The sequence below is a fragment of the Streptomyces sp. Sge12 genome (assembly GCF_002080455.1).
Lineage (GTDB): Bacteria > Actinomycetota > Actinomycetes > Streptomycetales > Streptomycetaceae > Streptomyces.
In genome coordinates this window covers 3,027,963-3,252,128 of the sequence record NZ_CP020555.1, presented here as the reverse complement: position 1 = coordinate 3,252,128, position 224,166 = coordinate 3,027,963, and the positions used below count along the sequence as shown (strand labels likewise).

General features: G+C 71.9%; 211 protein-coding genes and 4 pseudogenes (2 of these 215 running past the window's edge). 121 read left to right on the top strand and 94 right to left on the bottom strand.

What is annotated here, in order from left to right:
• A protein-coding gene (locus B6R96_RS14170; RefSeq protein WP_081522630.1) for a polysialyltransferase family glycosyltransferase crosses the window boundary here: on the bottom strand, positions 1–675 show its beginning. Its footprint begins 696 nt before the window's first position; only the first 675 of its 1,371 coding nucleotides appear in the window; it begins with the start codon at positions 673–675; its stop codon lies beyond the left edge, outside the window.
• Positions 675–1,655 (bottom strand): glycosyltransferase family 2 protein, encoded by a 981-nt coding sequence (locus B6R96_RS14165; protein WP_081522629.1) that lies wholly within the window; start codon positions 1,653–1,655, stop codon positions 675–677. Before B6R96_RS14165 ends, B6R96_RS14170 begins: the two co-directional genes overlap by 1 nt.
• Before the next feature lie 176 nt (positions 1,656–1,831).
• Between B6R96_RS14165 and B6R96_RS14160 the strand changes: the two genes are divergently transcribed.
• The 12 genes and pseudogenes from B6R96_RS14160 to B6R96_RS14110 all read left to right on the top strand — a co-directional run bounded on the left by B6R96_RS14160 (position 1,832) and on the right by B6R96_RS14110 (position 15,508).
• The gene (locus B6R96_RS14160) at positions 1,832–3,157 is read left to right on the top strand and encodes a DUF6716 putative glycosyltransferase (protein ID WP_081522628.1); all 1,326 of its coding nucleotides are present in this window, start codon (positions 1,832–1,834) and stop codon (positions 3,155–3,157) included.
• A pseudogene (locus B6R96_RS38110) lies at positions 3,154–3,519 on the top strand (acylneuraminate cytidylyltransferase family protein); the annotation flags it as partial. The gene B6R96_RS14160 and the pseudogene B6R96_RS38110, both read left to right, overlap by 4 nt.
• Before the next feature lie 429 nt (positions 3,520–3,948).
• The gene (locus B6R96_RS38105; RefSeq protein ID WP_237291660.1) at positions 3,949–4,857 is read left to right on the top strand and encodes an N-acetylneuraminate synthase family protein; all 909 of its coding nucleotides are present in this window, start codon (positions 3,949–3,951) and stop codon (positions 4,855–4,857) included.
• Between the two features lie 44 nt (positions 4,858–4,901).
• Complete coding sequence (locus tag B6R96_RS14150; protein ID WP_081522626.1) at positions 4,902–6,092, top strand: hypothetical protein; 1,191 nt, start codon at positions 4,902–4,904, stop codon at positions 6,090–6,092.
• 137 nt (positions 6,093–6,229) lie between these two features.
• A complete protein-coding gene (locus B6R96_RS14145; RefSeq protein WP_030387557.1) occupies positions 6,230–7,474 on the top strand; it encodes an amidohydrolase in 1,245 nt (414 codons plus the stop codon).
• Positions 7,475–7,725: 251 nt separating this feature from the next.
• A complete protein-coding gene (locus tag B6R96_RS14140; protein WP_030387558.1) occupies positions 7,726–8,784 on the top strand; it encodes a BMP family lipoprotein in 1,059 nt (352 codons plus the stop codon).
• A 209-nt stretch (positions 8,785–8,993) separates the two neighbouring features.
• Positions 8,994–10,673: an ABC transporter ATP-binding protein gene (locus B6R96_RS14135; protein WP_079405897.1), complete on the top strand. Its 1,680-nt coding sequence runs from the start codon at positions 8,994–8,996 to the stop codon at positions 10,671–10,673.
• Positions 10,670–11,785: an ABC transporter permease gene (locus tag B6R96_RS14130; protein ID WP_030387560.1), complete on the top strand. Its 1,116-nt coding sequence runs from the start codon at positions 10,670–10,672 to the stop codon at positions 11,783–11,785. The genes B6R96_RS14135 and B6R96_RS14130 overlap by 4 nt, the downstream gene beginning before the upstream one ends.
• On the top strand, positions 11,782–13,044 hold the full coding sequence (locus B6R96_RS14125) for an ABC transporter permease (RefSeq protein ID WP_081522625.1): 1,263 nt from the start codon (positions 11,782–11,784) through the stop codon (positions 13,042–13,044). Before B6R96_RS14130 ends, B6R96_RS14125 begins: the two co-directional genes overlap by 4 nt.
• Positions 13,041–13,439 carry a cytidine deaminase gene (locus B6R96_RS14120; protein WP_030387562.1) on the top strand — a complete coding sequence of 133 codons (399 nt, stop codon included), beginning with the start codon at positions 13,041–13,043 and terminating at the stop codon, positions 13,437–13,439. Before B6R96_RS14125 ends, B6R96_RS14120 begins: the two co-directional genes overlap by 4 nt.
• Before the next feature lie 104 nt (positions 13,440–13,543).
• A complete protein-coding gene (locus B6R96_RS14115; RefSeq protein ID WP_030387563.1) occupies positions 13,544–14,821 on the top strand; it encodes a thymidine phosphorylase in 1,278 nt (425 codons plus the stop codon).
• 96 nt (positions 14,822–14,917) lie between these two features.
• A complete protein-coding gene (locus B6R96_RS14110) occupies positions 14,918–15,508 on the top strand; it encodes a Uma2 family endonuclease (RefSeq protein ID WP_081522624.1) in 591 nt (196 codons plus the stop codon).
• 6 nt (positions 15,509–15,514) lie between these two features.
• Here B6R96_RS14110 and B6R96_RS14105 read toward each other — a convergent pair whose 3' ends face one another.
• Positions 15,515–16,129, bottom strand: a complete 615-nt coding sequence (locus B6R96_RS14105; RefSeq protein ID WP_053172940.1) for a hypothetical protein — start codon at positions 16,127–16,129, stop codon at positions 15,515–15,517.
• A gap of 56 nt (positions 16,130–16,185) precedes the next feature.
• Here B6R96_RS14105 and B6R96_RS14100 point away from each other — a divergent pair, with 56 nt between their 5' ends.
• Entirely contained in the window at positions 16,186–16,521 is a 336-nt protein-coding gene (locus B6R96_RS14100) for an STAS domain-containing protein (RefSeq protein WP_234438000.1), read from the top strand.
• On the opposite strand, the gene B6R96_RS14095 is transcribed toward B6R96_RS14100, so the two are convergent.
• Positions 16,417–17,418 (bottom strand): sigma-70 family RNA polymerase sigma factor, encoded by a 1,002-nt coding sequence (locus B6R96_RS14095; RefSeq protein ID WP_081522623.1) that lies wholly within the window; start codon positions 17,416–17,418, stop codon positions 16,417–16,419. The genes B6R96_RS14100 and B6R96_RS14095 overlap by 105 nt on opposite strands.
• Before the next feature lie 207 nt (positions 17,419–17,625).
• Here B6R96_RS14095 and B6R96_RS14090 point away from each other — a divergent pair, with 207 nt between their 5' ends.
• The gene (locus B6R96_RS14090; protein ID WP_107475513.1) at positions 17,626–18,993 is read left to right on the top strand and encodes an MFS transporter; all 1,368 of its coding nucleotides are present in this window, start codon (positions 17,626–17,628) and stop codon (positions 18,991–18,993) included.
• Here the strand turns inward: B6R96_RS14090 and B6R96_RS14085 are convergent.
• Positions 18,990–19,688, bottom strand: a complete 699-nt coding sequence (locus B6R96_RS14085; protein ID WP_081522622.1) for a L,D-transpeptidase family protein — start codon at positions 19,686–19,688, stop codon at positions 18,990–18,992. The two genes, B6R96_RS14090 and B6R96_RS14085, sit on opposite strands and share 4 nt — an antisense overlap.
• 90 nt (positions 19,689–19,778) lie before the next feature.
• Positions 19,779–21,062, bottom strand: coding sequence for an MFS transporter (locus B6R96_RS14080; RefSeq protein WP_030387569.1), 1,284 nt, complete (start codon positions 21,060–21,062; stop codon positions 19,779–19,781).
• 62 nt (positions 21,063–21,124) lie between these two features.
• Between B6R96_RS14080 and B6R96_RS14075 the strand changes: the two genes are divergently transcribed.
• Positions 21,125–22,102: a LysR family transcriptional regulator gene (locus tag B6R96_RS14075; protein WP_030387570.1), complete on the top strand. Its 978-nt coding sequence runs from the start codon at positions 21,125–21,127 to the stop codon at positions 22,100–22,102.
• A gap of 37 nt (positions 22,103–22,139) precedes the next feature.
• Here B6R96_RS14075 and B6R96_RS14070 read toward each other — a convergent pair whose 3' ends face one another.
• The 4 genes from B6R96_RS14070 to B6R96_RS14055 all read right to left on the bottom strand — a co-directional run bounded on the left by B6R96_RS14070 (position 22,140) and on the right by B6R96_RS14055 (position 26,718).
• Positions 22,140–23,819 (bottom strand): BCCT family transporter, encoded by a 1,680-nt coding sequence (locus tag B6R96_RS14070; protein ID WP_443069891.1) that lies wholly within the window; start codon positions 23,817–23,819, stop codon positions 22,140–22,142.
• Positions 23,820–24,138: 319 nt separating this feature from the next.
• Positions 24,139–25,131 carry a helix-turn-helix transcriptional regulator gene (locus tag B6R96_RS14065; protein ID WP_237291420.1) on the bottom strand — a complete coding sequence of 331 codons (993 nt, stop codon included), beginning with the start codon at positions 25,129–25,131 and terminating at the stop codon, positions 24,139–24,141.
• A gap of 409 nt (positions 25,132–25,540) precedes the next feature.
• The gene (locus B6R96_RS14060; protein ID WP_081522621.1) at positions 25,541–25,912 is read right to left on the bottom strand and encodes a cupin domain-containing protein; all 372 of its coding nucleotides are present in this window, start codon (positions 25,910–25,912) and stop codon (positions 25,541–25,543) included.
• Positions 25,913–25,983: 71 nt separating this feature from the next.
• The gene (locus B6R96_RS14055; RefSeq protein WP_078972382.1) at positions 25,984–26,718 is read right to left on the bottom strand and encodes an alpha/beta hydrolase; all 735 of its coding nucleotides are present in this window, start codon (positions 26,716–26,718) and stop codon (positions 25,984–25,986) included.
• A 113-nt stretch (positions 26,719–26,831) separates the two neighbouring features.
• On the opposite strand from B6R96_RS14055, the gene B6R96_RS14050 reads away from it, so the two are divergent.
• The 3 genes from B6R96_RS14050 (at position 26,832) to B6R96_RS14040 (ending at position 29,278) form a co-directional block, all read left to right on the top strand.
• Positions 26,832–27,980 carry an adenosine deaminase gene (locus tag B6R96_RS14050; protein ID WP_030387575.1) on the top strand — a complete coding sequence of 383 codons (1,149 nt, stop codon included), beginning with the start codon at positions 26,832–26,834 and terminating at the stop codon, positions 27,978–27,980.
• A 139-nt stretch (positions 27,981–28,119) separates the two neighbouring features.
• Positions 28,120–28,377 carry a hypothetical protein gene (locus B6R96_RS14045; protein WP_030387576.1) on the top strand — a complete coding sequence of 86 codons (258 nt, stop codon included), beginning with the start codon at positions 28,120–28,122 and terminating at the stop codon, positions 28,375–28,377.
• A gap of 118 nt (positions 28,378–28,495) precedes the next feature.
• Positions 28,496–29,278, top strand: a complete 783-nt coding sequence (locus tag B6R96_RS14040) for a hypothetical protein (RefSeq protein WP_053705151.1) — start codon at positions 28,496–28,498, stop codon at positions 29,276–29,278.
• Positions 29,279–29,362: 84 nt separating this feature from the next.
• Here B6R96_RS14040 and B6R96_RS14035 read toward each other — a convergent pair whose 3' ends face one another.
• From B6R96_RS14035 to B6R96_RS14015, 5 genes are all read right to left on the bottom strand, one after another.
• On the bottom strand, positions 29,363–29,563 hold the full coding sequence (locus tag B6R96_RS14035) for a PspC domain-containing protein (RefSeq protein WP_030387578.1): 201 nt from the start codon (positions 29,561–29,563) through the stop codon (positions 29,363–29,365).
• Positions 29,564–29,601: 38 nt separating this feature from the next.
• Entirely contained in the window at positions 29,602–30,180 is a 579-nt protein-coding gene (locus tag B6R96_RS14030; RefSeq protein ID WP_081522620.1) for a VanZ family protein, read from the bottom strand.
• A 97-nt stretch (positions 30,181–30,277) separates the two neighbouring features.
• Positions 30,278–30,925 (bottom strand): PH domain-containing protein, encoded by a 648-nt coding sequence (locus B6R96_RS14025; protein WP_081522619.1) that lies wholly within the window; start codon positions 30,923–30,925, stop codon positions 30,278–30,280.
• 25 nt (positions 30,926–30,950) lie between these two features.
• Entirely contained in the window at positions 30,951–31,568 is a 618-nt protein-coding gene (locus tag B6R96_RS14020; protein WP_081522618.1) for a class F sortase, read from the bottom strand.
• Positions 31,569–31,654: 86 nt separating this feature from the next.
• A complete protein-coding gene (locus B6R96_RS14015; protein ID WP_081522617.1) occupies positions 31,655–32,641 on the bottom strand; it encodes a hypothetical protein in 987 nt (328 codons plus the stop codon).
• A 243-nt stretch (positions 32,642–32,884) separates the two neighbouring features.
• On the opposite strand from B6R96_RS14015, the gene deoC reads away from it, so the two are divergent.
• The 3 genes from deoC to B6R96_RS14000 are packed head-to-tail and all read left to right on the top strand — an operon-like array spanning position 32,885 to position 36,215.
• Entirely contained in the window at positions 32,885–33,847 is a 963-nt protein-coding gene (gene deoC, locus B6R96_RS14010) for a deoxyribose-phosphate aldolase (protein WP_053172918.1), read from the top strand.
• A gap of 5 nt (positions 33,848–33,852) precedes the next feature.
• Positions 33,853–35,310: an aldehyde dehydrogenase family protein gene (locus B6R96_RS14005; RefSeq protein WP_030387584.1), complete on the top strand. Its 1,458-nt coding sequence runs from the start codon at positions 33,853–33,855 to the stop codon at positions 35,308–35,310.
• Positions 35,310–36,215 carry an aldehyde dehydrogenase family protein gene (locus B6R96_RS14000; protein WP_030387585.1) on the top strand — a complete coding sequence of 302 codons (906 nt, stop codon included), beginning with the start codon at positions 35,310–35,312 and terminating at the stop codon, positions 36,213–36,215. Before B6R96_RS14005 ends, B6R96_RS14000 begins: the two co-directional genes overlap by 1 nt.
• 95 nt (positions 36,216–36,310) lie before the next feature.
• Here the strand turns inward: B6R96_RS14000 and B6R96_RS13995 are convergent, their stop codons facing one another.
• Complete coding sequence (locus tag B6R96_RS13995) at positions 36,311–36,661, bottom strand: hypothetical protein (RefSeq protein WP_030387586.1); 351 nt, start codon at positions 36,659–36,661, stop codon at positions 36,311–36,313.
• Positions 36,662–36,712: 51 nt separating this feature from the next.
• Between B6R96_RS13995 and B6R96_RS13990 the strand changes: the two genes are divergently transcribed.
• Positions 36,713–37,414 (top strand): uridine kinase family protein, encoded by a 702-nt coding sequence (locus B6R96_RS13990; RefSeq protein ID WP_078626444.1) that lies wholly within the window; start codon positions 36,713–36,715, stop codon positions 37,412–37,414.
• A gap of 13 nt (positions 37,415–37,427) precedes the next feature.
• On the opposite strand, the gene B6R96_RS13985 is transcribed toward B6R96_RS13990, so the two are convergent.
• Positions 37,428–38,387, bottom strand: a complete 960-nt coding sequence (locus B6R96_RS13985; protein ID WP_203351627.1) for a hypothetical protein — start codon at positions 38,385–38,387, stop codon at positions 37,428–37,430.
• Between the two features lie 262 nt (positions 38,388–38,649).
• Here B6R96_RS13985 and B6R96_RS13980 point away from each other — a divergent pair, with 262 nt between their 5' ends.
• The 4 genes from B6R96_RS13980 to B6R96_RS13965 are packed head-to-tail and all read left to right on the top strand — an operon-like array spanning position 38,650 to position 44,017.
• Positions 38,650–40,911, top strand: a complete 2,262-nt coding sequence (locus B6R96_RS13980; protein WP_081522616.1) for a HAMP domain-containing protein — start codon at positions 38,650–38,652, stop codon at positions 40,909–40,911.
• A 6-nt stretch (positions 40,912–40,917) separates the two neighbouring features.
• Entirely contained in the window at positions 40,918–42,426 is a 1,509-nt protein-coding gene (gene pgsB / locus B6R96_RS13975; RefSeq protein ID WP_081522615.1) for a poly-gamma-glutamate synthase PgsB, read from the top strand.
• Positions 42,423–42,905, top strand: coding sequence for a poly-gamma-glutamate biosynthesis protein PgsC/CapC (locus tag B6R96_RS13970; RefSeq protein WP_030009641.1), 483 nt, complete (start codon positions 42,423–42,425; stop codon positions 42,903–42,905). Before pgsB ends, B6R96_RS13970 begins: the two co-directional genes overlap by 4 nt.
• Before the next feature lie 41 nt (positions 42,906–42,946).
• Positions 42,947–44,017: a C40 family peptidase gene (locus B6R96_RS13965; protein ID WP_081522614.1), complete on the top strand. Its 1,071-nt coding sequence runs from the start codon at positions 42,947–42,949 to the stop codon at positions 44,015–44,017.
• 155 nt (positions 44,018–44,172) lie between these two features.
• On the opposite strand, the gene B6R96_RS13960 is transcribed toward B6R96_RS13965, so the two are convergent.
• A complete protein-coding gene (locus tag B6R96_RS13960) occupies positions 44,173–44,871 on the bottom strand; it encodes a SigE family RNA polymerase sigma factor (RefSeq protein WP_053705143.1) in 699 nt (232 codons plus the stop codon).
• A gap of 188 nt (positions 44,872–45,059) precedes the next feature.
• On the opposite strand from B6R96_RS13960, the gene afsQ1 reads away from it, so the two are divergent.
• Genes afsQ1 through B6R96_RS13945 form a run of 3 tightly spaced genes read left to right on the top strand, consistent with a single transcriptional unit; the run spans position 45,060 to position 47,849 of the window.
• The gene (afsQ1, locus tag B6R96_RS13955) at positions 45,060–45,737 is read left to right on the top strand and encodes a two-component system response regulator AfsQ1 (RefSeq protein ID WP_063754818.1); all 678 of its coding nucleotides are present in this window, start codon (positions 45,060–45,062) and stop codon (positions 45,735–45,737) included.
• A gap of 53 nt (positions 45,738–45,790) precedes the next feature.
• Positions 45,791–47,221 carry a sensor histidine kinase gene (locus tag B6R96_RS13950; RefSeq protein WP_234431831.1) on the top strand — a complete coding sequence of 477 codons (1,431 nt, stop codon included), beginning with the start codon at positions 45,791–45,793 and terminating at the stop codon, positions 47,219–47,221.
• Entirely contained in the window at positions 47,214–47,849 is a 636-nt protein-coding gene (locus B6R96_RS13945; RefSeq protein ID WP_030387595.1) for a hypothetical protein, read from the top strand. Before B6R96_RS13950 ends, B6R96_RS13945 begins: the two co-directional genes overlap by 8 nt.
• A gap of 140 nt (positions 47,850–47,989) precedes the next feature.
• On the opposite strand, the gene B6R96_RS13940 is transcribed toward B6R96_RS13945, so the two are convergent.
• The 3 genes from B6R96_RS13940 to B6R96_RS13930 all read right to left on the bottom strand — a co-directional run bounded on the left by B6R96_RS13940 (position 47,990) and on the right by B6R96_RS13930 (position 51,097).
• On the bottom strand, positions 47,990–49,651 hold the full coding sequence (locus tag B6R96_RS13940; protein ID WP_081522613.1) for a phospho-sugar mutase: 1,662 nt from the start codon (positions 49,649–49,651) through the stop codon (positions 47,990–47,992).
• A 28-nt stretch (positions 49,652–49,679) separates the two neighbouring features.
• Positions 49,680–50,486, bottom strand: a complete 807-nt coding sequence (locus tag B6R96_RS13935) for a purine-nucleoside phosphorylase (RefSeq protein ID WP_030387597.1) — start codon at positions 50,484–50,486, stop codon at positions 49,680–49,682.
• 173 nt (positions 50,487–50,659) lie between these two features.
• Entirely contained in the window at positions 50,660–51,097 is a 438-nt protein-coding gene (locus tag B6R96_RS13930) for a gamma-glutamylcyclotransferase (protein WP_030387598.1), read from the bottom strand.
• Between the two features lie 173 nt (positions 51,098–51,270).
• Between B6R96_RS13930 and B6R96_RS13925 the strand changes: the two genes are divergently transcribed.
• The gene (locus B6R96_RS13925; RefSeq protein WP_030387599.1) at positions 51,271–52,710 is read left to right on the top strand and encodes an NAD(P)H-quinone dehydrogenase; all 1,440 of its coding nucleotides are present in this window, start codon (positions 51,271–51,273) and stop codon (positions 52,708–52,710) included.
• A 175-nt stretch (positions 52,711–52,885) separates the two neighbouring features.
• Positions 52,886–53,833: a DeoR/GlpR family DNA-binding transcription regulator gene (locus B6R96_RS13920; RefSeq protein ID WP_078626446.1), complete on the top strand. Its 948-nt coding sequence runs from the start codon at positions 52,886–52,888 to the stop codon at positions 53,831–53,833.
• Between the two features lie 305 nt (positions 53,834–54,138).
• Here B6R96_RS13920 and B6R96_RS13915 read toward each other — a convergent pair whose 3' ends face one another.
• On the bottom strand, positions 54,139–55,902 hold the full coding sequence (locus tag B6R96_RS13915) for an acetyl/propionyl/methylcrotonyl-CoA carboxylase subunit alpha (RefSeq protein WP_053705141.1): 1,764 nt from the start codon (positions 55,900–55,902) through the stop codon (positions 54,139–54,141).
• Positions 55,903–57,031: 1,129 nt separating this feature from the next.
• Here B6R96_RS13915 and B6R96_RS13910 point away from each other — a divergent pair.
• Positions 57,032–57,649 (top strand): hypothetical protein, encoded by a 618-nt coding sequence (locus B6R96_RS13910; protein ID WP_081522612.1) that lies wholly within the window; start codon positions 57,032–57,034, stop codon positions 57,647–57,649.
• Here the strand turns inward: B6R96_RS13910 and B6R96_RS13905 are convergent.
• Positions 57,639–58,916, bottom strand: a complete 1,278-nt coding sequence (locus tag B6R96_RS13905; protein WP_078626447.1) for a helix-turn-helix domain-containing protein — start codon at positions 58,914–58,916, stop codon at positions 57,639–57,641. The two genes, B6R96_RS13910 and B6R96_RS13905, sit on opposite strands and share 11 nt — an antisense overlap.
• A gap of 171 nt (positions 58,917–59,087) precedes the next feature.
• Between B6R96_RS13905 and B6R96_RS13900 the strand changes: the two genes are divergently transcribed.
• The 5 genes from B6R96_RS13900 (at position 59,088) to B6R96_RS13880 (ending at position 65,890) form a co-directional block, all read left to right on the top strand.
• Entirely contained in the window at positions 59,088–60,326 is a 1,239-nt protein-coding gene (locus B6R96_RS13900) for an MFS transporter (protein WP_159396325.1), read from the top strand.
• Positions 60,327–60,404: 78 nt separating this feature from the next.
• Positions 60,405–61,646 carry an aldehyde dehydrogenase family protein gene (locus tag B6R96_RS13895; protein WP_051779405.1) on the top strand — a complete coding sequence of 414 codons (1,242 nt, stop codon included), beginning with the start codon at positions 60,405–60,407 and terminating at the stop codon, positions 61,644–61,646.
• Positions 61,643–63,370, top strand: a complete 1,728-nt coding sequence (locus B6R96_RS13890; RefSeq protein WP_081522610.1) for a thiamine pyrophosphate-binding protein — start codon at positions 61,643–61,645, stop codon at positions 63,368–63,370. Before B6R96_RS13895 ends, B6R96_RS13890 begins: the two co-directional genes overlap by 4 nt.
• Before the next feature lie 25 nt (positions 63,371–63,395).
• Positions 63,396–64,298, top strand: coding sequence for an ACP S-malonyltransferase (locus B6R96_RS13885; protein WP_081522609.1), 903 nt, complete (start codon positions 63,396–63,398; stop codon positions 64,296–64,298).
• Positions 64,295–65,890 carry an MFS transporter gene (locus tag B6R96_RS13880; RefSeq protein ID WP_203351626.1) on the top strand — a complete coding sequence of 532 codons (1,596 nt, stop codon included), beginning with the start codon at positions 64,295–64,297 and terminating at the stop codon, positions 65,888–65,890. Before B6R96_RS13885 ends, B6R96_RS13880 begins: the two co-directional genes overlap by 4 nt.
• Before the next feature lie 66 nt (positions 65,891–65,956).
• Here B6R96_RS13880 and B6R96_RS13875 read toward each other — a convergent pair whose 3' ends face one another.
• From B6R96_RS13875 to B6R96_RS13865, 3 genes are all read right to left on the bottom strand, one after another.
• Positions 65,957–67,183 (bottom strand): cytochrome P450, encoded by a 1,227-nt coding sequence (locus B6R96_RS13875; RefSeq protein ID WP_030387609.1) that lies wholly within the window; start codon positions 67,181–67,183, stop codon positions 65,957–65,959.
• A gap of 115 nt (positions 67,184–67,298) precedes the next feature.
• Entirely contained in the window at positions 67,299–67,544 is a 246-nt protein-coding gene (locus B6R96_RS13870; RefSeq protein ID WP_081522608.1) for an acyl carrier protein, read from the bottom strand.
• A 77-nt stretch (positions 67,545–67,621) separates the two neighbouring features.
• Positions 67,622–68,572 carry a ribonucleotide-diphosphate reductase subunit beta gene (locus B6R96_RS13865; RefSeq protein WP_081522607.1) on the bottom strand — a complete coding sequence of 317 codons (951 nt, stop codon included), beginning with the start codon at positions 68,570–68,572 and terminating at the stop codon, positions 67,622–67,624.
• 246 nt (positions 68,573–68,818) lie between these two features.
• Between B6R96_RS13865 and fabF the strand changes: the two genes are divergently transcribed.
• From fabF to B6R96_RS13840, 5 genes are all read left to right on the top strand, one after another.
• Positions 68,819–70,108, top strand: coding sequence for a beta-ketoacyl-ACP synthase II (fabF, locus tag B6R96_RS13860; RefSeq protein ID WP_081522606.1), 1,290 nt, complete (start codon positions 68,819–68,821; stop codon positions 70,106–70,108).
• On the top strand, positions 70,105–72,729 hold the full coding sequence (gene lanKC / locus B6R96_RS13855; protein ID WP_081522605.1) for a class III lanthionine synthetase LanKC: 2,625 nt from the start codon (positions 70,105–70,107) through the stop codon (positions 72,727–72,729). Before fabF ends, lanKC begins: the two co-directional genes overlap by 4 nt.
• Before the next feature lie 282 nt (positions 72,730–73,011).
• A complete protein-coding gene (gene fabI / locus B6R96_RS13850) occupies positions 73,012–73,782 on the top strand; it encodes an enoyl-ACP reductase FabI (protein ID WP_081522604.1) in 771 nt (256 codons plus the stop codon).
• Position 73,783: 1 nt separating this feature from the next.
• Positions 73,784–74,815 carry an agmatinase gene (speB, locus tag B6R96_RS13845; protein WP_081522603.1) on the top strand — a complete coding sequence of 344 codons (1,032 nt, stop codon included), beginning with the start codon at positions 73,784–73,786 and terminating at the stop codon, positions 74,813–74,815.
• Positions 74,812–76,290 carry a class I adenylate-forming enzyme family protein gene (locus B6R96_RS13840; RefSeq protein WP_237291419.1) on the top strand — a complete coding sequence of 493 codons (1,479 nt, stop codon included), beginning with the start codon at positions 74,812–74,814 and terminating at the stop codon, positions 76,288–76,290. Before speB ends, B6R96_RS13840 begins: the two co-directional genes overlap by 4 nt.
• Positions 76,291–76,360: 70 nt before the next feature.
• Here the strand turns inward: B6R96_RS13840 and B6R96_RS13835 are convergent, their stop codons facing one another.
• Together B6R96_RS13835 and B6R96_RS36795 are read right to left on the bottom strand one after the other, a co-directional pair.
• Positions 76,361–77,530: a beta-ketoacyl synthase N-terminal-like domain-containing protein gene (locus B6R96_RS13835; RefSeq protein WP_081525096.1), complete on the bottom strand. Its 1,170-nt coding sequence runs from the start codon at positions 77,528–77,530 to the stop codon at positions 76,361–76,363.
• A complete protein-coding gene (locus B6R96_RS36795; RefSeq protein ID WP_159396324.1) occupies positions 77,527–78,063 on the bottom strand; it encodes a hypothetical protein in 537 nt (178 codons plus the stop codon). The genes B6R96_RS13835 and B6R96_RS36795 overlap by 4 nt, the downstream gene beginning before the upstream one ends.
• 83 nt (positions 78,064–78,146) lie before the next feature.
• Between B6R96_RS36795 and B6R96_RS13830 the strand changes: the two genes are divergently transcribed.
• From B6R96_RS13830 to B6R96_RS13810, 5 genes are all read left to right on the top strand, one after another.
• The gene (locus B6R96_RS13830) at positions 78,147–79,334 is read left to right on the top strand and encodes a macrolide family glycosyltransferase (RefSeq protein ID WP_081522601.1); all 1,188 of its coding nucleotides are present in this window, start codon (positions 78,147–78,149) and stop codon (positions 79,332–79,334) included.
• Between the two features lie 58 nt (positions 79,335–79,392).
• Positions 79,393–80,067, top strand: a complete 675-nt coding sequence (locus B6R96_RS13825; RefSeq protein WP_053172880.1) for a GNAT family N-acetyltransferase — start codon at positions 79,393–79,395, stop codon at positions 80,065–80,067.
• Positions 80,064–80,879, top strand: a complete 816-nt coding sequence (locus B6R96_RS13820; RefSeq protein WP_053705129.1) for a PIG-L family deacetylase — start codon at positions 80,064–80,066, stop codon at positions 80,877–80,879. Before B6R96_RS13825 ends, B6R96_RS13820 begins: the two co-directional genes overlap by 4 nt.
• Positions 80,879–81,490, top strand: a complete 612-nt coding sequence (locus B6R96_RS13815; protein WP_081522600.1) for a class I SAM-dependent DNA methyltransferase — start codon at positions 80,879–80,881, stop codon at positions 81,488–81,490. Before B6R96_RS13820 ends, B6R96_RS13815 begins: the two co-directional genes overlap by 1 nt.
• 119 nt (positions 81,491–81,609) lie before the next feature.
• Positions 81,610–82,089 carry a hypothetical protein gene (locus B6R96_RS13810; protein WP_081522599.1) on the top strand — a complete coding sequence of 160 codons (480 nt, stop codon included), beginning with the start codon at positions 81,610–81,612 and terminating at the stop codon, positions 82,087–82,089.
• On the opposite strand, the gene B6R96_RS13805 is transcribed toward B6R96_RS13810, so the two are convergent.
• From B6R96_RS13805 to B6R96_RS13795, 4 genes are all read right to left on the bottom strand, one after another.
• Positions 82,070–82,699, bottom strand: coding sequence for a nucleoside triphosphate pyrophosphatase (locus B6R96_RS13805; protein ID WP_184791634.1), 630 nt, complete (start codon positions 82,697–82,699; stop codon positions 82,070–82,072). The two genes, B6R96_RS13810 and B6R96_RS13805, sit on opposite strands and share 20 nt — an antisense overlap.
• 69 nt (positions 82,700–82,768) lie before the next feature.
• Positions 82,769–82,903: a morphogenic membrane protein MmpB gene (gene mmpB / locus B6R96_RS38530; protein WP_257789492.1), complete on the bottom strand. Its 135-nt coding sequence runs from the start codon at positions 82,901–82,903 to the stop codon at positions 82,769–82,771.
• An 80-nt stretch (positions 82,904–82,983) separates the two neighbouring features.
• Entirely contained in the window at positions 82,984–83,190 is a 207-nt protein-coding gene (locus tag B6R96_RS13800) for an acyl-CoA carboxylase epsilon subunit (RefSeq protein WP_184791824.1), read from the bottom strand.
• Between the two features lie 21 nt (positions 83,191–83,211).
• Positions 83,212–84,804 carry an acyl-CoA carboxylase subunit beta gene (locus tag B6R96_RS13795; protein ID WP_081522598.1) on the bottom strand — a complete coding sequence of 531 codons (1,593 nt, stop codon included), beginning with the start codon at positions 84,802–84,804 and terminating at the stop codon, positions 83,212–83,214.
• Between the two features lie 131 nt (positions 84,805–84,935).
• Here B6R96_RS13795 and B6R96_RS13790 point away from each other — a divergent pair, with 131 nt between their 5' ends.
• The 5 genes from B6R96_RS13790 (at position 84,936) to hutH (ending at position 91,087) form a co-directional block, all read left to right on the top strand.
• Complete coding sequence (locus B6R96_RS13790; RefSeq protein ID WP_053172876.1) at positions 84,936–85,802, top strand: biotin--[acetyl-CoA-carboxylase] ligase; 867 nt, start codon at positions 84,936–84,938, stop codon at positions 85,800–85,802.
• Between the two features lie 230 nt (positions 85,803–86,032).
• Positions 86,033–87,202, top strand: coding sequence for an adenylate/guanylate cyclase domain-containing protein (locus tag B6R96_RS13785; RefSeq protein ID WP_081522597.1), 1,170 nt, complete (start codon positions 86,033–86,035; stop codon positions 87,200–87,202).
• A 156-nt stretch (positions 87,203–87,358) separates the two neighbouring features.
• A complete protein-coding gene (locus B6R96_RS13780) occupies positions 87,359–88,180 on the top strand; it encodes an enoyl-CoA hydratase/isomerase family protein (RefSeq protein WP_051779410.1) in 822 nt (273 codons plus the stop codon).
• A gap of 142 nt (positions 88,181–88,322) precedes the next feature.
• Positions 88,323–89,438 carry a GGDEF domain-containing protein gene (locus B6R96_RS13775; RefSeq protein ID WP_030387630.1) on the top strand — a complete coding sequence of 372 codons (1,116 nt, stop codon included), beginning with the start codon at positions 88,323–88,325 and terminating at the stop codon, positions 89,436–89,438.
• A gap of 107 nt (positions 89,439–89,545) precedes the next feature.
• On the top strand, positions 89,546–91,087 hold the full coding sequence (hutH, locus tag B6R96_RS13770; RefSeq protein WP_030387631.1) for a histidine ammonia-lyase: 1,542 nt from the start codon (positions 89,546–89,548) through the stop codon (positions 91,085–91,087).
• A gap of 104 nt (positions 91,088–91,191) precedes the next feature.
• Here hutH and B6R96_RS13765 read toward each other — a convergent pair whose 3' ends face one another.
• A complete protein-coding gene (locus B6R96_RS13765) occupies positions 91,192–91,536 on the bottom strand; it encodes a hypothetical protein (RefSeq protein ID WP_053705127.1) in 345 nt (114 codons plus the stop codon).
• Between the two features lie 147 nt (positions 91,537–91,683).
• On the opposite strand from B6R96_RS13765, the gene B6R96_RS13760 reads away from it, so the two are divergent.
• The 3 genes from B6R96_RS13760 to B6R96_RS13750 all read left to right on the top strand — a co-directional run bounded on the left by B6R96_RS13760 (position 91,684) and on the right by B6R96_RS13750 (position 94,479).
• The gene (locus tag B6R96_RS13760; protein WP_335755532.1) at positions 91,684–91,986 is read left to right on the top strand and encodes a hypothetical protein; all 303 of its coding nucleotides are present in this window, start codon (positions 91,684–91,686) and stop codon (positions 91,984–91,986) included.
• A 134-nt stretch (positions 91,987–92,120) separates the two neighbouring features.
• Positions 92,121–93,392, top strand: a complete 1,272-nt coding sequence (locus B6R96_RS13755; protein WP_053705126.1) for a L,D-transpeptidase — start codon at positions 92,121–92,123, stop codon at positions 93,390–93,392.
• A 115-nt stretch (positions 93,393–93,507) separates the two neighbouring features.
• On the top strand, positions 93,508–94,479 hold the full coding sequence (locus B6R96_RS13750) for a GNAT family N-acetyltransferase (RefSeq protein WP_081522596.1): 972 nt from the start codon (positions 93,508–93,510) through the stop codon (positions 94,477–94,479).
• Here the strand turns inward: B6R96_RS13750 and B6R96_RS13745 are convergent.
• Entirely contained in the window at positions 94,469–95,362 is an 894-nt protein-coding gene (locus B6R96_RS13745; protein WP_081522595.1) for a helix-turn-helix transcriptional regulator, read from the bottom strand. The genes B6R96_RS13750 and B6R96_RS13745 overlap by 11 nt on opposite strands.
• Positions 95,363–95,529: 167 nt before the next feature.
• On the opposite strand from B6R96_RS13745, the gene B6R96_RS13740 reads away from it, so the two are divergent.
• Positions 95,530–96,585, top strand: coding sequence for an NAD(P)-dependent alcohol dehydrogenase (locus tag B6R96_RS13740; RefSeq protein ID WP_081522594.1), 1,056 nt, complete (start codon positions 95,530–95,532; stop codon positions 96,583–96,585).
• Between the two features lie 134 nt (positions 96,586–96,719).
• On the top strand, positions 96,720–98,894 hold the full coding sequence (locus tag B6R96_RS13735; protein ID WP_081522593.1) for a sulfatase-like hydrolase/transferase: 2,175 nt from the start codon (positions 96,720–96,722) through the stop codon (positions 98,892–98,894).
• A gap of 30 nt (positions 98,895–98,924) precedes the next feature.
• Here the strand turns inward: B6R96_RS13735 and msrA are convergent, their stop codons facing one another.
• The 4 genes from msrA to B6R96_RS13715 all read right to left on the bottom strand — a co-directional run bounded on the left by msrA (position 98,925) and on the right by B6R96_RS13715 (position 103,773).
• The gene (gene msrA, locus B6R96_RS13730; RefSeq protein ID WP_030387639.1) at positions 98,925–99,587 is read right to left on the bottom strand and encodes a peptide-methionine (S)-S-oxide reductase MsrA; all 663 of its coding nucleotides are present in this window, start codon (positions 99,585–99,587) and stop codon (positions 98,925–98,927) included.
• A 79-nt stretch (positions 99,588–99,666) separates the two neighbouring features.
• Entirely contained in the window at positions 99,667–100,806 is a 1,140-nt protein-coding gene (locus B6R96_RS13725) for a hypothetical protein (RefSeq protein WP_081522592.1), read from the bottom strand.
• A complete protein-coding gene (locus B6R96_RS13720) occupies positions 100,803–102,401 on the bottom strand; it encodes a M48 family metallopeptidase (RefSeq protein WP_053705120.1) in 1,599 nt (532 codons plus the stop codon). Before B6R96_RS13720 ends, B6R96_RS13725 begins: the two co-directional genes overlap by 4 nt.
• Before the next feature lie 265 nt (positions 102,402–102,666).
• Entirely contained in the window at positions 102,667–103,773 is a 1,107-nt protein-coding gene (locus tag B6R96_RS13715; protein WP_053177404.1) for a hypothetical protein, read from the bottom strand.
• A gap of 74 nt (positions 103,774–103,847) precedes the next feature.
• Here B6R96_RS13715 and B6R96_RS13710 point away from each other — a divergent pair, with 74 nt between their 5' ends.
• Positions 103,848–105,005: a cystathionine gamma-synthase gene (locus B6R96_RS13710; protein WP_030390250.1), complete on the top strand. Its 1,158-nt coding sequence runs from the start codon at positions 103,848–103,850 to the stop codon at positions 105,003–105,005.
• A 227-nt stretch (positions 105,006–105,232) separates the two neighbouring features.
• Here the strand turns inward: B6R96_RS13710 and B6R96_RS13705 are convergent, their stop codons facing one another.
• The 3 genes from B6R96_RS13705 to B6R96_RS13695 are packed head-to-tail and all read right to left on the bottom strand — an operon-like array spanning position 105,233 to position 106,485.
• The gene (locus B6R96_RS13705; protein ID WP_030390249.1) at positions 105,233–105,487 is read right to left on the bottom strand and encodes a hypothetical protein; all 255 of its coding nucleotides are present in this window, start codon (positions 105,485–105,487) and stop codon (positions 105,233–105,235) included.
• A complete protein-coding gene (locus B6R96_RS13700) occupies positions 105,484–105,906 on the bottom strand; it encodes a sigma factor-like helix-turn-helix DNA-binding protein (RefSeq protein WP_053705119.1) in 423 nt (140 codons plus the stop codon). The genes B6R96_RS13705 and B6R96_RS13700 overlap by 4 nt, the downstream gene beginning before the upstream one ends.
• 57 nt (positions 105,907–105,963) lie before the next feature.
• Positions 105,964–106,485, bottom strand: a complete 522-nt coding sequence (locus B6R96_RS13695; RefSeq protein ID WP_030390247.1) for a MarR family winged helix-turn-helix transcriptional regulator — start codon at positions 106,483–106,485, stop codon at positions 105,964–105,966.
• Positions 106,486–106,766: 281 nt separating this feature from the next.
• Here B6R96_RS13695 and ilvA point away from each other — a divergent pair, with 281 nt between their 5' ends.
• The 3 genes from ilvA to B6R96_RS13680 all read left to right on the top strand — a co-directional run bounded on the left by ilvA (position 106,767) and on the right by B6R96_RS13680 (position 109,962).
• Positions 106,767–108,017: a threonine ammonia-lyase gene (gene ilvA / locus B6R96_RS13690; RefSeq protein ID WP_030390246.1), complete on the top strand. Its 1,251-nt coding sequence runs from the start codon at positions 106,767–106,769 to the stop codon at positions 108,015–108,017.
• Between the two features lie 128 nt (positions 108,018–108,145).
• Positions 108,146–109,171 carry an ATP-binding cassette domain-containing protein gene (locus tag B6R96_RS13685; RefSeq protein WP_081522591.1) on the top strand — a complete coding sequence of 342 codons (1,026 nt, stop codon included), beginning with the start codon at positions 108,146–108,148 and terminating at the stop codon, positions 109,169–109,171.
• Positions 109,168–109,962, top strand: coding sequence for an ABC transporter permease (locus tag B6R96_RS13680; RefSeq protein ID WP_261341244.1), 795 nt, complete (start codon positions 109,168–109,170; stop codon positions 109,960–109,962). The genes B6R96_RS13685 and B6R96_RS13680 overlap by 4 nt, the downstream gene beginning before the upstream one ends.
• A gap of 112 nt (positions 109,963–110,074) precedes the next feature.
• Here the strand turns inward: B6R96_RS13680 and greA are convergent, their stop codons facing one another.
• Positions 110,075–110,572: a transcription elongation factor GreA gene (greA, locus tag B6R96_RS13675; RefSeq protein ID WP_030009952.1), complete on the bottom strand. Its 498-nt coding sequence runs from the start codon at positions 110,570–110,572 to the stop codon at positions 110,075–110,077.
• Between the two features lie 138 nt (positions 110,573–110,710).
• Entirely contained in the window at positions 110,711–111,124 is a 414-nt protein-coding gene (locus B6R96_RS13670) for a DUF4307 domain-containing protein (RefSeq protein WP_030390242.1), read from the bottom strand.
• Between the two features lie 107 nt (positions 111,125–111,231).
• Between B6R96_RS13670 and mca the strand changes: the two genes are divergently transcribed.
• Positions 111,232–112,113 (top strand): mycothiol conjugate amidase Mca, encoded by an 882-nt coding sequence (gene mca, locus B6R96_RS13665; protein ID WP_037861740.1) that lies wholly within the window; start codon positions 111,232–111,234, stop codon positions 112,111–112,113.
• Positions 112,114–112,115: 2 nt separating this feature from the next.
• Positions 112,116–112,349: a hypothetical protein gene (locus tag B6R96_RS13660; protein ID WP_030390240.1), complete on the top strand. Its 234-nt coding sequence runs from the start codon at positions 112,116–112,118 to the stop codon at positions 112,347–112,349.
• A 380-nt stretch (positions 112,350–112,729) separates the two neighbouring features.
• On the opposite strand, the pseudogene B6R96_RS13655 reads toward B6R96_RS13660, so the two are convergent.
• Positions 112,730–114,322 (bottom strand): annotated as a pseudogene (locus tag B6R96_RS13655) (tetratricopeptide repeat protein); the annotation flags it as partial.
• 639 nt (positions 114,323–114,961) lie between these two features.
• Here B6R96_RS13655 and B6R96_RS13650 point away from each other — a divergent pair.
• The 6 genes and pseudogenes from B6R96_RS13650 to B6R96_RS13625 all read left to right on the top strand — a co-directional run bounded on the left by B6R96_RS13650 (position 114,962) and on the right by B6R96_RS13625 (position 123,844).
• Positions 114,962–115,207, top strand: a complete 246-nt coding sequence (locus tag B6R96_RS13650; protein WP_081522590.1) for a hypothetical protein — start codon at positions 114,962–114,964, stop codon at positions 115,205–115,207.
• A 27-nt stretch (positions 115,208–115,234) separates the two neighbouring features.
• Positions 115,235–117,262: pseudogene (locus B6R96_RS13645) on the top strand (thioredoxin domain-containing protein); the annotation flags it as partial.
• A 253-nt stretch (positions 117,263–117,515) separates the two neighbouring features.
• Positions 117,516–118,160 (top strand): annotated as a pseudogene (locus tag B6R96_RS38095) (glycosyltransferase); the annotation flags it as partial.
• 363 nt (positions 118,161–118,523) lie between these two features.
• On the top strand, positions 118,524–120,230 hold the full coding sequence (locus tag B6R96_RS13635) for a phospholipid carrier-dependent glycosyltransferase (protein WP_081522589.1): 1,707 nt from the start codon (positions 118,524–118,526) through the stop codon (positions 120,228–120,230).
• 18 nt (positions 120,231–120,248) lie between these two features.
• Positions 120,249–121,406, top strand: coding sequence for a glycosyltransferase (locus tag B6R96_RS13630; RefSeq protein WP_203351728.1), 1,158 nt, complete (start codon positions 120,249–120,251; stop codon positions 121,404–121,406).
• A gap of 23 nt (positions 121,407–121,429) precedes the next feature.
• The gene (locus tag B6R96_RS13625; protein WP_203351624.1) at positions 121,430–123,844 is read left to right on the top strand and encodes a galactose oxidase-like domain-containing protein; all 2,415 of its coding nucleotides are present in this window, start codon (positions 121,430–121,432) and stop codon (positions 123,842–123,844) included.
• A 54-nt stretch (positions 123,845–123,898) separates the two neighbouring features.
• On the opposite strand, the gene trhA is transcribed toward B6R96_RS13625, so the two are convergent.
• Positions 123,899–124,612: a PAQR family membrane homeostasis protein TrhA gene (gene trhA / locus B6R96_RS13620; protein WP_081522587.1), complete on the bottom strand. Its 714-nt coding sequence runs from the start codon at positions 124,610–124,612 to the stop codon at positions 123,899–123,901.
• A 220-nt stretch (positions 124,613–124,832) separates the two neighbouring features.
• Between trhA and B6R96_RS13615 the strand changes: the two genes are divergently transcribed.
• Positions 124,833–126,662 carry a phosphoenolpyruvate carboxykinase (GTP) gene (locus tag B6R96_RS13615; protein ID WP_081522586.1) on the top strand — a complete coding sequence of 610 codons (1,830 nt, stop codon included), beginning with the start codon at positions 124,833–124,835 and terminating at the stop codon, positions 126,660–126,662.
• A 113-nt stretch (positions 126,663–126,775) separates the two neighbouring features.
• On the opposite strand, the gene B6R96_RS13610 is transcribed toward B6R96_RS13615, so the two are convergent.
• From B6R96_RS13610 to B6R96_RS13595, 4 genes are read right to left on the bottom strand one after another with little or no spacing between them, the layout of a single operon-like run.
• Positions 126,776–127,387 carry a hypothetical protein gene (locus B6R96_RS13610; protein WP_081522585.1) on the bottom strand — a complete coding sequence of 204 codons (612 nt, stop codon included), beginning with the start codon at positions 127,385–127,387 and terminating at the stop codon, positions 126,776–126,778.
• Positions 127,374–128,933, bottom strand: a complete 1,560-nt coding sequence (locus tag B6R96_RS13605) for a substrate-binding and vWA domain-containing protein (RefSeq protein WP_107475698.1) — start codon at positions 128,931–128,933, stop codon at positions 127,374–127,376. Before B6R96_RS13605 ends, B6R96_RS13610 begins: the two co-directional genes overlap by 14 nt.
• A 50-nt stretch (positions 128,934–128,983) precedes the next feature.
• Positions 128,984–130,168 (bottom strand): toxic anion resistance protein, encoded by a 1,185-nt coding sequence (locus tag B6R96_RS13600; RefSeq protein WP_081522584.1) that lies wholly within the window; start codon positions 130,166–130,168, stop codon positions 128,984–128,986.
• A complete protein-coding gene (locus tag B6R96_RS13595; RefSeq protein ID WP_237291418.1) occupies positions 130,165–131,259 on the bottom strand; it encodes a substrate-binding domain-containing protein in 1,095 nt (364 codons plus the stop codon). Before B6R96_RS13595 ends, B6R96_RS13600 begins: the two co-directional genes overlap by 4 nt.
• 143 nt (positions 131,260–131,402) lie before the next feature.
• Between B6R96_RS13595 and B6R96_RS13590 the strand changes: the two genes are divergently transcribed.
• Complete coding sequence (locus B6R96_RS13590; protein ID WP_159062094.1) at positions 131,403–131,825, top strand: hypothetical protein; 423 nt, start codon at positions 131,403–131,405, stop codon at positions 131,823–131,825.
• Positions 131,826–131,883: 58 nt separating this feature from the next.
• Here the strand turns inward: B6R96_RS13590 and B6R96_RS13585 are convergent, their stop codons facing one another.
• From B6R96_RS13585 to B6R96_RS13575, 3 genes are all read right to left on the bottom strand, one after another.
• Positions 131,884–132,537: an RDD family protein gene (locus B6R96_RS13585; protein ID WP_081522582.1), complete on the bottom strand. Its 654-nt coding sequence runs from the start codon at positions 132,535–132,537 to the stop codon at positions 131,884–131,886.
• Positions 132,538–132,747: 210 nt separating this feature from the next.
• The gene (locus B6R96_RS13580) at positions 132,748–133,140 is read right to left on the bottom strand and encodes an SCO4983 family protein (protein WP_030390224.1); all 393 of its coding nucleotides are present in this window, start codon (positions 133,138–133,140) and stop codon (positions 132,748–132,750) included.
• A gap of 125 nt (positions 133,141–133,265) precedes the next feature.
• Positions 133,266–134,477, bottom strand: a complete 1,212-nt coding sequence (locus B6R96_RS13575; protein WP_030390223.1) for a pyridoxal phosphate-dependent aminotransferase — start codon at positions 134,475–134,477, stop codon at positions 133,266–133,268.
• Positions 134,478–135,007: 530 nt separating this feature from the next.
• Here B6R96_RS13575 and B6R96_RS13570 point away from each other — a divergent pair.
• A complete protein-coding gene (locus B6R96_RS13570; RefSeq protein WP_030390222.1) occupies positions 135,008–135,241 on the top strand; it encodes a hypothetical protein in 234 nt (77 codons plus the stop codon).
• Positions 135,242–136,965: 1,724 nt separating this feature from the next.
• On the opposite strand, the gene B6R96_RS13560 is transcribed toward B6R96_RS13570, so the two are convergent.
• Entirely contained in the window at positions 136,966–137,289 is a 324-nt protein-coding gene (locus B6R96_RS13560) for a hypothetical protein (RefSeq protein ID WP_081522581.1), read from the bottom strand.
• A gap of 206 nt (positions 137,290–137,495) precedes the next feature.
• On the opposite strand from B6R96_RS13560, the gene B6R96_RS13555 reads away from it, so the two are divergent.
• Positions 137,496–138,047, top strand: coding sequence for a GNAT family N-acetyltransferase (locus B6R96_RS13555; RefSeq protein ID WP_081522580.1), 552 nt, complete (start codon positions 137,496–137,498; stop codon positions 138,045–138,047).
• Positions 138,048–138,053: 6 nt separating this feature from the next.
• On the opposite strand, the gene B6R96_RS13550 is transcribed toward B6R96_RS13555, so the two are convergent.
• On the bottom strand, positions 138,054–138,506 hold the full coding sequence (locus B6R96_RS13550) for a nitroreductase/quinone reductase family protein (protein ID WP_051779167.1): 453 nt from the start codon (positions 138,504–138,506) through the stop codon (positions 138,054–138,056).
• Between the two features lie 107 nt (positions 138,507–138,613).
• On the opposite strand from B6R96_RS13550, the gene B6R96_RS13545 reads away from it, so the two are divergent.
• Positions 138,614–139,696, top strand: coding sequence for a LysR family transcriptional regulator (locus B6R96_RS13545; RefSeq protein WP_081522579.1), 1,083 nt, complete (start codon positions 138,614–138,616; stop codon positions 139,694–139,696).
• Here B6R96_RS13545 and B6R96_RS13540 read toward each other — a convergent pair.
• The gene (locus B6R96_RS13540; RefSeq protein WP_030385746.1) at positions 139,684–139,869 is read right to left on the bottom strand and encodes a hypothetical protein; all 186 of its coding nucleotides are present in this window, start codon (positions 139,867–139,869) and stop codon (positions 139,684–139,686) included. The genes B6R96_RS13545 and B6R96_RS13540 overlap by 13 nt on opposite strands.
• 191 nt (positions 139,870–140,060) lie before the next feature.
• Between B6R96_RS13540 and B6R96_RS13535 the strand changes: the two genes are divergently transcribed.
• Positions 140,061–141,410 (top strand): carbohydrate-binding protein, encoded by a 1,350-nt coding sequence (locus B6R96_RS13535; protein ID WP_081522578.1) that lies wholly within the window; start codon positions 140,061–140,063, stop codon positions 141,408–141,410.
• A gap of 75 nt (positions 141,411–141,485) precedes the next feature.
• Here B6R96_RS13535 and B6R96_RS13530 read toward each other — a convergent pair whose 3' ends face one another.
• The 3 genes from B6R96_RS13530 to B6R96_RS13520 are packed head-to-tail and all read right to left on the bottom strand — an operon-like array spanning position 141,486 to position 145,412.
• The gene (locus B6R96_RS13530) at positions 141,486–142,502 is read right to left on the bottom strand and encodes a YdcF family protein (protein ID WP_081525092.1); all 1,017 of its coding nucleotides are present in this window, start codon (positions 142,500–142,502) and stop codon (positions 141,486–141,488) included.
• 23 nt (positions 142,503–142,525) lie between these two features.
• Positions 142,526–144,109 (bottom strand): N-acyl-D-amino-acid deacylase family protein, encoded by a 1,584-nt coding sequence (locus tag B6R96_RS13525; RefSeq protein WP_081522577.1) that lies wholly within the window; start codon positions 144,107–144,109, stop codon positions 142,526–142,528.
• A 10-nt stretch (positions 144,110–144,119) separates the two neighbouring features.
• On the bottom strand, positions 144,120–145,412 hold the full coding sequence (locus B6R96_RS13520; protein ID WP_081522576.1) for an amino acid deaminase: 1,293 nt from the start codon (positions 145,410–145,412) through the stop codon (positions 144,120–144,122).
• A gap of 166 nt (positions 145,413–145,578) precedes the next feature.
• On the opposite strand from B6R96_RS13520, the gene B6R96_RS13515 reads away from it, so the two are divergent.
• A complete protein-coding gene (locus B6R96_RS13515) occupies positions 145,579–146,331 on the top strand; it encodes an IclR family transcriptional regulator (protein ID WP_081522575.1) in 753 nt (250 codons plus the stop codon).
• Positions 146,328–146,741: a RidA family protein gene (locus B6R96_RS13510; RefSeq protein ID WP_081522574.1), complete on the top strand. Its 414-nt coding sequence runs from the start codon at positions 146,328–146,330 to the stop codon at positions 146,739–146,741. Before B6R96_RS13515 ends, B6R96_RS13510 begins: the two co-directional genes overlap by 4 nt.
• Before the next feature lie 61 nt (positions 146,742–146,802).
• Here B6R96_RS13510 and B6R96_RS13505 read toward each other — a convergent pair whose 3' ends face one another.
• Positions 146,803–148,140 carry a M14 family metallopeptidase gene (locus tag B6R96_RS13505; RefSeq protein WP_081522573.1) on the bottom strand — a complete coding sequence of 446 codons (1,338 nt, stop codon included), beginning with the start codon at positions 148,138–148,140 and terminating at the stop codon, positions 146,803–146,805.
• Positions 148,141–148,265: 125 nt separating this feature from the next.
• The gene (locus B6R96_RS13500) at positions 148,266–149,969 is read right to left on the bottom strand and encodes a chitinase (protein ID WP_081522572.1); all 1,704 of its coding nucleotides are present in this window, start codon (positions 149,967–149,969) and stop codon (positions 148,266–148,268) included.
• A gap of 493 nt (positions 149,970–150,462) precedes the next feature.
• Here B6R96_RS13500 and B6R96_RS13495 point away from each other — a divergent pair, with 493 nt between their 5' ends.
• The 13 genes from B6R96_RS13495 (at position 150,463) to B6R96_RS13435 (ending at position 160,224) form a co-directional block, all read left to right on the top strand.
• A complete protein-coding gene (locus B6R96_RS13495) occupies positions 150,463–151,359 on the top strand; it encodes a hypothetical protein (RefSeq protein ID WP_053171339.1) in 897 nt (298 codons plus the stop codon).
• 48 nt (positions 151,360–151,407) lie between these two features.
• Complete coding sequence (gene cpaB / locus B6R96_RS13490; RefSeq protein WP_030385756.1) at positions 151,408–152,109, top strand: Flp pilus assembly protein CpaB; 702 nt, start codon at positions 151,408–151,410, stop codon at positions 152,107–152,109.
• Positions 152,110–152,116: 7 nt separating this feature from the next.
• A complete protein-coding gene (locus tag B6R96_RS13485) occupies positions 152,117–153,397 on the top strand; it encodes an AAA family ATPase (RefSeq protein ID WP_081522571.1) in 1,281 nt (426 codons plus the stop codon).
• Between the two features lie 3 nt (positions 153,398–153,400).
• Positions 153,401–153,769, top strand: a complete 369-nt coding sequence (locus B6R96_RS13480) for a TadE/TadG family type IV pilus assembly protein (RefSeq protein WP_081522570.1) — start codon at positions 153,401–153,403, stop codon at positions 153,767–153,769.
• Positions 153,770–153,782: 13 nt separating this feature from the next.
• Positions 153,783–154,139, top strand: a complete 357-nt coding sequence (locus B6R96_RS13475; protein ID WP_081525091.1) for a TadE/TadG family type IV pilus assembly protein — start codon at positions 153,783–153,785, stop codon at positions 154,137–154,139.
• Positions 154,136–155,479, top strand: coding sequence for a CpaF family protein (locus tag B6R96_RS13470; protein ID WP_081522569.1), 1,344 nt, complete (start codon positions 154,136–154,138; stop codon positions 155,477–155,479). Before B6R96_RS13475 ends, B6R96_RS13470 begins: the two co-directional genes overlap by 4 nt.
• Positions 155,476–156,414, top strand: a complete 939-nt coding sequence (locus tag B6R96_RS13465) for a type II secretion system F family protein (protein WP_081522568.1) — start codon at positions 155,476–155,478, stop codon at positions 156,412–156,414. The genes B6R96_RS13470 and B6R96_RS13465 overlap by 4 nt, the downstream gene beginning before the upstream one ends.
• A 19-nt stretch (positions 156,415–156,433) precedes the next feature.
• Entirely contained in the window at positions 156,434–157,324 is an 891-nt protein-coding gene (locus B6R96_RS13460; protein WP_081525090.1) for a DUF5936 domain-containing protein, read from the top strand.
• A 3-nt stretch (positions 157,325–157,327) separates the two neighbouring features.
• Positions 157,328–158,014, top strand: coding sequence for a response regulator (locus tag B6R96_RS13455; RefSeq protein WP_081522567.1), 687 nt, complete (start codon positions 157,328–157,330; stop codon positions 158,012–158,014).
• Between the two features lie 110 nt (positions 158,015–158,124).
• The gene (locus B6R96_RS13450) at positions 158,125–158,325 is read left to right on the top strand and encodes a hypothetical protein (RefSeq protein ID WP_081522566.1); all 201 of its coding nucleotides are present in this window, start codon (positions 158,125–158,127) and stop codon (positions 158,323–158,325) included.
• Positions 158,322–158,972, top strand: a complete 651-nt coding sequence (locus B6R96_RS13445; protein WP_081522565.1) for a pilus assembly protein TadG-related protein — start codon at positions 158,322–158,324, stop codon at positions 158,970–158,972. The genes B6R96_RS13450 and B6R96_RS13445 overlap by 4 nt, the downstream gene beginning before the upstream one ends.
• A 72-nt stretch (positions 158,973–159,044) precedes the next feature.
• Complete coding sequence (locus B6R96_RS13440; protein WP_237291416.1) at positions 159,045–159,584, top strand: hypothetical protein; 540 nt, start codon at positions 159,045–159,047, stop codon at positions 159,582–159,584.
• A 4-nt stretch (positions 159,585–159,588) separates the two neighbouring features.
• Positions 159,589–160,224, top strand: a complete 636-nt coding sequence (locus B6R96_RS13435) for an OmpA family protein (protein ID WP_081522563.1) — start codon at positions 159,589–159,591, stop codon at positions 160,222–160,224.
• Here the strand turns inward: B6R96_RS13435 and B6R96_RS13430 are convergent, their stop codons facing one another.
• Both B6R96_RS13430 and B6R96_RS13425 read right to left on the bottom strand, forming a co-directional pair.
• Positions 160,225–160,554: an SCO4225 family membrane protein gene (locus B6R96_RS13430; protein WP_053705088.1), complete on the bottom strand. Its 330-nt coding sequence runs from the start codon at positions 160,552–160,554 to the stop codon at positions 160,225–160,227. It lies immediately after the preceding gene.
• A gap of 108 nt (positions 160,555–160,662) precedes the next feature.
• Positions 160,663–161,202 (bottom strand): TetR/AcrR family transcriptional regulator, encoded by a 540-nt coding sequence (locus B6R96_RS13425; RefSeq protein ID WP_081522562.1) that lies wholly within the window; start codon positions 161,200–161,202, stop codon positions 160,663–160,665.
• A 109-nt stretch (positions 161,203–161,311) separates the two neighbouring features.
• Here B6R96_RS13425 and B6R96_RS13420 point away from each other — a divergent pair, with 109 nt between their 5' ends.
• Positions 161,312–161,737 (top strand): nuclear transport factor 2 family protein, encoded by a 426-nt coding sequence (locus B6R96_RS13420; RefSeq protein WP_053705086.1) that lies wholly within the window; start codon positions 161,312–161,314, stop codon positions 161,735–161,737.
• A gap of 64 nt (positions 161,738–161,801) precedes the next feature.
• On the opposite strand, the gene B6R96_RS13415 is transcribed toward B6R96_RS13420, so the two are convergent.
• From B6R96_RS13415 to B6R96_RS13405, 4 genes are all read right to left on the bottom strand, one after another.
• Entirely contained in the window at positions 161,802–162,653 is an 852-nt protein-coding gene (locus B6R96_RS13415) for a hypothetical protein (protein WP_081522561.1), read from the bottom strand.
• Positions 162,650–163,195: an alpha/beta hydrolase gene (locus B6R96_RS38090; protein WP_237291415.1), complete on the bottom strand. Its 546-nt coding sequence runs from the start codon at positions 163,193–163,195 to the stop codon at positions 162,650–162,652. Before B6R96_RS38090 ends, B6R96_RS13415 begins: the two co-directional genes overlap by 4 nt.
• Entirely contained in the window at positions 163,144–164,547 is a 1,404-nt protein-coding gene (locus tag B6R96_RS13410; protein ID WP_237291414.1) for a hypothetical protein, read from the bottom strand. The genes B6R96_RS38090 and B6R96_RS13410 overlap by 52 nt, the downstream gene beginning before the upstream one ends.
• 324 nt (positions 164,548–164,871) lie before the next feature.
• Complete coding sequence (locus B6R96_RS13405; protein ID WP_030385774.1) at positions 164,872–165,450, bottom strand: TetR/AcrR family transcriptional regulator; 579 nt, start codon at positions 165,448–165,450, stop codon at positions 164,872–164,874.
• 132 nt (positions 165,451–165,582) lie between these two features.
• On the opposite strand from B6R96_RS13405, the gene B6R96_RS13400 reads away from it, so the two are divergent.
• The 4 genes from B6R96_RS13400 to B6R96_RS13385 all read left to right on the top strand — a co-directional run bounded on the left by B6R96_RS13400 (position 165,583) and on the right by B6R96_RS13385 (position 169,736).
• Positions 165,583–167,169, top strand: a complete 1,587-nt coding sequence (locus B6R96_RS13400) for an MDR family MFS transporter (protein ID WP_053705084.1) — start codon at positions 165,583–165,585, stop codon at positions 167,167–167,169.
• Between the two features lie 478 nt (positions 167,170–167,647).
• Complete coding sequence (locus tag B6R96_RS13395; protein WP_081522560.1) at positions 167,648–168,511, top strand: polysaccharide deacetylase family protein; 864 nt, start codon at positions 167,648–167,650, stop codon at positions 168,509–168,511.
• 140 nt (positions 168,512–168,651) lie between these two features.
• On the top strand, positions 168,652–168,981 hold the full coding sequence (locus B6R96_RS13390) for a hypothetical protein (protein ID WP_030385777.1): 330 nt from the start codon (positions 168,652–168,654) through the stop codon (positions 168,979–168,981).
• 131 nt (positions 168,982–169,112) lie between these two features.
• On the top strand, positions 169,113–169,736 hold the full coding sequence (locus tag B6R96_RS13385) for a hypothetical protein (RefSeq protein ID WP_081522559.1): 624 nt from the start codon (positions 169,113–169,115) through the stop codon (positions 169,734–169,736).
• 148 nt (positions 169,737–169,884) lie between these two features.
• Here B6R96_RS13385 and B6R96_RS13380 read toward each other — a convergent pair whose 3' ends face one another.
• From B6R96_RS13380 to B6R96_RS13370, 3 genes are all read right to left on the bottom strand, one after another.
• Positions 169,885–171,171 carry an extracellular solute-binding protein gene (locus B6R96_RS13380; protein ID WP_081522558.1) on the bottom strand — a complete coding sequence of 429 codons (1,287 nt, stop codon included), beginning with the start codon at positions 171,169–171,171 and terminating at the stop codon, positions 169,885–169,887.
• A gap of 271 nt (positions 171,172–171,442) precedes the next feature.
• A complete protein-coding gene (locus tag B6R96_RS13375) occupies positions 171,443–172,060 on the bottom strand; it encodes an SMI1/KNR4 family protein (RefSeq protein ID WP_030011871.1) in 618 nt (205 codons plus the stop codon).
• Between the two features lie 59 nt (positions 172,061–172,119).
• Complete coding sequence (locus B6R96_RS13370; protein ID WP_081522557.1) at positions 172,120–172,494, bottom strand: DUF192 domain-containing protein; 375 nt, start codon at positions 172,492–172,494, stop codon at positions 172,120–172,122.
• Positions 172,495–172,583: 89 nt separating this feature from the next.
• Between B6R96_RS13370 and B6R96_RS13365 the strand changes: the two genes are divergently transcribed.
• Positions 172,584–173,357: a prepilin peptidase gene (locus B6R96_RS13365; RefSeq protein ID WP_081522556.1), complete on the top strand. Its 774-nt coding sequence runs from the start codon at positions 172,584–172,586 to the stop codon at positions 173,355–173,357.
• A 142-nt stretch (positions 173,358–173,499) separates the two neighbouring features.
• Here the strand turns inward: B6R96_RS13365 and mgrA are convergent, their stop codons facing one another.
• Positions 173,500–174,537 carry an L-glyceraldehyde 3-phosphate reductase gene (mgrA, locus tag B6R96_RS13360; protein ID WP_030385782.1) on the bottom strand — a complete coding sequence of 346 codons (1,038 nt, stop codon included), beginning with the start codon at positions 174,535–174,537 and terminating at the stop codon, positions 173,500–173,502.
• 126 nt (positions 174,538–174,663) lie between these two features.
• Here mgrA and B6R96_RS13355 point away from each other — a divergent pair, with 126 nt between their 5' ends.
• From B6R96_RS13355 to B6R96_RS13330, 6 genes are all read left to right on the top strand, one after another.
• A complete protein-coding gene (locus B6R96_RS13355) occupies positions 174,664–175,425 on the top strand; it encodes an isoprenyl transferase (RefSeq protein WP_030385783.1) in 762 nt (253 codons plus the stop codon).
• Positions 175,426–175,728: 303 nt separating this feature from the next.
• Entirely contained in the window at positions 175,729–177,045 is a 1,317-nt protein-coding gene (locus B6R96_RS13350; protein WP_030385784.1) for a PhoH family protein, read from the top strand.
• 435 nt (positions 177,046–177,480) lie between these two features.
• Complete coding sequence (locus B6R96_RS13345) at positions 177,481–178,182, top strand: transglycosylase SLT domain-containing protein (protein ID WP_030385785.1); 702 nt, start codon at positions 177,481–177,483, stop codon at positions 178,180–178,182.
• Positions 178,183–178,317: 135 nt separating this feature from the next.
• Positions 178,318–179,751: an AI-2E family transporter gene (locus B6R96_RS13340; RefSeq protein WP_081522555.1), complete on the top strand. Its 1,434-nt coding sequence runs from the start codon at positions 178,318–178,320 to the stop codon at positions 179,749–179,751.
• 125 nt (positions 179,752–179,876) lie between these two features.
• The gene (locus tag B6R96_RS13335; protein WP_081522554.1) at positions 179,877–180,557 is read left to right on the top strand and encodes a hypothetical protein; all 681 of its coding nucleotides are present in this window, start codon (positions 179,877–179,879) and stop codon (positions 180,555–180,557) included.
• A gap of 9 nt (positions 180,558–180,566) precedes the next feature.
• On the top strand, positions 180,567–181,289 hold the full coding sequence (locus tag B6R96_RS13330) for a hypothetical protein (protein WP_081522553.1): 723 nt from the start codon (positions 180,567–180,569) through the stop codon (positions 181,287–181,289).
• A gap of 61 nt (positions 181,290–181,350) precedes the next feature.
• Here B6R96_RS13330 and B6R96_RS13325 read toward each other — a convergent pair whose 3' ends face one another.
• Together B6R96_RS13325 and B6R96_RS13320 are read right to left on the bottom strand one after the other, a co-directional pair.
• Positions 181,351–181,887: an alkyl hydroperoxide reductase gene (locus tag B6R96_RS13325; protein ID WP_030385789.1), complete on the bottom strand. Its 537-nt coding sequence runs from the start codon at positions 181,885–181,887 to the stop codon at positions 181,351–181,353.
• Positions 181,888–181,890: 3 nt separating this feature from the next.
• The gene (locus B6R96_RS13320) at positions 181,891–182,445 is read right to left on the bottom strand and encodes a peroxiredoxin (RefSeq protein WP_030385790.1); all 555 of its coding nucleotides are present in this window, start codon (positions 182,443–182,445) and stop codon (positions 181,891–181,893) included.
• Between the two features lie 135 nt (positions 182,446–182,580).
• Between B6R96_RS13320 and B6R96_RS13315 the strand changes: the two genes are divergently transcribed.
• Entirely contained in the window at positions 182,581–183,528 is a 948-nt protein-coding gene (locus tag B6R96_RS13315; protein WP_079405984.1) for a hydrogen peroxide-inducible genes activator, read from the top strand.
• Between the two features lie 117 nt (positions 183,529–183,645).
• On the opposite strand, the gene B6R96_RS13310 is transcribed toward B6R96_RS13315, so the two are convergent.
• From B6R96_RS13310 to B6R96_RS13290, 5 genes are all read right to left on the bottom strand, one after another.
• Positions 183,646–185,994, bottom strand: a complete 2,349-nt coding sequence (locus B6R96_RS13310) for an FtsX-like permease family protein (RefSeq protein ID WP_081522552.1) — start codon at positions 185,992–185,994, stop codon at positions 183,646–183,648.
• The gene (locus B6R96_RS13305) at positions 185,991–186,680 is read right to left on the bottom strand and encodes an ABC transporter ATP-binding protein (RefSeq protein WP_030385793.1); all 690 of its coding nucleotides are present in this window, start codon (positions 186,678–186,680) and stop codon (positions 185,991–185,993) included. The genes B6R96_RS13310 and B6R96_RS13305 overlap by 4 nt, the downstream gene beginning before the upstream one ends.
• Complete coding sequence (locus B6R96_RS13300; RefSeq protein ID WP_030385794.1) at positions 186,677–187,201, bottom strand: PadR family transcriptional regulator; 525 nt, start codon at positions 187,199–187,201, stop codon at positions 186,677–186,679. The genes B6R96_RS13305 and B6R96_RS13300 overlap by 4 nt, the downstream gene beginning before the upstream one ends.
• Before the next feature lie 146 nt (positions 187,202–187,347).
• Positions 187,348–187,581: a hypothetical protein gene (locus tag B6R96_RS13295; protein ID WP_030010967.1), complete on the bottom strand. Its 234-nt coding sequence runs from the start codon at positions 187,579–187,581 to the stop codon at positions 187,348–187,350.
• Positions 187,578–188,486, bottom strand: coding sequence for an SPFH domain-containing protein (locus tag B6R96_RS13290; protein WP_030385795.1), 909 nt, complete (start codon positions 188,484–188,486; stop codon positions 187,578–187,580). Before B6R96_RS13290 ends, B6R96_RS13295 begins: the two co-directional genes overlap by 4 nt.
• Before the next feature lie 232 nt (positions 188,487–188,718).
• On the opposite strand from B6R96_RS13290, the gene B6R96_RS13285 reads away from it, so the two are divergent.
• Positions 188,719–190,986, top strand: coding sequence for a transglycosylase domain-containing protein (locus B6R96_RS13285; RefSeq protein WP_081522550.1), 2,268 nt, complete (start codon positions 188,719–188,721; stop codon positions 190,984–190,986).
• 75 nt (positions 190,987–191,061) lie between these two features.
• Here B6R96_RS13285 and B6R96_RS13280 read toward each other — a convergent pair whose 3' ends face one another.
• The 3 genes from B6R96_RS13280 to B6R96_RS13270 form a co-directional block, all read right to left on the bottom strand.
• The gene (locus B6R96_RS13280; protein ID WP_107475509.1) at positions 191,062–193,362 is read right to left on the bottom strand and encodes a SpoIIE family protein phosphatase; all 2,301 of its coding nucleotides are present in this window, start codon (positions 193,360–193,362) and stop codon (positions 191,062–191,064) included.
• A 308-nt stretch (positions 193,363–193,670) separates the two neighbouring features.
• The gene (gene fomD / locus B6R96_RS13275; protein ID WP_079405989.1) at positions 193,671–194,390 is read right to left on the bottom strand and encodes a cytidylyl-2-hydroxypropylphosphonate hydrolase; all 720 of its coding nucleotides are present in this window, start codon (positions 194,388–194,390) and stop codon (positions 193,671–193,673) included.
• A gap of 113 nt (positions 194,391–194,503) precedes the next feature.
• Positions 194,504–195,907, bottom strand: a complete 1,404-nt coding sequence (locus B6R96_RS13270; RefSeq protein WP_030385799.1) for a class II fumarate hydratase — start codon at positions 195,905–195,907, stop codon at positions 194,504–194,506.
• 133 nt (positions 195,908–196,040) lie between these two features.
• Between B6R96_RS13270 and B6R96_RS13265 the strand changes: the two genes are divergently transcribed.
• From B6R96_RS13265 to B6R96_RS13255, 3 genes are all read left to right on the top strand, one after another.
• The gene (locus tag B6R96_RS13265; RefSeq protein ID WP_237291413.1) at positions 196,041–197,543 is read left to right on the top strand and encodes a ricin-type beta-trefoil lectin domain protein; all 1,503 of its coding nucleotides are present in this window, start codon (positions 196,041–196,043) and stop codon (positions 197,541–197,543) included.
• 265 nt (positions 197,544–197,808) lie between these two features.
• Positions 197,809–198,228, top strand: coding sequence for a hypothetical protein (locus B6R96_RS13260; RefSeq protein WP_159396323.1), 420 nt, complete (start codon positions 197,809–197,811; stop codon positions 198,226–198,228).
• 25 nt (positions 198,229–198,253) lie between these two features.
• The gene (locus tag B6R96_RS13255; RefSeq protein WP_159396322.1) at positions 198,254–199,222 is read left to right on the top strand and encodes a hypothetical protein; all 969 of its coding nucleotides are present in this window, start codon (positions 198,254–198,256) and stop codon (positions 199,220–199,222) included.
• A gap of 75 nt (positions 199,223–199,297) precedes the next feature.
• On the opposite strand, the gene B6R96_RS13250 is transcribed toward B6R96_RS13255, so the two are convergent.
• A complete protein-coding gene (locus B6R96_RS13250; RefSeq protein WP_081522546.1) occupies positions 199,298–200,065 on the bottom strand; it encodes a glycerophosphodiester phosphodiesterase in 768 nt (255 codons plus the stop codon).
• A 53-nt stretch (positions 200,066–200,118) separates the two neighbouring features.
• Between B6R96_RS13250 and B6R96_RS13245 the strand changes: the two genes are divergently transcribed.
• Positions 200,119–200,517, top strand: a complete 399-nt coding sequence (locus B6R96_RS13245; RefSeq protein ID WP_081522545.1) for a hypothetical protein — start codon at positions 200,119–200,121, stop codon at positions 200,515–200,517.
• Here B6R96_RS13245 and B6R96_RS13240 read toward each other — a convergent pair.
• Complete coding sequence (locus B6R96_RS13240) at positions 200,480–201,094, bottom strand: hypothetical protein (protein WP_081522544.1); 615 nt, start codon at positions 201,092–201,094, stop codon at positions 200,480–200,482. The genes B6R96_RS13245 and B6R96_RS13240 overlap by 38 nt on opposite strands.
• A 196-nt stretch (positions 201,095–201,290) precedes the next feature.
• On the bottom strand, positions 201,291–202,958 hold the full coding sequence (locus B6R96_RS13235; RefSeq protein WP_030385811.1) for a fumarate hydratase: 1,668 nt from the start codon (positions 202,956–202,958) through the stop codon (positions 201,291–201,293).
• Positions 202,959–203,108: 150 nt separating this feature from the next.
• Here B6R96_RS13235 and B6R96_RS13230 point away from each other — a divergent pair, with 150 nt between their 5' ends.
• The 3 genes from B6R96_RS13230 to B6R96_RS13220 all read left to right on the top strand — a co-directional run bounded on the left by B6R96_RS13230 (position 203,109) and on the right by B6R96_RS13220 (position 205,056).
• Positions 203,109–203,783 (top strand): DUF1707 SHOCT-like domain-containing protein, encoded by a 675-nt coding sequence (locus B6R96_RS13230; RefSeq protein ID WP_237291412.1) that lies wholly within the window; start codon positions 203,109–203,111, stop codon positions 203,781–203,783.
• 142 nt (positions 203,784–203,925) lie between these two features.
• The gene (locus tag B6R96_RS13225) at positions 203,926–204,525 is read left to right on the top strand and encodes a TIGR03086 family metal-binding protein (RefSeq protein ID WP_053705066.1); all 600 of its coding nucleotides are present in this window, start codon (positions 203,926–203,928) and stop codon (positions 204,523–204,525) included.
• A gap of 132 nt (positions 204,526–204,657) precedes the next feature.
• Positions 204,658–205,056: a WhiB family transcriptional regulator gene (locus tag B6R96_RS13220; RefSeq protein WP_373297353.1), complete on the top strand. Its 399-nt coding sequence runs from the start codon at positions 204,658–204,660 to the stop codon at positions 205,054–205,056.
• A 95-nt stretch (positions 205,057–205,151) separates the two neighbouring features.
• On the opposite strand, the gene glpX is transcribed toward B6R96_RS13220, so the two are convergent.
• Complete coding sequence (gene glpX / locus B6R96_RS13215) at positions 205,152–206,183, bottom strand: class II fructose-bisphosphatase (RefSeq protein ID WP_030385815.1); 1,032 nt, start codon at positions 206,181–206,183, stop codon at positions 205,152–205,154.
• A 257-nt stretch (positions 206,184–206,440) separates the two neighbouring features.
• Here glpX and B6R96_RS13210 point away from each other — a divergent pair, with 257 nt between their 5' ends.
• Positions 206,441–206,959, top strand: coding sequence for a DUF4245 domain-containing protein (locus B6R96_RS13210; protein WP_203351726.1), 519 nt, complete (start codon positions 206,441–206,443; stop codon positions 206,957–206,959).
• A 53-nt stretch (positions 206,960–207,012) separates the two neighbouring features.
• On the opposite strand, the gene B6R96_RS13205 is transcribed toward B6R96_RS13210, so the two are convergent.
• The 5 genes from B6R96_RS13205 to B6R96_RS13185 all read right to left on the bottom strand — a co-directional run bounded on the left by B6R96_RS13205 (position 207,013) and on the right by B6R96_RS13185 (position 211,080).
• Complete coding sequence (locus B6R96_RS13205; protein ID WP_237291411.1) at positions 207,013–207,309, bottom strand: hypothetical protein; 297 nt, start codon at positions 207,307–207,309, stop codon at positions 207,013–207,015.
• 88 nt (positions 207,310–207,397) lie between these two features.
• Positions 207,398–207,991 carry a malonic semialdehyde reductase gene (locus B6R96_RS13200; protein ID WP_030385818.1) on the bottom strand — a complete coding sequence of 198 codons (594 nt, stop codon included), beginning with the start codon at positions 207,989–207,991 and terminating at the stop codon, positions 207,398–207,400.
• 143 nt (positions 207,992–208,134) lie between these two features.
• A complete protein-coding gene (locus B6R96_RS13195; protein ID WP_030385819.1) occupies positions 208,135–208,353 on the bottom strand; it encodes an exodeoxyribonuclease VII small subunit in 219 nt (72 codons plus the stop codon).
• Positions 208,354–208,407: 54 nt separating this feature from the next.
• Positions 208,408–209,667 carry an exodeoxyribonuclease VII large subunit gene (xseA, locus tag B6R96_RS13190; RefSeq protein WP_081522543.1) on the bottom strand — a complete coding sequence of 420 codons (1,260 nt, stop codon included), beginning with the start codon at positions 209,665–209,667 and terminating at the stop codon, positions 208,408–208,410.
• A 33-nt stretch (positions 209,668–209,700) separates the two neighbouring features.
• On the bottom strand, positions 209,701–211,080 hold the full coding sequence (locus B6R96_RS13185; protein WP_081522542.1) for an APC family permease: 1,380 nt from the start codon (positions 211,078–211,080) through the stop codon (positions 209,701–209,703).
• 96 nt (positions 211,081–211,176) lie between these two features.
• Between B6R96_RS13185 and B6R96_RS13180 the strand changes: the two genes are divergently transcribed.
• Together B6R96_RS13180 and ppgK are read left to right on the top strand one after the other, a co-directional pair.
• Positions 211,177–212,181 carry a 4-hydroxy-3-methylbut-2-enyl diphosphate reductase gene (locus B6R96_RS13180; protein ID WP_030385822.1) on the top strand — a complete coding sequence of 335 codons (1,005 nt, stop codon included), beginning with the start codon at positions 211,177–211,179 and terminating at the stop codon, positions 212,179–212,181.
• 21 nt (positions 212,182–212,202) lie between these two features.
• Positions 212,203–212,958, top strand: a complete 756-nt coding sequence (gene ppgK / locus B6R96_RS13175; protein ID WP_081522541.1) for a polyphosphate--glucose phosphotransferase — start codon at positions 212,203–212,205, stop codon at positions 212,956–212,958.
• Between the two features lie 21 nt (positions 212,959–212,979).
• Here ppgK and B6R96_RS13170 read toward each other — a convergent pair whose 3' ends face one another.
• Positions 212,980–213,504 carry a DUF6542 domain-containing protein gene (locus tag B6R96_RS13170; RefSeq protein WP_401334404.1) on the bottom strand — a complete coding sequence of 175 codons (525 nt, stop codon included), beginning with the start codon at positions 213,502–213,504 and terminating at the stop codon, positions 212,980–212,982.
• 134 nt (positions 213,505–213,638) lie between these two features.
• Here B6R96_RS13170 and ychF point away from each other — a divergent pair, with 134 nt between their 5' ends.
• Positions 213,639–214,727: a redox-regulated ATPase YchF gene (ychF, locus tag B6R96_RS13165; RefSeq protein ID WP_030385825.1), complete on the top strand. Its 1,089-nt coding sequence runs from the start codon at positions 213,639–213,641 to the stop codon at positions 214,725–214,727.
• Between the two features lie 81 nt (positions 214,728–214,808).
• On the opposite strand, the gene B6R96_RS13160 is transcribed toward ychF, so the two are convergent.
• Positions 214,809–215,390 (bottom strand): Uma2 family endonuclease, encoded by a 582-nt coding sequence (locus B6R96_RS13160; RefSeq protein WP_081522540.1) that lies wholly within the window; start codon positions 215,388–215,390, stop codon positions 214,809–214,811.
• 141 nt (positions 215,391–215,531) lie between these two features.
• Positions 215,532–217,625 carry a type I restriction-modification system subunit M/S gene (locus tag B6R96_RS13155; protein ID WP_081522539.1) on the bottom strand — a complete coding sequence of 698 codons (2,094 nt, stop codon included), beginning with the start codon at positions 217,623–217,625 and terminating at the stop codon, positions 215,532–215,534.
• A gap of 363 nt (positions 217,626–217,988) precedes the next feature.
• Here B6R96_RS13155 and B6R96_RS13150 point away from each other — a divergent pair, with 363 nt between their 5' ends.
• On the top strand, positions 217,989–218,369 hold the full coding sequence (locus B6R96_RS13150; protein ID WP_051779178.1) for a PadR family transcriptional regulator: 381 nt from the start codon (positions 217,989–217,991) through the stop codon (positions 218,367–218,369).
• Positions 218,366–218,923, top strand: coding sequence for a hypothetical protein (locus B6R96_RS13145; RefSeq protein ID WP_081522538.1), 558 nt, complete (start codon positions 218,366–218,368; stop codon positions 218,921–218,923). Before B6R96_RS13150 ends, B6R96_RS13145 begins: the two co-directional genes overlap by 4 nt.
• On the opposite strand, the gene B6R96_RS13140 is transcribed toward B6R96_RS13145, so the two are convergent.
• Positions 218,910–219,923: an SMP-30/gluconolactonase/LRE family protein gene (locus B6R96_RS13140; RefSeq protein WP_081522537.1), complete on the bottom strand. Its 1,014-nt coding sequence runs from the start codon at positions 219,921–219,923 to the stop codon at positions 218,910–218,912. The two genes, B6R96_RS13145 and B6R96_RS13140, sit on opposite strands and share 14 nt — an antisense overlap.
• 79 nt (positions 219,924–220,002) lie before the next feature.
• Between B6R96_RS13140 and B6R96_RS13135 the strand changes: the two genes are divergently transcribed.
• From B6R96_RS13135 to B6R96_RS13120, 4 genes are all read left to right on the top strand, one after another.
• Positions 220,003–220,440 carry a MarR family winged helix-turn-helix transcriptional regulator gene (locus B6R96_RS13135; protein WP_030385831.1) on the top strand — a complete coding sequence of 146 codons (438 nt, stop codon included), beginning with the start codon at positions 220,003–220,005 and terminating at the stop codon, positions 220,438–220,440.
• Positions 220,441–220,583: 143 nt separating this feature from the next.
• Complete coding sequence (locus tag B6R96_RS13130) at positions 220,584–221,870, top strand: alpha/beta hydrolase (RefSeq protein WP_443069890.1); 1,287 nt, start codon at positions 220,584–220,586, stop codon at positions 221,868–221,870.
• Positions 221,871–222,102: 232 nt separating this feature from the next.
• The gene (locus B6R96_RS13125; protein WP_237291410.1) at positions 222,103–223,116 is read left to right on the top strand and encodes an alpha/beta hydrolase; all 1,014 of its coding nucleotides are present in this window, start codon (positions 222,103–222,105) and stop codon (positions 223,114–223,116) included.
• A gap of 8 nt (positions 223,117–223,124) precedes the next feature.
• On the top strand, positions 223,125–223,904 hold the full coding sequence (locus tag B6R96_RS13120) for a trypsin-like serine peptidase (protein WP_237291409.1): 780 nt from the start codon (positions 223,125–223,127) through the stop codon (positions 223,902–223,904).
• Between the two features lie 7 nt (positions 223,905–223,911).
• Here B6R96_RS13120 and B6R96_RS13115 read toward each other — a convergent pair whose 3' ends face one another.
• Positions 223,912–224,166, bottom strand: partial view of an EamA family transporter gene (locus B6R96_RS13115; RefSeq protein WP_081522534.1) — the end only. The gene runs 693 nt beyond the window's last position; 255 of the gene's 948 nt are visible here — the last part of the coding sequence; the start codon falls outside the window, past its right edge; it ends in the stop codon at positions 223,912–223,914.

The following is a 224,166-nucleotide window of genomic DNA, read 5'->3' as shown; positions in this document are numbered from 1 at the left end:
CGAGAGGTACTGGCCCAGGAGGAGGGCCGGGGGCTCGGTGGGCCCGCCCGCCCCTCCCGCGGTGGCCGCCGCCCCCTCGGCGGCTTCGGTGGCTTCGGCGAGCTCGGCGAGGACCTTGAGGAACGGCTCCGTCGGCACCAGTTCGACCCGCACCCCGAACTCGGTCAGCAGCAGGGGCTCCAGTCCGGGCACCAGGTCCAGGTGGAGCACCCGCCGCACCCGCATCCCCAGCTGCGGGTCGAGGCGGAAGCGGGTGGGCCCGTAGCTCATGAGGCCGTCGGCGTAGACGTCGACGGCCGCTCCCGGGAAGAGCCGGCACAGGGTCTGGGCGGGTGGGACCTGGAGGGACTCCACGATCAGCTCGACCCGGTCCTCGCCGAGGTTCCACAGGGCGCGCAGCTGCCGTTCCCAGATCGGGACGTCCTCCGCGCGGGGGGCCCAGGTGCTCGGGTGCTGCGGCTCGATGACGCGGTTCCAGTCGAGGACCTCGTCGAAGCGGGAGCGCAGGGCGCCGAAGCCCGGCATGTCCGCGATTCCCGGGGTGACCTCGGCGGTGACGGCGTGGTTGCTGGTCAGCAGGATGCGCCGGCCGGGCGGGAAGCGGCCCGCGTCGATACCCGCCGCGAGGGTGGCCGCACCGTAGAGGGTGGAGGCCAGGAAGATCTGGGTGGGCATCAGGCGTTCGCTCCCGACGGGGCACGGCGGCCGCCGCGCAGCCGGCGCAGCACGGTGGAGCGTTCGACGTCCATCGAGTCCAGGACGTGTTCCAGTACGTCCTGCGGCATGCGGCCGAGTGCGGCCGTACTCATGATGCGGAGTTTCTTGGCCACGTCCGGCTCGAACCTTTCGATGGATCCGAAATGATGGGCGATAATTGCACAATAGGTCCGGACGGCTTTCGGAAGCAGTCGGCCCGATTCCCGGTCCTCGTGCACGTCCGCGAGTACTTGATCGAATGCGCGAATGAAATCGAGCTGCCGTTCGTCGCCCACCTGCGTCAATGAGGTGGAAACCCCGCGCCGGTAGAAGACACCGGGCAGTCCCACCGCGGCGAAGGATGCCGCCTCCCGGTGCAGCCGCCAGATCCACGGCCGGTCCTCCGCGGTCCGCAGCCCGTCGGTGAAGTGCAGCAGCCCGCGGTCCAGCAGCCGCCGGTGGTACATGCCGGCCCACGCGTACGGATAGTCCACCGAGGTGGCCCGGTCGGCGGGCAGGATCGCGGTGCGGGGATCGGCGACCACCGACTCCGGGCCGTAGGGGACGCGCTGCACGCTCCGCGACCGGCCCGTGCAGCGGACATGGTCGGTACGGACGAAATCGCAGTTCAGCGCCTCTATGGCGGCCAGGGTTCGGGCCAGGTGGCCGGGCGCCAGCCAGTCGTCCCCGTCCAGGAAGGCCAGGTACTCGCCGCGGGCCGCGTCCAGACCGGTGTTCCGGGCGGTTGCCAGGCCGCCGTTGCGCCCGTGTCTGAGGTGCACCGCCCTCGGCAGCTCGCGCGCCGCCCGTTCCAGCAGGTCGGGCGTCCCGTCCGTCGAGCAGTCGTCGACGAGCAGGAACTCGAAATCGTCCCGGGCGTTGAGTTCGAGACTCTTCAGGGCATCCGGTGCATATGTCTGCACGTTGTAGAACGGCACGACAACAGAGAGCTTGGGCACCTGCGAGACATTAGGGCGCCGCCCGCCATTCACTGTGGCCCGGATGCGGATTCCATGTGAACGGCGCGGGGCGGGCGAGTTAACCCGTGCGCTTTCGCATTTCGTCGACGCGTTGTTAACCCGCTGTTGTGCGCTCGTTGGGCCGATCACCGAAATTGCGGAATAGCTTCTGCCGCGTGCCAGAACGCAAACGCGTCGCCGTACTCGCCGATTCCGATACGCGATGGAAATGGGGCGCACTCACCGCCCGCCGTCTCGTGCCCGACCACCAGCTCACCGGATTCCTGCTGCGCGGCCGTGCCACACCCACCGCGCGCCAGCTCGGTGAGGTGGGGGTGCGGGCCGACCGGCTGTCCGAGGTGACCTGTGCCGAGTTCCTCGCCGAGATCGAACGCGAGCGCTACGACGTGGTCGTCCTCGCGCTCGTCGGCGGGGCCGTCCAGGCCGTCCTGCACGGGGCGCGCGCCCTGTGGCCCGCCCCGGCCGGTCGCCCCGTACTCGTCACCGGCTACGTGGGCGTCGTGTACGAGAAGCTCGCCGACGGGCTGCTGCTGCGGCACGGCGCCGACCTCGTCCTCGCCAACTCCCGCCACGACGCCGAACGCTTCCGCGCCGTGTACGAGGGCGTCGGCGCGGACGCCGCCGCCGTCACCGAGACCGCGCTGCCGTTCCTGGGCGGGGCGCCGTACGAGCCGGCCGGGAGCCGGGCCCACACGGTGGTCTTCGCCGTCCAGCCCTCCGTGCCCGACAGCCGCGCCGACCGCGCCTACCTGCTGGAACGGGCCGCCGGACACGCCCGGCTGCACCCCGACCGGGAGGTGCTGATCAAGCTGCGCAGCAAGCCGGGGGAGCACACCACGCACCTGGAGGAGCAGCCGTACCAGCGGCTCGCCGAGAAGATCCCGGGCGGACTGCCCGCCAACTGCCGCCTCGTGTACGGAAACATGGGCGAGGTCCTGGACGGCACCGACCTGCTGGTCACCGTCTCCTCCACGGCCGCCCTGGAATCCCTGCACCGCTCCATCCCGACGGCGATCCTCACCGACCTCGGCATCCGCGAGGCCCTCGGCAACCACCACTTCCTGGGCTCCGGCTGCATGGCCTCCTGGGACCAGATCGACTCGGGGCTCCTCCCGGAGGGGGACCCGGTCTGGCTGGCCGCCCAGGGCGTCCTGCCCGCGCAGGGCGCCGACCCGGAGAAGGGCGCGGACGCCTACGCCGTGGCCCGGGCCAAGGTGGCCGCCCTGATGGCCGCGACCCGGCTGCCCGCGCCCGCCCCGTACTACACGCGCACCACCGCCCCCGGATACCTCCCCGGCATCCTCGCCCGGCACCACCTCGCACCCGACGGCACCCCGCTGCCCGGCGCGGTGCGCCCGCAGGCGGGGGAGTCCCGGCTGCGCCGCAGACTCCGCGCCCACCTGCGCGAGGCCGCCCGCGGGGCCTACCGGCACGGGGTCCAGCGCGTGGCCCCGGTGATCCGCAGACTGGGGGAGCTGTGAGGGTCCTCGCCGTCGTCCCGGCCCGCGGCGGCTCCAAGGGGGTCCCGGGCAAGAACCTCGCCGAGGTCGCCGGCCTCCCGCTCGTCGCCCGCGCCGTCCTGGCCTGCCGCAGCGCGCCGACCGTCACCGACGTGGTCGTCTCCACCGACTCCGAGGCGATCGCCGCCGCGGCCCGCGCCGCCGGAGCCGACGTGATCGCCCGCCCCACCGCGATCTCCGGGGACACCGCGAGCAGCGAGGCCGCCGTACTGCACGCGCTCGCCGCCTTCGAGGAGCTGCACTCCCTCACCGTGGACGTGGTCCTCCTCGTCCAGTGCACCAGCCCCTTCCTCGCCACCTCCGACGTCGAGTCGGTCGCCGTGGCCGTCGCCTCCGGCGCGGCCGACTCGGCCCTGACCGTGGCCCCCTTCCACGGGTTCCTGTGGCGGGACGCGGCCGACGGCTCCGGGACCGGGGTCAACCACGACGCGGCGTACCGCCCCCGGCGCCAGGACCGGCCGCAGGACCTGCTGGAGACGGGCGCCGCCTACGCCATGGACGCCGCGGGCTTCCGCACCGCCCGGCACCGGTTCTTCGGCCGCACCCTGCCCGTCGCCACCGACCCCGCGCGGGTCCTGGAGATCGACGACCCGCACGACCTCGCCCGCGCCCGCCTGCTCGCACCCCTGCTCGACCCGCGTCCCGGGGCACACCCCGCACAGCCCGCCCCGGAACCCGACGCGCCCTCCTCCTCGCACCCCGATCCGCAGCCCGTACCCCGCACATCCCCGCACCGAAGGACGCCCCCTGCCATGACCTCCACGCCCGACGCCCGCCTGCGCACCTTCGGCTCCCGCACCGCGGGCCCCGGCCGCCCCGTCTACGTCGTCGGCGAGATCGGCATCAACCACAACGGCGACCTCGGCAACGCCTTCGCCCTCATCGACGCCGCCGCCGAAGCGGGCTGCGACGCCGTCAAGTTCCAAAAGCGCACCCCGGAGATCTGCACCCCGCGCGACCAGTGGGACATCGAGCGCGACACCCCCTGGGGCCGGATGACCTACATCGACTACCGCCACAAGGTCGAGTTCGGCGAGGACGAGTACCGCGCCATCGACGACCACTGCGCCAAGCGCGGCATCGACTGGTTCGCCTCCCCGTGGGACACCGAGGCCGTCGCCTTCCTGGAGAAGTTCGACGTCCCCGCCCACAAGGTGGCCTCCGCCTCCCTCACCGACGACGAGCTGCTGCGCGCCCTGCGCGCCACCGGCCGCACCGTGGTGCTGTCCACCGGCATGTCCACCCCGCAGCAGATCCGCCACGCGGTGGAGGTGCTCGGCAGCGCCAACATCCTGCTCTGCCACGCCACTTCGACGTACCCGGCCAAGGCCGAGGAGCTCAACCTGCGGGTGATCAACACCCTCCGCGAGGAGTACCCGAACGTCCCGATCGGCTACTCCGGCCACGAGACGGGCCTGCAGACCACCCTCGCCGCCGTCGCCCTCGGCGCCGCCTTCGTCGAGCGCCACATCACCCTCGACCGCGCGATGTGGGGCTCCGACCAGGCCGCCTCCGTCGAGCCCGGCGGCCTCACCCGTCTCGTGCGCGACATCCGCACCATCGAGACCGCCCTCGGCGACGGGATCAAGCGGGTCTACGAGTCCGAGCTCGGCCCCATGAAGAAGCTCCGCCGCGTACAGGGCCGGCTGGCAGCCGTCTGACCCCCCGGCGCGTACGCGTTCCGTCCCCCGACAAGGAGCACGTGGTGACCCCCTCCGCCCCCTCCGCCTCCACCCTGGCGTTCGTCGAGAGTCCGGTCCAGCTCCTGAACGTGCTGGAGTGGGCGTACGCGCGCGCCGCAGAGCAGCCGCAGCTGGACGGCGTCCCGCGTCAGCGGGGGCGCCGCCCCGACGCCGGGACCGGCCCCGGTTCCGGTTCCGGTTCCAGCGTCGCCGCCCGCCCGGCGGCCGGGGCGTCCCGGCTGCGGATCGTCGTCCTGCCGCCCACCGACCCGATGTCCCGCGGCCAGCTGCGCCGGGTGGCCGCACTGGCCCGGGACGAGGGGCACGAGGTCCAGTGGCAGGAGGCCCGCGGCAGCCGGTTCGCCCCGCTGAAGGCGCTGGCCGCGCTGGCGCGCGACGTACGCGCCGCGCGCACGGTCGTGGTCGGAGACCCCTTCTCGCGGTACGTGCAGCTGCTGCTCACCCTCGTGCGCGCCGAGGAACTGGTGGTGGTCGACGACGGCACCGCCACCATGGAGTTCATGTCCCAGACCGCCCGCGGCGAACGCCTCGTACGGTGGCACCGGGTCGGCGGCGGCGGACTGCCCGGCCGGATCCGCGAGCTGGCCTACGCACCCGTCTCGGTGACCGCGCGCCGCCGCTTCACCCCGGCCGGCCGCCCCGGCCACCGCGTCGAGGTGTTCAGCTCGATGCCCGTCACCGCGCACAGCGGGATGACCCTGCGGATCAACGACTTCGCGTGGACCCGGGCCCGCTTCGGCCCGCCCCGCCTGACCAAGGGCACCGACCTGGTCGGCACCTCGCTGGTGGAGACCGGTGTGGTGGACCCGGACCGCTATCTGGACGCGGTGCGGGCCCTGACCCTGGAGCACGGTGCCACCCGCTACTTCGCGCACCGCCGGGAGTCGCCGGAGAAGCTGCGCGCGCTGAGCCGGGCGACCGGGCTGGAGATCGTGCGTCCGGACCTGCCGCTGGAGCTGATCGCCCGGCGCGGTCCCGTCGGCCGGACGATCGTCAGCTTTCCGTCCACCGTCGTCCACACGCTGCCGTACGCCCTGACCGGTACGGGTGTCACCGTGGCCGTATGCGATGTGGACCCCGCCTGGCTCACCGGGTCCGCCTCCCCGCGCGCCCGCAGCTTCCTCGCCGGGGTCACGGACACCGCCCGCGATGTGCGCAGACTGCCTGCCCAGGCGGCTCCCACGGCCGGATGAGCGCGCGAGTTTACCCCCGGGCGCATCCGGTCATGCGTCCAGAGGCCGGGTTTCTTTCCCCTAACGGCATGAACTTTTTGTGATCCCCGGCCAGTTGACCCGTCCGTGGGCCTACCCTTCAACGGGTGAACCAGTTGATGTCCCGCGAGTCCCAGACCGCCCAGCCCGCCGCGTCCGACCGGCCCGAGCTGCCCGGCAAGCTTCCGGACCACCTGCGTACCGAACTGATTGCTTTCCGCCGGGACTTGCACATGCACCCGGAGCTCGGACACCAGGAATTCCGTACCACCGCGGCGATCAAGGCCCGGTTGGAGAAAGCCGGCCTGCGACCACGGGTGCTGAAGTCCGGCACGGGCCTGATCTGTGACGTCGGCACCTGGGACGGGGGCCGGCCGATGCTGGCCCTGCGCGCGGACATCGACGCCCTGCCCATCCCGGACGCGAAGACGCACGTCCCGTACCGCTCGACCTTCCCGGACCGCGCCCACGCCTGCGGGCACGACGTGCACACCGCGGTGGTCCTCGGCGCCGGCCTGGTCCTCGCCGAGCTGGACCGGCAGGGGCTGCTGCCCCGCCCCGTACGGCTGCTCTTCCAGCCCGCCGAGGAAGTGCTCCCGGGCGGGGCCACCGATGCCATCGAGTCCGGGGTCCTGGACGGCGTGGGCCGGATCGTCGCCGTGCACTGCGACCCCCGGGTCGACGCGGGGCGCATCGGGCTGCGGCCCGGCCCCATCACCTCCGCCTGCGACCGGCTGGAGGTCAGCCTCTCCGGCTCCGGCGGGCACACCGCCCGCCCGCACCTGACCACCGACCTGGTGACGGCCGCCGCCCGGGTGGCCGTCGACACCCCGGCGCTGCTGGCCCGCCGGATGGACGCCCGCTCGGGCATGTCCGTCACCTGGGGCCGGATCGAGGCCGGGCACGCCTGCAACGTCATCCCGATGCACGCCGAGCTGTCCGGAACGGTGCGCTGCCTGGACCTGAACGCCTGGCACGAGGCACCGGACATGATCCACGCCGCGATCGACGAGATCGCGACCATGCACGGGGCCAAGTTCGAGATCAACCACGTGCGCGGGGTGCCCCCGGTGGTCAACGACCCGGTGATCACCGAACTGCTGCGCGAGGCGATGGGGGTCCGCCTGGGCGCGGAGTCGGTCGAGGACACCGAGCAGAGCCTGGGCGGGGAGGACTTCTCCTGGTACCTGGAGCACGTGCCGGGCGCGATGGCCCGCCTGGGGGTCCGTACGCCCGGCGACACCGCCAAGCGCGATCTGCACCGGGGCGACTTCGACGTGGACGAGTCCGCGATCGGCGTCGGCGTGGAGTTCTTCACGGCCGCGGCACTGATCGACGGGCGCCGTGCGGCTGCCGGCCGTTAGCCTCCGGGAGGCCGTCTGTCGATAGCAGGCCGGACTTCCTTACAACATCCGCCGATCTCGCGGCGGGCGTGTCCAGCCCTTGGTACGCAAGGGCTGGACCCGTAAGGAGTTACCAATCGGTCACTGTCCGGTTCACGACGATCCGATAACGACTCATGAACGGGCCTTTAACTGACATCTACGCGCGTTACGATCGCCGCGAAACCAGCGCCGGTCGTGGCGCTTCGGTCAGGTTTTGAAGGAGCCTCCCCTTGCGCCGGATCACCAGGATCGCCACCGTGGGCATCGCGTCCGCGGCGCTGGCCCTCTCGGCCACCGCCTGTGGCGGAAAGAAGTCGTCGGACGCCTCGGCCTCCCCCTCGGAGTCGGGTCAGAAGTCCGCAGCCATCGCGTACGACATCGGTGGCCGCGGCGACCAGTCGTTCAACGACGCCGCCTACGCCGGTCTGAAGAAGGCCGAAACCGATCTGAAGATCAAGGGCGCCGAGGCGGAGCCCACCGACGGTGAGGGCGAGGCCGACAAGGTCCAGCGTCTCACCGAGCTTGCCCGCAAGGGCAACAACCCGGTCATCGGTGTCGGCTTCGCCTACGCCCCGGCCATCAAGAAGGTCGCGCCGAAGTTCCCGAACACCACGTTCGGCATCATCGACGACACCTCCGTCACCGGTGACAACATCGCCAACCTGGTCTTCAACGAGGAGCAGGGCTCCTACCTGGCCGGCGTCGCCGCCGCCAAGGCGTCGAAGACCGGCACGGTCGGCTTCATCGGCGGTGTCGAGGTTCCGCTGATCAAGAAGTTCGAGGCGGGCTTCACCCAGGGCGTCAAGGACACCAACCCGAACGCCAAGGTGCTCTCCCAGTACCTGACCCAGCCGCCGAACTTCGACGGTTTCGCCAAGCCCGACCTCGGCAAGGCCGCCGCGCAGGGCCAGCTCGACGCGGGCGCCGACGTGGTCTACGCCGCCGCCGGTCTCGCCGGTTCCGGTGCCATCGAGGCCGCTTCGGCCAAGGGCAAGTGGGCCATCGGCGTCGACTCCGACCAGTACAACCAGGCGGGTCTGGCGAAGTACAAGGACTCCATCCTGACCTCGGTCACCAAGGACGTCTCGGACTCCGTCTTCAACCTGATCAAGTCGGTCGAGGACGGCAAGCCCACCACCGGTGAGATCCGCTACGGCCTGGACAAGGACGGCGTCGGCCTGGCCGACTCCAACCCGAAGTACAAGGAGATGGCTGACGTCATCGCCGCGGTGGAGAAGGCCAAGGCCGACATCATCGCCAAGAAGATCACCGTCAAGACCGCGCCGTAAGGCCGTTCCTGACATGTAGTCCTGGTCTCCGGGGTCCGGGAAGCGGTCACGATCGCCTCCCGGGCCCCGAGCCACGTTCTGTGATCACTAGTCTGTGACCAAGTGGCCTTCTGGCCGCGAGTTTTCACTTCCGACAGTGCTACGCGCGTAGAAGCATCGTGGACGCGATACTTTCTCTCCCCGCCCTGTCCTCCCTGCCTCCGCTCCTTTTGCGCCAAGGAGAGTGCGTCATCAACGCGTCCAGCCCGCCCCCCGCCGTAGAACTGCACGGCATCACCAAGCGCTTCCCCGGCGTCGTCGCCAACAAGGACATTGCGATCACCGTCCGCAAGGGCACGGTCCATGCCCTGATCGGTGAGAACGGCGCCGGCAAGTCGACTCTGATGAAGATCCTCTACGGCATGCAGAAGCCGGACGAGGGCACCATCGCCATCGACGGGGAGCAGGTCTCCTTCAGCACCCCCGGCGACGCCATCGCCCGCGGCATCGGCATGGTGCACCAGCACTTCATGCTCGCCGACAACCTCACCGTCCTGGAGAACGTGGTTCTCGGCGGCGAGAAGTTGTACGGCATCGGCGCCAAGGCCCGTAAGAAGATCAAGGAGATCTCGGACGCGTACGGCCTCGGCGTGCGCCCCGACGCCCTGGTCGAGGACCTCGGTGTCGCCGACCGCCAGCGCGTGGAGATCCTCAAGGTCCTCTACCGCGGCGCGAAGATCCTCATCCTCGACGAGCCGACCGCCGTGCTCGTGCCGCAGGAGGTGGACGCGCTCTTCGACAACCTGCGCGAGCTCAAGGCCGAGGGCCTGACCGTCATCTTCATCTCGCACAAGCTGGGCGAGGTGCTGAAGGTCGCCGACGACATCACGGTCATCCGCCGCGGCACCACGGTCGGCACCGCCGACCCGAAGACCGCCACCCCCAAGCAGCTCGCCGAGCTGATGGTCGGTGCGGAGCTGCCCTCGCCGGAGACCCGCGAGTCCACCGTGACCACCACGCCGATGCTCAAGGTCACGGGCCTGACCGTCGCCGCGGCCGAGGCCGTCGTCGCCGAGCCGGAGGTCATGGTCCCTGCGGGCGCCCCGGACTCGTCCACCGTGGAGAAGGCCGAGGCCGGCCGGCTGCTGCTGGACGACATCAGCCTGACCATCCACAAGGGCGAGATCCTCGGCATTGCCGGTGTCGAGGGCAACGGCCAGACGGAGCTGATCGAGGCGCTGATGGGCATGATGGCCCCCGACGCGGGCGTCATCACCCTGGACGGCGCGGACATCACCCGGATGTCGGTGCGCAAGCGCCGCGAGGGCGGCATCGGCTACATCCCCGAGGACCGCCACCGCCACGGCCTGCTGCTGGAGTCCCCGCTCTGGGAGAACCGCATCCTCGGCCACGTCACCGAGGCGCCCAACTCCAAGAAGGGCATCCTCGACCTGAAGGCGGCCCGCAAGGACACCGAGCGGATCGTGCGCGAGTACGACGTCCGCACGCCCGGCATCGAGGTCACCGCGGCCTCGCTCTCCGGCGGCAACCAGCAGAAGCTGATCGTCGGCCGCGAGATGAGCCACAACCCGAAGTTCCTGATCGCCGCCCACCCCACCCGCGGTGTGGACGTCGGCGCGCAGGCACAGATCTGGGACGCGATCCGCGAGGCCCGCCGCGACGGCCTGGCCGTCCTGCTCATCTCCGCGGACCTGGACGAGCTCATCGGCCTGTCCGACACCCTGCGGGTGATCTACCGCGGCCGCCTGGTCGCGGACGCCGACCCGGCGACCGTCACTCCCGAGGAGCTCGGCACCGCCATGACGGGCGCCGCCTCCGGGCACCTGGAATCAACCGACAACCACTCCGCCGCTGCCGACGGTGACACGACGGAGGACGAGGCCCGATGAAGAAATTCGACAAGGACCGGCTGATCCTCGGCTTCGCCGGGCCCGTCCTCGCGCTGGTCAGCGCCTTCCTGCTGACCATGATCGTGCTGGCCGCGACGGGCATCGACCCGATCGAGCCGCTGCGCCTGATGGTGGAGAACGCCGGCTACGAGGACGTCCAGATCCTCATCGTGAACCAGGCCGGTACGTACTACCTGGCGGCCCTGGCCGTGGCCATCGGCTTCCGGATGAACCTCTTCAACATCGGCGTCGACGGCCAGTACCGCCTCGCGGCGATGCTCTCCGCCGTGGTCGGTGCGGCGGTGACCCTGCCGGGTCCGCTGCACCTGCTGCTGATCGTCCTCGTGGCGATGCTCGTCGGTGCCTTCTGGTCCGGTATCGCCGGTGTCCTCAAGGCCAAGCGCGGGGTGAGCGAGGTCGTCTCCACGATCATGCTCAACGCCATCGCGACCAGCCTCATCGCCTGGCTGATGCTGACGAAGAACCTCGGCGTCCAGATCGAGGGCTCCAACGACCTGACCACCGGCGACATCGCCGAGTCGGGCTGGTTCCCGGCCGTGTCCCTCGGCGACGGGCTGGAGCTCTACGGCTTCACCTTCGTGGCCTTCGCGCTCGGCATCGTCTACTGGTTCACGCTCAACCGGACCCGCTTCGGCTTCGACCTGCGCGCCACCGGTGCCAGCGAGTCCGCCGCGCAGGCCTCCGGCGTCGACGCCAAGAAGATGATCATCACCTCGATGCTCATCTCCGGTGCGGTCGCCGGCCTCGCCGGTATGCCGCAGCTGCTGGGCGAGACGCACACCTACAACCTGGCCTTCCCGGTCGGTGTCGGCTTCACCGGCATCACCATCGCGCTGCTCGGCCGCAACAGCCCGGTCGGCATGCTCTTCGCCGCGTTCCTGATGGCGTTCATCGACAAGGCCTCGGCCTCGCTCGACCAGAACGGGTACGCGAAGGAGATCGGCACGATCATGAAGGGCCTGATCGTGATCGCAGTCGTCGTCTCGTACGAGCTCGTCCGCCGCTACGGCATCCGCCGGCAGCAGCAGAAGGTCGGCGAGGAGCTGGCCGCGGGCCACGCCATGAAGACCGAGAAGGAGGTCGCGGCGTGAGCGCCAGCACCGTTTCCACGAAGAAAGCGGCACCCGCGACGCGTGGCCGCAAGAAGCTGACCCTGCCCTGGATCATGCTGATCATCGCGGCCGGCCTCGCGCTGGTCTCGCTGGTCCGCCTGATCAGCGGCGCCAACGACCTGACCTCCGTCGGCCAGGTCTCCGGCGCCCTCTCGCTCGCCGTGCCGATCGGCCTGGCCGGTCTCGGCGGCCTGTGGGCCGAGCGCGCGGGCGTCGTCAACATCGGCCTCGAGGGCATGATGATCCTCGGCACCTGGTTCGGTGCCTGGGCCGGTTACCAGTGGGGTCCGTGGACCGGCGTCATGGCCGGCATCATCGGCGGCGCCATCGGCGGCCTGCTGCACGCGATCATCACGATCACCTTCAACGTCAACCACATCGTTTCCGGTGTGGCGGTCAACATCCTGGCCCTGGGCTTCACCCAGTACCTGTCGAACTTCACCTTCGCGGACGCGCCGGGCGGCTCCTCCAAGCAGTCGCCGCAGGTCGAACCGATCTACAAGATCACGATCCCGGGGCTGTCCGACTGGATGGCCGAGCTCCAGGCCAAGCACTGGTTCTTCGTCTCCGACCTCGCCGGCGTCATCGGCGGCCTGGTCACCGAGCTGTCGCTGCTGACCGTCGTCGCCCTGCTGCTTATCCCGGCCACCTGGTGGGTGCTGTGGCGGACCACCTTCGGTCTGCGGCTGCGCTCCTGCGGTGAGAACCCGATCGCCGCGGAGTCGCTCGGCGTCAACGTCTACAAGTACAAGTACATCGCCGTGATCGTCTCGGGCGGCCTCGCCGGCCTCGGCGGCGCGTTCCTGTCGATCGTCGCCAGCCCGATCTACCAGGAGGGCCAGACCGGCGGCCGCGGTTACATCGGTCTCGCCGCGATGATCTTCGGTAACTGGATGCCGGGCGGCATGGCACTGGGTGCGGGCCTCTTCGGCTTCATCGACAGCCTCAAGCTGCGCGGTGGCGCCACCAACGTCCACGCGCTGCTGCTGCTGATCGCCATCGTGCTGGTGCTCGTCTGCGTCTGGCAGCTCTACAGGAAGAAGTACCTCCAGGCCGGCATCTCGGCGGTCTTCGCCGCGCTGCTGTTCGTCTGGTACGCGACGACCGACTCGGTGCCCAGCCAGTTCGTGGACGCCGCTCCGTACGTCACCACCCTGCTCGTGCTCGCCCTGTCGGCGCAGCGCCTGCGGATGCCCAAGGCGGACGGCATGCCGTACCGCAAGGGCCAGGGCAAGTGACCTCCGGCCAGGCGGTGGACTGGGAAGCCCTGCGGACGGCCGCCCGGGACGCGATGACCCGGGCGTACGCCCCGTACTCGGGCTTCCCGGTCGGGGTCGCCGCCCTGGTGGACGACGGCCGCGTCGTGACCGGCTGCAACGTCGAGAACGCCAGCTACGGGCTGGGCCTGTGCGCCGAGTGCGGGCTGGTCTCCTCCCTCCAGGCCACCGGCGGTGGCCGCCTCACGCACTTCACGTGCGTGGACGGCAAGGGCGAGATCCTCGTCCCGTGCGGCCGCTGTCGCCAGCTGCTGTACGAATTCGGCGGCGACGAGCTGCTGGTGGAGACCCCCGACGGGATCCTCCCGCTGGCGGCGATGCTGCCGCAGGCCTTCGGGCCCGACCACCTGAGATAGCCGTGCCGACGGCCCTTCGCCCCTGCCGGGGCGGAGGGCCGTCGTACTTCCGTTCCCTGATCCCCTCTCCTCCCTCTCTCTATGCGCGTAGAAGGAAGCACCTCATGGACGTCATCTCCGTCATCCGGACCAAGCGGGACCGCGGTGAGCTGAGCCCCGAGCAGATCGACTGGGTCATCGACGCGTACACCCGCGGTGTCGTGGCCGACGAGCAGATGTCGGCGCTGGCGATGGCCATCCTGCTCAACGGCATGAACCGGACCGAGATCGCCCGCTGGACCGCGGCGATGATCGCCTCCGGCGAGCGCATGAACTTCGACTCCCTCTCCCGCCCGACCTCGGACAAGCACTCCACGGGCGGCGTCGGCGACAAGATCACCCTCCCGCTCGCCCCGCTCGTCGCCGCGTGCGGCGCGGCCGTCCCGCAGCTCTCGGGCCGCGGCCTCGGCCACACCGGTGGCACCCTCGACAAGCTGGAGTCCATCCCCGGCTGGCGCGCGCTGCTCTCCAACGAGGAGATGATGCACGTCCTGGACACCACCGGCGCGGTCATCTGCGCGGCGGGCGACGGTCTGGCCCCCGCGGACAAGAAGCTCTACGCGCTGCGCGACGTCACCGGCACGGTCGAGGCCATCCCGCTGATCGCCTCCTCGATCATGTCCAAGAAGATCGCCGAGGGTACGGGCTCGCTCGTCCTGGACGTCAAGGTCGGCAGCGGCGCCTTCATGAAGAACCTCGCGGACGCGCAGGAGCTGGCCCACACGATGGTCAGCCTCGGCACGGACAGCGGGGTGAAGACGGTCGCGCTGATCACCGACATGTCCACCCCGCTCGGCCTGACCGCCGGCAACGCCCTCGAGGTCCGCGAGTCGGTCGAGGTCCTGGCCGGCGGCGGCCCCTCGGACGTCGTGGAGCTGACCATCGCGCTGGCCAAGGAGATGCTGGACGCCGCGGGCATCAAGGACGCCGACCCGGCGAAGGCGCTGGCCGACGGCTCCGCGATGGACCACTGGCGCCGGATGATCGCGGCCCAGGGCGGCGACCCGGACGCGACCCTCCCGGTGGCCCGCGAGCAGCACGTGGTCACGGCCCCCGCGTCGGGCGTCCTGACCCGCCTGGACGCGTACGGGGTCGGCGTCGCCGCCTGGCGCCTGGGCGCCGGCCGCGCGCGCAAGGAGGACCCGGTGCAGGCGGGCGCGGGCGTCGAGCTGCACGCGAAGCCGGGCGACACGGTCACGGCGGGCCAGCCGCTGATGACCCTGCACACGGACACCCCGGAGAAGTTCGACTACGCCCTCGCCTCCCTGGCGGGCACGTACGACATCGCCCCGGCGGGCACGGCCTTCTCCGCCACGCCGATCGTCCTGGACCGCATCGCCTGACCTGCGGCTTCCCTTTCGGGCGAACGGGATCGGTGGACCCCCGCCGGTCCCGTTCGGCATGCTGGGATCGGTGACGAACCGATTGAGGAGCACACCATGAGCGCACTCACCGTCCAGCAGGAGCCGCGGGGCGGCGACAGCTGGGAGGGCCTAGTCCGTCTCTGGGAGGAGACGGACTGGCCCGAGGGCTGCAAGGTGGAGATCATCGAGGGGATCGTCACCGTGGCACCACCGCCCGTCAACCACCACAACTACATCGCCCACCAGGTGCATCGGGCCCTGTTGGCCGTCGTCCCGGACGACAGCGGGATCTACCAGACGCTGAACGTCGCCGTCCCCTCCCGTAGTGGGTTGTTCATCCCGGACCTGGTCGTGGTCCACGATCAGGTAGTCCTGGAGGACGCCAACTACATTCCTGCAGCCGCCGCCGAACTCGTTGTCGAGATCACCTCGAAGTCGAACGCGGTCAACGACCGCGTCGCCAAGCTTCACGGATACGCCACCGCCGGTATCCCGCTGTATCTGCTCATCGACCCGCACTCGTCCGGTGAGCCCGCGATCCATTTGTACGGCGAGCCCGGAAACGGAACGTACCGACTGCTGTGGTCGGGCAAGTTCGGCGAGGCCGTCAAACTTCCCGAGCCCTTCAACCTTGCGATCGACACCTCCACCTTCCCCCGCCCCTGATCCGGATCAGAGCCGCGGCAGGGCCTCGCCCGGTCTCGGCTCCCGGCGCTGTTCCAGCCAGAACAGGTAGCCGCGCAGGTAGGACTCCAGGCCGTCGTCGATGTGGGCGATGAAGTCCCGGTGGCCCTGCGCGGCGTCGTGGTAGTGGCCCAGGAACCGGGGGTCGTTGTTGCTGCCCCAGTGGGGGTGGGTGTCGGCGCCCCAGTCGGCGGCGATGTCGACGGCCCATGCGCGCACCCGGCCCCGGTCCGCCCACCAGGCGCGGACGGCCTCCACGGTCCAGTGGTCGTCGCCGTCCCAGTTGTAGCCCTCGTACAGGTCCAGCGAGGCCCCGCACAGCACGTCGAAGACCTGACCCTCGTCGGTCGGCTGGCGGTAGACGAACACCGTGCCGAAGCCGCCGCCGTGATCGTCGTCGTAACAGATGTGGTGGGGGGCGTCCAAGCGACCGAGTGCCATCTCGTCGGTTGCACCGGCGTAGAACGGGCCGGGCACGTTGCGCCAGTTCCGGTCCTCCCAGCGGCCCCTGAGTATCCGGGGCTCGAAGTGGGCGGTGCTCTCCATCAGCCGCCGTGCGGTGGGCATCGGGTCCCAGTAGGCAGGCCGGTTCGCGTGCGTCATCGCGCCATTGTGCGGGGCCTGCGATGACTTCCGGCGGCCGGGGCAGTCACCCTCTCGTGGAGATCCAAAGACTCGTGCTGCCCGGACCCGCACCGACCGCCCACGACGCGGCGGGGCTGTGCGAGCGCCTGGCCCGGCTCTACGAGGACGGGGCGCGCGCGGTGGAGTGCGATGCGCGGGCCGTCACCGCGCCGGGGCTGGGCGCCGTCGAGGTGCTGGCCCGGCTCCGGCTGGCCGCCCGGGGGCGGCCGCTGCGGGTGACCGGGGCCGCGCCCGGCCTACGGGCCCTACTGGACCTCGTAGGCCTCGTCGAGCTGCTCGGGGAGGCCGAACAGCGGGAACCACCGTGCGGTGTCCAGGAAGGCGTTGAGCCCGACGATCTTGCCGTCTGAGATCTCCAGCACCTGGAGCGCCCACGGGGTGTGGCCCGGCCGCCCGTCCTCGCGCGGACGGTACTGGCCGAAGGCCGGCATGCCGTTCGCCGTCGTCGGGACGAGACGGGAACCCTTGCAGCCGATGCCCTGGTTCAGGTGCCAGGCCGCGATGTCCTCGTGGCCCTGGAGCCACAGGTCGAACGGCGGCATCGACAGCACGGCGTCCTCGTGCAGCAGCGCGGTGAGCCGCGAGATGTCGTAGGCCTCGAAGGCGGAGAGGTACCGGGCCAGCAGCTGCGCCTGGTCCGCGTCCAGCGGGTCCGCCGGCTCGCTGTCGCGCAGCGCCTGTCCGGCCAGGGTGGCCCGTGCCCGCTGGAGGGCGCTGTTCACCGAGGCCGTGGTGGTCTCCAGGAGCCGGGCCACCTCGTCGGCCTTCCAGGCCAGCACCTCGCGCAGGATCAGCACGGCACGCTGCTTGGCGGGCAGGTGCTGGAGCGCCGCGACGAAGGCCAGGCGGACGGACTCCTTCGCCAGCGCCATCTCCGCCGGGTCGGCGGTCTGCGGCAGCACCCTGCCGTCCGGGACCGGCTCCAGCCAGGTCACCTCGGGGCGCTCGTTGAGCACGGCGGAGGCCTGGTGCTGGGGGGCGGTGAGGTCCATCGGGCGGGCCCGCTTCTTCCCCGCGTTCAGCAGGTCCAGGCAGACGTTGGTGGCGATCCGGTAGAGCCACGACCGCAGCGAGGACCGGCCCTCGAACTTGTCGTAGCTGCGCCAGGCGCGGATGTAGGTGTCCTGCACCGCGTCCTCGGCGTCGAAGGACGAGCCGAGCATCCGGTAGCAGTAGCCGGTGAGCTCGACCCGGTACCGGTCCATGGCCGTGTCGAGGTCCATATCGGTGGTGGCGAGATCGCTCATGTCCGTCTGTCCCCCAGGTAGTTCCGCTCCTTCGGAACCTACCCGAGGGGTCTGACAACGGCAGCCGGAAGCGCCGGGCGCGCGTCCGGCGAACCATATATGTCGTCGTCAAGTTTCTTGACGTCAAGATTAATCTGCGGCAGGCTCCCCATGTATCTCGACATCGAGATACATGGACGGGTGGACGCGGTCGATACGGGGACTGGGATGCGGCGCGGTGGGGAGATCCGCAAGCCACGACGGGGGGAGCCCGGGCTGCTGGCGCAACTGCGCCGGCCGCCGGGCGGCCGTGACGCGCGGATCATGCTGCTCACCCAGGCGCTGGACCGCGCGGGCACCGGCGTGTGGGCCGCGTCCTCCGTCCTCTACTTCACCTTCGTCGTCGGACTCGACGCCGGACAGCTGGGCCTGCTGCTCGGCGCGGCCGGGGTGGCGGGCATCGCCGGATCGCCGCTGGCGGGCCACCTCGCCGACCGCTTCCAGGTCCGCACCCTGCTGATCGGCTGCCACCTGATCCGCCTGGGCGCCCTGTGCGCCCTGCTGGCGGTCACCGACTTCCGCGTGCTGCTGCTCCTGTTCGCCGTCACCCACCTGGGAGACCGGGGCGCCAAGACGCTGGAGATGCTCTTCGCCACCCGGGTCGCGGGCGAGCGCCGCGCCACCTACCAGGCGCTGTCGCGCAGCTCGGCGAACGCCGGCTACGCCCTCGGTGCGGGACTCGCCGCCATCGGACTCGCCGTCGGCACCCGGGGCGCCTACCACGTGCTGATCCTGGCCGACGCGCTGTCGTTCCTGGTGGCCGCCGCCCTGGTGTGGCGCACCCGGGAGCCGGCCGGCCACGGGTCGGTGACCGCCGCACGGCCCGAGGACGCGGACCCGGACCCGGCGGCCGCGGAGACCGGACCGGGCGGTGCGGGCGGTCCGGGCGGCCCGGGCCCCTGGCGGGACCGCGGCTACCTGCGGTTCGTCCTGCTGGACATCCCGATGCACCTGGACGACTCGATCCTCGGCGTCGGCCTGCCGCTGTGGCTGGTCGCCCACACCGCCGCCCCGCACGCGCTGATCCCGGCCTTCCTGGTCATCAACACCGTGCTCGTCGTCGTCCTGCAGCTACGGGTCTCGGCGCGGGTCCAGGGCCCCCGCGGTGCGGCGGACGCGGTCGCCCTGTACGGCCTGATGACCCTCGCCTGCTGCGTCTTCCTCGCCGCCGCACCCGGCGGCGGGGTCCTGGCCGCCTCGGCCGCCCTGCTCGCCGCGGCGGTACTGGCCACCGCGGCGGAACTGATGCGCTCGGTGAGCTCCTGGGAACTGGCCGTCTCCCTCGCGCCGCGGCGGGCGCGCGCCTCCTACCTCGGGGTGGCCGGCATGGCCCAGTCCGTCCAGAAGTCCGCGGGCCCGCTGCTGCTCACCGGCGCGGTGATGGTGGCCGGCCCGGCAGGCTGGCTGGCCCTCGGGGCGGGGGTGGCGGGACTGTCCCTCGTCCAACGCCGGGCCAGCCTGCGGCGGCTGGAGCGGCTCGGCACCCCGCCCCCGCCCGCCGCCGCGGCCGCCGCGCGCCGGCAGGACACCGCCTAGGTGCCGGGCTTGCGGCCGTACACGTAGACGTCCTCGCCATTCCCCAGCAGGGTCCAGTACGCCTTGGCGTCGGCGGGCCGCATGTTCACGCAGCCGCCCGAACCGGGCGGGTTCCACATGCTCTTGGTCGTCGAGTGGAAGGCGATGCCCCCGTCGAAGAACTGCGCGTACGGCATCGAGACGTTGTAGAGCGTCGACCAGTGGTCGATGCTGCGGTAGTAGATCTTCTTCAGGCCGGTCCGGGTCTCCGTGCCGTCCTTGCCGGTGCGGACCGGAACGGGCCCGTACTTCAGGGTGGCGCCGTCCTGGACCCAGCTCAGCTGCCGCGTCAGGTCCACGCAGGCGATCCGCCCCCGGTTCACCGGGCAGTCGCCCGCCCTGTTCGGGGTGCTGCCGGCCGCCCGCTGGGCCAGCATCGTGCTCATCGTCTGCCAGGTCAGCGGTCCGGCATAGCCCTGGGTCGGGGTGATCCCGTGGCTCGCCTGGAAGGACCGGATCGCCGTGCAGTCGGCCGCCGACTGCTTCCCGTCCACCGGCCGCCCGAGGAACTGCTCGACCTGCCGCTGGTACGGCCCCGTCGTGAGGGTGCAGGAGGCGGCGGCCTGCGCCGGCCCGCCGCCCGCCACCACCCACGGCAGTGCCAGCGCGGCCGCCCCGCCCAGCACCGCCGCCCGTGTCCCGATCCGCGTACCCATCCGGTCCTCCCCTGCTCGCACAGCGTCGTTCTCCGTGTTGAATGCCCGGAAAACCAGCAGGGGTTGCTCATGCGAAGAGCGTAGATTTCCTCAGCGCGCGCCCACGGCCGAGGCCGGCACACGGCGCTGCGCGCGCGCCGCGTGCGACCCGTACAGGGTGATCGACACGACGCCGAGCACCGCCAGCAGCGCGATGCCGACCGTGGCCGCCCAGCCCGCCGAGTGGTAGGCGAGGGCGCCCAGGGTGCCGCCCGCGCTGGAGCCGAGGTAGTACGCCGACTGGTAGAGCGCGGAGGCCTGCGCCCGGCCCGTCTTCGCCGTCCGGCTCACCGCGGCGGACGCCACCGCGTGCCCCGCGAAGAAGCCCGCGGTGATCAGCACCAGCCCGAGCACGATCACCGGGAGCGACTCGGACAGCGACGCCAGCAGTCCCAGCGCCGTGGTGGTCACGGCCAGGTACAGCGCGCCGCGCCGCCCCGCGCGGGCCACCAGCTTGCCGGCGGCGGCGGAGGAGACCGTACCGACCAGGTAGATCAGGAAGATCGACCCGATCACGCCCTGGCCGAGCGAGAACGGCTCGTCCACCAGCCGGTAGCCGATCACGGTGTAGACCGCGCCGAAGACCGTCATGAACAGTGCGCCGATCCCGTACAGCCGCAGCAGCAGCGGATCGCGCAGGTGGCCGGCGACGGTACGGCCCACCGCGCGCGGGTTCAGCGACGCGGGCCGGAAGAACCGCGCCCGGGGCAGCAGCACCAGGAAGGCCACCGCGCACGCCAGCGCCATCAGGGCGACGGCCAGCAGGCCCGCCCGCCAGCCCCACAGCTGCGCGGCCCAGCCGGTGACCAGGCGGCCGCTCATGCCGCCGATGGAATTGCCCGCCACGAACAGGCCGATCGCGGCGACCAGGGCCTTCGGCTTGACCTCCTCCGCCAGGTACGCCATCGCGGAGGCCGGAACCCCGGCGATCGCTGCGCCCTGGACGGCGCGCAGCGCCACCAGCCACTCCACGTTCGGCGCGAACGGCACCAGCAGGCCCACCCCGACGGCGATCACCATCGAGCAGGTCATCATCCGGGTGCGGCCGAACCGCTCGGACAGCGCGCTCAGCGGCAGGACGAACAGGGCGAGCGCGCCGGTGGCCGCGGACACCGTCCAGCTGGCCTGCCCCGCGGTCACCCCGAGGCCGGCGGAGATCGCGGGCAACAGCGCCTGGGTGGAGTAGAGGAGGGCGAAGGTCGCGAGTCCGGCGGCGAAGAGCGCGAGGCTCATCCGGCGGTAGCCGGGGCGGCCGGGGGAGAGGGGCTGCGGTGCGGGGGACGACGGGGTGGAGGCACCCGGGATGACGGGTGCCCCGGTATGAACGGGAGGCATGCTTCGACGGTAGGCCCGTCTTTTTCATGCGTCCAATGCACAGAATCGCGATAATCGATCCACTGATGCATCAACCCAGCTCAGAAGCGTGGATGTCGATGAACCGTTACGTAGAAGACATGGCCGTGACAACTTTGCTGGCCCCGCGGCTGGCCTACTTCGTCGCGGTCGCCCGCCACGAGCACGTCACCCGCGCCGCCCACGAGCTGGGCGTCCCGCAGTCGACCCTGTCCCGCGCCATGGTCCGGCTCGAACAGGACCTCGGCGTCACGCTGTTCGCCCGCAAGGGCCGTACGGTCGCCCTCACCACGGCCGGCCGCACCTTCCTGGCCTCGGCCGAGCAGGCCCTGACGGAGATCGGCCGCGCCGCCGAATCCGTACAGCAGGACGCCGATCCGGCGGCCGGCAAGGTGGCCTTCGGCTTCCTGCACACCCTGGGCTCGGAGACCGTGCCCGGCCTCATCCGCGCCTTCCGCGCCGACCACCCGCGGATCCGGTTCTCCCTCGTCCAGAACTACGGCGAGGCCATGCTGGAGAAGCTCCGGGCCGGCGAACTCGACCTGTGCCTGACCTCCCCGCTGCCGGACGCCCCCGACCTGGTCGCCCGGCGCCTGGACGAACAGCGGCTGCGGCTGGTGGTCCCGGACGACCACCGCCTCGCGACCCGCAAGCGCATCCGCCTCGCCGAGGCCGCCGAGGAAACCTTCGTCACCCTGGAGCCCGGCTACGGGATGCGCCGCATCACCGACGACCTGTGCGCGGAGGCCGGGTTCACCCCGAAGATCGCCTTCGAGGGGGAGGAGGCCGAGACCCTGCGCGGCCTGGTCGCCGCCGGCCTCGGCGTGGCCCTCCTGCCACCCCCGGCCGTGGCCCGCCCCGGCGTGGTCGAACTGACGGTCACCGCCCCGCGCGCCGTCCGCGAGATCGGCCTCGCCTGGCTCGACGGCCACCCCGACACCCCGCCGGTGGCGGAGTTCAAGCGCTTCCTCCTCTCCCGCCGCGGCCGCCTGATCCCCGAACTGGACCCGTCCGTCGGCTGATCGGACGGCCGATCGGGCGGCGGAGCGGAAGACGGCGTTACTTCGGGCCGCCCGGGGGCGGGGAGGCGGAGGGGAGTTGTGCGTCGTCCGGTTGGGGTTCGCCGGAGGGGCCGATGCGGAGTTCGAAGTTGCCGCCGTACTCCTCGTGGCCCGCGGCCACCGCCACGGCCACGGCCTCCTCGCCCTGTTCGCCCTGGATGATGAGCGGGTCCCGGCGCAGGTCGCGCATGAGGGCCACGCACATACCGATCATGACCACGGTGAACGGCGCCGCCACGAGGATCGTCAGGTTCTGCAGTCCGGCGAGCGCATCGCCCTCGCCGTTGCCGATCAGCAGCATGATCGCCGCGACGGCGCCGGTCACCACGCCCCAGAAGACGACCACCGGCCGGGACGGTTCGAGGACGCCCTTCTGCGAGAGCGTGCCCATCACGATGGAGGCGGCGTCGGCGCCGGAGACGAAGAAGATGCCGACGAGGACCATGACCAGCAGGCTCATCACGGTGGCGAGGGGGAACTGCTGGAGCAGCCCGAAGAGCTGGCCCTCGGGGGTGCTCTCCCGGGCGAGTTCGCCGCTCTCCCGCAGCTTCATGGCCGTGCCGCCGAAGACGGAGAACCACAGCAGGCTGACCGTGCTCGGTACGAGGATGACGCCGCCGATGAACTGCCGGATGGTGCGGCCGCGGCTGATCCGGGCGATGAACATGCCGACGAAGGGGGTCCAGGAGATCCACCACGCCCAGTAGAAGACCGTCCAGCTGCCCAGCCACTCGGCGACCTCGCCGGCGCCGGTGGCCTCGGTACGGCCGATGAGCTGGGGGAGGTCGCCGAGGTAGGCGCCCAGGGACGTGGGCAGGAGGTCGAGCACGATGATGGTCGGCCCGGCGATGAACACGAACACGACGAGCACGAGCGCGAGCACCATGTTGATGTTCGACAGCCATTGGATGCCCCGCTCCACGCCGGAGACCGCCGAGGCGACGAAGGCGACGGTCAGGACGGCGATGATGCCCACGAGGAGCGCCGTGCTGACGGTGTCCATCCACCCCAGCTCACGGAACCCGCTGCCGATCTGGAGGGCCCCGAGTCCGAGCGACGCCGCGGACCCGAAGAGGGTGGCGAAGATCGCCACGATGTCGATGACCCGCCCGGCCCCACCGTGCGCGTGCCGGGCGCCGATCAGCGGCTCGAACACGGCGCTGATCGTCTGGCGGCGGTTGCGGCGGAAGGTGCTGTAGGCGATGGCGAGCCCGACCACCGCGTAGATCGCCCACGGATGAAGCGTCCAGTGGAACAGCGTGGTGGCCATCGCCGTCTGCATCCGCTCGGCGGAGTCGACGGGGTGTGTGCCGGGCGGGGGCGTGCCGTAGTGGGCCAGGGGTTCGCTCACGCCGTAGAACATGAGCCCGATGCCCATGCCGGCACTGAACATCATGGCGACCCAGGAGACGGTGCGGAACTCCGGGACCTCGTCCTCGCGGCCGAGGCGGATCCGGCCGTAGCGGCTGATCGCCAGCCAGAGGGCGAAGACGACGAAGCCGGTGGCGGCGAGCATGAAGGCCCAGCCGCCGTTGTGGATGAGCCCTTCGAGCAGGCCGCTCGACACGCTCTCCAGCGAGTCCGTTGCCACGGCGCCCCACAGGACGAACGCGAGGGTCAGGCCCGCGGTGACCCCGAAGACCACCTTGTCCGTGCGGGAACGTTGGTAGGCCGGCACGAAGCCCCCTTTCGCCCGAGGGCTGGAACGGCAAATCATGACAGATCGTCATGTACTGGCGATTTAACCCCACCCCGCCCCACGAAGGCCGCAAGCCGCCCCTTCCAGCCTCGCCGGCCCAGTCCAGCCCCTCCGGCCCGCCTTTCAGCCCCTCCGGCGTTTGAGGAGCGGGGTCTGGGGCGGAGCCCCAGGGAACCCGGCTCCGCCGGGCACCGGGCTCTGCCCGGACCCGCGCCTCAAACGCCGGCGAGGCTGGAAGTGGGCCGGCGAGGCTGGAAGTGGGCCGGCGAGGCTGGAGGTGGCCTGGAAGGGACCGCCGTTACGGCGGCGGCGGGGGCGGGGTGACCGAGAGCAAGTAGCCCGCCTGGAAGCGGGACTTGGCACCCACCGCGCGCATGATTTCGGCGATGTGCCGCTGGCAGGTCCGTTCCGACATGCCCAGACGGCGCGCGATCACCTTGTCCTCCAGGCCCTCCGACAGAAGCCGCACGATCGTCTGCCGCAGCTCGTCCGAGATGGACCGGGCCGCCTCGGGGCCCACCGACGTGGGGAAGGGATCCGCGCCCAGCCAGGAGCGCTCGAAGGTCGCCGTCATGAAGTGCACGACGCTCGGCTCCCGCACCACCAGCGCCGCCCCGCTGCGGTCCGGTACCGCCATCAGCCCCGTGTGGTCGTCGAAGATCAGCATGCGCATCAGCCCGTCGCCCAGCGTCCGTACCTGCGCCCCCAGTGCCGTCACCCGCTCGACGTAGGCCGCCGTGGGCCGTGAGTAGCGGGCCGTGTGCTGGTAGATCGTCCGCATCGAGACCCCGCGCGTCAGCAGCGACTCGTCCCGCCCGATCGACTCCTCCAGCGTCTCCAGCGGGCGGCCCCCGCCGGGCTGCGAGGTCAGCAGCTCCCGCTCGCACGCGGCGACCAGCTCCGCGATCAGTGCGCGCACCGCGCCGAGGTCCGTGACCAGCTCCAGGCGGCCCGACTCGCTCAGGTCCCGGTGCGCGGTCCCCGCCTCGTACGCGGGTACCAGCGCCTCCAGCCGGCCGCGCAGCCGGTCCATCTCGTCGTGGGTCTCCCGTACGAGCAGGGCCAGCGGGGCCAGGGCCCGGGCCGCCGCGGCCCGGGGGGCCACCGCGCTCCAGCGGTCCGGGTCGTCGCCCGGGGCCCGCTGGAGCAGGTGCGCGGCGGCCAGCTCGGTGATGGCGGCGGCAGCACGCACGCCCAGGGCGCCGGTGGCCTCGCACGCGTCGAAGGCGTGCCGCTCCACGGCGTACGCGTACAGGCGCCGGGCGGCGGGGCTCAGCTCCTCGGCAGGCATATGCGTATGCGTCCCGAGTTAGGTGGATTTATAAACCCCTCGTATTCCCGCAAGGCGGCAAGACGACGCCTGGAATGTCGCCGTCTGCATATTCCGAAGAGGCACAGTGGTTGCGCGGCGCGAGGGGGAGCGCGGTGCGCGCGGCGGACACCCAGGCGAGGACGGGGGCCCGTGTCCTGCTGTGCCCGCGCCGGCCGTGGTGGTCGCGCCGGGTCCATTCGGTGCCATCCGACCGTGAGGGGGCGGAGCGGCGGGTACGGGTGGACCGGCGCGGCCCCGAACGACGGGAGGGCCGGAGCGGCCCCGACGGCTGCGACCGGCCGTGGGGGACCGCCCGCCCGTCAGCCGTCAGCCGTCAGCCGTCAGCCGTCAGCCGTCAGCCGTCAGTCGTCGTCCGCCGCCGCAGCCGTCAGCTGTCGGCCGGCTTCGCGTAGTCGCTGTAGCCGGTCCAGTCCAGTACGACGCACGGCTCGTCACCCAGCACCCAGGCGTCGTGCCCGGGCGCGATCTTGATGAACTCGCCCGGGCCGAGGTCGGCGCTCTCCCCGTCGTCCATGACCAGCTTCATCCGGCCGCTCACGACGTACCCGGTGTGCGCGGACTCGCAGCTGTCCGTGCCCGCCAGCGGCTTGACGTGCAGCGACCAGCGCCAGCCCGGCTCGAAGACGGCGCGCCCCACCGCCCCGCCCTCGGTGTTGAACAGGTCCAGCCTGCCCGTCCCGGCCTCGAAGGGCCGCGTCTCGTCCGGCTGGTCGAAGTTCTTGTGGACCAATCCACCCATGGCCGGTCGCCTCCGGTAGCGGAACGGTTCCCCGAGTCCACTTCCCACGGTACGCGCACGCAGGGCGCGGTTCACTTTCTCAGCGATCTCCCGAAGCCCGAGGCCAGCGGCATCCGCAGGCCCAGCGGCGGCGGCGCGGCGAGCGCGTCCGTCACGGGCCGCGAGTACCGCCCCGAGAACATCGCGCCCAGCACGAAGTCCACGGCCAGTGCCACGACTTCGGGCTGGTGCTCGCGCAACCCGTGTCCGTCCGAGTGCACCTCGAAGCGGCACGTCGCCCGGTTCGCCTTCTTCGCGCGCGCCGCCAGCCGGAAGGAGCTCTCCGGGTCGCTGCGCGCGTCGTCGGTGCCGTGCACGATCAGCACCTGCCGCCCCGACAGCTGTTTCACCGGTTCAGGGGAGTCCGCCCGGGTCCCGGGGGTTAAGCAAGGGGCCATCGCCACGACCGAGTTGACGGCCCCGTGGCCCGCCGCCCGCAGCGCGGCCAGGCCGCCCGCGTCATAGCCGGCCAGGCAGACCGGTACGTCCCCGTAGCGCCGCACCACCTCGTCCGCCGCCCACCGCGCCTGCTCCTCCCGGGCGGAGTCCCCGCCGTGGATGACCGTGTGCGTGACCAGCCCCTCCGCCCCGCCCGCCCGGGCCAGCGCCCGCGCGAGCGGGCGCATGGGACCGGGGGAGAATCTGGACGCCCCGGGAAGCAGGAGCACCACCCCGTTGACCGCACTTTCCGTCGAACCCGAGCCGGTTCTCGCGCCGGCCGCCCGCCCCAGACGGGCCCCGCGCGCCGGCGGCGCATGCAATGCCATGGCGGAACAGTCTCAGACCTTCGGGTGTACGCCATCCGTCCGCACGGTCTCTGTTACATATCGACGCCTGCCGTCGGGGCCCCGCTCTACGCGCGTAGGAGTAGAGTGCGCAGATGACGAGCGAGACCCCCAACCTGCCGACCGCGGATCAGATCCGCCGTTCCCCGAAGGTGCTGCTGCACGATCACCTCGACGGTGGACTGCGCCCCGGGACCATCATCGAGCTGGCCCGCGAGGTCGGCTACGAGAACCTCCCCGAGACCGACGCCGACAAGCTCGGCATCTGGTTCCGTGAAGCCGCCGACTCGGGCTCCCTCCCGCGCTACCTGGAGACCTTCGCGCACACCTGCGCGGTCATGCAGACGAAGGCCGCCCTCTTCCGGGTCGCCGCGGAGTGCGCCGAGGACCTGGCCGAGGACGGCGTCGTGTACGCCGAGATCCGCTACGCGCCCGAGCAGCACCTGGAAGCCGGCCTGACCCTCGAAGAGGTCGTCGAGGCCGTGAACGACGGCTTCCGCGAGGGCGAGCGCCGCGCGAAGGCGGCCGGCCACCGCATCCGCGTCGGTGCCCTGCTGACCGCGATGCGCCACGCCGCGCGTGCGCTGGAGATCGCCGAGCTGGCGAACCGCTACCGGGACAACGGTGTGGTCGGCTTCGACATCGCCGGTGCCGAGGCCGGGTTCCCTCCCACCCGCCACCTCGACGCCTTCGAGTACCTCAAGCGCGAGAACAACCACTTCACCATCCACGCGGGCGAGGCCTTCGGCCTGCCGTCGATCTGGCAGGCCCTGCAGTGGTGCGGCGCCGACCGTCTCGGTCACGGTGTGAAGATCATCGATGACATCGAGGTCGCCGAGGACGGTTCCGTGACCCTGGGCCGCCTGGCCTCGTACGTCCGGGACAAGCGCATCCCCCTGGAGATGTGCCCGACCTCGAACCTGCAGACCGCCGCGGCCGCCTCGTACGCCGAGCACCCGATCGGCCTGCTGCGCAAGCTGCACTTCCGCCTGACGGTCAACACGGACAACCGTCTGATGAGCGGCACCAGCATGAGCCGCGAGTTCGAGCACCTGGTCGACACCTTCGGTTACACGCTCGACGACATGCAGTGGTTCACCGTCAATGCGATGAAGTCCGCGTTCATTCCTTTCGATGAACGACTGGCCATGATCAATGAAGTGATCAAGCCCGGCTATGCGGAGCTGAAGTCGGAGTGGCTGTTCAAGCAGACCGCTTCCACCAGCGGTTCTCTCTCGGCCTAGGCCATGGCATGACGTAACGGAAGCGCCCGGGAAGCGGAATTCCCGGGCGCTTTCTCGTATTTAAGGATGTTTGCGGGCGAGGGTTTGAAGTGACTAGTTTGCGGAGCCGCTCAATTCCCCGTCGCAAGGACAACTTTTCATGAAGAAGTCAGCTGCCAAGACCCTCGGTACCGCCGCTCTCGGTGTCGCCTTCGCCGCGGTTGCCGCCGGTACCGCCTCCGCCGCCGTCCCCGCGGTCGGCCTCACCGACGCGCTGGGCACCGCCACCGGCGCGCTCCAGGGCGTCACCAGCCAGCAGCACGTGAGCCCGGAAGGCCAGCAGTCGAGCGACCCCACCTCTCAGGTCACCGGTGTGCTGACCCCGCTCACCAACGGTCTGAACGGCCTCGGCGGCTGAGACCGGCCCCGCCGCGACGCGTACACGTGTGCGGTGGGTGGATGCCCATTCGATCGGGTATGTGTCCCGCCGCACCGTGTGCCACGATCGCCACCAACTGCCCGCCGACGCTTTGGGTATGAGGTTCTCGGTCATGCGCATGAAGGCACGAGCGACGATGGTCGCGCTGGTCCCCGCCCTGCTCCTCGCCGCCGTGGGGTGCAGCAGCACCAACACCCCCGCGACGGGCAAGGCCCCCGATCCGAAGGGCTCCGCCGGCAGCACCTCCGGTACGTCCGGAGCCCCGGCGCCGTCCACCGCGGCGAGCGGATCGGGCGCGCCGAAGACCGGTGGCAGCGCCCTTGAGCGGTCCGCGCTGGCACAGGGCGACCTGCCCGGCTACCAGGTCTCCGCCCAGGGCAAGAACCCCAACGCCCCGGACGGCCAGCCGCAGGCCGACAAGAAGGCCTGCCAGCCGCTGGCCGACATCATGGGCGACAAGCCGGACCCGTCCGCGCGCGAGACCGTCAGCCGCGGCATCGGCTCCCAGAAGCAGATCGGGCTCGCCGTGTCCGCCTCGGTCAGCTCCTACTCCGAGAGCGACGCCAAGGCGCTGATCTCCCGGCTCAAGGCGGCCGTCGCCGCCTGCGGGTCGGGCTTCTCCGCCAAGGTCGAGAAGCAGAGCGGCAGTTACCGCGACGTGAAGGCCGCCGACTACCGCACGGGCGGCGACGAGAGCGTCAGCTGGACCATGACCGCGGCCGCCGAGGGCGTCTCGGCGCAGGTCCACCTGGTGGTGGTGCGCGAGGGCGACACCGTCGTGCGGCTGATGGCCCTCAATGTGGCCGCTGCCCAGCAGAAGGCCCAGGTGCCGCAGGAAGTGGCCGACAAGCAGCTGGAGAAGGTGCAGAAGGCCGGCTGACGACCGGCCCGCCGCGTGGGCGCGGGCGGCCGGCCCGTCGAGCGGCCGGCCGGTGCAGCGGCGGCCGGACCGGCCGCCGCCCGCCTACCAGGCGGCGGAAGTGGACTTCTCGTTCGGCAGCAGCACCCACAGTGCGATGTAGACCAGGAACTGCGGGCCGGGCAGCAGGCACGAGACCACGAATATGGCGCGCATCGCGTTCGCGGAAATTCCGAAACGCCGCGCCAGTCCGGCGCACACTCCGCCGATCCAGCGGCCGTCACGGGGGCGGACCAGGGCGCTCATGAGGTTCTCCTTCGTCGGGATCGCTTTCTTGCGATGCCTCAATACTCCCGCTGGACCGCCGACAGAACGTCGGTCCAGGGACCGAGCCCGACCCTGGAAATCTTCGGGGTATCCCCCTGATAAACGGTGTGTGAGCGCCTCATCCGGGCCCGCAGCGCCGGTACGACGGCCACGTGCGCGAGCACCACGCCCAGGGTGTTCAGCAGCACCGAGTCCACGTCGACGACCTGGCCCGGGACCGCGGTCTGGAGCATCTCGATGCACACCGAGGCCAGCGCGCCCGCGGCGGCCGTCCGGGCCAGCGAGGACCACGCGGACAGGGCCGACGGCGCGAGCCGGCCGCTGATCAGCGGCAGCAGCACCCCGAGCGGGGCCAGCAGCGCGAGTCCCTCACCGATCCGCCGGGCGGCCTCCAGGGGCCCGAGGGCCAGATCGGCCGAGATCCCCTCCAGCGGGCTCAGATTGGCCGCCGCGGCCCAGGGCACGTCCAGCGGCCGCAGGGTCAGCCAGCCGACGACCACGAAATGGGCGGCGAGCAGGGCCCCGGCCAGCAGGCGGAGACGGAGGTTGATCGCGGTGGCGGTGGCGGCGCTTTCGCTGCCCTCATGACGCTGCACACCTGCGAGGACGCACCACCCGGTAGCACCGGTTCCGGCCAGGAGGGGGGTGTGGCGGGGAGCACGCGAAACGGGGCGCAACCGGCACCCCGGCCGGTCAGCGGGTGGCGACGAGGACGATCAGGAGCAGCGCGCCGGCGAGGGCGGGCGCGATGATCTCGTACGACCAGTGCACCTGGACACTGCCCTGGGCGCCGGGCCGCGCGGCGTTGTTCTCGGCCAAGCCCTGGAGCTCGTCGACGATCTTGTCGGCGCTGGCCCGCATCGGTTCGGACGGGGCGGTACGGGCCCGCGCGCCCGGATCGGCAGAGGCGCCCGGGTCGCGGCGGTCCAGGGCGCTGTGGCGCAGCTGCTGCCGGTTGGCCTTCTTCCGCTCCCGCAGCGAGACCGGCACCGACCAGAGCTGGTACTTCGACCCCTCGGCCAGCACCTCGGCCGAGTACCCGGCACGCACCGCGTCCACGGCCGCCCAGGGCAGCTCGATGATCCGGAACGGGTTGCGGACGCGCAGCCGGTCGGCATTGGCGAAGACGGCCGGGCGGATCGTGAAGGCGACGATCAGCGGTACGACGCACAGCGCCACCGCCAGCGCGATCCACGGGGTGTTGCCCGAGCCCCGCACCACGGCGTCGCCGCAGAGCCATGCGGTCAGCGCGAGCAGCAGTACCCCCGAGACGACGCCCATGGAGGATCGGTAGACCCGGTCTGCGTACACCGGCTCGTCGGTCGGCTGCTGGCTGCTCATGGGGTCGATTCTGCCCCACGGCATCTCAGCCCACGAGATCGGCGTACAGGATGATGTTGTCGGGCCGGTGGCCGTCGGTCAGCTCGCCGCCGCAGGTGATGACGCGCAGCTCCGGGCGGGCGGTGTTCCCGTACACCTTGGCGGTCGGGAACTGCTTCTTGCCGACCTGCTCCAGCTCCCGGACGCGGAAGACGGCGGTGGTGCCGTCGGCCCGGGAGACGGTGATCTCCTCGCCGGTGCGCACGCGCGAGACGTCCGCCAGCACCGCCGGGCCGCGTGCGGTGTCGAAGTGGCCGATGAGCACGGCGGGCCCGGTCTCGCCCGGGGTGACGCCCTTGGTGTACCAGCCGATCTTGTCGCCGTCGGCCACGGAGGGCACTTCGACGGTGCCGTCCGCGGCGAGGCCCAGCTCCAGCACGGGCGAGGTGTCCACCCCGGCCGCGGGGATCCGTACGCGGACGGGTGCGGAGGCGGGCAATGGTGAGGCCGTCGCGGACGGCGCCGGATCGGCGGCGGGTGCGACGGACGGCGCGCCCGCGGTGGCCGCGGGTGCGCGGTGGGGAGCACCGGTGGACGCGCCGCAGCCGGTGAGGGCGAGGCAGAGCAGGACGGCGGCGAGCGGGAGGCGTACGCGGTGGGGCATGAGGGCGGTGCTCCGGGGACGCGTGCGGCGGGCCACCGGGGTGGGTGGCCCGCCGCACGGAGGGACGAGGAGGTGGGGCGGGTCCGTCAGCGCTGGGTGCGGGCGCGGCGGCGGGCCAGGAAGGTGACGCCGAGGCCCGCGACGACGGCGGCGAGGCCCGCGCCGGCGTAGGCAGTCGTGGAGTCGTCCGTGTCCTGCGCGGTGCGCTCGGCGCCCGCGGCCACGCCGCCCTCGGGGACGACGGTGGTCTGGCCGGCGGTCTGCGGCATGGCGGCGGCAGGGGCGGTGGCGGACGGCTTCGTGGACGGCTCGGCCGACGGCTCGGGCTTCGGCTTCGGGGCGGGGTCCGGCTGCGGCTTCTCGGTCGGCGCCCGGAAGGTGTAGTCGAAGGTGCAGCCCTCGGGCAGCTTCGGGAAGGTCGCGTGGCCGTACCAGTCGTTGCCGCCCTGGGTCTTCCACTCGAAGACCGGCTCGGCGGAGCTCGCGTTCAGGATGCGGGCGACGATCCCGGCGCCCGCCGGCAGCGAGGGGGTCTCGCGGTCCAGGATCTTGATGTTCTCCGGGGTCGAGGGGATCGACTCCAGCTGGGCGGTCGGGCCGTTCGGGGACGTCTTCAGCCGGGCCAACATGCCCGCCCCCATGTCGTGCGACACGGGCTCGCTCGTGCACTGGGGTCCCTGGCCCTTCGGCAGCGGCCAGGACGTGGTCGTGCCGTCCTTGGTCCCGGTGAGGACGTAGGCGTTGCCGCTCTTGACCAGCTTCAGCTCCAGCCCGTTGGCCCAAATGGAGGAGCTGCCCGGGGTCAGCACCCCCAGGGAGCGGGTCGGGAAGGTGTCCGGCTCGCCCTTGCCGAGGGCCAGGATCTCCACCTCCGGGCCGTCGGCGGTGTGGCGCACCATCGCGGCGAACCCGGGAGCGATGTCGATGCGCGTGCCCCCGTGGCCGCTGTCCGAGACGGACGCGGCCGGACCGGTCTGCGGGGCGGTGGCGGCGTACGCCGTGCCCGCGACCGGCGCGAGGAGGGCACCGGCGAGGACCGCGGTGGCGAGGGAAGTACGGAGGGCGGTACGCATAACGACTCCTTGGAGCGTGGTCCCGGAAAATGGAGGAGAGTCGCATGCCGCGGTTTTCTCTGGCCGTGAGAGCCGGGTGAGTGTCTGGCGGGCTGCTGAGAACAGAGTTGCGGATCCAGTGCGAGCGGACGATCCGGCTCCTGTCATGAGCCCGTAACGGAGAGTGGAGGTGTCGATTCCATAGCGGATTCGGGGGCGGGGGTGACAGGTCGCTACGCGCGTAGATATGCTCATCTGGTGACCATGCCCACCACCCTCACCGCATTCGCTGACGTGACGACGTCCGACAGTGCGCTGCGCCGCTTCCTGCACGGGCTGCCCGGCGTCGACGCTGTCGGCCTGGAGGCCCGCGCGGCCTCCCTCGGCACCCGTTCGATCAAGACGACGGCCAAGGCGTACGCCATCGACCTGGCCATCTCGATGATCGACCTGACGACGCTGGAAGGCGCGGACACCCCGGGCAAGGTCCGGGCGCTCTCCGCCAAGGCCGTCAATCCCGATCCGACCGACCGCACGACCCCGATGACGGCCGCCGTCTGTGTCTATCCCGACATGGTGGCCACCGCGAAGGCCGCGCTGAACGGGGCCGATGTCAAGATCGCCTCCGTCGCCACCGCCTTCCCGGCCGGTCGTGCCGCCCTGCCCGTGAAGCTCGCGGACACCCGTGACGCCGTTGCCGCCGGCGCCGACGAGATCGACATGGTCATCGACCGTGGCGCCTTCCTCGCCGGCCGCTACCTGGAGACGTACGAGCTGATCAGGGCCATCAAGGAGGCCTGCGTCCGCGAGGACGGCAGCGCCGCGCGCCTGAAGGTCATCTTCGAGACCGGTGAGCTGTCGACCTACGACAACATCCGCCGCGCCTCCTGGATCGGCATGCTGGCGGGCGCCGACTTCATCAAGACGTCGACCGGCAAGGTCGGGGTCAACGCCACTCCGGCGAACACCCTGCTCATGCTCGAGGCCGTCCGCGACTTCCGCGCGCAGACTGGAATCCAGATCGGCGTGAAGCCGGCCGGCGGCATCCGCACCACCAAGGACGCGATCAAGTTCCTGGTCCTGGTCAACGAGACCGTGGGCGAGGACTGGCTGAGCAACCACTGGTTCCGCTTCGGCGCCTCCAGCCTGCTCAACGACCTGTTGATGCAGCGCCAGAAGCTGAGCACCGGCCGTTACTCCGGTCCCGACTACGTGACGGTGGACTGATCACCATGGCATCTGCATTCGAGTACGCACCGGCTCCCGAGTCCCGCTCGGTCGTCGACATCGCCCCCTCCTACGGGCTCTTCATCGACGGTGAGTTCACCGACGCCGCCGACGGCAAGGTCTTCAAGACCGTCTCGCCGAGCAGCGAGGAAGTCCTCGCCGAGGTCGCCCAGGCGGGTACCGCCGACGTGGACCGCGCCGTGAAGGCCGCGCGCAGGGCGTTCGAGAAGTGGTCCGCGCTGCCCGGCTCCGAGCGCGCCAAGTACCTCTTCCGCATCGCCCGGATCATCCAGGAGCGCAGCCGCGAGCTCGCCGTCCTGGAGACCCTGGACAACGGCAAGCCGATCAGGGAGACCCGCGACGCGGACCTCCCGCTGGTCGCCGCGCACTTCTTCTACTACGCGGGCTGGGCCGACAAGCTCGACCACGCGGGCTACGGCGCGAACCCGCGCCCGCTCGGCGTGGCCGGCCAGGTCATCCCGTGGAACTTCCCGCTGCTGATGCTCGCGTGGAAGATCGCCCCGGCCCTCGCGGCCGGCAACACGGTCGTCCTGAAGCCCGCCGAGACCACCCCGCTCTCCGCGCTGTTCTTCGCGGACATCTGCCGCCAGGCCGGTCTGCCCAAGGGCGTCGTCAACATCATCCCCGGGTACGGGGACGCGGGCGCCGAGCTGGTCGCGCACCCGGACGTCGACAAGGTCGCCTTCACCGGCTCGACCGCGGTCGGCAAGGCCATCGCCCGTCAGATCGCCGGTACGGACAAGAAGGTCACCCTGGAGCTGGGCGGCAAGGGCGCCAACATCGTCTTCGACGACGCCCCCATCGACCAGGCCGTCGAGGGCATCGTCAACGGCATCTTCTTCAACCAGGGCCAGGTCTGCTGCGCGGGCTCCCGCCTGCTGGTCCAGGAGTCGATCCACGACGAGCTGCTGGACTCCCTCAAGCGCCGCCTCTCCACGCTGCGCCTGGGCGACCCGCTCGACAAGAACACCGACATCGGCGCGATCAACTCCGCCGAGCAGCTCGCCCGGATCACCGCGCTCGCGGAGACCGGCGAGGCCGAGGGCGCCGAGCGCTGGTCCCCGGCGTGCGAGCTGCCGTCCTCCGGCTACTGGTTCGCCCCGACGCTCTTCACGAACGTCACCCAGGCGCACACCGTCGCCCGCGACGAGATCTTCGGCCCGGTGCTGTCCGTGCTGACCTTCCGTACGCCCGACGAGGCCGTCGCCAAGGCCAACAACAGCCAGTACGGCCTCTCCGCCGGCATCTGGACGGAGAAGGGCTCGCGCATCCTCGCGGTCGCCGGCCAGCTCCGCGCCGGGGTCGTCTGGGCCAACACGTTCAACAAGTTCGACCCGACGTCGCCCTTCGGCGGCTACAAGGAGTCGGGCTTCGGCCGCGAGGGCGGCCGCCACGGCCTGGAGGGCTACCTCGCCCCGTCGAACCCGAAGGGTGAGCGCTAATGGGAACCGCTGAGTCTTCTGTGACCCGTTTGAACGTCTTCAAGACCTACAAGCTGTACGTCGGGGGCAAGTTCCCCCGCTCCGAGAGCGGCCGGGTGTACGAAGTGACGGACTCGAAGGGCAAGTGGCTGGCCAACGCCCCGCTGTCCTCCCGCAAGGACGCGCGTGACGCCGTCGTCGCCGCCCGCAAGGCCTTCGGCGGCTGGTCGGGCGCGACCGCGTACAACCGCGGGCAGATCCTCTACCGCATCGCCGAGATGCTGGAGGGCCGCCGCGAGCAGTTCGTCCGCGAGGTCGGCGAGGCCGAGGGCCTGTCCAAGTCGAAGGCGGCCGCGGTCGTCGACGCGGCCATCGACCGCTGGGTCTGGTACGCGGGCTGGACCGACAAGATCGGCCAGATCGTGGGCGGGGCCAACCCGGTCGCGGGCCCGTTCTTCAACCTCTCCACCCCGGAGCCGACCGGTGTGGTCACGGTCCTCGCCCCGCAGGACTCGTCCTTCCTGGGCCTGGTCTCGGTGATCGCCCCGGTGATCGCGACGGGCAACACGGTCGTCGTCATCGCCAGCGAGAGCTCCCCGCTGCCGGCCCTCTCCCTGGGCGAGGTGCTCGCCACCTCCGACCTGCCCGGCGGCGTGGTCAACATCCTGTCCGGCAAGGCCGGCGAGATGGGCCCGCACCTGGCGTCCCACCAGGACGTCAACGCGATCGACCTGGCGGGCGCCGACGCGGCGCTGGCCAAGGAGCTGGAGATCGCGGCGGCCGACAACCTCAAGCGCGTCCTGCGTCCACAGCCTGTGGACGACTGGAGCGCCGACCCGGGCACGTCGCGCATGACGGCGTTCCTGGAGACCAAGACCGTCTGGCACCCGACCGGGTCGCTGGGCGCGGGCGGCTCGTCCTACTAGTCCTCCTGGGACAGGCCCCCGCACGAGACCGGCCCCGGCAGCGTCCCCCGCGCTGCCGGGGCCTTCTCGTACCTTCCTGGGCCCGCTGTCCGCGCCTACGCCTTCGGGAGCACCGGCCCGAGCAGCGAGGAGGCGGCGGCGGTGGGCAGTTCACCGACCGAGGGCCCCTGGGTCAGGATCCCGGTGACCATGCCGGTCCCGACGGACGGGAAGTCGGCGACCTTCGTGGCGACGCCGTTGTCCAGCGGGTCCACACCGGTGTGCGCGAGCGGGTTCACCTTGAGGTTCGCGATCGGGTCGGTGACCCCGGCCAGGGCCGCCGGGACGTCGAGTTCGCCGGCCTGGGCGCCGCCCGCGGCCATCGCCAGGGCCGCACCGGCCATCGAGACGGTCAGTCCGGCGCTGCGGAGCCGGTGGGGTAGGGAAGGGGCTGCGTGACGTGCCATGGAGATCCCGCCTGAGGTCGTAGTCGCGTGCGCACGCAGCGTAGTTGAGGTGTGTTCCTGGACACCAACCGGCCACCGGGAGGATCCCCTACCCGGGGGAATGGTTCAGACTGGTGTCCCGTGAGCTCCTCCTCTCCTTCGCCGACCCGAGTCGTCCTGCTGACCGGTCCGTCGGGCTCCGGAAAATCCTCGCTGGCCGCCCGATCGGGTCTGCCCGTGCTGCGCCTCGACGACTTCTACAAGGAGGGTGACGACCCCTCCCTCCCGCTCGTCGACGGCAGTTCCGACATCGACTGGGACTCCCCGCTGTCCTGGGACGCGGACGCGGCGGTCGCCGCGATCGCCGAACTGTGCGCGGCGGGGCGGACCGACGTCCCGGTGTACGACATCGCGACGAGCTCCCGCACGGGTGCCGAGAGCCTCGACATAGCCCGTACCCCGCTGTTCATCGCGGAGGGCATCTTCGCCGCGGACGTGGCCGCCCGCTGCCAGGAGCTCGGCCTCCTCGCGGACGCCATCTGCCTGCGGGGGCGCCCCTCCACGACCTTCCGCCGCCGGCTGGCCCGCGACCTGCGGGAGGGCCGCAAGTCCGTGCCGTTCCTGCTGCGCAGGGGCCTGCGGCTGATGCGTGCCGAGCGGGGCATCGTGGCCCGGCACGTCGCCCTGGGAGCACACGCCTGCGCCGGCGACGAGGCCCTCGGCCGGCTGGCCGCGGCCGCGGCCGGCCGCCACCGCACGGCGACCCCGGCGTAGCAGCCGGGGATCCTCAGCGGCGGGACCAGCGCTCCGTCAAGGTGGTGATCGCGGCCGCGGCCCGGTCGAGGCCGCGGTCGTCGCCGCGGAGCGTCTTGTTCAGCTCGACGTGGAGGAAGCGGGACTGACGGTCGGCGGCGGTCCGGCCCTGTTCGTTCTCCCGGCCGGCGAGCTTGCAGCGGGCGGAGTACGCCGTGCAGACCTCCAGGCCGTCGCGCCGCAGCGCGGCGGTCAGCTGCTCCGCGTCCGCCACGGCGCTGTCGCCGGCCCCCGTGGAGACCACCGCGTCGCGCCCGCGGAACGACTCGTCGGCGAACCCGTGCAGCTGGACCCCCGGCAGGTTGCGCCGGGCCAGCTCCTCCACCACGCCGTGGAAGACCGAGTCGTCGCGGTGGGCCACGTCCGCCGCCCCGCCCTCGCCCGCGTCGCGGTGGGCGCCCGCGAGCACCAGTACTCCGCCGGGTGCGCCGCGCAGCACCCGCGCCCCCAGCAGTTCGGTGCGGGCGTCGGCGACGGGGTGGGGGACCTGGACCGACCAGCGTGCGGGCCGGTCCAGGTCCACGTAGACCCGGCCCCAGCCGCGGCCGGTGTGGCCCGATTCACTCACCTCGTCCGCCACCTCGGCGTACCGGCGCCCGTCGGCGCCGTCCGTGACGGTGCGCAGGGTGAAGTCGATCTCGGAGAAGCCGGTCCGCGCCGCTTCCGTGTCGCCGTCGAGCAGGTGGGCGAACGCCCTGGTGAACGCCTGCCGTTCCTGGTCCGTGGGGGTGCGGTAGCCCCCGCGTTCGCTGAAGCCGGCGGTGAGGCGGGCGATCCGCTGCTCCAGGCCGATGTCGGCGGAGCGCCGGGGCGCGGGGCCGGCCGGCGGCGTGCTGTCCGGGCCCGTCGTCCGAAGTGCGAAAACGGCACAAAGGGCGATGAAAGCGCCGCACAGAACCGCAATCGTTATTCGCCTGGTCAGTGGAGCGCTCATAGTCATACGAAAATAACGGAGTGATGCACTCCGGTCCTCGTCCCTCCGCCCTTCGTCCCGGCCCGTCCGCCACCGGCTCCCGCCGGCCCACCGGCCCGCGCTGACCGAACGCCCCCGGGCCTCGCGGCACGCTCCGCACACCCCCTACGACCAGATCATCACACTTTCCCAGGCCGCACCGGCTCCAGGACAGAACGAAGAGGAGCCCGCGTTGGCCGCGTCGCGATCGAGGCGGCGGCACCGGAGCCGCCGTCGGGCCGACATGTCGCTGCTGGGCGGTATCCGCCCGCCCATCGCGGCCCTGTCCGCCCTGCTGCTGGCCCTCGCCGCCCTCACCGCGTTCCAACTCGGCCACGTGGGCAGGGAGACCGTACCGCCGGCCGTTCTCACCTCCCAGCAGTACTTCGCGGAGGACGGCGCCATCGCCCTGCGCGCCTCCCTGGACGAGAGCATCACGGACATCGGCCGGACCGCCTCCCTGTTCAGCTCCGGCGAACCGGTCTCGCCCGACTCCGTGCTCGACAAGCTCGGCAGCGTCTACCAGAAGTGGCGCGGCACGGCCGTGATCGAGATCAAGTCGGGCCGTCTCGAGGCGCAGCGCGGCGAGAACCTCCCGCTGACCGCCCTCGACCTGACCGCGCTCGACGAGGAGGACGGCCTCGCCCCCCGCATGGTCCGGCTGGAGAACGGCGAGACCCGCCTGCTCACCCTCGCCCTGCTGTCCTGGCCCGACCGCCCCCAGCAGCTCCTGGTCGCCTCCAGCAGCCTGAAGGTCCCGGGCATCAGCCTGGGCCGGTCCCGCGCCATCGCCGTCCTCGACTCCTCCGGCCAGATCCTCGGCAGCGACGGCGTCGGCAGTTCCGGACCGGAGCAGCGGCAGCTCGGGAAGTTCGCGAAGACCGTCGCCCAGAAGGCCGCCCGGCACCCCCTCCAGGCCAAGGAGCCCGGCTCCGGCGGCTTCGCGGGCGTCAGCGGCAGCCTGCTCGGGGACTCCAGGAACGGACACCGATCCGTGGCCGGCTACGCGAAGCTCACCGGTTCGCAGCCCGGTGTGGGCACCGACGCGACCGCCCTCGGCCTCACCGTCGTCTCCTTCGTCGGCGTCGCCGAGGAACGCTCCGCCGCCGTCGACTCCTTCTTCTGGATCGCCGCGTCCGCCGCCCTGCTGGTGCTCGGAGCACTGGCCGTTACCCTGCTCGTGACCACCGTCCAGCGCCCGCTGCTCCGGCTGTTCCTGGAGAGCCGACGGATCGGCCGAGGCGACCTGAACCGGCCGGTCACCGTGCCGAAGTACGGCGAGGCCGCCCGCATCGGCGCCGCCCTGGACCGGCTGCGCCGCCAACTGCTCGGCGAGCCCGGAGCGGAAGCCGCCGGCCCCCGCGGCGGCCGCCGCTCCCGGATCGGCACCCGCGCCCTCCTCGCGGTGAGCGGGATCCTGCTCCTGGTGTGGTCGGCGCCGCTGCTGCTGACGCTCAACCGCGCCGGGGCCTCCGTCGACGTACCCAGGACCATCGTCGACGACCAGCGCGAACGCACCGACACCCTGGCCGACCGGGTGCGCCGGGCCCTCAACGAAGGACACGCCGACCTCACCTCCGTCGCCTCCGCCATCAGCGACCGCACCACCCCCGCCGAGCTCACCAAGCTGCTCGAGCGCACCCGGAACCAGCACGGACGCTACGAGTCCCTCTACGTCCTGAGCGCCGACGGCACCGTCATGGCCCGCACCGGCGCCAAGCCCCACCACCCCGCCGGCACGGCCCCCTCGAAGCAGCCCGTGACCCTGGTCGACAGCGGCAACCGGCCGGTCATCACCGAGTACGCCGAGGCACCCGGCCTGCCCGGCGCCTCCGTGGTCGGCGAGCTGCGCATCGACTTCCTCAACGCCCTGCTCAAGCGACCCGGCCTGGGCGAGGTCCACGTCGTCGACGCCGGGCACCGGGTGATCGGCGGCAACAACGGCTACCTGGCCTTCGCGCCGCTCTCGGACCCCGGGCTGGACGCCCTGGTGAACGCCGCCAACGAGAAGGCCGGCGCCGCCGGGAAGAGCGGCACGGACGAGAAGGCGGAGAAGGGCCCGCGCGCCAGGAGCACCCTGCTCCGCGACGGCGGCGTCTTCGTCGCCGCCGCGGCGCCGATGACCGGCGGGGGCGTGGCCCAGCCCCTGGAGTGGACCGTCGTCACCCGGCAGCCGGCCAAGGGCCTGGAGATCCCCGCGTACACCGCGCAGAACCGCACCGTCCTGGCCGGACTGCTCGGCCTCACGGGCGCCGTGGCCTGCCTCGGCTGGATCCACATCATCATCGTGCGGCCGCTGCGCGACCTCGCCGGGCGTGCGGAGGACCTCGCCGACGGCGACCGCCGCACCGTCGTCTACCCGACCCACCACGACGAGGTCGGCGCCGTCACCCGCAGCCTCGAAGTCATCCGCCTGCAGCTGCTGGAGCAGCGCAAACGGGACGCCGCCGGCGTCGGTACCGGCGGCCGGACGCCCGGCCGTGCCACCCCGGCCGGAAGGAACTGATCCACCGTGCTCTTCCTCTACTGCGTGCTGCTCTTCTGCTGCCTGGTCATGCTCGTCGCGGGCGTCGTCGAGCAGCGCCGGCACTACGCCAACCTCGCGCAGATACCGAACCGGGTGCTGGTCAACGGCATCCGCGGCAAGAGCTCCATCACCCGGCTGTGCGCGGGAGCCCTGCGCGGCGGCGGGCTGCTGACCGTCGCCAAGACCACCGGCACCGCGGCCCGCTTCATCCACCCGGACGCCACCGAGGAGCCCGTCTACCGGAAGTTCGGCATCGCCAACGTCGTCGAACAGATCGGCATCGTCCGGCGCGCCGCCGCCTACCGGCCGCACGCACTGGTCATGGAGTGCATGGCGGTCATGCCGGCACTCCAGGAGATCAACCAGTCGAAGCTGATCCAGTCGACCATCGGCGTGCTGTGCAACGTCCGCGAGGACCACGTCGCCGAGATGGGACCCACCCTCGACGACATCGCGCGATCCCTGTCGCGCTCGATGCCGCACGGCGGAATCTGCGTCACCGCCGAGAAGGAGCGCTTCCACGTGCTCCAGGAGGAGGCCGACGCGAGGAACTGCACGCTCCTCTACGCCGACCCCGACACGGTCAGCGACGACGAGCTGCGCGGCTTCAGCTGGTTCACCTTCAAGGAGAACGTCGCCATCGCGCTCACCGTCGCCGAGCTCCTCGGCGTCGACCGCGAGACCGCCCTCCAGGGGATGTACGACGCCCCGCCGGACCCGGGCGTGCTCTCCGTCGAGCGGTACGTGGCCCCCGGCGGCAAGCGGGTGCGCTTCGCCAACGTGTTCGCCGCCAACGACCCCGAGTCGACGCTGATGAACATCAACCAGCTGCTCGACCTGGGCGCCGTCGACCGCCCCCTCAACGTCGTGATCAACTGCCGCCCGGACCGCGTCGAGCGCAACGGCCAGATGGGCGCGATCGTCCCCGACCTGATGCCCGACAAGGTCTTCGTGATCGGGCACCCGGCCAAGAGCGCCATCGACGCGATCCCGGCCGAGTGGCGTGGGCGCGCCGTCGACCTCGGCGGCGACCAGCGCGACGGCGAGGAGTTCATGAACGAGCTGATCGGCCACCTGGGCGAAAGCTCCTCACTGGTCGCCATCGGCAACATCCACGGCCAGGGCGAGATCCTCCTGGAACACCTGGCGGAACTCCCCGGCTTCGAGGACGAACCCGACCGGGACGGGCCCGACCGCGACGAGCCCTACCGGGACGAGCCCCGCGCGGCCGCCCCGGACCGCGGGCCCGCCGTACCCGGCCGGGCCGCCCCCGCGCCGCCGCTGTACGTGCCGCACCTCGATCCGTACGCCGACCTCACCGCCGCCCAGGAAGCCCGGTACGCGCAGCCCCCCGTGCCGCGGCAGTACGTCCACCCGCAGCATCAGCACCAGCACCCGCCGCACGGACAGCCCTGGCCGCCCCACCCGTACGAGCCGCAGCCGTACGAGCCCGACCCGAACCCGCAGTGGCAGAGCCCAGGAGACCCCCGTTGATCCCCGCAGTCCTCACCCCCGAGATCGCCGCGATCGGCATCGCGCTGGGCCTGCTGTTCTCCCTGCTCTGCTACCTGACGACGAACCTCTCGCCCGGCGGCATGATCACCCCCGGCTGGCTCGCGCTCACCCTCATCGAGGACCTCCAGCGCGCCGCGCTCGTCGTCGGCATCACCGCCCTGACGTACGCGCTCACCCTCGTCACCCAGAAGTTCGTCATCCTCTACGGGAAGCGCCTGTTCGCGGCCGTCGTCCTCATCGGAGTGCTCCTCCAGGCCACGGTGGTGATCGTGCTCCAGATGAAGTTCCCCCTGCTGTACGCGAACCAGACCCTCGGCTTCATCGTCCCCGGACTGATCGCCTACCAGCTCGTCCGCCAGCCCAAGGGCGCCACGCTGCTCGCCACCGGCTCCGCGACCCTCATGACGTACGTCGTCCTGACCTCGGGCATCCTGCTCGGCTTCATGCCGCACGCCTGACCGACGCCGGCCCGACCACCCGCACCGCCCGGAGCACACCGATGACCGCCAAGCCCGCCCGCCGCACCCGCCCCGTCCTGCACGCCGCCGTCGTGGGGCTCCTGCTGGCCGGCAGCGCGTACTTCACCTACGAGCTGCGCAAGGAGGAACAGGCCAAGGCCCCCGAGGTGCTGCGCGTCACCGACCAGGCGCACCGGGGCGGCGCCCAGGAGGGCGCCCAGAAGTGGGAGCGGCTGAAGAACCCGGAGCGCTCCGTTCTCCGGGGCGCCGACGGAGCCGTCCTCGCCACCTTCACGGACGGCGCGCGCACCGCGTCCCTCACCGGCAAGAGCCGCACCTTCACCGAGCCGGCCACCACCAGGACCCGCGTCGTCACCGACAACTGGGTCCGCCTGCTGCCGGAGAGCTGGCGCAGCGGCGCGGAGCGCGAGCAGTGGTTCCAGGACTGGTTCAAGAAGTACTACGGGAGCGAGGAGGACGACCTCTTCGCCATCGCCTTCCAGTACGGGGACCAGGCACCGGTCAAGAAGGACGCGGCCGGCGTCCAGTACGTGGGCGACGCGGCCTTCGGGCCGCTCAACCCGAAGGGCTCCGAGGGCAATGACCTGCGCCTGGAGCAGTCCGACTTCTACGACTACCTCGGCATCCCGTACACCTTCCGCAACGGCACCACCGAACAGCCCGAGAAGGCCAAGCACCGGTCCCTGGACTGCTCCGGCTTCATCCGCACGGTCTTCGGCTACCGCGGCCGCTTCCCCCTGATGGCCTCCGACACCGGCGGCAACGGCCTCCCGCGCACCGCCAACGGAATGGCCCGCTCCAAGGTCGGGGTGGACATCCTGGCCCTCAAGGGCGTCGGCCCGCAGGACCGGCCGGCCGCCGTCGACGTCCTCCAGCCGGGCGACCTGGTGTTCTTCAAGCTCGACTCGCGCACCGGCGACCGCCTGGACCACACCGGCATGTACCTCGGCAACGACGCGGACGGGCACAAGATCTTCATCTCGAGCCGTGAAGAGGCCAACGGCCCCACCATCGGTGACAAGGGCGGCGCCTCCCGACTCGACGGCAACGGCTACTACGCCGCAGCCCTGCGCAGCGCCAAGCGCCTGTGACCCGGCCGTCCGGGCGGCCCGCGGGCGCACCGGGCATGCGAAAAGGCGGGATCGCGCGGACCCCCGTCCGCCCGATCCCGCCTTTTCCCCCCGCGACCCCCGTCCCACCCCCGTAGGACGGGCCCCCTGGCCCGATGGCTTTTGTGTGTGCCGCGTTACGCGACGAGCTCCTCGAAGGACTCCGCCTCGTCACGGCCGAAGCTCAGCGCCTCGTCCTCCCGCAGGCGGCGCAGCGAGCGCCAGATGCTCGACTTCACCGTGCCGACGCTGATGCCGAGGATCTCCGCGATCTCCGGGTCCGTGCGGCCCTCGTAGTAGCGGAGCACCAGCATGGTGCGCTGCGGCTCCGGGATGCGGGTCAGTGCCTGCCACAGGACCGCGCGCAGCTCCGTACCGCGCATCGCGTCCGTGTCGGAGGCCGTCTCCGGCAGCTCCTCGGTCGGGTACTCGTTCAGCTTCCGCCGGCGCCACGCGCTGATGTGCAGGTTCGTCATCGTCCGGCGCAGGTAGCCGCCGACGGCCGCCTTGTCGCTGATCCGGTCCCAGGCGCGGTACGTGGAGAACAGCGCGCTCTGCAGCAGGTCCTCGGCCTCGTACCGGTCGCCGGTGAGGTGGAAGGCCGTCGCGTACAGGGCGGCCCGCCGCTCCTGGACGTACGCGGTGAACTCCGCCTCCGAGGTGGAGGAGGGCGTCTGCTCGGCGGCGGGAACCGCCTGGTACTGGTTTGCGTCAATGGCTACGACGTGGGCCGGCCGGGGACGGGCGACCGCCACCGTACGGACACCCGCCCGGCGGTTCACATCGTGCAGCCGCGTGACAACCGCGCTGGTCGTGGTGCTGTGCAGCGTGTTCATCTCGCGCCCCCCGTCGTGGAGTGTGTCTGCTTCGGTCCGTTGTGCGTTGATAGAAGATTGCCCCGCCGACTTAACCGGGGTGTCCGTCGACTGTCACAGCCCTGTCACAGCGACTTCTGACAGGGCCGCGACAGGATCACGTCGCGCGACGGTCGAACTCCCGACTACCGATGGGACAGAATGAGCCCGTGCCTTTCCTGTTGCTGATCGAGGACGACGACGCCATCCGCACGGCCCTCGAACTCTCCCTGTCTCGCCAGGGCCACCGTGTGGCCACCGCGGCGACGGGCGAGGACGGCCTGAAACTGCTGCGCGAGCAGCGGCCGGATCTGATCGTGCTGGACGTGATGCTGCCCGGGATCGACGGTTTCGAGGTGTGCCGGAGGATCCGCCGCACCGACCAGCTGCCGATCATCCTGCTCACCGCGCGCAGCGATGACATCGACGTGGTGGTGGGCCTGGAGTCCGGGGCCGACGACTATGTCGTCAAGCCCGTCCAGGGCCGGGTCCTCGACGCCCGGATCCGGGCCGTACTGCGCCGCGGCGAGCGCGAGTCGAGCGATTCGGCGAGCTTCGGCTCCCTGGTCATCGACCGGGCCGCGATGACGGTCACGAAGAACGGCGAGGACCTCCAGCTCACCCCGACCGAGCTGCGGCTGCTGCTCGAACTGAGCCGCCGTCCGGGGCAGGCGCTGTCGCGCCAGCAGCTGCTGCGGCTGGTCTGGGAGCACGACTACCTCGGTGACTCGCGGCTCGTCGACGCCTGCGTGCAGCGGCTGCGCGCCAAGGTCGAGGACGTGCCGTCCTCGCCCACCCTGATCCGTACCGTCCGAGGTGTGGGCTACCGCCTGGACTCCCCGCAGTGATCCGCGCGTTGCTCGCGGGCCGGCGCTGGACCAGCCTGCGGCTGCGGCTCCTCATGGTGTTCTGCCTGGTCGCGCTGACGGCCGCGGTCTCGGCCTCGGGCATCGCGTACTGGCTCAACCGCGAGGCGGTCCTCACCCGCGTCCAGGACGCCGCCCTCGGCGACTTCCGGCAGGAGATGCAGAACCGGGCCGCCGCGCTGCCCGCCGATCCCACCGCGGAGGAGCTGCAGCGCACCGCCGAGCTGATGGCGGGCAGCAGCCCGGGCTACAGCGTGCTGCTGGTGCAGGTCGGGAAGGACAACCGGCAGATCTTCGGCGCCGCGGGGCCCGACTCCTTCGGGCTGGCCAACGTACCGAAGTCCCTCCAGAACGCGGTGAACGACCGGCAGAAGACGACCGCCGCGAACGACTCCGAATACCACATGTACTGGCAGCGGACGAAGCCGAACGGCAACCCGTACCTGGTCGGCGGCACGCGGATCGTGGGCGGCGGGCCCACCGGCTACATGTACAAGTCGCTCGCGCAGGAGCGGGACGACCTGAACGCGCTCGGCTGGTCGCTGACCATCGCCACCGGTCTCGCGCTGCTCGGCTCCGCGCTGCTGGCGCAGGCCGCGGCCCGTACCGTGCTCAAGCCCGTGCAGCGGCTCGGGGACGCGGCGCGGCGGCTCGGCGAGGGAGAGCTGGACCACCGCCTCGACGTGTCGGGCACCGACGAACTCGCCGACCTGTCGCACACCTTCAACAAGACGGCCGAGGCGCTGGAGAAGAAGGTCGCCGACATGAGCGCGCGGGAGGAGTCGAGCCGGCGCTTCGTCGCGGACATGTCGCACGAGCTGCGGACGCCGCTGACCGCGCTGACGGCGGTGGCGGAGGTGCTGGAGGAGGAGGTCGACGACCTCGATCCGATGATCGCACCGGCCGTGGCGCTGGTCGTCAGCGAGACGCGCCGCCTCAACGACCTCGTGGAGAACCTGATGGAGGTCACCCGCTTCGACGCGGGTACGGCCAGGCTGGTGCTGGACGACGTGAACGTCGCCGACCAGGTCACCGCCTGCATCGACGCCCGGGCCTGGCTCGACGCGGTCGAACTCGACGCCGAGCGGGGCATCGTGGCCCGCCTCGACCCGCGCCGCCTGGACGTCATCCTCGCCAACCTGATCGGCAACGCGCTCAAGCACGGCGGGTCGCCGGTGCGGGTGTCGGTGACGGTAGAGGGGGAATGGCTGGTGATCGCGGTGCAGGACAACGGTCCGGGCATTCCCGAGGAGGTCCTGCCGCACGTCTTCGACCGGTTCTACAAGGCGAGCGCGTCGCGGCCGAAGTCGGACGGCAGCGGGCTCGGCCTGTCGATCGCCATGGAGAACGCGCACATCCATGGCGGCGACATCACGGCCGCCAACGTGGCGGGCGGCGGGGCGCTGTTCACGCTGCGGCTGCCGGTGGACGTGGGAAAGGTGATCGCGGGTGACGCGGATGCGTAGGGCTCTGCCGGTGGTTCCGGTGGTGCTGGTCCCGTTCGTCGCGGTCGCGCTGCTCGCGACGTCGGCCTGCGGGATCCGGGCGACGACCGTGCCGGTGGACGTGGGCGCGGCGCCGTCGCGCGTGTCGTGCGACACGCAGCCGCAGCCCAGCGGGGTGCAGGGCTTCCGGGCCACGGTGGAGCTGGTCTGCGGATCGCAGCTGGTGGGTGTGGAGCGCGTGGTTCCGGTACCTGAGAAGAAGCCGGTACGGGACCCCCTGGCGCTCGTCGCGCAGGCGCTGCTGGAGGCGCTGGAGCGGACGCCGACCACGGAGGAGCGGGACGCCGGCTTCACGAGCGAGGTCCCGGTCGGGCTCTCGGCCGGCGCCCCGAGGCCGGGGGACCCGGCGGGCACCGTGCGGCTCAGCCGCAAGCCCGAGGACCTGCCGCCGGTGGCGCTCTCGCAGATCGTGTGCACGCTGGCGGGCAGCGAGGCGCTGAAGGGGACCCCGGGCCCGGTGGTCCTCGGCGGCCCGGACCTGGATCCGCCGCGGGCGTGGGAGTGCACGGACGCGGTGCGTTCGCGGCCGGAATCGGTGCCGACGCTGGGCGAGATCGCCCGCCCGACGCCTTCCGCCTCGCCGTCCTGACGCGGCGCCCCCGTCGCCGGGGGCCCCGCCCCCGGACCCCCGTACCTCGAACGCCGCCGGGGCCGGATGCGCGAAGGCCCGGTCCCGCCGGACGGGGCGGGACCGGGCCGGTCGAGGGGCCGAAACCCCGGGGCGAGGGGTCAGATGCCCATGGCCGCGGAGAGGTCCTTCTTGATCGCGTCCAGGACCTCCTGGCCGCGGACGCGGGCCGGCGCCAGGTCGGAGGCCTCGGCCACCGGGACCACGACCTCCAGGTAGCACTTCAGCTTGGGCTCGGTGCCCGACGGGCGGGCGATGACCCGGGCCTTGTACGCGCCGTCCAGGTAGTAGCGCAGGCCGTCCGTGGGCGGGAGGGTCTCCGTGCCCCGGGACAGGTCCTCCGCCGAGACCACCCGCAGGCCCGCCAGGGACACCGGCGGCTGCGCGCGCAGCGCCGCCATCGCGTCGGCGATGATCGACAGGTCCGAGACGCGCACGGACAGCTGGTCGGTGGCGTGCAGGCCGTGGGCCATCGCCAGGTCGTCCAGCAGGTCGGTCAGGGTGCGGCCCTGCTCCTTGAGCACCGAGGCCAGCTCCGCCACCAGCAGGGCGGCGGTGACGCCGTCCTTGTCGCGGACGCCCTCGGGGTCCACGCAGTAGCCGAGCGCCTCCTCGTAGCCGTAGCGCAGGCCCTTGACGCGGGCGATCCACTTGAAGCCGGTCAGGGTCTCCTCGTGGCCGACACCCGCCGCCTCCGCGATCCGGCCCAGCAGGCTGGAGGAGACGATGGACTCCGCGAAGACTTTGTCACCGCCCGAGACCCCCTTGTGGACGAGGTGCGCCGCCAGCAGCGCGCCGACCTCGTCGCCGCGCAGCATCCGCCAGCCGTCCCCGGTGGGGACGGCCACGGCGCAGCGGTCCGCGTCCGGGTCGTTGGCGATCACGATGTCGGGCTGGACCTCGGCGGCCTTCGCGAAGGCCAGGTCCATCGCGCCCGGCTCCTCCGGGTTGGGGAACGCCACGGTCGGGAAGGCCGGGTCCGGCTCGGCCTGCTCGGCGACGAGCACCGGCTCCGGGAAGCCGTGCCGGGCGAAGGCCGCCAGGACGACGTCCTTGCCGACGCCGTGCATGGCCGTGTAGACGGTCCGCACGCCCCGCGGGGACCCGGGGGTCAGGACGGCGTCCGTGCGCGCCAGGTAGGCCTCCAGGACCTCGTCGCCGAGCTCCTGCCAGCCCGACTCCGGGCGCGGTACGTCGGCCAGCTTCGCCACCGCCGCGATCTGCGCCGCGATCTCGCTGTCGGCCGGGGAGACGATCTGCGAGCCGTCGCCGAGGTAGACCTTGTAGCCGTTGTCCCGGGGAGGGTTGTGGCTCGCGGTCACCTCGACGCCGGCGACGGCGCCGAGGTGCCTTATCGCGTACGCGAGGACGGGCGTCGGCAGCGGGCGGGGCAGGAGGGCCGCGCGCAGCCCGGCGCCGGTCATGACGGCCGCGGTGTCGCGGGCGAAGTCCGCGGACTTGTAGCGGGCGTCGTAGCCGACGACGACCAGGCCGCCGTCGTGGCCCTGGGCCTTCAGATAGGCCGCCAGGCCCGCCGCGGCCCGGATGACCACGCTGCGGTTCATCCGCATCGGACCGGCGCCGATCTCACCGCGCAGTCCGGCGGTGCCGAACTGCAGGGTGCCCGAGAAACGGTCCGCGAGCTCCGCGGTGTCCGCGGACTCGATGAGCGCGGCCAGCTCCGCGGCCGTCTCCGGGTCCGGGTCCTCGGCCAGCCAGGCCTGCGCCCGGGTGATCAGGTCGTCCTGTGCCTGTTCCTGCACTGCTTCCGCCTTACCTCTCGTACGTCGATCAGATGCGGGCGAGGACCTGCGTCAGCAGCGTGCCCATGCGGGCAGCCGAGTCGCGGCCGGCCTGGAGGACCTCTTCGTGGTTCAGCGGCTCGCCGGACAGGCCCGCCGCCAGGTTGGTGACCAGCGAGATGCCGAGCACCTCGGCGCCGGCCTCACGGGCGGCGATGGCCTCCAGCACGGTGGACATGCCGACCAGGTCGGCGCCCATGACGCGGATCATGTTGATCTCGGCCGGGGTCTCGTAGTGCGGGCCGGGGAACTGCACGTAGACGCCCTCTTCGAGGGTCGCGTCGATCTCCTTGCACATCGCGCGCAGGCGCGGCGAGTACAGGTCGGTGAGGTCGACGAAGTTCGCGCCGACGATCGGCGAGGTGGCCGTCAGGTTGAGGTGGTCACTGATCAGGACGGGCTGGCCGGGCTTCATGCCCTCGCGCAGACCGCCGCAGCCGTTGGTCAGCACGACGGTCTTGCAGCCGGCGGCGACGGCGGTGCGCACACCGTGGGCGACGGCGGCGACGCCGCGGCCCTCGTAGTAGTGGGTCCGGCCGAGGAAGACCAGGGCGCGCTTGTCGCCGATCTTGTACGAGCGGATCTTGCCGCCGTGGCCCTCCACGGCGGCGGGCGGGAAGCCGGGCAGCTCGGTGACGAGGAACTCGGCCTCGGGGGCGCCGAGCGCCTCTGCGGCGGGGGCCCAGCCGGAGCCCATCACGAGGGCGACATCGTGGGAGTCCACGCCGGTCAGCTCCCGCAGGCGGGCGGCTGCGGCGTCGGCGGCGGCGAAGGGGTCGGTAACAGATGCGTTCACGCGGACGAGCGTAGCTGCTTCCGGCCTACGCGCGTAGATGGCACAGCTCACGGTGTTCGGATCGTTGCCTTGTCGTTTCCGCCGAATCGTCCCCGCGGGGGTGGCCGGCCCGAAACCCCGGGGCTCCGCCCCGCACCCCGCGCCTCAAACGCCGGCGGGGCTGGGGGTGGGGGTCAGCAGGGGCGCTTGCGGATTTCCATGACGTAGTCGTGGGGGGCGCCCGCGGATTCGGCGGCGTCGGCGATCTCGCCGAGGTAGCGCGCGGAGGGCAGGCCGCCCTCGTAGCCGTTCAGGACGTACACCCAGGCCGCTTCCTCGCCGTCCAGCGTGTGGACGCGCACCCGCATGCGCCGGTAGATGTCGAGCCCGACACCCTCCCAGCGGTCCATCGACTCCTCGTCCAGCGGCGCGATGTCGTACAGGGCGACGAAGACCTGGTGGCGCGGGGCTTCGACGATCGTGGCGAGAGCGCCCTCCCAGCCCATCTGCTCGCCGCCGAAGGTCAGCCGCCAGTCGTTGATCCAGCCCGTGCCGCGCAGCGGCGAATGGGGTGCGCGGCGCGTCATCAGCCGCGGGTCGAGGTTGCCGGCGTACGCGGCGTAGAGCGACATGAGGTCGAGGGTACGGGAGGGGTGCCGGTGCACGCGTGCCCGGATGGAGGGACCGGGCGCGAAGCACCTTGAAGCGTGCGGGACAATGGAGCACGGAATGCATCCCCCGGGGAGACCCCCCGGAACACCGGCCGGGGCGGCAGCCGGCCGGGTAGACGTGAGGCGGACTTTTCGTGACCCGGATCGTGATCATCGGCGGCGGACCCGGCGGGTATGAGGCAGCCCTGGTGGGGGCCCAGCTCGGCGCGGAGGTGACCGTCGTCGACTGCGACGGTCTGGGCGGGGCCTCGGTCCTCACCGACTGCGTACCCTCCAAGACTCTGATCGCGACCGCCGAGGTGATGACGACCTTCGACTCCTCGTACGAGGAGCTCGGCATCGTCGTCGCGGACGACACCCCGCACATCGAGCAGGCCGCGCGCGTCGTGGGCGTGGACCTCGGCAAGGTGAACCGGCGTGTGAAGCGCCTCGCGCTCGCCCAGTCCCACGACATCACCGCCTCCGTCACCCGGGCCGGCGCCCGCGTGGTGCGCGGCCGCGGCAAGCTCGGCGGGCCGCAGGGCATCGACGGCACCCGGGACGTCATCGTCACCGCCGCCGACGGGTCCGAGACGATCCTGACCGCCGACGCGGTGCTGATCGCGACCGGCGGCACCCCCCGCGAGATCCCCGACGCCATGCCCGACGGCGAGCGGATCCTGAACTGGACCCAGGTCTACGACCTCGACGAGCTCCCCGAGGAGCTCATCGTGGTCGGCTCCGGTGTGACCGGCGCCGAGTTCGCCGGTGCGTACCAGGCCCTCGGCTCCCGGGTGACGCTCGTGTCCTCCCGCGACCGCGTGCTGCCCGGTGAGGACCCGGACGCGGCCGCCGTGCTGGAGGACGTCTTCCGGCGCCGCGGCATGAACGTCGTCGGGCGCTCCCGGGCCGAATCCGCCAAGCGGGTGGGCGACCGGGTCGAGGTGACCCTCTCCGACGGCCGCGTGCTGACCGGTACGCACTGCCTGATGGCCGTCGGCGCGATCCCGAACACCCAGAACATGAACCTGGAGGAGTCCGGGGTCCGGCTCAAGGACTCCGGGCACATCTGGACCGACAAGGTCTCGCGCACCTCCGCGCCCGGCGTGTACGCCGCGGGTGACGTCACGGGCGTCTTCGCGCTCGCGTCGGTCGCGGCGATGCAGGGACGCATCGCGATGTACCACTTCCTCGGTGACGCGGTGGCCCCGCTGAACCTGAAGACGGTCTCCTCGAACGTCTTCACCGACCCGGAGATCGCCACCGTCGGCTACACCCAGGCGGACGTGGACGCCGGCAAGATCGACGCCCGTGTGGTGAAGCTCCCGCTGCTGCGCAACCCGCGGGCCAAGATGCAGGGCATCCGGGACGGCTTCGTGAAGATGTTCTGCCGCCCGGGCACCGGCATCGTCGTCGGCGGTGTGGTCGTCTCCCCGCGTGCGAGCGAGCTGATCCACCCCATCTCGATCGCGGTCGACAACAACCTGACGGTCGAGCAGATCGCAAACGCGTTCACCGTGTACCCCTCGCTGTCGGGCTCGATCGCCGAGGTGGCCCGCCAGCTGCACACGCGGAAGGCCGCCGGGGAAGCCTGATCCGGCCTAACCGCCGCATGCCGCAAGGGGTTTGGGGCGGGGCGTCGTTTCGTGGCGAGATGTTCACGCAACTCTCGGGCTGCGTATACCACTAGTCGCCCCACCTTATGGACAACTTCGGTATTCCGGCGCAAAGAGCTGAAAGCAGACGGTCGTTGGGGTTACTGTCAGTTTCGTGTTCGCTGCAGAACGTCGCCAATTGATCCTCGAAATGGTGCGGGCCAACGGAGCGGTATCGCTCCGGGAGCTCGCCCGCGTCGTCCAGACCTCCGAAGTGACCGTACGGCGGGACGTGCGGGCACTGGAGGCAGAAGGACTCCTCGACCGCCGACACGGCGGTGCGGTCTTGCCGGGCGGTTTCACGCGGGAGTCCGGCTTTCCGCAAAAGTCCCATCTCGCGACGGCGGAGAAGACCGCCATTGCCGATGTCGCGGCCGGCCTCGTCGAAGAGGGCGAGGCCGTCGTCGTCGGCGCGGGCACCACGACGCAGGAGCTGGCCCGCCGGCTCGCCCGTGTGCCCGGACTGACCGTCGTCACCAACTCGCTGCTCGTCGCCCAGGCCCTGGCCCACGCCAACCGGGTGGAGGTGGTCATGACCGGCGGCACCCTGCGCGGGTCCAACTACGCCCTCGTGGGCAGCGGGGCGGAACAGTCCCTCCAGGGGCTGCGCGTGTCCCGGGCCTTCCTCTCGGGCAGCGGTCTGACCGCCGAGCGCGGGCTGTCCACGTCCAACATGCTGTCCGCCAGCGTGGACCGGGCGCTGGTGCAGGCGGCGGCGGAGGTGGTGGTGCTGGCCGACCACACGAAGCTCGGTACCGACACGATGTTCCAGACCGTGCCGACCGACGTGATGACGCGTCTGGTGACGGACGAGCCGCCGCCGCACGACGACCGGGCGGGTACGGAGCTGCAGGCGCTGGCGGACCAGGGCGTGCAGATCACCGTGGCGGGCGGAGCCGTGCCCTCCGGCGGTGTGGACGGGATGCAGGGGCGGCGGCCGCGCCGCGAGTCGCCGCTGCCGGTGCAGAGGCGGGGTGGGCCGACGGCGCAGTTGCGGGCCGCGGGCATGCTGCCGGAGCCGCAGGCGGAGCGGGCCCGCGTGGCCGACATGCGCCGCCGCTAGGACGTCTCTTTCGGATCTTGTCGGGTGAGCCCGGGTCGTCCGGTGCGGTACGGCGCAAGGCGGAGGGGCGCCCGTGTACTGGACGTACTCGGGCGCCCCGACAACGCGGCGAGGTGCCGTGCCGGGCGGGCCGGGCCCGACAAGATCCGGAAGAGACGTCCTAGGCCGTCCCATACCTCGAACGCCGGCGGGGCTGATCTTCAGCCCCGCCGGCGTTCGAGGTATGGGGGCAGCGTCCCGGTACGGCGCCGCACATGCGAAACGGGGCCCCCGGGGCGGAGGCCCCGGGAACCCCGTACGGGACGTCAGTCCTTGATCTCGCAGATCGTCGCGCCCGAGGTGACCGACGCGCCGACCTCGGCCGTGAGGCCGACGATCGTGCCCGAGCGGTGGGCGTTCAGCGGCTGCTCCATCTTCATGGCTTCGAGTACGACGACCAGGTCGCCCTCGTTGACCTGCTGGCCCTCCTCGACCGCGACCTTGACGATCGTGCCCTGCATCGGGGAGGCCAGGGTGTCGCCGGAGGCGGCGGGGCCGGACTTCTTGGCCGCGCGGCGCTTCGGCTTCGCGCCGCCCGCAGCGGCCGTACGGGCCAGGGTCATGCCCAGCGAGGACGGGAGGGAGACCTCCAGGCGCTTGCCGCCGACCTCGACGACCACGGTCTCGCGGCCCGGCTCGTCCTCGGTGTCCTCCGCGGCCGGGGCCGTGAACGCCGGGATCTCGTTGACGAACTCGGTCTCGATCCAGCGGGTGAAGACCGTGAAGGGGCTGCCGTCCGTGGGGGCGAACGCCGGGTCGACGACGACCGCACGGTGGAAGGGGATGGCGGTGGCCATGCCCTCGACCTCGAACTCGGCCAGGGCGCGCGCCGCGCGCTGGAGGGCCTGCTCGCGGGTGGCGCCGGTGACGATCAGCTTGGCCAGGAGCGAGTCCCAGGCCGGGCCGATCACGGAGCCGGATTCGACGCCCGCGTCGAGGCGGACGCCCGGGCCGGTGGGGGCGTTGAACTTGGTGACCGTGCCGGGGGCCGGGAGGAAGCCGCGGCCCGGGTCCTCGCCGTTGATGCGGAACTCGATGGAGTGACCGCGCAGGACCGGGTCGCCGTAGCCGAGCTCCTCGCCGTCGGCGATGCGGAACATCTCGCGGACCAGGTCGATGCCGGCGACCTCTTCGGTGACCGGGTGCTCGACCTGGAGCCGGGTGTTGACCTCCAGGAAGGAGATCAGGCCGTCGGCGGAGACGAGGAACTCCACGGTGCCGGCGCCGACGTAGCCGGCTTCCTTCAGGATGGCCTTGGAGGCGGCGTACAGCTCCGCGTTCTGAGCCTCGGTCAGGAAGGGGGCCGGAGCCTCCTCCACGAGCTTCTGGTGGCGGCGCTGGAGGGAGCAGTCACGGGTCGACACGACGACGACGTTGCCGTGCGAGTCGGCCAGGCACTGGGTCTCGACGTGGCGCGGCTTATCGAGGTAGCGCTCGACGAAGCACTCGCCGCGGCCGAAGGCGGCGACGGCCTCGCGGACGGCGGAGTCGTAGAGCTCCGGCACCTCTTCGAGGGTGCGGGCGACCTTCAGACCGCGACCGCCACCGCCGAAGGCGGCCTTGATGGCGATCGGCAGGCCGTGCTCCTTGGCGAAGGCGACGACCTCGTCCGCCCCGGAGACCGGGTCCGGCGTGCCGGCGACCAGCGGGGCCCCGGCGCGCTGGGCGATGTGACGGGCGGCGACCTTGTCACCGAGGTCACGGATGGCCTGCGGCGGCGGACCGATCCAGGTCAGGCCGGCGTCGAGCACGGCCTGGGCGAAGTCGGCGTTCTCGGAGAGGAAGCCGTATCCGGGGTGGATGGCGTCCGCACCGGAGTCGGCTGCGGCCTGGAGGACCTTGGAGATGTCCAGGTAGCTGGCGGCCGGGGTGTCACCGCCCAACGCGAAAGCTTCGTCGGCCGCGCGGACGTGCAGAGCGTCCCGGTCCGGATCGGCGTAGACGGCTACGCTCGCGATCCCGGCGTCCCGGCAGGCCCGAGCAACGCGGACAGCGATTTCGCCACGGTTGGCGATGAGCACCTTGCGCACGATGGCTCCCTCCTTGAAACAAGCTGAGTTTAGGGACAGCCCACACGGCCTTTCGACCCTTTCCCGGTGGTGACCTTGCCCACACAGAGTGTGATGCGAGGCCCGATCCGCCGGAAAACCCTTGTGGCGCCCCAGGTCAGGGGGATCCCCGACTGCACAGTAACCCCGTCACGTAGCCGAGGTCTCTGTTCCTCCGGTCAGCGGCCCCGGGTGATTCTTTGTCGAGTCCCTACGAACGGCCCACAGTTTCTTTGCGGTCGTGAGAGGAGTTGTCCCCTTGTTTACTGATTGGTAGCCCCGTTGTCCCGCAGGGCGGACCGGCACCACACCGTACCCACAGCGATGTAGCCCACGGCGGCCCGGACGGGCGGCAGCGCGCCGGGCGTGTCCTGCGTACGGGGGACACGGGTCGGGTGCCGCCCGGTCCGGTCCGGGCCGCTGTGGCACCCGTCGCCGCAGCAAAGGCCGGGTCCTGCGAGCGCCAAAAGCAGGGGGGCGGCGTAAAGCGGGCGAACATTTCCGGCCAGTGCGCGGACCGGCGTGTCCGTGGCATGTCCACGATGCCGGTGGAGGGTCCGGGTCCGGTGCCGCGCGATTTGCCGGTCGCCGGCGGCGGTGGGCGGCCTTTCCGGCGGCCGCCGGGCGTTGACACGTGCCTCCGGACGGGCCGTCAGCGGTTAATCTTTCAAGGAAATGTGACCGCTTGTCAGCCACAGTCAGATCGCACTTGTCGATGTTGACTGGGGTGAACGCGCCAGGTTAGGTTTGGTGCTCCGTGCGCCCTGCTGGGCGCGCTGAGGCAAGTGGCTGCGGGGTCGCACCGTCGAGCCGACTGAGCGCCCCGCAGGCGGTTTCCTGCCTCGGCGCTTCGAGCTCCGGTGCCGGGTCGTTGACAAAAGAGCGCTCTGACCAAGCTGCTTCTATGAGTTCTCGTTCCAGTCATTGGCGCCGATTCGCTTCGGTTGCGAAAGGCTGGAAACAAAGATGTGAGGGAAAATTGCCGGGGGATGATCTTCTCTATGACATACATCAATCAGAAAAGGATGCAGCGGGATCGGCTTTAGAAGAGGAATGGTGGCACCGGGGCGGTCCGTACGAGGTCGGTGAGGGCGAGGTCCACGTCTTCCCGGTGCTGAGCAGGAGCGAATTCCCGCTCGCACGGCCCGCGCCGCCGGGAGCTCCCGAGGGGGACGACGACAGGGCCGTCCGCGACCTGCTGGCCTGCCTGTCGAGGCGGCCGCCGGACGACATCCGGCTCGCCCGGGACGACCTGGGCCGGCTCCGCTGGGAGGCGGGATCGCTCGGGGTGGCGATCTGCCGTGACGAGGGCGGGATGCTCGTCGCGCTGGCCCGCGGGATGTCGGTGGCGCTCAGCGCCGTCGCCGTGCCCGGCTCGGTCGAGGCCGAGGCCCTGCTGCCCTTCAGCCGTTCGGAACGCGCCTTCGCGGGGGAGGCGACGGCCGGACAACGGTCCTTCCTGCTGGCCCGGATGTGGGCCCGCAAGGAGGCGGCGCTGCGACTGGCCGGACGGGGCGGTTTCGCGCTCGCCGCCGAGGTGGACGTGCTGGGCGCCGGGCCGGACGGAAGGGTGGTGATCCCCGCGTCCGGGCCGTTCGGCGGGGGCGGGGTCGCGTACGTACGGGACCTGTCCGCCGGAGCGGGAGCGGCGGCCGCCGTGGCGGCCTCCGCCCCCGTTCGCAGAGCGGTGTTCCGGAGATTGCGATGTCCGGAGCCCGCTACGGCATGAGAACCGCGTGAGGGTCGATGCCGGTGACGTGGCCGGGGGTGCTGAGCTCCCGCCACGTCTCCATCGCCAGCCGGACGGCGCCGGCCTTCTCGTACTCCGAGGCCGCCGCCTTGAAGTCCTCCGCGGCGGCCGCCTCCTGCTCCGCCGCCCGCCGGGCACGGGCCCGTACGACGGTGCAGCGGGCCCGGTCGAGCGGCGGCAGCGCCGCGGGGTCCAGCGCGTCGGCGGCCGCGGCCGCGGTGGCCGCGGGGGCCTCCTCGGACCGTACGGCGGCCACGGCGGCCAGTGCCTCCAGGGCCGCGAGCCAGGCCGCGGCCGCGGGCGCGGAGTCCAGCGCCCCGGCCAGGCGTACGCGGTCCAGCAGGGCGGGGGCGCTGTCGTCACCGGTGCTGACGGCCAGCAGGGCCCGGGCACGGCCCAGGCGGATGCGCAGCCGGACGTCGTCCGCCGGACCGAGGAGCGCGTCGGCCTCGGCCAGCAGGCCGAGGGCCTCGCTGCCGCCGCCCAGGTGGCGGGCGCCGGCCGCGGCCCAGAGCGCGCAGGCCCGCTGCTGCTCGGCCGGAACGGACGGCACCTCCTGGAGCAGCGCGTCGCCGAGGCTCTTCGCCCGGTGCCACTCCCCGCTCTCCACGTACGCCGTCAGCAGCACGACCTGGGCCTGGACCCGTTCGGGCCTGGCCGCGTCGAGGGTGTCGGCGGCGCCGGCGGCGTCCTCCGCGAAGGTGACGGACTCGGAGAGGCGCCCCGTGCGCCGGTAGAGGTCGGCGAGTTCGATCGCGGCCCGGGTGCGCATGAGCGGCGCGGCGGCGGTGATCGGGTCGTGGAGCAGCTCCAGCAGGGTCGCCTCGCGCTCGGCGTCGGCTCCGAGCCGGTCGAGCACGGTGGCCAGTTCCCAGCGGGCCTCCCAGCGCACCTCGTCGAACCCGCCGTCACCGGCCTGCCGGACGACGGTCTCCAGCTGGCTCCGGGCCGCGGACCAGTCCCCGGCCAGCTGGCTGGAGCGGGCGGCGACCAGCAGGCCCACGAGCTGGAGCCGGTGGGTGCGCTGCTTGTCCTGGGCCTCGGGCTCGGACAGTTCCTCGAGCGTCACCCCGAGCCGCCCGGCGATGACCTTGGCCGCCTTGAGGCTGGGGATCCGATGACCGCTCTCCACCAGCGAGACGTAGCTGGAAGAGACGCCCTCTCCGGCGAGATCTCCCTGGGACAGACCCTGTACGCGACGTCTCTCCCGAACACGTTTCCCGAATGCTGGCTGTTCGATCGTCAAGGTTCGGCTCGCTGTGTGGTTGAAGGGGCGGATGAATATTTACGGAGTGTGACAAAGGATTCTACCCGACTTGGCCCGTTCGGTGAGGCTGAGTCGTGGGTTGGTGTCAATTTTTGCGGATTCTTGGTGGATTCATGTAGTCACATTCGAGTCATGTTAAAGTCAATACTCATGACAATGGATCCGCGGCCCGGCCGACGGCGTCGGTGGGGCATCTATGTCCTGTTGGGCGCGGTGGCCGTCAGTTCGGTCGGCGAGGCGATGATGGTCGTCGCCGTCCCGTGGTTCGTGCTGCAGACGACCGGGAGCGTGGCGCAGACCGGAATCCTCGTCGCCCTCGGCGCCGTTGCCTCGGGAGCCGTCGGATTCGTCTCCGGCCCCCTGGTCGACCGCTGGGGATTCCGGGCGACGGCAGTGCTCTCGTACGCGGTCGGCGGTATCGGTGCGGCCTGCATCCCGGTCATGCACGCCCTGGACATGCTGAATTTCCCCACCCTCGCCGCACTGGTCGTGGCCGCCAATGTCCTGGACATTCCCGCCTCGGCGGCCGTCACCGGTCTGGTGCCCGAACTCGCCGAGGACGCCGGCATGCCCCTGGAGCGCGGCAATGCGCTCCTCAGCGGGGTCCATCAGGTCGCCCAGCTGTGCGGACCGCCGCTGGGCGGCGCCGCGGTCGCCCTGCTCGGCGTCGCCGACGTGCTCCTCATCGACGCGGTGGCCTGCCTGGCGGCCGCGGCCCTCATCCTCGGCTGGCTGACGGCGGGCCGCGCCCGGCCCGCCGGCCGGCCGGCCGCCCCGTACCTGAGCGAACTGCGCTCGGGCCTGCGCACCCTGCGCGAGCACCGGCTGCTGCGCACCGTGGCCGCCTCCGGGACGGCCTTCAACGGGCTCGACAGCGGGCTGGCGGGGGTGGTCCTCGTGACCTACGCCTACCAGCACCTGGGCAGCGCGACGAGCCTGGGCATCCTGCTCACCGCCTTCGGACTGGGGGCGGTCGCGGGCACCGTGGGCTACGCCGTCGTGGGCCACCGGCTCGGCGCACGCCGGGTGTACCTCGGCTCCGGCCTCGCCGTGGCCCTGCTGATCGGCGCCCTCGCCGCCCTGCCCTCCCTGCCGGTGGGGGCCGCACTGCTCGCACTGCTCGGCGCCTTCGCCGCCCCGGTGGGCCCGGTGCGCACCGGCGTGCTGCAGCGGAGCGTCCCCCGCGAGCAGTACGGGCGGGTGACGGCCGCGGTCGACACCGCCGGGCTGGTGGCCGTACCGCTGGGGGCCTCCTTGACGGTGGTGATGGTGGGGGCCGTCGGCCTGCGCCCGGCGATCGTGACCCTCGCCTGCGGCTATCTGCTGGTGGTCGCCTGCTGCTGGGCGGCCCCCGCACTCCGCGGGATGCACGCCGATCAGCACTCATGACGAGTATGACTAAACTTGACAATGAATGACTGGGGGTTGACGCTGACCCTCCATGGACTCCGCCCCGAGGAGGGATACATGAGCTCCGCTCCCGCCTGGCCGACTGCTCTCAACCAGCCGGTGCACGCCCCGCACGCCGGGCGCCCGGAGGCGCTCCGAGCCGTCCGGGACCACCTGGCCCGCGACCCCGGCGCCGTCCACGACCTGCTGTGCGAGATCTCCACGCACCGCGCCGCCGGATACGAGATCGAGGCGACCATCGCCACGCTGGACGGTGCGCTCGCCGAGTTCGAGACGTACCGGCCGGGCCGGGTCCCGCGACTGGCGGTCTACATGCCGTCGAACGTCGTCCTCTACTCCTACGCCCTGTACCTGCTGGTGCCGGCCCTCTACGCGGACCGGCTGGCCTTCCGCCCCTCCAGCCAGGTCAAGGAGCAGATGGGCCGGCTGCACCGGCTGCTCGCCGCGCACCACGGCCTGCCGATCGAGCTGACCAACGCCAGCCAGCGGGAGTTCCTGCGCGAGCACGTCCAGCCGGCCGACGTCGTCGTCTTCACCGGCGCCTACCGCAACGCCGAGCAGATCCGTCCCCAGCTCTCCCCGGGACAGCTCTTCCTCTTCCTCGGCTCCGGGGTCAACCCCTTCGTCGTCGCCCCCGGCGCCGACATCGCGAAGGCCGCCCGGGACGCCGTGGAGATACGCATGCACAACGCCGGCCAGGACTGCCTCGGGCCGGACCTGTTCTGCGTCCACGAGGACCTGCTCGACGAGTTCCTCGACACCCTCGTCTCGGAACTCAAGGGACTGCGCTACGGGCCCTACACCGACCCCGGCGCCGACTACGGTCCCGTCTTCTACGACGGCGCGCTGGAGGAGGCCGCCCAGTTCCTGGCCCGCAACCGCCGGCACATCGTCCACGGCGGCCACGTCGACTTCCGCGAGCGCCGCATGGAACCCACCGTCATCGTCGGCGAGGACGTGACACCGCGCACCCTGGTGCCGGAGTTCTTCGCACCCGTCTTCAACGTCGTCGGCTACCGCGACCCCGAGGCCCTCGCGGCCACCCTCACCACCAGTGTGTTCACCGAACGCGCCCTCGGATCGAGCGTGTACGGCGACGCTCCCGACCTGGTCGCCGCGCTGCGCAGGCGCACCACCGTCACCGTCGACACCACCCTGCTGTCCATCGACGACGGCAACGCGCCCTTCGGCGGGTACGGACGGATGGCGAACTACATCACCGACGGCCGGGACATGTGGACCGAACCGGTCCTCGTCTCCAAGGCCGTCGCCGAGCACTTCACGGCAGCCGCCCGATGAGCGGACACACGTACCCCACCGCATGGCACGCCGTCGCCGATCACCTGCGCCACCTCGGCGCCGGCGCGGTCTTCGGCCTGCCCGGTGACGACATGGACCTGCTGGGCGCCCTCGAGGGCACCGACACCCGGTTCGTCCTGTGCCGGGACCAGCGCAACGCCCTCTTCATGGCGACCGGCTACGCCCTCGCCTCCGGCCGCCCCGGCATCGCCGCGGTGGGCAAGGGCCCCGCCCTGACCAACACGCTCACCGGCGTACTGGAAGCCGCCTCCGCCGCCGCGCCCGTCGTGCTCATCGCCGGGGGCACCGCCCTGGACCGGCTGGGCACGGGCGCGTTCCAGGAACTGGACCAGCTCACCGCGGTGCGCCCGTACGTGAAATGGGCGGCGCGGGTGGACCACGCCGACCGGCTGGCGGGCGTACTGGAGAAGGCGCTCACCCTCGCCGTCAACGGCACCCCCGGCCCCGTCTACGTGGAGATCGCGGAGCAGATCGCCGGTGAACCGGTCACCCGCACCGGCCCCTGGCGGCCGGCCGGCCCGCAGCGGCCCACCCCGGACCCCGAGGTGCTGCGGACGACCGCCGACACCATCGCCGCGGCCCGGCGGCCCCTGCTGCTGGTGGGCGGCGGCGCGCGCCACCGCAACACCGGCCGCGTCCTGGAGGCCCTCGCCGAGCGGCTCGGCGCCGGGATCTTCACCACCGCGTCCGGCCGGGGCACGGTCGCCGAGGACCACCCGCTCTTCTGCGGCGTGTCCGGGCTCTACACGGTGGCCCCCGCCGACCGGCTGTGGCACGAGAGCGACCTGGTGATCGCGCTCGGCAGCCGGCTGGAGGAGACCGCGACCTTCGGCTGGCCGGACGCCGCCGGACTCCCGGTGATCCAGGTGGTGACGGGGGAGGAGAGCATCGTCACCGACCGGCCGGGCGCCGGGGTGCTGGGCGACGTGGAGCGGACCGTCGCGGCGTGGACCGCACTGCTGGCCGGGCACGCACCCGCCGCCGACTGGACCGAGCGGGTCCACGAGGTACGGCAGGCACACGCCGTACGGGCCACCGAGCGGGCCGCGGCCGCCGATGCCGCCGCGGCCGCCGGGGGGCCGGGCGCGGGCGGCGTTCCGGTGGCGCGCGTGCTGTCCGCCCTCGACGGCGCCGTCCCCGCGACGCGGATCCTCGTACAGGAGAACGGCCTTCAGGACATGTGGTCGTACTTCTACCCCCACTGGAGCTGCGGCGCTCTCGGCGGGTCGGTCGTGCCCAGCGAGCAGACCCCGCTCGGCTTCGGCGCCGCGGCCGCCGTGGGCGTCGCCCTCGCCGAACCGGACCGGCCCGTGGTGGCGGTGGTCGGCGACGGCGCCTTCAACCTCTTCCGCTCCGAACTGCCCACCGTCGCCGACGCGGGAGCCGCCCTGCTGTACGTCGTCCTCGACAACGGCGGTTACGGATGGCTCCAGACCAACCTGGACCGGGTCTCGGGGACCGAATCGCGGTTCGCCTTCACCGTCGACCGCCCGACCGGATCCGAGGGCCTCGCCCGCGCATACGGTCTTGGATACTGGCGAGTTGACAACCCGGACGATCTCCACGGCGTCCTCCATACGGCGTGGGAACACTGCGCGGAACACGGCACGGCAGGAGTGGTCGAGGTGGGGGTGTCCCTCACCGACAGCCCCCCGGGAACCTCCGGGTCGAACGGCGACTTCCCACTGCGTGAGGACGAATGAACGACTGCGAGACAAGGACGAGGCAATGGCCGTAGCGCTCTTCTTCCCCGGGCTCATTCCCACCCGGTTCGACGCGATCAGCGAGTTCGTCACCACGAACGACCACGCCAAACGCAGATTCGCCGAGGCGGACGAGGTGCTGGGCTACTCCCTGGCCGATGCCTACCGCGAGGCGTCGATCTACGACTGGGAGGTGTTCGAGACCGGGTTCATGGCGCTCACCCTCGCCCTCGCCGACTGCGCGCAGGCCCGCCACGGCGGTCGGCCCGCCGTGTGCGGCGGGCAGAGCTTCGGCGCCTTCATGGCCGCCGTGTGGGCCGGGGCCCTGACCTACCCGGACGCGCTGGAGCTGATCCGGCGCAGCGTCGCCGTGGAGACGGACTACTTCGACTCGCTCCAGGAGCCGCTGGGCTGCCACTTCTTCTACCGGCTCCCGCACGACACGGTGCAGCGGCTGGTGGAGGAGACGCGCGACCGCGGCGAGTGGATCGAGCTGTCGGTCGTCCTCGACGAGGAGGTCCACGCGGTGTCCGCGTCGCTGCGCTCCCTGGAGCGCTTCGAGCAGCGGGTCCGCGAGGAGGGCGGTTTCCCCTTCTACACGATGAACCGGGCCGAGCACTGCTCCGCCGTCTCCGGGCTGCGCACGCGCCTTCACGACGAGGTCTACGGCACCGTGCCGTGGAACGCCCCCGGGATACCCGTCGTGTCCGACGTGGACGGGCGGCTGCTGACCGACCCCGAGGAGATCAAGCAGGACCTGCTGGACGGGTGGACCACGCCCGTCCACTGGCAGACCATCCTGCGCGGACTGCAGACGGCGGCGGTCGACGAGGTGTGGATCCCGGGGCCGCGCAACATGTTCGCGCGGATCACCAACAAGTCCATCCCCACCCGGGTGATCACCCCGAAGACGGCGCTCGAACCGTGAGCGCCGGGACGAGGACGCCGACGGACCCGGCCGGCCGCCGGGTCCTGTCGGCCGCGCTGTTCGCGAGCGCCCCGGCGGAGGTGCTCGACTTCCTGCTCCCGCTGTGGGCGGGCTCCACGCTGCACGCCGGAGCCTCCGCGGTCGGCGCCCTCATCGCCTTCGAGGCGGTGCTGTCGCTGATCGTGCGCCCGCTGGCCGGGGAGCTGGCCGACCGCTTCGACCAGCGGCGGGTGGCCGCGGCCGGTGCCGCGCTGTACGCCCTGTCGTTCGCGGGGTACGCGCTCGCCGACTCGCTGGCGGTGGCCTTCGTGGCGGCCGGCCTGGGCGGCGCCGGCGGGGCCCTGTTCTGGGTCGCGCTCCGGGCCTGGACCGGGCGGCGCTCCCAGGACGGCGACGGCACCTCCGCCTACGGCAAGTTGCTGTCGGCGGAGGGCCAAGGGGCCTTCATCGGCTACCTGGTGGCCTTCTCGCTGCTGGAACGCGGCGGATACCCGCTGCTGTTCTGGCTGGGCAGCGCCGCATGCGTGGTGGCGACCGCCTCGCTGCTGCGCGGACCCCGTGAGGAACGGGACCGCACGGGAGCCGGCCGCGAGGACCGGCTCGGGGCGGCCGGGCGCCGGCTGCTGCCGCTGATGGTGGTGTCCGCGGTGACGGCCGCCGCCGAGGCCGGCCTGTGGATGCTCCTGCTGCTGCGGCTCCAGGGCGACCTGGAGCTGTCCCCGAACGAGATCGCGCTGGTCTTCGCCCCCGGCTTCGTGGTGTTCGTCCTGCTGCCGGAGCACACGCACCACCTGACCGACCGGCTGGGCCGCACGCCGACCATGGTCGCCTCGTTCGCGGCGAGCGCGCTGTTCGCCGCGGGGCTCGCGGTGGTCTCCACACCGCTGGCGATCGCCGCCTTCTGGACCGTGGCCGCCGCCTGTTTCGCGGCGCAGATCCCGGTGGAGCAGGCCACGGTGGCCGCCGCGTCCGGAGGGCGGATCGGCCGGGGCATGGGGCTCTACGAGAGCGCCCGGCTGGCCGGCGTGGTGGCGGGCCCGCTAATGATGGGCGTGCTCTACGAGCAGCTCGGCTGGACCGCCGCCTGTGTGGCGGCCGCGGCCACCTCGGCCGTGGGGGCGCTCGTGGTCCCGTACGCGGTCCGCACCCTGCACCTGCCGCAGGAGAAGAAGAACCCCGAGACCCCGAACCCGAACCCGGACCCGAACCCGGACCCGAACCCGGCCGGGTCCGGGTCCGGGTCCGGGCCGGAGACCGTACCCGTGAGAGAGGACACAGAAGACATGGACATGAGCAAGCCGGAACCGGCGCAGCCGTCGGCGGAGACCACCCTCGGGCCCAAGGAGCACGCCCGCAAGGAGCGCCGGGACTGGTACATCCACACGGTCGCGTTCGCGCTGGGGCAGCTGGTCCTGTGGACCCTGGACTCCAGCTGGCTCGTATGGCAGATCACGGACGGCAGCGTGCCCGACGACCAGCGCGGACCGCTGGTCTGGTTCGGTCGTATCTGGCTGACCATCTGGGTGATCGACACGCTCTGGTCCTGGTCCTACACCATCTGGCCGCGGGAGAAGAAGTCCAAGTCGTCGTAGGCGCGCCACGCGGCGGTGCGCAGGCCGGCCCGGGGCGGTGCGCCCCGGGCCGGCGGCCGTCCGGGGTCACTTCAGGTCGAGCGGTAGCCGGTCGTAGCCGCGCAGCGAAGTGACGCGCGTACGGGGCTCCGCCGGACCGGCGTGCGCGATGTGCGGGAACCGGGCCAGCAGCCGGGGGAAGACGACCTGGGCCTCCATCCTGGCCAGGGCCGCTCCCAGGCAGTAGTGCGCGCCGGCGCCGAAGCTGAGCGAGCCGGACACCGGCCGGCCCGGCAGGAAGGTGTCGGGGGACTCGAACCGCTCGGGGTCGCGGTTGGCTCCGGCGAGCAGGGCCACGACCTGGGTCCCCTTCTCGATGCGCACGCCGTTCAGTTCGGTGTCCTCGCCGGTCCAGCGCGAGGCGATCTGGATGGGCGGGGTGAAGCGCAGCATCTCGTCGACCCATGCGCCGATGTCGTCCCCCTCGCCGCGCAGCCGGGCCAAGAGCTCCGGCCGGTCGAGGAGGGTGGCGGTGCCGTTGCCGATGAGGTTGCTGGTGGTCTCGTAGCCCGCGGAGTAGAGCAGGACGAGATTGGCCAGCAGCTCGCGGCGGGTGAGCCGGTCGCCGTCGGCCTCGCGGACCGCGATCAGCGTGCTGACCAGGTCCTCGCGCGGATCGGCCCGCCGCTCGGCGACCAGTGCGCCCAGCCGGTCCCAGAGTTCGGCGGTGGCCGCGTCGGCGCGTTCCAGGTCGGGGCCCAGGAGGTTCTGCTCGATGGCCGCCGTGATGTCCCGCACGCGCGGCCCGAACCAGGCGCGGTCCTCCTCGGGGATGCCGAGCAGTTCGCCGATGACGGTGATGGGCAGCGGCAGGGCGAGGTGTTCCATCAGGTCGACCGGGCCGGCGGCGGCGCGCTCGGCGAGCCGGTCGAGCAGCCCGTCGGCCAGCCGTTCCACCGCGGGCCGCAGCGCTGCGACGCGGCGCGGGGTGAAGGCCCGGCTGACCAGGCGGCGCAGCCGTTCGTGGTGGGGCGAGTTCTGGTTGACCATCTCGCCCATCAGCGAGTGGACGGCCAGGTGCTCGGGACCCTCGGGCCAGGTACGGGCGATCCATTCGTCGTCCTCGACCCGGAAGAGGGGATCGCGCAGCACACGGTCGCAGTCGGCGTAGCGGGTGACGACGACGGTTCCGTCGGGCAGCCGGGCCACGGGGGCCCGCGCGCGGAGCACCGCGTAGAGGGGGTAGGGGTCGGGGCAGCCGAGAGGGCTGAACAGGGCGCGGAGAGCGCGGCGTACCTGGGCCTGATCGCTCATGGTGCCTCCTGGCCCCGGGCTCGCTCGTACGGCCGAGTCCGGGAGTCGGTGGATCCGCTGCTCCGGCCCCGCGTCGGGCCGGTCCGGAGCAGCGGCGGGAAGTGGGACCGGCCGGTCAGGCGGCCAGCTGCTTCTCGATGCGGATCACGATGTCGGACACGAGCTGGAGCTCCTTGAGCTCCTCCTCGGGGAGGGTGACCCCGAAGCGCTCCTCGGCTGCGACGATGACCTCGACCATGGCGAGGGAGTCGACGTCGAGGTCGTCGATGAAGTGCTTCTCCTCGGTCACGTCGGCCGGTTCGACGTCGGCGACCTCGTTCAGGATCTCGGCGAGTCCGGAGATGATCTCTTCACGCGTCATGGCGGTTGCCTCTCTTGGGTGCGTGCGTGCGTAGGTGCGTACGGGTGCGGTGGCGGATGCTGTGCCGGTGCGCCGGCTCAGCGGTCCTCTTCGGGGACCGGCTTCAGCGCGGAGAGGTCGACGACGTGGTCGGCGAACTTCTTCTCGATGCCGATGAGCCGCAGTTGGCGGTACAGGCTCTCGATGCCGAGCTGCTTCATGGTCAGCCCCTGCGGGGCCGAGTCGGCCTCTCCGCCCTCCTCGATGTTGAGGGCGATCGGCGCGGCGAGCTCGATGACCTCGCGGATGTCGTCGCCGTAGCCCTCCTGCACGCCCTGGCGCAGGGCGTGCAGACCGAAGCTGACGTGCCGTGACTCGTCGCGGCACATGGCCGTGAAGCCGGCCTTCAGTCCGGCGAGCAGCGGAATGCCGTGCAGGGAGTTCACGATGGCCCGCTGGCCGACGAGGGCGAGGACGCCTTCGGTGATCAGGTGGAAGAGGGCCACGGCGCGCAGCCACCGCCGGTAGTCCGACGGGTTCTCCTGCAGCTCCCGGATGATCTCGGTCTCGACGCGGCTGAGCTCCTGGTGGGCCGGCGTGACCATGTTCCACGCCTGCACCAGCATCCGCTTCGGGTCGGGGTCCAGACCGAGGAGCTCCTCGCCCAGCCGCAGCATCAGCTGGGTGTGGCGCGTCTCGTCGGCGATCTGCGTACCGAGGTAGAGGTGGTCGCGTTCCTCCGGGGCCCCGGTCAGGATCGGGCCCAGCAGGTCGAGTCCGGTGTACTCGCCGATGATGAAGGTGGCGATGGACTCCTCGATCATCCTGCGGGCGGCCTTGGGCAGCCGCTTGTCGAAGTCCTCGCGGTCCGGCCCCAGTTCGATGGCCTGGGCCGACCACTGCTGCTTCTCCCAGCGCTCGTAGAGAGCCTGTGGCTGTGGCTGCTGTTCGGTGACGAGATCGGCGTGCCGAAGGACGTCCTTCAAGGGGAGTTTCGGCATCTCGGCGAGCGAGGCGTCGTCGAGCAGCAGTGTGCTCCAGCGCGGCATATCAACTCTCCATGACTGTTGAGTCAAGTCCATGACTATCCATGAATTCGACAGTGAACAGCACTCACGGCGCATCGTCAACGCGGATCGGGTCCTGTGAGGTTGCCTCCGAGATTTGTTCAGTCATGTTTCTTGACTCTCGAGTCGAGAGTGTGTCAATGTTTGGTCATCAGCCCGACGGGGCGGCCCAACAGGCCCTCCCCGCAAGGCTGTTGAAGCTCACGGCAACCAGGAAGGGAGGCGGACATGACGCAGACACGGGCTCGTGCCACGGATTGCCGCGTGGTCATCACCGGCACCGGCGTCGTCTCCCCGATCGGCTGCACCACCGAGGAGTTCTGGGCCTCGGCCCTCGCCGGCCGCACCGGCATCCGGGCCATCGGCCGCTACGACGCCGACACCCTTCCGACCCGGTTCGCCGGCGAGGTGGTGGACTTCGACCCGAAGCCGTACATGCCCAACAAGCAGGGCCGCCGGCTCGACCGGTACGCACAGTTCGGGCTCGCCGCCGCCCTCCAGGCGGTACGGCAGGCCCGGCTGGAGATCGGCGAGGAACTCGCCACCCGTACCGCCGTGCTCGTGGGCTCCGGATACGGACCGGGCCAGCTCATGCAGTCGGCCATCCACGACCTGCGCGACCACGGACGCCGCCGGATGACCCCGTACCTCGCCTCCAGCGGTTCGCTGGACAGCGCGGCGGGCGAGATCGCCTTCCGGCTCGGCGCACGGGGCCCCTCCGGCGCCACCGCCACCGCCTGTGCGACCGGCGCCACCTGCATCGGTGACGCGATGCGGATGATCCGGCACGGATACGCGGACGTCGTCATCGCCGGCGGCGCGGACGACGCGGTCAACCCGCTCGACCTCGCCGCCGCCGCCAACGCGGGCGCCCTGTCCCGCCGCGACGACGATCCGGCCCTGGCCAGCCGCCCCTTCGACCGGGCCCGGGACGGGTTCGTCATGGGCGCCGGCGCGGGCATCGTCGTCCTGGAGTCCGCCGAGCACGCACGCCGCCGGGGCGCCACCGTCCTGGCCGAACTGGCGGGCTACGGCGCGACCACCGACGCGTACCACTCGACCCACCCGCACCCCGAGGGCCTCGCCGCCCGCCAGGCCATGACCGACGCCCTGGACGACGCGGGGGTGCGGCCCGAGGAGATCGACCACATCTCCGCCCACGGAACCGGCACCCAGCTCAACGACCGCATCGAGAGCGCGTCCATCCGCGCGGTGTTCGGCCGGCACGCCCTGCGCGTGCCCATCAGCTCCCTCAAGTCGATGACCGGTCACATGATCGGCGCCGCGGGAGCCGTCGAGCTGATCGCCGCGGTGGGCACGATCCGCGACGGCATCGTGCCGCCGACCGTCAACTGCGACGACCCCGAGGACCCGGAGCTGGACTACGTCCCGCACACCGCGCGGCCCCACGCCGTACGCACGGTGCTCAGCAACTCGTTCGGATTCGGCGGGCACAACGCCGTACTCGTCCTCCGGGCCCACCCCGGGGAGCACCGGTCCCAGGGAGGAGAGCGATGACCAGCACGAGGCCGCAGCCCGAGGAGTACTGCCAGGCCGACCGCGTCTTCTACGACATCGCCGGCCGCCACAACGAGGACGACACCTCCTGGTTCACCCGCACCGCCGCCCCCGCCCCCGAGGGCTGGGAACGCCGCGAGATGGACGTGTGGATCGTGCACACGCCGGTCGGCCACGTCATGCCGCAGCAGGGCTGGAAGATCCACATCTCCGGTCTGCCGGACAACGCCCGCCGCATCGTGGACGCCGCCTGGGAGTACTGCACCCGCGAGGGGCTGCCGTTCAAGTTCCTGCGCAGCGTCGACGTCCTGACGACCCACAGCCTCAAGTACGCACCGCGCTCCTCCAGCGGCAAGCTGGTGACGATCTACCCGAGCGACGAGGGCCAGCTCCACCGAGCCCTCGAAGAGCTGGGCGCGCTCCTCGACGGCGAGGCGGGCCCGTACATCCTCACCGACCTGCGGTGGGGTGCCGGACCGCTGCACGTGCGCTACGGCGGCTTCATCGCCCGCTGGTGCACCGACGAGGACGGCACGCCCGTCGCGGCGATCGAACGCCCCGACGGCACGCTGGTCCCCGACCGGCGCCGGCCCGTCTTCGAGGTGCCCGACTGGGTCGAGATGCCCGCCTTCCTGGCCGAGCAGCTGGCGGCCCGCGAGGCGAGCGGCTCGGCCGCGGACTTCCCGTACCGGGTCGAGCGCGCCCTGCACTTCTCCAACGGCGGCGGCGTCTACCTGGCGAAGGACGCCGAAGGACGCCAGGTCGTGCTGAAGGAGGGCCGCCCCCACGCGGGCCTCGACGGCCGCGGCCGGGACGCGGTGACCAGGCTGGCGCGGGAGCGCCGGGCCATGGAACACCTCGCCGGCATCCCCGGCATCCCCGCCCTGTACGAGCACCGCGTCGTGTGGGAGCACCACTTCCTGGCCGTGCAGCACCTGGAGGGCGACACCCTGCAGGGCTGGCTGGCCCGGCACTACCCGCTGACCAAGGCCGGACCGACCGACACCGAACTCACCGCCTACGCCCGCCGGGCGCAGACCGTGGCCGACCGCATCGAGGCACTCGTCGCCGAGGTGCACGCCCGCGGCATGATCTTCGGCGACCTGCACCCGGCGAACATCCTCATCGACGACGAGGACCGCGTCTCACTGGTCGACTTCGAACTCGCCGTACCCGTAGAGGAGGCGGACCGGCTCGGCCTCGGCCACCCCGGTTTCGCCGGCACCGGACGCACCGGCTTCGCCATCGACCGGCACGCCCTGGCCGCCCTGCGGCTGTGGCTGCTGTTCCCGCTCACCGGGCTGAACGAGCTCGACCCGGGCCGCGGCGTACACCAGGCGGACATCGCCGAGCAACGGTTCGCCCTGCCCGCCGGCAGCCTGGACGCCGTACGCCGCGAACTGGCCCCCGGCGAGCAGGCCCGCGACCGGGTGCCGCCCGTGCTCCGCGAGCCGCTGAGCGTGGACTTGGACGAGGCGCGGCCCGACTGGGCGGCCGTACGCAAGTCACTGGCGGAAGCCGTCCTGCTCTCGGCCACCCCCGAGCGCACCGATCGGCTCTTCCCCGGCGACGTACGGCAGTTCCTCACCGACGGGCTGGGCCTCGCCCACGGAGCGGCGGGCGTCCTGTGGGCGCTGCACACCTCCGGCGCGGGGCGCTTCCCCGAGCACGAGGAGTGGCTGCTGAAGACGGCCGACCGACGACCGCCCTCGCGGCCGGGCCTCTACGACGGGGCACACGGAGTCGCCCACGTCCTGCGGGAGTTCGGCCACCTGGAAGCGGCCGAAGGACTGCTGGCCCGCAGTGCGGACGCCGTCGGGGCCCTGCGCGACGTGAGCCTGCAGCGCGGCACGGCGGGCATCGGACTCGACCTGCTCGACGCCGCGGCCCGGACGGGCGGCGACCATCTGCGCCACGCCCTGGCCCTCGCGGACCGGACGGCGCAGGCGATCGCCCTGGGCACCGCCCCGGGCATTGCCGCCGGCCCCGGCCGGGGCAGCCGGGCCGGGCTGCTGCGCGGCTGGTCCGGACCCGCCCTGTTCTTCCTGCGGCTGTACGAGGACACGGCGGACACGGCCCACCTCGACCTGGCGGTCCGGGCGCTGCACCACGACCTCGACCTGTGCACCACGGCCGAGGACGGCTCGCTCCAGGTCGACGGCGGATTCCGGTCGCTGCCGTACCTGGAGGTGGGCAGTGCAGGGATCGCGCTGGTCGCCGACCAGGTCCTCGCCCACCGCCCGGACGACCGGCTGGAGCAGGCCCTTCCGCTCCTGGTGCGGGCGGCCGAGCCGGAGTTCACCATCGAGCCGCACCTGTTCGGCGGCCGGGCCGGCCTGCTGGCCACGCTCGCCTCGCTGCGCACCCGCACCGCGGGAGCGGCACCCGGGCCGGCCGTGGCGCGGCACCTGTCACGACTGCACTGGCACGCGCTGTCCTACCGCGGCCACCTCGCCTTCCCCGGCGAGCAGTTGCGCAGGATCTCGATGGACCTGGCCACCGGCGGCCCCGGCATCCTGCTGGCCCTCACCGCGGCACTGGACGGACGGCGGGACTTCCTGCCCTTCCTCGCGCCGCGCACGGACCGGCACCCCACCGGCGTGGACCACCACGCCCCCTGAGTTCCGGACGGCATCCGCCGACCGGTCGTCCACTGACCCCGATACATCGGAGAGGAGGAAACATCATGTCGATCGTTCTCGACCTGCAGGGCCTTGAGGTCCCCGCCGAGGAGACCACGCGCGTCGCCAGCACCGCCAGCAACCACTGCTGAACGAGCTGAGCAGCTCCGGTGCCCGCCCTTCGGGGCGGCACCGGAGCTCGTCCATTTTCCGCGCGTTCCGCGCGTTCTGTGCGCCGGGCCGACACCGGCGCCCCCGAAGGACCTTGAGGGAGAGACCCGGATGAGCGGCCTGCTCGACGGCAAGAGACTCGTCATCACCGGTGTGATCACCGAGAGTTCGATCGCCTACGCCGTGGCGCGCCTCGCCCAGCAGGAGGGCGCGCACATCGTCCTCACCGCGTACGGACGCACCTCGCTGGTGCAGCGGCTCGCCCGCCGGCTGCCCCACCCACCCCCGGTCGTGGAACTCGACGTCACCGCGCCCGACCAGCTCGCCCAGCTCGCCGACCGCGTCGGCGAGCACCTCGACGGCGTCGACGGCGTGCTCCACTCCGTCGCGCACGCCCCCGCCGCATGCCTCGACGGCGGATTCATGACCGCCGGCTGGAACGACGTCTCGGCCGCCCTGCACACCTCCACGTACTCGCTCCAGGCCCTCGTAGTGGCCTGCCGACCCCTGCTGCGCCCCGGAGCGTCCGTCGTGGGCCTGGACTTCGACGCCTCCCGGGCCTGGCCCGGCTACGACTGGATGGGCGTGGCCAAGGCGGGGCTGGAGGCGTGCAGCCGCTACCTGGCACGCGAGCTCGGACCCGACCGCATCAGGGTCAACCTGGTCGCGGCCGGCCCCCTGCGCACCCTGGCCGCGCGCGGCATCGGCGGCGACGGAGCGTCCTTCGAGGCCGGGTGGGCGACGAAGGCCCCGCTGGGCTGGGACGCCGCCGACCCGGCCCCCGTCGCCCGAACCTGCCTGGCCCTGCTGTCGGACTGGCTCCCCGCGACCACGGGCGAGATCGTCCACGCGGACGGCGGCCACCACATCATCGGGAGCTGACGTGCACCACCTGGGATCCGCCCACGGGCCCGACATCACCTTCCTCGGCGTGCCGCGGCTCGACCTGTCCGACCCGCCCGAGGACGCCGACGTCGTCATCCTCGGCGCCCCCTTCGACGGCGGCACCTCGCACCGGCCCGGCGCCCGCTTCGGCCCCTCCGCCATGCGCCAGGCCTGCTACCTGCCGCAGAACGGCGCCCGCCGCAGCCTGGCCATGGGCGTGGACCCGCTCACGGAACTGAAGGTGTACGACGCCGGGGACGTCCCCTGCTACTCCGGCGACATCGAGCAGAGCATCAAGAACATCGAGCAGGCGGTCCGGATGACGGCCGCGCTCGGCGCCGTCCCGGTCGTCCTCGGCGGCGACCACACCATCGCCCTTCCCGACATGCGCGGGCTGGCCCGCCATCACGGCTTCGGGCGGATCGCGATGCTGCACTTCGACGCGCACGCCGACACCGGCGAAGTGGAGGACGGCCCGCTCTACGGCCACGGCAAGCCGATGCGCCAGCTCATCGAGTCGGGTGCGGTGCGCGGCGACCGCTTCCTGCAGATCGGGCTGCGCGGCTACTGGCCCGGCCCCGACACCCTGCGCTGGATGGCCGGCCAGGGCATGCGCTCGTACGAGATGTCCGAGATCACCTCGCGCGGCCTGCCGGCCTGCCTCACCGAGGCCTTCGCCATCGCCACGGACGACTGCGACGGGGTGTTCCTGTCCGTCGACGTGGACGTGGTGGACCCGGGCCAGGCGCCGGGCACCGGCACCCCGGAGCCGGGCGGCCTCACCTCCCGCGAACTCCTGGACGCGGTGCGCCGGATCGCCTACGAGCTCCCGGTGGTCGGCGTCGAGGTCGTCGAGGTGGCTCCGCCCTACGACCACGCCGAGATCACCGCCTACCTGGGCAACCGCGTCGTCCTGGAGGCGCTCTCCGGCATCGCCCGGCGGCGCCGCGACCTGGCCCCGGGCACGACGCGATGGGATCCGCGCACACCGCTGCTGGAACGGGACATGCAGGAAGGAACACACCGGTGACCGTGACGAGGACCCAGGAACCGACGGCACGGACGGTGCCCCCGGACCCGGTGGTCGCCGCTCCCGCCGCGGCCCCCGCACTCGCCGACGCGGCCGGCACGCTCACCGGGCCCGCGCTCACCCGCCGGGTGCTCGCCGCCGCACGGGAGCTGCGTGGCCGCGGTGTCGCTCCCGGCGACCGGGTCCTGGTCAAGGGCGACAACTGCGTCGACTACGTCGTGGCCCTGCTCGCCCTGATGCACCTGGACGCTTCCCTGGTCCCGGTGGACCACCGGCAGTCCGCCGCCGACGGACGGTTCGCCGCCCGCCGGGCGCGGGCCCGCTGGCTGCTGACCGGCGAGGACGGTGCCGGCGACTTCCCGGGCGAGGGCGTACTGGCCTACCCCGGCTGCGGGGCCGGGTCCGCCCCCCTGGACGGCGAGGTCGACCTCGCCGCCTGGTTCGCCCGCACCGACGCCGTGGTGCTGTGGTCCTCGGGAACCACCGGCCGCCCCAAGGGGATCGTGAAGTCCGGGCGCGCCCTCCACGACAACACCCTCCGCACCGTCCGGGCCATGGGCTACCGCGCGGACGACGTCCTCGCCCCGCTGCTGCCCTTCTCCCACCAGTACGGCCTGTCCGTGGTGCTGCTGTGGTGGCTGGCCCGCTGCACCCTGGTCGTCACGCCCTACCAGCGGCTCGACGTGGCCCTCGCACAAGCCGCCGACCACGGGGTCACCGCCGTGGACGCGGCCCCGTCCACCTACCACTCCCTGCTCGGCGTGGTGCGCCGCCGCCCTGAGCTGCGCGCCGCGCTGAGCCGCGTACGCCTGTGGGGCGTCGGCGGCGCGCCGCTGCCCGCCCCGCTCGCCGCCGCCTTCCCGCAGGCGCTGGGGCGCCCGCTGCTCGACGGGTACGGGCTGACCGAGCTCGGCAACGTCTCCCTGGCCACGCCCGACGCGCCCACCGGCTGCGGCCGGCCGCTGCCCGGCATCGGGGTACGGGTGATCCGCCCGGACGGCGAGGAGGCCGCACCCGGCGAGCTCGGTGAGATCGAGGTGCTCTCGCCCGGCCTGATGGAGGGCCACCTGCTCGGCGACGGCACGCTCGCGCCCGTGCCGCAGGACTCCTGGTACGCGACGGCCGACCTCGGGTACGTCGACGCCGACGGCAATCTGCACGTCGTGGGCCGCAACCAGGCGGTGCACCGGTCGGGCTTCACGCTGTACCCGGAGAGCCTGGAGCGCAAGGCGGAGGCCTGCGGCCGCCAGGTGAAGGCCCTGCCCGTCGAGGACGTGCGGCGCGGCTGGGCCCTGCACTTCGTCGTGGCCGACCCCGAGGGTGCCTCGCCCGCCCACTGGCGGCGGCGGATGGCCCCGCACCTGGCCGCGTACGAACAGCCCAATGCCGTCCACGTGGTGGACCGGTTCCCGCTGAGCGCCAACGGGAAGACCGACACGGCGGAGCTGCGCAGGATGGTCGGTGTGGGGGGCTGACGCCGGCCCGCCCGGCCCTCCCGGTACCGGTCGCTCCGCCCGTTCCCCCGCGGGCGGAGCGACCCGCTGTTCAGCGCCGGAGCAGGAGGAGCGAGGCGTTGTTCCCGCCGAACCCGAAGCTGTTCACGGCCGCGGCGCGGGCGCCCGTCAGTTCCAGCGGGGCCGTCGGCAGCACGAGGCGCTCCGTCGGCTCGGGGGCGCGGAGACCCGCGGTGGGCGGGGCGATGCCGGTGCGCAGGGTCAGGGCGGCCGCGGCGATCGCCGGGGCGCCCGAGATGTGCAGCAGGTGGCCGATGGCGCCCTTGTGCGAGCTGACGGGCAGGGCGCGGGCGCCGCTCTCCGCGGCCACCGCCTCCAGGGCCGTCAGCTCCGCCGCATCGCCCTGACCCGTTCCGGTCGCGTGCGCGTGGACGTGGTCCAGCCGGTCCGCGGCGGCGTCGGCGAGGGCGTCGCGCATGCACCGGGCGACCTGGGCCGCATCGGAGGCCGCGGCCTTCGGGCCGGAGACCCGGCAGGCCGCGCCCGCGACGGCGATGTCGGCAAGGGCGCCGCGGGCGCGGGCGCGTTCGGCGTGCTCCAGGACGACGGCCCCGCCGCCCTCGCCGAGGGAGATGCCCGCCCGCTCGGCGTCGAAGGGCCGGGCGGCGGTGCGGCCGACGGCCCGGACGACGTCCATGCTGGCGTACTCGTACTGGTTGAGCACCGACGAGCCCACCACGACGGCGACGGGCGTGGCGCCCGCGCGCAGCAGTTCGCGGGCGTACCCGACGGCGAAGACGGCCGAGGCGCAGGCGTGCGAGAGGTGGAGGACGCGGGGGGACGCGGAGGCGCCGCCGGAGCCGAACACGCCCGCCGGATCCGGGCCGAGGAACTCCCGTTCCTCGTCGAGGAGCCGACCGTCCGGTGCCGGTGCCGGTGCCGGTGCCGGTGCCGGCGCCGGGGCAGTGGCCGGGGCCTGGCCGACGACGAGCACCACGGCGCCGTCCGGCAGCTCCGCCAGACCGGCCGCGCGCAGCGCCTCGCCGAACGCCGCGCGGGCGTAGGCGCTCTTGCGGGGCGCGTCGCCCGGCGCCGGGTCCCACGGCACCTCACCGACCGGCTCCCCGCGGTAGAGCGGCGCGGCGAAGCGCCGGGCGGCGCCCAGGGCGGAGCGCCCGCCGAGCAGACCCTGCCAGTACGGCTCCACACCGCGGCCGAAGGGGGTGACCAGGCCGAGTCCGCTGATGACGATGTCGCTCACAGGCCGGACGCCTTCCACGTGGTGGCGAGGGCGAGACAGTCCGCGTCGCGCGGGTCCTCGCCGGGGAACACGATCAGGTCCAGAACGACGGCGGCCGGGCGCGCGGCGGTGACGGGCGGGGTGAACTCCGCCTGCGCCACCGGGAGCCGCGCCGCCGGGAGCTGCGCCAGCAGGTAGCAGTCCCCGCGGTGTTCCGCGGCGGTCAGGTAGGGGCGCACCAGTTCCGAGGTCTCCAGTCCTACGGAGTCCGAGGGCCGCAGCCGGCGCGCGGGGTCGTGGCAGCGGGCGACGAAGCGACGGGCCGCCCAGGTGCCGTAGTCGCGGCACAGGACGTACAGCGGGGCCGTCGCCCGCAGCTCCTCGGGCAGCGCGCCGAAGGCGGCGCCGAGCGCCGCGGAGGCCGCGTCCACCGGCTTGCGGTGCACCGTGGGCGCCGCCGCGAGCACCGGGGCCGCGGCCAACCGGGCCTCGTCGGTCCCGGCGAGCGCGCGGTGCCACGGCACCGCGACGGGCGCTCTGGTTCCTGTCGTCATCCCAACCCCTCTACCGCAAGTCATGATCTGTCGAATATGCTCAGCCTGTAGTCAAGTTTTGTCAATGAAGTGAAAGGGGAGTCATGCCGCTCCACGTCGGATTCGTCGGGATCGCGTGGCACGGTCATGTGAACCCCACGCTCGGCCTGGTCGAAGAGCTGGTGCGCCGGGGCCACCGCGTCTCCTACGCGGTCACCGAGGCGTTCGCCGAGACCGTGCGGGCCGTCGGTGCGGAACCCGTCGTCTACCGCAACCCGGTCGACGACGCCCTGACCGACGACGGCCTGGACATCTCCCCGACGGACTTCCTCCGGGAGGCCGAGGCCGCCCTGCCCGTACTGACCGAGGCCTGGGCCGACGACCGGCCCGACGTCATCGCCTACGACGGGATCGCCTGGGCCGGCCGGGTCCTCGCCGCCCGGTGGGGGATCCCGGCCGCCGAGATGTGGCCCTCCTTCGTCTCCAACGAGCACTTCTCCCTGGAGGCGGAGTTCCTCGCGGACCATCCGCTGCACCCCGGCATCCTGCGCTTCGTCCGCGAGCTGACCCGCTTCCTCACCGCCCACGGCCTGTCCGGGGACGGCGACTCCGTCACCGCCTTCCTCGGCCACACCGAGCCGCTGCGCCTGGTCTTCCTGCCGCGCTCCTTCCAGTACTGCGGGGAGACCTTCGACGACCGCTTCGCCTTCGTCGGACCCTGCGGCGGCGACCGCGGCTTCCAGGGCGACTGGCAGCCCGCCGACGACCACCGTCCGGTGCTGCTGATCGCGCTGGGCACCGCCTGCTACGACTGGCCCGAGTTCTTCCGGATGTGCGGCGAGGCCGTCGCGGACCTGCCCTGGCAGGTCGTCATGGCGTACGGGCCCGGGATCGACCCCGACGCCATCGGCCCGCTGCCGGAGCACGTCGACGCCCGGCCGCACGTACCCCAGCTCGCCGTCCTGCGCCGCGCCGACGCGTTCGTCACCCACGGGGGCATGGGCAGCACCATGGAGGCCCTGCTCCACGGCACCCCGATGGTGGCCGTCCCGCAGACCCAGGAACAGACCGCCGTCGCCGAACGCATCGACCGACTGGGCCTCGGCGTCCGCCTCGACCGCGACCGGCTGACCGCGCGGACCCTGCGCGAAGCCCTCGTCCGCGTCATGGACGACCCCCGCATCCGCGCCGGCGCGGCCCGGATGCGCGACGAACTGCGCTCCGCGGGCGCCGCCCCCGAGGCCGCCGACCGCCTCGAACGGCTGGTCGCGCCCGCCCCGGACGGCAACTGACCCCCCGCCCCTTCACCGGTCCGCCCACCCACCCATCACCTTCACTCAGGGAGTCACCATGCAGGGCAAACTCGTCAGGCTCGAACGGCCCAGGGACGAGGACTACGAGCTGATGGCACGGTGGTTCGGGCCCGACGCCCCCGCCGCCGTCATGGCCGCCACCGACGGCGACGTCGTCACCGCCGAGGAGTTCCGCAGGCTCGACCAGAACGGCGGGCTGCGTCAGTTCGCCGTCCGCGACGCCGACGACCGGACCGTGGGAGCCGTGCACTTCAAGGCCCAGGGCCCGGTCGGCGGCTACGTCCTCGGCGGTGCGATCGGCGACCGTGAGCTGTGGCGCCGCGGCCTCGGCGCCGAAGCCTTCGACCTGCTCATCGACCACCTCTTCCACGCGCGGGGCGCCCACCGCGTGCAGTTCACCACCGCGCTCTACAACAAGAACGTGCTGCGCCTGGTGACCGGCGTGGGCTTCACCCTCGAAGGCATCCTGCGCGAGTACTTCTACCTCGACGGCCGCCACCACGACGGCGCGGTGTGGGGACTGCTGCGCCACGAGTACTACGCGGCCGTCGAAGAGCTGAAGCGCACCGACCCCACCTTCTCCCTCCCCGACGCCATCCCCGAGGAGGACAAGGCCGAGGCCCGCCGGCTCCTCGCCGAGTACATCGCCGGCCCGTTCGGCAAGACCTCGTCCGGACTCCTGCTCGCCGCCACCGGCAAGGACGCGCAGTGACCCCGCCGGCGGCGGAACGGGCCCCGTCCGATGCGGCCGGACCGCGCTGGAACACGGTCGTCCTCTCCCCGCACTTCGACGACGCGGCCCTCTCCGTCGCCGGCCTGCTCGGCCGCCTGCCCGGCCCCACCGCGGTGCTGACCGTCCACGGCGGCCCGCCGCCCGCCACGGCCCGCGTCTCCTGGTGGGACGCGGGCTGCGGGTTCGCCACGGCCCAGGAGGCGTACCGCGCGCGTCGGGAGGAGGACGCGCGCGCCTGCGCCCTGATGGGCGTGCGCCAGCTGACGCTGCCGAACGCCGACAGCCCGTACCGCCAGGGCGGCGAGCTCACCGGGCTGGGGCCGTTCCTGCGGGAACTGCACCCGGACACCGCGGTCCTGGTGCCGCTGGGCACCGACCAGCCGGACCACGCGGCCGTCCGCGACCAGGCACTCGCCGCCCTCGCCACGACGGCCGACGCCGCCCGCCGGCGTACGTACGCGTACGCGGACCTCCCCTACACCGGAGCCGTGCGCCGCTGGGGCACCGACGCCGCGCCCGACCGCCTCGCGCGCGACCCGCAGTACGGGGGCGCGCTGCGGGAGATGGCGAGCCGGTACCGGATGCGCGTGGCGTACGACGTCCGGCTCGACGACGCCGAGTGGGCCGCCAAGCGCGCGGCCGTCCTGTGCCACGCCTCCCAACTCGCCCCGGTCGCCGTCGGCCACGGCCCCTTCCTGCGCCGGCCCGGCCCCCTCCGGGCCGAACTCGTCTGGGAACTGGAGCCGCGCCCGGACACCCCCGCACGCACTCAGGAGCAGGAGCAGCACTGATGCCCGCCACCCGCCGCACCTCGGTGTCCACCGCGCACTTCGACAAGGCGTACCGCTCCCGGTCCGACCCCTGGGGGACCCTCCACAAGGCCTACGAACGCGAGAAGTTCGCCGACACCGCCGCCCTGCTGCCCGCCGGCCGCTTCGCCCGCGCACTGGAGATCGGCTGCGGCGTCGGCGCCCTCACCCGGCTGCTGGCACCGCACTGCGACGAGCTCCTCGCCACCGACTGCTCCGCAGCCGCGATCGAGCAGGCCCGGAGCAACTGCGCCGACCTGGCGAACGTCTCCCTCGCCACGCTCCGCGTGCCCGACGACCTGGTGGACGGGGACGCGGACCTCGACCTCGTCGTCATGTCCGAGGTGGGCTACTACCTTTCGGCCCCGGACCTGCGACTCGCGGCCCTGCGGATCTCCGCACGGCTGCGCCCCGGCGGGCACCTGCTCCTCGCGCACTGGGTCCACGAGGACGAGGGCCCGGCGGGCGTCATGACCGGCCGGGGCGTGCACGAGGTCTTCCGCGCCGCCCCCGGCATGCACCGGGTCGACGGCAGGGAGGCGACCCGCTACGACACCCGCTACCGGCTGGACCTCCTGCGACGCCGACCGTAGGGCCCCGACTCCGGGATCATGCCCCGCAAGCCGGGTGTGCGGATGTCTTGCCCGCCGCGCTACCCGTTAGTAGCCTCCAGGCGTCGAACAGGCTTGTGACACGTGGGGGGTGGGGCGTAGTGCTGCGCAGACTCGTGGCCGGACTGGCCGCGATCGTGCTCGTCGTGGAAGCGGCGGTCCTCGTGCTCGTCCACATCGTGCTCGGCCGGACCACGGCGAACCAGTCCATGTCCATCGCGGGCAGCGATCCGGATGTCATGTCCAAGGCGACCTATGCGATGGGGGCGGGCATCGGCGCCTTCCTCGTCCTGTGCGCCGTGCTCGCCGCCGTCGCCGCGATCCGCGACCGCGCCCCGAACCGCTTCGGCCGCATCGTGCTCATCAGCGGCGCCGTGGCCCACGGCGTGCTCGGCATCCTCTCCGTCGCCCTGATCGGCTGGCTCGCCTTCGCGACGACGACGCTTATCCTGTGCCTGCTCGTCCTGACCCTGACGCTCTACGCCGCCCGGCCGGGCGGCGGCGAGGGCGGCCCGGAAGGGGACGCCCCGCCGCTGCCGCCCGCGCCGCCGATCGGGGAGCTCAAGCCCACAGGTCCGTGATGGACACGCCCAGTTCGCCCAGCAGGGAGCGCAGCAGCGGCAGCGAGAGCCCGATGACGTTGCCGTGATCCCCGTCGATGCCGTCGATGAACGGCGCCGACAGCCCGTCCAGCGTGAACGCCCCCGCCACGTGCAGGGGTTCCCCGCTCGCCACGTACGCGGCTACCTCCGCGTCCGTCGGCTCGCCGAAGCGCACCGTCGTCGACGCCGTCGCCGAGACCTGACGGCCGCTCACCGTGTCGATCACGCAGTGCCCGGTGCGCAGCACGCCGGCCCGCCCGCGCATCGACTTCCAGCGCGCGGTGGCCTCGTCGGCGTCGGCCGGCTTGCCCAGCGCCTCGCCGTCCAGCTCCAGCACCGAGTCGCAGCCGATCACCAGGGCGCCGGCGGCCTCGTCCAGGCCCGCCACGACGGCCGCCTTCGCCTCGGCGAGGGCCAGCGCCAGGGCGGCCGGCTCGTCGTGGTTCAGGGTGTCCTCGTCGAAACCGCTGACGATCACGTGCGGGGCGAGCCCGGCCTGCCGCAGCAGGTTCAGCCGGGCGGGGGAGGCGGAGGCGAGGACGAGCTTGCGCCCGGTCGCGGGCTCAGGTGTGGCAGTCATGGTGGCCATCGTAGGGGCGGCCCACGGGGCGGCTCACAGGATGGCCGGCAGGGCGGCCCACAGGGTGGCCGGCACCCCCTAGAAGTGGCCCACGCCCAGGACGTAGACCACCACGAGCATGGCGAGGGCGAGCACCAGGCTCAGCCGCCGGATCATCGCCTGCGCGTCGCGCATGTCCTTGGGCGGCTCGTTCTTCGGGTCGGACCAGAGCATGCCCCGATCCTGGCCCCGGAAAGGGGTGCGGCGCCTGAGTACCCGTACTCAGGCGCCACCGCCCGTTCACATCAATTCGGCTACGCGGGCCAGTACGTACGTCCCCAGGCCCGCGGCCCCGGGTGCGGCACCCGCCGCCGGGCCACGCGGGCCGGCGTCGACCACTCGTCCGCGACCGGCGGAGCGCCCGACGGTGCCATGGCCAGCACCGCCGCGCGCGCCTGGACCACCGCCAGAGCGGCGGCCAGCTCCTCCGGGGTCGGGTTGCCCTTGACGACCTTGATCACCACAGAGTCCTCCTGGAGGGGCTAGAGCGGGATGTTGCCGTGCTTCTTCGGCGGCAGGGACTCCCGCTTGGTGCGCAGCTGCCGCAGTCCCTTCACCACGTGCGCCCGGGTCTCGGACGGCATGGTCACCGCGTCGATGTAGCCGCGCTCGGCCGCCGTGTACGGGTTGAGCAGCGCGTCCTCGTACTCGGTGATGAGCCGGGCCCGGGTCTCCTCCACCTCCTCGGGGGCGGCCTCCGCGATGGTGCGGCGGTGCAGGATGTTCACGGCGCCCTGCGCGCCCATGACGGCGATCTGCGCGGTCGGCCAGGCCAGGTTCAGGTCGGCGCCGAGGTGCTTGGAGCCCATGACGTCGTACGCGCCGCCGAAGGCCTTGCGGGTGATGACGGTGATCAGCGGAACGGTGGCCTCGGCGTACGCGTAGATCAGCTTCGCGCCGCGTCGGATGATTCCGTTGTACTCCTGGTCGGTGCCCGGAAGGAAGCCCGGGACGTCCACGAAGGTCAGCACCGGGATGTTGAAGGCGTCGCAGGTCCGCACGAACCGCGCCGCCTTCTCGGAGGCGTCGATGTCCAGACAGCCGGCGAACTGCATCGGCTGGTTGGCGACGACGCCCACCGGGTGGCCCTCGACGCGGCCGAAGCCGGTCAGGATGTTCGGCGCGAACAGGGCCTGCGTCTCCAGGAACTCCGCGTCGTCGAGCACGTGCTCGATCACGGTGTGCATGTCGTACGGCTGGTTCGCGCTGTCCGGGATCAGTACGTCGAGCTCGCGGTCGGTGTCGGAGACCTCGGTGTCCGCATCCTCCGGGAAGGCCGGCGGCTCGGAGAGGTTGTTCGACGGCAGGTACGCGAGCAGTGACTTCACGTACTCGATGGCGTCCTTCTCGTCGCCCGCCATGTGGTGCGCGACGCCGGACGTGCTGTTGTGCGTGCGCGCCCCGCCCAGCTCCTCGAAGCCGACGTCCTCGCCGGTGACCGTCTTGATGACGTCCGGGCCGGTGATGAACATGTGCGAGGTCTGGTCGACCATGACCGTGAAGTCGGTGATCGCCGGGGAGTACACGGCGCCACCCGCGCACGGCCCGACGACCAGGCTGATCTGCGGGATCACGCCGGACGCGTGGACGTTGCGGCGGAAGATCTCCCCGTACATGCCCAGCGCGCTGACGCCCTCCTGGATACGGGCGCCACCGGAGTCGTTGATGCCGACGAGCGGGCAGCCCGTCTTCAGCGCGAAGTCCATGACCTTCATGATCTTCTGGCCGTAGACCTCGCCGAGGGCCCCGCCGAAGACGGTGAAGTCCTGCGAGAACACGGCCACCGGGCGGCCGTCCACCGTGCCGTAGCCGGTGACGACGCCGTCGCCGTAGGGACGGGTCTTCTCGAGACCGAAGTTGGTGGAACGGTGCCGGGCGAACTCGTCGAGCTCGACGAAGGATCCCTCGTCCAGCAGGAGGGCAACCCGCTCACGCGCCGTCAGCTTGCCCTTGGCGTGCTGCTTCTCCACGGCACGCGCGGACCCGGCGTGGGTGGCTTCGTCGATGCGGCGCTGCAGATCCGCGATCTTGCCCGCGGTGGTGTGCATGTCGATCGGCTCTGACGGTTGTGACATCGGGGTCGCGGCTCCCTGCGTGGTGTCAACTGCCTGGTCAATTGATTGACTACTGCTGGCTACTGGTGCGTAGCGTATCGGCGGGCATGGCGCTCGGCAGTGCGGCGTTTGACACACCTAATCTGGCTTGCATGACGCCATCAGATGCCTCAGCAGGAGCTTCCGCCGGTCGTTGGTCGAGCCTGGACCGGCCGCCGCTCAACGTCGCCGCCCTTCAGCGGGCCCTCGTCACCGGGGACGGGCTGTGGACCTCCCTGGAGGTCGTCGCCCGTACCGGGTCCACCAATACCGACCTTGCCACGCGGGCGGCCGAGCTGCCCGAGGGGGCCGTGCTCGTCGCCGAGGAGCAGAGCGCCGGGCGCGGGCGGCTCGACCGGAGCTGGGTCGCGCCCGCGCGGTCGGGGCTGTTCTTCTCCGTCCTGTTCAAGCCGGGCGACGCGGTGCCGCAGGAGCAGTGGGGGTGGCTGACCCTGCTGGCGGGGGTGGCCACCGCCACCGGGCTGTCCCGGGCGGCCGGCGTGGACACCGCCCTGAAGTGGCCCAACGACCTGCTGGTCACGGTCGAGGGCGAGGAGCGCAAGACCGGCGGGATCCTCGCCGAGCGCGTCGCCGACGGGGTGGTCGTCGGGATCGGGCTGAACGTCTCCCTGACCGAGGACGAGCTGCCGGTACCGACCGCGGGCTCGCTGGCGCTGGCCAAGGCCTCCGTGACCGACCGGGACCCGCTGCTGCGGGCCGTCCTGCGGTCTCTGGAGGAGTGGTACGGAAACTGGCGCGCGGCCGGCGGAGACCCGGCGGCCAGCGGTCTCCAGGAGACCTACGCGGCGGGCTGCGCGACCCTCGGTCGGCACGTCCGCGCGGAGCTGCCCGGCGGGCGCACCCTCACCGGAACGGCCGAAGCGGTGGACACCGATGGCCGCCTGGTGATCCGTACGGCCGAGGGCCGGCACGAGGCGGTGGGCGCGGGCGACGTCGTCCACCTGCGCTCCGTGCACTGACGCGGGCCCGGGCACCGGGCGCGGACGGTGGGTGCGGCGCGGCACCGGGGGCCGCACCCCGGACCCCGCACCCCGGTCGCGGGTGGCCGGAAGCGGCGAGGGGGAGTGAGCTGAAGTGGGGAGGGGGAGTGAGCTACGGCACACCTGCCGTATGGTTTAGGCGATCCCGGTGCTCGTGGTGATCAACCGGTTCGCAGGGCAGTGCGCACGGAATGGACAGGAGGCGGCCCTTGACCGTCGACGACTCTGCGTCCAGCGCGTCCCCGGCCCCCGGCGGAGGCTCCGCATCCGGCCCGGGTACCCCGATCGGCCGCGACCAGCACACCCCGCACCACGAGGTCGATCACACGGCCCAGCCGACGGCGGATCCGCTCGCCATCCGGCTGGAGCAGCTGATCCTCGGTGCCGAGCGCCGGTACACCCCGTTCCAGGCCGCCCGCAGCGCGGGCGTGTCCATGGAGCTGGCCTCGCGCTTCTGGCGGGCCATGGGCTTCGCCGACATCGGGCAGGCCCGGGCGCTGACCGAGGCCGACGTACTGGCCCTGCGCCGGCTCGCCGGCCTGGTGGAGGCCGGACTGCTGTCCGAGCCGATGGCCGTGCAGGTGGCCCGGTCCACCGGGCAGACCACGGCCCGGCTCGCCGAGTGGCAGATCGACTCGTTCCTGGAGGGGCTCACCGAGCCGCCGGAGCCGGGGATGACCCGTACCGAGGTCACGTACCCGCTGGTGGAGCTGCTGCTGCCCGAGCTGGAGGAGTTCCTCGTCTACGTGTGGCGGCGCCAGCTGGCGGCCGCGACCGGGCGCGTGGTGCAGGTGGCCGACGACGACGAGATGGTCGACCGGCGGCTCGCGGTGGGCTTCGCCGACCTGGTCGGCTTCACGCGCCTGACGCGGCGGCTGGAGGAGGAGGAGCTCGGCGAGCTGGTCGAGTCCTTCGAGACGACCGCGGCGGACCTGGTGGCCGCGCACGGCGGCCGGCTGATCAAGACCCTCGGCGACGAGGTGCTGTACTGCGCCGACGACGCGGCGACGGCGGCGGAGATCGCACTGCGGCTGATCGAGACGATGGAGCTCGACCCGCAGATGCCCGAGCTGCGGGTCGGGATCGCCTTCGGCACGGTGACCACCCGGATGGGCGATGTCTTCGGGACCACGGTGAACCTCGCCAGCCGGCTGACGTCGATAGCCCCCAAGGACGCGGTCCTGGTGGACGGTGCGATGGCCGAGGAGCTCGCCCGGACCGGGGCCGCCCCGGTGTCGGAGAAGGAGGCGGAGACGGCGCCCGACGAGGGCGCGTCCTACCGCTTCGCCCTGCAGCCGATGTGGCAGCGGCCGGTCCGCGGGCTCGGCGTGGTGGAGCCCTGGTCGCTGACGCGGCGGAAGCGGGCGGGCACCGGGTAGCGGGCGGGACGCGCGGGCCGGATACACGACGGCCGGACGCGGACCCGGCTGGAACGCGGACCGCGCCGGATGCGGACCGGGCGCCGCAGGCCCTGCCCGTTCCGGCCCGGACCCCCTAGGATCCCGGGGTAACGTTCGTTAACCGGGAGGGTTCCTATGGCGTCCGAGGCCGTGTCCGAGGCCGTGGCAGCGTTCGAGTCTGAGTTCGTGGCGGTGCGCCGCCACGAGGGCGGGGTCGCGGAGCTGGTCCTGGACCGCCCCAAGGCGATGAACGCCGTGTCGACCGCGATGGCCCGTGACATCGGCGCGGCCTGCGCCGCGCTGGCCGCCGACCGGTCCGTCCGCGTGGTCGTGCTCTCCTCCACGGCCGAGCGGGCCTTCTGCGTCGGAGCCGACCTCAAGGAGCGCAACTCGCTCTCCGACGCCGAGCTGGTGCGGCAGCGGCCGACCACGCGGGGGGCGTACGGCGGCGTGCTGGAGCTGCCGATGCCGACGGTCGCGGCCGTGCACGGGTTCGCGCTGGGCGGCGGCTTCGAGCTGGCCCTGGCCTGCGACGTGATCGTCGCCGACGAGACCGCGGTGGTGGGCCTGCCCGAGGTGTCCGTGGGTGTGATCCCCGGCGGCGGAGGCACACAGCTGCTGCCGCGCCGGGTGGGTGCGGCGCGGGCCGCCGAGCTGATCTTCACGGCCCGCCGGGTGGAGGCGGCCGAGGCGCTGTCCCTGGGGATGGTGGACTCGGTGGTCCCGGCCGGTCAGGACACGGCGGAGGCGCTGGCGCTGGCGTCCCGGATGGCGGCGAACTCCCCGGTGGGTCTGCGGGCGGCCAAGCGGGCGCTGCGACTGGGCCACGGGATGGACCTGGCGGCCGGTCTGGAGATCGAGGACGCGGCCTGGCGGACGGTGGCCTTCTCGGGCGACCGCGCGGAGGGCGTCGCGGCGTTCAACGAGAAGCGCAGGCCGAACTGGCCGGGGGAGTAGCGATCCCGCAGGCCCCGCAGGCCCCGCAGGCCCCGGGCGGCGCCAGGGTCACGCTGCCCGGGAACCCCCGCTGGTGATCTTGGTGGCGCCGAAAGCCGCGCCAATTATCTCCAAATCAGACAAAAGTCCCTAGCCTGGGGTGATGGGAGTTGACGGGCGGCTACGAGCCGTGGTGGGACTCGCTCAGGCGATGGCCGCGGCGTGCGCGCCGCGGGACAGTGTGCGGGCGGCCGCACGGGGGGCGCGTCTGGCGCTCGACGGTTCGTTCGCCGCGATCTCCGCGTGGGAGCGCGAGCGGGGGCGCCTGCGGGTGCTCGTGAACGAGGGGGAGCGGCGGCCCGGCGAGGAGGAGTTCCCCGAGGACGAGTCCTATCCCGTGCACGACTTCCCCGAGATCACCGAGTTCCTGCACGAGCGCTGGGTGGGCGGGGGTGGCCCCCACGCCTGGGTCGAGAGCGCCGTCGGCGACCGGCCGGGCCGCCGCGGGGCGGCCCTGCGCCGGCGCGGCCGCGGGACCTGTGTGGTGGCGCCCGTGGTGCTCAGCGGGCGGGCCTGGGGCGAGCTGTATGTGGCCCGCGACGAGGGGCTGCCCGACTTCGACGAGGACGACGCCGAGTTCGCCACCGTGCTCGCCGCGGTGGTCGCCGCCGGCCTCGCGCAGAACGAGCGGCTGGAGGAGGCCCGGCGGCTCGCCTTCACCGACCCGCTGACCGGGCTCGCGAACCGGCGGGCGGTCGACATGCGGCTCGACGAGGCCCTGGAGGAGCACCGGCGGACCGGGGTGGTCGTCAGCCTGGTCGTCTGCGATCTGAACGGGCTGAAGAAGGTCAACGACACCCTCGGCCACGCCATGGGCGACCGGCTGCTGGAGCGCTTCGGGTCGGTCCTGAGCCTGTGCGGGGCGATGCTGCCCGGGTCGCTGGTGGCCCGCCTCGGCGGTGACGAGTTCTGCCTGGTCGGCGTCGGTCCGACGGCGGACGAGATCGTGCGCGTCACCGAGGAGGTGTGCACCCGGGCCGCCGAGCTGGAGCTGGGCGAGGGGGTGGCCTGCGGGGTGGCCTCCACCGGGGACCCGATCGGGCCGGTGAAGTCCTCCCGGCGGCTGTTCCGGCTGGCGGACGCCGCCCAGTACAAGGCGAAGGCGGCGCGCTCGCCGAAGCCCGTCGTGGCGGGCCGGGACACGGCGGTGGTCCGGCTCGCGGACGCCGCCGCACAGGAGGCCCCGGGCGAGCGGCGCCGCTTCCGCGGCCGCCAGTGACCCCCCGCCCGCGGTGGCGGACCGTAAGGGGTCCAGCCGCGGCGCGATCGTGACAGTTTCAGCTAGTGACATGAAGCGATTCAATCCGTAGGGTGCTGAATATGGATATGCACACTGTCGTGGTGGGGACGTCCGGGACCACTGCCGAGGACGTCATCGCCGTAGCCCGCGGCAACGCCCGCGTCGAGCTCTCCGCCGAGGCGCAGGCCGCCCTCGCCCGGGCCCGCGAGATCGTCGACGCCCTCGCCGCCAAGCCCGAGCCCGTCTACGGGGTGTCCACCGGGTTCGGTGCCCTCGCCTCCCGGCACATCAGCCCCGAGCTGCGTGCCCAGCTCCAGCGCAACATCGTCCGCTCGCACGCCGCCGGCATGGGCCCGCGCGTCGAGCGCGAGGTCGTCCGCGCGCTGATGTTCCTGCGCCTCAAGACCGTCGCCTCCGGTCACACCGGCGTACGCCCCTCCGTCGCGCAGACCATGGCCGACGTCCTCAACGCCGGGATCACCCCCGTCGTCCACGAGTACGGCTCCCTCGGCTGCTCCGGCGACCTTGCGCCGCTGTCCCACTGCGCGCTCGCGCTGATGGGCGAGGGCGACGCCGAGGGCCCGGACGGCACCGTCCGCCCCGCCGGGGAGCTGCTCGCCGAGGCCGGCATCACCCCCGTCGAGCTCCGCGAGAAGGAGGGCCTGGCCCTCCTCAACGGCACCGACGGCATGCTCGGCATGCTGGTCATGGCCCTCGCCGACCTCGACAGGCTCTACAAGTCCGCCGACATCACCGCCGCCCTCACCCTGGAGGCGCTGCTCGGCACCGAGAAGGTCCTCCAGCCCGAGCTGCACGCCATCCGCCCGCACCCCGGTCAGGGCGCCGCCGCGGCGAACATGGCCGCCGTGCTGAAGGGCTCCGGCCTCGTCCGCCACTACCAGGAGGAGACCGCCCCGCGCGTGCAGGACGCGTACTCCGTGCGCTGCGCCCCGCAGGTCGCCGGCGCCGGCCGCGACACCATGGCGCACGCCGCGCTGGTCGCCTCCCGCGAGCTGGCCGCCGCCGTCGACAACCCGGTCGTGCTGCCCGACGGGCGCGTGGAGTCCAACGGAAACTTCCACGGCGCCCCGGTCGCGTACGTGCTGGACTTCCTCGCCATCGCGGCCGCCGACCTCGGCTCCATCGCCGAGCGCCGCACCGACCGGCTGCTCGACAAGAACCGCTCGCACGGCCTGCCGCCGTTCCTCGCGGACGACGCCGGCGTGGACTCCGGTCTGATGATCGCCCAGTACACGCAGGCCGCCCTGGTCAGCGAGATGAAGCGGCTCGCGGTGCCGGCCTCGGCCGACTCGATCCCCTCCTCCGCCATGCAGGAGGACCACGTCTCGATGGGCTGGTCGGCCGCGCGCAAGCTCCGTACCGCCGTCGACAACCTGACGCGGATCATCGCCATCGAGCTGTACGCCGCCACCCGCGCCATCGAGCTGCGCCACGGGCTGACCCCGGCCCCGGCCAGCCGGGCGGCCATCGCGGCCACCCGCGCGGCCGGTGTGGAGGGTCCCGGGCCGGATCGTTTCCTCGCCCCCGACCTGGCCGCGGCCGACGCGTTCGTCCGCAGCGGCGGCCTCGTCGCGGCGGTGGAGCCGGTGACGGGCCCGCTCGCCTGACGGCGGGCCGCGCACGCCGTACGAAGGGCCGCCCCGGGATCCGATCCCGGGGCGGCCCTTTTTTCGCGCTCGGTGCCCGGTGCCCGGTGCCGCGAGCCGCCCGCCTACGGTGCGTGCGAGCGGCGTACGGAGAAGGTCACCGCGGCGGCTCCGACCCCGAGGAAGAGGGTGCCGCCCAGCAGGTAGGGGGTGGTGTCGACGGATCCGGTGTCGGCGAGCAGCGACTGCGGCTGCGCGGTCGGCCCGGCGGAGGTCCCGGTGACCGTCCCGCGGGCCCCGGCGGCATCGGTGGCGCCGGTGGCCGTTCCCGGGGTGTTCGCGCCCGTGGGCACGGCGGAACGGGTCTCGTCGGCGCCCGGTGAGGTGGCGCCCGCCGAGGGGACGAACCACAGGGCGCCGAGGAGGGTGGTCGCTCCGAGAGCGGTGAGCAGCGGTCGGCGTGCGGACACGGTGCGATCCCCCTTGTGGCAGCAGCGAATTGGCCGTGTGCGGTGATGCTACGGAAAGGGGCGGGTCGTGGGAAAGTCGGGGCTTCCCGCGGGCTTACGCTCCGTCGTATGAACACTTCTGAGACATCACGATACGTACGGCTTCGGGTGGATTTGGTGCTGGAGGTGCCGGACGTCCAGGCACTCACCGGAGCCGCGCTGGCTCACATCAAGGCCGACGAGTTCATGCCGGACGAGGAGCGCGGTCACGCCGAGTCCGCCGTCCGGGAGGACGAGTCGGAGGCCCTCGCCTACCTCGTCGACCCCACTGACCTGGTCGCGGACATCCCCGGGGTGGAGCTCGCGCAGGCCTCCTGGAGCAGCGAGCCCGTCGAATACGACCCCGAGTCGATGGAGTGGGACCTGGACGAGGAAGATGGGGACTTCGACGAGGAACCCGACAACGCCTGACCGTGTGGTGGACCACATCCGAACGGAATGTGGAACCGGCCGGCGCCGTTAACGCGTTGTCAGGACCAGGCAGGGGGTCCGTCCCCCTGCCCGGCCAACCCCGGGGACGTCAGCCTCCGGGGTATCCGGCAACGATGGAGTGGCGTGTGAGGACGGACAGTAAGCGGCGGAAGAGGTCCCTGGTGGCCATATCCGCTGTTCTCGGTGGGGTACTGGTGCTCTCGGCGTGCGGCGGCGGGGACGACGACAAGCCGAAGGGCAAGGGCGACTCCGCCAGCGCCCAGGCGGACGTCGACGCGGCGGCGGCCAAGGACGCGTCCAAGGCCAAAATAACCATCACGCCGAAGGACGGCGCCACCAACGTCGGCCTCAACGACGCGGCCAATGTCGCCGTGGCCGACGGCACCCTCACCCTGGTCGAGCTCAAGAACAGCGAGGGCACGGCCGTACCCGGCAAGATCGCCGCCGACGGCAAGAGCTGGAAGCCCGACGGCGCCCTGAAGCGCTCCATGAAGTACGCCCTGGCGGCGACCGCCAAGGACGCCGACGGCAAGGAGGCGCACGAGAACGTCTCCTTCACCACCGTCTCCCCGGAGAACAGCTTCGTCGGCTCGTTCGTACCGGAGGAGGGCCAGACGGTCGGCGTGGGCATGCCGGTCTCGATCTCCTTCAACAAGCCGATCAAGGACCAGAAGGCGGTCCAGGCGGCGATCACGGTCACCTCCAGCAGCGGCCAGGAAGTCGTCGGCCACTGGTTCGGCGCGCAGCGCCTGGACTTCCGCCCCGAGCAGTACTGGCAGGCGAACTCCACCGTCACGATGAAGCTGGCGCTGGAGGGCGTCCAGGGCGCTCCCGGCGTCCAGGGCGTCCAGAACAAGACCGTCACCTTCAAGATCGGCCGCAGTCAGGTCTCCACGGTCGACACGAAGACCAAGAAGATGACGGTCACCCGTGACGGCGCGGTCATCAAGACCATCCCGATCTCGGCGGGCTCCCCGGAGAACCCGACGTACAACGGCCAGATGGTGATCTCCGAGAAGTTCAAGGAGACCCGGATGGACGGCTCCACCGTGGGCTTCAAGAACAGCGAGGGCAAGGGCGAGTACGACATCAAGGATGTCCCGCACGCCATGCGCCTGTCCCAGTCCGGCACCTTCATCCACGGCAACTACTGGGGTGCGGACTCGGTCTTCGGCAGCGCGAACACCAGCCACGGCTGTGTCGGCCTGAACGACGCCAAGGGCGCGGGCGACCCGAACCAGCCCGCCGCGTGGTTCTTCGACAACTCGCTCATCGGCGACGTGGTCACCGTGGTCAACTCCCCGGACAAGACCATCAAGCCCGACAACGGCCTCAACGGCTGGAACATGGACTGGGCGCAGTGGAAGGCCGGCTCGGCCGCCTGATCGCCGCCCTCCCGACCGCACACCACGAACGGCGGGGACCCCTTCACGGGGGTCTCCGCCGTTCGTCGTGAAATCCGCCGGACCCGCTCGTACGTGATCATCTAGGGTCCCCGGTATGACCATTCGCGCGCTGTCGCTGCCCCCGACCGATGCCGAGATCGATGCCTGGACCGCGGTCCTCGCCGCCGCCCAGGCCGTCGACCTGCCCACGGCGCCGCCGCCCGCCCGCACGGAGGTCGCCGGACGGCTGAGCGTGACGCCCGCGCGCGGCCGCGCCGCGCTCTGGGCCGCGGACGGGGGAGCCGGCGTGGCCGCCCTCCTGCTGTTCACGGACGAGGCCAACGCGCACACCGCCTTCCTCGACGTGCTCGCCGTACGCCCGGACGCCCGCCGCCGGGGCCTCGGCCGCGCCCTGTGGGAGCAGGTCCGGGCGGAGCTGCTCGCGCAGGGCCGGACCTCCGTCCTGACGCTCGTGGACCTCGGCGGGCCCGGGGAGCGGTTCGCCCAGGCGCTCGGGTTCGAGAACGTCCTCCCCATGGCCTGGTACGAGCAGGACGTGACCCGGCAGCCGCAGGCCGCGGCCGGCTCCCCGGCCCCCGTCGCCCCCGGGTACGAACTGCACGCCTGGCACGGCCTGGTGCCCGACGACTGGGCCGGGCCGCTCGCCACGGCCCACGGGGCGATGGAGGACGCGCCCATGGGCGACATCGACGAGAAGATCGAGACCTGGACGCCGCAGCGGCTGCACGCCGCGCACCAGCTGATCCTCGACCGCGGCGGCGAGATCACCACCGTCGCCGCCGTCACCGGCGCCGGCGAGGTGGCCGCGTACACGGAACTGGTCCTGCCCGACCCGGCCGGCCCGCGCGCCCTCCAGTACGACACCGTGGTCGCCCCCGCCCACCGCGGCCACGGCCTGGGCCGCGCGGTCAAGCTGCACATGCTGGACCTGGCCCGCGACCGGTACCCCGACCTGAGCCTGATCGCCACCACCGTGGCCGACGAGAACACCGCGATGCGGGCCGTGAACGAGCGCCTCGGCTACCGCCCCGCCCGCCCCGCCGCGTACTACCAGCTCAGCCTGTAGGCCGTCCTGAGGCCGACTCCCGTACCCCGGCCTCCTCCGACGGGGCCGACCACGCCGCCAGCAGACGCAGGGCGTCCGCCGACGGGGAGCCGGGGGCCGCGTGGAAGGTCACCAGGGACTGCGCCGGGTCGTCCGGCAGCGTCAGCGTCTCGAAGGACAGCCGCATCTCCCCCACGAGCGGGTGCCGCAGCACCTTCTCCCCGTGCGTCTTGTCCGCGACCGTGTGCGCGGCCCACAGCCGCCGGAACTCCTCGTTCTTCACCGACAGCTCACCGACCAGCGCCGACAGCCGCTCGTCGTCCGGGTGCTGACCGGCGTACACGCGCAGATTGCTCACGACCTCGCACGCCCGGCACTCCCACTCCCCGTACAGCTCCGCCGTCGCCGGGTCCAGGAAAACCAGCCGCACCAGGTTCCGCTCGGCCGCCGGCAGCGCCCCGAAGTCCCCGAAGACCGCGGCCGCCAGCCGGTTCCACCCGATGACGTCCTGCCGGTGCCCCACGAGGTACGCCGGTACCCCGCACATCGCGTCCATCAGCGTGCGCAGCTCCGGCCGCACCTGCTGCGGGCGCCGGCTCTGGCGGCGCCGGTGCGCCTTCGGCCGCGCCAGGTCCATCAGGTGCGCCCGCTCGGTCCCGTCCAGCCGCAGGGCCCGCGCGAGCGCGTCCAGCACCTCCACCGACACGTTGTGCCCGTCGCGCTGTTCCAGCCGCGTGTAGTACGCGACGGACACCCCCGCCAGCTGCGCCAGCTCCTCACGGCGCAGCCCCGGCACGCGCCGGCGGCGCCCGTGGTCGGGCAGGCCCACGTCCTCGGGGCGCAGCCGCGCACGGCGGGAGCGGAGGAACTCGCCGAGGCAGGCTCGCTGATCAAGCTGGTCCATCCCGCCAGTATCCCCGGGCGGCACGCCGCGGGGCAGGCGTGAGCCTGACCCCGCCATTGGTAGGTTCACCGGACGTAGGCAGGACAGGGGGATGGCTGCCCGCCGGACGAACCGGCAGCGTGGGGGACACCGCACCACCGTGTCACCGTTTCCCAAGGAGCACCCCCATGTCCGTCACCCGGGCCACGCAGGTCGCCGCGTACGCAGCCCCCGCCGCCAAGGCGCCGCTGGAGCGCACCACCGTCACGCGCCGGCCGGTCGGCGAGCACGACGTGCTCATCGACATCAAGTACTCCGGCATCTGCCACTCCGACATCCACCAGGTGCGCGACGGGTGGGGCGAGGGCATCTACCCGATGGTCCCCGGCCACGAGATCGCCGGTGTCGTCACCGAGGCCGGTGCGGCCGTCACCCGCTTCTCCGTCGGGGACCGGGTGGGCGTCGGCTGCTTCGTCGACTCCTGCCGCACCTGCGCGTACTGCCTGCGGGGCCAGGAGCAGTACTGCACCGAGGGCATGACGGGCACGTACAACGCCCTCGACCGCAACGGCGAGCCCACGTACGGCGGCTACTCCACCCACCTCGTCGTCGACGAGAAGTACACCGTCCGCATCCCCGACGGCCTCGACCTCGACGTCGCCGCCCCGCTGCTGTGCGCCGGCATCACCCTCTACTCCCCCCTCAAGCACTGGCAGGCCGGCCCCGGCAAGCAGGTCGCGGTCGTCGGCCTCGGCGGCCTCGGCCACATCGGCGTGAAGATCGCGCACGCGCTGGGCGCCGAGGTCACCGTCCTGTCGCAGACCCTCCGCAAGCAGGAGGACGGGCTGAAGCTGGGCGCCTCCCACTACTACGCCACCGCCGACGAGGCCACCTTCGAGCAGCTGGCCGGCCGCTTCGACCTGATCCTGTCCACCGTCTCGGCGCCGATCGGCCTGGACGCGTACCTGGGCCTGCTCAAGGTCGACGGCGCCCTGGTGAACGTCGGCGCCCCGGAGGAGCCGGTCTCGCTCAACCTCTTCTCCGTCATCGGCGGCCGCAAGACCCTCGCCGGGTCGATGATCGGCGGGATCGCCGAGACCCAGGAGATGCTCGACTTCTGCGCCGAGCACGGACTGGGCGCGGAGATCGAACTGATCCGCGCCGACGAGATCAACGAGGCGTACGAGCGGGTGCTCGCCAGCGACGTGCGCTACCGCTTCGTGATCGACGCGTCGACGATCTGAGCCGGGGCACCGCCGCCCGGCGGCGGCTGTCACACGTTCTTCATGCCGCGTGCATGGCCCCGGCGGCGCACCGGCGCGGATGATCTCCACACGCCGACCGGCCAGCAGCCACCGCAACCGTGCAGGAGTCCGTCATGCCCAGCCGCCGCCACTTCCTCGCCGGATCGGCGGCGGCCGCCGCCGGCCTCGCGGCCCTGCCCCGAGCGGCCGCCGCCGCGCCGGCGCCCGCCGACCCGGGCGCGGCGCCGCCGCCCCACCTGGTGGTCGTGCTGGCCGACGACCTCGGATACGGCGACCTGGGCGCGTACGGCCAGAAGCTGATCACCACCCCGCACATCGACCGGCTCGCCGCCGAGGGACTGCGCTTCACCGACGCCTACTCCGCGGCCGCCGTCTGCGCCCCCTCGCGGGCCGCACTGCTCACCGGCCTGCACACCGGCCACTCCGCCGTCCGCGCCAACCCGGCCGCCGGCGGACAAGGCGGCCTCGCCGCCGGGGACACCACCTTCGCGGAGGTGCTGCGCGCGCGGGGCTACCGTACGGGCCTGTTCGGCAAGTGGGGCTTCGGACCGCAGGCCGCGGACCAGCCCAGCCACCCGGCCGCACGCGGCTTCGAGGAGTTCTACGGGTACATCGACCACAGCCACGCCCACGAGTACCGCCCCGACCACCTGTGGCACAACGACACCAAGGAGAGCCTGCCCGCGGGCACCTACGCCCCCGACGTGATCGCGGCGCGCGCCCTCGACTTCATCGACACCCACGCGGCCGGACCCGACCCCTTCCTGCTCCTCCTCGCCCCCAACCTGCCGCACGCGCCCAGCGAGATCCCCGACGTCGGCGCCTACGCAAGCCGGTCGTGGACCCAGTCGAACAAGGCGCACGCCGCGCAGATCAGCCTCCTCGACGCGCAGGTCGGCGCCGTCGTGGAGCGGCTGCGGGCCCGCGGGATCGCCGAGCGGACCGTGGTCCTGGTGACCTCCGACAACGGCCCCCACGAGGAGGGCGGCGTCAACCCCGACCTGTTCGACGCCAACGGACCGCTGCGCGGCTACAAGCGCAACCTCTACGAGGGCGGCGTCCGGGTGCCGCTGATCGCCTGGTCCCCGGGCCGCATCGCCCCCGGCACCACCAGCGACCGCCCCACCCCGCTGTACGACGTCCTGCCCACCCTCGCCGAGCTCGCCGCGGCCCCCGCCCCCGCCGACATCGACGGACTCTCCGCCGCCCCGGTGCTGACCGGCACGGCCGCCCTCGCCCCGCTCCACGGCCACCTGTACTGGTACCGCGACGAGCAGGGCGTCACCTCCCGCGCGAACAGCCAGGACGCGGGCCGCGCCAAGCAGGTCGCCGAGGCCGTCCGCAAGGACCGGTGGAAGGCCGTCCGGTTCGCCCCCGGCCGGGACCGCACCGCACCGGACTCCGCGTGGGCCTTCGAGCTCTACGACCTGGCCGCGGACCCGGGCGAGCAGCACGACGTGGCCGCCGCGAACCCGTCGGTGGTCGCCTCGCTGACCACCCTGCTGCGCGCCTCGTGGACCGACACCTACGTACGCCGCCCCTGGGGCCTCACCGCGGTCGCGGACGTCTCGGCCGGGACGCTCACCACCACCCTCGCGAACGGCACCGCCCGCCCCTGGCCCGACGCGGCCGTCACCCTCCCGCTCCCGTCCGGCTGGACGGCCACGCCCACCGGCCCGACGACCGCGGCCTCCCTCGCCCCGGGCCGGTCCCTGACCACCACCTGGCGGCTGAGCGCGCCCTCGACGGCCCCGGCCCTGCTCACACCGCGGGCGACCACCTCGTCGGCCCTGCGCTTCACGGCGCCGACGCGGTTCACCCCGCTCCCGGCGCCGCCCACCAAGGACAGCCACCTGAGCGACCTGCCGTGGGTCTCGGCCACCAACGGCTGGGGCCCGGTGGAGATCGACCGCTCCAACGGCAAACAGGCGGCGGGCGACGGCACCCCGATCGCCTTCGGCGGCGTGACGCACCCCAAGGGCCTCGGCGTCCACGCCCCCTCGGAGATCGTCTACCACCTGGGCGGCCGGGCGTCCCGCTTCACCGCCCTCGTCGGCATCGACGACTTCTCCACGAACCAGTCGCCGGCCGGGGCCACCCGCGCCGTCGTCCGCGCGGACGGCCGGACCCTGCTGACCACGGCCACCCTGACCGGAGCCACCGGCCCCACCGCGATCGACCTCGACGTGACGGGCGTCCGCCTCCTCCACCTGCTGGTCGAGGACGCGAACGCCCGCTCCTCCTTCGACCACACCTCCTGGGCCCGTCCCTACGTCACGGTCCGCTGACCGCGGCCGGCCGGTGCCCGGGCCGGCGGGTCACTCCGCGGCGGCCACGCCGATCGGGCAGGAGACGCCCGTGCCGCCGATGCCGCAGTAGCCGCCCGGGTTCTTGTCCAGGTACTGCTGGTGGTGGGCCTCCGCCGGCCAGAAGGGGCGCTCCGCCGCCGGCATGACCGCCGTGGTGATCGGGCCGTAGCCCGAGGAGGCCAGGACCTGCTGGTAGGCGGCCCGGGAGGCCTCCGCCGTCGCCTGCTGGGCGGGGGAGTGGGTGTATACGGCCGAGCGGTACTGGGTGCCCACGTCGTTGCCCTGGCGGAAGCCCTGGGTGGGGTCGTGGGACTCCCAGAACAGCTTCAGCAGCGCCGCGTAGGACACCTGCGACGGGTCGAAGACCACCCGGACGACCTCGGTGTGGCCGGTCAGCCCCGAGCACACCTCCTCGTAGGTCGGATTCTCCGTGAAGCCGCCCTGATAGCCGGCCAGCGTGGTCCACACCCCGGGGGTCTGCCAGAACTTGCGCTCGGCGCCCCAGAAACAGCCCAGGCCGAAGTCGGCGACCTCGAGGTGCGCCGGGTAGGGGCCGGACAGCGGGTTGCCCAGCACGGTGTGCCGGTCGGGAACGGCGAACAGCGGTTCCGCGCGGCCCGTCAGGGCCTCCTCGCGGGTGGGCAGCTCGGGCGTACGGCGGTACGAGAACATGGATTCCCTCCTTGTGGCAGTGACAACGTGCGGAGGGCGGGCCGGGATTCCCCGACCCGCCCTCCGCCGCCGCCACCGGTCAGAGACCCGGCGTGGTCACGCCCACCGCCCAGTCCCGGGCGTACAGGTACCGGCTCTTCGGCGAGCTCGCGTACGACCACGGCACACAGCCGATGTACCCGTCGATGTGGCGGAACTGCTCGACCGCCTGCTCGTCCCGGTCCTGCCAGAACAGCAGGTACGCCAGCATGTGCCGGATCCGCGCCGTCCCGGGGTGGTCGTCGCCCGCCGCCGCCAGGTCCAGCAGCGCCGCGTCCACCGCGGCGACGATCTCCGGCTCCTTGAAGAAGGTCTCGGCCGCCAGGTCGTCCTCGTCCGTCTCCTGCTCGAAGTACGCGATCAGCGGCAGCAGCGACAGCAGGTCGCCGGGCGCGCCGGCAGCCGCCGACTCCCGCGCGAAGGCGAGCGCCAGCTCGTGCGAACCGCGCCACTTCCGGCACCAGTACTGCAGACCGCTGATGTGCGACCACAGCACCTTCGGGTCGCGCTCGACGATCTGCGCCCACAGCTCGCCGTACCGCTCGTGCGAGTAGCCCAGGCCCTGACCGATGGGCTGCTCCACGATGTACGGGGTCGGGTCCGCCGGGTCGGCGAGGCGCTGGGCCTCGTGCGCGACCTCCTGTGCCTTGACCAGCAGATCACGGAAGAGCCGGAACTGCTCCTGCGTGGTGCGGCTGCCGGACTGGCTGCCGCGCACGTTCCACGCCACCATGATCGCGGTGTCGGCGTCGACCAGCGCGGCCGTCGGGTCCGAGGGCCGCGCCGCACGCCAGGCCAGCAGCCACGCATCGTCCTCGGCGGCCGCCTCGGCCAGCGGGCGGACCCGCTCCATGCGCTCCTGCCAGTCCTTCCCCGCGGCCTCGATGTACGCGGCTCCCGCCTCCCAGTCGCCCGCCCGGACCGCGTCCAGGACGGCGGTCCGCTCCGGCGGCACCGGAGCCGGGTTCTCGGTGTCGAGGTCGGCCTCCGCCACGAAGCCCAGCGCGACGACCGCGGCCGCCTTCTCCGACTTCTGCTCGGCCTCGACCGCCTCGGTACCGGCGTTCAGCGTGCCGATCTCGGCTTCCAGGGCCTTCGCCTTGCGGATGTAGTAGACGCCGCGCAGGAACTTGAACGCGCCGAACAGCAGCACGGCGCCCAGGATGTAGAGGCCGATCACGGGGCAAGCACCAGCTTTCTCAGGGGTTCGGTGTCCGGCAGGTCCGCGACGGCCGCGTCCAGGGCCTGGCCGAGGCGCTCCTCGAAGTCGTCGGCCGGGTAGCGCACGAACGCCGAGTCGGACCACGACAGCTGCCAGCGGGCGGCGCCGCGGGCCGTCAGCTCGACGGTGACCAGCTGGTTCAGCGCGCGCCGGACCACCGGGCGGGCGAACTCACGGGCCGTGCGGCCGGTGGCGGCCGCCGCCTCCTCGGACTTCGGGAAGCGGTCGGCGATCCGCCAGCGCACCGCCGGGTCGGCGTCGAACGCGTCGAGCACGGCGCCGAGCCCGGGGCCCGCGCCCTCGGCGTCGAAGGCCTCGCGGATGTCCTCCGCGCCCTGGCCGACGTACACCGTCATGGACTCGTGGACGAGGTCCTCCCAGTCGACCCGCTTTAGCGCGAGCGCCTCCGGGGTGAGGACGACCTGCTCCAGCGCGGCCAGCGCCGCACCGGCGTCGGCCAGCAGCTCCAGGGCCGGGCGGGCGGCCTGCCCGCCGCGGCCGTCGTCGGGCAGCGCCTCGATACGGGCCACGCGCTCGGCGAGCGCGGGGTGGGAGTCGTAGGGGGAGGTGGGCTCCGTCGACAGTTCCCGGCGCAGCTCGTCCAGATCGGCCGAGCGCGCGTCCAGGAGCCGGCGCAGCCCGCCGAAGACCTCGCCCGGGCGGGGCAGCAGACCGGCGCCGACGCCGAGGGTGGCGTACGAGCCCATGTAGAAGTCGTGCGCCGAGTCGAGGGCGTTCAGCTCGCGCAGCGCGGAGGCGGCGGAGTCGCGGCCGGCGACGCGGACCGACGCGAGGTCGGCGGCGAGCTCCTGGCGGCGGGAGGTGGAGCGGGTGGCCCGCATGTAGAAGTTGCCGTACGCGATGTAGATCTTGGCCATGGCGCGGTACATCGCGCCCTCGCCCGCGGTGTCGACGCCCTTGGCCTTCTTGCCCTTGGCGATCCGCTTCTCGTCCTTGCGCTCCTGCTTCGCGCGCTCCTTGGCGACCTTCTTGTCGGCGCGCTCGTGGAAGTACCCGATGGTGCGGATCAGCTGGGCGCGGCCGCGGGCGATCAGCGGCGTGAGACGGGTGTCGAAGTTGGCGTAGTGACCCATCTCGTGGGCGAGCACGGCGCGCAGCTGCATCTCGTCCAGGCCCGTCATCAGCGGCAGACCGAGGTAGAGGCGGCGGGTGCCGGGCCGCAGACCCAGCAGCTTCGCGTCCTCGGCGACGGCCGCGTTCACCTCGTCGATCAGCACGATCTCGTCGGGGGCACGGGTGCCGACCTGCTGCGCGATGTCGCGCACGACCGCCCACAGCTCGGGCTCCTGCGCCTCGCCGACGGTGACGCCGGGCTGGGGCTCGCCCTTGGGGGTGCGCAGCATGAACATGCCGCGCACGATCGGGACGGTGAGGACCACGGAGGCGAGGAGCAGCTTGGCCACGATCGGGCCGTGCAGCGTGGTCACGACGGCGTAGTCGATGCCGCCGAGGGCGGCCAGCAGGAACACGCCGAGCAGGTAGAAGCCTGCGAGCAGGACGAGAGCGCGCAAGGCGCGCAGTGATGCGCCCATATGGACAGATCCCCCCACGGGAACGAAAAGAGAAGGGTGGCAGGCAGAAGGCCACGGCCACCGCCGCATCATGCGGCCTGTAATTACTTACAGCAACCTTATTCCCCGAGGTTCCCCCCGCTCAGCCGGGGCCCCGATCGCCACCCGGACCCGCGGCCCGGCCCCGCCGCCACGGCCACCGCCTCGCGGGCCGGCGCCACGGCCCCCGCCCCGCAGGCCCGCCCCGCGGACCGCAGACCGGCCCGGAGGGCTTCCGCCCGGAGGGCTACCCCGGCAGGGTCGCCGGCGACCCTCCGTTCGCCTCGTACCCCGCCACCGCCATCGCCCGGTACACCGCGTACACCGCGGCCGGGTCCTCCGCCTCCGACCACGGCAGCGCGCCCACGTACCCGTCCACGTGCCGGACCTGCTCCATCGCCTCCGCCCACCGCTCCATGCAGACGAGGAACATCATCAGCAGGTGCCGCACGTGCGCCACCATCGGGTCGTCCTGCCGCGCCGTGTGCACCGCGTACAGCGCGCCCTCCACCGCCCGCGTGACGACCGCGCTCCGGTAGAAGCTCGGGCTCAGCACGATGTCCGGCTGGTTCTCGCGCAGCGCGAACAGCGGCAGGGCCGCCAGCAGCGAGCCCTGCGGCGCCCGGGCCGCGGCCGCGTGCGCGAAGGCGTCGGCCTTCTCCCGCGAGCCGTGCCACTGCGCACCCCAGTAGTGCAGCGCCGCGAGATGGGCGCCCATGTGCTCCGGGGCCCGGTCGATGACCTTCGCCCACAGCTGGTCGAACTCCGGCTCCGGGTAGGCCAGTCCCCGCGCGATCGCCAGTTCCGTGATGTACGGGACCGGGTCCCCCGGCGCGAGCAGCGCGGCCTTGCGGCACGCCTCCCGCGCCTCCTCCAGGATGATCCGGTGGTCCTCGGAGCCGACTCCGCCGGAGTGCCGCCACGCCTGCTGCACCAGCAGTTCCGCGTGGACCTGCGCGCCGCCCGGGTCCTTCTCCGCCTCCAGCCGCCACGCCTTCAGCCACTGCGCGCCCACACCGGGCTGCGCCGACAGTTCCAGGGCCGCCGCACCGCCGAAGGCCTGTACGCGCTGCCAGCGCCGCTCGCCCTCCCGCGGGGTCCCGGCGAGCAGTTGGGAGGCCGCCTGCCACTGTCCGGTGCGCTGCACGTTGTCGAGGGCGTCCATCAGGTCCTGGTCGGGCCCGGGGACCCGGATGTCGAGCTCCTCCTGCCGGTCGAATCCGTAGTTCGCCGGGTCGGCGGCGTCGGGGCTGCCCGGCGCGACCAGGCGAATACCGCCGCGTCGGCGCCGGATGTACGGACCGACGATGAACACGATCATGAGCATCGCGAACACGAACCACAGAATCTCCATGCCTCCAGCGAACCAGACCGAGGGGGGAGCAGGCCAATAGGGGTGCAGGCCGCGGGCGGGCATAGCATCGGACCATGAGCGACGACAGCCACGAGCACCAGAGCTTCGAGACCCGCGCGATCCACGCGGGCAACACGGCGGACCCGCAGACCGGCGCGGTGGTACCCCCGATCTACCAGGTTTCCACCTATAAGCAGGACGGCGTCGGAGGACTCCGCGGCGGCTACGAGTACAGCCGCAGCGCGAACCCGACCCGGACCGCGCTGGAGGAGAACCTCGCGGCCCTGGAGGGCGGCCGTCGCGGCCTCGCCTTCGCGTCCGGCCTGGCCGCCGAGGACTGCCTGCTGCGCACGCTGCTCGCGCCGGGGGACCACGTGGTCATCCCGAACGACGCGTACGGCGGAACCTTCCGCCTCTTCGCGAAGGTCGTCTCCCGCTGGGGCGTGGAGTGGTCGGTGGCCGACACCTCCGACCCGGAGTCCGTGCGGGCGGCCCTCACCCCGAAGACGAAGGTCATCTGGGTCGAGACCCCCTCCAACCCGCTGCTCGGCATCACCGACATCGCCGTGGTCGCCGACATCGCGCGGTCGGCCGGCGCCAAGCTGGTCGTGGACAACACCTTCGCCTCGCCCTACCTCCAGCAGCCCCTGGCGCTGGGTGCGGACGTGGTCGTGCACTCGCTGACCAAGTACATGGGCGGGCACTCCGACGTGGTCGGCGGCGCGCTGGTCGCCGCGGACGCGGCGCTGGGCGAGGAGCTGGCCTACCACCAGAACGCGATGGGCGCGGTCGCCGGCCCGTTCGACTCCTGGGTCGTGCTGCGGGGCATCAAGACCCTGGCCGTGCGCATGGACCGGCACGCGGAGAACGCGGGCAAGATCGTCGAGGTGCTCAAGCGGCACCCGAAGGTCACCAAGGTCCTCTACCCGGGCCTGCCCGAGCACCCGGGCCACGAGGTTGCCGCCAAGCAGATGCGCAACTTCGGCGGGATGATCTCCTTCCAGGTCGCCGGCGGCGAGGAAGAGGCCGTGGCGGTCTGCGGCCGCACCAAGATCTTCACCCTGGCCGAGTCCCTGGGCGGCGTCGAGTCCCTGATCGAGCACCCGGGCCGCATGACGCACGCGTCGGTGGCCGGCTCGGCGCTGGAGGTCCCGGCGGACCTGATCCGCCTGTCGGTCGGCATCGAGAACGCCGACGACCTCGTGGCGGACCTGACCCAGGCCCTGGGCTGAGCGACCGTCGCGGCGGGGCCCCACCCACGCGGCGGGGGCCCCGCCATCCCGGTTGGCCGGCCCATTCCAGCCTCGCCGGCGTTTGAGGCGCGGGCCCGGGCGGAGCCCGGTGCCCGGCGGAGCCGGGTTTCCTGGGGCGCCGCCCCAGACCCCGCGCCTCAAACGCCGGCGAGGCTGGAATGGCCCCGGCGGGCTGGATATGGCCCCCGGCGAGGCTGAAGGTGGGGCTACCAGCCCTCCAGGGGTGGGGAGACGCCGCTCGGGGGGCCGGCCCAGGGGCGGGTCAGCGAGGCCCACACCACGAAGGCCACCGCGGCAGCGAAGAGCACCGCCCAGCCGAACCTCCGCAGCGCCCGCCGGCGCCGCAGCAGCCGGTCGCCCCGGGCCGCCGCACCCGCCGCGAGCCCGGCCGGCACCACCGGGTACGGCCCCTCCAGCAGGTGCCTGATCTGGGCTTCTTTCCGGTCCGGAATCCCGCTCACGCCGCCTCCCGGGATCGCAGCGCCGCCACGGCCCGGTTGCACAGCACCCGGACCCGCTCGACCGGCATTCCCAGTTGCGCCGCCGTGACCTCCTCCGCGACCCCTTCGTAGAGCCGCAGGACGAGGACGAGCCGTTCCGGCGGGCTCAGCCGCGCCAGTACCCCGGCGCCCCCGTGGTGGCGCCAGCCGGTGCGGGCGAAGGCGGTGCACAGTTCCTGGCGGGTGTAGTCGTACGGATCGTCCGCGCGCAGCCGGCGCCAGTTCGCGTACGTCCGGGCCAGCGCGCCCGCGAGCAGCCGGCGGGCCGCTTCCGGTTCACCGGTGAGCAGTACCGCGACATGCAGGAGCCGCCCTGCCGCGCCCGCGACGAAGGCTTCGAACTCCGCGTAGGAGCCCGCCTGTTGATCAACCACCCGCATAGTCCACATAGTGCGGGCAGCGGGGCGGCCCAGGTCAAGAGGACGGACGGACTCCGCTCAGGAGGCGGGACCGGCTTCGGCCACGGCCGCCATGAGCTCCGACAGCGACAGGTTGAAGCGGGTCAGCAGTCCGGTGAAGGATTCGCGCTCGACCTCGCTCCAGTCCTCGGTCACCCGGGCCATCAGCTCGCGCCGCGAGGAACGGACCTCCTCCAGCCGGGCCAGCCCCCGCGGGGAGAGCGCGAGCACCACGGCCCGGCCGTCCTCGGGGTGCGAGGTCCGCTTGACCAGACCGCTGTCGACCAGCGGCGCGACCTGCCGGGTCACGGTGGAGGAGTCGATCCCCATGCCGCCTGCGAGCGCCTTGACGCCCATCGGGCCTTCCAGGTCGAGCCGGTTCAGCAGCAGGTAGGCGGCACGGTCCATCGAGTTGCGGGCCTGGCCCACGCCGCCCAGACGGGTCTGCTCGGCACGGCGGGCGAAGACCGCCACCTGGTGCTGGAGCGCGTCGAGGAGACCGGCTCCGGCGGGCGCCTCGGGCGCCGCGGGCAGATCGGAATTGGCCGGGATGGAAGGCATGGCCGTGGGCTCTCTTCGCGTGGGTCCGACAAGGTTGGGGGACAGAGTACGCGGCCGTGCGGCGGCCCGTACGCCTCGTACGAGAACTGGTACGGCCGGTTCACGGGCGCGTCGCGCAGGCATCCCGGATGGCGCGATATCGCCCCTCGCACCGTCCGCCCGCGCCCCTCGCGCCGTCCGCCCGCATCCCTCGCGTCGTCCGCCCGCGGCCCGAGCGCCTCCGCGCGGCGGCCCATCCGCTGCCCCGGGCCGGCCCCCGCCCGGGCTGCGAGACTGGCGGCATGAACTACCGCGTGCCCCAGCCCGTTCCGCAGGTCATCCTCGACGACATCCGGGGGGCCCAGAAGATGCTCTCCGGTGTCTCCCGGGTCACCGCGATGGAGGGCAGCCGGCACCTCTCCGCCCTCACCGGCTCGCCGGTCCACCTCAAGTGCGAGAACCTCCAGCGCACCGGCTCCTTCAAGCTCCGCGGCGCCTACGTACGCATCTCGGGCCTGCGCCCCGAGCAGCGGGCCGCCGGCGTCGTCGCCGCCAGCGCGGGCAACCACGCCCAGGGCGTGGCCCTGGCCTCCTCCCTCCTCGGGGTCCGCTCCACCGTGTTCATGCCGGTCGGGGCGCCGCTGCCGAAGGTGGCCGCGACCCAGGAGTACGGCGCCGAGGTGCGCATGCACGGGCAGGTCGTCGACGAGACCCTCGCGGCCGCCCAGGAGTACGCGGACCGCACCGGCGCGGTGTTCATCCACCCCTTCGACCACCGCGACATCATCGCGGGCCAGGGCACGGTCGGCCTGGAGATCCTGGAGCAGTGCCCGGAGGTGCGGACCATCCTGGTCGGGATCGGCGGCGGCGGGCTCGCGGCCGGGGTCGCGGTCGCCGTGAAGGCGCTGCGACCGGACGTCCGGATCATCGGGGTGCAGGCGGCGGGCGCGGCCGCGTACCCGCCCTCGCTCAAGGTCGGGCACCCCGTCTCGATCGACGACCCGATCACGATGGCCGACGGAATCAAGGTCGGGCGCCCCGGCGACGTCCCCTTCAAAATCATTGGTGAGCTCATCGACGACGTGCGTACGGTTTCCGAGGACGCCCTCTCCAGCGCCCTGCTGCTGTGTCTGGAGCGGGCCAAGCTGGTCGTCGAACCGGCCGGGTGCAGCCCGGTCGCGGCCCTGCTCAGCGAGCCCGAACTGTACGGCGGCGGCCCGGTGGTGGCCGTCCTGTCCGGTGGGAACGTCGACCCGCTGCTGCTCCAGCGGATCCTGCGCCACGGTATGGCGGCGGCGGGCCGGTACCTGTCCCTGCGGCTGCGCGTGGCCGACCGGCCCGGGGCGCTGGCCGGGCTCCTGGCGGTGTTGTCAGTGGTGGATGCGAACGTGTTGGACGTGAGCCATGTGCGGACGGATCCGCGGCTGGGGCTCACGGAGGTGGAGGTGGAGCTGCACCTGGAGACCAAGGGCCCGGAGCACTGCGCGGAAGTCGCGCGCTCCCTGCACGGCGCCGGCTACAAGGTGATGAGCCAGCAGTCCGGGGCAGTCTGAAGTCTGAAACCCCCGACCGCGAACATCCCCCGATCGGCCGAGCAGGACCAGCCCCCCGCCCATAGTATTTGCAGAGAAATGCCCTGAATGCACTGATTCTACTGGCCCGATTCACTGGGAGAATCCCTATGCCAGGCGCTATCTACGCCGAAGGTCTGGTCAAGACCTTCGGCGATGTACGGGCTCTGGACGGCGTGGACCTCGATGTCCCCGAAGGCACCGTCCTGGGTCTGCTCGGCCCGAACGGCGCGGGCAAGACCACGACCGTACGCGTCCTGACCACCCTCCTCCGGCCCGACAGCGGCAAGGCCGTCGTCGCCGGCATCGACGTGCTCAAGCACCCCAACGAAGTCCGCCGCTCCATCGGCCTGTCCGGCCAGTTCGCGGCTGTGGACGAGTACCTGACCGGCCGTGAGAACCTCCAGATGGTCGGCCAGCTCTACCAGATGAAGGCGAAGGCGGCCAAGGTCCGGGCCGAGGAACTCCTCGAACGCTTCAACCTCGGCGACGCCGCCGACCGCACGGCCAAGACGTACTCCGGCGGTATGCGCAGGCGCCTCGACCTCGCGGCCGCCCTCGTCGTCAGCCCGCCGGTGATGTTCATGGACGAGCCGACCACCGGCCTGGACCCCCGCAACCGCCTGCAGCTGTGGGGGATCATCCAGGAGCTGGTCGCCGGCGGCACCACCCTGCTCCTCACCACCCAGTACCTGGAGGAGGCCGACCACCTCGCGCACGACATCTGCGTGGTCGACCACGGCAAGGTCATCGCCCGCGGCACCTCCGACCAGCTCAAGGCCCGTACCGGCGGCGAGCGCGTGGAGGTCGTCGTCCACGAGCGGGACCACATCGCCACCGCGCGCGAGGTCCTCGCCGGCTTCGGCAAGGGCGAGACCACGGTCGAGGAGCACACCCGCAAGCTGACGGTGCCCGTGTCGGGCGGCGCCAAGCTGCTCGCCGAGGTCATCCGCGAGCTGGACGGCCGGGGCATCGAGATCGACGACATCGGGCTGCGCCGCCCCACCCTCGACGACGTGTTCATCTCCCTGACCGGTCGCGCGGCCGAACAGCAGGCGGAGGAGAACGCCGACGCGGCGGCGGCCGGTCCCGAGGCCAAGGGCCACAAGGCGGCCCGGAAGGAGGAGGCGAAGTGAGCGGCCTGAGCGACTCCCTGGTCATCGCCCGGCGCAACGTCATCCGGCTCACCCGGATCCCCGAGATGGTGATCTTCGGGCTGATCCAGCCGATCATGTTCGTGGTGCTGTTCAGCTACGTCTTCGGCGGCTCGATGGTGATCGGCGGCTCGACCAGCGCCAGCGCCTACCGGGAGTTCCTGATGGCGGGCATCTTCGCCCAGACCGTCACCTTCGCCACCGCGGGCGCCGGCGCGGGCATCGCCGACGACATGCACAAGGGCCTCATCGACCGCTTCCGCTCGCTGCCCATGGCCCGCGGCGCGGTGCTGACCGGCCGCACCCTGGCGGACCTGATGCAGACCACGCTGACCATGGTGGTGCTGGCGGTCGTCGCCCTCCTCGTCGGCTGGCGCACCCACACGACCGCCGGCGAGGTCCTCGCGGGCTTCGCCCTGCTGCTCCTCCTCGGCTACGCCTTCTCCTGGATCGGCGCGCTGATCGGCCTGTCGGTCCGCACGCCGGAGGCGGCCACCTCGGGCGGCCTGATCTGGCTGTTCCCCGTCACCTTCATCTCCAACGCCTTCGTCCCCACCGAGAACATGGCGAGCTGGCTCCAGCCCATCGCCGAATGGAACCCCTTCAGCGCCACCGTCCAGGCCTGCCGCGAACTCTTCGGCAACCCGGGCGTTTCCCAATCCGACGCCTGGCCGATGGTCCACCCGATCTGGGCCTCGCTGATCTGGTCGGTCCTGATCATCGTGGTCTTCCGCAGCCTCGCGGTCCGCAAGTACCGCGGCGCGGACGGCTGAGGGAACGCAGCGGGCAGGCGGGGGAAACGCGGATGCCCGGCCGGTGGAGACCGGCCGGGCATCGGGCGTACGGATCAGTACGGGTCGGGCAGCAAAGGGTGACCGAGGGTGATCAGCCGGTAAAGGGCTTGACGTCCAGGATCTTGACCGAGGCCTTCTTGCCGTTCGGCAGCTCGTACTCGGCGTCCTCGCCGATCGCCTTGCCCAGGACACCGCTGCCCAGCGGGGACTGGGGGGAGTACGTCTCGAAGTCCGAGGACGCGTACTCGCGCGAGGCGAGCAGGAACTCCATGGTGTCGTCCTCGTCGCCGTCGAAGGCGATCTTGACGAGCGTGCCCGGGGCCACGACACCGTCGGACGCCGGCGCGGTGCCGACCTTGGCGTTCTCCAGGAGCTGCGTGAGCTGGCGGACCCGGAGCTCCTGCTTGCCCTGCTCCTCCTTCGCCGCGTGGTAGCCACCGTTCTCACGCAGGTCGCCCTCCTCGCGGGCGGCTGCGATCTTCGTGGCGATCTCCGTGCGGGCGGGACCAGAGAGGTAGTCCAGCTCCGCCTTCAGCTGGTCGTACGCCGCCTGGGTCAGCCAGGTGACGCTTTCGCTCGTCTGGGTCACGGGTGCTCCTCGTCGGTACAGGGGACTACTGGCCGCCAGCGGCGGACGAAACCACGAGCCTAACAATTCGGGAAGAAAAGGGGGAGGACCCCAGAGGCTCATTGCCTCGTGGGGCGCGTCTTCAACCCTCTGCGCGCCTCAGTGGGAGGAGGCCGCCGGCTGGCAGCCGACCAGCTCGACCATGGTGGCCCGCGTGGTGGTCTTCAGGGTGACGACCTCGTCCACCCGCGACACGGGCTGGGCGAAGGTGAAGTCCGCGCGGCCCACCTCGCCGTGCCCCTCGTCCTGGGAGCTCAGGGAGCAGACTCCGGTGACCGAGGACTCCTTGCGGACCTCCAGGTGCACCTTCACCTCGGTGTCCGAAATCACCTGGAATTTAATCACTTCGGCGCTCACGCTCTGGCCCGCGATGTAGTCCCAGCCGATCCAGCCGATCACGCCCAGTAGCGCGACACCCAGCACCGATCCGATGATCTTGAGCTTTCGGTCCGTACGCTCGTCCGCCGACCGGCCGTACCGGCCCTCGGGCAGTCCCTCGCGCACCGCGCTCATGATCGTTCCTCTCGCCGGGGACGGCTCGGTCACCCCTGGAATTTTCCGCCCCCCAGTTCGGTCACTATAGGAGCTGAGTGTCGCGCCGAATCGCAGAGGATCCTGTTTTGACCGAGCAGCTTCGACTGATGGCCGTCCACGCCCACCCCGACGACGAGTCGAGCAAGGGCGCGGCCACCATGGCCAAGTACGTGTCCGAGGGGATCCCCGTGCTGGTCGTCACCTGCACCGGTGGCGAACGCGGCTCGATCCTGAACCCCAAGCTCCAGGGCGACAAGTACATCGAGGAGAACATCCACGAGGTCCGCGCCAAGGAGATGGACGAGGCGCGCGACATCCTCGGCATCGACCAGGAATGGCTCGGCTACGTCGACTCCGGCCTCCCGGAGGGCGACCCGCTGCCCCCGCTGCCCGAGGGCTGCTTCGCGCTCGCGGACGTCCACGAGGCCGCCGGCGAGCTGGTGAAGAAGATCCGCGCCTTCAAGCCGCAGGTCGTCACCACCTACGACGAGAACGGGGGCTACCCGCACCCCGACCACATCATGACCCACAAGATCTCCATGCTGGCCTTCGAGAGCGCGGCCGACACCGAGAAGTACCCGGAGAGCGAGTACGGCCCGGCCTACCAGCCGCAGAAGCTCTACTACAACCAGGGCTTCAACAAGCCGCGCACCGTCGCCCTCCACGAGGCGCTGCTCGCGCGCGGCCTGGAGTCCCCCTACGGGGAGTGGCTGGAGCGGTGGAAGGAGTTCGAGCGCAAGGAGCGGACCCTGACCACCCACGTGCCGTGCGCCGACTTCTTCGAGATCCGTGACAAGGCGCTCATCGCCCACGCCACGCAGATCGACCCGGACGGCGGCTGGTTCCGCGTCCCGATGGACATCCAGAAGGAGGTCTGGCCCACCGAGGAGTACGAGCTGGCGAAGTCGCTCGTCGACACTTCCCTCCCCGAGTCCGACCTCTTCGCGGGCATCCGGGAGAATGCGTAGCTATGAGCGCTACGCAGGCAGCACTGACCCAGCTCCTTCCGCTGGCGGGTGACACCTTCGACAAGAACAAGGTGACGCCCGGCCTCCTCGGATTCGTCGTGTTCGCGGCCCTCGCCATCGGCGTGTGGGCCCTGATGAAGTCGATGAACCGGCACATGGGCCGGGTGGACTTCCAGGAGGCCCCGGAGCCCGCCGCCCCGGCCGCCCCCGGCACGGACGGCACCCGGGCCCCGTAGGCCCTGTCGGGCCGGGACCGCCGCGTGTTGCGCCGCCCCGCCCGGGACAACCGGTGGGGCGGCGGTTCCGGCACGCGCGGGTGTACGGCGTACGCGTCGCCGGACGGCCGGGCCACGACGAGGGACGGCCGCGCGCTGTCCCCCGGACGACCCCGTCCACCTGATCGTGCCCGCGCGGCGGCCGCCGTCCCGGCCCCGCCGTGACCGCTCCGCGGAGCCGGCCGGGTCAGATCCGCGGGGCGTGTCGTGACCGGTCCGCCGGGGCCCGACGCGGTCAGGTCCGCCGACCCGCCCATCGGGTCCGTCGTGACCGCTCCGCCGGGCCGACCGGGTCAGATCCGCGGGGCGTGTCGTGACCGGTCCGCCGGGGCCCGACGCGGTCAGGTTCGGGGGACTCCCATTACCTCCCGCGCGTGCAGGTTCGGGACCAGGCCGAGCCGCCACGCCTGCCAGCCCTCCGCCGGGTCCACCCCGCGGCCCAGGACCACCCCGTACGTCTCCAGGCAGTCCTCCAGCCGGCCGTCCCGCGCCGGATGCGGCGCCTCCGCCAGCCGGGCCAGCTCCGCCCGCGCCTCCTCCGGCGCCGCCGGCACGGCGTACGGCAGCATCGTGCACCGCAGGAACCGCGCCCAGTCCTCCCCGCGCCGGTCCCCGTACGAGATGAACAGCCGCACGGCCTCCTCGCACAGGCCCAGCGCCTGCGACAGCCGCCCGTTGCCCGCGTCGATCACCGCCAGCTCCAGGCAGGTCCACGCCTCGCCGTGGGCCAGCCCGATCCGCCGGAAATCCGCCCGCGCGTCCACCAGCAGCTGCCGGGCGAACCCGGAGTTCCGAAGGTTTCCCGTCTGCGCCGCCCGCTGGTCCCGCGTCACCCGGCCCGAATGGTGGCGGGCGTACGCCAGCCCGTACACGTCCCGCATCCGCGAGAACATAGTCCGGGCCCGTTCCAGCTCCCGTACCGCCTCGTCGCGCGAGCCGCCCTCCTCCAGCGCCTGCCCGAGGTAGTACTGCGTCCACGCCTCGCCCCGCGCGTCCTCCGCCTCCCGGTGCCGGGCCAGCGCCTCCCGCAGCCCGTCCGCCGCCGGCCCCGGATCCCCGTCCACCACGCGGGCCCGGCCCAGCTGCGTCAGCGCCCAGGCCTCACCGCGGTCGTCGCGGGTACGCCCGTACAGCTCCAGCGCCCGCCGCAGTTCCGCCTCCGCCCGCTCCACGTCCCCGAACCGCAGGTGCACCTGGCCCAGCTGGAAATGCGCCCACGCCTCGCCGTGGACGCTCTCGCTCTCCCGGTGCAGCGCCAGCGAGGTCTCCAGCAGCCGCGCCGCCTCCGCCAGGTGCGCCCGGTCCCGCTCCACCGCCGCCAGCGCGTGCAGCCCCCACGCCCGGTCACCCGCCAGCTCCGGCGGTTCCTGGAGGACCAGCGCCTCCCGGATCCGCACCGCAGCCTCCGGCAGATTGCCCTGGTGGTGCAGGGTGATGCCGAGCGAGATCAGCGCCATCGCCGCCCCCGCCTCCTGATCGGCCTCCATGTACTGGTCCACCACCGAGGCCAGTGTGGTGCGGGCCTTGTCCAGCTCGCCCAGCTGGCGCGCCGCGATACCCGTACGCCACTGCACCGACCGCACCAGGCGCCCCTGCTGTCCCTTCACCCCGTTCTGGCCCGCTGCCACCGCCTGCGTCAGCTCGTCGATCTCACCGAGCCGGTACAGGTCCCCGCGCAGCAGGCAGAAGTCGCACAGCGCACCCAGCAGGTCGAGCACCGCCTGCTGGTCCACCCCCTCCGAATGCCGCAGCGCCGCCGTGATGAAGCTCGACTCGTCGTCCAGCCACCGCAGCGCCGCATCCAGCGAGGCGAAACCGTGGCCCCCGAACTGGTCCGCCCGCGTCGACATCTTCCCGTCGACCATCCGGATCACCGAGTCCGCGAGCTGCGCGTAGGTGCGGATCAGCCGCTCGTGCGCGGCCACGTCCGCCGCCGACCGCGCCGCCGTCTGCGTCCGCCCGCCGCCTCCGGTACGTCGGCGCCGCGGCCGCTGCCGCAGAGCGACGCCCGCCCCCCGGCCAGCGGCAACCGCCGTCACACGGCGCCCGTCGCCGCGCGCGCGCCGCGGCGCGGGCCTCCGGCGCTCTCGTCGTCGCGCCCCCCGCGATTCCTGCGCGCCGGTAGACCCAGCCCACCGCCCCGTCGGCCGCGGCCCACGCAGCCGAACCGCCGCAGCCCGCGCCCTACCCCTCGGGTCGTACTCCGGCGCCGGCTCCGGCTCTGCAGGGTCCGGCTCACGCCCCCAGGTGGTCCCGCTGCAAAATACGGCACACCAGTTCAGAGGGAAGTGCTCTTCCTCGTAGCAGTCCGGTCGGAAAACAGCAACTGGGTTGAACGACACATCAGCGACTCACCGCGATGCACTGCTGCTCCCGCATGATCCCGCGACAGAGAAATCTCAACCGAGTGGGTGACGCGGCTACGACCCCGCGACCCGCCGGATCGAGCTCTGCTACGACGACCTGACGGAGGACCGGAAACTGTTCGAGGACGCCGACCTTCAGAGCGAGTCAGCACCCCGTCCGCGACCGACGGCCGCGCCGAGGACGGACGCCGCCGACCGCTTCAGTTCATGCTCCTGCGCACCCCGGAGGGCGGAACCACCCTGCTCACCGCCGCCCGCGCGTACGACCTCGCGGCGGCCGCCGACCCCACCCCGGACCCCGACGACGAGCACGCCCCGGACGCGGCCCGAGCGGAATCCCACCGCTGCGCGGTCCCCTCCCTGGCCACCGCGGCCCGCGCCGACTGCCCGGCCACCTGGACCCGCACCCGCACGACCTGGACCGCCGACCTGACCCCGCTCCTGCGGCCGTGATCCGACCCCGTGCGGCAGGATGGGGCCATGCCGAACCGCCTCGCGAACGAGACCTCCCCCTACCTGCTCCAGCACGCCGACAACCCCGTCGACTGGTGGCCCTGGTCGCCCGAGGCCTTTGCGGAGGCGCGTGAGCGCGGGGTGCCCGTGCACCTCAGCGTCGGCTATTCGAGCTGCCACTGGTGCCATGTCCTCGCCGGCGAGAGCTTCGAGGACGAACTGACCGCCGCCTACATGAACGAACACTTCGTCAACATCAAGGTGGACCGCGAGGAGCGCCCCGACGTCGACGCCGTCTACATGGAGGCCGTGCAGGCCGCCACCGGGCAGGGCGGCTGGCCCATGACCGTCTTCATGACCGCCGACGCCGAACCCTTCTACTTCGGGACGTACTTCCCGCCCGAGCCCCGGCAGGGGATGCCCTCCTTCATGCAGGTGCTCGAAGGGGTGCGGACCGCCTGGGTGGGGCGCCCCGAGGAGGTCACCGAGGTCGCGCAGCGGATCGTACGGGACCTGGCAGGGCGGGAGTTGGACTACGGCAAGTCCGGGACACCCGGCCCCGGCGAGCTCGCGCAGGCGCTGCTCGGGCTGACGCGGGAGTACGACGCCGCGCGCGGCGGATTCGGCGGGGCGCCGAAGTTCCCGCCGTCCATGGTGCTGGAGTTCCTGCTGCGCCACCACGGGCGGACCGGCTCCGAGGGCGCGCTGCAGATGGCCGCCGACACGTGCGAGGCGATGGCCCGCGGCGGGATCTACGACCAGCTCGGCGGCGGGTTCGCCCGCTACTCCGTGGACCGGGAGTGGGTGGTTCCGCACTTCGAGAAGATGCTCTACGACAACGCGCTGCTCTGCCGCGTGTACGCGCACCTGTGGCGGGCCACCGGCTCCGATCTCGCACGGCGCATCGCGCTGGAGACCGCCGACTTCATGGTCCGGGAGCTGCGGACCGAGCAGGGAGGCTTCGCGTCCGCGCTCGATGCCGACAGCGAGGACCCGGCGACCGGCGAGCACGTCGAGGGGGCCTACTACGCCTGGACGCCCGCCGAGTTGAGCCAGGTGCTGGGGGAGGCCGACGGGGCTCTGGCCGTCGCGTACTTCGGGGTGACCGAGGAGGGGACCTTCGAGCACGGGAAGTCCGTGCTGCAGCTGCCCCAGGACGGGCCCGTGGTGGACGCGGAGCGGATCGCCGACATCACGGCGCGGCTGCTGGCCGCGCGGGCACAGCGGCCCGCGCCCGGCCGGGACGACAAGGTCGTCGCCGCGTGGAACGGGCTGGCGATCGCCGCGCTCGCCGAGTGCGGGGCGTACTTCGACCGGCCCGACCTGGTGGAACGGGCGACCGAGGCGGCCGATCTGCTGGTGCGCGTGCACATGGACGGCCGGGCCGGCGCGGCGGACCAGCAAGGACGGCCGGGTCGGCGCCAATGACGGGGTGCTGGAGGACTACGGCATGTGGCGGAGGGCTTCCTCGCGCTGGCGTCCGTGACGGGCGAGGGCGTCTGGCTGGAGTTCGCCGGGCTCCTCGTCGACCTGGTCCTGGACCGGTTCACCGCCGAGGACGGGTCGCTCTACGACACGGCGCACGACGCGGAGAAGCTCATCCGCCGGCCGCAGGATCCGACCGACACGGCGGCCCCGTCGGGGTGGACGGCCGCCGCGGGCGCGTTGCTCTCGTACGCGGCGCACACCGGGTCGCAGGCCCACCGTACGGCGGCGGAGCGGGCGCTCGGGGTGGTGCACGCGCTCGGACCGCGCGTGCCGCGGTTCATCGGGCACGGGCTCTCGGTGGCCGAGGCGCTGCTGGACGGGCCCCGGGAGGTGGCGGTCGTCGGCCATCCGGAGGATCCGGCGCTGGCGCTGCTGCACCGGACTGCGTTGCTGGGGACGGCTCCGGGGGCGGTGGTGGCGGCCGGACTGCCGCGAGCGGCGGACGGCAGCGGCGGCGAGTTCCCCCTTCTTGCCGAGCGCACACTCGTGCACGACCTTCCTACGGCGTATGTGTGTCGACATTTCGTCTGCGCGCGGCCTACGACCGATCCGGTCGACGCTGGCCGAGCAGTTGGGTGCGGTTCGCCCCTGAAAGCGGCGGAGTACCGTCAATTCCGGTTGCGCGTGCATGAGTTGGGAAACGTGCGCTATCGGGTCTCGCGCGTGGACGACGCAACGCCGGGCGCTCCTGCGTCGGTCGCGTGCGCTATCTCACGCGATCTCCCGCGTGCTTCATGGTGGGCGCTGATCCGACCCGACGAACGACCCCGGGACCGCCGCCGTCGCCGAACGGGCCGCCGGCCGCCGGCCCGACCGCGTCCGGGTCGTCGTCGACCACCACGAGAAGAAGAACAAGCCGAAGGCCCTCAACACGCCCTCCCGTCCTGCCGCGGTGACATCGTCGGCGTCTTCCGCCGAGGACCAGGTCCACCCCGAACTGCTCGCCCACGTCGACCACGCCTTCCGCTCCACCGGCGCCGACGTGGTCCAGGGCGGGGTCCAGCTCATCAACTTCCACTCCAGCTGGTACAGCCTGCGCAACTGCCTGGAGTACTTCTTCTGGTTCCGCTCCCGGCTGCACCTGCACGCCGAGAAGGGCTTCATCCCGCTCGGCGGCAACACCGTCTTCCTGCGCACCGAGGTGCTGCGCGAGGCCGGCGGCTGGGACCAGGACTGCCTCGCAGAGGACTGCGACCTCGGGGTGCGGCTGTCGTCGGTCGGCAAGAAGGTGGTCGTCGCCTACGACTCCGACATGGTCACCCGGGAGGAGACGCCCGGCTCGCTGATCAGCCTGCTCAAGCAGCGCACCCGCTGGAACCAGGGGTTCCTCCAGGTGTACCGGAAGAAGGACTGGCAGCAGCTGCCCGGGCGCGGCCAGCGCTGGCTGGCCCGCTACACGCTGATGACGCCCTTCATGCAGGCCGCCTCGGGTGTGATCATCCCGCTCAACTTCGCCGTCGCCGTCTTCCTCGACGTACCGGTCGGCATCGCGATCATCACCTTCCTCCCCCTGGTCACGGCGATGGTGACCTTCGTGTTCGAGATCGTCGGCCTGCACGACTTCGGCCGCCAGTACGGTCTGCGCGTCCGCTTCGTGCACTACGTCAAGCTCGTCGTCGGCGGCCCGTTCTACCAGGTGATGCTCGCGGGGGCGGCGATCCGCGCCGGTCTGGCGCGAGCAGCGCGGCCAGGGCGAGTGGGAGCTGACCCGCCACACCGGCGCCCACCTGACGCCGACCGCTCCGTCCACCGCGACCGCTCCGTCCACCGCGCCCGCCACCGCCACCGCCACCGCCACCGCCACCGCGATCCGAGAGGACAGCCGCCGGTGACCGCCACCCTGCCCACGGCCACTGATCCCCAGCCCGGAACCCGCACCGCCCCGGCCCCGCGAACACCCGCCGCCACCGGGCGCCCCGGCAGCCACCCGCCCGCGCCCGCCCGCCCGCTCGTGCGCTTCCGCTCCTCCCGCCCCGACCTGCTGCTGTGCGGCGCCCTGCTGCTCGTGATCGTGCTGGTGCAGGGCTGGAACATCACCGACTTCCCGACCCTGAGCGACGACGAGGGCACCTACCTCGCCCAGGCCTGGGCCGTCCAGCAGGGCGACGGCCTCGCCCACTACACGTACTGGTACGACCATCCGCCGCTCGGCTGGATCCAGTTGGCGGGCCTGACGTACCTGCCGTCCCTCTTCGTGCCCGAGTCGATGACCGTGGCGTCGATGCGTTGCGCGATGCTCGCCGTCTCCGCCGCCTCCGCCGTGCTGCTGTACGTCCTCGCGCGCCGGCTGTGGCTGCCGCGCTGGGCCGCCGGGCTCGCGATGGCCCTCTTCGGGCTGTCGCCGCTCTCCGTGGTCCTCCAGCGGGAGATCTTCCTCGACAACCTCGCCGTGATGTGGATGCTGCTGGCCTTCTGCCTCGCCGCGTCCCCGAGCCGCCACCTGTGGCACCATTTCGGGTCCGGGCTGGCGGCCGCCACCGCCGTCCTGACCAAAGAGACGATGCTGGTGGTGCTCCCGGCGCTGCTGGTGACGATGTGGCGTCACAGTCACCGCGACACCCGCAAGTTCGCCGTCACCGGAGCGATCACCGCCTGCGTGCTGATCGGGCTGTCGTACCCGCTGTACGCCCTGCTCAACGGCGAGCTGCTGCCCGGCGCCGGGCACGTCTCGCTCATCGACGGCATCACCTACCAGATGGGCCGCGAGGGCTCCGGTTTCATCCTCACCCCCGGCTCCGGCTCGAACGGCGTCCTGCGGTCCTGGCTCTACTACGACACCGTGCTGCCGCTCGGCGGGCTGGCCGGCGCCGTCCTGCTGCTGGCCACCGTTCTCCGCTCGGTCACCGCCCGCGCACTGGCCGGCCCCGCGCTCGCCGCGGTGATCCTCGCCGTCGTCGCCCTGCGGCCCTCCGGCTACCTCCCGGCGATGTACGTGATCCAGGCGCTGCCCTTCCTCGCCCTCGTCCTGGCCGGCGGCGCGGCCGGCATCACGCACGCGGTGCTGCGCCGCCGGCGCGGCCCGGGCGAGCGCCGGCCGCAGGTGTGGGCGCGGTGGGCGCTGCTCGGCGTCCTCGCCGCGTCGGCCGCGGTGTACGTGCTGCCGCGCTGGTACGAGGGCAACCGCACCGCGCTCACGGTGGACGCGAACGCCCCGTACCGGCAGGCCGCGGCCTGGCTCGGCAGCGAGGTCGCCGATCCGGCGAACACCCGGGTGCTGCTGGACGACGCGCTGTGGCTGGACGCGGTGCACCACGGCTTCGCGCCGGGCCTCGGCGCGATCTGGTTCTACAAGGCGGACCTCGACCCGGCCGTGACCAGGACCCTGCCCCGGGGCTGGCAGGACATCGACTACGTCGTCTCCTCGCCCACCGTGCGCCGTGACGCGGTGGACCTGCCCAACGTACGGGCGGCGCTGGAGCATTCGGCGGTGGTGGCCGTCTTCGGTTCGGGCGAGGACCGCATCGAGATCCGCCGCACCGACCGATCCGCCGCCGCGACCCCCGGCGACAGCGCCGACCGCCCGAGTGGGAGCTGACTCACCATGAGCGAGGACATGCGGTCCCTCCATGCCCCGATCGATCCGGAACCCACCCTTCCGCAGGCGGTGGCCGGCAGCGTCACCCTCATCATCCCGACCTTCAACGAGGCCGGGAACATCGCCGAGTTGCTCCGCCGGCTCGGCGACGCGCTGCCCGACCCCGCACACCTGCCCTGCGAGGTGCTGTTCGTGGACGACTCCACGGACGACACCCCGGCCGTCATCGAGAAGGCCGCCGCCGACCACCCCTTCCCGGTGGCCGTCCTGCACCGCCAGACGGCCGAGGGCGGCCTCGGAGGCGCCGTCGTCGAAGGGATCCGGCGCGCGGACACCGACTGGATCGTCGTCATGGACGCCGACCTCCAGCACCCGCCCCACCTGGTGCCCGAACTGGTCGGCGAGGGGGTGCGCACCGGCGCCGACCTCGTCGTCGCCTCCCGCTACATCAGCGGCGGCAGCCGCGCCGGACTCGCCGGCAGCTACCGCATCGCCGTCTCCCGCGGCGCGACCTGGTTGACCAAAGGCCTCTTCCCGCGCGCGCTGCGCGGCATCAGCGACCCGATGAGCGGGTTCTTCGCGATACGCCGCAGCGCAGTGACCGCGCAGACCCTGAAGCCCCTCGGCTACAAGATCCTGCTGGAACTGGCCGTGCGCTGCCGCCCCCGCACGGTCGCCGAGGTGCCCTTCGTCTTCCAGGACCGCTACTCGGGCGAGTCCAAGTCCACCGCCCGCGAGGGCCTGCGCTTCCTCGCCCACCTGGCCTCGCTGCGCTCCGCGACCCCGCTGGCCCGCATGATCGGCTTCGGCCTGATCGGGCTCTCCGGCTTCGTCCCGAACCTGGCCGGACTCTGGCTGCTCACCCACGCCGGGATGCACTACCTCCCCGCCGAGATCGTCGCCAACCAGGCGGGGGTCCTGTGGAACTTCCTCCTCATCGAGGCCCTGCTCTTCCGCGACCGCCGCCGCCACCGCCACTGGGCCGACCGGATCGGCCGGTTCGCGCTGCTCGCCAACGCCGATCTGCTGCTGCGGATCCCGCTGATCGCGCTGTTCGTCGCCCGCTTCGGGATGGAGGCGATGCCGGCCACCGCCCTCGCGCTGGTGACCACCTTCGTCCTGCGCTTCGCGGCCACCGAGGCCCTCGTCTATCTGCCGCGCCACACCAGGAGCTGAGCCGCACAGAAGGGAACCATCGCATGCGTCTGACGATCCGGCGGAGGGCCGGGCGGCGGGCCGCCCTGCTCGCCGTCGGGGCGATGACCGCGGGCCTGCTGCTCACCGCACCGCAGCAGGCCACGGCCGGTCCGCCCAATCTGCTCTCCAATCCCGGTTTCGAGACCGCCGGCGCCGCCGGCTCCGACATGCCGTCCTGCTGGTCGAAGTCCGGCTGGGGCGACAACGACTTCACCTTCGCCACCGTCACCGACACCCACAGCGGCACCAAGGCGATGCGGGTCTCGCTCACCCGCCGCACCGACGGCGACCGCAAGGCCCTGGTCACCGAGAACACCGCCTGCGCCCCGAGCGTCACGCCGGGCCGCCAGTACGACCTGTCCGCCTGGTACAAGTCGAACACCCCGGACGTGTCGGTGACCGTGTTCCGCCGCGACACGACGGCGGGCTGGCAGTACTGGACCGACCTGCAGAACCCGCCCGTCAGCGCGGCCTGGGCGCGTACGGAGGTCCGTACGCCGGCCGTCCCGCCGAACACGGACAAGATCGCGTGGGGGCTGTCGGTCTACGGGGTGGGCACGCTCACCACCGACGACTACGCGCTGGAGGAGGTGGGCGCCGCCCCGCCGCAGCCGGTCTGCTCGGGTACGGCGCAGGAGTGCGCCAAGGGCAAGTGGGAGGTGATCGGGGCCAAGAACCCGGTGCGTTCCATGCACGCCGTCGTCCTGAAGAACGGCAAGGTGCTGCTGATCGCCGGCTCGGGCAACGACGTCGCCCAGTTCAACGCGGGCACCTTCACCTCCGCCGTGTACGACCCGGCGAACGGGTCCTTCAAGACGATCCCGACCCCGGTCGACATGTTCTGCGCGGGCCACGTGCAGCTTGCGGACGGCCGGGTGCTGGTGATGAGCGGCAACAAGGGGTACCCGTCGGCCGACGGCTCGATCGGCTACCAGGGGCTGAAGGACTCGTACACCTTCGACCCGGCGACCGAGACGTACACGAGGACGAACGACATGAACGGCGGGCACTGGTACCCGTCGGCGACGATCCTCGGCAACGGCGACGTGATCTCCTTCGGCGGTCTGAAGGAGGACTCGACGGGCAACGTGACCGCGGAGAGGTTCTCCGCGGCGCAGAACAAGTGGCTGCCGATGAACGAGGTCAACCAGACCTGGTCGTACTGGGGCCTGTACCCGTCGATGATCCTGATGCAGGACGGCCGGCTCTTCTACTCGGGCAGCCACACCTTCGGCAACGGCACCCCGGGCACCGGCGCCTCGATCTACGACTACGCCGCCAACACCGTCACCGACGTACCGGGCCTGCGGAACAAGGACGAGCGGGACGAGTCGGCGAGCGTGCTGCTGCCCCCCGCCCAGGACCAGCGGGTGCTGACCATCGGCGGCGGCAACAACGAACGCAACCCGGCGGCGAACCGGCTCACCGACATCATCGACCTCAAGCAGCCCGCCCCCGCCTACACGGCAGGCCCGCCGATCCCGCAGGGCCTGGTCGACCAGGGCCAGGGCAAGCGCCCGCAGACCGGCGCCGAGGGCAAGATGTTCGTGTCGGCGGTGCTGCTGCCGGACGGCAAGGTGCTGGAGACCGGCGGCGGGCTGCACGACCGGGCCGACCCGGTCTTCGAGGCCTCCTTCTTCGACCCGGCGACCAACACCTACCAGGCGGGCCTGGCCACCGACCCGATCCCGCGGACCTACCACTCGGCGTCGGTCCTGATGCCGGACGGCCGGGTCATGTCGGTCGGCGACAACCCGGGCAACGGGACCTACAACCACAACGTGTCGATCTACACCCCGCCCTACCTGTTCAAGGGCGCCCGCCCGCAGATCACTTCGGTGATCGATACGCAGTGGGTGTACGGGGACACGCAGCGGATCACCGTCAACCGGCCGATCGCCAAGGCGGAGCTGATCCGTCCGGCGGCCGTCACCCACTCCTCGGACCCCAACCAGCGGTTCGTGGACCTGCCGATGACCGTCGACGGCAACAACATCGACCTCAACGTCACCAGCAACCCCAACCTGGCGCCGCCCGGCTGGTACATGCTCTTCGCGGTCGACGCGAACGGCGTCCCGTCCATCGCGACCTGGGTGCACCTGGGCGGCCCGTCCGCACTGGCCGCCGCCCAGGAGCAGCCCTCCGCGCACGAGCACGCCTTCGCGAACCGGCTGGGGCCGGCCAAGCAGAACCCTGCCCAGCGGGACTCCGCCCCGGTCGCGCCGAGCGTGGCCGGCTGCGACCGGCACTACGGCACGGCCAACGTGTGCGTGCCGACCCGCTTCCCGGACGGGGTGAAGGAGACGGCGAAGGCCCGCTGCGACTGGCTGGCCGCCCACAGGTACCCCAAGCGCCTGAAGGTCAACGGCAGCGATCCGCTGCGCCTCGACCCCGACCGCGACGGCCACGCCTGCTGAACCCACGGGGAAGGGGCCCGGCCGCGAGCGCGCGGCCGGGCCCCTTCCCCGGGCTCAGTGCTGGTACGCGGCGAGCGAGATGCCGACGTAGTGGGCCACGAAGGCCGCGAGGGTCAGCGAGTGGAAGACCTCGTGGAAGCCGAAGAAGCGGGGGGAGGGGTTGGGCCGCTTCATGCCGTAGATGACCCCGCCCACGCTGTAGAGCAGGCCGCCGACGATCACCAGGACCAGGACGGCGATCCCGCCGGTGCGCATGAAGTCGGGCAGGAAGAAGACCGCCGCCCAGCCCATGGCGATGTAGCAGGGGGTGTAGAGCCAGCGCGGTGCGCCGACCCAGAAGACGCGGAAGGCGATACCGGCGGCGGCCGCGATCCATACCGCCCACAGCAGGGTCCGCCCGGTCGAGGGCGGCAGCAGCAGGACGGTGAGCGGGGTGTAGGTCCCCGCGATGATCAGGAAGATGTTGGCGTGGTCGAGCCGTCGCAGGATGGCTTCGCCCCGCGGTCCCCAGGTGCCGCGGTGGTAGACCGCGCTCACGCCGAAGAGCAGACAGGCCGTGAGGATGTACACACCGCAGGCGACCCGCGCCCGGGTGGAGTCGGTGAACGCCATGAGCACGAGGCCCGCGACGACCACGGCGGGGAACATCCCCAGGTGCAGCCAGCCGCGCAGCAGCGGCTTCTCCTCCAGGGCGGTCTCTGCCACCTCCAGGGCCTCGACGACCGGTGTGGCCTCGTTGGCCGGGACGGCGGCGGCATCAGAAGTCATGCGCGCCATGCTACCTACGGGCCCGTAGGTTTCCCTCAGTCCTCTTTACGGAAGATTGACGGACGTGGCAATGCTCACGTGAGAGGCCCTCTGGACATATGCGCACATCCACCGGATGATCAGATGAGTGCGGTCGACACCGGATGAGCGGAGCGCGAAGCATCCGGGTCGCAGCCCCCACGGGGCCTACACCAAACAAACCCCTCAACAAGGAGCAATCGTGGCGCGCGACAACGCGGCTCCCACTATCCCGACGACTCACCAGGAACTGATCTCCTGGGTGGACGAGATCGCAGCCCTCACCCAGCCGGACCGCGTCGTCTGGTGCGACGGCTCCGAGGGCGAGTACGAGCGCCTGTGCGAGGAGCTCGTCGCCAAGGGAACGTTCAAGAAGCTCGACGAGACGAAGCGCCCGAACTCCTACTACGCCGCCTCCGACCCCTCCGACGTCGCGCGCGTCGAAGACCGCACCTTCATCTGCTCCGAGAAGGAGGAGGACGCGGGCCCGACCAACCACTGGAAGGCCCCTTCCGAGATGAAGGAGATCTTCGCGGGGGAGGAGGGCATCTTCCGCGGCTCCATGAAGGGCCGGACGATGTACGTCGTCCCGTTCTGCATGGGCCCCCTCGGCTCCGAGCTCTCCGCGATCGGCGTCGAGATCACCGACTCCGCCTACGTCGCCGTCGCCATGCGCACCATGACCCGCATGGGCAAGCCCGTCCTCGACGAGCTCGGCACCGACGGGTTCTTCGTCAAGGCCGTCCACACCCTCGGCGCTCCGCTCGCCGAGGGCGAGGCCGACGTGCCGTGGCCCTGCAACACCACCAAGTACATCTCGCACTTCCCCGAGACCCGCGAGATCTGGTCCTACGGATCCGGCTACGGCGGCAACGCCCTCCTCGGCAAGAAGTGCTACGCCCTGCGCATCGCGTCCGTCATGGCCCGCGACGAGGGCTGGCTCGCCGAGCACATGCTCATCCTCAAGCTCACCCCGCCGGCCGGCGAGGGCGAGGCGAAGTACATCGCCGCCGCCTTCCCCTCCGCCTGCGGCAAGACGAACCTCGCCATGCTGGAGCCCACGATCCCCGGCTGGACCGTCGAGACCGTCGGTGACGACATCGCCTGGATGCGCTTCGGCGAGGACGGCCGCCTCTACGCGATCAACCCCGAGGCCGGCTTCTTCGGCGTCGCCCCCGGCACCGGCGCGCACACCAACGCCAACGCCATGAAGACCATGTACGCCAACACCGTCTTCACCAACGTCGCGCTCACCCCCGACGGCTCCGACGTGTGGTGGGAGGGCATGACCGAAGAGGCGCCCGCCCACCTGATCGACTGGAAGGGCAACGCCTGGACCCCGGAGTCGGAGACCCCGGCCGCCCACCCCAACGCCCGCTTCGCCGTCCCCGCCGCCCAGTGCCCGACGATCGCCCCCGAGTGGGAGGACCCCAAGGGCGTCCCGATCTCCGCGATCCTCTTCGGCGGCCGCCGCGCCTCCGCCGTCCCGCTGGTCACCGAGTCCTTCGACTGGAACCACGGCGTCTTCATCGGCTCGAACATCGCCTCCGAGAAGACCGCCGCCGCCGAGGGCAAGGTCGGCGAACTGCGCCGCGACCCCTTCGCCATGCTGCCGTTCTGCGGCTACAACATGGGCGACTACATGGGCCACTGGGTCGACGTCGCCAAGGGCAAGGACCAGTCCAAGCTCCCGAAGATCTACTACGTGAACTGGTTCCGCAAGAACGACGCGGGCAAGTTCGTGTGGCCCGGCTTCGGCGAGAACAGCCGCGTCCTCAAGTGGATCGTCGGCCGCCTCGACGGCACCGCCGCCGGCGTCGACACCCCCATCGGCATCCTGCCGACCAAGGAGTCCCTCGACCTCGACGGCCTGGACCTCCCGGCCGAGGACCTCGACTTCCTCCTCACCGTCGACAAGGAAGTCTGGCGCGACGAGGCCTCCCTGGTCCCCGAGCACCTGAACACCTACGGCGACCACACTCCCAAGGAGCTGTGGGACCAGTACCACGCACTCGTGGAGCGCCTGGGCTGAGCCGGGACACGCCCTGAAGAAGGGCCGATGAACGTGGGAGCCCCCGACCAAGCGGCGCCCACCGCTGTGGGAGCCCCCGACCAAGCGGTTCCCACCGCAGCACATGACCGACCTCAAGAGCGTCCGCGCTCCTCCAGGTAGGCCGTGTGCGTCTGCTGACGGCGGGCCTCTGCTTCGCGGAGGTCCGCCGTCACGCTTTCCGCCTCCGCGTACAACAGGTCCAGCTGACGCTCCAGATGGCGCTCCGGCGACTCCCCGCCCGGCGTGAGCCGGTTCCACCAGCGCGTCCGGTTGTACGTGTCCACGCACTCCGGCACGTCCCGCCGGATCGCCCGCGACAGCGCGTGCACGGCCTCCGGCTCGGTGGCCAGCACCTGCGCCACCCACCCCGGCTCCAGCAGCGCCCCGTACAGCTCCAGCAGCCCCGTCCACCTGGCCGCGGCCGTCGCCGGCAGCTCCACCTCGCCCAGGTACTCCCGCAGCCGCGTGAAGTCCGCGCGCAGGGCGCCGACCTCCTCGCTCGGGTCGAAGGGCGGCGGCGCCACCCGCTCCGGCGGGGCGATCAGCGCGCCCGCCCCGTACAGCCCGGCGATCACCACCGGCCAGTACGCGCCGGCCACCCCGGCGAGGGTCAGGCCCAGCCCGACCAGGCCGCAGGCGGAGCCCGCCAGGTTCTTCCTCGACTCCAGTTGACCGAGAACCCGGCGCGCCCTATTGGTAGCCACGGATCTCCTCGAAGGCTCCGGCCAGCGAACCGGTCCCGCCCGTGGCGTCGAACAGCCGCCCGCCGGTCAGTTCCGTGATGCGGGTGAGCTCCTTGCGGTCCGAGTCGCCGAACAGCACCGCGAAGACGGGCGTCTGCTTCTGCGCCGGCGGCAGGGCCGCGTAGAAGGAGCCGAAGTGCCCCGCCCCGACGCCCTCGGTGTTCTCGCCGTCCGTCATCAGCACGATCGAGGTGAACGCGTCCGCGGCGCCCTGGCCGAGGTGCTGGTACGCCGCCTCCAGGCTCCCGTACACCGCCGTACCCCCCTCCGGCTCCAGCGACTTCACGTCCCCCCGGATCGCATCCAGGGCCGGACCCGGATTACCGGGCTCGACGACGTGCGTGCGCACCTTCTTCACCTTCGACCCGAAGGGCAGCAGCGTCACCTCCTCCCGGTCCCGGAACCGCTGCCCGGTACCCGAACTGCCCGAGCCCGTCAGATCCGTGAGCGCCGACTTCAGCCGCCCGATCCGGTCCTCCTCGCTCATCGAACCCGAGGTGTCCAGGACGTACACCGTCCGCGAGGGCCGGCGCAGCTCGTTCTCGTACGAGGCCAGCAGCCCGTCGGCGACCGACCGCGACCCCGGGAAGGGCAGCTCGCGCCGCTTCTCGGCGTCCAGCCCCGCGGCCGGCGCCACCCCGGCCGCCACCGGGCGGCGGAAGGTCTGCTCGGTGATCGCCTTCTGCGCCTCGGGACCACGCAGATACTCCGTGAGCGCCCGCCCCGCATCACGGGCCCCGGCCGGGGCCGAGGTCAGCAGCGTCAGCGGATAGTGGGCGGTGACCACCCCGTCGCGCGGCCGGATCACCGTCAGCGGAGCCCCGGCGCCCTTCACGTCCCGGTTCATGGACAACAGCACCGACTCGTAGTTCACCAGCGCGTCCACGTCCCCGCGCTTGGCGTAGGCGCTCACGAGCCAGCCCGAGGAACCCGAGGTCAGCTTCTGCCCGGCGAAGAACTCCTTCAGCCGCGGCGCGGCCGCCTTCACGTCCGCGTCGCTCAGCGCCGCCTGCGCACCCGACAGCCCCGAGGCCACCGACACCAGCGCCGAGAAACCCGAGTTGGAGCGCACCGGGTCCGTCATCCCGTACGTCAGCCTCCCCGCGGCGACGGCCTCGTGCACCGCCGGCCAGGTCACCTCCCCGGGCTTCCAGCCGAGCCGCGCCAGCGCCTCCGGCTTCACCCCGAGCGCGACCGGCGAGGACATCACCGGGGTCTCGCTGGAGAGCTTCCCGGCCGCCTCCGGCCGCAGCCGCAGGTAGTCGTTGGAAGAGAGCCAGATCGCGTCGTACGTGCCGTCCGCGGTCCCCGAGGCGACCTGCTCGGCGGCGTCCAGCGTCCCGGACCAGGTCAGCTCGACACCGACGCCGGTGGCCGCCTCGGCGGCCTTCAGCACCGGCTCCATGTCGCTGAGCTCGCTGGAGGCCAGCACCCGCAGGCGCCCCTCCTTGTACTTCGACTCCTCCGGCCCGGCGGACCCGTCGGCGGTGCAGCCCGTCGCGGCCATCAGGGCGGCGAGAGCGAAACAGATCCAGCCGCGCGGGCGGCGCACCGCCCTCACCGGGAACCCCCCTCGAGCGCATCGGCGGTCCGCGTCCTCGCGAGGTGCGCCGACGCCGTCTGCAACTCCCCGGCCAGCGACTCCACCGTCGCCGCCATGTTCTGTGCCGCCTGCACCTTGAACGCGTCGATCGCGTCCAGCGTCCGGTAGATCTGCGCGAAAGCCGTCCGCAGCGTCTCCACGCCCACCGCCGGATCGGCCGCGATCCGCTGGATCTCACCGCTCTGCGTGGACAGCATCTCCGCGTTGCCCCGGATCAGCTCCTCGGTGGTCCCCTTCAGGGCGTTGACCTGCTCGATCACCTTGCGCTGGTTGTCGAGGGCCGAAGCCAGCATCACCGCGATCCGCAGCGCGGACACGGTGGTGGTGGCGGCCCGGTCGACGCCCTTGATCAGCTCGTCGTTGTTGCGCCGGACCACGTCCATCGCCAGATAGCCCTGCGCGCACACGGCCAGCTGCGTCAGCAGGTCCTGGTGCTTCTGCCGGACCGGGAAGAGCACGTCCGCGCGCATCGCGTCGGCCGCCCCCGGATCGGTGTGTTCCGCCTCGGCGATCCGCTGCTCGACAGCACCGTCCAGGGCCTCGGTGAGGACGGCGTACTCCTGGAGCTTGCCCATGGTCTCCCACAGGCGCGAACGCTCGGTGTGCAGGGCCGCGTTGTCGCGGCGCAGCTCGTCCTGGCCGCTGCGCAGCGCGCCCACGATCCTGTTGAGGGTGGCCTGCGAGGAGGCGTACTTCGCGACGTGGTCGCGGAACCTGTTGCCGCCCAGCTTCGAGAGGATCCCCTTGAAGCCCTTGCCCGGCGTGTCCCGCGGATCGAGGTCCTCGACGGTGCGGCGCAGCTCGACCAGCGACCCGGCGACGCGCGCCTGGGCGTCGCCGCCGCCGTCGGAGCCCAGCGAGCGCACGGTCCGCTCCAGCATCCGGTTGGACTGCTGGGCGGCGGTACGGATGTCGGCCGAGCCGAGTCCGGCTATCTCGCCGATGCGCTGGGCGAACTCGGGGGAGCGGGCGTCGATCGCGGCGAGCGAGCCCACGTACTCCCCGGCCCGGCGGGCCATCTCCTCACGGACGCCGTCCTGGAGCGGAACCAGCCCGGCGGCCTGTTCCCTGCGTACGGGGGCGACGGGCTCCGGAGGGCTCAGGTGGAAGGACGTGTCCTCGGGCGGTGTCAGTGTCATGGCGTGTCCCCCTGGCCCTTGGCGCGCCGGGCCAGCGCCATCAGGATCTTGACGGTGGGTGTGCCGACCTGGCGGATGCCGGTCAGACCCGTGTTGAGGTAGGCGGTGTGCGGTGCGGTCGCCGCGGTGAACTCGGCCACGCCCTCCTGCGGGCGGAACCCGTGGAGCACGGCCAGCTCGCGCAGCTTGGGATCGGTGGCGAGGAGGGAGCCCAGCTCCTTCGCCTGCTCGGTCAGCGGCACGAAGGTGTGCGCCGAGTTGACGGTGGTGTCCGGGTAGAGCACGACCATGTCGCCCGGATCCTGGTGCTGCATCAGCAGCGAGGCCACCTGGGACTCGTACACCAGGATCAGCGGTTCGCCGCTGCCGCTGATGAAGGCCCGGAACGGGTCGTCGGTGCTGGGCTCCAGCGCGCCCTGGACGGAGATCAGCTTGCGCATCAGGGGCGCGGTGCGGGCGATGCCGGCCTCGTCGGCGACCACGGTGTTGCCGTTCGCGACATTGGACGTGGCGGCGAGGAAGAGGGCGCCGGAGTTGGAGGAGGCCGGGTCGGTGGTCTTGATGAACACCGTGCCGGTCAGCTCGGCGTGCGCCGCGGAGCCCGGCAGCTGCTGCCAGGTGCGGTCCTCGCCGGCGGCCTTGAGGTAGGGGCCCATGAGCAGGGTCCCGGAGTTCTTGCCGGTCATCCGGGCGAGGCCGTTGTCGGCCAGCACCCGGGCGGCGCCCGGCCGGGCGATGACGACGAGCGGGGAGAAGAAGGGCTTGGTCTCCTGGGCTCCCTTGAGCCCGGCGGCGGCCGCGACCTCCTTGGCGGGTTCACTGCTGCTGGGGAAGGCGAAGTCGAACTCCTTGAGGGCGAGTTGGTCCATCGCCCAGGAGCCGGAGGTCTCCGTCTTCACGGTGTAACCCTTGGCGGCAAGGGTCTTGACGACGTCGGGGTCGCGGAAGAATTCGGACTTCTCCGAGCCGATGACGCCACGCACGGTCTTCGTTGCCGTGGTTTCTGGGTGACCCTTCCCCTGGAACGCGACGACGTAGAGCACGCCGCCGATCAGGAGGAGGCCCAGGACGATTCCTAGGATGCGTCTCACGGGTGCAGCGTGCTCGCGGAAACCCACATTCCGCGACGAGTCGAATGAACGTCAGGTGTCCAGGCGGTCCCACTTCGAAATGCTGTGTGGGCCCGTGGGTGCTGGTGGGCGGGGCGGCGGCCCGGGAGGATCGGGGCATGGTCGTGAGCGCGTTGAAGTGGCAGGGCTGGCTGGTCGGCCTGGTGACCGTGGCCGGGCTGCTGGTGTTCGCCCCGCTGGCTCTGTACGTGTGGGCGAGCGGCGGCGATCCGCCGCAGGCACCGCCGCGGGCGGCGGTGGAGGACGTACGGGTCACCGGGTGCCGAATCGATCCGGCCAGCCGCCGGGTGGTGGCCGCGGTGGAGGCGACGGGGCGCGCCGAGGGCCCCGGCGCGTACGTCGTCACGGTCGAGTTCCGCGACCGCGCAGAGGCGGACCCGGCCGGGCGGGCCGCGCAGGCACTGGTGAGGATCCCGGGCGTGGCCCCGGGCGCGACCGAGTACGGGGAGGCGGTCGGCCCGGTGTGGCCGGTGGCGACGGTGCCCTGGTGCGGGATCGCCGGCGCGGAGTTCGCGCGGGCGGCCTGAAGCGCCGCGGAGCGGCGTGCGGGCAGGGCGTCGCCACCGGTCCTCACCGTGCGGCGGGTCAGCCGTTGTTGTTCACCTTGATGACGACGGTGCTGCACACCTTGTCCGCGAAGGTCTGCTTCTTCTCGTCCCACAGCGGCCACAGGTAGCCGATGTAGCAGGCGATGCCGTCGAGGAAGTGCGCCAGCTTGCGGACGAACGCCATGCCGAAGCCGATCGTCGCCCCGTCAGCCTCACGGTGCAGGCTGATGCCGACGATCTTCTTGCCGAAGGACTGGCCGGTGGAGCCCTCCCGGTACAGCTGGTAGAAGGCCATGCCGATGAGGTACAGGAAGCCGAGGATGCTGAAGATGCCGGCGATCGCCTGACCCGACTCGTTGCCGCCGAGGGCCGCGGCGAGACCGACCAGCGCGTACATCGGACCCGCGATGATCAGCAGGTCGAGCAGGTACGCGCCGACGCGCAGACCCCAGTGGGCCAGCGGCGGCATCCCCGAGCCCGGCATGCCCGGCGCGTGCATCCCCGGCGGCGGGTAGGCGCCGTACGGCGGCGGGGCCTGCTGGGGGTAGCCGTACTGCGGGGCGGCGCCCTGCGGCGGTTGCTGCGGGTAGCCGTACTGCGGGGGGACACCCTGCGGGGCCTGCTGCGGGTGGCCGGGCTGGCCCTGCGGGGGCTGCTGGCCGTAGGGATTGTTCGGATCGCCGAAGCTCATGGGCGAATCTCTCCAGAATGCTCGAACGGGGACGAAGCGGAGCGGAGGAGATTGACCATGTGGAGCGGCCTCCCCCGTGCTGCCGCGATCTTTCAGCCCTCATCGTGTTCGGAGCACCGGAATCTGTCCAATTTCCGCCCCTGCCGCGGGCTCGCGGGCACGGGCTGTGGCACCCGGTCCGGAGCCTCCGCGGCCCCGGACCGGGGCCGTCTAGAGGGCGCCGGCCAGGTCCGTGGACTTCAGGGCGGCGGCGTGCGCGTCCATGCGCTCCGCGGCGAGGATCGCGACGGTGGTGTCGGCGCGGGACGCGGCGACGAGGAGCGCGCGGGCGGCGAGGTCGTGGGCGCGCTGGTGCAGCGCGGCGGCGTCCTCGGCGGAGTGCCGCGGCGCGCGGGCGGGCTGGGCCCCGCGCAGTCGCGCGACCTGCGCGGCGATCTCGGCCGCGCTCTCGTCGAGCCCGAGCTCGTCGGTGACGGCGAGAAGGGCGGCGAGGTGGCCGGCGAGCTGGATGTCCAGCGCTTCGGCGCGGCTGCTGTGCGGGTACTCGGCCGGAGCGGTGCCCATGCGGTGGACGACCGGCTTCGTGCGGATCGGCTCGTACATGAGGTGGCCTCCTGCGTGGTCAGGAGACCATCCTACATTGGATCGGTTCTAAAGTTGAGCTGAATCCTGCTGCTGGGCGGCGCGTCTCGCCGGGTGGACGCCGGCGAGACCGCACACGTACGCGACTACAGCTGGCTGTAACCGTCGAGGAAGTTCCCGATCCGGGTCACCGCGTCGGCCAGGTCCTTGGCGTTCGGCAGGGTCACGATCCGGAAGTGGTCGGGCTCGGGCCAGTTGAAGCCCGTACCGTGCACCACCATGATCTTCTCGGCCCGCAGCAGGTCGAGGACCATCTGCCGGTCGTCCTTGATCTTGTAGACGGACGGGTCCAGCTTGGGGAACGCGTACAGTGCGCCCTTCGGCTTCACGCACGTGACGCCCGGGATCTTGGTGAGCAGGTCGTACGCGACGTTGCGCTGCTCCAGGATCCGCCCGCCGGGCAGGACCAGGTCCTCGATGGACTGCCGGCCGCCGAGCGCGGTGGCCACGGCGTACTGCGAGGGCATGTTCGCGCACAGGCGCATGTTCGCCAGGACCGTGAGGCCCTCGATGTAGCAGGAGGCGTGCTTCTTGGGGCCGCAGACCGCCATCCAGCCGGCCCGGTAGCCGGCGACGCGGTAGTTCTTCGAGAGCCCGTTGAAGGTCAGCGTCAGCAGGTCGGGGGCGATGGCGGCGGTGTTGTGGTGCACGGCGCCGTCGTACAGGATCCGGTCGTAGATCTCGTCCGAGCAGACGACCAGGTTGTGGCGGCGCGCGATGTCCGTCAGCCCGCGCAGCATCTCTTCGTCGTAGACGGCGCCGGTCGGGTTGTTCGGGTTGATGATGACGATCGCCTTGGTGCGATCGGTGACCTTGCGCTCGATGTCGGCGAGGTCGGGCATCCAGTCGGACTGCTCGTCGCAGCGGTAGTGCACGGCCGTGCCGCCGGCGAGGGAGACGGAGGCGGTCCACAGCGGGTAGTCCGGCGCGGGGACCAGGACCTCGTCGCCGTCGTCGAGCAGCGCCTGCATCGACATCTGGATCAGCTCGGAGACGCCGTTGCCGAGGTAGATGTCCTCGACGTCCAGGTCGATGCCCTTGGTCTGGTAGTGCTGCATGACCGCGCGGCGCGCGGAGAGCAGCCCCTTCGCGTCGCCGTAACCGTGGGCGGAGCCCAGGTTGCGGAGCATGTCCTCAAGGATCTCCGGCGGGCACTCGAAGCCGAAGGCCGCGGGGTTGCCCGTGTTGAGCTTGAGGATGCGATGACCTGCTGCTTCGAGCCGCATCGCCTCTTCGAGCACGGGGCCGCGGATCTCGTAACAGACATTGGCGAGTTTGGTTGACTGGATCACCTGCATGACGGGAGCTTACGGGCCCGGGTGCGAGCGTGACGTGCGTTTTCGAAGAGAGGTCCGGGGGCGATTTGTCCCACTTCGGGCAATGGGTGGGCAGGAGCGCGGTCCCTCCTTGGAATCCGGGGCCGCGCCCACGCTCCGACCTGCGGAATGGGTGGAGCGGGGGTGGCCGGCAGCGCATGGTGTTGCGCTCGTCACCCCGGGTACCGACCAAGATCGGGGGCGTCGGGTACGCCGCACGGGTGCGGGGCGCGGGTGCGGGCGGGTGTGGGCCCGAGTGCGGGCCCGAGTGCGGGCCCGAGTGCGTGGGGTGAGTACGTCGATGGATATCCGCATGAGTATGCGGGATGAGTACGCGCACTCATGCGGGCGCCGGTGTCGCGGTGGAGGCTGGGCGCATGCACCGGGCGAGCGGAAGCCGGGGCGGCGCGGTCATCGCCGCCGCGGCGGACCCCCGGTGGCGGCGGGGGCGGTCCTTGCGGGCCTGCTCCTGCCGGTGGTCCTGAACGGCGGCAACTGAGGGGCGCGAGACAGTGGTTTTCGTAGTCGGTGACATGGAGATCGCCACGGTCGGCACGGATGGCGACGACCGGGCGATCGAGTTCCTGGTCAGGCCGGAAGGGGTGGTGGAGGAGGGCCACTTCGCGATCTTCCGCGACCACGACCAGGACTGGGAGTCGGCCCGCCTCGCGATAGCCCCCGACTCGGGCAGCGTCCCGCTGGCCGCGGTGGAATGGGCGGTGGAATTCGCCCGCGAGTACTTGTGAGGGCGGGGTAGGGGCGGGGCGGGGTCGGGCGGGCGGGGTCGGTCGGGGTCGGTCGGTCGGGGTCGGGATGCGCGGGGTGGCGTTGGCGGGCGGGGGTGTGGCCGGGCGGGGTCGGTTGGTGCGGGGTGGCGTTGGTGAGCGGGGTTGTGGTCGGGCGGGGCCGGATGCGGGGGCGGGGCTTCAGGGGCGGGACCTGCTGGGCCGGTAGTCAGGGACGCGTATGGGGGTTTCCCGTCAGTCTCATCGTCTCTCCGTGTCGGGCCGGTCCCTCAAGGGCGCTCCTCCTTCGTCGTCGCGTCGCTTCGCGATGGCCTTCGGCCACCCTTGACCGACCGTCCCGCCCCGGACATACGAAGACTGCCGGGAAACCCCCAAAGGAACGGGCCGGGCGTTCCTTTCCAGGGACGGGCACATCAGAGACCCGCGAGCACGCCGGGCGTGGGCACGCCCCCGAGGCGGGCACACCCGAAGCCACCTGCCGGGTCGGTGGGCGCACCAAATCGCTACGCGCTCCTCACTCCTCAGCGTCTCCAGCCCGTCTTGAGCCGGACATAGGCCGCCCACGGACGATTGGCGCTTCTCGCGTCTCAGCGTCCGACGACCGTCTGGGGTTGGGCATAAGCCGCCCACGACCCGCTGGCGCTCCTCGATCACGCGCCTGGCGACCGTCTGGGGTTGGGCATAAGCCGCCCACGACCCGCTGGCGCTCCTCGATCACGCGCCTGGCGACCGTCTGGGGTTGGGCATAAGCCGCCCACGACCCGCTGGCGCTCCTCGACCATGCGCCCGACGACCGCCTTGAGCCGGGCACAGGCCGCCCACGACCTGCTGCGCTCCTCGGGCACGCGTCCGACGACCACCTGGCGCTGGATGCAAGCCGTGCATGGACCCTTGGTGCTCTTCGGTCACGCGTCCGGCGACCGTCTTGGGTCGTTGGGAGGGGCTGACGGCCGATCCTTCGGCTATTTCGTCGTGGATCCGGGTCAGCGCCGGACCGAGCCCACAAACAGGGGCACAGGCAGGGGCAATTGGGGCAAACTGTCGGCCTTTTGCGGCATCCACGTGCCCTGACCCGCATCCACGACGAAATAGCCGCTGTCCCACGCCTTTCCACCCCAAGCAGGCGGCAGTCGCAGTCATCGAGGAGCACCAACGGCCCGTGGGCGGCCTATGCCCAGCCCAAGGCGGTCCTCGGACGCATGTCGAGCCTCGAACCGACGTCGTGGGCGGCCTGTGCCCAACCCCGGACCGTCGTCGGACGCGTGACTGAGGAGCGCCACGGGTCGTGGGCGGCCTATGTCCAACCCAAGACGGTCGTCGGACGCTGAGAGGTGAGGAGCGCGTAGCGATTTGCTGCGCTTCCCCCGACCCGGGAGGTGGCTTCGGGTGGGCCCGCCTCCGGGGCGTGCCCAGCCCCGGCCCGCTCGCGGGTCTCTGATGTCCCCGTCTCTAAAGACTTGGCCCGGCCCGTTCCTTTGGGGGTTTCCCGGCAGTCTTCGTATGTCCGGGGCGGGACGGTCGGTCAAGGGTTGAGCGCAGCGAAATCGCGAAGCGACGCGAGGAACGAGCGCCCTTGAGGGACCGGCCCGACACGGAGAGACGATGAGACTGACGGGAAACCCCCATACACATCTCTGACTACCGGCCCAGTGGCTCCCGCTCACCAAAGCCCCCCACCACCCAACCGACCCCGCCCGACCCCGCCCCCGCCCCCTCGCCCCGGGTCAGTGCGGGGTGCGGGCCTGCCATGCCGGGTGTGGGGTGCGGGGGGCGCGGTGCTTGTGGGTGTCGATCGTGAGGAACAGGGCTCCCGAGGCGGCCGTCGCGGCGAACGACAGGACCGCGGCGGCCGGCCGCCACATGTGCGAGATCCCCGGGAGGGTCAGCCACGTCGCTGCCGAGGCCCCGGCCATGAACAGCAGCAGCCCGATCCTCGCGGCGAGCGACATGCTGCCGCTCGCCGCGACGCACCCGTACCCCAGGAGCGCACCCGGGGCGGTGGTCACGATCACGCCCAGGATCACGAAGAGAAGGAAGGCGATGAGCACGGCGCGCTGACCTCCGGACGGATGTGCGTCCCCGCCGGTGCGGCGGGGTCGTCGACGCCATCCTGTCAGATGATTTGAACACGTTCAATGCGCGTCCGGCGCACGCTCGGTGCACGCTCGGTGCGCGCTTCACGCAGGGTGCTGTCACCCGGAGGCTCCGGTGTCGGCGGCAGGGCCCGGCGGCGGGGGCGTGGCACGATCGCGGGATGGAGTACCGGTACGCCACCGAGGCCGATGCGCCCGCCATGGCGGAGCTCTTCGCCGCCAACCACCACGACGCGCTGACCGAGCGGCAGCGGGCGGAGCAGGGGTTCGTGCAGGGCCGGTTCGACGTCGGCGCGCTGCGGGCGATGGCCGGCGCGCGCGAGCTGCTGGTCGCGGACGACGCGGGCCGGATCGCCGGCCTCCTCGCGCTCTCCGTGCCCACGGCCCTGGCCGATCCGCCGCCACCGGTCGCGGGCCTGCTCGGGGCGCAGGGCGTCCTGGAGTGGCAGGGGCGGCCCCTGGCCGAGGCGCGGTGGCTGCTCTACGGGCCGGTCGTGGTCGACTCCGCGTACCGGGGTCGCGGCGTGGCCCGGGCGTTGTTCACCATGGCGGTGGCGGCCGCCTCGGAGCGCGCCGACGTCGTGGTCGCCTTCATCGAGGCCGGGAACGTGCCGTCCTGGAAGGTGCACGTCGACGGCTTCGGCATGGTCCCGCTGGGCGAGTTCGTCGCGGGCGGGCGCACGTACGGGGCGGTGGCCGCGCCGACGTTCTGAGGGCGGTCAGTCCGTGTGCTCCAGGATCACCAGCGGGATCTCACGGGGCCGGGCCGCGGCGCGGTCGTCCTCGAACGGGGGCCACAGGGCCGTCATCATCTCCCAGTACATCTCCCGCTCGCCGGGCGTGGCGGTGCGCGCCCGCGCCATGAAGGACGCGGCGCCGACCTGGAGGCGGACCTCCGGGTGGGCGGTGAGGTTCCGGTACCAGCGGGGGTGCTCGGGGGCGCCGTCGGCGGAGGCCAGGACGAGGTGGCGGCCGGTGTCCTCGCAGTAGATCAGCGGGGTGCGCAGGGTGCGGCCGCTGTCGCGGTCGAGCGTGGTGAGCAGGAGGGTGGGTACCCCGTGCCAGAGGTGCCCGTCGGCTCCGGCGGTGGTCACGTAGGCGCGGACGTGGTCGAGCCGGGGGCCGGGGCGCGGGTCGGTGGGGTGTTCCCAGTCGACGTCGAGTGCGTGCATTTTTCCCGTCCTTAGGGTCGTGTCCCCCCTGTGGCTAACGAGCATTAACGATTCTGGATGCGCCCGACCCGTAGCGCATGCCTACAGGTCTGGACCAAGCTCGGCCCATGGATCTGGAGCTGAGACACCTCAAGATCGTCCGGGCCGTCGCCGACGCCGGGAGCCTGACCCGGGCCGCCACCGCGCTCGGCCTCGCGCAGCCCGCGCTCAGTACACAGCTGAAGCGCATCGAGCGCGCGCTGGGCGGGACCCTGTTCGTGCGCGGCCGCGAGGGCGTACGGGCCACCGCGCTCGGGGAGCTGGTGCTGGAGCGGGCCCGGGTGCTGCTGCCCGCCGTGTGCGAGCTGCAGGAGGACGCCCAGCGCTTCGCCCGGCAGGGGACGCCGGGCCACCGCCTCGGCGGCACGCACGGGCCGCTGCTCGGCGGGCTCGTGGACCGGCTCGCGCACCGGGAACCGGGGGTGCCCGTCACCACGTACACCTCCTGGTCCGAGAAGGACATCGCCGGGAGCGTCGCCGAGGGGCGCCTGGACTTCGCGCTGGTCGGCGTCTGCGGGGAGAGCGCACCGCCCGAGCCGGGGCGGCTGGCCTGGATGGAGGTGGCGCGCGATCCCGTGCACGTGATGCTCGCCGAGGACCATCCCCTCGCCCTGGCCCCGCGCGCGGAGATCGAGCTCGCCGAGCTGGCGGCCGAGGCCTGGACGGACGTCCCCGGCGACGGGTGCTTCGGCGACTGCTTCGCCGCGGCCTGCGTGCGCGCCGGGTTCACGCCCGCCTGCGTCTACGAGACCGACACCGCCTCCTGCGTGCACCTGGTGCAGGTGGGGCGGGCCGTCGGGCTGTGCCGGGCCACCTTCCCGATGACCCCCGGGGTGGTCACCCGGCCGCTCGCCGGGACACCGCTGATGTGGCGGCACCTGCTGGGGTGGCATCCCGCGGCGCGTGCCGCGGCCCGGGCCGCGGAGGTACTGGAGCACGCCCGGGCCGCGCACGCGCAGGCCCTGGAGGGATCGGCCGGCGGGCCGCCGCCGGGGCGGCGGGCAGCGGACGACCCCGCCCCGGGGGGCGACCCCGGGGCGGAGCTTCGGCAGCATCCGTATCGCGCTGAAGCCGCGGGCCGCACCCGGGTACCGGCGCGCCCGAGCATGAAGGCGCCGGGTACCCGAGGGCCGGGCACCTACGGCAGATAGCGCTCGATGACCTGCGGGCCCTCCTTCTCGATCAGCATCCGGGCCTTCTCGACCCGCTCCGGAGTCGGGTCGTGGCCCGTCGCCATCACGAGGTCCTCGGGGTCGTACGGTCGCTCCCCGCCCGTGAAGAGCCGGTCCGACCGTGTGGGCTGCTCGTCGGGTTCACTGACCATCGCGTACCTCCTGCGGTTTTCCCCTGGCCCCATCCTCCGACCGCCGCCCCATGAACGCACCTCGACCGCGGGCGGGCCGCCGGACGGTCCCGGGCATAACACCGGGGGAGGGGCCAACCGGCAGCTCCCGCACGGCGGTTCGGATTTCTACGGTTTCCGCAGACCCCCACCGGAAACCGAGGAGATCCCCCATGCCCAAGCGACACGCCCGCGCGGCGTGTACCGCCCTGGCCGCGGCCGGGCTGCTGCTGGCCGCCACCGGCGGCGCCACCGCCGATTCCGCCCCCGCCGCACCCTCCGCGGCGGTCACCCTGCGTACCGCGGACGCCCCGCCCGAGCTGCTCGCCGCCATGCAGCGCGACCTCGGCCTGACCCCCACGCAGGCCAAGGCGCGCCTCGCCCACGAGGCCGAGGCGGGGGCCACCGCCGCCCGGCTGCGGGACCGGCTCGGCGCCGCCTTCGCCGGGGCGTGGGTGGACGGCGCCGACGCCGCCATCCTCACCGTGGCCACCACCCGGGCCGCCGACACCGCCGCGATACGGGCCACCGGCGCCCGGGCGAAGCTGGTCACCCGCACCCTGGCCGACCTGGATGCCGACCGGGCCGCACTGGACCGGGCCGCCGGCCCCGCGACCCCGGTCCGCTACGTCGACCCGCGCTCCAACACCCTGGTCGTCGAGGAGACCGAGGCGGGGGCGGCGGCCGCGCTGCTGGCCGCCACCGGGACCGGCGCCGACCGGGTCACGGTGGTCCGTACGGCCGAGGCCCCCCGCCCGCTGTACGACCTGCGCGGCGGGGACGCGTACTACATGAACGGCAGCGGCCGCTGCTCCGTGGGCTTCCCCGTGACCAAGGGCGCCACGAACGGCTTCGCCACCGCCGGGCACTGCGGCCGCGCCGGGACCACCACCAGCGGCTTCAACCAGGTCGCCCAGGGGTCGTTCCAGGCCTCGGTCTTCCCCGGCAACGACATGGCCTGGGTGGCCGCGAACACCCAGTGGACCGCCACCCCCTACGTGAAGGGCAGCGGCGGGGCGAACGTCCAGGTCACCGGTTCCGTGCTGCAGCCCGTCGGAGCCTCGGTGTGCCGTTCCGGATCGACCACCGGATGGCACTGCGGCACGATCCAGCAGCACAACACCAGCGTCACCTACCCCGAGGGCACCATCTCCGGCGTGACCCGCACGACGGTCTGCGCCGAGCCCGGCGACTCGGGCGGCTCCTACATCTCCGGGAGCCAGGCGCAGGGCGTCACCTCGGGCGGCTCCGGCAACTGCTCCAGCGGCGGCACCACCTTCTTCCAGCCGCTGAACCCGATCCTGTCGGCGTACGGCCTCACCCTCAAGGTCAGCGGCAGCGACCCGGGCCCGGGCCCCGGGCCCGGCGAGCCCGAGCCCGGCGGCACGTGGAAGGCGGGCACCGTCTACGCGGCCGGCGCCACCGTCACCCACGGCGGCGCGAGCTACCGCTGCATCCAGGGGCACCAGGCCCAGACGGGCTGGGAGCCGCCGAACGTCCCGGCGCTCTGGCAGCGGGTCTGATCGGCCGGCCCCGGGCCGGGAACCGGTGCCGTGACTGCCAAGGGGGGAGTCACGGCACCTCCGCGTGCGCGCGGGTCAGACGAGGACCGCCGCCAGCGTGCCGAGCGCCCCGAACACGGTGAGCAGGGCGCAGATCGACAGGTTCACGACCCGGTGCTCCCAGAAGATCGCGACGAACTCGCGGATGGTGGCGCTCGGCCAGTAGTACTTCGCGGTGGGGGAGCCCAGGACCTGGCCGTTGACGCCGGTCTTGCGGGCCAGCATCGCCGCCCGGAAGGCGTGGAAGTTGTTGGTGACCACCACGCACCGGTAGGCCGGGTCGTGCGCCGTCATGATGTCCCGGCTGAAGAGCATGTTCTCCTCGGTCGTGGTGGAGCGCTCCTCCAGTACGACGTGCTGCTCGGGCACGCCCTGCGCGATCAGCCAGTCGGCCATCGCCCTGGCCTCGGAGACGTTCTCGTCCGAGCCCTTGCCGCCCGACACGAGGAGGAGCGGCGGCCGGCCGCCGCGGGCCAGCTGGGCCTCGTAGATCTGCTGCCCCTTGCGCAGGCGGGAGGCCAGCAGCGGCGGCACGCGGTCCCCGCCGACGAGGCCCGAGCCCAGCATGACCACGTGGTCGACGTCGCCGCGGACCTTGATCCGGCCGTAGAGGAAGGCGTAGCCGAGGAAGCAGAAGAAGACGAAGGAGACGTAGCCGGCGACCACGGTGAGCGTTCCGGCGATGCCGCCGAGGAGGGGCGAGCCGACCACGCCGACGAGGACCAGCAGCGCGATCAGCGCGAAGATCGCGAGGCCCGCGAGCATGGACAGCAGGTTGGCCGGCCGCAGGCCCTCCTTGCGGATCATGATGATGCCGTTGCGGACGAGGAAGACGCCCAACCCCAGGATGCCGAACGCGGGTGATGCGAAGGCGAGGGCGACGACCGTCACGGCCGCCCAGGTGGGCAGCTTCCCGACCTGGAGGAACAGCGCGGAGAACGCGGTGAGGAAAGTCAGCCCCAGGAGCACGGCGTTGCTGAAGCGCCGCCGGTCCTGCCGGACGCTTATGCAGAAGGAGAGGAAGAGCAGGGCGGCAAGGACGAAGGCGACCATGGCGCCCATCGTAGATGTCGGAACTACCGAAGATCGTGGGCGGTTCGGCGCACCGACCGTCCGGCGAGCACGTCCGTCCGGCGTCCGTCGCGCATCACGAAGCGCCCGTCGATCAGAACGTGCGGGATACCGGTGGGCAGCGCGCGGGGCCGCTCGTACGTGGACCCCGCGGCGACCGTGTCCGGGTCGAAGAGGACGAGGTCGGCCCGGTACCCCGTGCGGACCAGGCCCCGGTCGGGCAGCCGCAGGCGCGCCGCGGGACGCCCGGCCAGGTGCGCCACGCACTCCTCCAGCGGGAGCAGGCCGAGTTCGCGGACGTAGTGGCCCAGGTAGTGGGGGAAGGTGCCGTAGGCGCGCGGGTGCGGCTTGGCGCCCTGGAGGATGCCGTCGGAGCCGCCGGTGTGGACCCGGTGACGCATGATCGCCCGGACGTTCTCCTCGTGGCCGACGTGCTGGAGGATCGTCGGCGCGAGCCGGTCGTCGAGCAGCAGCCGGCGGGCGGTCTCCCAGCCGGCCACGCGCGTGCCCACGTGCGGGGCGAGGGCGGGATCGGCGGTGCCGGAGATCTCGATCGTCGACCAGTCGACGGGGACGCCGTGGCAGCCGTCGGAGCCCTCGACCTCCAGCGCGCGGCGGATCCGCTCGGACTGGGTGTCGTCGCGCAGCCGGGCCAGGACGGCCTCCGGGCCGCCCTCGTTCGCCCAGCCGGGCAGGAGCGCGACGAGGGTGGTGCAGCCGGGGGTGTACGGGTAGCTGTCGAGGGTGATGTCGGCGCCGTCGGCCAGGGCCGCGTCGAGCAGGGCGAGCAGTTCGGGGGCCCGGCCCCGGTTCTCGCCGAAGTTCATGGTGGCGTGCGCGAGGTGCAGGGCGCAGCCGGCCTCCCGGGCGAGCGCGACCATCTCCGCGTAGGCGGCCAGCGCGCCGTGGCCGTAACTGCGGTGGTGCGGGCAGTAGTAGCCGCCGTAGCGGGCCACGACCCGGCACAGCTCGGTCAGTTCGGCGCCGGTGGCGTACATGCCGGGGGTGTAGGTGAGGCCGGAGGACAGCCCGACGGCGCCCTGTGCCAGGCCGTCGGCGACCAGCTGCCGCATCCGGTCCAGCTCGGCGGCGGTCGCCGGGCGGTCGTCCCAGCCGAGGGCGTGGGCGCGGACCGTGCCCTGCGGGACGAGGTAGGCGGCGTTGACCGCGATGCCCTCGCCGTCGAAGCCGCGGTCCAGCCGGTCGAGGTACTCGCCGACCGTGCGCCAGTCGAAGTCCACGTCGTCACCGGGGCCGTTCCAGCCGGCGATGGCGGCCCGCACCTCGCCGAGCGTGCGCTCGTCGACGGGCGCGTACGACAGGCCGTCCTGGCCGATGACTTCGAGGGTCACCCCCTGTGCGGCCTTCGCGCGGTGGTCCGGGTCGCGCAGCAGCGCGAGATCGCTGTGGGCGTGCATGTCGACGAAGCCCGGGGCGAGGGCGAGGCCGTGCGCGTCGAGGGTCCGGCGCGCACCGCCCGGGATGCGGCCGATGCCGGCGATCCGGCCCTCGTGGACGGCGACGTCCGCGGTGTACGAGGGCCCGCCCGTGCCGTCGACGACGCGGGCCCCCCGGATGACCAGGTCCACCGGCCGGCGCCTAGAAGAAGGTGCGGACGTAGTCGGTGACGGTGCCGTCGGCCTCCACCACCGGGATCAGCGGCCACTTCTCGAAGATCGTGCAGGGGTGGGACATGCCGAGCGCCACCCAGTCGCCCACCTGCACGTCCTCGGCCGTGTCGGTCTCCAGCCAGGCGTGCTGGTCGGACAGTTTGACCACGCGGACCCCGGCGGCGGGGCGCTCCTCGCCGGTGAGGGCGTCGCGGACCAGCTCCGCCTCGGGCAGGCCCAGGTCGTAGGCGATGTCGCGCTTGCCCGCGTTGACGAAGGCCTGGGTGGGGGAGGGGCGGGAGACGACCTGGGTCCACAGCCGGAACGCCGGGCGCAGGCCGCCCTCTTCGGGGTGCCGGTTGAAGGGGGTCAGGCGGGTGTACCAGCCGTGGTCGTGGGAGACGTACGCGCCGGAGCGCAGCAGCTTGAGGACCGGGCGGGAGAGCTCCGGGAGCTCGGCGAAGACGTCGGCGACCGCGTCGAACCAGGCGGAGCCGCCGGCGCTGACCACGATCTCGTCGAGGTCCGCCGGGAAGCGGCCGGCCTTGTCGAACTCGACGGCCAGCGCGGTGAGGCGGCGCAGGTACGCGTGGACGGAGTCGGGGTCGGCGCCCGGGACCTCGGCCTCGTAGCCGCCCAGGCCGACCAGGCGCAGGGTGGAGGCCGAGGCGACGGCGTCGGCGACGGCGCGGCAGTCCTCGTCGGTGCGGGCCCCCGTGCGGGCCCCCTCGCCGGCGCCGAGCTCGACGACGACGTCGATGCGGGCGGCCGGCGTCCGGCCCCGGAGGGCGCGGTCCATGAGCTGGACGCCGCGCACGGAGTCGACGTAGCAGACGAAGCGGAAGCCGGGGTCGGCGGCGAGCTCGTCCGCGACCCAGCGCAGGGCGGCTGGATCGACGAGCTCGTTGGCGAGGAAGATCCGCTGGATGCCGAAGGCGCGGTAGACGCGGGCCTGGTGGGGGACGGCGGCGGTGATGCCCCACGCGCCGTGCTCCAGCTGACGCCGGAACAGCTGGGGGGACATGCACGTCTTGCCGTGCGGGGCGAAGGCCAGGTCGTGGCGGGCGGCGTAGGTGCCGAGGGCGGCGAGGTTGTGCTCCAACGCGTCCGCGTCGAGGGTCAGGACGGGGGTGGTGAAGCCGCCGGTGTGCAGATCGCGGCGCTCGGCGGCGAGCTGCCCGACGGTGAGGCCGTGCGTCTGGGCGTCCGGGGGGAGGCCCTTGAACCGGTGGTCGACGGGTTCGTCGGCGAGGTCCTTGACGGGGTCGCTGTCGCTGGCCATACGGGTACCTCCGGGTTGCGCGATGTGCAACGGTCATTGCGTGTGCCGCTGCGTGCTGTCTAACATCCGCCATGACGGCGGGTCAACGTGCGGCGCCGCTGCGGCGGCGGAGTCCGGGGCGCCGGCGGAGCCGGTGTTCGAAGCGACGGTCACGAAAGGACGCGGCATGAGCCAGTCCGTGGAGCGCGCGCTCAGGATCCTCCCGGTCCTGGCCGGGAGCCCCGCCGGCCTCGGGGCGGTCGCCGAGGCGCTCGGCGTGCACAAGAGCACCGCCCTGCGCCTCCTGCGCACCCTGAACGAGCACGGCCTCGTCTACCGCCAGACCGACGGCCGCTACCGCCTCGGCGCACAGCTCTTCGCGCTCGCCGCCGAGGCCATCGAGAACCTGGACGTGCGGGACATCGCGCACCCCCACCTCATGGAGCTGAACAGGGCCACCGGGCACACCGTGCACCTCGCCCTGCACCAGGACGACGAGGTCGTCTACGTCGACAAGGTCGACAGCCGCTACCCGGTCCGCATGTACTCCCGCATCGGCAGGCCCGTGCCCCTCACGGTCGCCGCCGTCGCCAAGCTGCTCCTCGCGGACCTGCCCGACGCCGAACGGCGGGCGCTGGCCGACCGGATCGAGTACCCGCGCTACACCGCCCGGTCGACCCCGGACGCGGCGGCCTTCCTGCGCGAGCTGGACCTCGTACGGGAACAGGGCTGGGCCACCGATCTCGGCGGGCACGAGGAGTCCATCAACTGCCTCGGGGCGCCCGTGCACGGCCCGGACGGGCGGGTCGTCGCCGCCCTGTCGGTGTCCGCGCCCGGTGTGGTCCTCGCCGCCGAGGGGCTGCTCGCACTGCTGCCGCAGGTACTGCGTACCGCCGATGCCATCAGCCAGGACTATTCAGGAGCCCAGGAGAGCACGTGACCGACCAGAAGATCGCCATCACGCCCGACACGCACACCGCACCGCCCGCGAAGTTCTCGCACGGAGTGCGGAAGGGGAACATCCTCCAGGTCGCCGGCCAGGTCGGCTACCTGCCGCACGTCGAGGGGCAGCCGCCCACCCCCGCGGGGCCCGCGCTGCGCGAGCAGACCCTCCAGACGCTGGAGAACGTCCGCTCCGTCCTGGAGGCCGGCGGTGCGGGCTGGGACGACGTGATGATGATCCGCGTCTACCTGACGGACACCGGGCACTTCGCCGAGATGAACGGCATCTACAACGCCTACTTCGAGGAGCAGGGGCTGAAGGAGGCCCCGGCCGCCCGCACCACCGTGTACGTGGGTCTGCCGGCCGGGCTGCTCATCGAGATCGACGCCCTCGCCGTGCTCGGCTGAGGCGGCGCCCGGACATGCGGGCGGGGCGCCCCCCTGGCGGTGGGGCGCCCCCTTCACACGGTCACGGAGCGGCGCAGTACTGCGCCTCCTTGCCGATCGAGCGGTACATGCAGTCCGCGTTCTCCAGCAGCTGGAGCACCGCGTCCTTGTTGCGCGCGGTCTCGCGGTCGATGACCTCGTCCGGCGGGTAGAAGCCGCCGCCGCCGCTCTCCGGGTACATCTCGAAGGTGTACGAGAAGATCTTCTGGTTGCCCCACAGCCAGTCGTCGATCGTGCCGTCCGTGATGTACAGGTCGCTGGACTGCTCCGGCGTGTAGCCGTTGCTCGCCGCCATGCTGGTGCCGATCTTCTTGTAGACGGCGAGGTCGTCGGCGGTCAGGCCCGGGGCGGTGTCGTTGTAGGTGTAGCCGAAGGGCCACAGGACGAGCTCGCTGTAGGTGTGGAAGTCGATGGCGGCCTTGATCTGCTGCTTGCCGCCGATCACCCGGCTGCGGACGAAGTCCGCGACGACCTTCACCTCGGGCGCGGACTCGGCGGAGGCGCCCCGGTAGGTCTCGGAGCTCTTGCTGCTGCTGGAGCCGCCGCAGCAGCCGAACTTGTAGTTCCAGTTGCGGTTCTCGTCCGTGCCGATGTAGGAGGAGCCGGAGTTCGGCTGCCGGTTCTTGCGCCAGGAGCGGTAGGAGCCGGTGGCGATGTCGTACTCGCCGCCGTCCGGGTTGAGGTCCGGGACGATCCAGATCTCGCGGCCGTTGACCGCGTTGGTGATCCGGGAGTCGGTGCCGTACTTGGAGGAGAACTCCTTGAGCAGGTACAGCGCCATCTCGACGGTCAGGTGCTCGCGCGCGTGCTGGTGGGCGGTGAAGAGCACCTCGGGCTCGGCCTCGTCGGTCGCGACGTTGTCGCTGATCTTGATGGCGAACATGTCCCGGCCCTGGTACGACTTTCCGATCACGCGCTTGCTCGCGATCGCGGGGTACTGGGCGACGAGCTGGTTGATTTCGGCGGTCGCCTCGGCGTAGTTGTGGTACTTCGAGTCCGCCGAGGGGAAGTCCATCGGGCTCGCCGCGATACCGGGCAGGGAGCGGTCCGGGGGGCCGGGCAGGGCGGTCAGCCGGTAGCCCAGCTCCTTGAGCTTCTTGGCCTGCATGGTGTCGGCGCTGACCACGACCGTGTGGTCGTCCACCTCGTCGATCGAGACGCCCGTGCGGAGCAGGGCGGTGCGGTCGGCGGCGGTGGAGGGGCCGTGGATCCGGTACTGGACGATCGCCTCGTCCTGGGTGGCCGTGGAAGGGGTGGGCGGAGGGGAAGCCGTCGCGCTCATGCCGTAGGCGGGTGCGCCCAGCGCGAGCGCCAGCAGGGCCGCCGTGACGGCGGCCCTCCGGCGGGTATGGAGCCGCATGCGTTCTCCTGGGTGGGGAGTGTGGGGGTAGCCGTGCGGACGCGCACAGCGTGCTCTCGTGGCATGTCCCGGTCAAGGACACGCTGCGTCGGCCGAACCGATCCGGCCACCCCCACACGTACCGCCTACGGCAGGCCGTGGACCTTCGGACCCACCGCGTTCGACCAAGCACTACCCGCCTTGGCGTCCCAGTTGGTCGACCATGTCATCGCACCGCGCAGACCCGGGTAGGTCTTCGACGGCTTGAAGGAGCCGCAGCCGGTGCCCCTGGTCAGGCAGTCGAGGGCGTTGTTGACGATCGTCGGGGACACGTAGCCGCTGCCCGCGCCGCTGGGCGAGGCCGGGACCCCGATGCCCACCTGCGAGGGGTCGAGGCCGCCCTCCAGCTGGATGCAGGCGAGCGCGGTGAGGAAGTCGACGGAGCCCTGGGAGTAGACCTTGCCGTCGCAGCCGTTCATCGAGCCGCTGTTGTAGTACTGCATGTTGACGACGGTGAGGATGTCCTTGATGTTGAGCGCGGTCCTGAAGTAGCCGCCCTGCGTGGACTGCATGTCGATGGTCTGCGGGGCCATGGTGATGACCAGCGAGGGGCCCGCCTTCGACGACAGCGAGCGCAGCGCCTGCGTCATGTAGGTGGGGTTCAGGCCGTTCTCCAGGTCGATGTCGATCCCGGTGAACCCGTACTCCTGCATCAGGGCGTACGCGGAGTTCGCGAGGTTGTTCGCGGAGGTCGAGTCGTTGACCGTGATGGTCCCCTTCTCACCGCCGATGGACAGGATCACCGATGTGCCGGCCGCCTTCTTCGCGGCGATGTCGGCCTTGAACCGGTCGACCGTGTAGCCGCCGAGGCCGGCCGAGTCGAGGTTGAAGGTGATGGCGCCGGGCGTGGTCGTGGCGTCCGCGAAGGAGACGGCGATGATGTCGTACTGCGCGGAGACGTCGGAGATCCGCTGGACGGTCGCGCCGTTGTTGAAGTTCTGCCAGTAGCCGGTCAGGGCGTGCTTGGGGACGGCCGGGCCGGGGCCCGGACCCGGGCCGGTGCCGGTGGTCGTGCCGGTCACGGGCGCGGACTTCGGGCCCTCGCCCGCCGCGTTGTAGGCGCTCACCTGGAAGGAGTACGAGGTCGCGGCCGCGAGCCCGGTGATCTGGGTGGATGCGGCGCCGCCGGTCACGGTCCTCACGCGGACGCCGTCCTGATACACGTAATAGCCGGTGGCCGAGCCGACCGCGTTCCACGAAAGGGTGAGAGCGCTCGCGCTCTGTCCGGAAACGGCCGCTCCGGCCGGGGCGCCGGGGACGGACGGGCCGGGGTCGGTGCCGCCCCCGCCGTCCGGGCCGAAGACGCTGAACTCGTCGACGACGTAGGCCGGCTGGCCGTACCAGCCGTGCGTGTAGACGGTGACCTGGGTGGTGCCGGGGCCGGTGGTGAAGGTGGTGGAGAGCTTCTGCCAGCCGGCGCCCGACCCGGGCGTCCAGGTGGAGACGTCCTGGGTGCCGGTCCCGGTCGCGCCCAGGTAGACGTAGCTGCCCTGGACCTGCGTGCTCAGCGTGTACGTCGAGTTCGGCTTGACCGTGACGGTCTGGCTGCAGCGGGCGTTGTCCTGGCCCGCCGGGGTGGCCTTCAGGGCGCCCGATCCGGAGTGGACGGGCGAGGAGACGGAGGCGCCGGTTCCGCCGGTGCAGGACCAGTTGGCGAGACCCGACTCGAAGCCGCCGTTGCGGACGACGTTCACGTCCGCGGCCTGTGCGGTGCCGGCGGCGAGGGCGGACAGGGCGCCGGCGGTGAGGGTGGCGGCGATGGGGAGGGCGAGGGAGCGTATGCGGTTCACGTGGGCTCCGGTGGGGGGAGAAAGGGGGTGTGGGGAGAGGCGGGCCGAGTGGGGTGGGTCCGACTCAAGGCGTGCGCTGCCAAGTTGGTCCAGACCAATCCCTGTGTCAAGAGTCTTTGCGATGTGGCTTGAAATGGCCCGCTATGCGATCCCTGTTGTCCGGGTTTCCGCCGGCTGCGACCCGTGCCGTCAGCACGGGAATCCGCAAGGCCCTGCCCTGCCAGGGGTGACGCGGATATGGTGCTGGGGCAAGGGGGGAGCGGGTCGATCGGATGCGGTCGCGGGGTGCGGGCGCGCACCGCGGGCGCGGACGTGACGGCCCGCGACGATTCCGCGTCGATCCCCTGTGTCGAGTCCGCGTCGAGTTCGGCGTCGCGTCGGCGTCGGGCCGCTGTCGGTCCGGCGTCGGGTCGGCGCCGCGTTCCGCGCGGGGCGCACGCGCCCGGCAGCTGAACTGCCGGCGCAGCACGGGTGAACGTGGGGGAACGGGGGAATGCGCGTGCCGACCGCCATCGCTGTCACCAGCGCCGATCTGGTACTTCCGGCCCCTGACCGGCACACACCCGGGGCCGCGTTACTGCACCCGCCCGAGCAGCTCGACCTCGAGGCCGCGCTCGCCGAGACGGGCGCCCTGCTGGAGCGGCACGGCCACCTCGTCGCCCTCGTACCGCCGTGGCTCCCGCGCTCCACCGTCCAGCGGCTGCACACCGTACGCGCCATCCTCGAAACCGACCGGATCGCGCTCCTCGGCATCGATCTGCCGCCCCTGGGAACCGCCCTGCTGGTGCGTCAGCTGCGCCAGCTGAGCGTCTGCGACTTCAGCCCCGGAATCATCGCCTCCGCGGCTCGCCTGCTCTCCCACTACATCCACGCGGGCGCCCTGCTCGGCTCCGTCGCCAAACTCGACCGGGTCCGCGTCCCGGTCGGCCTCGGCGCACACGCCAGATCCTGGTCGCCGAGCGCGCAGTTCGCCGTCATGGCCCACCCGAAGCCGCACCTCGCCAAGCTGAGCGGCGGAGCCCAGGGCGCCCACGGCCCCCGCGCCGCAGCGCTGCCGGCCGGCCCCGACTTCGCCACGCACCTCACCTTCGCCCGCGGCCAGCTCACCTCCGACTGGGTCACGGCCGAACTGGCCCCCGCCTGGCAGGTCCAGGGCGTCATGGAGAGCCCGCTGCCCGCCGCGTCCCCCGGCTGGTGGGGCACTCCGAAGCTCGTCGAGTTCGCCGCCGGCATCCCGGACCTGTCCGTGCTCTACCAGCTGGTCGCCTCGGTCCGCCGGGAGGAGTGCCGCTGGTGCGGCCTCGAACTCATCGGCGACCGATGCGGCTTCTGCGCGGCGCCGCTCACCGCACCGCCGCCGCCCGCGAGCACCGCCCGTTCCAGACCCTGATCACTCGAACGCACGAATGAATGAAGAACGGCGAGGTAGGTAAGGCCCATGAACTCACGCCAGCGCCGCGGCGTCATCCTGCTGCTCCTGTCGGTCCTGTGCGCACTGGGGGCCTTCGCCGGGGTCCTCGTGGTGATAGGCGACGTCAATTCCAAGGTCGGCGCCGAGGTCGTCGCGTACCGGGCCAAGGGCGACATAGCCCCGTACAGCCCGCTGTCGGCCGGGCAGTTCGAGGAGGTCAGGATCCCCCGGCGGTGGCTCTCCGAGACCGCCGTCTCCGACCTCGGCGCGCTGAAGGACAAGATCGCGCTCACCACCCTGAAGAAGGGCTCGCTGCTCCAGGCGGACATGTTCGTCGACCGGCCGCAGCTGCAGCCCGGTGAGCAGGAGATCGCCATCATGATCGACGCCGCCACGGGCGTGGCCGGAAAGATCACCTCCGGCGCGAAGGTCAACATCATCGCCACCTTCAAGGGCGCCAAGGACACCGACCCCTCCCGCTCGGTGATCATCGTCGCCAACGCCCGGGTCCTGGGCGTCGGCAAACTCACCGCCCTGGAGAAGGACAGCGACCGCAAGGGCCCCGCCGAGGCCGTCCCGATCACCTTCGCCCTCAGCACCAAGGACACCCAGCGCGTCGCGTACGCCGAGTCCTTCGCGGAGCACGTACGCCTGGCCCTCGTGGCCCCCGGCACCGACTCGGCGCCCGCCCCGGGCGACCGCACGTACACCCTCGACGGGGACAGGTGAGGCCCGGATGACCACCCGAATCCTCCCCGCGGTCGGCGACCCGGACGCCGCACGCGCCATCGTGACCCTGCTCAGCCAGCTCCCGGCCGCCGAGCCGGCCGCCCCCGTCCCCGACGCGCACACGCTCCTGGACACCCTCGGCCGCCTGGCCGCCGAATCCATCGACGAACTCCCCGAGGTCGTCCTGGTCCACGAGCGGATCGGCCCCCTGCCCGCCCTCGAGCTCATCCGGGAGGTCGCCCTGCGCTTCCCGGCGGTGGGCGTCGTCCTGGTCTCCTCGGACGCCGGCCCCGGACTCTTCTCCGCCGCCATGGACTCGGGCGCGCGCGGCCTGATCGGCCTCCCGCTCTCCTACGAAGAACTCGCCGCCCGCGTCCAGGCCGCCGCCCAGTGGTCCGTCGGCGTACGCCGCCACCTGGGCGGGGGCGCCGCCGCCGACGTCTTCACCGGCCCGGGCGGGCGGGTCGTCACCGTCACCGGAGCCAAGGGCGGCGTGGGCACCACCTTCACCGCCGTGCAGTTCGCGCTGGCCGCGGCCGCCTCGGGACGGCGTACCGCCCTGGTCGACCTGGACCTCCAGGCGGGCGACGTGGGCTCGTACCTCGACGTGCAGTTCCGGCGCTCGGTCGCCGACCTCGCCGGGATCCAGGACATCTCGCCGCGGGTCCTCCAGGACGCGGTCTACGACGACGCCTCGGGCCTCGCACTCCTGCTCGCCCCGGCGGACGGCGAACGCGGCGAGGAAGTCGACGACCGGGCCGCCCGGCACATCCTCGGAGCCCTGCGCAGCCGCTACGAACTCGTCGTCGTCGACTGCGGGACCCAGGTCACCGGAGCCAACGCGGCCGCCGTGGAGATGGCGGACGTCGCGGTCCTGGTCACCACCCCGGACGTGGTCGCGGTGCGGGCGGCGAAGCGGATGGTCCGGATGTGGGAACGGCTCCAGGTGCGCAAGGCGGAGGACACGGCGATGGTCGTCAACCGCTGGAGCAAGCACACGGAGATCCAGCCCGCCCTGATCGAGAAGATCACCAAGACCCGCGCCACCCGCACCCCGGTCCCGGCCGCCTTCAAGGAACTCCAGGCCGTGGTGGACGCAGGCCGCGTCCAGGACCTCGACAACCGCTCGACGGTCAAACAGGCCCTGTGGACCCTGGCCGGCGAACTGGGCCTCCTGTCAGCCCCGGACACCGCCGCCCCGCCCACGGCGGCCACCACCCCGGGCGCCTCCCTGGCGGTCCGCGCCTCGGGCCCGGTGGCCCGCCTGCGCCGCGGCCGGGAGGGCTGACACGTGCCCGCCCGCAGACCGGGGCGCGGGGACCGGGGCCAGGTGGCGATCGAGTTCGTGGGCACGGTGCCGCTGATCCTGCTGCTCGTGGCGGCGGTGTGGGAGTGCGTCCTGATCGGGTACGCCTTCTCGCTGGCGGGCAACGCGGCGGACGAGGGGGCGCGGGCGGGGGCGGTGAAGAGTGACGCGGCGTGTGCGGCGGCGGCGCGGAAGCACGTCGGGGAGGCATGGGGCATGACGACCCACTGCACCCGATCGGGCGACGTCTACCGGACGACGGTCAGGCTCAAGATCCCCGTCTTCTACCCGGGGCTCAACTTCGGCACCATCGAGGGCTCGGGCGGCGCGGCGATGGAGAGGGAGGCGAACTGACGTGAAGCGGCGCATGCGTTCGGACCGGGGCCAAGTGGCCATCGAGTACATCGGTTTCGTGCCGATCCTGCTGTTCGTCGCGCTCTGCGGGATCCAGCTGGGCTGGGTGGCGTACGTGCATGAACAGGCGGACACGGCCGCCCGGACGGCCGCGCGCGTGGAGGCCCAGCACCCCGGCCGGGGGGAGGCCGCCGGACGTGCGGCCATACGCGAGGGGCTCAACGCGGTCGTCTCCGTGCCGTCCGGAGGTGACGCAGTGACCGCAACGGTGACCATCAAGATCAATGCCATCGTCCCCGGACTCGACATCAAGGACGCCACAGCCACGGCGGTCATGCCCAACAACGACCCGAAGGTGACCGGACCATGAGCCTGCGTTCCCGGGTCAACACTCCCGACGACCGCCACAGCCCGCGCGAGGACGGCCGGCTGGTCTCCTCCTACCGCGCCAAGCTGCTGGAGGAGATCGACCTCGCCGAGATGTCCGCGCTCGCGCCCGCCGAGCGCCGGGCGCGCCTGGAGCGCGTACTCGGCCACATCATCAGCCGCGAAGGACCCGTCCTCTCCACCGTCGAGCGCGCCCAGCTGATCCGCCGTGTCGTCGACGAGGCCCTCGGGCTCGGCGTCCTCGAACCGCTCCTCGAAGACGCCTCCATCTCCGAGATCATGGTCAACGGCCCCGACCACATCTACGTGGAGCGCGCCGGCCGGGTCGAGCAGCTCCCCATCCGCTTTGCCTCGCACGAGCAGCTCATGCAGACCATCGAGCGCATCGTCTCCACCGTCAACCGGCGGGTGGACGAGGCCAATCCGATGGTCGACGCCCGCCTGCCCAGCGGCGAGCGCGTCAACGTCATCATCCCGCCGCTCTCCCTGACCGGCGCCACCCTCACCATCCGCCGCTTCCCGCGCGCCTTCACCCTGCACGAGATGATCGCCCTCGGCTCGCTCGACGAGCAGATGCTCCTGCTCCTGTCCGGGCTGGTCGCGGCGAAGATGAACGTGATCGTCTCCGGGGCCACCGGCACCGGCAAGACCACGCTGCTCAACGCCCTCTCCGGGCTGATCCCGGAGGGCGAACGCATCATCACCATCGAGGACTCGGCCGAACTCCAGCTCCAGCAGGCCCACGTCATCCGTCTGGAGTCCCGCCCGCCGAACGTGGAGGGCAAGGGCCAGATCACCATCCGCGACCTGGTCCGCAACTCCCTGCGCATGCGCCCCGACCGCATCATCGTCGGCGAGGTCCGCGGCGGCGAGACCCTCGACATGCTCCAGGCGATGTCCACCGGCCACGACGGCTCCCTCGCCACCGTCCACGCCAACAGCTCCTCCGACGCCCTGATGCGCCTGCAGACGCTCGCCTCCATGTCGGAGGTGGAGATCCCCTTCGAAGCCCTTCAGGACCAGATCAACAGCGCCGTGAACGTCATCGTGCAGCTGACCCGCTTCGGCGACGGATCGCGCCGCATCACCGAGATCTCCGTCCTGGAATCGCACGGCCGCGAACCCTTCCGGATCACCACGGTGTGCCGCTTCGGAGCCCAGCCGATGGGTGCGGACGGGCGCGTGCACGGCTACTTCGAGTACTACCCGCTGCCCCGCCGGATCGCAGAACGCCTCTACATGAACAACCAGCCGATCCCGCAGGCCTTCGGCGTCGCGCCGGAGGACCCCCTCACCGCCCGCATCACCCGGACCGCCCTGTGAACCCACTGATCCTCGCCACCCTCGGCGTCACCCTGCTGGCCTGCGTCCTCGTCGTCGTGGGCCTCCAGGCGTACATGGCCGGCCGCGCCCAGCGCGCCGCGCTCATCGAACGCCTCTCCGCGAGCGGCATGCCGGAGCCCCTCGGACGCCGCCGCCGCTTCCGCACCGTCGACCGGCGGCTGCGCAGGACGACACTCGGCCGCCGCATCGAGCTGAAGCTGGCGACCACCGGCCTGGACCTCACACCGGGCGAGTTCTTCGTCTACATGCTGGGTTCGATCGTGGGCGTCTGGCTCATCGCGGCCGCGCTCCTCGCACCGTTCTTCGGCCCGGTCGCGGGCGCCATCGGCATCTGGGCGGCGAACGCCTTCCTGAACTGGCAGCGCGCACGCCGTACGGAACGGTTCATCAACCAACTCCCCGACCTGGCACGCATCCTGGCCAACGCCACCCAGGCCGGCCTGGCCCTGCGTACGGCCATCGGTATCGCGGCCGAGGAGCTGGAGGCCCCGGCGGGCGAGGAACTCGGCCGCGTCGCAGACCGTCTCGCCGTGGGCCACTCCATCGAGGAATCCCTCGGTGAGCTCACCGAACGCCTCCCGTCCCGTGAGCTCGTCGTACTGGTCTCCACCCTGGTCCTGTCGGCCCGCGCGGGCGGCGCGATCGTGGACAGCCTGCGCAACCTGACGGTCACGCTGGAGCAGCGCAAGGAGACCCGCAGGGAGATCCGTACGCAGCTGTCCCAGGTGACGGTGACGGCGTATCTCGTACCGTCCCTCGGGCTGGGCTCGCTTCTGCTGGTCGACATGATGATGCCGGGTGCACTGGACCGGATGACGGGCGCGTTCCTCGGCCAGACGGCCGTGCTCATCGCCCTCGGCCTCTTCGCTCTGGGGTTCCTGCTCATCCGCCGCCTGTCGAAGATCGACGTGTGAGGGGAGGGACGGGACGATGATCGGAATCCTGCTCGCACTCGCCGTGGCCCTGTCGGTCCTCGGGGCCTTCCACGGCGTCCGGCTCTACCGCGGGGACGTGAAACTGCCCGGCGACCTCGCGCTCGCCCTGGAGGTGGGTGCCACTCGCACGACCGCGGTCGGCTCGCTCGTCGACCGTATGGGCATCCGCTGGGCGCCACTGGTCCTCAGCTCGATGGGCCCGGCCAGGGTCGCCCGCAAACGCCGCCAGATCGACATGGCGGGCAACCCGGCCGGCCTGACGATCGACCGCTACGCAGCCCGGCGGGCGGTGTACGGGGCCCTGGGCGCCGTGGGCGCCTTCTCGATGCTGATCAACGGGCAGCTGGTGGCCGCCCTGCTCATGGTGGCCTTCGGGCTGTTCTGGATCGAGGTCGGCCTGTGGTCGGCCATTCGGATCCGCCGCGACCACATCGAGCGGACCCTGCCCGACTTCCTGGACGTTCTCGCCGTGGTGGTGAGCGCCGGGTTGGGCTTCCGGCAGGCGCTGGCTCGAGTGGCGGACAAGTACGAGGGTCCGTGGGCGGACGAAATCCGCATCACGCTCCAGCAGATGGACATGGGCGTCAGCCGCCGCCAGGCCTTCGACGAGCTGCGCCGACGCAACGACAGCGAACAGGTCGCCCAGTTCGTGACGGCCCTCCAGCAGGGCGAGGAACTCGGCTCCCCGATCGTCGACACGCTGATCGCGATCGCGGAGGACATGCGCCGCACGGACGCCCAGAACGCCCGCAGGCGGGCGGCCCGGGCCGTCCCGAAGGCGACGTTCGCCGTGACCATGTTCATGCTCCCGGGCACGCTCATCCTCCTCGTCTGCGGCTTCGTCTACGGCGCGAACGTCGACTTCGGCGCGCTGTTCGGGGGCGGCTGAGCCATGGCCGGACTGAGTGTGCTCATTGCCGACGGCAATCCGGTGATCCGGGCGGGCCTGGCGGCCATTCTGTGCGCGGCCGAGGATCTCGACGTCATAGCGCAGGCGGCGGACGGCCGCGAGGCGCTGAGCCTGACCCGGCGGCACGCTCCGGACGTGATCCTGCTGGACGTCCGGATGCCGGGGGTGGACGGGATCTCGGCGCTGCCGCACCTGGTGCAGATGGCTCCCGTGCTGATCCTGACGTACAGCAAGGAGGCGGAAATCGTCTGCGAGGCCTTGCTGTTGGGTGCCGGCGGGTATCTCGTGCACGGCGAGTTCACGACGGACGAGCTGCTCCGGGCGGTACGCGATGCTCCACTGGGGCGCCCCCACTTCACCCCGACGGCCGCCAGCGCGCTCCTCGCGGAGGTGCGGTCCTCTTCGCATCCGCAACGAGTTGTGGCACAGTCTTCAGAGCGGATGCACAACTCTGTTGTCTTCGGGCTGAGTTCCCGGGAGGTAGAGATCATGGATCTGATCGCGTCCGGGATGAATAATCAGCAGATCGCGGCCTCCTGCTTCATCAGCGAGAAGACAGTCAAGAACCACATCAATCGCATCTTCGCGAAGCTCCAGAGCGCCACCCGCAGTGAGGCGATAGCCCGTTGGCTGGGAACCGCCCGTCCAGGAGTGACCGGTCATGGGTAGACAGAGTGCGCAGTGGGTCCGTAATTGGGTCCCGGGACCCTTGGTTACGACTGGTGACTCGCCGTACGGTCCGCAGATCGACAGCGGTACCGGCCCGGGAGGGAACCCCCATGTTGCAGAACACCGTGGCGAGGATGCGCAAGCGGTACGAGGGCAAGGGCGCGAGGGATCGGGGCCAGACGGCATTCGAGTACCTGGGGATCATTCTGGTGGTCGTCGTGATCATCGGTGCGATCATCGGTACCGGCATCGGCCAGGCCATTACGACCAAGATCACTGCTGCCGTTGCGAGCATCACGGCAGGAAAGTGACATGGCGCCGATTCGGCGGTGACCGTGGTCAAGCCTTCCCCATTTACGCCGTGGTCGTGGCGGGTCTCCTCTTCGCTGCTCTGGCGTACTTCACCATCGGCAAGGCGGCGATCGTCCGCAGCAATGCGCAGGGAGCTGCGGACGCCGCTGCGCTCGCGGCGGCGCGCGAGGCCAGGGACACCCTGCTGCCCGGCATCGACCTCGCCGCCCTCTCGCCGCAGGAGTGGGAACAGGTCCTGCTGGGCAATCGGTTCGACCCGTCCGGAGACGCCTGTGCGGCCGCGCGGGACTTCGCCGCCATGAATGACGCGACGGTGACGTGCGACCGGTCGGGCACCCGGTTCACCGTCCGGTCCATGACGAACGGAACGGTGGGGGACTCCGTCGTACCGGGAACGAGCGGGAAGCGCGGCGAAGCGGATGCGAGAGCGGAGATCGTTCCTCGCTGCCACGTCAAACCCGGGGGGGCGGGAGGCGGCGCCGACCCGGAGCCCACACCGACACTGACACCGGCGCCGACACCGGAGCCACCCGGGTCGATCAAGTTCTCCTGCGGCAAGGGCGTCGTCGTGGACTACAACCCCACCCAACCGCGCGCGTGGCGTTCGCTCGCTGCGGCTCTGTTCGACATACGCCTGATCGACTGACGACCGAGAGACAAGGAAGCCAAGTACATGAGTGTTCGGCGGCGCGCGGCCCACGGAAAGGCGGCTGTGGGGATGGTGGCGGCCCTGGCCCTTGCCCTGACCGGGTGTGGGGGCGAGGGGAAGTCCGACAAGCCCACTGCGTCGACGTCGGCGAAGCCGCAGGGCGGCAGCGAGGGGTCCCCCTCCGGAGCGGTGAAGAGCGCGGATGCCCCGCCGGTTCAGGTCATCGCCACGGTGAACGGCGAGGCGGGCATGGTGTTGACGATCAACAAGGCCGCCCGGGACGCCGGAGGATTCCTGACCGTCGAAGGGCAGTTGAAGAACACCGGCAGTGCCGCGTATGTGAACACCGCGCCGTGGCGCGGCAACGAGCTGAACTCCAGTGGAGTATCCGTGGCCGGCGTGACCCTGGTCGACAAGGTCGGCAAGAAGCGGTACTACGTGCTCCGGGACACCGATGGCCGATGCCTCTGCACGACTGGGCTGAACATCATCGAAGCAGGCCAGACCATGCCGTTCTTCGCACAGTTCCCCGCTCCGCCCACCAGCACCGTTGAGGTGGACCTCAGCCTCCCCACCTTCGCCACGGCGACCGTCAAACTCTCCGGGTGACCCCATGACCAAACGCCACCGCGTCCTCGCCGCCACAGCCGTCGCCGGGCTCGTCATTGCCGGCGTTCAATCAGTCGGTGTGGCGGTCGCGCATGCCGACGACGTCAAGCCGTCCGCGCCGCCCGGCACCGAGCCGTCGGCGTCCGCGCCGGTCCCCATCGACTCCAACGCCCCCGGACTGAAGATCCCCCAGGGCGGGACGCTCGCGCCCGTCAAGGTTCTCGACATCGCCGAGGTCGTCGAGGATCTCGGGGGGGAGCAGCGGCGGCAGGAGACCAATCAGACCGTCATGATGGCGCTGCAGTCCGAGGTGTTGTTCCCCGAGGACAGTGCCGTCTTCACCGCCCAGGCCGCCGCACGGATCCAGGCCATCGCGCAGGAGATCAACCAGCAGAAGGCCACCAAGATCCGGGTGTTCGGGTTCACCGACGACCAGGGGAGTTACGAGCACGGCAAGGAGCTCTCCAAGAAGCGGGCCGACGCCGTGCAGGCCGAGCTGGTCAAGACGGTGACCAATCCGAGTGTCGTCTTCGACGTCCGCGGCTACAGCGAGGACTACCCGATCGCCGACAACGGCACCGAGGAAGGCCGGAAGAAGAACCGCCGCGTCGAGATCACCTTCCCGCGCAGCGACGGTTAGTCAGATCGGCCGCGGCCGTCGACGGAGGCGGCCGCGCGAGGCCTCCACGATCGTTCCGAGGACGAGCGACTGGGCCAGTACGCACAGGACGAGCTCGGTGATGAACAGCCACGTCTCCGGCTGGCCCTCCCCGCGGATCGCCCCCTCGGCGAGCGTCACGAAGAGGAAGAGCGGGAACGCGCACAGGGCGGGCAGCACCCAGACGAAGCCGGGGTCCGGGGAGAACAGGGTGACGGCCGTCGCGACGGCCATGGCGAGGCCGACGAGGCCCAGGTAGATCGCCGAGGCGGGGTTCGCGAAGGTCAGACGGACGAGCGTGCGAGCGTTCATCGGTTCTCCCGGGGCGCGTGGACTGCCTCCATGGTCGGGAGGATCCGGGGTCCTGTCCTGAGTACGCATACCCAGATCCCGCACCGGCGTGCGGTCCGAACCGCCCCGCTACGTCGTGACCGGCGGCCGGTGGGCCCGCAGCAGGACCTCGGCGATCTCGCGGGCCCGGTGGGCGGGTTCCGGGCCCGGGTTCAGGGCGGCCACCGTCATCGCGCCCTCGGCGAGGATCAGCAGCTGGTCGGCGAGGCCCGGGGCGGGGGCCAGTTCGGCCAGCAGGGCGTGCAGCGCCGCCTTGTGGGTGTGGACGACCGCGGGCGCGGCGGCGCCGAGTTCGCCGTGGGCGTTGAGGAAGGCGCAGCCGCGGAAGTCCGGCTCCGAGAACCACGCCGCCAGCCGGTCGAAGACGGCGAGCACCGGCTCCGGGGATCCCGTCACGGCGTTGCGCAGGTCGGCCGTCCAGCGCCGGTCGCGGCGCTCCAGGTAGGCGGTGACCAGGGATTCCTTGGCCGGGAAGATCCGGTAGAGGCGCTTGAGGGGGACCCCCGAGCCGGTGCGGATCCGGTCCATGCCGACGGCCTGGATGCCGTGCCGGTAGAACAGCTCCTCCGCCGCGTCCAGGAGTCGGGTGCGGGCCTCTTCGTCGTCCATGCGGGCAGCGTAGTCCAGATCGGCCTTGCGTGGAGAACGCTCGTTCTCGTAGGGTCGCGGTCGGGAGAACGCTCGTTCTCCTCGCCGTTCCGCGAGAGGTGACCCCGTCATGACCGACGCCCCCGCCGTACGCCCGCCCCTGCCGCCCTTCACCGAGGAGTCCGCGCTCGCCAAGGTGCAGGCCGCCGAGGACGCCTGGAACAGCCGCGATCCCGAGCGCGTCGCCCTCGCGTACACGGAGGACTCGGTCTGGCGCAACCGCGACCGCTTCCTCACCGGCCGCGCCGAGATCCGCGCGTTCCTCGCCGACAAGTGGGAGCGCGAGCTCGACTACCGGCTCCGCAAGGAGCTGTGGGCGTACACGGGCAACCGCATCTCCGTGCGCTTCGAGTACGAGTGGCACGACGCCGCCGGCCAGTGGTGGCGCAGCCACGGCAACGAGCAGTGGGAGTTCGCCGACGACGGCCTGATGCGCCGCCGCGAGGCCAGCATCAACGACGTCCCCATCACCGCCGCCGACCGCCGCCTCACCTGAGATCACGCCGGGGCGGAGCCGGAGCCGTGCAGTACGGGCGTCGCAGGGCCGGTGATGCCTACGTTCAGTCCGCCGTGGTCGGCGCGCGCCACCTGGGCGGTGACCTCGTCGGCCGGGTCGAGGGCGACCAGGCGCCCGGGCACGCTGCGCACCCGCCAGCCCGCGCCTCCAGGTAGCCGTGCGCCCGCGCCATCGCCCGGGCCGCCCGGTCCTCGGGGAGCGGTTCGGTGGACCACGCGTGGTGGACGTAGGTCGCGCCCTCGTGCTCGACCGTACGTAGCTCCGCGCCGCCCGCCGGGGAGTGCGGCACGCGCAGGGCGTCGTAGATCCGGCTGGAGTGCGCGAGCACGCTCTGCTGCGCGGCCTCGTCGGCGGACAGGGCCTGCGGGGAGGCGGAAGTGGACGCTCCGGACGTCGGGAAGTAGCAGGGCGAGGTGACAGTGAGCACGGCGGTGCCGTCGCCGGTGGCCCGGTCCGTGACGCTGTTGGAGATGGTCAACCAGTAGTCGTCGGGGACGGTGGCCATGTGGACCGCCGTGCCCGGATCCGACCAGTCGCCGTCGGACGTGTCACTCGTGAACTTGTAGCCCCGTTCGACCCATGCGTCACGCGCCTGGCGGACGAGCTGTCGCCCCGCGGAGCCCGGGACGCCTTCGAGCCGGTAGCTGATGTGGACCTGCTGACGGCCGCTCTTCCCGGAGTCCGCCAGACAGGCGCCGGCGCCGTAGCGGCCGTCCCTCTTCGGGGTCGGCTTCGGTGACATGCCGCCGAGCGTCTGCTGGACGATCTCCTCGGCACGGGCAAGAACCTGCTGATCGTCCATCATCACTTTCTTCTGCTCTCCCGGTCCCGCGCAGGCCGCCAGGGCGAACACGAGCCCCGTCAGCGCGACGGCCATCCTCCTGCGGCGACTCATTTCGCCCTTCCTGCCACTATGTCTCCCATGTTCGTGAGGGACTCGCCCTGCCAGTACTGCGAGTGTGCGGGCATGGGCTCACCGCCCTCGCCGAGCGATTTCCCGGGAGCCACACCGAAGGTGCGTCCTCCGAAGTCGTCCGTGGTCGGGTCGGTCCCGTACAGGATGGAATGGTCGTCGAGCAGCTCGATCACCCCCGGGGGCCACAGCGGCCCGAGCCAGGCACCGGCGACCGCGTTCGGCGAAGGGGCGACATTGATGTAGTCGTTCTTCGCTGTCGCGGCCCACACGTGGTCCGGAGGGACACCGAGGTCCTTCGCGTGGTCCACACCGACACCCGGGCTGCCCACGAAGATGACGTTGTCGACCGGCATGTCGGGATGGTCGGCCAGGGCTTTGCCCGCAACCAGCGTCCCGTAACTGTGGCCGAGCACGGTGGAGTTCACAGGACCGCCGGTGTGGGCGGTGTCGACCCCGGTGAGGAAGCGGCTCAGCGGTTCCTTCGCGTCATTGGCCCAACTTTCGCTGGCGGCCTCCGGCACGATGCTCTGGGGTGCCTCGTAGCCGAGCCACAGGATCGAGCGGTCTGCCGACTCGGATCGGCGTCGCGCGCCGTCCGCTGGAGATCCTCGGCGCGGGTGAGGTCGCCCTCCACCCCCGCCAGGTTCGAGTACGTCCCTGGCACGTAGGTCACCACGTTGTCCGCGGTGTCCGGGTTGCCGATCGACACGATGGCCCGGCCACCCTTGGTGTCGGCGAAGCCCAGGAGGTAGCCCTCGGGCCGCTTCCCGGGCTCGGACTCGATGAGCCGGTTCTGGACCGACTGCATCCCGTCCAGCCGACCCTGCATCTCCTTGCGCTTCTCGTCCCACTCCTTCCAGGCCTTCGACTCGATCTGTGCGCCCTTGACCTCGCGGCCGGTGATCGGGCTGATGTACTTCTCGTAGCGGGGCGGCTCCTTGCCGCGCCAGGCGTCCAGCTCCAGCTGGCGGGTGCCGTGCGTCTCGGCGAGGACCACCCGGTTCGCCGTGTCGCGTATCTCGGACGGGATGCCGTCGAGGGCGCCGACACTGGCGGGGTAGAGCGAGACGTACTCGTCCCGCTTCTCCTGGTCCAGGCCGTTCCACCAGGCGGCGTTCTCCGCGGGGGACCTGTCGTGCGGGATGTCCGAGTCCTTCAGGTAGCTGCCGGCGGCCTCGCGGGTGTGCCGGAGGTCCCTGGCCGCGTCGGCCCAGACCGCGTCGTCGACGCGCAGGCCGCGTTCCGCCTTCAGTTCGGAGAGGGTGGTGCGGTACCGGGTGTCGATCTCGGCCGCCATCCGGTACGCGGACGCGATGCGCTCCGCGATGCCCTCCGCCTTGGCCCGGTTCGGGTTCACGACCAGGCCCCCGTTGGGCCCGGGGGCCAACGGGCCCTGCGTTCCCGGGCTCAGGAGCAGCGGGCTGCTCGTTCCCGGGCCCAGCAGCAACGGTCCGCCCGCGTGCGGCGCGGCCGTGCCCGCATCGGTGGGCTGCAGGTAGGGGCTGGACGGGGTACCGGCCGGGTAGGAGACCGAGCCGTCCTGGTGGACGGTGAAGCCGAGGGCCTCGGCGTCCTCCAGGGCCGACTTGAGGCGGCTCTGCGGGGTCGCGACCTCGGATGCGAAGCCGTTCAGGGCCGTACGGACGAGTCCGCACTCGGCGTGGATGTACTGATAGTTGCGTGCGAGCCGGGACAGGTCGCCGAGGGCCGCGTCGGCCGTCTTCGCCGTCTGGGTGTCGCGGAGCTTCGCGAGCATCTCGTTCTCGACGCGCTCCTTGGCCGCGTAGGCACGGCTGCTGACTTCGCCCCAGCCGTCGGCGGCCTCCTCGTACTCGGTGCGCTTGAGGTCCTTCAGGTGCTGCCAGGTCATCATCGGGCGCCACCGGCCCGGTCCGCGGGTTCGGAGCCCCCGGGGCGTATGCCGGCGAACCCTGCCTCGACCCGGTGGTCGACCTCGCCGAACTCCTGGCCCGCGGACTTCAGCGCACCCTCCAGCCGCGAGCACTCGGCCCGCTGAGCCCCATGTTCCCCTCCCGCGTCACACACCATCAGATGCCCTGCACCGTACGGGGGATCTGATGGCAGGACATGAGTAGGCGTACCTAGGGCGGTGGGATCGGCGCGCGGGGCCGGCGCCTGACCGGCCCCGGATCGGTCCCGGATCGGTCCCGGATCGGCTCGGGGCCGGCCCGCAGGGCTATGCCTGGTGGTGGGCCTGGGTGATGAGGTCCGTGGCGACCTCCAGGGCGGCCAGGCGGGTTTCCTCCGGGTCGCCCTCGACGTGCTGGAGGAACATCATCCCGGCGTGCAGGGTGAACAGCGCGCTGACGCAGCGGACCTGGTCCGTCAGCGGGCCGTCCTGGGTGCGGAGCAGTTCCACCAGCGTGAAGAGGCGCTTCTTCACCGTCTCGCCGATGCTGAGCTCGCGCGTCGTCGCCTGGTTCTCCTGCATGAACCGGTACAGGACGGCGCCCGCCGCCATCGCCTCGCTGTAGCGGCGCAGCACCTCGCGCTTGGTCTCCAGCGTGCGCGGCTGGCCCTCGGCCCACGTGATCAGCTCGTCGATGGGCCGTGTCAGGTCCTCGAAGATGCTGATGATGATGTCTTCCTTGGTCTTGAAGTGGTAGTACAGCGCCGCCTTCGTGACCTCCAGCCGCTCCGCGATCTCGCGCAGCGACGTCTTCTCGTAGCCCTGTTCGGCGAAGAGCTCCAGTGCGACGTCCTGGATGCGCTGACGCGTGTCGCCACGGCGTCGCTGCGGACTGCTGCTGGACATGGCTCTCCCCAAATTACTTACTTGACGCCCGGCTAGTTGCGGGTCTACCTTCCCCATTGTAGTGAACTAGCCGGGCGGCAAGTAAGTGCCGGTGCGGGACGTAGTGCGAGCAGTAGGGCCAGGGGAGTGGACATGGTGGACACAGTCAAGCCTGCGGGGACTTCGGAGGAGGTGAAGCCGCGCAGCGTACGGGTCGTCCTCATGGCGCTCATGATCGCCATGCTGCTGGCCATGCTCGACAACATGATCATCGGCACCGCGATGCCCACGATCGTCGGCGAGCTCGGCGGCCTGGAGCACCTGTCGTGGGTGGTCACCGCCTACACGCTGGCCACCGCGGCCTCCACCCCCATCTGGGGCAAGATCGGCGACATGTACGGGCGGAAGGGCTCCTTCCTCACCTCGATCGTCATCTTCCTGATCGGCTCCGCGCTCAGCGGCATGGCCCAGGACATGGGCCAGCTGATCGGCTTCCGTGCGGTCCAGGGCCTCGGTGCCGGTGGTCTGATGGTCGGCGTCATGGCGATCATCGGCGACCTGATCCCGCCCCGTGAGCGCGGCAAGTACCAGGGCATGATGGCCGGCGTGATGGCCCTCGCCATGATCGGCGGCCCGCTGGTCGGCGGCACCATCACCGACCACATGGGCTGGCGCTGGTCCTTCTACATCAACCTGCCGCTCGGCGCGGTCGCGCTGGCCATGGTCACCGCCGTGCTGCACCTGCCGAAGAAGCGGTCGCAGGGCAAGATCGACTACTTGGGTGCCGCGCTGCTGACCGTCGCCATCACCTCCACCGTCCTCGTGACGACCTGGGGCGGCACCGAGTACGCCTGGGGCTCCGTCGAGATCCTCGCCCTCATCGTCGTCGGCGTCCTGTCGACCGCCGCGTTCCTCTACGCGGAGACCAAGGCGGCCGAGCCGGTCATGCCGCTGCACATCTTCCGCAGCCGCAACTTCACCCTCATGTCGGTGATCGGGTTCCTCGTCGGCTTCGCGATGTTCGGCGGCGTGCTCTACCTCCCGCTGTTCCAGCAGTCGGTGCAGGGCGCCTCCGCGACCAACTCGGGTCTGCTCCTGCTGCCCATGCTGCTCTCGATGATGCTCGTCTCGCTGATCGCGGGCCGCGTCACCACGAGCAGCGGCAGGTACAAGATCTTCCCGATCGCCGGCGGCGCGCTGATGGTCGTCGGCATGTTCCTGCTCGCGACGATGGACACCGGCACCACCCGCCTCGTGTCCGGCCTCTACATGGCCGTCCTCGGCGCCGGTCTCGGCTTCCTGATGCAGATCACCATGCTGGTCGCGCAGAACAGCGTCGAGATGAAGGACATGGGCGTCGCCTCCTCCTCGGCGACCCTCTTCCGTACGCTCGGCGGCTCCTTCGGCGTGGCGCTGATGGGCTCCCTCTTCACCACCCGGGTCACCGACACCATGGCCGAGCGCCTCGGCCCGGAGGCGGCCGGAGCCGCCGGCTCCGCCCAGCTGGACGCCGCGAGCCTGGCCAAGCTGCCGGAAGCGGTACGCGACGCCTACCAGCACGCGGTGGCCGCCGGCACGCACTCCGCGTTCCTGCTCGGCGCGGCCATCGCCGTACTGGGCTTCGCGGCGGCCTGGTTCGTCAAGGAGGTCCCCCTCCGCGGCGCGGGCCCGACCGCCCCGGCCGGCGCGGCGGACGGCGACAAGGCGGCCCCGGCCGCGCAGGAGTCGCTCGCGCACTGACGGAGCCGCCCGCGCACCGACCGCGCACACAGCACCGCAGCCTCCGAAGGCGGCGCCACCGGGAACCCCCGGCGGCGCCGCCTTCCGGCATGTCCGGGCGCCGCTCCTGCGGGTCGTCGGTGGAGGGCGGGACTTCCGTCACCAGTCTGCGGCCGAGGCGGAGCGTGACGGGCTGGTCCGCCGGCCGGTCGGGTCCGTTCCGCATGCGGCCCATTGCGGTCCGGACCGTCGCCCCGGATCCCGGTGAACCCCCGTATGCACGCGCGGACTTGGGGTCGTGCGGCCCGGAGGTGCGAGCTTGCCCCGTTTCGGGTGCGTTCGTGTGGGCAGGGATTCAACTCTATGCAGGACTAAAGTCCCATCGGTCCCATGAGTCCCATTACGGGGAAGTTGAAGGCTATTTGACTGGAACTTCGCGACGGTGATGAACGTCCTGATCCACAGAACGCTCGCAAAGCGGATGGGGAGTGGACAGTTCATGAGTTTCTTGGCGCGTGCGAACAAGAAGGGCGTCCGGGCCTGCGCCGCCGTCGTGGCCTCGGCCGCCGCCGTCGCGGCGACCGTCTGGGGCGTGGCCGTCCTGGTCGGACCGGGCGGAACCGCCGCCTCCCAGCACAACGTGGCCCGGCCCGGCGACGGCGACGACGGCCGGCCCGGGCAGCAGCCGCAGGGGATACCCCAGGGCATAGCCCACGCCTCCGAGAGCGGCGGCAACGCCGTCAACATCACCATCGACGACGGCCCCGACCCCCGCTGGACCCCGAAGGTGCTGGACGTACTGCGGCGGCACGACGCCAAGGCGACCTTCTGCATGGTCGGGCCGCAGGCCAAGGCCCACCCCGACCTGGTCAAGAAGGTGGTCGCGGCCGGCCACCGGCTCTGCGACCACACCATGAACCACGACACCGCCATGGACAAGAAGCCCGTCGCCTACCAGGAGCAGCAGATCCTGGACGCGAAGAAGCTGATCGAGGAAGCCGCGGGCGGCGGCGCGCAGGTCGAGTACTACCGGGCCCCCGGCGGCGCGTTCACCCCCGACAGCCGGCGCATCGCCGCCGCGCACGGCATGCGCCCCCTCGGCTGGAACGTGGACACCAAGGACTTCGACAAGCCGGGCACGGCCGCCATCGTCAACGCCGTCAAGCGCGAGATCGGCAACGGCCCGACCGTCCTCTTCCACGACGGCGGAGGCAACCGCTCCCAGACCGTCGACGCCCTCGACCAGGTGCTGTCCTGGCTGAAGGAGCAGGGCCGGCCCACCGGCTTCCCCGTCCGCACCGCCCCCGATTCCCCGGACGCCTCAGATGCCCCGGACGCTTCCGCCGCATCCACCGCCCCCTGACACGCCGTCCGCCGGGCGAACGGGTGACGGTCGACGAAGCGGACCCGCCCGCGTTGTTCCCTGGTCGGGCACGGACGGACGTATGTATGTACGCCCAACGCCCGTCCGGCCAACCGTCCCACCACGACCAGGAGGCTCCTGTGGCCATCGCCCCCGCCAGACTGTCCGACCCGGTGGTCGGCGCCCTCGTCGCCGCCGTCAACGCGCACGACAAGGACGCCTTCCTCGCGGTCCTCACCGCCGACGCGACCCTGTCCGACGACGGCTCCGACCGCGACCTGCACGAGTGGATCGACCGGGAGATCTTCGACTCCGGCGGCCACATGGACGTCCAGTCCGAGTCCGACGGCGGCCGCACCCTGCTCGTCAACTACCGCAACGACACCTGGGGCGAGATGCGCACCACCTGGCGCTTCGTCATCGCCCCGGGCGGCGGCCGGATCAGCCGCATCGAGACCGGCCAGGCCTGAGCCCCGCCCGGGAGCCCCGTCGAGAGGTCCAGCCCCAGCCCGTACGGGGCGGCGCAGCGCACGCGCTCCCGTACGGGTGAATGCGAGGCCGGTGTCGTTCCGGCCCGCCGGAGGCTCCCGTTGGGCCGGGCATGAAGCGCACCCGCATCGCCGCTCTCGCCCTCGCCACCGCCTCGGCCGCCCTCGCACCCCTCCTGGGGCAGGCCGCCGCCGCGGAGGGCGCCGTGTACCTCCAGGACCCGGCAGGCGGCGAGAAGACCATGAAGTCGATGTGGACCAAGGACGAGATGCACAAGGTGGAGGGGCAACTCCGCTTCCATCCCGGGATCCAGTACAAGACCGTCACGCGCCCCGGCCCGGCGGCCGCACCCGAGTTCGAGCGGAAGTCCGGCGACCCCAAGACCCTGGCGTGGCTGCCCTCGTACGAGTTCGCCTGGTCGGTGTCCGACTCGACGGTGGTGAAGAAGGCGGTGACGGTCAAGGAGGGCACGCACCCGATCGTGGTGCACGCCGTGCTGCGCAACGCGGACCGCGCCAAGGTGGGGGAGGTCCGCAAGGAGCTGACCGGGAAGCCGGCGACCGGGCGCGAGAAGGTCGTGGGCGGCAAGCGGATCGCGTGCGACACCGGGGAGTACACGGTGGAGTGGTCGGTCACGCGCTCGGGCTACGGAACCCTCGGGGGCACGCTGCGCTGGGACTCCAGCTGCGAGCAGTACCGGACGGCGTTCGCCGAGAACCACGGGCCGCAGCGCTGAGGGGCGGGGTGGAGGCCGGCCGCCCCGCGCACCTTGTGGGTGCTCGTCGGGCGACTGGGCCACGGCCTCGGATCAAGTGCCGTAGGGGACATGGTGCCGCACGGGGTGGTGCGCGGCATGGGTCGAAGGTCCCGTGTCGAGGGACTTCTCAGTGCTTCTTGGAGGCCTGGGAGGCCTGCGAGGCGATGTCCTCCAGGACGAGCTTCGGGTCACCGCTCGGTTCGACGGCGCGCCCGATGTTGCGCTTGATGGTGTCGCTGACCGTCAGCCAGGACGGGTCGTTGACCGGGTAGAGCTGGGCTCCGCGCAGGGCGTTCAGGAACTGCGTGTCGTTCTTGTCCAGGCCGCCGCCGGCCGGCGTGCGCGAGGCGGTGACGGTGGACGGCAGCAGGTGGTAGCGGCCGGCGAAGTCCGACAGGTTCTTGTCCTGGTAGACGAAGTCCAGGAACTTGCCGATCTCCGCGCGCTTGCCGTTCTGCCTGAAGGCCATCATCCAGTCGGCGACACCGACGGTGGGCGGGACCTCCCCGGTGCCGAGGTTGTCCGAGACCGGCATGGCGACGGTCGCGACCCCGATGCCCTTGGTGCGGGCCTCGTGGGCCAGCGACGGATAGCCGTTGACCATGCCCACCTCGCCGCGCAGGAAGGCGGCGAAGGCCTCGGCGCGGTTGAGCTGTGACGGCGGGGTCGGGCCGGTGAGTCCGGTGGCGACCATGTGCTCCTTGACCCAGCTCCAGGTCGCGATGTTCTGGTCGGAGTCCAGGCTGTAGTTCCCGCTGCTGTCGGCGTAGCCGCCGCCGTTGCTCAGCTCCCAGATCAGCGCCTCGGCGTGTGCCTCCTCGGGGCCGAGCGGCAGGGCGTACGGGTACTTCACGCCCTTGTCCTTCAGCGCCTTGGCGTCGGCCTTGAGGTCGGACCAGGTCTTGGGGGCCTCTTTGATGCCGGCCTTGGCGAAGAGGGCCTCGTTGTAGAACAGGAGGCGGCTGCTCGCCACGAACGGCAGGCCGTAGAGGGTGTTGCCGACGGAGCCCGCGTCGGCGAGCGGCTGGAGGAAATTCGCCTCGGCGGTGACCGAGAGGAGTTCGTCCGCGGGATAGAGCTTTCCCTGGGCCGCGAAGTCCGAGTAGGACCCCATGAGGGCCATGTCCGGCGACTTGCCGTCCTTGACCCTGCGGGAGACCTCGCGGTCGATGTCGGCCCACGGAAGGAGCTCGACCTCGACCTTGATTCCGGGGTTCTGCTCGGTGAAATCTGCCGCCATCTTGTCCCAGTAGGGCTTGGAACTGGTGGCCGGGCTGTCGCCGTATTCGGCGGCGACCAGATGCAGCGTACCGCTGTCACCTGCACTGTCGCCGGAGCCACCACATCCGGCCAGAGGTATCAGCAGGCCGAGCACGGCCGTGGTGGCGGTCGTGCCGAAAATTCTCCGTTGCACGGGTGTATTCCCCTGATTTTCTTTTGGATCCCGTTATTACTTATGAGTCACTCCGAGCCGGGGTGTCCCTCGATGGCCCGTTGGCCGGAATTCTCTCCTGAGGGAGGGGTGGTTGATTCCATTGGGGGCGCACTTGTGGTCAATGCTCCAAGTGGGGCTTTTCCGAATGGTGTTTTCCGATATGTGATCCACGAAACGGACGCGCGTAGACATGCCGAAAAGCCCGTTTCCGGTCTCGGGAACGGGCTCCAGGGTTTTTCGGGGGTGCGGGCTAGTCGGCGAACTCGCCGGCGTACGGGTCGGGCTCGCCCGTCTCCGGGTTGCGGCCCTCCTGCCAGCGCCGCTGGGCCTTGCGCCAGTGCACGAAGCTGAGGTGGCCGCCGTCCCAGAAGGTGATGCTGACGGGGCTCACGTCGAACTCGTCGGAGCAGAGCCGGTAGAGGAACTCGGCCATGCCGTACGGGTACACCGCGAAGGAGTCGGCGGTGTGCCGCCCGCAGACCAGGACCGGCCAGCGGTCCGGATCGGGGTCGGAGGTGAGCCAGCACAGGATGTCCGACCCGCCGGTGACGCCCCAGGCGATGATCGACTCCGGGTCCACGTCGAAGGCGGACCGGCCGCCCTCCGCCTCCCAGGTCTGCCGGGCGTTGTCGGTCTCCTCGGCCATCCCGGCCGGATCCCACTGGAGTCCGGGCTTGGGCAGCGGGAGCAGGATGCTGGCCTCGCCGTTGATGGAGCCCGCGCCGAAGCGGCCCATGAACGCGATGAAATCGGCCGGGAAGCGCGTCCCCCAGACGGCTTCCACCGCCGGCCAGTCGATGTCCTCGTCGGCGCCGTGCGTCGCCGGCATGATCTGCTCCAGCGCCTTGATCCGCGCGTTCTCCGTCATGCCGCTCCCCTGATGCCCCAGCTCAACCGCCCCAACCTACTGCCAGTGCGGAGTACCGCCTAGCCGCCCGTGAGACGCCCCGGTACGTCCACCTCGACGGTGGTTCCGGCCCGCAGGCCCCATCCGGCCATGGCGCCCGCCGCCGACTCCAGGACGTGCCGGGCGCGGAGCCGGGGCAGGCCGAGGCGGCCCGGCGCCATCGTGACCACCGCGAGCACGCCGAAGCCGCGGTCCAGGTAGGCCACGTCGATCGCGAACCGCATCCGGAAGGTGTGCACGCTCGCGGCGGGGGTCAGCAGCATCGCGCCGTCGATCCCGTCCCGCCCGAGCAGCCCGCGGGTCCGCGCCCCGTACGAGGCCGCGACCTCCAGCGGGATCTCCCTGGGATCCGCGCCGACCAGCAGGGTGCCGTTGCCGTCACGCCAGTTCGCCATGGCGGCCAGCCTAGGGGGCGGTGTGCCGCTGCGCGGCGGGACCCCGACCCGACCCGCGCAGCCGCACCCGTCGGCGCTACCGTCGCCGCATGGGTGTCGCCCTGATCGTCCTCGCCGCCGGATACGGCGCCGCCGCGGGCTGGCTGCTGCCGCGTGCCGCGTACCGGTTCTCCGTCGAGCCGGGGGAACCCTGGCGCGACCGCTGCCCGCAGGGGCACCGGGTGCGCGGCTGGCTCGGACCGGCCCGCTGCAGGGTTCCCGCGGAGGTCGTCGTGCGGGATCCCGGCGGCCGGCCCCCCGGGTCCGCCGCCCCGCACGCCTACGGGAGGCGCGCCGCCCCGCTCGCCGCCCTCGTCGGGGCGCTCTGCGCCCTGGTCGGGGCTGCCGTCGGGGCGCGGCCCGAGGCGGTGGCCTACGTGGGGCTCGCCCCGGTGGTCGTGCTGCTCTCGCTCGTGGACCGCGCCGTGCACCGGCTGCCCGACGTGCTGACCCTGCCGCTCGCCGCCGCCCTCGCCGCCGGGCTCGGTGCGGCCGCCCTCCTGCCCCGCGCCGGAGGCGACTGGCGGCTCGCGCTGCTGGGCGGCGGCGCGCTCGGAGCGGCGTACCTGCTGCTCCATCTGATCAACCCCGACGGCATGGGCTTCGGCGACGTCAAGCTGGCGCTCTCGCTGGGGGTCGCTCTTGGGTGGTACGGGTGGGGGGTATGGTCCGCGGGGGCCTTCCTCGGCCTCCTCTACGGGGCCCTCTACGGGCTGTTCCTGGTGCTGCGCAGTTCTGAACGGGGCCATCAGAGCTACGCGTTCGGCCCCTTCATGGCGGCCGGAGCACTCACCGGAGTGCTGCTGGGTGGTTTCGGAGCGTAATCGTGGTGCGCCAATGCACGCAGCATGCTTTACGAAGGGTTATGGTGGAACCCCCCCCTCGGGCCGGTCCGTATCCCCCCCACGGACCGGCCCGTTTTTTGTTTTCCCGCTCCAGTGCCGTACTTCGCGGCAAAAGTGCAGGTCAGCCCCGCTGGGCCCAGATGTTGGTGCCGGGGGTGGAGACGGCCAGGGAGTCGATCTCCTTCAACTCGGCCTCGGTGAGCGGCGCGGAAGCCAGCGCGGCCACGTTCTCCTCCAGCTGCGGCACGCTCGACGCGCCGATCAGGGCCGAGGTCATCCGGTCGTCGCGCAGCACCCACTTGAGCGCCAGCTGGGCGAGGGACTGCCCGCGGCGGGAGGCGATCTCGTTCAGACCGGTCAGCCGGCGGAGCACCTCGTCCGAGAGCAGGTCCGGGTTCAGGGACTTGCCCTGCGCGGCGCGCGAGTCGGCCGGGATGCCCTTCAGGTACTTGCCCGTCAGCATGCCCTGCGCCAGCGGGGCGAAGGAGATGCACCCCATGCCGGCGTCCTCCAGGGTGTCCAGCAGGCCGTCCTCCTCCGTCCAGCGGTTGATCATGGAGTACGAGGGCTGGTGGATGAGCGGGCGCACGCCCATCCCGCGCAGGATCCGCACGGCCTCGGCCGTCTGCTCCGCCGTGTAGGAGGAGACGCCCACGTAGAGCGCCTTGCCCTGCTGGACCGCGGACGCGAGGGCGCCCATGGTCTCCTCGAGGGGGGTCTCCGGGTCGAAGCGGTGCGAGTAGAAGATGTCGACGTAGTCCACGCCCATCCGCTTCAGCGAGGCGTCGAGCGAGCTGAGCAGGTACTTGCGGCTGCCCCACTCGCCGTACGGGCCGGCGTGCATCAGATAGCCGGCCTTGGTCGAAAGGATCAGCTCGTCGCGGTGGGACGCGAAGTCCTGGGCAAAGATCTTGCCGAAGTTCAGCTCGGCCGAGCCGGGCGGCGGACCGTAGTTGTTCGCCAGGTCGAAGTGGGTGATCCCGAGGTCGAAGGCCCGGCGGAGGATCGCCCGCTGGGACTCCAGCGTTCTGTCGTCGCCGAAGTTGTGCCAGAGGCCGAGGGAGATCGCGGGAAGCTTGAGGCCGCTGTGGCCGGTGCGCCGGTACTCCATGGAGTCGTAGCGCGAGGGCTCTGCCCGATAGGGATTGGTATCAGTCACGTTGTCCTCCCTATCACGGAGTTGTGACGCACCGAGTTGGGTACCCCCTCCCGGCGCGCAGTAATGTGGCGCACTCGGGGGCACCGCAATTCGCACGGGGGCACTGCACGGAGGGGCTGGAAGATCGTGAAGCTGCGCGACCTGGTGTACAGGCTTTACGCACGCCGGGTGGAAGGCCGCCTCGACCATGACGCGGCGCCCAAGCACATCGGCGTCATCCTGGACGGAAACCGCCGCTGGGCGAAGGCGTCCGGAGGGACGACGGAGCAGGGCCACCAGGCCGGAGCGGACAAGATCTCCGAGATGCTGGGCTGGTGCACCGAGACGGACGTCGAGGTCGTCACCCTGTGGATGCTCTCCACGGACAACCTGGACCGGCCCGAGGTCGAGCTCCGTCCGCTGCTCAACATCATCGAGAACACCGTGCGGGGCCTGGCCGCGGACGGCCGCTGGCGCGTCCACCACGTCGGCAACCTCGACATCCTGCCCGCCCGGACCCAGACCGTGCTCAAGGAGGCCGAGCAGGCCACCCACGACGTCGACGGGATACTGGTCAACGTCGCCGTCGGCTACGGCGGCCGCCAGGAGATCGCCGACGCGGTCCGCTCGCTGCTGCTGGAGCACGCGCGGAAGGGCACCTCCTTCGAGGAGCTCGCCGAGATCCTCGACATCGACCACATCGCCGAGCACCTCTACACGCGCGGCCAGCCCGACCCCGACCTCGTCATCCGCACCAGCGGCGAGCAGCGGCTGTCCGGATTCATGCTGTGGCAGAGCGCGCACAGCGAGTACTACTTCTGCGAAGTCTTCTGGCCCGCCTTCCGCAAGGTCGACTTCCTCCGGGCGCTGCGCGACTACGCGGCGCGCCACCGGCGCTACGGCACCTGAGTCACCACCGGTCCCGCCGCCCCCTTCCCGCGAAGCCTTCACCAGGGATTCACCGAGCGTCCGTCATATGCCATGGCATGGCCCGGCCTGATCGGGGAATATCCCTTTCAGGTCGATGCCCGATCCACGGGTGTCGAGTCTCAGCGGACGGCATGGGGTCGTCCGCCCGGGAGGCCCTTTGCACCAGGACGCACGTGCGGTTCGCACGGACGGAGTGGAGGGCCGGAAATCGGCCCTGGCATGGGTGCCGATGACCGGTCCGGTCTTCATGGCCCGACCTCTTCCGAGGGGGTACGTCCTTCCGTGGTGACCAGCACAAAGAGCCGCCTGCAAGACAGGCGGACCTACGTCCTCGACACCAGCGTCCTGCTGGCAGACCCCAATGCGATCTCCCGCTTCGACGAGCACGAGGTCGTGCTCCCGATCGTGGTGATCACCGAGCTGGAGGCAAAGAGGCACCATCCCGAACTCGGCTACTTCGCGCGCCAGGCCCTGCGCCTGCTCGACGACTTCCGGGTTCGAAACGGTCGCCTGGATGCCCCCATCCCGTTGGGCGATCTGGGTGGCACCCTGCGTGTCGAGCTCAACCACTCCGACCCGGGCGTCCTGCCCGCCGGCTTCCGGTTGGGGGACAACGACTCGCGGATCCTCGCGGTCGCCCGCAACCTCCAGGCCGAGGGCTACGACGTCACGGTGGTCTCGAAGGATCTCCCACTGCGCATCAAGGCCTCCTCCGTGGGGCTGATCGCCGAGGAGTACCGCGCGGAACTCGCGATCACCGACGCCGGCTGGACGGGCATGAGCGAGCTCGCCCTGTCCGGGGAGCAGGTGGACCTCCTCTACTCGGAGGACCGCCTCTACGTACCGGAGGCCGCGGAACTGCCCGTGCACACCGGACTGGTCCTGCAGTCCGAGCGTGGCAAGGCCTTGGGCCGGGTCACGGCGGACGGCAACGTGAAGCTCGTACGGGGCGACCGCGAGGCCTTCGGGCTGCACGGCCGCAGCGCCGAGCAGCGCATCGCGCTGGACCTCCTCCTCGACCCCGAGATCGGGATCATCTCGATGGGCGGCCGGGCCGGCACCGGCAAGTCGGCGCTGGCGCTCTGCGCGGGCCTGGAGGCGGTGCTGGAGCGCAGGCAGCACCAGAAGGTGATGGTCTTCCGGCCGCTGTACGCGGTGGGCGGTCAGGACCTCGGCTACCTGCCCGGTGACGCGTCCGAGAAGATGAGCCCATGGGCGCAGGCGGTCTTCGACACCCTCTCGGCGGTCGCCGGGCGCGAGGTCATCGAGGAGGTGCTGAACCGCGGGATGCTGGAGGTCCTGCCGCTCACGCACATCCGAGGGCGCTCGCTGCACGACGCCTTCGTGATCGTGGACGAGGCGCAGTCGCTGGAGCGCAATGTCCTGCTGACCGTTCTGTCCCGGATCGGGGCCAATTCGCGGGTCGTTCTGACCCACGACGTCGCCCAGCGGGACAACCTGCGGGTCGGCCGGTACGACGGAGTCGTCGCCGTGGTCGAGAAGTTGAAGGGCCACCCGCTCTTCGCGCACATCACGCTGACGCGTTCCGAGCGGTCCCCGATCGCCGCGCTGGTCACCGAGATGCTCGAAACGCTCTGACCCCGATCCGGCCGCATCCGGCGGTCGAATCGGTCAAAAACCTCATAGCGGGAAGGTGAGTTGGCGCCGCCCGGCAAAGGCCCGAGAGCCTAGCCGGGCGGCGTCGTGCTGCACAGGTCTTTGTGCAAATCAGCGGCGACATGCCAGGTGTGACCTTTCACACGCAACGGAGAATTGCCTTGCGGTGTCGCGTTCCGGCAGAGTCTGGTTTCCGTCAGGCCCCGCATACGGCACACCTGTATCTCCCGTGAGGTACGCGCAGCACCACAACTCCACAGTCGATCGCCGTATGCCGCCCGGAGTTTCATGCGGCAGCACCCGCAAGGGAGTTGCCCACGGGCCCGCGCCTCCAGTGACCGTAGAACCACGGAGGCCAGAGTCGAGGGCACTTTTGCGCCCGCGCGGTCACTGCGGACGCTGCTGGAAGGACACCGTGTGAGCCGGATCTCGGTCCGGGGGTTCGCCGTGGCTTCGGCCACCGCGGTCACCACCGTCGGCGCAGTCGTGGGCGTTGCCACCGGCGACCCCACGAACGATCTCGAGACGACCGCGTCCGGCGCGACGCTCCTCGCCGACATCCCGGTCGGCGACCAGGCGCAGGTCCAGAGCGCGTCCCTGACGCAGCAGGCCGACGCCATCGCCCACGCCGCCGATGTCGACGCCAAGCGCTCCACCGAGGAGGCCGCCCGCCTCCAGGCCGCCGAGGACGCCAAGTCCAAGAAGGCGGAGGCCGAGAAGGAGAAGGCCGAGGCCGACGCCAAGGCCAAGAAGGAACGCGAGGAGAAGGAGCAGGCCGCCAGCCGCTCCGGCCGTGACGCCGGCGACTTCGCGCTCCAGAGCTCCTACACGGTCGCCCAGGTCAAGGCCATCGCACAGCAGATGGTCCCGGCCGGCCAGTTCCAGTGCTTCTCGAACATCATCAACCAGGAATCCACCTGGAACTACCTGGCCGTGAACAAGTCCTCGGGCGCGTACGGTCTGGTCCAGGCACTGCCCGGTTCGAAGATGGCCTCGGCCGGCGCGGACTGGCGCACCAACCCCGCCACGCAGATCAAGTGGGGCCTGAACTACATGGAAGACCGCTACGGCAGCCCCTGCGCCGCCTGGAGCTTCCACCAGAACAACGGCTGGTACTAGCGGGCCCGCGGCCGCGACACCGCACCGCACCCGCTGATCCGCCCGGGGAGCCCCGCACCGTTCTACGGTGCGGGGCTCCTCGCGTGTACGGTCTTCGAGGTGAGCCCGGAGATCGGGGCGGGGGAAGGAAGCGACATGGCGAAGAGGGAAGGCTGGCTCGGCCGGCTCGGGAACAGGCTGAACCGGATGGAGGCGCGGCTCAACGAGCGGCGCGCCGAGGTCGAGGCCGAGAGCAGCGGCGACCTGCCGGGCAACGGCGGTCGGGGACGGGCGCCCGCGGGCTCCTCCCGGGCCTCCGCCGCGGCCGCGGCCGGGGAGTCCGGCGCGTCCTCCGCGTCCGGCACGGCGACGGCCGTGGCCGCACCGCCCGTCGCCGCACCGGTGGCCCACGCGCCGCACCTCGCCGCACCGACCGTGCCCACGCGCCCCGACCCGGCGAGCGTCGTCCCGTGGGGGATGCGCGTCGCCGCCGAGGCCAGCTGGCGGCTGCTGCTGCTCGCCGGAATGCTGTGGGTGCTGATGAAGGTGATCAGCGAAGTCCGGCTGGTCGTCCTCGCCTTCGCCGCCGCCATGCTCGTCACCGCGATGCTCCAGCCCTTCGTGGTGCGGCTGCGCAGGCTCGGCCTGCCGCGCGGCCTGGCCACGGCCGTCACGGCGATCCTCGGCTTCGTGGTCATCGGGCTCGTCGGCTGGTTCGTGGTCTGGCAGGTCATGGAGAACCTCGACGACCTCTCCGACCGGGTCCGCGACGGCATCAACGAGCTCAAGCTCTGGGCACTGGACAGTCCGTTCCACGTGACCGAGAAGCAGATCAACGACATCGCGAAGAACCTCAGCGAGACCATCGGCACCAACACCGAGCAGATCACCTCCGCCGGACTGCAGGGCGTCACGGTGCTCGTCGAGGTCCTGACGGGCATTCTGCTCGCGATGTTCTCCACGCTCTTCCTGCTCTACGACGGCAAGCGCATCTGGACCTGGGCGCTGGGCCTGGTACCGGCCGCCGCCCGGGCCGGAGTCGCCGGCGCCGGTCCGCGCGCCTGGCGCACGCTGACCGCGTACGTGCGCGGCACGGTCATCGTCGCGCTGATCGACGCCATCTTCATCGGCCTCGGCATCTACTTCCTGGACGTGCCGATGGCGGTGCCGCTGGCCGTCTTCATCTTCCTGTTCGCCTTCATCCCGCTGGTCGGCGCGGTGGTCTCGGGGGCCCTCGCGGTGGTCGTCGCGCTCGTGACGCAGGGCGTGTTCACCGCCCTGATGGTGCTGCTGGTGGTGCTGGCGGTGCAGCAGATCGAGGGCCACGTGCTCCAGCCCTTCATCCTGGGCCGGGCGGTACGGGTGCACCCGCTCGCGGTGGTGCTGTCGGTGGCCGCCGGCGGGATGATCGCGGGCATCGGCGGCGCGGTGGTCGCCGTACCGCTGGTGGCCGTCACCAACACGGTGGTGGGATACCTGAAGGCGTACTCGCGCGACCAGCACCACCTCGGGGCGGGCATGATCGGCCCGGGCCCGCACGGTTCGACCGCTCTGGGCGGGGTGCCGGACCGCGAGGACCCCACGGCGTAGCCGCACCGGCCCGAGCCCGGGGAAGAGCCCGCGGAACCTGATACTCCGTCGATCAAGGCTGCGGTGATCGAACGGGTGCGCGCCGATCGTGGCGCCGCACGTACAGGGACCACGGGGGGACAGGCATGATCACGGATCCGGAGCTCGGCGAGGACTGGCAGACCGAGCCGTTGGAACAGGCGCCGGCGCGGGCCGGGGGCGGACGCGAGCGGCCGGCTCCACGGCCGTGGCAGTGGGCGCTGGGCGGCGCCGTGGTGGCATCGGCGGTGTGGGCCGGCGGGCTCTACGCCTTCGGCGGCCTGTCGGCCGACCCGGAGATCTCCTACCGGGCGTCGGAGAATCTGTGCCAGGACTTCGCGGCCAGGACGCTGGGCGGCATCGCCGGAGACCTGCACAAGCTGCGGCCGGTGAACCACGAGAGCAGCAACCGGGCCGTGGACGGGGCCGTGTGCTCCCTGACCAATGTCGAGGGCGCGCAGGACTTCACCGTGACGGCCCGGGTCGACCTGCACAAGAAGGCGGACCCGTCGGTCGAGTTCGACGCCCCGCCCCTCACACTCATCGCCCACGCCGGCGAGGTGCGCACCGAAGCGGTGCCGGGCCTCGGCGAGCGTGCCGCGATGACCGCGATCGCCGGCGAGCAGATTCTGCAGCTCAAGGCGATCGACGGCGGTGCGCAGTTCAGCATCGACGTCTCGGTGGCCACCTTCGGTGAACACAACGACCGGCCCGCCACCGACGCCGACGCGGTCAAGGCGGCGATGACCGAGGACCTGCGCGAACTGATCGCGAAGCTCAGGAAGTAGGAGGCGGGGATGATCGGAGAGCCCGAGTTAGACGGGGAGCGGTGGCCGGCGGCGGACCGGGACGGCGCCCCGCAGGACGTCGTGGTGGGCGAGCCCCTGCGCGGCCGGGCGCGGCCGCCGTGGCCGTGGGTGGCGGCGGCGGTGGTCGCCACCTCCGCACTGTGGGTGGGCGGGCTGTACGCCTTCGGGGACCGGCCGGCCGCGCCGGAGATCCGCTACCGGGTCGCGGACGACCTGTGCGACCGGTTCACGGCCTCGACCCTGGAGGGGGTGCTGGGCAGCCTTCCGAAGACCGTACCGCGCAAAGGCGGCCGGCATCCGGCGCTGGACTGGGCGTCGTGCGCCCGCGAGAACGACAAGGCGGTCTCCGCCGGGACCGTTCACACCTCGGCCACGGTCGAGCTGCACAAGAAGACCGATCCGGCGGCCGAGTTCGCGCTCGACGTCCCCGCCAACCGGATCTTCTTCTACGGTGACGAGATCGGGTGGGATCCGCTGCCCGGCCTCGGGGAGCAGGCCTTCGTCTCCGGCTCCGGGCCCGATGACAGCCTGCGGCTGCGGGTCCGCGACGGCGGCGCGGTGTTCACCGTCGACGTGATGATCTACCGGGGGTTGAGCCAGGACGGCCCCGACCCCACCCTGACCCAGGTGCCGCACCCCGGGAGGGAGACGCTGCTCGCGGCGGCCGTCGAGGACACCCGGGCGCTGATGGCGGCCCTGCGCAGGGGATGACAGCACGAGGGCCCCGCGACCGGCATCGGTCGCGGGGCCCTCGTGGCGTACCGGGGTGCCGTTACTCGGCGGCGAGGGCGGCCTCGGCGTCGAGGGTGACGGCGACGGCCTGGATCACGGAGGCGACCTTGAAGGCCTCCTGGATCGTCTCGCGGTCGACGCCCGCCTTGCGCAGGACCTGCTCGTGCGAGTCCAGGCACTGGCCGCAGCCGTTGATCGCGGAAACCGCGAGCGACCACAGCTCGAAGTCGACCTTCTCCACGCCCGGGTTGCCGATGACGTTCATCCGCAGGCCCGCGCGCAGGGTGCCGTACTCCGGGTCGGAGAGCAGGTGCCGGGTGCGGTAGAAGACGTTGTTCATCGCCATGATCGCGGCGGCGGACTTGGCGGCGGTGTACGCCTCCGGCGAGAGGTTCGCCTTCGCCTCGGGCTCCAGCTCACGCAGGACGCGCGGGGAGCGGGCGGCGATCGCGCAGGACAGGACGGTGCCCCACAGCTGCTGCTGCGGGAGGTCGCTGTTGCCGATGACCGAACCGAGGTTCAGCTTCAGGTCCTTCGCGAAGTCCGGTATGGCCGACTTCAGGGAGTCGAGGGACATCCGTCACTCACCGGCCAGCAGCGCGCCGGCGTCGATGGTGCTGTCACCCTTGTTCCAGTTGCACGGGCACAGCTCGTCGGTCTGCAGGGCGTCGAGGACCCGCAGGACCTCCTTGGGGTTACGGCCCACGGAACCGGCGGTCACCATCGAGAACTGGATCTCGTTGTTCGGGTCCACGATGAAGACGGCGCGCATCGGCAGGCCGTCCTCGCCCAGGATGCCCAGCTCGGTCGACAGCTCGCGCTTGATGTCGGACATCATCGGGAAGGGCAGGTCACGCAGGTCGGCGTGGTCCTTGCGCCAGGCGTGGTGCACGTACTCCGAGTCGAGCGAGAAGCCGAGGATCTGCGCGTCGCGGTCGGCGAACTCCTCGTTCAGCTTGCCGAAGGCGGCGATCTCGGTCGGGCAGACGAAGGTGAAGTCCAGGGGCCACGCGAAGATGACCTTCCACTTGCCCTCGTAGGTCTTGTGGTCGATCTGCGCGAACTCGCTGCCGGCCTCGAGCGAGACACAGGCGGTCAGGTCGAAGGTGGGGAACTTGTCACCAACAGTGAGCACGCGCTCTCCTTATGCAGTGGAAAATGGCCCTTTTGGGGGTTTTCCGATGGGGTTGGACTGATCTCACATGCTGACACACCTGCATTGATTACAGAAATAGCTAGTCTTGTGCCGGGTGATCGGAGGTACCTATCAGTGGCTGTCAGTAGTAGGGGAACGAAGCAACCGACGCTCGCGCAACTGCGCGCCTTCGCGGCGGTCGCCGAGCATCTGCACTTCCGGGACGCCGCCGCGGCCATCGGCATGAGCCAGCCGGCGCTCTCCGGATCCGTCTCCGCGCTGGAGGAGGCCCTCGGCGTGCAGCTGCTGGAGCGCACCACCCGCAAGGTGCTGCTCTCCCCGGCGGGCGAGCGGATCGCGGCGCGGGCCCAGGTGGTGCTCGACGCCATGGGCGGGCTGCTGGAGGAGGCCGAGGCCGTCCGGGCCCCCTTCACCGGGGTGCTGCGGCTCGGGGTGATCCCCACGGTGGCGCCGTACCTGCTGCCGACCGTGCTCGGGCTGTTCCACCGGCGCTACCCGCGGATGGACCTCCAGGTGCACGAGGAGCAGACCGCCTCGCTGCTGGAGGGGCTGGGCGGCGGCCGCCTGGACCTGCTCCTGCTGGCGGTGCCGCTGGGGGTCCCGGGCGTCACCGAACTGCCCGTCTTCGACGAGGACTTCGTCCTGCTCACCCCCCGCGAGCACGCGCTGGCCGGGCGCCGCGACATCCCGCTGGAGGAACTGCGGGGACTGCAGCTCCTGCTGCTCGACGAAGGGCACTGCCTGCGCGACCAGGCCCTCGACATCTGCCGGGAAGCGGGACGGACGACCGGGGCGGACGTCACCACGACCGCCGCCGGGCTGTCCACGCTCGTACAACTGGTCGCCGGGGGACTGGGAGTGACGCTGTTGCCGCGCTCCGCGCTGCGGCTGGAGACCGCCCGCAACGAGTACCTGTCCACCGGCTGTTTCGCCGAGCCCGCGCCCTCCCGGCGGATCGCCCTGGCCATGCGCACCGGGACCGCCCGGCAGGAGGAGTTCGGGGCGATCGCCGCCGCACTGCGCGAAGCCGTACGCCCGCTCCCGGTGTGGCCCACCGATTAGCGGGCGTCGCCGGGAACGGGCGTACGGGGCACGGGCGTACGGGGCACGGGCACGGGCACGGGCGTACGGGTCGGGGCCGTACGCGTCAGGGTCGTGCGGGTCAGGGCCGTGCGGCGGTCACTCCGTACGCAGGCCGTCCGGGCGCATCAGCCGCAGCAGCGGCGGCAGGCTGAGCAGGGTCACCACGATCACCACGCCCGAGCCGGCCGCCGTCATCCCGAGCACCGAGGCCCAGTCGATCCGGACCGGCGTGGCGGCCATGGTCATCAGGACGGCGCCCAGCCCCACGCCCACCCCGGTCGCCAGCACCAGGCCCAGCGCGATCGGCACGGCCGTCTGCCACAGCACCGACAGGCTCAGCGTGGAGCGCTTGGTACCGAAGGCGACCAGCGAGGAGAGCAGCCGCCGGCGCTCGCGCAACTGCTCCAGCTGGGAGACGAGCAGGCTTCCGCCGATCAGGACCAGGACCGCGAGGGCGCCGAAGAACAGCCCCGTGCGGATCGAGGAGAAGCCGGCGGCCTCCTTGCTGTCCCGCAGCGTCATCGCCGTGACGAACGGGTCCGCCTTGAACACGGCGGTGCGCGCCCGGTCCAGCGCGTCCGGGCCGGACTCGTCGACCTGGACGAAGATCCGCGCGTCCGGGTAGTCGCCGATCTCCTTCGGAGCGGCCGACGGGGTCACCAGCAGGCCGCTGCGCAGCTGCCCGGTGGGGTCCTCCCGGCCGGGGACCGTACGGGCGTCCGCGGGGACCTTCCACTTGGGGGCGGGCCGGGCGGGGTCGGACCCGTCCCCGTACCCGCGGACGTTCCCGACGAACAGCTCGTCGCCGGGCGCGGCCGTGTCCCCGTAGAGGTCCTCCGCGGGGGAGCCGGTCAGGACGAAGGAATCGCCCTCCTTGCAGGAGTCGAGCGTGGCGACCTCGCCGAGCGCGTCGCAGGTGCCGATGGTCACCTGGACCGTGGCTTCCGCGGGCAGTCGGTGGGCGGCCTGCGCGGAGGTCAGCGGGACGGCGCGGGTGATGCCGGGCACGGCGGAGATCCGCTGTGCGAGCTCGTCCATGCGGGTCCCGGAATCGCGGTTCACCATGACCGCGACGGCCGCCCTGCCGGGGTCCTGGCCGGTCGATCTGGTGTAGTCGCCCTCGACGCCCGCGAAGAGCATCTGGAGGGCGATGGCTCCCGCGACGGCGACGGCGATGCCGTTGACGAGGCGGGCGGCGGCGCCGCTGTTGAGCTGGAGCCGGCGCACGGCCAGCTGCCAGGAGACCGGGCCACCGGACATCCTCGCGACGAAACGTTCCAGCAGCCAGGGCAGCAGCACGGTGATCCCGACCAGCAGCAGCACCACGCCCCCGGTGACCTGCCACTGGTTGAACCTGCCGTGGTCGTTGCCGCGGCCGCCCATGGGCACCAGCAGGCCGAGTCCGACCAGCGGGAGCAGCAGCCGCCACCAGACGCGGCGCCGGGAGGGCCTGGCCGTCCGGACGACGCCCAGCGGCTCGATGACCACACCGCGCAGTGCGAACAGGGTCACGGCCACCGCCGCCGCGGGCACCGCGAGGGCGACCAGGACGGCGAGCCAGGGCGCCGGGTCGAGGTCGGCGGGGAAGACGCTGCGCTGGCGGAGGCTGATGCTGCCGACCAGGGAGCGGCCGACGGCGAAGAAGCCGGTGCCCAGCACCAGTCCGACCAGGGAGCCGGCCAGCGCCTCGCCGGCCGCGATCCGGCGCACCATCCTGCTGTCGGCGCCGACCAGCCGCAGCGCGGCGAGCCGCCGGTCGCGCCGCTCCCCGCCGAAGCGGACGGCGGTGGCGATGAACACGGCGACGGGCATCAGCAGGGCGACGAACGTCAGCACGACCATCAGCATGAGCACGGGGTCGAGGCCGTCGCGCTCCGCGTCGTAGCCGAAGCCGGTGACGCGCTGGACGCGGTAGTCCTCGGGCCCGTTCTTCTGGAGGGTGTCGCTGCCCAGGTAGAAGAGCAGTTCGCCGGGGCCGACCAGCCCCGGGGCGCCGACGATCCCGCTGACCCTCGCGTCGAGCCGCTCGCGCAGCAGGGCGCCGTCGGAGGACTTCAGCAGCTCGTCGAGGGCGGGGGAGAGCGCCATCTCGCCCGGGCCGGGGATCCGCTCCAGGCCGGGCGGCAGCGGGGCGTCCGGGCCCTCGGCCCGCACCATGTGCCCCTCGATGTCCTTGTGGCGGTACGTCTGGCCGATGCGGGCGATCAGCAGGGTGCCGGGCCCGGGGGCGTCGGCCCGCTCGGAGTTCAGCGTCGACCGTGCGTCTCCGCGCTCGTACCGCGCGGCGAGCGCACCGGGGATCGCGGTGCTGATCAGCAGCAGTGCGACGCCGAGGCCGACACCGACGCCGGTGAGCAGGGTGCGGATCCACCCCTCGCGGCCGCCGCCGAAGGCGAAGCGGGTGCCCATGGCGAGGTCGCGGGCCCATACCCGCAGCCGGCTCATACGATCCGCTCCATGTCGCGGGACTTGCCGTCGCGCACGACGATCTCGCGGTCCGAGTAGGCGGCCACGCGCGTCTCGTGCGTGACGAGCACGACGGCGGCGTTCGCGGACCGGGCGGCTTCCGTGAGCAGCTGCATGACGAGTTCGCCGTTGAGGGAGTCGAGGGCCCCGGTGGGCTCGTCGGCGAAGACCACCCGGGGCCGGGTCACCAGCGCGCGGGCCACGGCCACCCGCTGCCCCTGGCCGCCGGATATCTCCCCGGGCCGCTTGGCGCCGAGGTCCTCCACCTGGAGGCGCTCCATCCAGTGCAGGGCGGTGCGCTCGGCCTCCTTGCGCTTTACGCCGGTCAGGCGCAGCGGCAGGGCGACGTTCTCCACGCAGGTCAACTCCGGTACGAGCTGGCCGAACTGGAAGACGAAGCCGAACTCGGTGCGGCGCAGCTCGCTGCGCTCGGCATCGCCCATGGCGGTCAGCTCGCGTCCGGCGTAGGCGATGGAGCCGGAGTCGGGAGGGACGATGCCGGCGAGGCAGTGCAGCAGGGTCGACTTGCCGGAGCCGGAGGGGCCCATGACGGCGACGACCTCGCCGGGGTGGATGGAGAACTCGGCGCCGTCGAGGGCCTTGGTGGTGCCGAACGCCTTGCGCAGGTCCGTCGCGGCGAGCAGGGAACCGGCCGGGGCCGTCATCGGCGGACCTCCCGCGCGAGCTGGTCGAGCCGGGCCGCGGTGAGCTCCAGCCACCGCAGGTCCGCCTCCAGGTGGAACAGAGCGTGGTCGCAGACGAGTTGGTCGGCGATGTCGCCCTTGCGCTTGCGCTGGGTGAGGATGCGCATGAGGCGCAGGTGCTCGGCGCGCTGGGTGTCCAGCAGCTCGTCGGCGCGGCGGCCGGTGAGCAGGGCGAGGACGACCTTGGTGTAGAGGGTCGAGTGGAGGTAGGGCTCGGGCTTCTCGGGCTGCGAGAGCCAGGCCTCGACGTCGGTGATGCCGGCGTCGGTGATGGCGTACCGCTTGCGCTCGGGGCCGCCGCCGCTCTCCACGCCGTCGACCTCGACGAGGCCGTTCTTCAGGAGCCGGGACATGGTCGAGTAGACCTGCCCGTAGGCGAGGGGGCGGTCGTGGCCGAACTTCTCGTCGAAGGCCCGCTTGAGGTCGTAGCCGTGGCGCGGGCCGGCCTCGAGGAGGCCCAGGAGGGTGTGACCTATGGACATGCCCCCGACTCTACACCGTGTGTATACGCGGAGTGTATAGAGGAGGGGTGGGAGGTCCCTCAGTGCCTTCTGGACGCCGTGAGCCCCGGCGGGCCGGCCTCTGCGGCCGGCCCCGCCGGGGCTCACGGGTCATCGGGGAGTGCGGGTCACTCCGTGGGCTTGGGGGGCCGTCCCCGGCGCGGGATGGGGCCGGGGGCCGACGGGAGGCGACCGGCTTCGGCGAGGGCCCGGCGGAGCAGGAACTCGATCTGCGCGTTGGCGCTGCGCAGTTCCTCGCCGGCCCAGCGGGCCAGTGCGTCGTACACCTGCGGGTCGAGCCGCAGCAGCACCTGCTTGCGCGCCTGCCGGCCCGCCGGCTTCTCCTCGCCGCCGGGGGTCACTGGTAGAGGGTCCCCGTGTTGACCACGGGCTGGGCGGCACGGTCGCCGCACAGGACGACCATCAGGTTCGAGACCATGGCCGCCTTGCGCTCCGGGTCCAGGTCCACGATGTCCTGCTCCGCCAGCCGGGTCAGTGCCAGCTCGACCATGCCCACCGCGCCCTCCACGATCTGCTTGCGGGCCGCCACGACCGCGCCCGCCTGCTGGCGCTGGAGCATCGCGGAGGCGATCTCCGGAGCGTACGCGAGGTGCGTGAAGCGGGACTCGATGATGTGGACCCCGGCCGCCTCCACGCGTGCGTGCAGCTCGACCGCCAGCTTCTCGGTGATCTCCTCGGCGTTGCCGCGCAGCGACAGGCCGCCCTCCTCGTGGGCGTCGTAGGGGTACTCGATGGCGATGTGGCGGACGGCCGCCTCGGTCTGGGTCTCGACGAACTCGGTGAAGTCCTCGACCTCGAAGGTGGCGCGTGCGGTGTCCTCGACCCGCCACACCACGACGGCCGCCAGCTCTATGGGGTTGCCGTAGGCGTCGTTGACCTTCAGGACGGCCGTCTCGTGGTTGCGCACCCGGGTGGAGATCTTCTCGCGGGAGGTCAGCGGGTTGACCCAGCGCAGGCCGTCGGCGCGGATGGTGCCCCGGTAGCGGCCGAAGAGCTGCACGACGCGGGCCTCGCCCGGCGCCACCGTGTTCAGCCCGCTCATCGCGATCACGGAGAGGAGGCCCAGCAGGACGCCGGCCGCGATCAGGAGCGCCTTGGCCACGGCGGCCGTGGCCAAGGCGCCGGCCGCGATCAGGCCCCCGCCCGCGAGCAGACCCGCCAGTCCGAGCAGCAGCGCCAGGCCGCCGCCGACGCTGTGCGCGGTGAACTCCCTTACTCCGTCAGGGGTGGCGTTTTGGTTCGTCATGGTTTGCCCCGTTTCTCAGCGCGCGGCCGGTCGGACCGTCTAGCAAAGTGATATCACTTTTTTGCGCTACGGCAACCCTTCGGCTTAGGTGAGCGTCGGTTCCAGTGATGTGGGTGCTGATTCTCACGTCCGAAATGACCGGAATTAGTCATGGTTGGCCAACTTTTGACACAGCCTGCGGTGTTAGCTTTCTGAGCTGACGTCGGGGGGGCAATCGAGCGGAGCGGGAACGATGGGCCGAGCAGAAGTGCGTAAGGCGCAGCAGCGGCGCGGTGCGCGGCGTGCGCCGAGCGGACGCGCGAAGGGCACCGAGGGAAGCGGAAGTACCGGCAAACGCACCGGCATACGCCGCTTCTTCACCTGGAAGAAGGTCTTGGGCACGTTCTTCGGGCTGGCCCTGCTCGGCATGGGGGCGCTGGTCGCCCTGTACTTCTACGTGGAAGAGCCGGACCCCAACAAGCAGGCCCTCCAGCAGAGCAACGTCTACAAGTACGCAGACGGCACGATCATGGCCAGCAAGGGCAAGGTCAACCGCGAGATCCTGCCGATCGACAAGATCCCGATGGACGTGCAGGAAGCGTTCATCGCGATCGAGAACAAGTCGTTCCGCAAGGACCAGGGCGTGGACTTCAAGGGTCTGGCCCGCGGTCTGTGGAACACGGCCACCGGCCGGGGCAAGGCCGGCGGCTCCACGATCACCCAGCAGTACGTCAAGAACTACTACTTGACGCAGGACCAGACGGCGACCCGCAAGCTCAAGGAGCTGGTGATCTCCCTCAAGGTCGACCAGCGCATGAAGAAGCCCGAGATCCTCGCGGGCTACCTCAACACCAGCTACTTCGGGCGCGGTGCCTACGGCATCCAGGCCGCGGCCCAGGCCTACTACGGCGTCGACGCCGGGCAGCTGACGCTGGAACAGGGCGCCTACCTCGCCACCCTGGTCCAGGCACCCAGCCAGTACGACTGGACGACCGCCAGCGACGAGACGAAGAAGCGGATCAAGATCCGCTACAACGCGACCCTCGTGAACATGGTCGACATGAAGAAGCTGGACGAGGCCAAGCGCCAGACGCTGCAGTTCCCGGAGCCGCAGCCGCCGCAGCCGCCGATGGGCATGGACGGCCAGAAGGGCTACCTCGTCCAGGCGGCCGAGGCCGAGCTCAACGCCCAGGGCGTGGAGCGCAAGCTCATCGACGCCGGCGGCTGGACGTTCACGCTGAACATCGACCCGAAGAAGCAGGCGGCGCTGGAGGCCGCCGTCCAGGAGGAGCTGGAGTCCAAGCTCGACCGCAAGGACACCAAGGAACGCCCCCAGGACCAGAGCGTGCAGGCCGGCGCCACCTCCGTGGACCCCAAGACCGGCCACATCGTCGCCATGTACGGCGGTACGAGCCTGAAGGACCACTGGTCGAGCAACGCCCTGCGCAAGGACTACCAGCCGGGCTCGACCTTCAAGCCGATCGTGCTTGCCTCCGCCCTGGAGAACGGGTCGAAGACCCAGGACGGCAAGCCGATCACCCCGCACGCGCTCTACGACGGCACCAGCAAGCGCCCGGTCGTCGGCAGCGACATCCCGTTCGCCCCGCAGAACCAGGAGAACCGCAACTTCGGCGACCCGATGATGACGGTCCAGGACGCGACCAATTCCTCGGTGAACTCCGTCTACGCGCAGATGATCGTGGACGTCGAGCCGGCCAACGTGAAGAAGACCGCGCTCCAGGTCGGCATGAAGGACCGTGAGGGCTGGCCCGCGGACAAGCCGGCCATGGCCCTCGGCACCATGAGCGCCAACACCGTGGAGATGGCGGCCGTCTACGCCACCCTCGACAACCACGGCAAGAAGGTCACGCCGAGCATCATCAAGAAGGCCGAGCACAAGGACCGCGAGGTCGAGCCCGTCCAGCCGATCGGCGCGCAGGCCGTCAGCCGCCGCACCGCCGACACCGTCACCAAGGTGCTCACGGGCGTCGTCAACGACGAGGGCGCCTCCGGCAACAAGGTCCGCAGCAGCGCCTACGAGGCGGCCGGCAAGACCGGTACCACCGAGAACAACTTCTCCGGCTGGTTCGCCGGTTACACCCCCGAGCTGGTCACCGTCGTCGCGATCTTCGGCGAGGAGCCCGGTACCGCCAAGCAGGTCACCCTGACCGGTACGGCCGGCCTCGGCCGCCTCGGCGGCTCCAGCTTCCCCGCCTCGATCTGGAAGGCGTACACGCTCGCCGCGCTCAAGGGCGCGGACACGGGCAAGTTCCAGCTGAGCGAGGCGGACATGGGCGCCGTGCAGACGCCGTCCCGCAGCGCCTCGCCGTCGCCGTCGCCCAGCCCGTCCTCCAGTGCGCCGGCCGCCAGCAGCAGCCCGCCGGCGTCCCCGTCGACGTCCCCGTCGCCCTCCGCGACCAAGTCCGGTACGTCGCCGTCCCCGTCGACGTCCCCCTCGCCCACGGCGACCAAGTCCGGCGGTCCCAAGCCGCCGGACCCGCCGCTGCTCCCCGAGCACTAGGGACATGAACGGACCGCCGCCCCGCAGCCTTCCTCGAAGGCTGCGGGGCGGCGGTCTTTCGTGCCGGTCGCGGGATCAGCGGCGCTCGGGCGTCCCCGGCAGCGACAGCTCGAACCAGACGACCTTTCCGCTGCTGAGCCGCGTCGCACCCCAGCGGCGGGCCACCCGGTTGACCAGGAACAGGCCGCGGCCGCCCTCGTCGGTGTCCCGCGCCCGGCGCTGGCGGGGCAGCTGCGGCGAGTCGTCGCCGACCTCGCAGCGCAGGACGTCCGTACGCAGCAGGCGCAGCGTCACGGGCCGCTCCGCATACCGCACGGCATTGGTGACCACCTCGCTGACCAGCAGCTCCAGCGAGTCGCTCAGCTCCTCCAGGCCCCAGCGGGTCAGGGCCCGGCGCGCGAACCGGCGGGCCCGGCCCGGGGCCGTCTCCTCCGGGTCCAGGAACCAGTACGCGACGTCACTGGGCGCGATCCCGTCGAACCGGGCCGCGAGGAGCGCGATGTCGTCGTCCCGGTCGCCGGGCCCGAGCATGTCCAGGACGTCGTCGCAGAGCGCCTCCAGCGGCGGCGGGTGGTCCAGGCCGGTCAGCTGGGCGGTGGTGGCCAGGCGCTCGCGGAGCTGCTCGATGCCGGTCCACACGTCCCGCAGACGCGACTCCACCAGACCGTCGGTGTAGAGCAGCAGCGTGCCCCCGGCGGGCGCGTCCAGCTCCACGGCCTCGAAGTCCACGCCGCCGACGCCGATGGGGGCGCCGGGGGGCACGCGCAGCACCTCGGCCCGGCCGCCCAGGTGCAGCAGCACCGGCGGCGGGTGGCCCGCGTTCGCGATGGTGATCCGGTGCGCGACGGGATCGTAGACGGCGTACAGGCAGGTGGCCATGCGGTCGGAGCCGAGGCGCTGCGCCTGCTCGTCCAGGTGGTGCAGGACCTCGGCGGGCGGCAGGTCCAGCTGCGCGAGGGTCTGCGCGGTGGTGCGGAGCTGACCCATGATCGCGGCGGAGGTCATGGAGTGGCCCATGACGTCGCCGACGACGAGCGCGACCCGGCTGCCGGGCAGCGGTATGGCGTCGTACCAGTCGCCGCCCACCCGGGCCGTCTCGGCGGCGGGCAGGTAGCGGGAGGCCAGCCGGACCCCGGTGGGCTGCGGCAGGCTGTCGGGCAGCATGGTGCGCTGCAACTCGTCGGCGATGTACGCCTCACGGCCGTACAGGACCGCCTTGTCGATGCCGAGCGCGGTGTGGGTGGCCAGCTGGGCGGCGACCAGGAGGTCGTTCTGCTCGAAGGCGGGACGCTCGGGGCTGCGCAGGAAGACCGCGGCGCCGATCACCCGGCGGCGGCCGCGCAGCGGTGCGAGGACGGCCCGGTTGCCGCGCGGCAGCGGATGCTCGAGCCCGAGCAGCTCGGGCAGTGCGGCCCGGGCGGCGGCGGAGGACCCGAAGACGGGCCGTACGCCGCGCAGCACCTCGGCGAGCGCGCCGCCCGGCCGGATCTCGCACAGCTCGGCCGCGGGCAGGTCACCCTGCGGCCCGACCAGCGGCAGCTGGCTGAAGTCGAGCTCGCCGGTGGCCCCCGCGGCCCCGGCGAGGTCCATCCCCGCGCCGATGGTGCTGCTGATGTCCGTCAGGTCGTCGATCGGCCGGAGCCGGTCGGTGCGCCGGAGCCTTAAAACGACCGGGCCGACGGGCCGCTCGTCGCCGACGGGCAGCGGGTCGCGTAGGTAGACGAGGATGGCGTCCGAGAAGGTCGGCACGGTGGCCCGGCACAGGCCCAGCACGATCTCGTCGAGGTCGATGCCGCGGGCGATCCGCCGGGTGGCGGCGCCGACGAACCGCAGCCGGTCCCCTTCGCGGCGCGCGGCGGTCGCCTCTCCCGAAACCCCGGCCGGTACGGGTGCGCCGCCGCCCCCGTGGTGTCCGGCCCCGCCGTCACCGCTCGCGATCGTGCCGGCCGCCGGGCCGTTGCCGTCGTCGCTCATGTCGTCGCTCCCGCCGCGCGGGCGTGGGGGGTCGGCGGGACCGCCGTGCCCGGCCGCGCCGATCGACGCGTCGAGAGGGCTCGTACCGGGCCGGGGGCGGGCCGCGCCCTCGCCCGACTCCGCCGCGGCCGGCACCTCGCCGGGGGCGGCCGCGTTGCGGCGGGGCCGGGGGAGCCCGGCGCCGGGGCCCGAGCCCGCCGCGGAGCGGGCCGCGCGCGCGTCGGAGGCTGCCGAGGCGGCCGCGCCGCCCGGCTCCCCCGCCGGGCCGGCGCCGGCGCCCGCGGCATGCGTGCGTACGGCCTCGGCGGCGGCGATGGGCGCCTTGCCGTGGCCGGCCTCGTCCGTACCTCCGCCGGAGGCGACGGGCTGCGGGCCCTCCTGGGAGGTGGGGTACTCCGTCACGCGTGGATTTCCGTCCGTTTGCGCTCGATGTGCGCTGCACTCAACTCGGTCAGTCGCGGTATACCCGCTCAGCGGCCCGGGCACCATCGCCCCGAGGTTCCTCGCCCAAACTTCTCCCCCAACCCGCGGCCGGGAGGTGCCCCTGGCGGACCCTCGCCCCCTCGTCGCCTCTCGTCGTGCGTCGGCCTCCGGTCAAGTCCCGCGTGCGGCACACCGCTTGAGCAGCGGCGCAGCCACCGCGCCGCCCCGCGCGCGTGACCTCGTGGAGGACGATCCTACGTTTGAACCCCGGGGGCGCATCAAGGGTCTCATGAGGTCATATGCGCCGGGGTGCGGTCCCAGTCCTCCGGCAGGGCCGGAATTCTCCAGGCCGGATCCGGCCGCCAGTCCTGCCAGCCGCCCGAGAACGGAGCTCCCCATTCCTTGATCACCTCGACCGCGGCGCGGCCCGCCTCCCGTACCCGGGCGGCCTGCTCACGGTCCATCAGGCCGGAGCGCTGGGCCTGCGCGAACTCGTCGGCGTCCAGCCACTTCCAACTGCGGTCCGGGTAGACGGCGATGTCCAGGAAGTGGTCCACGGAGTCCACTCCGCCGGCCCATCTCGCGCGCGGCTCCTCCAGGTTGACGTACCAGTTCTTGAACTGCCAGCCGGGGCCCCAGAACAGCCACACCGACCACGGGTCCCCGGGCCGGGCCAGTTTCAGGACACCGGCACCGAACCAGCGCGACCGTACGGTGGTCCGCGCCGCCGTGTAGCGGGTGGCGAGCGGTTCCTCGTGGACGGGGGTGCCGTCGGCGAGCACCGGCTTGACGCATTCGGTGCCCGGAGCCATCCACACCGCCAGCAGCTCTTCGGTGTCCTGGACCACGGTGACCGGGCGGCAGATGTGGACCGGGCCCTTCAGCCCGGGGGCGTGGTCGCGGTAGCGCCACAGGACCTGCTCCCCGGGCGCCCAGCGCGGGCCCTGCGCGGGACCGCCCGGCGCGCTCCGCGCCGGGCCGCTGCCGGGCTTGAAAGTACCTGTCATGCGCAGATCTTAGGGCGGGGGTCCCGCTGCCCGCTGCGGCGCAGGTCACCGGCGGGTTCCGGGACGAGAAACGACCGAATCCGGCCCCCGCCCCCGGGGCGCGGCCGGACGGGTCAGGGGTGCGTCATGCGCAGCACGTCCAGGGCCTCGTCGAGCTGCTCCAGGGTGAGGGCGCCGCGCTCCACGTAACCGGACTCCAGGACCACCTCCCTGATCGTCCTGCGTTCGGCGAGGGACCTCTTGGCGACCTTGGCGGCCTCCTCGTAGCCGATGTAGCGGTTGAGCGGGGTGACCACGGAGGGCGAGGACTCGGCGTATTCCCTGGCCCGCGCCTCGTTGGCGGTGATCCCGTCGATCGTGCGGTCGGCCAGCAGGCGGCTCGCGCTGCCGAGCAGCCGGATCGATTCGAGGAGGTTCCTGGCCATCACCGGGAGCATCACATTGAGCTCGAAGTTGCCGGCCGCGCCCGCCACGGCGACGGTCGCGTCGTTCCCCATGACCTGTGCGGCGACCATCAGGACGGCCTCCGGGACCACCGGATTGACCTTCCCGGGCATGATCGAGGAGCCCGGCTGGAGATCCGGGAGATTGATTTCGGCCAAACCGGTGCGCGGTCCGGAAGCCATCCAGCGCAGGTCGTTGGAGATTTTGGTGAGTGATACGGCGACGGTGCGCAGCATCCCGGAGGTTTCCACGAGCGCGTCCCGCGCCCCCTGGGCCTCGAAGTGGTCGCGGGCCTCGGTCAGCGGCAGTCCGGTCGCCGTGGCCACCTCCGCGATCACCGCCGCGGAGAATCCGGGCGGGGTGTTGATGCCCGTGCCCACCGCGGTGCCGCCCAGCGGCAGCTCGGCGAGCCGCGGCAGGGCCGCCCGCAGCCGTTCGACGCCGTAGCGGACCTGGGCCGCGTAGCCGCCGAACTCCTGGCCGAGGGTGACGGGGGTGGCGTCCATCAGGTGGGTCCGGCCGGCCTTGACGACCTGCGCGAACTCGGCGGCCTTGCGCTCCAGCGCGGCGGCCAGGTGCTCCAGGGCCGGGATCAGCTCGCCGGTGACGGCGGCGGTGGCGGCGATGTGGATGGACGACGGGAAGACGTCGTTGGAGCTCTGCGAGGCGTTCACGTGGTCGTTGGGGTGGACCTCCCGGCCCAGCCGCTCGGTGGCCAGGGTGGCGATCACCTCGTTGGTGTTCATGTTGGACGAGGTCCCCGAGCCGGTCTGGAAGACGTCCACGGGGAAGTGGTCGTCCCAGCGACCGTCCGCGACCTCGGCGGCGGCCGACCGGATCGCGTCGGCGACGTCCTGGTCCACCACGCCGAGTTTCGCGTTCACCGCGGCGGCGGCGGCCTTGATCCGGGCGAGGGCCTCGATGTGGGCGCGCTCCAACCGCTGCCCGGAGACGGGGAAGTTCTCCACCGCGCGCTGGGTCTGGGCGCGCCACTTGGCGTGCCGCGGCACCCGTACGTCGCCCATGGAGTCGTGCTCGATCCGGAACGCATCGGCCTGCTGCTCGTCTGTCATTTTTCTGGCCTCCTCAAAAAGTTGAGCAATTGTCTTGTTCGAAGTGTTCCCAACTCCCCTACCGGCCAGTAAATACCGGGGGTAACACCGACATCCGGGGAGGCCCTTCATGGCACGTGCCCGTACGAGACCCATGCTCAGATCTACCTTCGCCGCCGTCGCGGCGATCGCGGCCGCCCTGGGGGGTGTCACCGCCATCACCCCCATGGCCCAGGCGGCGCCCGCCTCCGCCGCCGCGGCCCCGCTGCCGGCCGAGCTGGAGGCCGTCCGGGCCGCGGAGGCCACCAGGATCTACGGCGACCCGGCGGTGCGCCCCCTCAACGAGCGTAAAACAGGCCTGATCTCGCTGGGCGACAGCGAGATCTCGGGCGAAGGGGTCGGCAACTACGACCCCGCGACCAACACGCCGAACAACCAGTGCCACCGCTCGCCGGACGCGGCCATCCACCGCACCGGCATCCCGGCCGACCTGACCTTCAACGTCGCCTGCTCCGGCGGATACACCGGGAACATCCGCATCGGCGGCAGCAAGCAGTACGCCGACGAGCTCGTGCAGAGCGACAACCTGGCCGTCAAGGCGCGCAACACGAGGATCAAAATGGTCCTGCTGGTCGCCGGGGCCAACGACGACCTGCAGTTCGGCCCCGTCATGACGGACTGCGTCACCCGCTGGGTCCTCAGCCAGGGCACCTGCGAGCCCAAGTACGCCCCCGGCTGGCAGGCACGCGTCGACGGCCTGAAGCCCAAGGTCGAGGCCACGGTCGCCGACCTGAAGACCGTCATGCGCGACGCCGGCTACGCCGACTCCGACTACAAGCTGGTCGTGATGGGCTACCCCAGCCCCATCGGGCCCGACTTCCACGACAACCCGGCCTTCCCCGGCAAGCTGCCCGGCGGCTGCGCCGGCTACGACTCCGATGCCACCTGGGGCCGCAACTACGCCGTGCCCACCTTCGAGAAGGGCATGCGCGCGGCAGCCCTCGCCTCCGGCGCGATCTACCTCGACAACTCGCGGCTCTTCCACGGCCACGAGGTCTGCATGGAGGACGCCTGGGCCCGCGGCCTCTACCTGGACCTCGGTGACCACTTCCCGTGGGACGAGAACACCGCCCGCCAGTCCTTCCACCCCAACTACCGGGGCCACGGCGCCTTCGCCTCCTGCCTGACCCAGCTCTACGCCTCGGGCCTGCGCGAGGCCTCCTGCGCCGACCCCGCGAGCACCGGCACGCCCGTCCTCCAGGCCGGGGCCTGGGACGACCGGTTCAAGCCCCTGAAGAACGAGGCCACCGGCAACTGCCTCGACTCCTTCGGCGGTTCCAGCGCCAACGAGACGAAGATCGTGGGCTGGGACTGCCACGGCGGCCGCAACCAGGGCTGGTGGTACGACAGCGCACGCAAGTCCGTCCACATCGAACTGACCCAGGACCGCTGCCTCGACGCCCCCGGCGCCACCTACGGACCCGGCACCGGCCTGATCATCTGGAACTGCCACGGCGGAGCCAACCAGCAGTTCGTCCGCGACGGAGCCACCCTGCGGCCCGCCGCCGCCCCGGCCATGTGCCTGACCGTGGCCGCCGCCCACGACCCGCTGCGCCTCCAGGCCTGCAACGGATCCGCGAACCAGCGCTTCGCATAAACCGCCCCGCTCCACCCGACCCCCCCACGCCCGGCCGGCGCACCCCGGCCGGGTGTATTCATGCGCGGCGTCAGCGTCGGCTTGAGCATGGCTGAGCCGTGCTAAGCACGGTTTAAGCACGGCTTTAGTCATGGCCGAAAGCCGACTGGCGGGAAATTTATATGCGATGCCCGATCCGCATTCCGTGCATACGATCATGTGGTTGTCGCGCTTTCGGGGGTCCGACCGTCCCCCGGGGAGTGCCATTCAAGGGGGGATTGTTTTCATGAAGACGAAATCCATGCGTGCCGCCGCCGCGGCGCTCGCGGCGTCCGGAGTGCTGGTTCTCGCGCTGCCGTCCGCCGCCGAGGCGTCGCCCACCGGCCGGTGCTATCCGGACATGGCCTGCCTCTACTTCAACTCGAACCAGGCGGGCGCCCTGTCGCAGATGTACCACATCGAGAACTATCCGGCCTACACGTTCGACAACGTGGTGTTCAACCGCGGCACCGGGAACGGGGAGGGGACCCCGCTCAAGAACAACGCCGCCTCGGCGGACAGCCGCTATTGGAACCAGGCGGTCCGCGTTCATTTCAACAGCTGGTACAAGGGCCCCTACGACGTGGTCGAGCCTCAGACGCGGCGGAATCTGAACGTGACGTACAACAACAACGCGTCCTGGAACTACCACCCGAACGGCGTCTGAGGACCGAGAGAGAATGCTGAGCGAAATGAACAAGAAGCGCACTCGTATTTCCCTCCTCGCGATGGCCGTGGCCTCCGGAGCGGTGATGGCGGGCTACGCGGCCTCCGCCGGTACGGACGCCGGCGCCTCCGCCGGCGGGGACGCCACGGCGATCGCCGGTTCCGCCAAGGTCCGCACCCTGCCCATCGAGCAGTACCTGCCGACGCCCGCCGAGTTCACGAAGCTGAGCCAGGCCGGCGGCAAGCTCCAGCAGAAGTGCATGCAGGGCCTCGGCTTCGCCTCCTTCCAGGTGCCCGAGCAGGGCCCGGCCGACCCGCGCGAGACCTTCACCGACCTGCGCTACGGCACCGTCGACGCCGCCCAGGCGGCCCGCTCCGGCTACAAGCCGGAGTTCGCGGCCGCTCGCACGGCCAAGGCGGGCGGCGCGTCCGCGGCCGCTGCGGCCGACGGCCCGGCCCCCTCCGCGGCGGCCGAGCCCGTGCTGAGCGACGCGGAGTGGCTCGCGATGACCGGCACCACCAAGGACGCCGGCGACACCGCGCAGGCCAAGCAGGCGGCGCCGAGCCAGGTCCAGGGCAAGGACCTCCCGCCGGGCGGCTGCATCGCCGAGTCCACGCGCACCATCACGGGCGGCGGCGAGAAGCTGTACGCGGACCTCGCCCAGGACATCAACGGCCAGTCCTACAAGGAGTCCCTCAAGGACCCCCGCGTCACCAAGGCCTTCGCGGCCTGGTCCGCCTGCATGAAGGGCAAGGGGTACGACTACAAGACCCCCCTGCAGGCCAACGACGACCCGAAGTTCGCCGTGCCGACGGTCTCCGCGGAGGAGATCGCCGTGGCGGGCGCGGACGTGGCCTGCAAGAACGAGACGAAGCTCGTCGACGTCTGGCACACGGCCGAGGTGCAGATCCAGCAGAAGATGATCAACGCCAAGGCGAGCGAGATGGGCGCGATCAAGAAGGCGAAGCAGACCGCCCTGGCCAACGTCCAGTAGGAGCCCGCCCACCGGGACCCGCACCGCCCCGGCCCGGCTCCGCACCGCGGAGCCGGGCCGCCCCGCCACAGCGGCCTAGATCGCGTCCAGCTGTGCGCGCACCTCGCGCGGGCGGTTGGTGATCAGGGTGTCCACGCCGAGCCGCAGGCACAGCTCCACGTCATCGGGCTCGTCGACCGTCCACACCCGCACCCGCAGACCCTTGGCCTTCAGCCGGGCCACCAGCCCCGGATCCTTGCGCACCAGGTCGATGCCCGGCCCGGCGTGCCCCGCGAACGGGGGCCGGACCGGCCGCAGCCGGCGCTCGATCAGGTACACGGCCGGCAGGCCGGGCGCGAGCCGGTTCAGCCTGATCAGCGCATTGCGGGAGAAGCTCATCACCTCGACCAGGCCGGCCGAGCCGTCGGCCAGCCCGTGGTCCTTCAGGACCCGGACCAGCTCGGCCTCCAGACGGCCGCAGGCGCGGGTGGGGTGCTTGGTCTCGACGGCCAGCCCGACGGGCCGGCCGGCGGCCAGCGCCTCCTTGAGCAGGTCCTCGAAGAGCAGCACCGGCGCCCCGCGGTGCTCCTCGCCCTTCCAGCCGCCGAAGTCGAGCGCGGACAGCTCCTCGTAGGTCATCGCGGAGACCACCCCGCGCCCGTCCGAGGTCCGCTCCACCCGCCGGTCGTGCACGCACACCAGCTTGCGGTCGGCGGTGAGCCGCACATCGCACTCGAGCGCGTCGGCCCCGTCGGCGATGGCCTGCCGGTAGGCGGCGAGGGTGTGCTCGGGGTGCTCGTGGGAGGCCCCGCGATGCGCGATGACGCGCACGTCGCGGGCGGTGGGAGGCAGCATCTGCGTCATGCCCCAGACGTTATCCGGATGCGGACGACGGCCCGGTACCGCATCCTTCCCGGATGTCGGAACAGCAGATGTACGCGGTCCTGCACTGTGAGCCGTGCGAGGAGTGCGTCCACGAGGACTGGCAGTTCATCGAGGACGGCGAGCTGCGCTGGAGGGGGTACGAACACTGTCCGCGGTACGGGGTCTATGCCTGCGACGACGGCCGGGGCGTACCGGCGCCGTGGATCCGGGAGCGCATCCTCGCCCGCCAGGGCGCGGTGCACCTCGCGGTCGGCGGACCCGGCGGGGTGCCCGTCGCACTGCTGCGCCGGGTGTACGGGCTGACCATCGCCGAGGTCATGGCCGCCCGTACGGCGGGATGGCGGGCCACCCCCGTCGAGGCCCGGTACCTGACGGGTTCCGCGCCCACGCCCCCTACGGCTTCGGGCGCGGGGCCAGCGGGGCCGGGGTGACCTTGTAGCCGCCCTTGGTCACCTCGGTGAAGGGGGCCGGGGCCAGGCAGGTGCCCGCCGAGGGTTCGAACACCGAGCCGTCGGGCCGCACCTCGAGGTTGGCGATGTCCCACGAGAAGCCGACGCGGTCGGGCTCGCCGCGCGTGCCGTCCTGGACGGCGATGCCGATCCGCCGGCCCTCCCAGCCGACGTTCGAGGTCTTCACCACCGCGGTGACCGTGGCCGTCCTGCCACCCGTGACCAGGCAGTCCACCTCCGCCTCGGAGACGGCGGTGTAGCCCGTCGCCGTGACGCGGTGGTAGACGGTGATCTTGCCGAAGGCGTCCGTCGGCAGGCCCTTCTCCCCGCCCTGCGCCGGCAGCGGCCGGCTCCAGGGCGCCGACGTCGCGTCGACCGTGAAGCGGATGTCGTCGTCGGGGGAGTACGGGTAGAACACGGTCCCGAGCCCGTGCACCGATGCGGCCCCCGCCCCGGCCGGGGCTGCCGGGGCGGGGGCCGCCGCCATCAGGGTGGCCAGCAGGGCGGCGGATCCGGCGACGGCTAGGGCGCGGTTGCGGCTGCGGTTGCGGTTCTTCATCGTCAACTCCCGTGTGGTGAGGGCTGCTCGGGTACGGGTCAAGCCTCGCCACCCGGCGCCCCCGCCTCCATCTGCCGATCGGCCCGACCTCCCGCGGAGCCCTCTGCCGTTCGGCAGACCCGGCGCTCCGGGCCGCACGGCAAAAGAGCCCCCGGCGCGGCGGCGCCGGGGGCTCTGTGCGGGTGGGAGCGACGGCCTAGGCCAGCCCGGGGCCGCGCACCGGGATGTGGGTGAACGTCGGCTCCGGGGCTGGGTTCTGGAAGAAGTCGTTGCCCTTGTCGTCGACCACGATGAAGGCCGGGAAGTCCTCGACCTCGATCTTCCAGACCGCCTCCATGCCGAGCTCCTCGTACTCCAGGACCTCGACCTTCTTGATGCAGTCCTGGGCCAGCCGCGCCGCCGGGCCGCCGATGGAGCCCAGGTAGAAGCCGCCGTGCGCACCGCACGCGTCCGTCACCTGCTGGGAGCGGTTGCCCTTGGCCAGCATGACCTTGGAGCCGCCCGCCGCCTGGAACTGCTCGACGTAGGAGTCCATCCGGCCGGCCGTGGTCGGGCCGAAGGAGCCCGACGCGTAACCCTGGGGGGTCTTCGCGGGGCCGGCGTAGTAGACCGGGTGGTCCTTCAGGTACTGCGGCATCTCCGCGCCCGAGTCCAGCAGCTCCTTGATCTTGGCGTGCGCGATGTCGCGCGCCACGACCAGCGGGCCGGTCAGCGACAGCCGGGTCTTCACCGGGTGCTTGGTGAGCGTCGCCAGGATGTCGTCCATCGGCTGGTTCAGGTCGATGGAGACGACGTCCGAGGCCTCGTTCAGGTGCTCGTCCGTGGTGTCCGGCAGGAAGCGCGCCGGGTCCGTCTCCAGCTGCTCCAGGAAGACGCCCTCGGCGGTGATCTTCGCGGTCGCCTGGCGGTCCGCCGAGCAGGACACGGCGATCGCGACCGGGAGGGACGCACCGTGGCGGGGGAGGCGCACGACGCGGACGTCGTGGCAGAAGTACTTGCCGCCGAACTGCGCGCCGATGCCGATCTTCTGCGTCAGCTCGAAGACCTGCTGCTCCAGGGCCTCGTCGCGGAAGCCGTGGCCCAGCGGGGAGCCCTCGCGGGGCAGCTCGTCCAGGTAGTGCGCCGAGGCGTACTTGGCGGTCTTCAGCGCGTGCTCGGCGGAGGTGCCGCCGACCACGATCGCCAGGTGGTACGGCGGGCAGGCCGCCGTGCCGAGGGAGCGGATCTTCTCCTCCAGGAACTTCATCATGGAGGCCTCGTTGAGGACCGCCTTGGTCTCCTGGTAGAGGAAGGACTTGTTGGCCGAGCCGCCGCCCTTGGCCATGAAGAGGAACTTGTACGCGCCGCCGTCGGTCGCGTACAGCTCGATCTGCGCGGGCAGGTTCGAGCCGGTGTTCTTCTCCTCCCACATGGTGAGGGGGGCCATCTGCGAGTAGCGCAGGTTCAGCCGCGTGTAGGCGTCGTAGATGCCGCGCGAGAGCGCCGCCTCGTCCCCGCCCTCGGTGAGCACGTTCTGGCCGCGCTTGCCCATGACGATCGCCGTGCCCGTGTCCTGGCACATCGGCAGGACGCCGGCCGCCGCGATGTTCGCGTTCTTCAGCAGGTCCAGGGCCACGAACTTGTCGTTCGAGGAGGCCTCGGGGTCGTCGATGATCCGGCGCAGCTGCGCGAGGTGCGCGGGGCGCAGGAAGTGCTGGATGTCGTGGATGGCCTCTTCGGCGAGCTTGCGCAGCGCCTCGGGCTCGACCTTGAGGAACGTACGGCCGTCGGCCTCGAAGGTCGAGACGCCCTCCGAGGTCACCAGCCGGTACGGGGTGGTGTCCTCGCCCAGGGGCAGCAGGTCGGTGTACGCAAACTCTGGCATGACGGCAGTCATTCCTCACTCGGCAGACGGCGCTGGCGACCAATTGGCAGCGCGGTTAACCAGCGTAGGACCTCTAGCCGGAGGTGTGTCTGTGAGGTAAGGCTCACCCAGCAGTATCGCGATCTATCGTGTCTGGCTATGCTGGGCGTCGTGGACCTGGAAAAGCACCCCGCCGCCGCGCCCGTACCCGCGCCCGCGCCCGCTCCCGGCGAGCTGCGCGCCTCCGACGCAGACCGGGACCGGATCGCGCAGATCCTCGGTGACGCCCTTGCCGAAGGCCGGTTGACGGCCGAGGAGCACTCCGACCGCCTGGACACGCTGTACGCGGTCAAGACCGTCGGCGAGCTGGAACAGCTCGTACGGGATCTGCCCGCGCCCGGCGGCGTCCATGCCTCGCCCGCGTACGCGTCGCCCGCCACCGCGCCGGGCGGTCCCGCCGAGACCATAGTGGCCGTGTGCAGCAGCTCGGCCCGCAAGGGCCGCTGGCGGCCGGGCCCGCACACCCGCGCGGTCTCGGTCATGGGCGACATCAACATCGACCTCACCGAGGCGGTCTTCGAGCAGCAGGTCACCGAGATCAACGTGACCTGCGTGCTCGGCAACGTCGAGGTCCTGGTCCCGGAGAACGTCACCCTGCGCGGCTACGGCAGCGGCGTCCTCGGCAACTTCGAGGTGCGCGGCGAGGGCCGGGGGGAGACCGATCCGCAGGCCCCGGTGGTGATCGTCCGGGGCTTCGCCCTGCTCGGCAACATCGAGGCGCGGCCCAAGCCGGGCGCCCGCCTGGTGGACCTGGCCCGCAGGCTGCGCAAGCGCCTGGAGGAGTGAAACCGGCCGCCCCGGCGACCCGCAGGACCCGACGCGCCGCGGACCGAACACGCCGTGGACCGGACACGTCATGGATCCGACACGCCGTGGATCCGACGGAAACCGGCCGCCGCCGGGCCGGACACCTTCTAGGGTCCGCACCATGACCATAGCCAAGTGGGAATTGCTCGACCGGGCGTACGCGACACTGCGCGAGGCCGTCGCGGCGGTGCCGGCCGACGGCTGGGACCGTCCGACGCCGTGCGCGCAGTGGAACGTCACCCAGGTCCTCCAGCACGCCGCGGGCGACCAGCTCGCGTACGCCGCCCGGCTGACCGGCGGGCCCGGGCCGGCCGAGGACCCCTTCGCGCCGTCCGGAGCCCTGGCCGGCCCGCCCGCAGACCTGCTGGACCCAGCGCTCGCGGCCGCCGCCGAGGCCTTCTCGGATGTCGCCCCCGGCGACCTCGACGTGGCCGTGCCGCTGCCGCCCTTCGCCGTACCGGCCGAAACGGCCGTCGGCGCCGCCGCCCTCGACGCAGCCGTGCACGCCTGGGACATCGCCGTCGCCACCGGCCGCCCGCCCGCCCTCACCGACGCCCTGGCCGCGGCCCTGCGCCCGGCCGCCGACGCCCTCGCCGAGCCCCTGCGCGGCTTCGCCTACGGCCCGGTGTTCCCCCTCGCGCCCGGCGCGGACCACGGCGCCGCGGCGGACCTCCTGGCCTTCCTCGGACGCGATCCCGCGTGGGCCGCGCCCGGGGCGTGAGCGCCCGCCCGGCGGGGGCTCGTTTCGGACGATCCGCCGTCGGCCGGTGGCACGGGGTGCATAGGGGCGCGTGCAGCGGGTAGGGACAGGTGCGTCGTCTCTCGCTCACGTATACGTCGTCAGGAGTAGACCGTGCCGCATCCGCCGCATCAGTCCTTGCAGGTAGCCGCCGTCCAGAGTCTCCCGGGGCGCGCGGCGGCCGTGCCGAAGCCGCGGGTTCCGGCGAGGGCGGAAGACGGCCCATGGCACGCAGAGGCGGTGTGCCGCCGCGACGAGGCGGGGCTCTTCTTCGCACCGTCCAAGGAGCCGACCGCGGCCCGGCTCTCGCGGGAGGAAGCCGCCAAGCGCGTCTGCGCCCGCTGCCCGGTGATGGTCGCCTGCCGGGAGCACGCGCTGCTCCAGCCCGAGCCGTACGGAGTGTGGGGCGGGCTCACCGCGGCCGAGCGCCGGGTGGTGCTGGCGCGCATGCGGCGCCGGGCCGCCGAACTGCGCCAGGCCCCCGGGGCCGGGCCGATCGCCGCGGCGGGCTGAGCCGGTCGCGGGCGCCGGATGGCGAAGCGGATGCGCGAGAGGGGCGGTCACCGCCGCACGCGGTGGACCGCCCCTCTCGTTTCCCGCCGCGGTCCCTAGTGGGCGCGGTCGAAGTCGATCGCGCTGTACGCGCGCAGCTTCGACAGGCGGTGCGTGGAGTCGATCTGCCGGATCGTGCCCGACTTCGAGCGCATGACCAGCGAGGACGTCGTCGCGGTCTCCGAGCGGTAGTGGACGCCGCGCAGCAGCTCGCCGTCGGTGATGCCGGTGGCGACGAAGAAGACGTTGTCGCCGGACACCAGGTCGTTCGTGGTCAGCACGCGGTCCAGGTCGTGGCCGGCGTCGAGCGCACGCTGGCGCTCGGCCTCGTCCTTCGGCCAGAGCTTGCCCTGGATGGTGCCGCCGAGGCACTTTATGGCGCACGCCGAGATGATGCCCTCGGGGGTGCCGCCGATGCCGAGGAGCAGGTCCACGCCGGTGCCCTCGCGCACGGCCATGACCGAGCCCGCGACGTCGCCGTCGGAGATGAACTTGATCCGGGCGCCGGTCTCGCGGATCTCCTTGACGATGCCCTCGTGGCGGGGGCGGTCCAGGATGACCACGGTGACGTCCTCGACGGCCATGTTCTTGGCCTTGGCGACCCGGCGGATGTTCACCGAGACGGGGGCGTTGATGTCGACGAAGTCGGCGGCCTCGGGGCCGGTGACCAGCTTCTCCATGTAGAACACCGCGGACGGGTCGAACATGGTGCCGCGGTCGGCGGCGGCCAGCACGGCGATGGCGTTCGGCATGCCCTTGGCGTTCAGGGTGGTGCCGTCGATCGGGTCCACGGCGATGTCGACCTCGGCGCCCGTGCCGTCGCCGACGCGCTCGCCGTTGAAGAGCATGGGGGCCTCGTCCTTCTCCCCCTCGCCGATGACGACGACGCCGTTCATCGAAACGGTGGAGATCAGGGTGCGCATCGCGTTGACCGCGGCGCCGTCCGCGCCGATCTTGTCACCGCGCCCGACCCACCGGCCCGCGGCCATGGCGGCGGCCTCGGTGACCCGTACGAGTTCCAGTGCGAGGTTGCGGTCAGGGGCCTCCGGGGAGACTTCGAGCTGGGGCGGCAGGTTGTGCTCGGTCATCGGAGCGCACCTTTCTGTACGGCGACGGCCGGGTAGTGAGGGTGCTGGAACTCTATCGGTACGTCGACATATTGAGCAGGGCGGGTCACGTATGAGCGGCATATCGGTCAGCCGATTGTCCTGAGCGGACGTCTTGCGGCTCTTCGGGGGCCGCGAGAACGGTCCAGGGGTCTCCAGGGTCCGCCGACACGCGCCGCACCGCGACCCCGGCGGTGATCGCCGTCCCGGGATGCGGGACGATGGGGCGCGTGGCAGGTATGAAAGGCAAGCAGACGGTCTGGGACATGGTCCGGTCGCTGGGGGTGATCGGCATCGTCGTCGCCGGGATCTACCTCTTCGTCCCGCATGACGAGAAGGCCGATCCGACGCGCACGGTCGACTACCGGGTGGAAACCCTGACGGCCCGGCGCGCGGCCCCGTACCCGGTGGCCGCCCCCGTGGGGCTCCAGGAGCAGTGGCGGGCGACCTCGGTGACGTACGAGCGCAAGAACGCCAACGCCTGGCACCTGGGCTTCCTCGACCCGCAGCAGCAGTACGCGGCGGTGGAGCAGTCCACGGACACCTCGGCCAAGTACCTCGCCAAGGTCACCCAGCACGCGACGGCCACCGGGCAGACGCAGCAGGTCGGCGATCTGACCTGGGAGCGCTGGGACGGCGACAAGTACGACGCCCTCGTGCGGCAGGAGCAGGGCTACGTCACGGTGGTGACCGGGACGGCCTCCTTCGAGCAGCTCGGCGCGCTCGCGGCGACGCTGGAGTTCAAGCAGGGCAAGTAGGGCATGCCCGGCATGCCGGGGTGTCCTGACCGGCAGGATCCGGAAGAGACGTCCTAGTCCTCGGCGGCCCGGCCCTCGCCGGCCATGAAGCGCCAGACCAGGGCGTGGCCGAGCACGATCAGGCCGATCAGCATCAGCACCTCGGCCTGGATGGCGCTCAGCCCGAGCGGCTCGGCGAGCTCGGGTACGGCGCCGATCAGCGCGTAGAGCAACGCGGCAGCGGCCTGCTGCCAGGTCAGGAAGCGGTCGCCGCGCGCCCGGGCCAGCAGCCGCACCGTGCAGGCGCAGCCGACCACCGCGAGGACGATGAAGGCCGCCCGCCAGGCCTGCGGCTGGACCAGCAGCCGCAACTTGTGCGGGAAGGGCCGTGGCCCCCGGGCTCCGGGGGCCACGGCCCTTTTCGCGCGCTGCCCTGCGGGCGACGGCCCGCGGCGGCGATCAGACGGTCGTGATGACCTCGTCGAAGGCCAGGCGCGGGGAGCGGTCGAACCAGGCGCCCTCGGTGGCCGCCTTGCCGATGTTGATGACCATGATCGGGGTGTGGTCGGCGTCCAGGAATTCCTTCTGGATGCCGGCGAAGTCGGCGCCGGTCATCGGGCCCGCGGCCAGCCCGGCGGCGCGGATGCCGATGATGAAGTACGCGGCCTGCAGCGCGGAGTTCAGCAGGGCGGACTGCTCGCGGACCGGGCGCTCGGAGAAGAACGCGTCCTTGGCCTGCGGGAAGTGCGGAAGCAGCTGCGGGAGCTCCTCGTGGAACTCGTTGTCCGCCGAGAGGATCGCGACCAGCGGGGCGGTGGCGGTCTTGGCGTCGTTGCCCTTGGCCATGTGCTTCACGAGGCGCTCGCGGGCCTCGGGGGAGCGGACCAGGGTGATGCGCAGGGGGGTCTGGTTGAAGGCGGTGGGGCCGAACTTCACCAGGTCGTATATCGCCTGGACCTGCTCCTCGGTGACCGGCTCGTCGGAGAACGCGTTGGCCGTGCGGGCCTCGCGGAACAGCAGGTCCTGAGCGGCGGAGTCAAGAACGAGAGACATCGGGAAAGCCTTCTTCCATGCGGAGGTGAAGCGATGTCCTCGACTCTACGGCGGAAGTAGATGAAATTTCAACTAAATCGGCCTGCCGGTGACCGGGATCACTGACGGGCCGCCCCCCGGCCGCCCTTCCCGGGCCGCTCCGGTCACTCCTCCTCGGCCGGCTCGCGCGCCGCCAGCGCCGAGTCCAGCCGGGCCCGGGCCCCCTCCAGCCAGTGCCGGCAGACCTTCGCCAGCTCCTCGCCGCGCTCCCAGAGCGCGAGGGAGTCCTCCAGCGAGGTCCCGCCGGCCTCCAGCTTGCGGACGACCTCGATCAGCTCGTCGCGGGCCTGCTCGTACCCCAGCGCCGTTCCGGCCTCTGTCATTCCCGTATCCATCCTCTGCGTGTCGTGCGACCACGTGATTGCGGCCGTGTGTCGCTACTGCGAAGCGTCCGTTGCGTCCGTCGCGTGCGTGACGTCCGTCGTGTCAGCCGGCGAGACCTCCACCGAGAAGGTGCCCTCCGCCACCCGTGCGCGCAGCACCTCGTGCGGCGCCACCTCCTGCGGCGAGCGCACCACGTGGCCGTCGGCCCGCTGGAGCACGGCGTACCCGCGCTCCAGGGTCGCGGCCGGCGACAGCGCCACCACCCGGGCGAGGGTGTGGGCCAGTTCCGAGTCGGCCCGGTCCAGCAGGTGCCCCAGCGTGCGCCGGGACCGGGCCAGCAGCGCGTCCAACTCGTCCTCGCGGATCTCCACCATCCGCTGGGGGTGGACGAAGACCGGCCGGGCCAGGGCGTGCGCGAGGCCCCGTTCCTCCCGGTCGAGCAGCCCCGTGACCGCACGCAGCCCCCGCGCCTGCAGCTGGCGTACGCGCTCCAGCTCCTCCCCGACGTCCGGGACCACCTTCTTCGCCGCGTCGGTGGGCGTGGAGGCCCGGACGTCCGCGACCAGGTCCAGCAGCGGGGAGTCCGGCTCGTGGCCGATCGCCGAGACCACCGGGGTGCGGGCCCCCGCGACCGTCCGGATCACCTCCTCGTCGGAGAAGGGCAGCAGGTCCTCCACGCTGCCGCCGCCGCGCGCCACGATGATCACGTCGACCTCGTCGATCGCGTCGAGCTCCCGGACCGCCCGGACCACCTGGGGCACCGCGTGCACGCCCTGGACGGCGACGTTGCGCACCTCGAAGCGGACCGCCGGCCAGCGGCGCCGGGCGTTCTCCAAGACGTCGCGCTCGGCCGCCGAGGCCCGCCCGACCACCAGCCCGATCAGCTGCGGCAGGAAGGGCAGCGGCTTCTTGCGGTCCAGCGCGAAGAGCCCCTCGGAGGCCAGGGACCGCTTCAGCCGCTCCAGCCGGGCGAGCAGCTCCCCGATGCCGACCGGCCGTATCTCCGTGGCCCGCAGGGACAGCTGCCCGCGCGGGGCGTACCACTCGGGCTTGGCCAGCAGGACCACGCGGGCGCCCTCGGAGACCACGTCCGCGACCTCGTCGTAGACCTGGCGGAAGCAGGTCACGCTGACCGAGATGTCGTGCGAGGGATCGCGCAGCGTCAGGAAGACCACCCCCGCTCCCGGCCGCCGCGAGAGCTGCGTGATCTGCCCCTCCACCCACACCTGCCCGAGGCGCTCGATCCAGCCCCCGATGAGCCGGGACACCTGGCCTACCGGCAGCGGCGCCTCGGCCGACGTATTCAGACCCATGCGGGCAGGCTATCCGGCGCCGCCGACACCGCGTCAGGCCCCGGCGCCGGTGTCGCCGGGCAGGTCCCGGCGTCCGCGCTGGACGAACAGCACCGCCAGGCCCACCGCCAGCCACACCGCCCCCACCAGTTGCGCCGTCCAGGAGGCCTCGAAGATCACCGCGACGGTCACCGCCGCGCCCAGCACCGGCATCACCAGGTGCTTCCACCAGTTCGGCGGGCCCTCCCGCCGCTTGACCACGAACCAGCCCACCACCGAGGCGTGCAGCAGGGTGAAGGCCACCAGCGCCCCCACGTCCACGACGGAGACCAGGTGGTCGAGCCCGTCGTCGCGCCGGGCCGCCCACACGGCCGCGACCAGCGTGATCACCGCCGCCACCAGCAGCGCGGGCCGCGGGGTGCCGTGCGAGGTCCGGGCCAGCAGGCGGGGCAGCCGCCGCTCCCGGGCCATCGCGAACACCAGCCGCCCGGCCGCCGCCTGCCCCGCCAGCGCCGCGAAGGCCGCCCCGACCGCCTTGCTGACCGCCACCAGGTCGTGCAGCCAGGAGCCGGCGGCGGACTCCACCGCGTTGTAGAAGGCCGGGCCCTGCTGCGCCGGGTCCGCCGCCAGCTCCGCCGCGGACACGGGCATGAGCAGCGCGGCCAGATAGCTCTGGGCGACGAACAGCACCCCGGCCAGCGCCAGGCAGAACAGCACCGCCCGCGCCACGCGCTCCGATCCCCCCGTCACCTCCTCGGCGAAGGAGGCGATGGCGTCGAAGCCGAGGTAGGACAGGACCGCCACCGACACCGCGCCCAGGACCGCCGCCGTACTGAAGCCGAGCGAGCCGTCGCCGGTCAGCGGGGACAGCCAGCCGCGCCGCGCCCCGCCCCGGGCCAGCACGGTCACCGCGGCGACCACGAACACGAGCAGGACCACGATCTCCATGGCCAGTACGGCGAAACCCACGCGCGCGGCCGCCCGTACGCCCCACAGGTTCAGCAGGGTGGTGATCAGGACGGCCAGGGCCGTCCAGACCCACCGGGAGACCTCCGGGACCAGCGCGTTCATCGCGATCCCCGAGAAGAGGTACGCGACCGCCGGGATCAGCAGGTAGTCGAGCATCGCCATCCAGCCGGCGATCAGCCCCGGGCCCTCGCCGAGACCCTTTCGGGCGTATGTGAAGACCGACCCGGCCTGCGGGGCGACCCGCACCATCTGCGCGTAGCTGAAGGCCGTGAACGCCATCGCGACGGTCGCGCAAAGGTAGACGAGGGCCACGGCGCCGTGCGACTTGGCGTCCAGCGTGCCGAAGACGCCGACCGGGGCCATCGGGGCGATGAACAGCAGGCCGTAGACGACCAGATCCCGGAAGCCGAGGCTCCGCCGCAGCGCCGTGGGCGCCGCCGCACTGGAATCCGTAACGGAAGCCATCCGTCCTCCGGAGTATGGGCAGGTGTGCGCGGTCAGGGCTTTCGGGCAAGTGTGTGCCGTACGGGGGACGCCCGGCCTCCTGGAGACCCCCGTACGATGGAGCACATGACTGCTCCCGCCCCCGCTCCTGCTTCCCGCCGTGTCCTGCTCGCCGCGCCCCGCGGCTACTGCGCGGGCGTGGACCGAGCCGTGATCGCCGTCGAGAAAGCCCTTGAGCAGTACGGTGCGCCGGTCTACGTCCGCCACGAGATCGTGCACAACAAGTACGTCGTCCAGACGCTGGAGAAGAAGGGCGCCATCTTCGTCGAGCGCACGGAGGAGGTGCCCGAGGGGTCCATCGTGATGTTCTCCGCGCACGGTGTGGCGCCCGTGGTGCACGAGGAGGCGGCGCGCGGCAAGCTCGCGACCATCGACGCGACCTGCCCGCTGGTCACCAAGGTGCACAAGGAAGCCATCCGGTACGCGAACGAGGACTTCGACATCCTCCTCATCGGCCACGAGGGCCACGAGGAGGTCATCGGCACCTCCGGCGAGGCCCCCGACCACATCACGATCGTCGACGGCCCGCACGACGTCGACAAGGTCACCGTCCGCGACGAGTCCAAGGTCGTCTGGCTCTCCCAGACCACCCTCTCGGTCGACGAGACGATGGAGACGGTCGACGCGCTGAAGACCAAGTTCCCGCTGCTGGTCTCGCCGCCGAGCGACGACATCTGCTACGCCACCTCGAACCGGCAGGCGGCGGTCAAGGTGATGGGCGCCGACTCCGACCTGGTCATCGTGGTGGGCTCGAAGAACTCCTCGAACTCGATCCGGCTCGTCGAGGTCGCCAAGGACGCCGGCGCCAAGGCCGCGTACCTGGTCGACTACGCCAGCGAGATCGACGAGGCCTGGCTGGAGGGCGTCACCACGGTCGGCCTCACCTCGGGCGCCTCGGTGCCGGAGGTCCTGGTCGAAGAGGTCCTGGAGTGGCTGACGGTGCGCGGTTACGCGGACGTGGAGATCGTCAAGACGGCCGAGGAGTCGATCACCTTCTCGCTGCCGAAGGAACTCCGCCGCGATCTGCGGGCCGAGGCTGCCGAACTGGTCGCCGACAAGTAACTCGTTTCGTACGGTATGTCCATGCAGATCTTCGGCGTGGACATCGGCGGGTCAGGGATCAAGGGCGCTCCCGTGGACCTGGAACGTGGCGACCTGGCGCAGGAGCGCCACAAAGTACTCACACCGCAGCCGGCCACCCCCGAGGGGGTGGCCGGCTGCGTCGTCGAGGTGGTGCGCACCTTCGACTGGGACGGCCCGGTCGGAGTCACCTTCCCCGGCGTGGTCACCGGCGGCGTGACCCGTACGGCGGCCAACATGGACAAGTCCTGGATCGGCGTCGACTCGGCGACCCTGCTCTCGCGCGAGCTGGGCGGCCTGCCCGTCACGGTCCTGAACGACGCGGACGCGGCGGGGATCGCGGAGATGACGTACGGGGCCGGGCGCGGGCGGAGCGGCACCGTCCTGCTGCTCACCCTGGGGACGGGCATCGGCAGCGCCCTGTTCACGGACGGGCGGCTGGTCCCGAACTCGGAGCTCGGCCACCTGGAGCTGAAGGGCCACGACGCGGAGACGCGGGCGTCGGTGAAGGCCAAGGAGGACCACGAGCTCACGTGGGAGCGGTGGGCGCACCGGGTGCAGCGCTACCTCCAGCACGTGGAGATGCTGTTCTCCCCGGACCTCTTCATCATCGGCGGCGGCGTCAGCCGCAAGCCGGAGAAGTTCCTGCCGCTGATCGAGGGCGTGCGGGCCGAGATCGTTCCGGCGAAGCTCCAGAACAACGCGGGCATCGTGGGGGCGGCGATGGCGGCGAAGGCGGCCGAGGCGGCGAAGGAGTAGGCGGCGGGCAGGTCGGCCGGTTCACTGGGTGAGGCGGCGGGGCATCCGCCGCCGGCCGATGAGCACGGCCTTGCGGACGACGGCGATCAGCGCGGCGACGAGCGTCCCGGCGTAGAGCCAGCCCGCGTGCAGCGACAGCGCGGACACCAGCCCCATCAGCTGCCCGCCGAAGCCGCCGGAGCCGCCGGAGATCGGCCACACTCCGGCGGCGAAGGCGATGGGGACGCCGATCGGCGCGGTGATCAGGTCGGCGGGCCGGACCCAGAGCGCGGTGGCGGCCGCGACGGGCAGGAAGAGCAGCCCGTAGACGAAGAGCGAGGAGCCGAAGAGCAGCCAGCAGATCCCCGCCACCAGCACCATGGCGGCGCACGCGAACAGCCCGCCGCCGAGCCCGGTCAGCCGGGGCCGGGGCATCCGCCGCGCGAGCGGGGACCGCCGGGGGCCGCCGGCGGTCGCCTGGGCGGGCACGGCGGTGGTCCGGGGCGCCCCGCGCTGGGCCGGGGGTCGCTGCGGGTGAGGGGCCGATCGCGTCCTGTGTTGCTCCACGTGACCAAGCTAGGCGGGGCGAGCGCGGTATCGGTGTGGGGACACGCGACAACGAGTGGCACTCATCGGAAAGTAAACTGTCCGGTGGCCCACCCCCGGGCCGCCGCCCCCTCCAGCTACGGGAAGTCGCCAACGTGTCGCTCACGATCGGAATCGTCGGCCTGCCGAATGTCGGCAAGTCGACCCTGTTCAACGCCCTGACCAAGAACGACGTGCTGGCGGCCAACTACCCGTTCGCCACGATCGAGCCGAACGTCGGCGTCGTCGGCGTCCCGGACCCGCGCCTGGCCGTCCTCGCGGGCATCTTCGGCTCGCAGCGGGTGCTCCCGGCGACGGTCGACTTCGTCGACATCGCGGGCATCGTGCGCGGCGCCTCGGAGGGCGAGGGCCTCGGCAACAAGTTCCTCGCGAACATCCGCGAGTCGGACGCCATCTGCCAGGTCATCCGCGCCTTCAAGGACGAGAACGTCGTCCACGTCGACGGCAAGGTCTCGCCGAAGGACGACATCGAGACGATCAACACCGAGCTGATCCTCGCCGACCTCCAGTCGATCGAGAAGGCCGAGCCGCGCCTGACGAAGGAGTCCCGCCTCCAGAAGGAGAAGGTCGCGGTCCTCGCGGCCGTCGTCGAGGCCAAGAAGATCCTCGAAGCGGGCGACACCCTCTTCTCCAAGGGCATCACCAAGGGCACGGAGCTGGGCGACCTCCTCCACGAGCTCCACCTGCTCACGACGAAGCCCTTCCTCTACGTCTTCAACGTGGACGAGGACGAGCTGACGGACGACGCCTTCAAGGCCGAGCAGAGCGCCCTGGTCGCCCCGGCCGAGGCGATCTTCCTCAACGCCAAGCTGGAGCAGGACCTCTCCGAGCTGGACGACGAGGAGGCCCTCGAGCTCCTCCAGTCGGTCGGCCAGGAGGAGCCCGGCCTCGCCACCCTCGGCCGCGTCGGCTTCGCCACGCTGGGCCTGCAGACCTACCTGACGGCCGGCCCGAAGGAAACCCGCGCCTGGACCATCAAGCAGGGCGCGACGGCCCCCGAGGCGGCCGGCGTGATCCACACCGACTTCCAGCGCGGCTTCATCAAGGCCGAGGTCATCTCGTTCGCGGACCTGGTCGCCTGCGGCTCGGTGGCGGAAGCCCGCTCCAAGGGCAAGGCCCGCATGGAGGGCAAGGAGTACGTCATGCAGGACGGCGACGTGGTGGAGTTCCGCTTCAACGTCTGAGCGGATGACATGACGCCACGTCCTTGACGCGGCAAACGTGCAGGCGGGAACGGGGTCGGGCTCTTCTGAGCCCGACCCCGTTCAGCTGTTTCGGGGTGGTGTGAGCGTGTCGAGGTCGAGGTTGATCTCGAAGGGCACCGGCCGCTTGAGGGTGCCCCGGAAGATGCCGGCGGGTGCGTAGGCGCCGGTGGGTTCGTCGAGCTCGTAGACGTGGACGACGGGTGCCCCGTCCTCGTCCTCGATGCACCAGTAGTGCGGGATGCCGGCCTCCGCGTACTTGCGGAGCTTCACGGTGCGGTCGCGGTGGGCGGACTCGGGTGAGACGGCCTCCACGACGAGCTTCACGTCCTCCGGGGCGTACCACGTGCGGTCGGGATCGTAGGGCAGGACCGTCAGCAGGAGGTCCGGCTCGGGACGGTTGCGGGCATCGAGGCGGATCGTCATCTCGCGCTCGACCTCGAAGCCGGCGGGCGCCTGCGCCATGAGCGTGGTGGTCAGGGCGGTGAGGAGGCGGCCGTGCCAGGACCGCTGGGGCGACATCATGAAGACGAGGACTCCGTCGATCAACTCGGTGTGGCGGGGTGCCTCGGGGAGATGGTCCAGGTCCTCCGCGAACCAGCCTTCCGCGCGCGGCGGGCGCATCCAGTCGGGCAGTGCGGTCATGGCCTCACGGTAGCGGCCCGCGGCCGAACGTGAGGAGCTGAACGATCTCGGCCGAGGAATTTTCGGCCCCTTGGTTGTTCCCGTGCCGGGTCCGGTGGCCGGCGGAGGGCTGCCGATGGCTCCGGCGCCGCCGGGGAGCGGCTACGGCGACGGGATGATGCCTCCGTCCAGCGCTCCGTGGCGGATGCGTCGCGCCAGGTCGAGCTGCCCGCGCAGCAGGCGCTCGTGTTCGTCCAGCTGTGTGATCGTGTCGGCGATCGCCCGCTGGGTGGCGAGGTCGGGCAGCACGACAGGCAGCTCACCGAGCACCCTCAGGGAGATGGTCTGCATCTTCATGCTCCCCGTGGAGTGATTCTCCAGCCATGTCCTCGCCTCCGAGCCGCGCAGGTACGCCGCGAAGTAGTCGGCGTCGAGTGTGCCGGGGGGACGCAGCATGAAGCACCCGGTGCCGCACAACCAGCCGTGCTGTTCATCCCGGACGACGGCGGCTCGCCCCAGCTCCCCGCGGCGCGCGAGGACGACGTCACCGGCTCGGAGGCGGAAGCGTGCCAGCTGTGAGGCATGCCGCTCGCTGACGTACCGGATGCTGGCCGTGCTGAAGCCGTTGCCCGTCAGGTCTCTGGGCATCACGACGGGGACGCCGTCGGCTTCGACGTAGTCGTCGGCGCGGATCAAGCTCCCTGACGGTCCCGCGAGGAGCAGGCCCGGAGCGGGGGCCCCGAGCGACCCCTCCGCGGTGCCCTCCACGAGGCGTCGGAGCGGCACGCGGGGGGCCGCGGCTTCGTTGCGTGCCACCCGCTCGCTCCGGTCGAAGCTCTCGTGCAGGCGGGCAGTGGCTCCGGCCGCCGACTCTGCCAGCCCCATCAGCTCGTCGAGCAGGCGGTGCGTGTCCCGTGCCGCGGGCGGGTGCTCCCGTGACGGAGCCACGTACAGCCGGGGGTCGAGGGGGCAGCCATCGTTCTCCAGGATCTCCGTGTAGGGGACCGAGCGGGAGAAGCCGGGTTCGTCCGCGGTCGTGCGGGGCGACCGCAGCCATGCGTGGAACCGGCTGCTGATGCGCTCTCCGTCCGCCGGGCCGAGTACGCGCGCTTGGCGCGGAGCCTGCGTACCCAGCTGACTCGCGTCGATGAAGAGGACGGAGTCGGCTTCGCCGACGGGCACGTGGTGGGACTTGTCGCGGGCGAGCAGCCAGAGGTGCACGGGGACGGTCGTGTGGGCGAAGAGGCCGGCCGGGAGGGCGACGACGGCGAGGAGCGTGCCCGCGACCAGCATCCTCCTGCGGATCTCTGCCTCGCGGCCGCGTGCGAAGGCGGCGCCCGACGGCATGATCACGGCGGCCTTGCCCTTGTCGCTGAGCCGGGTCCACGCGAGCTGGAGCCAGGCGAAGTTCGCACTCGACTCCGGCGGCGACCCGAAGGGCCAGCCGAGGTGATCAAGGCCCTGGACGCGCTGGTTGAACGGCGGATTGCTCATGACGAGATCGGCCATCCCGTCGCCCGGACTCCGGAACAGCGAGCCGGGATCGGAGGCGCGTACCAGGGCCCGGTCGATTCCGTGCACGGCCAGGTTCAGCATGGCCAGGTGAGGGTTGCGGTGGTCCATGGCGTAGCCCTCGAACGAGGCGTCACCGGCATGGCCCTGCTCCGCGATGTACTGTGCGGCGGCGACGAGGACCCCCCCGGTGCCGCATGCGGGGTCCAATACGCGATCGCCGGGCTGGGGGGACAGCGATTCCGCGAGCAGACGGGTGAGCGTGCGAGGGGTGTGGTACTCGCCCGTCTGACCGGTGCTCTCCGCGACGTACCTCTCCAGGAGGAGGACACTGACCTCTTCGAGCCCGGCCTCCGTGGCCGTCGGGGGCTGCTGGAGCGCGGCGAGGAAGCCCGCCGCCCACGGCAGACCGCCCGGCGCCTCGCGGTCGTCGGCGAACACGCTCTCCACGTCCCACGGTGCTCGCACGGGAAACCGCTCGTGCCTGGTGGCGAGGAGGAGCGCCTCACGCAGGTCCCTGAGCGGTGAGTACCCGGCCTGGGCCTCCGCCGTGGCTCTCGACCACCGTTTGACCAGCTCGTCCCCCAGGTCGTCCAGCGAATCGAGGAACCCGGCGAGCAGCAGGACGGCGAGCATCGCGGCGAGGTCGCGGTCCGTGCCGCGGCCCCGCTGAAAGGGGGCGTACGCCCGCCACAGTCGGTCGACGACCGTTGCGGCAGGGCTTCTGGCGTCGGTGGTCTCCATCGGAGGCTCCTCGCTCTCTGCGCAGTGTCGCTGCGCACTCCAACGCCCTTGTCGGTGGCGTGGGTTGACCTCCACGCCTAGGCGTGGAGGTCTCACATGGAGGAAATTAGCAGCCCAGGGTGTGGCGCGAGTGGGTTCATGGCGGGCACCTGTCCGGCAACCTGCATTGTGCGCAGGAAGTCTGCGCAATGAACCCTCGCGCGTTCCGGCTGCTCATCGGGTACAGCCGAGACGGGTGGGTCGAGAGGGGGCGAGCTCGAGTGGGCGCTGAATGTGATGCAGGTCACGGCGCGGAAGTGGGGGGCAGAGCTCCCGTGGGCATTGTCTTGCAGTGCAAGGGAGTTGGTGACTATCTTGTGCCGCATGACAAAGGAGTCGGCCGTGACCGGTGACCAGCGGCGCAGTCAGCTCCTGCGGGGGGTGCTCGATCTCTGTCTGCTGTCCCTCATCGCCGAACGGCCGCGCTACGGCTTCGAGTTCGCGCAGGCGCTCGCCGACGGGGGGCTGGACCTCGTCAGTGACGGCAGCATCTATCCGCTGCTCGCGCGGATGGAGCGGGCGGGGCTCATCTCCTCGTACCGCGCCCCGTCGCCCAGCGGCGGCGCCCCGCGCAAGTACTACCGCCTGACCGAGGCGGGGCGCGCCGAGCTGGGCGGGGGCCGGGCCGACTGGCGGGCCTTCGTCGGTCCGGTGGGTCGGATCCTGGACGCCGGTACGCACTCCACGGGGGAACGCACACCATGACCAACGAGCAGATACTCGCGGCCTGCCGCAGCAACTGGGAGTACCGCGGGGTCGACGACGCCGCGATGCGGGAGATGCTCGACGAGCTCTCCGCGCACCTGGAGGACGCCGAGGCCGCCGGGCGCACCGGGCGGGACGTCGTCGGCCCGGACGTACGGGCTTTCGCCGCGGCCTGGGCGCGCGAGCGCGCCCCGTTCGCCCGGCGGGTCCTGCGCACGCTGGCCATGGCCTGTTACGCGCTCGGCTGGCTGTTGCTCTTCGCCTACCTGGTGCGGTGGACCACCCGCCTGGAGGTGACCCCCCACTACGTCGCCGCGCTGCTGGCCCTCGGCGCGGCGACGGTCGGCTTGGAGCTGCGGCGCGGAGAGATGCGGTTCTACCAGCGGTGGCTGCTCGCGCTCGCCTTCGGCCTGCCCGTCGCGGCCCTCACCAGGTGGCTGGCCGGCGACGGCGTGATCCTGACCCTCCCGCTGTGGGCCGCGCCGCTCCTGCTGCTGCCCATGGCGCCGCATGCGGTCGCCGATGTGCGGGCCCGTCGGGTCACAGGCCGCTGACCGCCGCGACCGTGAAGGTCGTGGGGGTGCCCGAGCCGGGCGACATGGGGCCGCCCTTGTCGAACTGCGAGCGGACCACCAGCGTGCGGCCGCGGGTGTGCGCGAGGGTGGTGGGGATCTGCAGGGACGGGTCCGTGAGCGTACGGGTCAGCCGCGCGCGGGTGCCGTTCGCGCCGACCTGCCAGCGGGTCAGCGTGTTGGTGGTGTTGTGCGCGACGCGCAGGGTGCCGTCGGGGGAGAGGGCGAGACCGTCGGCGGCCTTCAGGTCGCCTCCGATGAGGGTGACGCGGCGGACCGCGCCGGAGCGCAGGTCCACGCGGTAGAGGTCGCCCATCGGCATGTCCACGGCGAGGAGGTAGCGGCCCGCCGGGTCGGAGACGATGCCGTTGAGGCTGAAACCGCCCGCCGGCCGGGGGCGCAGGACCGGAGTGAGGTCGTAGGCCTCGGTCAGGACGCCGCTGCCGGCGGCCAGCTGCTCCGGGGTCACGCGGTAGATCACGCCGCGCACGCTGTCCGTGAGGTACGCCGTCCCGTCCGGGGTGAGCGTCAGGTCGTTGATGAAGCGGTCGGGAGCTCCGGCGCCCCGCGCCACCTCGAAGTGGGCCAGGCGGGACCCGTCGGCGGTGTCGTAGACCGCCACGCCGGTGGTGGAGTCGGTGACCCAGAGGCGGCCGCGGGCGTCGACCCGCAGGCCGTTCGCCGTGTGGCGGCCGTCGGTGCCGGAGGGCAGGAACACCTCCGCCTCGGAGCGGCCGGGGCGGGCCCGGTAGACGGTGCCGTCGGCGTACGAGCCCACGTAGACCGTGTGCGTGCGGGGGTCGGTGGCGATGCCCTCCGGGTAGACCTTCGCGCCGGGCAGCGAGAAGGCCGTGGATATCCGCGGGCCGCCGCCCGCCCCGGGCACTGTCCGCGCCTGCCCCTGCGCCTGTGCCGGGGCTGCCCCGAGGGTGAGGGCCGCGGCCAGGGTCAGGACGGCAGGAAGGGGCGACTTCGTCTTCATGGGTGTCCTCTACTGAGTGGGTGAAGACGAATGTAAGTTAGAGCTCTAATGCTTGCAAGGGTGGCCGTAGGATGCGGGCATGACCTCCATGGCCCCCGAGGAGCGCATCGGCTCTCACCTCAAACGTGCTGAGCAGGCGCTCCTCGCGGCGAAGAACGCGGCGTGCAAGCCGGCCGCAGTAACGGTTCCGCAGTACGCCGCGCTGCTCTGGCTCGCCGAGAAGCCCGGCATCTCGGCCGCCGCGCTCGCGCGCCTGTGCGGGGTCACGCCGCCGACCATGAACACCGTGCTGAAGAACCTTCAGGAGCGCGGGCTCATCGAGCGGACCCCGCACGAATGGCACCGCAACGTCCTGGAGACCCGGCTCACGGACGAGGGCCGTACGGTGATGGAGCTGGCGGACTCCGGCGCGGTGCGGGTGGAGCGGGCGCTCGCCGCCGCGTTCACCGGCGAGGAGCGGGAGTTGCTCATCGAACTGCTCGGGCGGTGCGCGGAGGTGCTCGACGCCCAGCGTTGAGACCGGCGGCCGAGGGCCCGGCGGGGTTCCCTGGCATGATTTTGCTCTGTTTTGGAACTGTGCGGGGGTTTCGCACATCAGAACTAGGGGATGTCCAGCCGTTCTGCCCTCGGGGGCAGTCATGACCGTTCGGAGCGAAGTCCGTGCACCAGTACCCGCAGCGCCCGCGGCCCGATGACCAGCCGTCGTACCCGGTGTACCCGCCTCCGGGGCCGGGGCCGGGGCCGGGGCCGGAGCAGGGCCAGAGCCAGGGCCAGGGCCACTACCAGGACTTCCCCGGGTACCCGGGCCCGCCGCAGCAGCAGCCGTACCAGTATGAGTACCAGCAGCCGGAGCCCGAGCGCGACCGTGAGCCCGAGCCGCAGCCGCGGCGCTCCCGGCGCCGAATATGGATCGGCGCGACGGTCGCGCTCGCGCTCCTGCTCGGCGGCGGCGGGTTCGCCGCCTGGAAGCTCGACTGGTTCTCCGGCAACGGCGAGGCCGTGAGCTTCGGGAAGAACACCCCGTCCCCGGCCGCCGGCAAGACGGACCCCAGCGCCCCCGCGACCGCTGCCACGCCCACCGGCGACCCGGACGTGCTCATGCCGACCGGCCCCAAGTCCGACTTCAAGCAGACCGCCAAGCTCGAAGACGGCACGATCATCGCCAAGACCCGCCTCACGGGCGCGAAGTCCGGCTTCGAGGGCAACGTCTGGGTGTGGGCGCCCAAGGAGTACGACGACCCGAAGTACGCCAAGAGCGCCTTCCCGGTCCTCATCTCGCTCCCCGGCGGCAACGGCTTCCCCGACAACTACTGGTCCGACCGCAGCCTCGGCCTGCAGAAGGCCATCAGCGACGGCGCCAAGGCCGGCACGAGCCTGCCGTTCGTCGTGATCATGCCGGTGCTCAATCCGGACGCCAAGTACTACTACGACGGCTCCGACATCCCCGGCCAGGCCAAGATGGGCACGTGGATCGCCGAGGACGTCCCGGACTTCGCCAAGGCCAACTTCCGTACGTACAAGTCCCGTGACGGCTGGGCCTTCATGGGCTCCTCCTCCGGCGCCTTCGTCGGCATGAAGACCGTCCTCCAGCACCCGGACCGGTTCAAGGCCGTGATCGCCAGCGGCGGCGAGATCGTGCCCGACTCCCCGCTGTGGAAGGGCCACCAGGCGGAGATGGACGCGAACAACCCGGAGAAGCTCGCCCAGAAGCTGATCGACACCAAGGGCCCCGAGGTCTACATCAACTTCCAGATCGGCACCAAGGAGAGCGGGAAGGAGCGGATGACGAAGTTCCAGCAGCAGTACGGCAAGGGACCCGTCAAGATGACCATCCGCGACATCCAGAACGGTGAGCACAACGGCTGGCACTACGTCCGGGGCATGAAGGAAGGCTCCCTGGAGTGGGTCAGCAAGGTCCTCAAGGGGCCCAAGCCCGAAGCCGGCTGACCCCGCCCGGGCCGGCTTCGGCCGCCCGCGTGGTGCTCGCCACGTCCCGCCCGTCCCAGGCAACCCATCCCGTCGTTCATACCTCTGTAAAGGGTGTAAGGGGGACCGATCGGTCCGACCCGCGCTCCTGGGTGAGCGCCGGAGAAGGAACGGGACAAAAACCGTGCAGCATGACCAGCAAGGCGACGGCAGCCCCATGACCGAGGGCGGCCGTCGCCCCCACCGCCTGCGCATGACTCTCATCAGCGGCTGCCTCGCGCTCGCCCTCGCCGGGGGCGGAGCGGCAGCGTACAAGTACGGCCTCTTCTCGGACATAGGGGATCCGGTCTCCTTCGGGAAGGTGCAGGAGAAGGCCGTCGCCGCCGCCGACGTGCCGCCCGAGGTGCTGATGCCTACCGGGCCGAAGGCCTCGTTCGTCCGCACCTACCGGCTGCCGGACGGCACCCAGATCGGCCGGACCACGCTCACCGGCAAGAAGTCCGGCTTCACGGGCGACGTGTGGGTGTGGGTACCCAAGGAGTACGACGACCCGAAGTACGCCCACAGCGGCTTCCCGGTGCTGATCTCCCTGCCCGGCGGCCGCGGCTACCCCACCAACTACTGGGGTACCGGTCCCGGGCTCGGCCTCCAGCAGGCCGTGAGCGACGGGGCCAAGGACGGGAAGAGCCTGCCCTTCATCCTGATCATGCCGGTGCACAACGCCGACACCAAGCACCACTTCGACGCCTCGGACATCCCCGGCCAGCCCAGGATGGGCACCTGGATGGTCGAAGACATCCCGGATTTCACGAAGGCCAATTTCCGGACCTGGACCTCCCGCGACGGGTGGGCCTTCATGGGCTCCTCCGCGGGCGGATTCGGTGCCTTCAAGCACGTGCTGAAGCACCCCGACCGGTTCAAGGCGGCCATCGCGAGCGGGGTCGACATCGTCCCCGACTCCCCGCTGTGGAAGGGAAACACGCAGGCCATGGATGCGGACAACCCGGAGAAGCTCGCCGCGAAGCTGATCGCGGCCGGCGGTCCGGACGTCTACATCAACTTCCAGATCGGTACGGCGGAGACCGGCCGCGACAAGGCCGAGAAGTTCATGAACGACTTCGGGAAGGGCCCCGTGCACACCTCGCTGCAGGTGATCCAGGATGGTGAGCACAACGGAAAGTCGTACGTGCGGGGTATGAGGGAGGGCTCCCTGGAGTGGATCAGCAAGGTGATGAAGGGACCGACACCCGATCCCGCCGTGCGATGAGCACGGTGGTGAAGGGGGCATCGGCCGCCGCCGCGGCCGGGATCGCGGTGCTGTGCGCCGTCGCGTTCATCAAGGCGCCCGGCGACCGGCCGGTGCTCCCCTTCCCCACCGTCGGCGTGCTCATGGCGGGCGGCGAGCACTGGTGCACGGCGAGCGTCGTCGACAGCCCCAAGGGCAACGTCGTCGCCACCGCCGCGCACTGCGTGGCCCCCGCGGGCGAGGACGGCCGCACGGGCGAGGTCGCCCACGACGGCCTGGCCATCGGCGAGCTCTCCTTCGCCCCGGCCTTCTCCGGCGAGGGCGCCGGAACCCAGCCGCTGGGGGTGTGGAAGGTCCGTTCGATCCACGTGGACGACCGCTGGACGAAATGGGGCGAGGACACCGCCGACTTCGCCTTCCTCACCATCGAGCCGGACGAGGACGGGCGCAGCGTCCAGGAGGCGGTCGGCGGCGGCGCCGAGGCCCCGAAACCCGAATGGACCTCCGGCTACGAGCGGGACGTGACCGTCGTCGGCTACCCGGAGTCCGAGCACAATCCGCAGAACAAGCCCGTCTCCTGCACGACGCAGACCCGCCACGACGAGGACGACCCCGACATGCTCTACATGAGCTGCGCCGGGTTCTGGACGGGGACCAGCGGCAGTCCCTGGATCGCCGACCGGGGCGGGCCGGACCCCGCCGGCCGGCTGATCGGGGTGCTGAGCGGCGGCGACACCGACGTGGACTCCACGGCCGCACTGTTCGACGAGCACGCGAAGGCCCTGTACGAGCGGGCCGCGGGCGGCTGAGCGCGCCCTACTTCCTGCCGCGCTCCGTACTGACGATCACGCCCACCGCCACCACGACGATCCCGCCACCGACCAGGATCGGCCAGGTCAGGGCCTCGTCGAGGATCAGCGCACCGAGCGCGACGGCGACGACCGGATTGACGTACGCGTACGTGGACACCAGCGACAGCGGCGCGGCCCGCAGCAGCCACACGTACGCCGTGAACCCGACGAGCGAGCCGATCAGGGCCAGGTAGCCCAGGGCCAGCCAGGAGGCGGTGGA

What these genes read in the sequence shown, in the direction of transcription:
- B6R96_RS38105 (WP_237291660.1), top strand. Translation starts at nt 3,949, where the DNA reads ATGACCTCCACGCCCGACGCCCGCCTGCGCACCTTCGGCTCCCGCACC.
- B6R96_RS14145 (WP_030387557.1), top strand. Translation starts at nt 6,230, where the DNA reads ATGTCCCGCGAGTCCCAGACCGCCCAGCCCGCCGCGTCCGACCGGCCC.
- B6R96_RS14130 (WP_030387560.1), top strand. Translation starts at nt 10,670, where the DNA reads ATGAAGAAATTCGACAAGGACCGGCTGATCCTCGGCTTCGCCGGGCCC.
- B6R96_RS14115 (WP_030387563.1), top strand. Translation starts at nt 13,544, where the DNA reads ATGGACGTCATCTCCGTCATCCGGACCAAGCGGGACCGCGGTGAGCTG.
- B6R96_RS14110 (WP_081522624.1), top strand. Translation starts at nt 14,918, where the DNA reads ATGAGCGCACTCACCGTCCAGCAGGAGCCGCGGGGCGGCGACAGCTGG.
- B6R96_RS14105 (WP_053172940.1), bottom strand. Translation starts at nt 16,129, where the DNA reads ATGACGCACGCGAACCGGCCTGCCTACTGGGACCCGATGCCCACCGCA.
- B6R96_RS14095 (WP_081522623.1), bottom strand. Translation starts at nt 17,418, where the DNA reads ATGAGCGATCTCGCCACCACCGATATGGACCTCGACACGGCCATGGAC.
- B6R96_RS14090 (WP_107475513.1), top strand. Translation starts at nt 17,626, where the DNA reads ATGCGGCGCGGTGGGGAGATCCGCAAGCCACGACGGGGGGAGCCCGGG.
- B6R96_RS14085 (WP_081522622.1), bottom strand. Translation starts at nt 19,688, where the DNA reads ATGGGTACGCGGATCGGGACACGGGCGGCGGTGCTGGGCGGGGCGGCC.
- B6R96_RS14080 (WP_030387569.1), bottom strand. Translation starts at nt 21,062, where the DNA reads ATGCCTCCCGTTCATACCGGGGCACCCGTCATCCCGGGTGCCTCCACC.
- B6R96_RS14065 (WP_237291420.1), bottom strand. Translation starts at nt 25,131, where the DNA reads ATGCCTGCCGAGGAGCTGAGCCCCGCCGCCCGGCGCCTGTACGCGTAC.
- B6R96_RS14060 (WP_081522621.1), bottom strand. Translation starts at nt 25,912, where the DNA reads ATGGGTGGATTGGTCCACAAGAACTTCGACCAGCCGGACGAGACGCGG.
- B6R96_RS14055 (WP_078972382.1), bottom strand. Translation starts at nt 26,718, where the DNA reads ATGGCATTGCATGCGCCGCCGGCGCGCGGGGCCCGTCTGGGGCGGGCG.
- B6R96_RS14050 (WP_030387575.1), top strand. Translation starts at nt 26,832, where the DNA reads ATGACGAGCGAGACCCCCAACCTGCCGACCGCGGATCAGATCCGCCGT.
- B6R96_RS14045 (WP_030387576.1), top strand. Translation starts at nt 28,120, where the DNA reads ATGAAGAAGTCAGCTGCCAAGACCCTCGGTACCGCCGCTCTCGGTGTC.
- B6R96_RS14040 (WP_053705151.1), top strand. Translation starts at nt 28,496, where the DNA reads ATGAGGTTCTCGGTCATGCGCATGAAGGCACGAGCGACGATGGTCGCG.
- B6R96_RS14035 (WP_030387578.1), bottom strand. Translation starts at nt 29,563, where the DNA reads ATGAGCGCCCTGGTCCGCCCCCGTGACGGCCGCTGGATCGGCGGAGTG.
- B6R96_RS14025 (WP_081522619.1), bottom strand. Translation starts at nt 30,925, where the DNA reads ATGAGCAGCCAGCAGCCGACCGACGAGCCGGTGTACGCAGACCGGGTC.
- B6R96_RS14020 (WP_081522618.1), bottom strand. Translation starts at nt 31,568, where the DNA reads ATGCCCCACCGCGTACGCCTCCCGCTCGCCGCCGTCCTGCTCTGCCTC.
- B6R96_RS14015 (WP_081522617.1), bottom strand. Translation starts at nt 32,641, where the DNA reads ATGCGTACCGCCCTCCGTACTTCCCTCGCCACCGCGGTCCTCGCCGGT.
- deoC (WP_053172918.1), top strand. Translation starts at nt 32,885, where the DNA reads ATGCCCACCACCCTCACCGCATTCGCTGACGTGACGACGTCCGACAGT.
- B6R96_RS14005 (WP_030387584.1), top strand. Translation starts at nt 33,853, where the DNA reads ATGGCATCTGCATTCGAGTACGCACCGGCTCCCGAGTCCCGCTCGGTC.
- B6R96_RS14000 (WP_030387585.1), top strand. Translation starts at nt 35,310, where the DNA reads ATGGGAACCGCTGAGTCTTCTGTGACCCGTTTGAACGTCTTCAAGACC.
- B6R96_RS13995 (WP_030387586.1), bottom strand. Translation starts at nt 36,661, where the DNA reads ATGGCACGTCACGCAGCCCCTTCCCTACCCCACCGGCTCCGCAGCGCC.
- B6R96_RS13985 (WP_203351627.1), bottom strand. Translation starts at nt 38,387, where the DNA reads ATGAGCGCTCCACTGACCAGGCGAATAACGATTGCGGTTCTGTGCGGC.
- B6R96_RS13980 (WP_081522616.1), top strand. Translation starts at nt 38,650, where the DNA reads ATGTCGCTGCTGGGCGGTATCCGCCCGCCCATCGCGGCCCTGTCCGCC.
- B6R96_RS13965 (WP_081522614.1), top strand. Translation starts at nt 42,947, where the DNA reads ATGACCGCCAAGCCCGCCCGCCGCACCCGCCCCGTCCTGCACGCCGCC.
- B6R96_RS13960 (WP_053705143.1), bottom strand. Translation starts at nt 44,871, where the DNA reads ATGAACACGCTGCACAGCACCACGACCAGCGCGGTTGTCACGCGGCTG.
- B6R96_RS13950 (WP_234431831.1), top strand. Translation starts at nt 45,791, where the DNA reads ATGGTGTTCTGCCTGGTCGCGCTGACGGCCGCGGTCTCGGCCTCGGGC.
- B6R96_RS13945 (WP_030387595.1), top strand. Translation starts at nt 47,214, where the DNA reads ATGCGTAGGGCTCTGCCGGTGGTTCCGGTGGTGCTGGTCCCGTTCGTC.
- B6R96_RS13930 (WP_030387598.1), bottom strand. Translation starts at nt 51,097, where the DNA reads ATGTCGCTCTACGCCGCGTACGCCGGCAACCTCGACCCGCGGCTGATG.
- B6R96_RS13900 (WP_159396325.1), top strand. Translation starts at nt 59,088, where the DNA reads ATGACAATGGATCCGCGGCCCGGCCGACGGCGTCGGTGGGGCATCTAT.
- B6R96_RS13895 (WP_051779405.1), top strand. Translation starts at nt 60,405, where the DNA reads ATGAGCTCCGCTCCCGCCTGGCCGACTGCTCTCAACCAGCCGGTGCAC.
- B6R96_RS13890 (WP_081522610.1), top strand. Translation starts at nt 61,643, where the DNA reads ATGAGCGGACACACGTACCCCACCGCATGGCACGCCGTCGCCGATCAC.
- B6R96_RS13885 (WP_081522609.1), top strand. Translation starts at nt 63,396, where the DNA reads ATGGCCGTAGCGCTCTTCTTCCCCGGGCTCATTCCCACCCGGTTCGAC.
- B6R96_RS13875 (WP_030387609.1), bottom strand. Translation starts at nt 67,183, where the DNA reads ATGAGCGATCAGGCCCAGGTACGCCGCGCTCTCCGCGCCCTGTTCAGC.
- B6R96_RS13870 (WP_081522608.1), bottom strand. Translation starts at nt 67,544, where the DNA reads ATGACGCGTGAAGAGATCATCTCCGGACTCGCCGAGATCCTGAACGAG.
- B6R96_RS13865 (WP_081522607.1), bottom strand. Translation starts at nt 68,572, where the DNA reads ATGCCGCGCTGGAGCACACTGCTGCTCGACGACGCCTCGCTCGCCGAG.
- fabF (WP_081522606.1), top strand. Translation starts at nt 68,819, where the DNA reads ATGACGCAGACACGGGCTCGTGCCACGGATTGCCGCGTGGTCATCACC.
- lanKC (WP_081522605.1), top strand. Translation starts at nt 70,105, where the DNA reads ATGACCAGCACGAGGCCGCAGCCCGAGGAGTACTGCCAGGCCGACCGC.
- fabI (WP_081522604.1), top strand. Translation starts at nt 73,012, where the DNA reads ATGAGCGGCCTGCTCGACGGCAAGAGACTCGTCATCACCGGTGTGATC.
- B6R96_RS36795 (WP_159396324.1), bottom strand. Translation starts at nt 78,063, where the DNA reads ATGACGACAGGAACCAGAGCGCCCGTCGCGGTGCCGTGGCACCGCGCG.
- B6R96_RS13830 (WP_081522601.1), top strand. Translation starts at nt 78,147, where the DNA reads ATGCCGCTCCACGTCGGATTCGTCGGGATCGCGTGGCACGGTCATGTG.
- B6R96_RS13825 (WP_053172880.1), top strand. Translation starts at nt 79,393, where the DNA reads ATGCAGGGCAAACTCGTCAGGCTCGAACGGCCCAGGGACGAGGACTAC.
- B6R96_RS13815 (WP_081522600.1), top strand. Translation starts at nt 80,879, where the DNA reads ATGCCCGCCACCCGCCGCACCTCGGTGTCCACCGCGCACTTCGACAAG.
- B6R96_RS13805 (WP_184791634.1), bottom strand. Translation starts at nt 82,699, where the DNA reads ATGGCCACCATGACTGCCACACCTGAGCCCGCGACCGGGCGCAAGCTC.
- mmpB (WP_257789492.1), bottom strand. Translation starts at nt 82,903, where the DNA reads ATGCTCTGGTCCGACCCGAAGAACGAGCCGCCCAAGGACATGCGCGAC.
- B6R96_RS13795 (WP_081522598.1), bottom strand. Translation starts at nt 84,804, where the DNA reads ATGTCACAACCGTCAGAGCCGATCGACATGCACACCACCGCGGGCAAG.
- B6R96_RS13790 (WP_053172876.1), top strand. Translation starts at nt 84,936, where the DNA reads ATGACGCCATCAGATGCCTCAGCAGGAGCTTCCGCCGGTCGTTGGTCG.
- B6R96_RS13780 (WP_051779410.1), top strand. Translation starts at nt 87,359, where the DNA reads ATGGCGTCCGAGGCCGTGTCCGAGGCCGTGGCAGCGTTCGAGTCTGAG.
- B6R96_RS13775 (WP_030387630.1), top strand. Translation starts at nt 88,323, where the DNA reads ATGGGAGTTGACGGGCGGCTACGAGCCGTGGTGGGACTCGCTCAGGCG.
- hutH (WP_030387631.1), top strand. Translation starts at nt 89,546, where the DNA reads ATGCACACTGTCGTGGTGGGGACGTCCGGGACCACTGCCGAGGACGTC.
- B6R96_RS13755 (WP_053705126.1), top strand. Translation starts at nt 92,121, where the DNA reads ATGGAGTGGCGTGTGAGGACGGACAGTAAGCGGCGGAAGAGGTCCCTG.
- B6R96_RS13750 (WP_081522596.1), top strand. Translation starts at nt 93,508, where the DNA reads ATGACCATTCGCGCGCTGTCGCTGCCCCCGACCGATGCCGAGATCGAT.
- B6R96_RS13745 (WP_081522595.1), bottom strand. Translation starts at nt 95,362, where the DNA reads ATGGACCAGCTTGATCAGCGAGCCTGCCTCGGCGAGTTCCTCCGCTCC.
- B6R96_RS13740 (WP_081522594.1), top strand. Translation starts at nt 95,530, where the DNA reads ATGTCCGTCACCCGGGCCACGCAGGTCGCCGCGTACGCAGCCCCCGCC.
- B6R96_RS13735 (WP_081522593.1), top strand. Translation starts at nt 96,720, where the DNA reads ATGCCCAGCCGCCGCCACTTCCTCGCCGGATCGGCGGCGGCCGCCGCC.
- msrA (WP_030387639.1), bottom strand. Translation starts at nt 99,587, where the DNA reads ATGTTCTCGTACCGCCGTACGCCCGAGCTGCCCACCCGCGAGGAGGCC.
- B6R96_RS13720 (WP_053705120.1), bottom strand. Translation starts at nt 102,401, where the DNA reads ATGGGCGCATCACTGCGCGCCTTGCGCGCTCTCGTCCTGCTCGCAGGC.
- B6R96_RS13715 (WP_053177404.1), bottom strand. Translation starts at nt 103,773, where the DNA reads ATGGAGATTCTGTGGTTCGTGTTCGCGATGCTCATGATCGTGTTCATC.
- B6R96_RS13710 (WP_030390250.1), top strand. Translation starts at nt 103,848, where the DNA reads ATGAGCGACGACAGCCACGAGCACCAGAGCTTCGAGACCCGCGCGATC.
- B6R96_RS13700 (WP_053705119.1), bottom strand. Translation starts at nt 105,906, where the DNA reads ATGCGGGTGGTTGATCAACAGGCGGGCTCCTACGCGGAGTTCGAAGCC.
- B6R96_RS13695 (WP_030390247.1), bottom strand. Translation starts at nt 106,485, where the DNA reads ATGCCTTCCATCCCGGCCAATTCCGATCTGCCCGCGGCGCCCGAGGCG.
- ilvA (WP_030390246.1), top strand. Translation starts at nt 106,767, where the DNA reads ATGAACTACCGCGTGCCCCAGCCCGTTCCGCAGGTCATCCTCGACGAC.
- B6R96_RS13685 (WP_081522591.1), top strand. Translation starts at nt 108,146, where the DNA reads ATGCCAGGCGCTATCTACGCCGAAGGTCTGGTCAAGACCTTCGGCGAT.
- B6R96_RS13670 (WP_030390242.1), bottom strand. Translation starts at nt 111,124, where the DNA reads ATGAGCGCGGTGCGCGAGGGACTGCCCGAGGGCCGGTACGGCCGGTCG.
- B6R96_RS13660 (WP_030390240.1), top strand. Translation starts at nt 112,116, where the DNA reads ATGAGCGCTACGCAGGCAGCACTGACCCAGCTCCTTCCGCTGGCGGGT.
- B6R96_RS13650 (WP_081522590.1), top strand. Translation starts at nt 114,962, where the DNA reads ATGCTCCTGCGCACCCCGGAGGGCGGAACCACCCTGCTCACCGCCGCC.
- B6R96_RS13630 (WP_203351728.1), top strand. Translation starts at nt 120,249, where the DNA reads ATGCGGTCCCTCCATGCCCCGATCGATCCGGAACCCACCCTTCCGCAG.
- B6R96_RS13625 (WP_203351624.1), top strand. Translation starts at nt 121,430, where the DNA reads ATGCGTCTGACGATCCGGCGGAGGGCCGGGCGGCGGGCCGCCCTGCTC.
- trhA (WP_081522587.1), bottom strand. Translation starts at nt 124,612, where the DNA reads ATGACTTCTGATGCCGCCGCCGTCCCGGCCAACGAGGCCACACCGGTC.
- B6R96_RS13605 (WP_107475698.1), bottom strand. Translation starts at nt 128,933, where the DNA reads ATGGCCGCGACGGGCTGCACCGCCGACGGGTCCGCCGGGCCGGAGGAG.
- B6R96_RS13600 (WP_081522584.1), bottom strand. Translation starts at nt 130,168, where the DNA reads ATGACACTGACACCGCCCGAGGACACGTCCTTCCACCTGAGCCCTCCG.
- B6R96_RS13585 (WP_081522582.1), bottom strand. Translation starts at nt 132,537, where the DNA reads ATGAGCTTCGGCGATCCGAACAATCCCTACGGCCAGCAGCCCCCGCAG.
- B6R96_RS13580 (WP_030390224.1), bottom strand. Translation starts at nt 133,140, where the DNA reads ATGTACGAGCCGATCCGCACGAAGCCGGTCGTCCACCGCATGGGCACC.
- B6R96_RS13575 (WP_030390223.1), bottom strand. Translation starts at nt 134,477, where the DNA reads ATGCAGGTGATCCAGTCAACCAAACTCGCCAATGTCTGTTACGAGATC.
- B6R96_RS13555 (WP_081522580.1), top strand. Translation starts at nt 137,496, where the DNA reads ATGGAGTACCGGTACGCCACCGAGGCCGATGCGCCCGCCATGGCGGAG.
- B6R96_RS13550 (WP_051779167.1), bottom strand. Translation starts at nt 138,506, where the DNA reads ATGCACGCACTCGACGTCGACTGGGAACACCCCACCGACCCGCGCCCC.
- B6R96_RS13545 (WP_081522579.1), top strand. Translation starts at nt 138,614, where the DNA reads ATGGATCTGGAGCTGAGACACCTCAAGATCGTCCGGGCCGTCGCCGAC.
- B6R96_RS13540 (WP_030385746.1), bottom strand. Translation starts at nt 139,869, where the DNA reads ATGGTCAGTGAACCCGACGAGCAGCCCACACGGTCGGACCGGCTCTTC.
- B6R96_RS13535 (WP_081522578.1), top strand. Translation starts at nt 140,061, where the DNA reads ATGCCCAAGCGACACGCCCGCGCGGCGTGTACCGCCCTGGCCGCGGCC.
- B6R96_RS13530 (WP_081525092.1), bottom strand. Translation starts at nt 142,502, where the DNA reads ATGGTCGCCTTCGTCCTTGCCGCCCTGCTCTTCCTCTCCTTCTGCATA.
- B6R96_RS13520 (WP_081522576.1), bottom strand. Translation starts at nt 145,412, where the DNA reads ATGGCCAGCGACAGCGACCCCGTCAAGGACCTCGCCGACGAACCCGTC.
- B6R96_RS13515 (WP_081522575.1), top strand. Translation starts at nt 145,579, where the DNA reads ATGAGCCAGTCCGTGGAGCGCGCGCTCAGGATCCTCCCGGTCCTGGCC.
- B6R96_RS13505 (WP_081522573.1), bottom strand. Translation starts at nt 148,140, where the DNA reads ATGCGGCTCCATACCCGCCGGAGGGCCGCCGTCACGGCGGCCCTGCTG.
- B6R96_RS13495 (WP_053171339.1), top strand. Translation starts at nt 150,463, where the DNA reads ATGCGCGTGCCGACCGCCATCGCTGTCACCAGCGCCGATCTGGTACTT.
- cpaB (WP_030385756.1), top strand. Translation starts at nt 151,408, where the DNA reads ATGAACTCACGCCAGCGCCGCGGCGTCATCCTGCTGCTCCTGTCGGTC.
- B6R96_RS13485 (WP_081522571.1), top strand. Translation starts at nt 152,117, where the DNA reads ATGACCACCCGAATCCTCCCCGCGGTCGGCGACCCGGACGCCGCACGC.
- B6R96_RS13475 (WP_081525091.1), top strand. Translation starts at nt 153,783, where the DNA reads ATGCGTTCGGACCGGGGCCAAGTGGCCATCGAGTACATCGGTTTCGTG.
- B6R96_RS13470 (WP_081522569.1), top strand. Translation starts at nt 154,136, where the DNA reads ATGAGCCTGCGTTCCCGGGTCAACACTCCCGACGACCGCCACAGCCCG.
- B6R96_RS13455 (WP_081522567.1), top strand. Translation starts at nt 157,328, where the DNA reads ATGGCCGGACTGAGTGTGCTCATTGCCGACGGCAATCCGGTGATCCGG.
- B6R96_RS13450 (WP_081522566.1), top strand. Translation starts at nt 158,125, where the DNA reads ATGTTGCAGAACACCGTGGCGAGGATGCGCAAGCGGTACGAGGGCAAG.
- B6R96_RS13440 (WP_237291416.1), top strand. Translation starts at nt 159,045, where the DNA reads ATGGTGGCGGCCCTGGCCCTTGCCCTGACCGGGTGTGGGGGCGAGGGG.
- B6R96_RS13435 (WP_081522563.1), top strand. Translation starts at nt 159,589, where the DNA reads ATGACCAAACGCCACCGCGTCCTCGCCGCCACAGCCGTCGCCGGGCTC.
- B6R96_RS13430 (WP_053705088.1), bottom strand. Translation starts at nt 160,554, where the DNA reads ATGAACGCTCGCACGCTCGTCCGTCTGACCTTCGCGAACCCCGCCTCG.
- B6R96_RS13425 (WP_081522562.1), bottom strand. Translation starts at nt 161,202, where the DNA reads ATGGACGACGAAGAGGCCCGCACCCGACTCCTGGACGCGGCGGAGGAG.
- B6R96_RS13420 (WP_053705086.1), top strand. Translation starts at nt 161,312, where the DNA reads ATGACCGACGCCCCCGCCGTACGCCCGCCCCTGCCGCCCTTCACCGAG.
- B6R96_RS13415 (WP_081522561.1), bottom strand. Translation starts at nt 162,653, where the DNA reads ATGAGTCGCCGCAGGAGGATGGCCGTCGCGCTGACGGGGCTCGTGTTC.
- B6R96_RS13410 (WP_237291414.1), bottom strand. Translation starts at nt 164,547, where the DNA reads ATGATGACCTGGCAGCACCTGAAGGACCTCAAGCGCACCGAGTACGAG.
- B6R96_RS13405 (WP_030385774.1), bottom strand. Translation starts at nt 165,450, where the DNA reads ATGTCCAGCAGCAGTCCGCAGCGACGCCGTGGCGACACGCGTCAGCGC.
- B6R96_RS13400 (WP_053705084.1), top strand. Translation starts at nt 165,583, where the DNA reads ATGGTGGACACAGTCAAGCCTGCGGGGACTTCGGAGGAGGTGAAGCCG.
- B6R96_RS13395 (WP_081522560.1), top strand. Translation starts at nt 167,648, where the DNA reads ATGAGTTTCTTGGCGCGTGCGAACAAGAAGGGCGTCCGGGCCTGCGCC.
- B6R96_RS13385 (WP_081522559.1), top strand. Translation starts at nt 169,113, where the DNA reads ATGAAGCGCACCCGCATCGCCGCTCTCGCCCTCGCCACCGCCTCGGCC.
- B6R96_RS13375 (WP_030011871.1), bottom strand. Translation starts at nt 172,060, where the DNA reads ATGACGGAGAACGCGCGGATCAAGGCGCTGGAGCAGATCATGCCGGCG.
- B6R96_RS13370 (WP_081522557.1), bottom strand. Translation starts at nt 172,494, where the DNA reads ATGGCGAACTGGCGTGACGGCAACGGCACCCTGCTGGTCGGCGCGGAT.
- B6R96_RS13365 (WP_081522556.1), top strand. Translation starts at nt 172,584, where the DNA reads ATGGGTGTCGCCCTGATCGTCCTCGCCGCCGGATACGGCGCCGCCGCG.
- B6R96_RS13340 (WP_081522555.1), top strand. Translation starts at nt 178,318, where the DNA reads ATGGCGAAGAGGGAAGGCTGGCTCGGCCGGCTCGGGAACAGGCTGAAC.
- B6R96_RS13335 (WP_081522554.1), top strand. Translation starts at nt 179,877, where the DNA reads ATGATCACGGATCCGGAGCTCGGCGAGGACTGGCAGACCGAGCCGTTG.
- B6R96_RS13330 (WP_081522553.1), top strand. Translation starts at nt 180,567, where the DNA reads ATGATCGGAGAGCCCGAGTTAGACGGGGAGCGGTGGCCGGCGGCGGAC.
- B6R96_RS13325 (WP_030385789.1), bottom strand. Translation starts at nt 181,887, where the DNA reads ATGTCCCTCGACTCCCTGAAGTCGGCCATACCGGACTTCGCGAAGGAC.
- B6R96_RS13310 (WP_081522552.1), bottom strand. Translation starts at nt 185,994, where the DNA reads ATGAGCCGGCTGCGGGTATGGGCCCGCGACCTCGCCATGGGCACCCGC.
- B6R96_RS13305 (WP_030385793.1), bottom strand. Translation starts at nt 186,680, where the DNA reads ATGACGGCCCCGGCCGGTTCCCTGCTCGCCGCGACGGACCTGCGCAAG.
- B6R96_RS13300 (WP_030385794.1), bottom strand. Translation starts at nt 187,201, where the DNA reads ATGTCCATAGGTCACACCCTCCTGGGCCTCCTCGAGGCCGGCCCGCGC.
- B6R96_RS13290 (WP_030385795.1), bottom strand. Translation starts at nt 188,486, where the DNA reads ATGACGAACCAAAACGCCACCCCTGACGGAGTAAGGGAGTTCACCGCG.
- B6R96_RS13285 (WP_081522550.1), top strand. Translation starts at nt 188,719, where the DNA reads ATGGGCCGAGCAGAAGTGCGTAAGGCGCAGCAGCGGCGCGGTGCGCGG.
- fomD (WP_079405989.1), bottom strand. Translation starts at nt 194,390, where the DNA reads ATGACAGGTACTTTCAAGCCCGGCAGCGGCCCGGCGCGGAGCGCGCCG.
- B6R96_RS13270 (WP_030385799.1), bottom strand. Translation starts at nt 195,907, where the DNA reads ATGACAGACGAGCAGCAGGCCGATGCGTTCCGGATCGAGCACGACTCC.
- B6R96_RS13265 (WP_237291413.1), top strand. Translation starts at nt 196,041, where the DNA reads ATGCTCAGATCTACCTTCGCCGCCGTCGCGGCGATCGCGGCCGCCCTG.
- B6R96_RS13260 (WP_159396323.1), top strand. Translation starts at nt 197,809, where the DNA reads ATGAAGACGAAATCCATGCGTGCCGCCGCCGCGGCGCTCGCGGCGTCC.
- B6R96_RS13255 (WP_159396322.1), top strand. Translation starts at nt 198,254, where the DNA reads ATGAACAAGAAGCGCACTCGTATTTCCCTCCTCGCGATGGCCGTGGCC.
- B6R96_RS13250 (WP_081522546.1), bottom strand. Translation starts at nt 200,065, where the DNA reads ATGACGCAGATGCTGCCTCCCACCGCCCGCGACGTGCGCGTCATCGCG.
- B6R96_RS13245 (WP_081522545.1), top strand. Translation starts at nt 200,119, where the DNA reads ATGTCGGAACAGCAGATGTACGCGGTCCTGCACTGTGAGCCGTGCGAG.
- B6R96_RS13240 (WP_081522544.1), bottom strand. Translation starts at nt 201,094, where the DNA reads ATGAAGAACCGCAACCGCAGCCGCAACCGCGCCCTAGCCGTCGCCGGA.
- B6R96_RS13235 (WP_030385811.1), bottom strand. Translation starts at nt 202,958, where the DNA reads ATGCCAGAGTTTGCGTACACCGACCTGCTGCCCCTGGGCGAGGACACC.
- B6R96_RS13225 (WP_053705066.1), top strand. Translation starts at nt 203,926, where the DNA reads ATGACCATAGCCAAGTGGGAATTGCTCGACCGGGCGTACGCGACACTG.
- glpX (WP_030385815.1), bottom strand. Translation starts at nt 206,183, where the DNA reads ATGACCGAGCACAACCTGCCGCCCCAGCTCGAAGTCTCCCCGGAGGCC.
- B6R96_RS13210 (WP_203351726.1), top strand. Translation starts at nt 206,441, where the DNA reads ATGAAAGGCAAGCAGACGGTCTGGGACATGGTCCGGTCGCTGGGGGTG.
- B6R96_RS13200 (WP_030385818.1), bottom strand. Translation starts at nt 207,991, where the DNA reads ATGTCTCTCGTTCTTGACTCCGCCGCTCAGGACCTGCTGTTCCGCGAG.
- B6R96_RS13195 (WP_030385819.1), bottom strand. Translation starts at nt 208,353, where the DNA reads ATGACAGAGGCCGGAACGGCGCTGGGGTACGAGCAGGCCCGCGACGAG.
- xseA (WP_081522543.1), bottom strand. Translation starts at nt 209,667, where the DNA reads ATGGGTCTGAATACGTCGGCCGAGGCGCCGCTGCCGGTAGGCCAGGTG.
- B6R96_RS13185 (WP_081522542.1), bottom strand. Translation starts at nt 211,080, where the DNA reads ATGGCTTCCGTTACGGATTCCAGTGCGGCGGCGCCCACGGCGCTGCGG.
- B6R96_RS13180 (WP_030385822.1), top strand. Translation starts at nt 211,177, where the DNA reads ATGGAGCACATGACTGCTCCCGCCCCCGCTCCTGCTTCCCGCCGTGTC.
- ppgK (WP_081522541.1), top strand. Translation starts at nt 212,203, where the DNA reads ATGCAGATCTTCGGCGTGGACATCGGCGGGTCAGGGATCAAGGGCGCT.
- B6R96_RS13160 (WP_081522540.1), bottom strand. Translation starts at nt 215,390, where the DNA reads ATGACCGCACTGCCCGACTGGATGCGCCCGCCGCGCGCGGAAGGCTGG.
- B6R96_RS13155 (WP_081522539.1), bottom strand. Translation starts at nt 217,625, where the DNA reads ATGGAGACCACCGACGCCAGAAGCCCTGCCGCAACGGTCGTCGACCGA.
- B6R96_RS13150 (WP_051779178.1), top strand. Translation starts at nt 217,989, where the DNA reads ATGACAAAGGAGTCGGCCGTGACCGGTGACCAGCGGCGCAGTCAGCTC.
- B6R96_RS13145 (WP_081522538.1), top strand. Translation starts at nt 218,366, where the DNA reads ATGACCAACGAGCAGATACTCGCGGCCTGCCGCAGCAACTGGGAGTAC.
- B6R96_RS13140 (WP_081522537.1), bottom strand. Translation starts at nt 219,923, where the DNA reads ATGAAGACGAAGTCGCCCCTTCCTGCCGTCCTGACCCTGGCCGCGGCC.
- B6R96_RS13135 (WP_030385831.1), top strand. Translation starts at nt 220,003, where the DNA reads ATGACCTCCATGGCCCCCGAGGAGCGCATCGGCTCTCACCTCAAACGT.
- B6R96_RS13125 (WP_237291410.1), top strand. Translation starts at nt 222,103, where the DNA reads ATGACTCTCATCAGCGGCTGCCTCGCGCTCGCCCTCGCCGGGGGCGGA.